The 230,686-nt window shown below is 54.6% G+C and carries 165 protein-coding genes, 10 tRNA genes, 1 other RNA gene, 41 pseudogenes, 2 riboswitches and 1 other annotated feature (2 of these 220 only partly in view); of the genes and pseudogenes, 115 read left to right on the top strand and 102 right to left on the bottom strand.

Going from position 1 to position 230,686, the window contains the following annotated elements:
* The 3 genes in view from O1V66_RS12825 to O1V66_RS12815 are tightly spaced (at most 32 nt apart) and all read left to right on the top strand, a layout consistent with a single transcriptional unit that may run on beyond the window.
* Nucleotides 1-10: the 3' portion of a metal ABC transporter ATP-binding protein gene (locus O1V66_RS12825; protein WP_045046079.1), read on the top strand. It extends 728 nt beyond the left edge of the window; the window shows 10 of its 738 coding nt (coding positions 729-738); the start codon falls outside the window, past its left edge; the stop codon is at nt 8-10.
* Nucleotides 7-864 carry a metal ABC transporter permease gene (locus O1V66_RS12820; RefSeq protein WP_045046080.1) on the top strand — a complete coding sequence of 286 codons (858 nt, stop codon included), beginning with the start codon at nt 7-9 and terminating at the stop codon, nt 862-864. Before O1V66_RS12825 ends, O1V66_RS12820 begins: the two co-directional genes overlap by 4 nt.
* A 32-nt stretch (nt 865-896) precedes the next feature.
* Entirely contained in the window at nt 897-1,775 is an 879-nt protein-coding gene (locus tag O1V66_RS12815) for a metal ABC transporter substrate-binding protein (protein ID WP_045046081.1), read from the top strand.
* Nucleotides 1,776-1,908: 133 nt separating this feature from the next.
* Here the strand turns inward: O1V66_RS12815 and ykgO are convergent, their stop codons facing one another.
* The 4 genes and pseudogenes from ykgO to O1V66_RS12795 all read right to left on the bottom strand — a co-directional run bounded on the left by ykgO (nt 1,909) and on the right by O1V66_RS12795 (nt 6,830).
* Nucleotides 1,909-2,052 carry a type B 50S ribosomal protein L36 gene (ykgO, locus tag O1V66_RS12810; protein WP_045046082.1) on the bottom strand — a complete coding sequence of 48 codons (144 nt, stop codon included), beginning with the start codon at nt 2,050-2,052 and terminating at the stop codon, nt 1,909-1,911.
* Nucleotides 2,053-2,070: 18 nt separating this feature from the next.
* The gene (locus tag O1V66_RS12805) at nt 2,071-2,325 is read right to left on the bottom strand and encodes a type B 50S ribosomal protein L31 (RefSeq protein WP_045046083.1); all 255 of its coding nucleotides are present in this window, start codon (nt 2,323-2,325) and stop codon (nt 2,071-2,073) included.
* A 168-nt stretch (nt 2,326-2,493) separates the two neighbouring features.
* Nucleotides 2,494-5,642: pseudogene (gene acrB / locus O1V66_RS12800) on the bottom strand (multidrug efflux RND transporter permease subunit AcrB).
* A gap of 16 nt (nt 5,643-5,658) precedes the next feature.
* Nucleotides 5,659-6,830, bottom strand: a pseudogene (locus O1V66_RS12795) (efflux RND transporter periplasmic adaptor subunit).
* 143 nt (nt 6,831-6,973) lie between these two features.
* On the opposite strand from O1V66_RS12795, the gene acrR reads away from it, so the two are divergent.
* Together acrR and mscK are read left to right on the top strand one after the other, a co-directional pair.
* The gene (gene acrR, locus O1V66_RS12790; RefSeq protein ID WP_045046086.1) at nt 6,974-7,612 is read left to right on the top strand and encodes a multidrug efflux transporter transcriptional repressor AcrR; all 639 of its coding nucleotides are present in this window, start codon (nt 6,974-6,976) and stop codon (nt 7,610-7,612) included.
* Between the two features lie 131 nt (nt 7,613-7,743).
* Nucleotides 7,744-11,128 (top strand): annotated as a pseudogene (gene mscK / locus O1V66_RS12785) (mechanosensitive channel MscK).
* A 10-nt stretch (nt 11,129-11,138) separates the two neighbouring features.
* Here the strand turns inward: mscK and rsmS are convergent.
* Nucleotides 11,139-11,312 (bottom strand): pleiotropic regulatory protein RsmS, encoded by a 174-nt coding sequence (gene rsmS / locus O1V66_RS12780; RefSeq protein WP_072045031.1) that lies wholly within the window; start codon nt 11,310-11,312, stop codon nt 11,139-11,141.
* Nucleotides 11,313-11,450: 138 nt separating this feature from the next.
* The gene (gene priC / locus O1V66_RS12775; protein WP_045046088.1) at nt 11,451-11,987 is read right to left on the bottom strand and encodes a primosomal replication protein PriC; all 537 of its coding nucleotides are present in this window, start codon (nt 11,985-11,987) and stop codon (nt 11,451-11,453) included.
* Nucleotides 11,988-12,183: 196 nt separating this feature from the next.
* Between priC and O1V66_RS12770 the strand changes: the two are divergent.
* The 7 genes and pseudogenes from O1V66_RS12770 (at nt 12,184) to htpG (ending at nt 18,739) form a co-directional block, all read left to right on the top strand.
* Nucleotides 12,184-12,553: pseudogene (locus tag O1V66_RS12770) on the top strand (DUF454 family protein).
* 222 nt (nt 12,554-12,775) lie between these two features.
* Nucleotides 12,776-13,327, top strand: a complete 552-nt coding sequence (apt, locus tag O1V66_RS12765; RefSeq protein WP_045046844.1) for an adenine phosphoribosyltransferase — start codon at nt 12,776-12,778, stop codon at nt 13,325-13,327.
* A 178-nt stretch (nt 13,328-13,505) separates the two neighbouring features.
* Nucleotides 13,506-14,969: a DNA polymerase III subunit gamma/tau gene (dnaX, locus tag O1V66_RS12760; protein WP_414058388.1), complete on the top strand. Its 1,464-nt coding sequence runs from the start codon at nt 13,506-13,508 to the stop codon at nt 14,967-14,969.
* Nucleotides 14,815-14,878: a sequence feature (DnaX frameshifting element), on the top strand. (Overlaps the previous gene by 64 nt.)
* Nucleotides 14,876-15,490 (top strand): annotated as a pseudogene (locus O1V66_RS21910) (DNA polymerase III subunit gamma/tau C-terminal domain-containing protein); the annotation flags it as partial. The gene dnaX and the pseudogene O1V66_RS21910, both read left to right, overlap by 94 nt.
* A gap of 55 nt (nt 15,491-15,545) precedes the next feature.
* Complete coding sequence (locus O1V66_RS12755; RefSeq protein WP_045046091.1) at nt 15,546-15,875, top strand: YbaB/EbfC family nucleoid-associated protein; 330 nt, start codon at nt 15,546-15,548, stop codon at nt 15,873-15,875.
* Complete coding sequence (gene recR, locus O1V66_RS12750; RefSeq protein ID WP_045046092.1) at nt 15,875-16,480, top strand: recombination mediator RecR; 606 nt, start codon at nt 15,875-15,877, stop codon at nt 16,478-16,480. Before O1V66_RS12755 ends, recR begins: the two co-directional genes overlap by 1 nt.
* Before the next feature lie 390 nt (nt 16,481-16,870).
* The gene (gene htpG, locus O1V66_RS12745; RefSeq protein ID WP_269127622.1) at nt 16,871-18,739 is read left to right on the top strand and encodes a molecular chaperone HtpG; all 1,869 of its coding nucleotides are present in this window, start codon (nt 16,871-16,873) and stop codon (nt 18,737-18,739) included.
* Nucleotides 18,740-18,819: 80 nt separating this feature from the next.
* On the opposite strand, the gene O1V66_RS12740 is transcribed toward htpG, so the two are convergent.
* Nucleotides 18,820-19,692 carry a LysR substrate-binding domain-containing protein gene (locus O1V66_RS12740; RefSeq protein ID WP_045046094.1) on the bottom strand — a complete coding sequence of 291 codons (873 nt, stop codon included), beginning with the start codon at nt 19,690-19,692 and terminating at the stop codon, nt 18,820-18,822.
* Between the two features lie 204 nt (nt 19,693-19,896).
* On the opposite strand from O1V66_RS12740, the gene O1V66_RS12735 reads away from it, so the two are divergent.
* The 7 genes and pseudogenes from O1V66_RS12735 (at nt 19,897) to O1V66_RS12705 (ending at nt 26,212) form a co-directional block, all read left to right on the top strand.
* Nucleotides 19,897-20,607: a hypothetical protein gene (locus tag O1V66_RS12735; protein ID WP_187329766.1), complete on the top strand. Its 711-nt coding sequence runs from the start codon at nt 19,897-19,899 to the stop codon at nt 20,605-20,607.
* A gap of 12 nt (nt 20,608-20,619) precedes the next feature.
* A complete protein-coding gene (locus O1V66_RS12730; RefSeq protein ID WP_045046095.1) occupies nt 20,620-21,018 on the top strand; it encodes an NUDIX hydrolase in 399 nt (132 codons plus the stop codon).
* Nucleotides 21,018-21,896 carry a DUF6024 family protein gene (locus O1V66_RS12725; RefSeq protein ID WP_045046096.1) on the top strand — a complete coding sequence of 293 codons (879 nt, stop codon included), beginning with the start codon at nt 21,018-21,020 and terminating at the stop codon, nt 21,894-21,896. The genes O1V66_RS12730 and O1V66_RS12725 overlap by 1 nt, the downstream gene beginning before the upstream one ends.
* A pseudogene (locus tag O1V66_RS12720) lies at nt 21,893-22,780 on the top strand (DMT family transporter). Before O1V66_RS12725 ends, O1V66_RS12720 begins: the two are co-directional and overlap by 4 nt.
* Before the next feature lie 114 nt (nt 22,781-22,894).
* Nucleotides 22,895-23,539, top strand: a complete 645-nt coding sequence (adk, locus tag O1V66_RS12715) for an adenylate kinase (protein ID WP_045046098.1) — start codon at nt 22,895-22,897, stop codon at nt 23,537-23,539.
* A 234-nt stretch (nt 23,540-23,773) separates the two neighbouring features.
* Nucleotides 23,774-24,742, top strand: a complete 969-nt coding sequence (gene hemH, locus O1V66_RS12710) for a ferrochelatase (RefSeq protein WP_045046099.1) — start codon at nt 23,774-23,776, stop codon at nt 24,740-24,742.
* A 135-nt stretch (nt 24,743-24,877) separates the two neighbouring features.
* Nucleotides 24,878-26,212, top strand: a pseudogene (locus O1V66_RS12705) (inosine/guanosine kinase).
* A gap of 102 nt (nt 26,213-26,314) precedes the next feature.
* Here the strand turns inward: O1V66_RS12705 and ybaL are convergent.
* The 5 genes and pseudogenes from ybaL to copA all read right to left on the bottom strand — a co-directional run bounded on the left by ybaL (nt 26,315) and on the right by copA (nt 33,673).
* Nucleotides 26,315-27,988: a YbaL family putative K(+) efflux transporter gene (gene ybaL / locus O1V66_RS12700; protein WP_045046101.1), complete on the bottom strand. Its 1,674-nt coding sequence runs from the start codon at nt 27,986-27,988 to the stop codon at nt 26,315-26,317.
* Between the two features lie 226 nt (nt 27,989-28,214).
* Nucleotides 28,215-29,432: an MFS transporter gene (locus O1V66_RS12695; protein ID WP_045046102.1), complete on the bottom strand. Its 1,218-nt coding sequence runs from the start codon at nt 29,430-29,432 to the stop codon at nt 28,215-28,217.
* 52 nt (nt 29,433-29,484) lie between these two features.
* Nucleotides 29,485-29,964: a Cys-tRNA(Pro)/Cys-tRNA(Cys) deacylase YbaK gene (gene ybaK, locus O1V66_RS12690; RefSeq protein WP_045046103.1), complete on the bottom strand. Its 480-nt coding sequence runs from the start codon at nt 29,962-29,964 to the stop codon at nt 29,485-29,487.
* A gap of 299 nt (nt 29,965-30,263) precedes the next feature.
* Nucleotides 30,264-31,073, bottom strand: a complete 810-nt coding sequence (locus O1V66_RS12685; protein WP_045046104.1) for a TraB/GumN family protein — start codon at nt 31,071-31,073, stop codon at nt 30,264-30,266.
* A 69-nt stretch (nt 31,074-31,142) separates the two neighbouring features.
* Nucleotides 31,143-33,673 (bottom strand): annotated as a pseudogene (copA, locus tag O1V66_RS12680) (copper-exporting P-type ATPase CopA).
* Between the two features lie 108 nt (nt 33,674-33,781).
* Between copA and cueR the strand changes: the two are divergent.
* The gene (cueR, locus tag O1V66_RS12675) at nt 33,782-34,192 is read left to right on the top strand and encodes a Cu(I)-responsive transcriptional regulator (RefSeq protein WP_045046106.1); all 411 of its coding nucleotides are present in this window, start codon (nt 33,782-33,784) and stop codon (nt 34,190-34,192) included.
* 20 nt (nt 34,193-34,212) lie between these two features.
* Here cueR and O1V66_RS12670 read toward each other — a convergent pair whose 3' ends face one another.
* The 7 genes and pseudogenes from O1V66_RS12670 to tesA all read right to left on the bottom strand — a co-directional run bounded on the left by O1V66_RS12670 (nt 34,213) and on the right by tesA (nt 41,421).
* Complete coding sequence (locus O1V66_RS12670; RefSeq protein ID WP_269127613.1) at nt 34,213-35,919, bottom strand: hypothetical protein; 1,707 nt, start codon at nt 35,917-35,919, stop codon at nt 34,213-34,215.
* On the bottom strand, nt 35,900-37,264 hold the full coding sequence (locus O1V66_RS12665; protein ID WP_269127611.1) for a hypothetical protein: 1,365 nt from the start codon (nt 37,262-37,264) through the stop codon (nt 35,900-35,902). The genes O1V66_RS12670 and O1V66_RS12665 overlap by 20 nt, the downstream gene beginning before the upstream one ends.
* Before the next feature lie 143 nt (nt 37,265-37,407).
* Entirely contained in the window at nt 37,408-37,857 is a 450-nt protein-coding gene (locus O1V66_RS12660) for an NfeD family protein (protein WP_045046108.1), read from the bottom strand.
* A gap of 2 nt (nt 37,858-37,859) precedes the next feature.
* A pseudogene (locus O1V66_RS12655) lies at nt 37,860-38,769 on the bottom strand (SPFH domain-containing protein).
* Between the two features lie 263 nt (nt 38,770-39,032).
* A pseudogene (locus O1V66_RS12650) lies at nt 39,033-39,891 on the bottom strand (co-chaperone YbbN).
* Between the two features lie 73 nt (nt 39,892-39,964).
* Nucleotides 39,965-40,741 carry an SDR family oxidoreductase gene (locus O1V66_RS12645; protein ID WP_045046111.1) on the bottom strand — a complete coding sequence of 259 codons (777 nt, stop codon included), beginning with the start codon at nt 40,739-40,741 and terminating at the stop codon, nt 39,965-39,967.
* A gap of 35 nt (nt 40,742-40,776) precedes the next feature.
* Nucleotides 40,777-41,421, bottom strand: coding sequence for a multifunctional acyl-CoA thioesterase I/protease I/lysophospholipase L1 (tesA, locus tag O1V66_RS12640; protein WP_187329776.1), 645 nt, complete (start codon nt 41,419-41,421; stop codon nt 40,777-40,779).
* Here tesA and ybbA point away from each other — a divergent pair.
* Nucleotides 41,392-42,078 carry a putative ABC transporter ATP-binding protein YbbA gene (gene ybbA, locus O1V66_RS12635; protein ID WP_045046113.1) on the top strand — a complete coding sequence of 229 codons (687 nt, stop codon included), beginning with the start codon at nt 41,392-41,394 and terminating at the stop codon, nt 42,076-42,078. The genes tesA and ybbA overlap by 30 nt on opposite strands.
* Nucleotides 42,075-44,508: pseudogene (gene ybbP / locus O1V66_RS12630) on the top strand (putative ABC transporter permease subunit YbbP). Before ybbA ends, ybbP begins: the two are co-directional and overlap by 4 nt.
* A gap of 44 nt (nt 44,509-44,552) precedes the next feature.
* On the opposite strand, the gene purK reads toward ybbP, so the two are convergent.
* Together purK and purE are read right to left on the bottom strand one after the other, a co-directional pair.
* Entirely contained in the window at nt 44,553-45,617 is a 1,065-nt protein-coding gene (gene purK, locus O1V66_RS12625; RefSeq protein WP_045046115.1) for a 5-(carboxyamino)imidazole ribonucleotide synthase, read from the bottom strand.
* Nucleotides 45,614-46,123: a 5-(carboxyamino)imidazole ribonucleotide mutase gene (gene purE, locus O1V66_RS12620; RefSeq protein WP_045046116.1), complete on the bottom strand. Its 510-nt coding sequence runs from the start codon at nt 46,121-46,123 to the stop codon at nt 45,614-45,616. The genes purK and purE overlap by 4 nt, the downstream gene beginning before the upstream one ends.
* A gap of 201 nt (nt 46,124-46,324) precedes the next feature.
* On the opposite strand from purE, the pseudogene O1V66_RS12615 reads away from it, so the two are divergent.
* Nucleotides 46,325-46,937, top strand: a pseudogene (locus O1V66_RS12615) (MiaE family protein).
* Nucleotides 46,938-46,966: 29 nt separating this feature from the next.
* Here the strand turns inward: O1V66_RS12615 and lpxH are convergent.
* Complete coding sequence (gene lpxH, locus O1V66_RS12610) at nt 46,967-47,689, bottom strand: UDP-2,3-diacylglucosamine diphosphatase (protein WP_045046118.1); 723 nt, start codon at nt 47,687-47,689, stop codon at nt 46,967-46,969.
* A gap of 12 nt (nt 47,690-47,701) precedes the next feature.
* Nucleotides 47,702-48,196, bottom strand: a complete 495-nt coding sequence (gene ppiB, locus O1V66_RS12605) for a peptidylprolyl isomerase B (RefSeq protein WP_045046119.1) — start codon at nt 48,194-48,196, stop codon at nt 47,702-47,704.
* Nucleotides 48,197-48,503: 307 nt separating this feature from the next.
* Here ppiB and cysS point away from each other — a divergent pair, with 307 nt between their 5' ends.
* On the top strand, nt 48,504-49,889 hold the full coding sequence (gene cysS, locus O1V66_RS12600; protein WP_045046120.1) for a cysteine--tRNA ligase: 1,386 nt from the start codon (nt 48,504-48,506) through the stop codon (nt 49,887-49,889).
* Nucleotides 49,890-50,091: 202 nt separating this feature from the next.
* On the opposite strand, the gene ybcJ is transcribed toward cysS, so the two are convergent.
* On the bottom strand, nt 50,092-50,310 hold the full coding sequence (gene ybcJ / locus O1V66_RS12595; RefSeq protein ID WP_045046121.1) for a ribosome-associated protein YbcJ: 219 nt from the start codon (nt 50,308-50,310) through the stop codon (nt 50,092-50,094).
* Nucleotides 50,311-50,321: 11 nt separating this feature from the next.
* Nucleotides 50,322-51,188, bottom strand: a complete 867-nt coding sequence (folD, locus tag O1V66_RS12590) for a bifunctional methylenetetrahydrofolate dehydrogenase/methenyltetrahydrofolate cyclohydrolase FolD (protein WP_045046122.1) — start codon at nt 51,186-51,188, stop codon at nt 50,322-50,324.
* A 414-nt stretch (nt 51,189-51,602) separates the two neighbouring features.
* Here folD and O1V66_RS12585 point away from each other — a divergent pair.
* Together O1V66_RS12585 and O1V66_RS12580 are read left to right on the top strand one after the other, a co-directional pair.
* Nucleotides 51,603-51,679 (top strand) — tRNA-Arg (locus O1V66_RS12585).
* 221 nt (nt 51,680-51,900) lie between these two features.
* Entirely contained in the window at nt 51,901-52,335 is a 435-nt protein-coding gene (locus O1V66_RS12580) for a 6,7-dimethyl-8-ribityllumazine synthase (RefSeq protein ID WP_045046123.1), read from the top strand.
* A gap of 23 nt (nt 52,336-52,358) precedes the next feature.
* On the opposite strand, the gene O1V66_RS12575 is transcribed toward O1V66_RS12580, so the two are convergent.
* Both O1V66_RS12575 and O1V66_RS12570 read right to left on the bottom strand, forming a co-directional pair.
* Nucleotides 52,359-52,751, bottom strand: coding sequence for a hypothetical protein (locus tag O1V66_RS12575; RefSeq protein WP_045046124.1), 393 nt, complete (start codon nt 52,749-52,751; stop codon nt 52,359-52,361).
* A gap of 1 nt (nt 52,752) precedes the next feature.
* Nucleotides 52,753-54,134, bottom strand: a pseudogene (locus tag O1V66_RS12570) (DHA2 family efflux MFS transporter permease subunit).
* Between the two features lie 105 nt (nt 54,135-54,239).
* Between O1V66_RS12570 and O1V66_RS12565 the strand changes: the two are divergent.
* The 11 genes and pseudogenes from O1V66_RS12565 to cspE all read left to right on the top strand — a co-directional run bounded on the left by O1V66_RS12565 (nt 54,240) and on the right by cspE (nt 70,137).
* Nucleotides 54,240-55,130, top strand: a complete 891-nt coding sequence (locus O1V66_RS12565; protein WP_045046126.1) for a LysR family transcriptional regulator — start codon at nt 54,240-54,242, stop codon at nt 55,128-55,130.
* A gap of 771 nt (nt 55,131-55,901) precedes the next feature.
* Nucleotides 55,902-58,097: a TonB-dependent receptor PqqU gene (gene pqqU / locus O1V66_RS12560; protein ID WP_152623556.1), complete on the top strand. Its 2,196-nt coding sequence runs from the start codon at nt 55,902-55,904 to the stop codon at nt 58,095-58,097.
* Nucleotides 58,098-58,317: 220 nt separating this feature from the next.
* Nucleotides 58,318-60,717: a glucose/quinate/shikimate family membrane-bound PQQ-dependent dehydrogenase gene (locus O1V66_RS12555; protein WP_045046127.1), complete on the top strand. Its 2,400-nt coding sequence runs from the start codon at nt 58,318-58,320 to the stop codon at nt 60,715-60,717.
* Between the two features lie 194 nt (nt 60,718-60,911).
* Nucleotides 60,912-63,428: a hypothetical protein gene (locus O1V66_RS12550; RefSeq protein ID WP_045046128.1), complete on the top strand. Its 2,517-nt coding sequence runs from the start codon at nt 60,912-60,914 to the stop codon at nt 63,426-63,428.
* Between the two features lie 128 nt (nt 63,429-63,556).
* Entirely contained in the window at nt 63,557-64,222 is a 666-nt protein-coding gene (locus O1V66_RS12545; RefSeq protein WP_045046129.1) for a DUF1345 domain-containing protein, read from the top strand.
* A gap of 110 nt (nt 64,223-64,332) precedes the next feature.
* Nucleotides 64,333-65,346 (top strand): Ppx/GppA phosphatase family protein, encoded by a 1,014-nt coding sequence (locus tag O1V66_RS12540; protein WP_045046130.1) that lies wholly within the window; start codon nt 64,333-64,335, stop codon nt 65,344-65,346.
* A gap of 18 nt (nt 65,347-65,364) precedes the next feature.
* Complete coding sequence (locus tag O1V66_RS12535) at nt 65,365-67,458, top strand: prolyl oligopeptidase family serine peptidase (RefSeq protein WP_269128357.1); 2,094 nt, start codon at nt 65,365-65,367, stop codon at nt 67,456-67,458.
* 220 nt (nt 67,459-67,678) lie between these two features.
* A pseudogene (locus O1V66_RS12530) lies at nt 67,679-68,805 on the top strand (ABC transporter substrate-binding protein).
* A gap of 131 nt (nt 68,806-68,936) precedes the next feature.
* The gene (locus tag O1V66_RS12525; protein WP_414058387.1) at nt 68,937-69,524 is read left to right on the top strand and encodes a DUF2076 domain-containing protein; all 588 of its coding nucleotides are present in this window, start codon (nt 68,937-68,939) and stop codon (nt 69,522-69,524) included.
* The gene (locus O1V66_RS21905; protein ID WP_414058386.1) at nt 69,457-69,735 is read left to right on the top strand and encodes a hypothetical protein; all 279 of its coding nucleotides are present in this window, start codon (nt 69,457-69,459) and stop codon (nt 69,733-69,735) included. The genes O1V66_RS12525 and O1V66_RS21905 overlap by 68 nt, the downstream gene beginning before the upstream one ends.
* A 192-nt stretch (nt 69,736-69,927) precedes the next feature.
* A complete protein-coding gene (gene cspE, locus O1V66_RS12520; protein ID WP_045046134.1) occupies nt 69,928-70,137 on the top strand; it encodes a transcription antiterminator/RNA stability regulator CspE in 210 nt (69 codons plus the stop codon).
* Between the two features lie 66 nt (nt 70,138-70,203).
* On the opposite strand, the gene O1V66_RS12515 is transcribed toward cspE, so the two are convergent.
* The 4 genes and pseudogenes from O1V66_RS12515 to O1V66_RS12500 form a co-directional block, all read right to left on the bottom strand.
* Nucleotides 70,204-71,403: a multidrug effflux MFS transporter gene (locus tag O1V66_RS12515; RefSeq protein WP_045046135.1), complete on the bottom strand. Its 1,200-nt coding sequence runs from the start codon at nt 71,401-71,403 to the stop codon at nt 70,204-70,206.
* Nucleotides 71,403-72,062, bottom strand: a complete 660-nt coding sequence (locus O1V66_RS12510) for a TetR/AcrR family transcriptional regulator (RefSeq protein WP_045046136.1) — start codon at nt 72,060-72,062, stop codon at nt 71,403-71,405. The genes O1V66_RS12515 and O1V66_RS12510 overlap by 1 nt, the downstream gene beginning before the upstream one ends.
* Before the next feature lie 459 nt (nt 72,063-72,521).
* On the bottom strand, nt 72,522-72,905 hold the full coding sequence (gene crcB / locus O1V66_RS12505) for a fluoride efflux transporter CrcB (RefSeq protein ID WP_045046137.1): 384 nt from the start codon (nt 72,903-72,905) through the stop codon (nt 72,522-72,524).
* Nucleotides 72,906-72,974: 69 nt separating this feature from the next.
* Nucleotides 72,975-73,037, bottom strand: a riboswitch (Fluoride riboswitch).
* A gap of 56 nt (nt 73,038-73,093) precedes the next feature.
* Nucleotides 73,094-74,438, bottom strand: a pseudogene (locus O1V66_RS12500) (aminotransferase-like domain-containing protein).
* Between the two features lie 187 nt (nt 74,439-74,625).
* Here O1V66_RS12500 and O1V66_RS12495 point away from each other — a divergent pair.
* The 6 genes and pseudogenes from O1V66_RS12495 (at nt 74,626) to tatA (ending at nt 79,923) form a co-directional block, all read left to right on the top strand.
* Nucleotides 74,626-75,582: a substrate-binding domain-containing protein gene (locus O1V66_RS12495; protein WP_045046139.1), complete on the top strand. Its 957-nt coding sequence runs from the start codon at nt 74,626-74,628 to the stop codon at nt 75,580-75,582.
* Nucleotides 75,583-75,657: 75 nt separating this feature from the next.
* Nucleotides 75,658-76,446 (top strand): deaminated glutathione amidase, encoded by a 789-nt coding sequence (locus tag O1V66_RS12490; protein WP_045046140.1) that lies wholly within the window; start codon nt 75,658-75,660, stop codon nt 76,444-76,446.
* A 312-nt stretch (nt 76,447-76,758) separates the two neighbouring features.
* Nucleotides 76,759-77,655 (top strand): ABC transporter substrate-binding protein, encoded by an 897-nt coding sequence (locus O1V66_RS12485; protein ID WP_045046141.1) that lies wholly within the window; start codon nt 76,759-76,761, stop codon nt 77,653-77,655.
* Nucleotides 77,652-78,630, top strand: a pseudogene (locus O1V66_RS12480) (amino acid ABC transporter permease). Before O1V66_RS12485 ends, O1V66_RS12480 begins: the two are co-directional and overlap by 4 nt.
* Nucleotides 78,627-79,412, top strand: a complete 786-nt coding sequence (locus tag O1V66_RS12475; RefSeq protein ID WP_045046143.1) for an amino acid ABC transporter ATP-binding protein — start codon at nt 78,627-78,629, stop codon at nt 79,410-79,412. The pseudogene O1V66_RS12480 and the gene O1V66_RS12475 overlap by 4 nt, the downstream one beginning before the upstream one ends.
* 319 nt (nt 79,413-79,731) lie before the next feature.
* Nucleotides 79,732-79,923 (top strand): Sec-independent protein translocase subunit TatA, encoded by a 192-nt coding sequence (gene tatA / locus O1V66_RS12470; protein ID WP_269128356.1) that lies wholly within the window; start codon nt 79,732-79,734, stop codon nt 79,921-79,923.
* A gap of 78 nt (nt 79,924-80,001) precedes the next feature.
* Here the strand turns inward: tatA and lipA are convergent, their stop codons facing one another.
* The 13 genes and pseudogenes from lipA to leuS form a co-directional block, all read right to left on the bottom strand.
* Complete coding sequence (gene lipA, locus O1V66_RS12465) at nt 80,002-80,967, bottom strand: lipoyl synthase (RefSeq protein WP_045046144.1); 966 nt, start codon at nt 80,965-80,967, stop codon at nt 80,002-80,004.
* 269 nt (nt 80,968-81,236) lie between these two features.
* On the bottom strand, nt 81,237-81,923 hold the full coding sequence (gene lipB, locus O1V66_RS12460; protein ID WP_045046145.1) for a lipoyl(octanoyl) transferase LipB: 687 nt from the start codon (nt 81,921-81,923) through the stop codon (nt 81,237-81,239).
* Nucleotides 81,924-82,000: 77 nt separating this feature from the next.
* Nucleotides 82,001-82,264 (bottom strand): DUF493 family protein YbeD, encoded by a 264-nt coding sequence (gene ybeD, locus O1V66_RS12455; RefSeq protein WP_009636895.1) that lies wholly within the window; start codon nt 82,262-82,264, stop codon nt 82,001-82,003.
* A 121-nt stretch (nt 82,265-82,385) separates the two neighbouring features.
* The gene (dacA, locus tag O1V66_RS12450; RefSeq protein ID WP_045046146.1) at nt 82,386-83,597 is read right to left on the bottom strand and encodes a D-alanyl-D-alanine carboxypeptidase DacA; all 1,212 of its coding nucleotides are present in this window, start codon (nt 83,595-83,597) and stop codon (nt 82,386-82,388) included.
* A gap of 208 nt (nt 83,598-83,805) precedes the next feature.
* Nucleotides 83,806-84,965: pseudogene (gene rlpA / locus O1V66_RS12445) on the bottom strand (endolytic peptidoglycan transglycosylase RlpA).
* Nucleotides 84,966-84,974: 9 nt separating this feature from the next.
* Nucleotides 84,975-86,087: a peptidoglycan glycosyltransferase MrdB gene (gene mrdB / locus O1V66_RS12440; protein ID WP_045046148.1), complete on the bottom strand. Its 1,113-nt coding sequence runs from the start codon at nt 86,085-86,087 to the stop codon at nt 84,975-84,977.
* A gap of 6 nt (nt 86,088-86,093) precedes the next feature.
* Nucleotides 86,094-87,997 (bottom strand): annotated as a pseudogene (gene mrdA, locus O1V66_RS12435) (peptidoglycan DD-transpeptidase MrdA).
* Between the two features lie 42 nt (nt 87,998-88,039).
* The gene (gene rlmH / locus O1V66_RS12430; RefSeq protein ID WP_045046150.1) at nt 88,040-88,510 is read right to left on the bottom strand and encodes a 23S rRNA (pseudouridine(1915)-N(3))-methyltransferase RlmH; all 471 of its coding nucleotides are present in this window, start codon (nt 88,508-88,510) and stop codon (nt 88,040-88,042) included.
* A gap of 3 nt (nt 88,511-88,513) precedes the next feature.
* Nucleotides 88,514-88,831: a ribosome silencing factor gene (rsfS, locus tag O1V66_RS12425; RefSeq protein WP_045046151.1), complete on the bottom strand. Its 318-nt coding sequence runs from the start codon at nt 88,829-88,831 to the stop codon at nt 88,514-88,516.
* A gap of 78 nt (nt 88,832-88,909) precedes the next feature.
* Nucleotides 88,910-89,593: a nicotinate-nucleotide adenylyltransferase gene (nadD, locus tag O1V66_RS12420; RefSeq protein WP_045046152.1), complete on the bottom strand. Its 684-nt coding sequence runs from the start codon at nt 89,591-89,593 to the stop codon at nt 88,910-88,912.
* Entirely contained in the window at nt 89,593-90,633 is a 1,041-nt protein-coding gene (gene holA / locus O1V66_RS12415; RefSeq protein ID WP_045046153.1) for a DNA polymerase III subunit delta, read from the bottom strand. The genes nadD and holA overlap by 1 nt, the downstream gene beginning before the upstream one ends.
* Nucleotides 90,630-91,217: an LPS assembly lipoprotein LptE gene (lptE, locus tag O1V66_RS12410; protein WP_152623573.1), complete on the bottom strand. Its 588-nt coding sequence runs from the start codon at nt 91,215-91,217 to the stop codon at nt 90,630-90,632. Before lptE ends, holA begins: the two co-directional genes overlap by 4 nt.
* A gap of 49 nt (nt 91,218-91,266) precedes the next feature.
* Nucleotides 91,267-93,850, bottom strand: a pseudogene (leuS, locus tag O1V66_RS12405) (leucine--tRNA ligase).
* Between the two features lie 350 nt (nt 93,851-94,200).
* On the opposite strand from leuS, the gene O1V66_RS12400 reads away from it, so the two are divergent.
* Nucleotides 94,201-94,749, top strand: coding sequence for a zinc ribbon-containing protein (locus O1V66_RS12400; protein WP_045046156.1), 549 nt, complete (start codon nt 94,201-94,203; stop codon nt 94,747-94,749).
* A gap of 118 nt (nt 94,750-94,867) precedes the next feature.
* On the opposite strand, the gene O1V66_RS12395 is transcribed toward O1V66_RS12400, so the two are convergent.
* The 9 genes and pseudogenes from O1V66_RS12395 to miaB form a co-directional block, all read right to left on the bottom strand.
* The gene (locus O1V66_RS12395; protein ID WP_045046157.1) at nt 94,868-95,593 is read right to left on the bottom strand and encodes an amino acid ABC transporter ATP-binding protein; all 726 of its coding nucleotides are present in this window, start codon (nt 95,591-95,593) and stop codon (nt 94,868-94,870) included.
* Entirely contained in the window at nt 95,590-96,267 is a 678-nt protein-coding gene (gene gltK / locus O1V66_RS12390; protein ID WP_045046158.1) for a glutamate/aspartate ABC transporter permease GltK, read from the bottom strand. The genes O1V66_RS12395 and gltK overlap by 4 nt, the downstream gene beginning before the upstream one ends.
* A 3-nt stretch (nt 96,268-96,270) precedes the next feature.
* Nucleotides 96,271-97,011: an amino acid ABC transporter permease gene (locus O1V66_RS12385; protein WP_045046159.1), complete on the bottom strand. Its 741-nt coding sequence runs from the start codon at nt 97,009-97,011 to the stop codon at nt 96,271-96,273.
* Nucleotides 97,012-97,341: 330 nt separating this feature from the next.
* Nucleotides 97,342-98,237: pseudogene (locus O1V66_RS12380) on the bottom strand (glutamate/aspartate ABC transporter substrate-binding protein).
* A gap of 503 nt (nt 98,238-98,740) precedes the next feature.
* Nucleotides 98,741-100,263 (bottom strand): annotated as a pseudogene (gene lnt / locus O1V66_RS12375) (apolipoprotein N-acyltransferase).
* A gap of 137 nt (nt 100,264-100,400) precedes the next feature.
* Nucleotides 100,401-101,279: a CNNM family magnesium/cobalt transport protein CorC gene (gene corC, locus O1V66_RS12370; RefSeq protein WP_045046162.1), complete on the bottom strand. Its 879-nt coding sequence runs from the start codon at nt 101,277-101,279 to the stop codon at nt 100,401-100,403.
* A 146-nt stretch (nt 101,280-101,425) separates the two neighbouring features.
* The gene (gene ybeY, locus O1V66_RS12365; RefSeq protein WP_045046163.1) at nt 101,426-101,896 is read right to left on the bottom strand and encodes an rRNA maturation RNase YbeY; all 471 of its coding nucleotides are present in this window, start codon (nt 101,894-101,896) and stop codon (nt 101,426-101,428) included.
* A complete protein-coding gene (locus O1V66_RS12360; RefSeq protein ID WP_152623558.1) occupies nt 101,893-102,981 on the bottom strand; it encodes a PhoH family protein in 1,089 nt (362 codons plus the stop codon). The genes ybeY and O1V66_RS12360 overlap by 4 nt, the downstream gene beginning before the upstream one ends.
* A 249-nt stretch (nt 102,982-103,230) precedes the next feature.
* Nucleotides 103,231-104,706 (bottom strand): tRNA (N6-isopentenyl adenosine(37)-C2)-methylthiotransferase MiaB, encoded by a 1,476-nt coding sequence (miaB, locus tag O1V66_RS12355; protein WP_269127579.1) that lies wholly within the window; start codon nt 104,704-104,706, stop codon nt 103,231-103,233.
* A gap of 173 nt (nt 104,707-104,879) precedes the next feature.
* Here miaB and ubiF point away from each other — a divergent pair, with 173 nt between their 5' ends.
* Nucleotides 104,880-106,079 (top strand): 3-demethoxyubiquinol 3-hydroxylase, encoded by a 1,200-nt coding sequence (gene ubiF, locus O1V66_RS12350; protein WP_045046166.1) that lies wholly within the window; start codon nt 104,880-104,882, stop codon nt 106,077-106,079.
* A 156-nt stretch (nt 106,080-106,235) separates the two neighbouring features.
* On the opposite strand, the gene O1V66_RS12345 is transcribed toward ubiF, so the two are convergent.
* The 11 genes and pseudogenes from O1V66_RS12345 to nagB form a co-directional block, all read right to left on the bottom strand.
* Nucleotides 106,236-106,310, bottom strand: a tRNA-Gln gene (locus O1V66_RS12345).
* 65 nt (nt 106,311-106,375) lie between these two features.
* Nucleotides 106,376-106,452, bottom strand: a tRNA-Met gene (locus tag O1V66_RS12340).
* A gap of 81 nt (nt 106,453-106,533) precedes the next feature.
* A tRNA-Gln gene (locus tag O1V66_RS12335) sits at nt 106,534-106,608 on the bottom strand.
* A 95-nt stretch (nt 106,609-106,703) separates the two neighbouring features.
* Nucleotides 106,704-106,778, bottom strand: a tRNA-Gln gene (locus O1V66_RS12330).
* A 21-nt stretch (nt 106,779-106,799) separates the two neighbouring features.
* Nucleotides 106,800-106,884 (bottom strand) — tRNA-Leu (locus O1V66_RS12325).
* Nucleotides 106,885-106,898: 14 nt separating this feature from the next.
* A tRNA-Met gene (locus tag O1V66_RS12320) sits at nt 106,899-106,975 on the bottom strand.
* Between the two features lie 221 nt (nt 106,976-107,196).
* A pseudogene (gene asnB / locus O1V66_RS12315) lies at nt 107,197-108,871 on the bottom strand (asparagine synthase B).
* A gap of 257 nt (nt 108,872-109,128) precedes the next feature.
* Nucleotides 109,129-109,880: pseudogene (locus tag O1V66_RS12310) on the bottom strand (HAD-IIA family hydrolase).
* Nucleotides 109,881-109,925: 45 nt separating this feature from the next.
* Nucleotides 109,926-111,155, bottom strand: a complete 1,230-nt coding sequence (gene nagC / locus O1V66_RS12305; RefSeq protein ID WP_045046169.1) for a DNA-binding transcriptional regulator NagC — start codon at nt 111,153-111,155, stop codon at nt 109,926-109,928.
* A gap of 17 nt (nt 111,156-111,172) precedes the next feature.
* Nucleotides 111,173-112,312, bottom strand: a complete 1,140-nt coding sequence (gene nagA, locus O1V66_RS12300; RefSeq protein WP_045046170.1) for an N-acetylglucosamine-6-phosphate deacetylase — start codon at nt 112,310-112,312, stop codon at nt 111,173-111,175.
* Between the two features lie 212 nt (nt 112,313-112,524).
* Nucleotides 112,525-113,324 (bottom strand): annotated as a pseudogene (gene nagB, locus O1V66_RS12295) (glucosamine-6-phosphate deaminase).
* Between the two features lie 381 nt (nt 113,325-113,705).
* On the opposite strand from nagB, the gene nagE reads away from it, so the two are divergent.
* Both nagE and glnS read left to right on the top strand, forming a co-directional pair.
* Nucleotides 113,706-115,748, top strand: a complete 2,043-nt coding sequence (gene nagE, locus O1V66_RS12290; protein ID WP_045046172.1) for an N-acetylglucosamine-specific PTS transporter subunit IIBC — start codon at nt 113,706-113,708, stop codon at nt 115,746-115,748.
* A gap of 159 nt (nt 115,749-115,907) precedes the next feature.
* A complete protein-coding gene (gene glnS / locus O1V66_RS12285) occupies nt 115,908-117,578 on the top strand; it encodes a glutamine--tRNA ligase (RefSeq protein ID WP_045046173.1) in 1,671 nt (556 codons plus the stop codon).
* Nucleotides 117,579-117,733: 155 nt separating this feature from the next.
* On the opposite strand, the gene fur is transcribed toward glnS, so the two are convergent.
* From fur to ybfF, 4 genes and pseudogenes are all read right to left on the bottom strand, one after another.
* Complete coding sequence (gene fur, locus O1V66_RS12280; RefSeq protein ID WP_045046174.1) at nt 117,734-118,180, bottom strand: ferric iron uptake transcriptional regulator; 447 nt, start codon at nt 118,178-118,180, stop codon at nt 117,734-117,736.
* Nucleotides 118,181-118,460: 280 nt separating this feature from the next.
* On the bottom strand, nt 118,461-118,988 hold the full coding sequence (gene fldA, locus O1V66_RS12275) for a flavodoxin FldA (protein WP_045046175.1): 528 nt from the start codon (nt 118,986-118,988) through the stop codon (nt 118,461-118,463).
* Between the two features lie 378 nt (nt 118,989-119,366).
* On the bottom strand, nt 119,367-119,663 hold the full coding sequence (ybfE, locus tag O1V66_RS12270; protein WP_045046176.1) for a LexA regulated protein: 297 nt from the start codon (nt 119,661-119,663) through the stop codon (nt 119,367-119,369).
* A gap of 281 nt (nt 119,664-119,944) precedes the next feature.
* A pseudogene (gene ybfF, locus O1V66_RS12265) lies at nt 119,945-120,713 on the bottom strand (esterase).
* 192 nt (nt 120,714-120,905) lie between these two features.
* Between ybfF and seqA the strand changes: the two are divergent.
* The 3 genes and pseudogenes from seqA (at nt 120,906) to O1V66_RS12250 (ending at nt 124,030) form a co-directional block, all read left to right on the top strand.
* Nucleotides 120,906-121,442, top strand: a complete 537-nt coding sequence (seqA, locus tag O1V66_RS12260) for a replication initiation negative regulator SeqA (RefSeq protein WP_045046178.1) — start codon at nt 120,906-120,908, stop codon at nt 121,440-121,442.
* 23 nt (nt 121,443-121,465) lie between these two features.
* Nucleotides 121,466-123,107: pseudogene (gene pgm, locus O1V66_RS12255) on the top strand (phosphoglucomutase (alpha-D-glucose-1,6-bisphosphate-dependent)).
* 188 nt (nt 123,108-123,295) lie between these two features.
* The gene (locus O1V66_RS12250; RefSeq protein ID WP_414058385.1) at nt 123,296-124,030 is read left to right on the top strand and encodes a PadR family transcriptional regulator; all 735 of its coding nucleotides are present in this window, start codon (nt 123,296-123,298) and stop codon (nt 124,028-124,030) included.
* A 5-nt stretch (nt 124,031-124,035) separates the two neighbouring features.
* Here the strand turns inward: O1V66_RS12250 and kdpE are convergent, their stop codons facing one another.
* From kdpE to kdpF, 6 genes and pseudogenes are all read right to left on the bottom strand, one after another.
* Complete coding sequence (kdpE, locus tag O1V66_RS12245) at nt 124,036-124,716, bottom strand: two-component system response regulator KdpE (protein WP_045046180.1); 681 nt, start codon at nt 124,714-124,716, stop codon at nt 124,036-124,038.
* Between the two features lie 9 nt (nt 124,717-124,725).
* On the bottom strand, nt 124,726-127,434 hold the full coding sequence (gene kdpD, locus O1V66_RS12240) for a two-component system sensor histidine kinase KdpD (protein WP_045046181.1): 2,709 nt from the start codon (nt 127,432-127,434) through the stop codon (nt 124,726-124,728).
* A 12-nt stretch (nt 127,435-127,446) separates the two neighbouring features.
* A complete protein-coding gene (kdpC, locus tag O1V66_RS12235) occupies nt 127,447-128,040 on the bottom strand; it encodes a potassium-transporting ATPase subunit KdpC (protein ID WP_045046182.1) in 594 nt (197 codons plus the stop codon).
* Nucleotides 128,041-128,061: 21 nt separating this feature from the next.
* A complete protein-coding gene (gene kdpB / locus O1V66_RS12230) occupies nt 128,062-130,128 on the bottom strand; it encodes a potassium-transporting ATPase subunit KdpB (protein ID WP_045046183.1) in 2,067 nt (688 codons plus the stop codon).
* A 34-nt stretch (nt 130,129-130,162) separates the two neighbouring features.
* Nucleotides 130,163-131,850, bottom strand: a pseudogene (gene kdpA / locus O1V66_RS12225) (potassium-transporting ATPase subunit KdpA).
* Nucleotides 131,851-131,931 carry a K(+)-transporting ATPase subunit F gene (gene kdpF / locus O1V66_RS12220; RefSeq protein WP_072045033.1) on the bottom strand — a complete coding sequence of 27 codons (81 nt, stop codon included), beginning with the start codon at nt 131,929-131,931 and terminating at the stop codon, nt 131,851-131,853. It abuts the pseudogene before it with no gap.
* Nucleotides 131,932-132,269: 338 nt separating this feature from the next.
* Here kdpF and O1V66_RS12215 point away from each other — a divergent pair, with 338 nt between their 5' ends.
* The 4 genes and pseudogenes from O1V66_RS12215 to O1V66_RS12200 all read left to right on the top strand — a co-directional run bounded on the left by O1V66_RS12215 (nt 132,270) and on the right by O1V66_RS12200 (nt 136,508).
* Complete coding sequence (locus tag O1V66_RS12215) at nt 132,270-133,223, top strand: YbgA family protein (RefSeq protein WP_045046185.1); 954 nt, start codon at nt 132,270-132,272, stop codon at nt 133,221-133,223.
* Between the two features lie 18 nt (nt 133,224-133,241).
* Entirely contained in the window at nt 133,242-134,681 is a 1,440-nt protein-coding gene (phrB, locus tag O1V66_RS12210; protein ID WP_045046186.1) for a deoxyribodipyrimidine photo-lyase, read from the top strand.
* A 73-nt stretch (nt 134,682-134,754) separates the two neighbouring features.
* The gene (locus tag O1V66_RS12205; protein WP_045046850.1) at nt 134,755-135,720 is read left to right on the top strand and encodes an MBL fold metallo-hydrolase; all 966 of its coding nucleotides are present in this window, start codon (nt 134,755-134,757) and stop codon (nt 135,718-135,720) included.
* 45 nt (nt 135,721-135,765) lie between these two features.
* Nucleotides 135,766-136,508: pseudogene (locus O1V66_RS12200) on the top strand (type 2 GTP cyclohydrolase I).
* A gap of 12 nt (nt 136,509-136,520) precedes the next feature.
* On the opposite strand, the gene O1V66_RS12195 reads toward O1V66_RS12200, so the two are convergent.
* Nucleotides 136,521-137,930, bottom strand: a complete 1,410-nt coding sequence (locus O1V66_RS12195) for an MFS transporter (RefSeq protein WP_414058384.1) — start codon at nt 137,928-137,930, stop codon at nt 136,521-136,523.
* 292 nt (nt 137,931-138,222) lie between these two features.
* Between O1V66_RS12195 and pxpB the strand changes: the two genes are divergently transcribed.
* The 5 genes from pxpB (at nt 138,223) to nei (ending at nt 142,050) form a co-directional block, all read left to right on the top strand.
* A complete protein-coding gene (gene pxpB / locus O1V66_RS12190; RefSeq protein WP_045046189.1) occupies nt 138,223-138,879 on the top strand; it encodes a 5-oxoprolinase subunit PxpB in 657 nt (218 codons plus the stop codon).
* On the top strand, nt 138,873-139,802 hold the full coding sequence (gene pxpC / locus O1V66_RS12185) for a 5-oxoprolinase subunit PxpC (RefSeq protein WP_045046190.1): 930 nt from the start codon (nt 138,873-138,875) through the stop codon (nt 139,800-139,802). The genes pxpB and pxpC overlap by 7 nt, the downstream gene beginning before the upstream one ends.
* Complete coding sequence (gene pxpA / locus O1V66_RS12180) at nt 139,792-140,529, top strand: 5-oxoprolinase subunit PxpA (protein WP_045046191.1); 738 nt, start codon at nt 139,792-139,794, stop codon at nt 140,527-140,529. Before pxpC ends, pxpA begins: the two co-directional genes overlap by 11 nt.
* A 76-nt stretch (nt 140,530-140,605) precedes the next feature.
* Entirely contained in the window at nt 140,606-141,256 is a 651-nt protein-coding gene (gene pcp, locus O1V66_RS12175; protein ID WP_269127564.1) for a pyroglutamyl-peptidase I, read from the top strand.
* Entirely contained in the window at nt 141,256-142,050 is a 795-nt protein-coding gene (gene nei, locus O1V66_RS12170) for an endonuclease VIII (RefSeq protein WP_045046193.1), read from the top strand. The genes pcp and nei overlap by 1 nt, the downstream gene beginning before the upstream one ends.
* Nucleotides 142,051-142,089: 39 nt before the next feature.
* On the opposite strand, the gene O1V66_RS12165 is transcribed toward nei, so the two are convergent.
* The 3 genes from O1V66_RS12165 to O1V66_RS12155 all read right to left on the bottom strand — a co-directional run bounded on the left by O1V66_RS12165 (nt 142,090) and on the right by O1V66_RS12155 (nt 145,610).
* Nucleotides 142,090-143,151, bottom strand: a complete 1,062-nt coding sequence (locus O1V66_RS12165) for a C48 family peptidase (RefSeq protein WP_269127561.1) — start codon at nt 143,149-143,151, stop codon at nt 142,090-142,092.
* 30 nt (nt 143,152-143,181) lie between these two features.
* Nucleotides 143,182-144,144: a hypothetical protein gene (locus tag O1V66_RS12160; RefSeq protein WP_269127559.1), complete on the bottom strand. Its 963-nt coding sequence runs from the start codon at nt 144,142-144,144 to the stop codon at nt 143,182-143,184.
* 179 nt (nt 144,145-144,323) lie between these two features.
* Nucleotides 144,324-145,610 (bottom strand): citrate synthase, encoded by a 1,287-nt coding sequence (locus tag O1V66_RS12155; protein WP_045046195.1) that lies wholly within the window; start codon nt 145,608-145,610, stop codon nt 144,324-144,326.
* A gap of 794 nt (nt 145,611-146,404) precedes the next feature.
* Here O1V66_RS12155 and sdhC point away from each other — a divergent pair.
* From sdhC to nadA, 24 genes and pseudogenes are all read left to right on the top strand, one after another.
* A complete protein-coding gene (sdhC, locus tag O1V66_RS12150; RefSeq protein ID WP_045046196.1) occupies nt 146,405-146,794 on the top strand; it encodes a succinate dehydrogenase cytochrome b556 subunit in 390 nt (129 codons plus the stop codon).
* A 7-nt stretch (nt 146,795-146,801) separates the two neighbouring features.
* Nucleotides 146,802-147,149, top strand: coding sequence for a succinate dehydrogenase membrane anchor subunit (sdhD, locus tag O1V66_RS12145; protein ID WP_045046197.1), 348 nt, complete (start codon nt 146,802-146,804; stop codon nt 147,147-147,149).
* 3 nt (nt 147,150-147,152) lie between these two features.
* A complete protein-coding gene (gene sdhA / locus O1V66_RS12140) occupies nt 147,153-148,919 on the top strand; it encodes a succinate dehydrogenase flavoprotein subunit (RefSeq protein WP_045046198.1) in 1,767 nt (588 codons plus the stop codon).
* 22 nt (nt 148,920-148,941) lie between these two features.
* Nucleotides 148,942-149,658, top strand: a complete 717-nt coding sequence (locus O1V66_RS12135; protein ID WP_045046199.1) for a succinate dehydrogenase iron-sulfur subunit — start codon at nt 148,942-148,944, stop codon at nt 149,656-149,658.
* A 372-nt stretch (nt 149,659-150,030) separates the two neighbouring features.
* Nucleotides 150,031-152,853 (top strand): 2-oxoglutarate dehydrogenase E1 component, encoded by a 2,823-nt coding sequence (sucA, locus tag O1V66_RS12130; protein WP_045046200.1) that lies wholly within the window; start codon nt 150,031-150,033, stop codon nt 152,851-152,853.
* Between the two features lie 58 nt (nt 152,854-152,911).
* Nucleotides 152,912-154,153 (top strand): annotated as a pseudogene (odhB, locus tag O1V66_RS12125) (2-oxoglutarate dehydrogenase complex dihydrolipoyllysine-residue succinyltransferase); the annotation flags it as partial.
* A 97-nt stretch (nt 154,154-154,250) separates the two neighbouring features.
* Nucleotides 154,251-155,417: an ADP-forming succinate--CoA ligase subunit beta gene (gene sucC, locus O1V66_RS12120; protein ID WP_045046202.1), complete on the top strand. Its 1,167-nt coding sequence runs from the start codon at nt 154,251-154,253 to the stop codon at nt 155,415-155,417.
* Nucleotides 155,417-156,289, top strand: coding sequence for a succinate--CoA ligase subunit alpha (gene sucD, locus O1V66_RS12115; RefSeq protein ID WP_045046203.1), 873 nt, complete (start codon nt 155,417-155,419; stop codon nt 156,287-156,289). Before sucC ends, sucD begins: the two co-directional genes overlap by 1 nt.
* A 254-nt stretch (nt 156,290-156,543) precedes the next feature.
* Nucleotides 156,544-162,018 (top strand): hypothetical protein, encoded by a 5,475-nt coding sequence (locus O1V66_RS12110; RefSeq protein WP_269127553.1) that lies wholly within the window; start codon nt 156,544-156,546, stop codon nt 162,016-162,018.
* Between the two features lie 584 nt (nt 162,019-162,602).
* Nucleotides 162,603-164,171, top strand: coding sequence for a cytochrome ubiquinol oxidase subunit I (cydA, locus tag O1V66_RS12105; protein WP_045046205.1), 1,569 nt, complete (start codon nt 162,603-162,605; stop codon nt 164,169-164,171).
* 15 nt (nt 164,172-164,186) lie between these two features.
* On the top strand, nt 164,187-165,326 hold the full coding sequence (gene cydB / locus O1V66_RS12100; RefSeq protein WP_045046206.1) for a cytochrome d ubiquinol oxidase subunit II: 1,140 nt from the start codon (nt 164,187-164,189) through the stop codon (nt 165,324-165,326).
* Nucleotides 165,327-165,352: 26 nt separating this feature from the next.
* On the top strand, nt 165,353-165,466 hold the full coding sequence (cydX, locus tag O1V66_RS12095) for a cytochrome bd-I oxidase subunit CydX (protein ID WP_072045034.1): 114 nt from the start codon (nt 165,353-165,355) through the stop codon (nt 165,464-165,466).
* 233 nt (nt 165,467-165,699) lie between these two features.
* Nucleotides 165,700-166,104: a tol-pal system-associated acyl-CoA thioesterase gene (gene ybgC / locus O1V66_RS12090; RefSeq protein ID WP_045046207.1), complete on the top strand. Its 405-nt coding sequence runs from the start codon at nt 165,700-165,702 to the stop codon at nt 166,102-166,104.
* The gene (tolQ, locus tag O1V66_RS12085) at nt 166,101-166,787 is read left to right on the top strand and encodes a Tol-Pal system protein TolQ (RefSeq protein WP_045046208.1); all 687 of its coding nucleotides are present in this window, start codon (nt 166,101-166,103) and stop codon (nt 166,785-166,787) included. Before ybgC ends, tolQ begins: the two co-directional genes overlap by 4 nt.
* An 11-nt stretch (nt 166,788-166,798) precedes the next feature.
* Nucleotides 166,799-167,227, top strand: a complete 429-nt coding sequence (tolR, locus tag O1V66_RS12080) for a colicin uptake protein TolR (protein ID WP_045046209.1) — start codon at nt 166,799-166,801, stop codon at nt 167,225-167,227.
* 101 nt (nt 167,228-167,328) lie between these two features.
* A pseudogene (gene tolA, locus O1V66_RS12075) lies at nt 167,329-168,712 on the top strand (cell envelope integrity protein TolA).
* 313 nt (nt 168,713-169,025) lie between these two features.
* Nucleotides 169,026-170,318 carry a Tol-Pal system beta propeller repeat protein TolB gene (gene tolB, locus O1V66_RS12065; RefSeq protein ID WP_045046211.1) on the top strand — a complete coding sequence of 431 codons (1,293 nt, stop codon included), beginning with the start codon at nt 169,026-169,028 and terminating at the stop codon, nt 170,316-170,318.
* A gap of 45 nt (nt 170,319-170,363) precedes the next feature.
* Nucleotides 170,364-170,879 carry a peptidoglycan-associated lipoprotein Pal gene (gene pal, locus O1V66_RS12060; RefSeq protein WP_045046212.1) on the top strand — a complete coding sequence of 172 codons (516 nt, stop codon included), beginning with the start codon at nt 170,364-170,366 and terminating at the stop codon, nt 170,877-170,879.
* A gap of 9 nt (nt 170,880-170,888) precedes the next feature.
* Nucleotides 170,889-171,677 (top strand): cell division protein CpoB, encoded by a 789-nt coding sequence (gene cpoB / locus O1V66_RS12055; RefSeq protein WP_045046213.1) that lies wholly within the window; start codon nt 170,889-170,891, stop codon nt 171,675-171,677.
* A 185-nt stretch (nt 171,678-171,862) separates the two neighbouring features.
* Nucleotides 171,863-171,938, top strand: a tRNA-Lys gene (locus tag O1V66_RS12050).
* 46 nt (nt 171,939-171,984) lie between these two features.
* Nucleotides 171,985-172,060 (top strand) — tRNA-Lys (locus O1V66_RS12045).
* 45 nt (nt 172,061-172,105) lie between these two features.
* Nucleotides 172,106-172,181: transfer RNA gene (locus tag O1V66_RS12040), tRNA-Lys, on the top strand.
* A gap of 77 nt (nt 172,182-172,258) precedes the next feature.
* A non-coding RNA gene (locus O1V66_RS12035) (RtT sRNA) lies at nt 172,259-172,384 on the top strand.
* Between the two features lie 360 nt (nt 172,385-172,744).
* Nucleotides 172,745-173,806, top strand: a complete 1,062-nt coding sequence (nadA, locus tag O1V66_RS12030) for a quinolinate synthase NadA (protein ID WP_045046214.1) — start codon at nt 172,745-172,747, stop codon at nt 173,804-173,806.
* 14 nt (nt 173,807-173,820) lie between these two features.
* Here the strand turns inward: nadA and zitB are convergent, their stop codons facing one another.
* The gene (zitB, locus tag O1V66_RS12025; protein WP_045046215.1) at nt 173,821-174,768 is read right to left on the bottom strand and encodes a CDF family zinc transporter ZitB; all 948 of its coding nucleotides are present in this window, start codon (nt 174,766-174,768) and stop codon (nt 173,821-173,823) included.
* Nucleotides 174,769-174,841: 73 nt separating this feature from the next.
* Entirely contained in the window at nt 174,842-175,180 is a 339-nt protein-coding gene (locus O1V66_RS12020) for a protein YbgS (protein WP_045046216.1), read from the bottom strand.
* A gap of 212 nt (nt 175,181-175,392) precedes the next feature.
* Between O1V66_RS12020 and aroG the strand changes: the two genes are divergently transcribed.
* Nucleotides 175,393-176,445: a 3-deoxy-7-phosphoheptulonate synthase AroG gene (gene aroG, locus O1V66_RS12015; protein WP_045046217.1), complete on the top strand. Its 1,053-nt coding sequence runs from the start codon at nt 175,393-175,395 to the stop codon at nt 176,443-176,445.
* 126 nt (nt 176,446-176,571) lie between these two features.
* Here aroG and gpmA read toward each other — a convergent pair whose 3' ends face one another.
* Nucleotides 176,572-177,324 (bottom strand): 2,3-diphosphoglycerate-dependent phosphoglycerate mutase, encoded by a 753-nt coding sequence (gene gpmA / locus O1V66_RS12010; protein ID WP_045046218.1) that lies wholly within the window; start codon nt 177,322-177,324, stop codon nt 176,572-176,574.
* Between the two features lie 140 nt (nt 177,325-177,464).
* A complete protein-coding gene (locus O1V66_RS12005) occupies nt 177,465-177,800 on the bottom strand; it encodes a PsiF family protein (RefSeq protein ID WP_045046219.1) in 336 nt (111 codons plus the stop codon).
* Nucleotides 177,801-178,196: 396 nt separating this feature from the next.
* On the opposite strand from O1V66_RS12005, the gene O1V66_RS12000 reads away from it, so the two are divergent.
* On the top strand, nt 178,197-180,563 hold the full coding sequence (locus O1V66_RS12000; protein ID WP_045046220.1) for a TonB-dependent receptor domain-containing protein: 2,367 nt from the start codon (nt 178,197-178,199) through the stop codon (nt 180,561-180,563).
* A gap of 68 nt (nt 180,564-180,631) precedes the next feature.
* Here O1V66_RS12000 and galM read toward each other — a convergent pair whose 3' ends face one another.
* The 6 genes and pseudogenes from galM to modE form a co-directional block, all read right to left on the bottom strand.
* Nucleotides 180,632-181,678: a galactose-1-epimerase gene (gene galM / locus O1V66_RS11995; RefSeq protein ID WP_045046221.1), complete on the bottom strand. Its 1,047-nt coding sequence runs from the start codon at nt 181,676-181,678 to the stop codon at nt 180,632-180,634.
* Nucleotides 181,672-182,824 (bottom strand): annotated as a pseudogene (gene galK, locus O1V66_RS11990) (galactokinase). Before galK ends, galM begins: the two are co-directional and overlap by 7 nt.
* Nucleotides 182,821-183,870 carry a galactose-1-phosphate uridylyltransferase gene (gene galT / locus O1V66_RS11985; protein WP_045046223.1) on the bottom strand — a complete coding sequence of 350 codons (1,050 nt, stop codon included), beginning with the start codon at nt 183,868-183,870 and terminating at the stop codon, nt 182,821-182,823. Before galT ends, galK begins: the two are co-directional and overlap by 4 nt.
* 9 nt (nt 183,871-183,879) lie before the next feature.
* Nucleotides 183,880-184,896, bottom strand: a complete 1,017-nt coding sequence (gene galE, locus O1V66_RS11980) for a UDP-glucose 4-epimerase GalE (RefSeq protein ID WP_045046224.1) — start codon at nt 184,894-184,896, stop codon at nt 183,880-183,882.
* Nucleotides 184,897-185,257: 361 nt separating this feature from the next.
* Nucleotides 185,258-186,727, bottom strand: a complete 1,470-nt coding sequence (gene modF, locus O1V66_RS11975) for a molybdate ABC transporter ATP-binding protein ModF (RefSeq protein WP_045046225.1) — start codon at nt 186,725-186,727, stop codon at nt 185,258-185,260.
* Nucleotides 186,728-186,898: 171 nt separating this feature from the next.
* Nucleotides 186,899-187,682 (bottom strand): annotated as a pseudogene (gene modE / locus O1V66_RS11970) (molybdenum-dependent transcriptional regulator).
* A gap of 223 nt (nt 187,683-187,905) precedes the next feature.
* On the opposite strand from modE, the gene O1V66_RS11965 reads away from it, so the two are divergent.
* The 4 genes from O1V66_RS11965 to modC all read left to right on the top strand — a co-directional run bounded on the left by O1V66_RS11965 (nt 187,906) and on the right by modC (nt 190,735).
* The gene (locus O1V66_RS11965; RefSeq protein WP_045046227.1) at nt 187,906-188,061 is read left to right on the top strand and encodes an AcrZ family multidrug efflux pump-associated protein; all 156 of its coding nucleotides are present in this window, start codon (nt 187,906-187,908) and stop codon (nt 188,059-188,061) included.
* Nucleotides 188,062-188,200: 139 nt separating this feature from the next.
* The gene (modA, locus tag O1V66_RS11960; RefSeq protein ID WP_045046228.1) at nt 188,201-188,971 is read left to right on the top strand and encodes a molybdate ABC transporter substrate-binding protein; all 771 of its coding nucleotides are present in this window, start codon (nt 188,201-188,203) and stop codon (nt 188,969-188,971) included.
* Entirely contained in the window at nt 188,971-189,672 is a 702-nt protein-coding gene (modB, locus tag O1V66_RS11955; protein WP_269127536.1) for a molybdate ABC transporter permease subunit, read from the top strand. Before modA ends, modB begins: the two co-directional genes overlap by 1 nt.
* Entirely contained in the window at nt 189,659-190,735 is a 1,077-nt protein-coding gene (modC, locus tag O1V66_RS11950; protein WP_045046230.1) for a molybdenum ABC transporter ATP-binding protein ModC, read from the top strand. The genes modB and modC overlap by 14 nt, the downstream gene beginning before the upstream one ends.
* 55 nt (nt 190,736-190,790) lie before the next feature.
* Here the strand turns inward: modC and O1V66_RS11945 are convergent, their stop codons facing one another.
* Nucleotides 190,791-191,609: a pyridoxal phosphatase gene (locus O1V66_RS11945; protein ID WP_045046231.1), complete on the bottom strand. Its 819-nt coding sequence runs from the start codon at nt 191,607-191,609 to the stop codon at nt 190,791-190,793.
* A gap of 182 nt (nt 191,610-191,791) precedes the next feature.
* Between O1V66_RS11945 and pgl the strand changes: the two genes are divergently transcribed.
* Entirely contained in the window at nt 191,792-192,793 is a 1,002-nt protein-coding gene (pgl, locus tag O1V66_RS11940; protein ID WP_045046232.1) for a 6-phosphogluconolactonase, read from the top strand.
* Nucleotides 192,794-192,879: 86 nt separating this feature from the next.
* On the opposite strand, the pseudogene O1V66_RS11935 reads toward pgl, so the two are convergent.
* The 7 genes and pseudogenes from O1V66_RS11935 to bioA form a co-directional block, all read right to left on the bottom strand.
* A pseudogene (locus O1V66_RS11935) lies at nt 192,880-194,183 on the bottom strand (putative acyl-CoA thioester hydrolase).
* Nucleotides 194,184-194,386: 203 nt separating this feature from the next.
* The gene (locus tag O1V66_RS11930) at nt 194,387-194,869 is read right to left on the bottom strand and encodes a kinase inhibitor (protein WP_045046234.1); all 483 of its coding nucleotides are present in this window, start codon (nt 194,867-194,869) and stop codon (nt 194,387-194,389) included.
* Between the two features lie 27 nt (nt 194,870-194,896).
* Nucleotides 194,897-195,577 carry a type 1 glutamine amidotransferase domain-containing protein gene (locus tag O1V66_RS11925; RefSeq protein ID WP_045046235.1) on the bottom strand — a complete coding sequence of 227 codons (681 nt, stop codon included), beginning with the start codon at nt 195,575-195,577 and terminating at the stop codon, nt 194,897-194,899.
* A 50-nt stretch (nt 195,578-195,627) separates the two neighbouring features.
* Complete coding sequence (locus O1V66_RS11920) at nt 195,628-196,671, bottom strand: NADP-dependent oxidoreductase (RefSeq protein WP_045046236.1); 1,044 nt, start codon at nt 196,669-196,671, stop codon at nt 195,628-195,630.
* Nucleotides 196,672-196,968: 297 nt separating this feature from the next.
* Nucleotides 196,969-197,757, bottom strand: coding sequence for an ABC transporter substrate-binding protein (locus tag O1V66_RS11915; protein ID WP_045046237.1), 789 nt, complete (start codon nt 197,755-197,757; stop codon nt 196,969-196,971).
* 25 nt (nt 197,758-197,782) lie between these two features.
* Nucleotides 197,783-198,938 (bottom strand): annotated as a pseudogene (locus O1V66_RS11910) (methionine aminotransferase).
* Between the two features lie 112 nt (nt 198,939-199,050).
* A complete protein-coding gene (bioA, locus tag O1V66_RS11905; RefSeq protein WP_045046239.1) occupies nt 199,051-200,337 on the bottom strand; it encodes an adenosylmethionine--8-amino-7-oxononanoate transaminase in 1,287 nt (428 codons plus the stop codon).
* A 122-nt stretch (nt 200,338-200,459) separates the two neighbouring features.
* Here bioA and bioB point away from each other — a divergent pair.
* The 4 genes and pseudogenes from bioB (at nt 200,460) to bioD (ending at nt 204,189) form a co-directional block, all read left to right on the top strand.
* Nucleotides 200,460-201,498: pseudogene (gene bioB, locus O1V66_RS11900) on the top strand (biotin synthase BioB).
* A gap of 60 nt (nt 201,499-201,558) precedes the next feature.
* Nucleotides 201,559-202,722, top strand: coding sequence for an 8-amino-7-oxononanoate synthase (bioF, locus tag O1V66_RS11895; RefSeq protein ID WP_045046241.1), 1,164 nt, complete (start codon nt 201,559-201,561; stop codon nt 202,720-202,722).
* Nucleotides 202,694-203,477, top strand: a pseudogene (gene bioC / locus O1V66_RS11890) (malonyl-ACP O-methyltransferase BioC). The gene bioF and the pseudogene bioC overlap by 29 nt, the downstream one beginning before the upstream one ends.
* A 1-nt stretch (nt 203,478) precedes the next feature.
* Complete coding sequence (gene bioD, locus O1V66_RS11885; protein ID WP_241481352.1) at nt 203,479-204,189, top strand: dethiobiotin synthase; 711 nt, start codon at nt 203,479-203,481, stop codon at nt 204,187-204,189.
* Here bioD and O1V66_RS11880 read toward each other — a convergent pair.
* Nucleotides 204,179-204,889: an ABC transporter ATP-binding protein gene (locus tag O1V66_RS11880; RefSeq protein WP_045046243.1), complete on the bottom strand. Its 711-nt coding sequence runs from the start codon at nt 204,887-204,889 to the stop codon at nt 204,179-204,181. The two genes, bioD and O1V66_RS11880, sit on opposite strands and share 11 nt — an antisense overlap.
* 1,107 nt (nt 204,890-205,996) lie before the next feature.
* Between O1V66_RS11880 and uvrB the strand changes: the two genes are divergently transcribed.
* Together uvrB and O1V66_RS21900 are read left to right on the top strand one after the other, a co-directional pair.
* Nucleotides 205,997-208,003: an excinuclease ABC subunit UvrB gene (uvrB, locus tag O1V66_RS11875; protein WP_045046244.1), complete on the top strand. Its 2,007-nt coding sequence runs from the start codon at nt 205,997-205,999 to the stop codon at nt 208,001-208,003.
* 117 nt (nt 208,004-208,120) lie between these two features.
* A complete protein-coding gene (locus O1V66_RS21900) occupies nt 208,121-208,516 on the top strand; it encodes a VF530 family protein (RefSeq protein WP_045046245.1) in 396 nt (131 codons plus the stop codon).
* 7 nt (nt 208,517-208,523) lie between these two features.
* Here the strand turns inward: O1V66_RS21900 and yvcK are convergent, their stop codons facing one another.
* On the bottom strand, nt 208,524-209,432 hold the full coding sequence (yvcK, locus tag O1V66_RS11865) for a uridine diphosphate-N-acetylglucosamine-binding protein YvcK (protein WP_045046246.1): 909 nt from the start codon (nt 209,430-209,432) through the stop codon (nt 208,524-208,526).
* 285 nt (nt 209,433-209,717) lie between these two features.
* A riboswitch (molybdenum cofactor riboswitch) is annotated at nt 209,718-209,888 on the top strand.
* On the opposite strand from yvcK, the gene moaA reads away from it, so the two are divergent.
* The 6 genes and pseudogenes from moaA (at nt 209,881) to O1V66_RS11835 (ending at nt 213,459) form a co-directional block, all read left to right on the top strand.
* Nucleotides 209,881-210,867 carry a GTP 3',8-cyclase MoaA gene (moaA, locus tag O1V66_RS11860; protein ID WP_072045035.1) on the top strand — a complete coding sequence of 329 codons (987 nt, stop codon included), beginning with the start codon at nt 209,881-209,883 and terminating at the stop codon, nt 210,865-210,867. Its footprint overlaps the riboswitch before it by 8 nt.
* Before the next feature lie 14 nt (nt 210,868-210,881).
* Nucleotides 210,882-211,395: pseudogene (gene moaB, locus O1V66_RS11855) on the top strand (molybdenum cofactor biosynthesis protein B).
* A 7-nt stretch (nt 211,396-211,402) separates the two neighbouring features.
* Nucleotides 211,403-211,881: pseudogene (moaC, locus tag O1V66_RS11850) on the top strand (cyclic pyranopterin monophosphate synthase MoaC).
* A complete protein-coding gene (gene moaD / locus O1V66_RS11845; protein ID WP_045046250.1) occupies nt 211,878-212,123 on the top strand; it encodes a molybdopterin synthase sulfur carrier subunit in 246 nt (81 codons plus the stop codon). Before moaC ends, moaD begins: the two are co-directional and overlap by 4 nt.
* Before the next feature lie 3 nt (nt 212,124-212,126).
* On the top strand, nt 212,127-212,591 hold the full coding sequence (gene moaE, locus O1V66_RS11840) for a molybdopterin synthase catalytic subunit MoaE (RefSeq protein WP_045046251.1): 465 nt from the start codon (nt 212,127-212,129) through the stop codon (nt 212,589-212,591).
* A 157-nt stretch (nt 212,592-212,748) separates the two neighbouring features.
* Entirely contained in the window at nt 212,749-213,459 is a 711-nt protein-coding gene (locus tag O1V66_RS11835; protein WP_045046252.1) for a Bax inhibitor-1/YccA family protein, read from the top strand.
* Nucleotides 213,460-213,520: 61 nt separating this feature from the next.
* Here O1V66_RS11835 and O1V66_RS11830 read toward each other — a convergent pair whose 3' ends face one another.
* The gene (locus tag O1V66_RS11830; RefSeq protein WP_045046253.1) at nt 213,521-214,723 is read right to left on the bottom strand and encodes a multidrug efflux MFS transporter; all 1,203 of its coding nucleotides are present in this window, start codon (nt 214,721-214,723) and stop codon (nt 213,521-213,523) included.
* Nucleotides 214,724-215,000: 277 nt separating this feature from the next.
* Between O1V66_RS11830 and rhlE the strand changes: the two are divergent.
* Nucleotides 215,001-216,394, top strand: a pseudogene (gene rhlE, locus O1V66_RS11825) (ATP-dependent RNA helicase RhlE).
* Between the two features lie 164 nt (nt 216,395-216,558).
* Entirely contained in the window at nt 216,559-217,491 is a 933-nt protein-coding gene (gene dusC / locus O1V66_RS11820; RefSeq protein WP_045046255.1) for a tRNA dihydrouridine(16) synthase DusC, read from the top strand.
* A 43-nt stretch (nt 217,492-217,534) separates the two neighbouring features.
* On the opposite strand, the pseudogene O1V66_RS11815 reads toward dusC, so the two are convergent.
* Nucleotides 217,535-219,821: pseudogene (locus O1V66_RS11815) on the bottom strand (TonB-dependent siderophore receptor).
* A 356-nt stretch (nt 219,822-220,177) separates the two neighbouring features.
* Between O1V66_RS11815 and O1V66_RS11810 the strand changes: the two are divergent.
* The 3 genes from O1V66_RS11810 to pbpG all read left to right on the top strand — a co-directional run bounded on the left by O1V66_RS11810 (nt 220,178) and on the right by pbpG (nt 223,191).
* Nucleotides 220,178-221,281 (top strand): tannase/feruloyl esterase family alpha/beta hydrolase, encoded by a 1,104-nt coding sequence (locus O1V66_RS11810; protein WP_269127525.1) that lies wholly within the window; start codon nt 220,178-220,180, stop codon nt 221,279-221,281.
* Nucleotides 221,224-221,913 (top strand): tannase/feruloyl esterase family alpha/beta hydrolase, encoded by a 690-nt coding sequence (locus tag O1V66_RS11805; RefSeq protein WP_269127524.1) that lies wholly within the window; start codon nt 221,224-221,226, stop codon nt 221,911-221,913. Before O1V66_RS11810 ends, O1V66_RS11805 begins: the two co-directional genes overlap by 58 nt.
* Before the next feature lie 231 nt (nt 221,914-222,144).
* Entirely contained in the window at nt 222,145-223,191 is a 1,047-nt protein-coding gene (pbpG, locus tag O1V66_RS11800; protein ID WP_269127523.1) for a D-alanyl-D-alanine endopeptidase, read from the top strand.
* 2 nt (nt 223,192-223,193) lie between these two features.
* Here the strand turns inward: pbpG and O1V66_RS22000 are convergent, their stop codons facing one another.
* Complete coding sequence (locus tag O1V66_RS22000) at nt 223,194-223,277, bottom strand: small membrane protein YohP (RefSeq protein WP_442976089.1); 84 nt, start codon at nt 223,275-223,277, stop codon at nt 223,194-223,196.
* Nucleotides 223,278-223,638: 361 nt separating this feature from the next.
* Between O1V66_RS22000 and O1V66_RS11795 the strand changes: the two genes are divergently transcribed.
* The 5 genes and pseudogenes from O1V66_RS11795 to phnE (O1V66_RS11775) all read left to right on the top strand — a co-directional run bounded on the left by O1V66_RS11795 (nt 223,639) and on the right by phnE (O1V66_RS11775) (nt 228,173).
* On the top strand, nt 223,639-224,229 hold the full coding sequence (locus O1V66_RS11795; RefSeq protein WP_045046258.1) for a Yip1 family protein: 591 nt from the start codon (nt 223,639-223,641) through the stop codon (nt 224,227-224,229).
* A 196-nt stretch (nt 224,230-224,425) separates the two neighbouring features.
* Nucleotides 224,426-225,261, top strand: a pseudogene (gene phnC / locus O1V66_RS11790) (phosphonate ABC transporter ATP-binding protein).
* 102 nt (nt 225,262-225,363) lie between these two features.
* Complete coding sequence (phnD, locus tag O1V66_RS11785; protein ID WP_045046260.1) at nt 225,364-226,296, top strand: phosphonate ABC transporter substrate-binding protein; 933 nt, start codon at nt 225,364-225,366, stop codon at nt 226,294-226,296.
* 90 nt (nt 226,297-226,386) lie between these two features.
* A complete protein-coding gene (gene phnE, locus O1V66_RS11780; protein WP_045046261.1) occupies nt 226,387-227,250 on the top strand; it encodes a phosphonate ABC transporter, permease protein PhnE in 864 nt (287 codons plus the stop codon).
* Entirely contained in the window at nt 227,250-228,173 is a 924-nt protein-coding gene (phnE, locus tag O1V66_RS11775) for a phosphonate ABC transporter, permease protein PhnE (protein WP_045046262.1), read from the top strand. The genes phnE (O1V66_RS11780) and phnE (O1V66_RS11775) overlap by 1 nt, the downstream gene beginning before the upstream one ends.
* Nucleotides 228,174-228,259: 86 nt before the next feature.
* Here phnE (O1V66_RS11775) and O1V66_RS11770 read toward each other — a convergent pair whose 3' ends face one another.
* A complete protein-coding gene (locus O1V66_RS11770; RefSeq protein ID WP_269127519.1) occupies nt 228,260-229,696 on the bottom strand; it encodes an NAD-dependent succinate-semialdehyde dehydrogenase in 1,437 nt (478 codons plus the stop codon).
* Between the two features lie 209 nt (nt 229,697-229,905).
* Between O1V66_RS11770 and O1V66_RS11765 the strand changes: the two genes are divergently transcribed.
* The 3 genes in view from O1V66_RS11765 to ddlA are tightly spaced (at most 52 nt apart) and all read left to right on the top strand, a layout consistent with a single transcriptional unit that may run on beyond the window.
* A complete protein-coding gene (locus O1V66_RS11765) occupies nt 229,906-230,247 on the top strand; it encodes a DHCW motif cupin fold protein (protein ID WP_045046853.1) in 342 nt (113 codons plus the stop codon).
* A 52-nt stretch (nt 230,248-230,299) separates the two neighbouring features.
* The gene (locus tag O1V66_RS11760; RefSeq protein WP_269127517.1) at nt 230,300-230,560 is read left to right on the top strand and encodes a hypothetical protein; all 261 of its coding nucleotides are present in this window, start codon (nt 230,300-230,302) and stop codon (nt 230,558-230,560) included.
* Nucleotides 230,443-230,686 carry the beginning of a D-alanine--D-alanine ligase gene (gene ddlA, locus O1V66_RS11755; RefSeq protein WP_269127514.1) on the top strand. The gene runs 707 nt beyond the window's last position, so the window shows 244 of its 951 coding nt (coding positions 1-244); the start codon lies at nt 230,443-230,445; its stop codon lies off the right edge, out of view. Before O1V66_RS11760 ends, ddlA begins: the two co-directional genes overlap by 118 nt.

Genomic DNA, 230,686 nt, shown 5'->3' with positions numbered 1-230,686 from the left:
CATTAAATGATGTGGTTTCACCTGCTAGTCGATCCTTTTGTGCAGTTTGGTTTTATGCGCCGCGCGCTGATAGCCTGCCTTGCGCTGTCTATCAGCGCCACGCCGCTTGGCGTATTTCTGCTATTGCGCCGCATGAGTCTGGTCGGCGATGCGCTGAGCCATGCCGTGCTGCCCGGCGCGGCTATCGGATACCTGATTTCGGGGATGTCGCTGGTGGCGATGGGCGTGGGCGGTTTTATCGCCGGTCTGGCGGTGGCGATGCTCTCAGGCGTCGTCAGTCGCCGCACCCAGCTTAAGGAAGACGCCAGTTTCGCAGGCTTCTATCTCGGATCGCTGGCGCTCGGCGTAACGCTTGTGTCGCTCAAGGGGTCCAGCGTCGATCTGCTGCACGTGCTGTTTGGCTCGATTCTGGCGATTGATTCGCATGCCCTGCTGATGGTCGGGTCGATAAGCAGCGTGTCATTGCTGGTGCTCGCCTGCATTTATCGGGCGCTGGTTATTGAATCTTTTGATGCGCTGTTCCTGCGCGTCAGCGCCGGTAAATGGCTGGCCGTTATCCAGGGCATTTTTTTGGCGCTGGTGGTGGTCAATCTCGTCGCCGGTTTCCAGATTCTCGGCACATTGATGTCTGTTGGCTTGATGATGCTGCCTGCCGCCAGTGCGCGTTTTTGGGGTAAGGATCTGCCGCATACGCTGCTGATTGCCATGCTTATCGGCATGCTCTCCAGTATCGTCGGGCTTGTCTGGTCCTATTACGCCTCGCTGCCCGCCGGTCCGGCCATCGTGCTCAGCGCCAACGTCATTTTCTTTATCTCGGTTCTGTTTGGAACGCGGGGCGGCATGTTGACCGCCTCGCGACGTTAAGTCGTAAAAAAGTAGTCTAATAAGGAGTGGAAATGAAACTTTTACCTGTTGCTCTGTCAGTAGCTGCCCTGCTGTCGAGCCCGCTGGCGATGGCCGGAACGGTGAATGCCGTGGCCAGTTTTTCTATCCTCGGCGATATCGTGCAGGAAGTCGGTGGCGATCATGTCAAGGTTACAAGCCTTGTCGGTCCCGATGGCGATCCGCACAGCTTTGAACCCGCGCCGAAAGACAGCAAGTCGCTGTCGACGTCCGACCTGGTGTTTGTGAGCGGTCTGGGCATGGAAGGCTGGATGGACCGTCTCATCGGCGCATCGGGCTACCACGGCAAAGTGATCGTCGCCTCGCAGGGCGTCGATTCTCGCCAGATGGAAGACGAAGGCAAAACCGTGACCGACCCGCACGCCTGGAACAGCATGGCGAACGGCGTGATTTATGCCACCAACGTCATGAACGCGTTGATTGCCGCCGACCCGGAAGATGCCGACTATTTCCGTCAGCACGGCGGCGCGTACATTGAACGTCTTAAAAAGCTCGATAGCTGGGCCAAGGACGAGTTCAAGGGGATTGCGCAAAACAGGCGCAAGGTGCTGACCAGTCATGATGCCTTTGGCTATTTCGGCAAAGAGTACAATGTCACCTTTATGGCACCGGTGGGCTTCTCGACCGAATCCGAAGCCAGCGCCAGCGGTGTAGCTTCGCTTATCAAGCAGATCAAGGACGAGAAGGTCAAAACCTACTTTATCGAGAACCAGACCGACCCGCGTCTCGTGAAGCAGATTGCTTCGGCAACCGGTGCGCAACCGGGCGGTGAGCTGTATCCAGAGGCGCTGTCAGGTCCGCAAGGTCCGGCAACGACCTACGAGAAAGCCTTTACCCACAATGTGAAAGCTATCGTCGCCAGCATGAAATAATCTTGACCCTCTCCGCTGCCTGATGCGGCGGAGAGGGCACGTGCAGTCCACTTCTTTTAGATGCAACAAAGCCCCGTTGGGCAAGCAACGGGGCTTTTTTTATGGCTATCATCATCCTGCCCGTGCGGCGGGATTAACGTTTCTTTTTCTTCCCACCCTGCACGGCCTTGAAGCGCGGGTTACTCTTGCAAATCACATACAGACGGCCCTTGCGCTTGACGATGCGGCAATCCGGATGACGATTTTTTGCTGATTTCAACGAACTTAATACCTGCATTTCCCTCTCCCAACGTGCTTATTTTTTACCGAGGAAGCTGCCGAAACGCTGGTTGAAGCGCGCGGTGCTGCCTTCTTTCGAGAACTCTTTCTGCTTGCCGGTGTAATACGGATGCGAAGCGGAAGAGATATCGAGCGTGACATACGGAAAGGTCTGGCCTTCCAGTTCAATGGTGCGATCGGTCTTGATGGTCGAGCCGACGCGGAAATATTCGTCAACGCTGGTGTCATGAAAAACCACTGTGCGATAGGCGGGATGAATGTTCTCTCTCATAATCGATCCTAAAATGTAATGTTATACTATAACAATTATTATGCGCGTGTTGGTTCTGCGCTTCAAGCCCGAATTAGAATTTTTTTAAACAGGTAGGGGAGAGGGGAGAAAGGCGGGGCATAAAAAAGGCCGCGTGTGCGGCCTTCGGGAGACGAGAATTATCGGGGATTAATGATGCGTGGACTCAACCGGCTGGCTGTGTTCCGTATCGTCTTTCTTCTTGCCGAAGCGGCGGCGAACCACCACGAAGAATACCGGAACAAAGAAGATAGCCAGCAGCGTAGCGGTGATCATCCCGCCCATAACGCCGGTCCCTACCGCGTTTTGCGCGCCGGAACCTGCGCCGGTACTGATAACCAGCGGCATAACGCCGAGGATAAAGGCCAGCGAGGTCATCAGGATAGGGCGCAGACGCATACGGACCGCCTCAAGCGTCGCCTCAATCAGCCCTTTGCCTTCCTTGTCCATCAGGTCTTTGGCGAATTCGACTATCAGGATGGCGTTCTTCGCCGACAGCCCGATAGTGGTCAACAGCCCGACCTGGAAGTACACGTCATTGCTAAGCCCGCGCGCGGCGGCGGCTATCAGCGCACCGATAACGCCGAGCGGCACCACCAGCATGACCGAGAACGGAATCGACCAGCTCTCGTAAAGCGCCGCCAGACAGAGGAACACCACGATAAGCGAAATGGCATACAGCGCCGGTGCCTGGTTGCCCGACAGCCTTTCCTGATACGACATGCCGGTCCAGTCGAAGCCGATACCGCTTGGCAGTTTCGAGGCCAGCGACTCCATCATTTCCATCGCCTCGCCGCTGCTCTTGCCTTCTACCGGCTGACCGAGGATTTCCATCGACGGCAGACCGTTATAGCGCTCGAGTCGTGGCGAACCGTATTCCCATTTTGCCGTCGAGAAGGCAGAGAACGGCACCATCTGGCCCGAACTGCCGCGAACGTACCAGTTCTCGATGTCTTTCGGCAACATACGGAACTTGGCATCGCCCTGCACGTACACTTTCTTCACGCGACCGCGGTCGATAAAGTCGTTGACGTAACTTCCCCCAAGCGATGCGCCAAGCGTGGTATTGATGTCGGAGATAGACACGCCCAACGCCGTGGCTTTTTCCTGATCGATTTCCAGCTTGTACTGCGGCGTATCTTCCAGACCGTTGGGACGCACGCCCGCCAGCAGATCAGAATGCTCGGCGACCATGCCCAGCAGCTGATTACGCGCCTGCGTCAGCTTGTCGTGTCCGAGGTTGGCCTGATCGATAAGTTCGAAGTCAAAGCCGGTTGCCGTACCCAGCTCGACTATCGCCGGCAGGTTGAAGGCAAAGACCATGGCGTCTTTTATCTTGCTGAACTCGCCCATTGCGCGGCCGGTAATGCCTGCGACCTTGTTCTCGGCACCGCTACGCTCCGACCAGTCTTTCAGACTGACGAAGGCGATACCGGTATTCTGGCCACGTCCGGCAAAACCAAAGCCGTTAACGGTGAACACGGAATTGACGTTGGCTTTCTCTTTGGTCAGATAATAGTTGCTGACTTCATCGAGCACCTTCTGCGTACGTTCCTGCGTGGCACCGGCTGGAAGCTGGGCCATGGTGAGGAAGACGCCCTGATCTTCTTCCGGCAGGAAGGAGGTCGGCAGGCGGATGAACAGCAGCGCCATACCAATCACAATCAGCAGATAAATCAGCAGGTAGCGTCCCGTACTGCGCAGGATGTTACCGATGCTGTCCGTGTAGTGATGCGTGCTCTGATCAAACTTCTTGTTAAACCAGCCAAAGAAGCCGGTGGTTTTACCGTGATCGCCTTTCTTAATGGGTTTGAGCATAGTGGCGCAGAGCGCAGGCGTCAGAATCAACGCCACCAGCACCGACAGCACCATCGCGGAAACAATGGTAATCGAGAACTGGCGGTAAATAACGCCGGTGGAGCCGCCAAAGAAGGCCATCGGAATAAATACCGCCGACAGCACCATCGCAATCCCGACCAGCGCGCCCTGAATCTGGCTCATTGATTTCCGGGTCGCCTCTTTCGGCGGCAGACCCTCTTCGGCCATCACGCGCTCGACGTTTTCGACCACCACGATGGCGTCATCCACCAGCAGGCCGATGGCGAGCACCATCCCGAACATCGTCAGGGTGTTTATCGAGTATCCAAACGCCGCGATAATGGCAAACGTACCCAGCAGGACGACCGGCACGGCGATGGTGGGGATAAGCGTCGCACGGAAGTTTTGCAGGAACAGGTACATTACGAGGAACACCAGCACGATAGCCTCGACCAGCGTTTTCACCACTTCCTGAATCGAGATTTTCACGAACGGCGTGGTGTCGTACGGATAGACCACTTTCATGCCGTTCGGGAAGAACGGTTGCAGCTTCGCCAGTTCGGCCTTGACGGCAGAGGAGGTGTTGAGGGCGTTGGCGTTGGTCGCAAGCTTGATTCCAAGACCCGCCGCCGGCTGGCCGTTATAACGGGCTATCACGTCATAGCTTTCGCCACCGAGCTTGATATCGGCCACGTCTTTCAGGCGAACCTGCGAACCATCGGTATTGACCTTCAGAATGATTTGCCCGAATTCGTCTGCCGATTTCAGACGCGTCTGCGCCACGATGGATGAGTTAAGCTGCTGACCCGGCACCGGCGGAGTACCGCCAAGCTGACCGGCGGCCACCTGATTGTTCTGTACGGTAATCGCGTTGATGACATCGACCGGCGTCAACTGGTAGTTGTTGAGGCGATTCGGGTCCATCCAGATACGCATCGCGTACTGCGCACCAAACAGCTGCACATCACCCACGCCGGAAGTACGGCTGATGGGATCCTGAATATTGGACGCCACGTAGTCGGCGATATCCTGCTGCGTCATGTCGCCATCGGAAACAAAGCCCGCCACCATCAGGAAGCTGCTGCTCGATTTCTGTACCTTGATCCCCTGTTGCTGCACTTCCTGCGGCAACAGCGGCATGGCCAGCTGGAGTTTGTTCTGTACCTGAACCTGCGCGATATCGGCGTCGGAACCGGAAGCAAAGGTCAGGGTAATCTGCACCGCACCGGACGAGTCGCTGGTGGAAGACATGTACATCAGGTTATCGATACCGTTCATGTTCTGTTCGATAACCTGGGTGACCGTATCCTGCACCGTCTGCGCATCGGCACCCGGATAGGTTGCCGTCAGCTCGATAGCCGGGGAGCCACGGTCGGATACTGTGCAATAGGAAGTTTGAGGATCGACAATCCTCCCGCCAGCATGATGATGATGGCGATAACCCATGCAAAGATCGGGCGATCAATAAAGAAATTAGCCATGAATTACCGGCTCCTTTTAAGACTTCGGTGCTTCTTCAGCAGGTGCTTTCTGGTCAGCTTCTTGCGCTGTAACCTGAATGCCCGGTTTCACTTTTTGCAGGCCGGTCACAATGACCTTATCGCCAGACTTGAGACCGTCGGTCACAACCCATTTATCGCCAATGGCCTGCGTAGTGGTTACGGTACGAAGTTCGACTTTATTGTCTGCGCCCACGACCATCGCGGTAGCATCGCCACGCGGGTTACGGGTAATCCCCTGTTGCGGCACCATCAGCGCATTGTTGTTGACGCCTTCATCCAGACGGGCGCGCACGAACATGCCGGGCAGCAGCAATCCGTCAGGGTTGGGGAACACGGCGCGCAGAGTGATGGAACCGGTGGTTTCATCTACGGTCACGTCGGAGAACCCAGCGTACCCGGCTGTTTGTACTGCTTGCCGTTGTCGAGAACCAGTGTGGCTTTGGCCTTGCCGTCCTGCTGTTTCAAGGTGCCGTCGGCAAGCTCCTGCTTGAGGCGCAGGAAATCGTTGCTCGACTGGGTTACGTCAACATAGATAGGGTCGAGTTGCTGTACGGTTGCCAGCGCATCGGTTTGACTGCTGGTTACCAGCGCCCCTTCGGTAACGGAAGATTTACCGATACGGCCGCTGATAGGCGCAATCACTTTGGTGTAGGCAAGATTGATACGCGCCGTTTCAACGGCCGCCCTGGCCGCGACCACGGAGGCATCGGCCTGTAACGCGGTTGAGGTTGCGGTGTCGTAATCCTGTTTACTGATGTAGTTGGTGCCGAGCAGAGGTTTATAACGATTGACGGTCACGCGAGCAATTTGCGCGCTGGCCTGGGCTTTGGCCAAATCGCCTTTGGCGCTGTCGTAGGTGGCCTGATAGGGCGCGGGATCAATCTGGTAGAGCGAGGTGCCCGCTTTGACTTCACTGCCTTCAACGAAATTACGTTTCAGGATGATGCCGCTGACCTGGGGACGAACCTCGGCGATGCGAAAGGCAGACGTGCGTCCCGGCAATTCGGTCGTCACGTTCAGGGGTTCAGCTTTTAATGTGACGACGCCCACTTCAGGGGCAGAAGGTGCGCCCTGTTCGGTTTTTTTATCGTTACATCCTGTAAGAGCTAATCCGCCGGTTAGCATCAGAACGACCGCCAGAGGCGTTAACCCTCTGTTTTTGTTCATAAATAAACCTCAAGTGTCCGATTTTCAAAATATATTCAATGGATGCTGATTGTTACATTCCACTGCTGCGTTTTTAGTATGTGCATGCTATGTTACATACATTCACGAATGTATGTAAATTAAACTCCCTTCAACGTTACCCTATGGCACGAAAAACCAAAGCGCAGGCCCTGCAAACCAGACAGGAAATTCTGGATGCGGCCATTGGCCAGTTTTCCGCCCGCGGCGTGTCTGCTACATCCCTCACAGATATCGCCCACGCCGCCGGGGTAACCCGAGGTGCAATCTATTGGCATTTCAAAAACAAAGTCGAACTTTTCAACGCCGTTTGGGAAAATTGTGAATCTCAGGTGCATCGGCTGGAAATTGAGTATCAGACAAAGTATCCGAATGATCCACTGCGCGTGCTCCGCGAGATATTGGTGTATTTGCTTCGTGCTACGGTAACCGATCCCTCGCGCCGTTCAATGATGGAAATCATATTTCACAAATGTGAATTTGTTGGGGAGATGAGTTCCGTTCATGACGCGCGCAAGGCGCTGTATATGGAGGGTTATGGCAAGATTGAAAGCATTCTGCATCGCTGTATCGAACAGGAGCAACTGCCCAAAAATCTGCATACCCGCCAGGCCGCGATTATCCTGCGTGCCTACATTACCGGTCTGATGGAGAACTGGCTTTTCATGCCGCAAAGTTTCGATCTCTCTCATCAGGCCAGTGAATTTATTGATACTTATATCGAGATGTTGCGATTATGTCCAAGCTTGTTTAAAAGTAATTAAGTGTTTCCAAAACAGCGCGACAAGCATAGATAAAGTTTTACAACTTTGAAAGAGATTGGGCAGGGCAGACAGATACGTTGCCGATGTTTGCCGTGGTAAACTATCGCACCTCCGATTGAAAGAAGTAAACCATGTTTAACCGATCCGTCGAGTTTCGTGGCGTTAATACCGATCTCCTGCGCATTTCTTCGCGGCGTCTGCTGCATTTTGTCATTATTTTATTGCTGTGCTGGGTTCTGGCGCCCGTTGCGCGGGCGGCGACGGCGGATATCCCGACCCATAACGAAGTGCAAAGTCAGCTGGACGCGTTAAGCCGGCAGAAAATCCTCTCGCCGACAGAAAAACTTACCCAGCAGGATCTCTTTCGCACCCTCGAACTCCTTGATGCGCTCGACCGGGTCAGGCAACAGCAAAACCAGCTGCGCCAACAGCTTGCCGATGCGCCGAATGCACTGCGTGCCGCTTCCCAGGGGCTCGACAAGCTACAGGATAAAATCGACAACGCCGTGCTGAAAACGCAACTCGGCGCGCTGTCGTTGCAACAGCTTGAAAGCCGGCTCAACGATACGCTGGACGACCTGCAGTCTTCGCAAAACGATCTCTCTACCTATAATACCCAGCTTATCACGCTGCAAACCCAGCCCGAGCGCGTGCAGAATGCGATGTACAGCTATTCGCAGAGCCTGCAGACCATCCGCAACACACTCAACGGCATGGCACCCAATCAGCAGGACTTGCGCACCACCCAGCAAACCATGCTGTTAACGGAGCAGGCGCTGCTCAACGCCGAAATCGACCTTCAGCAGAGCAGTCTGCAGGCCAATACCCCGTTGCAGGATCTGCTGCAAAAGCAGCGCGATTACACCAACGCGCACATCAATCAGCTCGAGCAGGTGACGCAGGTGTTGCAGGAAGTGGTCAACGACAAGCGGCTGATTCTCTCCGAACGCACGGCAAAAGAGGCGCAAACGCCGGGCGATACCACCGATTTGCAAAAAGATCCGCTGGTCAGTCAGGAACTGGATATCAACCGTGACCTCAGTCAGCGGCTAATCGCGTCGACGGAAAACGGCAACAGGCTGTTGCAGCAGAACATCACGGTCAAAAACTGGCTCGATAGGGCATCGCAGTCCGAACACGATCTGAAAGAGCAAATCACCGAGCTGAAAGGTAGCCTGCTTTTGTCGCGTATCCTTTATCAGCAGCAGCAGAACAATCAGCCCACGGCCAGCCTGATGACCGACATGAGTGCGCAGATAACCAATCTGCGTCTCGAGCAGTTCAACATCAACCAGCAGCGCGATGCCCTTTTTCAGGGCGATGACTATATTCAGGGGCTGACTAAAAACAGCAAAGAGACGATTAACGACGACATCAGCGACGCGCTGGATCAGATAATCGACGTGCGCCGCGAACTGCTGGATCAGCTCAATAAACAGCTGGGCAATCAGCTGGCGCTGGCGATAAACCTGCAAATCAACCAGCAGCAGCTCATCAGCATCAATAAATCGCTGACCAGCACGCTGACGCAGCAGATTTTCTGGGTCAGCAGCAACAAGCCGATGGACTGGGACTTTATTACCTCGCTGCCGCAGAATGTGCACGCGCAGATCAAATCGGTGAACGTGATGATGCCGCTGGTTTCGCTGAAGGCTGGGGCGCTGCGATCCCTGCCGGTTACGGTGCCCCTGTTGTTGGTGATCAGTGTGTTGCTACTACGCCGCCGGGCGATTCTGGCGCGTATCGAGACGCTCGGAAACGATGTCGGCCAGCTTAAGCGCGATACCCAGCTCCATACGCCGCAGGCGCTGATGATGGTCGCGCTGCTCACCTTGCCGGGCGTGCTGATGACGCTGGGTATCGGCTATTGGCTTTCAGTCTGCGATATCGACCTGAACGATTTTCTGTGGACGCTGGCGCAGCGCCTTGCCGTGTTCCAGTTTGTGATGGGATTTTGCTATCGCTCCCTTGCGCCACAGGGCGTGCACGAACGTCATTTCAACATTCCGGGCACCACGGCGGCGCACTATCGGCGATCGATCATTCGTCTTTCGTTGACCATGTTGCCGCTTATCTTCTGGACCGTGCGCGGTGAGAAAGCGCCTTTGGGGCTGGTTGATGACATTATCGGCCAACTCGTGGTGTTGATGACGCTCGCGGTGTTGACCGTGCTGGTGTTTCCGCTTTCCCGCGACAGCTGGCGGGCGAAGAATACGCACACTGTGCGGCTGGTGGCCGTCACGGCCATTGCCTTTGCGCCGCTGTTCTTTATCGGCCTGATGCTGACCGGCTATTTCTATACCACGCTGCGGCTTTCCAGCCGCTGGATAGACAGCCTGTATCTGCTGATTGCCTGGAACATCACCACCCATACCGCGCTGCGTGGATTGGGTGTCGCGGCGCGGCGACTGGCGTTTCGGCGTGCGCTGGCGCGTCGGCAGCTCAACAATGCCAAAGACGGCAACGAAAGTGCGGATCAGGCCGAGGAAGCGCCGCTGGGGCTGGATCAGATCAATCAGCAGACACTACGCCTGACCACGATGGCGCTGTTTATCGTTTTCGCCGTTATCTTCTATCTGATTTGGTCGGATTTGCTGACCGTCATCTCCTATCTCGACAGTATTTCGATGTGGCACTATTCCGCCAATATCGAGGGCAAGGTGGTCCAGCAGACGGTAACGCTGGGCAATTTCCTGCTGGCGTTTGCCACGGTGATTGTCGCCTATGTGCTGACCCGCAACCTGCCCGGTCTGCTTGAGGTGCTGGTTCTGTCACGTCTGCAACTGCGGCAGGGCGCGTCTTACGCCATTACCACCATCATGACCTATGCCATCACCGTGATTGGCGCGATTACGGCGCTCGGCTCGCTCGGCGTGTCGTGGGACAAGCTGCAATGGCTGGTGGCGGCGCTGTCCGTCGGGCTGGGCTTTGGTTTGCAGGAGATTTTCGCCAACTTTGTCTCGGGCCTGATAATCCTGGTTCGAGCGGCCGATTCGTATCGGCGATACCGTGACGATAGGCACCTATTCGGGGTCGGTCAGCAAGATTCGTATTCGCGCCACGACCATCACCGACTTTGACCGCAAGGAGGTGATCATTCCCAACAAGGCTTTTGTGACAGAGCGGCTGATTAACTGGTCGCTGTCCGACACTGTCACGCGCGTGGTTATCAAGGTCGGCGTGGCCTACGGGTCGGATCTGGATAAAGTGAAAGACATTCTGTTGCAGGCGGCGAAAGATAACGCGCGGGTGATGAGTGATCCGGGGCCGACCGTCTATTTTCTGAACTTCGGGGCCAGCACGCTTGAACATGAATTGCGACTGTACGTTCGGGAGTTGGGTGACAGAAATGCCACCGTCGACGAGCTGAACCGCCGCATCGATGCGCTATGCCGCGAGAATAATATCAATATTGCTTTCAATCAGTTGGAAGTCTATTTACATAATCGGGACGGCAACGAGGTTCAGGCGGTCAAACGGCCGATAACGCCGCCGGACGAGGGAGAGCTTGCCTAGTCGGACGACATTACAGGTAGCTTATGGACAAGCTGCCGGTCGGATGTTTGATTTTTTCCTGATAATCTTTTTTCACGATCTCAAGGGCCGCCAGCGCGACGTCGGGAGCGATTTCGTTGCACTCGAGCAGATAAATAAGATCGACGGCCAGTTGCAGTTCGGGAGGCGCATTTTCTACGGACATAAGCATTCCAGTTATTCGTGAGCCGGCTCAGTTCAACCCGGAGTCAACACAGGATTCCGGCAGGATAAGCGTGAATAGTGAGTATAGAGTTTTTGACTCAAAAACCGACGGTAATTTTCAAATTTTGTGATAAGAACGTCAAAAACCGCGCTCCTGACGTTCGATGCTGCGTTCAATTTTTATCAATGCCTGACGGCAACGCATCAAGCGACCCTCCAGCGCGGCCAGCTCTTTCTGAATCACCTGCTGTTCCTTGAAAGTTTCGACTCTGCCCAACCGGCTTTCGCGGTCTTCAATCATCGCAATCAACCGCCGTTCATACTGCTGATGCTCGACCAGCTTGCTGTAGTAGTCGCTGCTTTTTGCTTCCGTCTGTTTATCGGCCTGGCGCAGCGTTTGCGTCGCCAGCTCGCGCTGAAGGGCGGTGATTTGCGACACCAGCCGTTCGGCGACAAACGCGACCTGCGCGCTGCGGTTTTCGGCCACCACCTGACGTAGCTGGGCAAAATTGGTGCGCACCTCGGCCAGATATTCGCGCAGCCGCGTGCCCTTGCTGGCAAACAGCGTGACGTCGAAACGTGCCTGCTGCGCCGGAGCGTGGCCAATGGGTTCGATTTCCTGCGCCAGATTTTCTATCTGCCTTTCCAGCGACTGCAATAAGGTGTGCGTGCTCACCGATACTCTCCGACTATTTTCTACCGTCAGCCCTGCGGCCCGGAACATGCCGCCAAGCTTACCCTGAAAGGGCGCAGAAACAAGTGACGCAGGGAAGGAAATCATACGGCGATGCATCCGAATCACGTGTTTACAGGGTGTCATCACTGTCCGTACACTGCTTTTTTACCCGCGAACCGACAGGGCCTTTTCCGCCATGAAACGTTATTTTCTGATAGCCGCAGGTTGGTTGGCCGTGGTGCTGGCCACTCTGGGCGTGGTATTGCCGCTGTTGCCGACCACGCCTTTCCTGCTGCTCGCCGCCTGGTGTTTTGCCCGTCTCGTCACCGCGTTTTCATGCGTGGTTGCTCTATCGCTCGTGGTTTGGCCGCTATCTGCGGTTCTGGAATCAGCATCACGCGCTGCCGCCCAATACCAAATGGAAAGCGATGCTGATGACCGTCGTCACTTTTGCCGTTTCGCTCTATTTTGTGCCGCTGTGGTGGCTGCGTTTACTCTTAATTATTATGCTTTGCGGGCTGCTAATCCTGATGTGGCGTTTACCAGTGGTTGACCTGGAGCAGTAAAAAAGGCGATCATGTCCGGCTGTGGGTTGCTTTTTAAAGTGGCTTTGCATAGATTTGGGCGACTCGACCGCTGGTCGTCCCCTAACTTTTTTCTTGATTAGCCTGCCAGACTCGTTCGCCGTCGTTTTCCGCAAAGCCGATACTTCTCGGAGCGGGGCGCATGGTTTACGGCCTTCGGCGGCTATTCAGCTATGAATCGACTTTCTTATGAGCGCTACCGTTATGACCGCTACTGCACAGCAGCTTGAGTTTATCAAAAACAGTATCCAGACCATTCCTGACTATCCAAAACCGGGCATTCTGTTCCGTGATGTCACCAGTATGCTGGAAATTCCTCAGGCTTATCAGGCCAGTATCGACCTGCTGGCAGAGCGTTACCGCAATACCGGTGTAACCAAAGTGGTAGGCACCGAAGCCCGTGGCTTCCTGTTTGGCGCACCTGTCGCGCTGGCGCTGGGCGTAGGATTCGTTCCCGTGCGCAAGCCGGGCAAACTGCCACGCGCCACCATCGTTGAAGAATACGCGCTGGAATACGGCACCGACAAACTCGAAATTCACACCGACGCCATCAAGCCGGGCGACAAAGTGCTGGTTATCGATGACCTGCTGGCCACAGGCGGCACCATCGAAGCCACAGCCAAGCTGATTCGTCGTCTGGGCGGCGAAGTGGCCGATGCCGCCTTCATCATCAATCTGCCTGAGTTGGGCGGTGAAAAGCGCCTGAACGGCCTCGATATTACCTGTTACAGCCTCGTTTCTTTCGACGGCCACTAAAATTCTGCGCGCTTCAACCTGCAGGGGCGTTGGCGGCCCCTGCCTGCCCCGGTCATTGACCGTGTTATCGGAAAGCGGTTGGGGCAGGCGCGAAGTGCTTAGGACTTATCAGCCCTCGCTCGTGCTGGCGGGGCTGTGATACTATAACGCCACAGACTCCCCGACTTTTCCGGTATTAATGAGCTATCAGGTTCTTGCCCGTAAGTGGCGCCCCCAAACTTTCACTGACGTAGTTGGTCAGGAACATGTTCTGACGGCACTGGCCAATGGCCTGTCGATGGGGCGAATTCATCACGCCTATCTTTTCTCCGGCACGCGCGGCGTCGGGAAAACGTCGATCGCCCGTTTGCTGGCCAAAGGCCTGAACTGTGAAACCGGCATTACGTCGACCCCGTGCGGCGTGTGCGACAACTGCCGTGAAATCGAGCAGGGTCGCTTTGTCGATCTCATTGAAATCGATGCCGCCTCGCGCACCAAAGTCGAAGATACCCGCGAACTGCTCGACAACGTGCAGTACGCACCGGCCCGTGGCCGCTTCAAGGTTTACCTGATTGACGAAGTCCACATGCTCTCGCGTCACAGCTTCAATGCGCTGTTGAAAACGCTGGAAGAGCCGCCTTCGCACGTCAAGTTCCTGCTGGCGACTACCGATCCCCAAAAACTGCCGGTAACGATTCTTTCGCGCTGCCTGCAATTCCACCTGAAAGCGCTGGATGTCGAGCAGATCCGCAAACAGCTCGACAAAGTGCTGCATGCCGAGCACATCGACAGCGAAGCGCGTGCGCTGCAACTGCTGGCCCGTGCGGCCGACGGCAGTATGCGCGATGCGCTGAGCCTCACCGACCAGGCTATCGCCATGGGGCAGGGGCAGGTCACCACCGACACGGTGTCGCAGATGCTCGGTACGCTCGACGACGAACAGCCGCTCGCGATTCTCGAGGCGTTGGTCAGTGCCGATGGCGCAACCGTCATGGCGCAGGTTGAACAGGCCGCGTCGCGCGGTGTCGACTGGGAAACCCTGCTGGTGGAAACGCTGGCGCTGCTGCATCGTATTGCGATGGTGCAACTGCTGCCGACCGTATTGGACAACCATTACGCCGCCATCGAGCAACGTCTGCGCGAACTGGCGCGGGTGCTTCCGCCGACCGACGTGCAACTCTATTATCAAACCCTGCTGATTGGCCGCAAGGAATTGCCGTTTGCGCCGGACAAACGCATGGGCGTCGAGATGACGCTGCTGCGTGCGCTGGCGTTCAATCCCAAGGTGATTATTGCCGAACCGGTGGCGGCAAGCCCGCAGTCTGTGGCACCGCAGCCGATGAACACGCCGCACGCGATGCCGGCAGCAGTTTCTTCGCCGGCGTCGGCCACGCCGCCTGCACAGCCTCGTGCCGAAACCGAGCAGAATAATCCGGCCCCGGCCGCCGCTTCGGGCGTGGGCAGCACCACCGCCCAGCTGCTCAAGGCTCGAACGGAATTATTGCGAAAGCAGGGAACCTCGACCCCAAAAAAGCTGAGCCGGCCGCGCCAGGAAAAGCGCAGCCGGCAAATTCGGTGCTGGAGCGACTCGCTTCCGTCACCGAGCGTTCTCTGGAGCGCACGGGCGCAGCGGCGCAGAAGAAGGCACCTGCCGAGCCGTTAAAGCAGGAAGCATACCGCTGGAAAGCGGTTAACGAGCCAGAAGCCGCGCCCGAACCGGTCGCCACGCCAAAGGCTCTGCGCACCGCGCTCGAGCACGAAAAATCGCCGGAACTGGCGGCGCGTCTGGCCGAAGAAGCCGTCGAACGCGACGAATGGGCAGCTATTATCAACCAGCTGACTATTCCTAAACTGGTGCAGCAGCTGGCGTTAAACGCTTTCCTTGAGCGGCCCGATTCGGCTACGCTCTGTCTGCATTTGCGTTCTTCGCAGCGTCATCTAAACTCGCCAACTGCGCAGAAAACGCTGGCGGACGCGCTGGCCGCACTTTATCAGCAGGACATTACGCTGAACGTGGTCGAAGACGACAATCTGGCCATCCTGACGCCGCTCGAATGGCGACAGGCCATTTATGAAGAAAAACTGGCGCAGGCGCGTCAGTCGATTATCGCGGATACTAATATCCAGACACTGCGTCGATTCTTTGACGCCGATCTGGACGAAGAGAGTATTCGCCCCATTTAACCGCCGCAGTAGGAGCATGGTGCACATACGCGGCCCGACGCAAAGAGAGAAGATTATGTTTGGAAAAGGCGGCATTGGTAACCTGATGAAACAGGCCCAGCAAATGCAGGAAAAAATGCAGCAGGCGCAGGAAGAGATAGCGGCCATCGAAGTGACCGGCGAATCTGGCGCAGGTCTGGTTAAAATCACCATCAACGGTGCGCACAACGTTCGTCGCGTCGAGATCGATCAAAGCCTGTTCGAAGATGACAAAGATATGCTGGAAGACTTGATTGCTGCGGCATTCAACGATGCAGCGCGTCGTATCGACGAAACCCAGAAAGAAAAAATGGCAGCAGTTTCTGGCGGCATGCAGTTGCCACCGGGCTTTAAGATGCCATTCTGATGCAAACCAGCCCACTCCTTGAAACATTAATGGAGGCGCTGCGCTGCCTGCCGGGCGTTGGCCCGAAGTCGGCGCAGCGTATGGCCTTCCAGCTGCTGCAGCGTGATCGCAGCGGCGGAATGCGGCTGGCACAGGCGTTGACCCGCGCAATGTCCGAAATCGGGCATTGCGCGGACTGCCGCACCTTCACCGAGCAGGATATCTGCACCATTTGCGCCAACTCGCGTCGCAAAGAGAACGGTCAGATCTGCGTGGTCGAAAGCCCGGCAGACATCCACGCCATCGAGCAAACCGGCCAGTTCTCCGGACGCTACTTCGTGTTGATGGGGCATCTTTCGCCTCTCGACGGTATCGGCCCTGATGATATCGGTTTGGGCAGGCTTGAGCAGCGCCTTGAAAGCGAAAGCATTCAGGAAGTGATTCTGGCGACCAACCCGACGGTCGAAGGGGAAGCAACGGCAAACTATATCGCGGCGATGTGCGGTCAGTACGGCGTTGTTGCCAGCCGAATTGCACACGGGGTGCCCGTTGGCGGTGAGCTGGAGATGGTAGATGGTACCACTCTCGCGCATTCCCTTGCCGGACGTCATACCTTCAAGTATTGATCCGTCGTGGTCCTTGAAGCCGCAGCGGCGCTGCTTCGTTCGCCCACCCGGGTCACTTGCCTTTATAAGCCCCCGGGGACGAGCCAGCCTGCCGCCTCGCTGCGACTTCAATGACGTAAGGGCAGTTTTTCTATAGCTATTTGGCTACGTTGGCTGTTTTAAAAGCATTCAAACGTTGTCGCCTGTCCCCTTCTTTTTAAAATCCTTTTATATCTGCGGCACGGCATTACAGGCCGATCGCCTGCAAAACAAGCAAATAACGCGCGTTTGCGCATTTCCTTTTGCGATCCTCTTGAATATTGTCCTTTGGCCCCCATCTCTCAATCAGTCTGTTTTGAACACAGTTTCGTTTTAACCACTCAAACGGTTTGATTGAGGTATTTGATGAGTATGAAAGGACAAGAGACCCGCGGATTTCAGTCTGAAGTAAAACAGTTACTGCACCTGATGATCCACTCGCTTTATTCGAATAAAGAAATCTTCCTGCGCGAGCTAATCTCCAATGCATCGGACGCTGCCGACAAGCTGCGCTTCTGCGCGCTGTCAAAACCTGAGCTTTATGAAGGCGATGCGGACCTGCGCGTACGTCTGGCCTTCGACAAGGAAAAACGGACGCTGACGCTGAGCGACAACGGCATCGGTATGACCCGCGATGAAGTTATCGACAACCTCGGGACTATCGCGAAGTCTGGCACCAAGGCTTTCCTGCAAACTGTCGGTTCCGAGCAGGCGAAAGACAGCCAGCTCATCGGTCGGTTCGGCGTGGGCTTCTACTCGGCGTTTATCGTGGCCGACAAGGTTACCGTGCGCACCCGTGCAGCGGGCGTGAGTGCCGAAGAGGGCGTGTTCTGGGAATCGGCGGGTGAAGGCGAATATACGCTGGCCGATATCGAGAAAGCCGATCGCGGCACCGAAATCACGCTGCATCTGCGCGAAGATCAGGACGAGTTCCTGGATAACTGGCGCGTGCGTTCCATCATCAGCAAATATTCTGACCACATTGCGCTGCCCGTTGAAATCGAAACCCTTAACGAAGAAGACGATACCGTTACCTGGGAGCAGATCAACAAGGCGCAGGCGCTGTGGACACGCAGCCGTTCAGAAGTCACCGACGACGAATACAAAGAGTTCTACAAGCACATCTCTCATGATTTCAGCGATCCCTTGAGCTGGAGCCATAACCGCGTCGAAGGCAAGCAGGAGTACACCAGCCTGCTGTACATTCCTTCTCAGGCCCCGTGGGACATGTGGAATCGTGATCACAAACACGGCCTGAAACTCTATGTTCAGCGCGTGTTTATCATGGACGAAGCCGAGCAGTTCATGCCGAACTACCTGCGCTTTGTGCGGGGTCTGATAGATTCCAACGATCTGCCGCTGAACGTCTCGCGTGAAATTCTGCAAGACAGCCGTGTGACCCAGAACCTGCGTGCTGCGCTGAGCAAGCGTGCGTTGCAGATGCTTGAAAAACTGGCGAAAGACGATGCAGAGCAGTATCTGCAATTCTGGAAACAGTTTGGTCTGGTGCTGAAAGAAGGCCCGGCCGAAGACAGCAGCAACAAAGAAACCATCGCCAGGCTGCTGCGTTTTGCCAGCACGCGCAACGACTCGTCCGATCAGACCTTGTCTCTGGAAGAGTACGTCGCCAGCATGGTGGAAGGTCAGGACAAGATTTACTACATCACGGCCGACAGCTATGCCGCCGCGAAAAACAGCCCGCACCTTGAGCTGTTCCGCAAGAAAGGCATTGAAGTGCTGCTGCTCTCCGACCGCATCGACGAGTGGATGATGAGCTACCTGACCGAGTTTGACGGCAAGACCTTCCAGTCTGTCAGCAAGGCCGATGAATCGCTCGACAAACTGGCCGACGAAGAAAACGAACAGCAGAAAGATGCCGACAAGGCGCTGGAGCCTTTCGTTGAACGCGTTAAAACCCTGCTGGGCGAGCGTGTAAAAGAAGTGCGTCTGACGCACCGTCTAACCGACACGCCAGCCATCGTCACCACCGGTGCCGACGAGATGAGCACCCAGATGGCGAAACTGTTTGCCGCTGCGGGCCAGGACGCACCGGAGGTGAAATACATCTTCGAGCTGAATCCCGAGCACGCGCTGGTTAAACGCGCCGCAGACGAAATTCAGGAAGATCAGTTTGCCGAGTGGGTTGAGCTGTTGCTGGATCAGGCCTTGTTCGCCGAACGCGGCACGCTGGAAGATCCTAACCAGTTCATCCGCCGTATGAACACGCTGTTGCAGGCATAACCTTAAGTAAAGCTGCTTACTTAACGAAAACTTGTTACTTAAGTTAAACTTTTTATTTAAGTGAAACTGGAGGCTAGTCGCTAACCGCGGCTGGCCTCTTCTAATAACCAGTGTCTGAAAAGCATGATTTCCTTCTCCTGGCTACGCGATCGCTTCACCAGCATGTAGGTCGCTCTGTCGACTTCGGCGAAGCCCAGCGGGGCAATCAGGCTGCCTTCCTGAATCTCTTTTTTCACCAAAATCTGCGGCGTCATAATAATGCCCAATCCGTTTTTCGCGGCCTGAATTGCCAACGTCAGGTTGTCGAAATGCTTGCCCGAAATAAAGTCGCCACGTGTATTGGTTTTACGCGCCCACTCCTGCCAGGCATTCATTTTAGTATCGGCATGCAGCAGTGGAAGGGTGGTAAAATCGGTTTCATAAGTGAAGCGATGACGGAAATCGGGCGAGCACACCGGGCCGATATAATCGACGGTAATCAGCGTCGCTTCAATTTCGCCAAGCTGTGACGTGTCGTTGCTTTTAATCAGAATATCGGTTCTTTCATCCTGAACATTTTCAATGTTTACATGGGTCTGAAAGGTGAGGGCAATATTCTCGTGCCGCTGTGAAAACCGGTTGATGCGAGGTATTAACCACTGGGATAAAAAGCTCGGCGCACAGGAAATAATAAGGCTGTTCTCTTCGCGCGTCTTTATTTCCTTGCAGGTCGCTTCGATATTTCTAAATACCTGTTCACAGCACTTCTTTAATATTTCGCCATCCTGCGTTAAATAAACTCTTCCGCCTGTTCGCTTGAATAAAGGCGTGCCCAGCCATGACTCCAGATTCTTTATTTGATGACTGATAGCACTGTGCGTGACATTCAATGACTCTGCCGCCGCGCTGAAACTTTCAAAGATTGCCGCCTGCTTGAAGTAATGCAATGCGCGCAGTGAAGGGAGATCTGACATGGCGCCACCTTGTTAGAAAATTTCAAGTCGTCTGTCTGTTTATATCATTTTCTAACACATAAAAAACCCTTTAGTCTCGGCCTTGTCCCAAAACGAGTCGCCAGGATGGCGCATTTAATCGTCGGAATGTATGTGGCGGGACAACTTACACACAACAGCACTTTGCCTTGCTCCCGGTTATTCCAATGAAAAATAAGGATCAATATGAATAATGTATCCGTAAAAACCCAGCTTGTGATGTTTACCGGTGGTCGTGACAGTACGTTGGCAGCTTGTTATCTCATGTTACAGGGTATACCGGTTCACCTGTACTCCGCCAACAGTGGTTGTTCCCTACATCGTGGCATTCTCTCGCACCGCGTCGAAGAGCTTAGAAACCGTTTTGGTGATTTGGTTGTTGAACACACAGTCGAAGATATTAGCGGGACTTTCCGCAGCATCGCCATCGAAAATATTGAAGGCGATATTCTCAAGTATAGAAAAAACCTGGTATTGCTCGGTGAAAAACTGGCAATTCACGCCCATCTGATTGATTTTTGTCGCCGCCACGACATTGACGTTATTAATGACGGCATTACCCACTATCAGCAGGAATTCCCGGAACAGCGTCTGGTGGCAAAAGAGTATCTGGTCGATCTGATGAAAGAATTCGGGATTCAATACCAGTCGCCTATTTATGAATTCGCCCAGTCGCAGGACGATGTGAAATATCGCCTGCTGCAACTGGGTATTTCCACCAAGTCACTCGAAGGGGTCAGCATCTTCGGCGACAGCTTCACCACGCCGAGCGACGACACGATTCTGGCCTACCTGCGCGAGAAAACCCCGCTGGCGCTTAACATAGTCAAATTCCTGTCCGGTGAAAGCCTGACACTGACCAAAAAGATTGCCAGTTCTTCCGCTGAAGCTGCCTGACAGGAGCCTGTGATGAAAACGATCATCAAGTGTTCGGCCGTGATTATTCGCAATCGTTCATTGCTGCTGACCCGCAAGGAAGGTACCGATGTGTTCATCTCGCCGGGCGGCAAGCCGCTGCTGGGCGAAGACCATCTGACCTGCCTGCGTCGCGAGCTCAAGGAAGAGCTGAACGTGGAAGCCGCTGAAATCAGGCCGTTTGGCCTGTTTCACGGGATAGCCGAGTTTGAATCGGTCGCTATCGAAAACCACGTTTATCAGGTTGAAGTTGTGGGGCAACCGGTAGCCAGCTCGGAAATCGCCGAGATTGCCTGGGTCAACTACCGCAAACCGCCTTGCGAAGTCGGTGTCGGATCGGTATTTCGCGACAACGTGCTACCTCTGCTTTATCAGAAGGAGTTAATCGACTAATGGATCCTTCAGCATTGTCACCTCAACTACAGCAGTTACACGGCGGCGGTCACTTTTACAAAAAAGTGAACGGTCTGCGCGAGGCACTGCGCGAAAAGCTCACCGAGGTTTACCATCTCGAACAATATGACGTGTTTATGGTGCAGTCGGTCAGCGTCGGGTTGGCGATGCTGTCCCATCTTCTGCATAAACAGAACATTGCGTTGAGTCTGGCCAATCATCAGCATTATCAGCCCATCGACATGCTGTTTCCTCACGAGATTTGCGAAGGAAAAGAGAATAGCGGGGTGAAGATTGTGACCCACGTGAATCCTTATTCCGGTGAAATCAACAGTCTCGGCGAGTTGCAAAACCGAATTGTGGTCGACGCGTCACACAGTTTCGCCACCAATCTGCACGATGATCTTATCGAAAACGGGTCGATCTTTCTGGCCCCGCTTCACAAGCACGCGTCGGTCGCGGTGGGTCTGTCGCTGATTGCCGTGCGACCGGAGGACTACAGCATGCTGCTACGGAGCGAATTGCGGTTGTTCGAAGGTGCCACCGTCTCGGATGGACCGCTCGAAAAAGCGCTGGAAACCATGAATACGCCGGGATGGCAGCCGTATAACGTCGCCAGCGTCGAAAATATCGATATCTGGCTACCGGACGGTGAGCGTCTGAAATCAATCGGCGAACCGGGGCTGCCTTACAGCTGCTTCCATGTTCCCAATTTCAGCGAAGAACAGCGTCAAAAAGTGAAAGAGCTCAACGGCAGCTATTTCGAACACAGTAAAACGCTTCGACTGTCCCGCTGGACGCGCGGTCAGAAAGGGCGCCCGGTCAACTGTACCGGTAGCGTTTTCGAAGATATTTCAAAACTATGGAATATAAGATGAGTAGAACAAGCGCAGTAAACGGCAACCTGATCGGGATTCTTGGCGGCATTATCCTGAGTTCCGATTCGGTTTTCATCCGTCTGATGGCGGTCGATAATTCCTGGCTTATCGTGGTATTGCGCGGACTGCTGATGTGGGCAGTGGTGTTTGCCGTCTGGCTGCTGGTGCCGAAAAGCCGCTCCGTGCTGGGCGTGCCGTGGATAACGCGGCAGAAACGTGCTGCCTGTGCTGTTCTTCTGCGCCTCCTCGGCCTGCTTCGTCAACGCGCTTAATCGCGGCAATATCGCCACCGTGCTGGTGATTATCTCTTCGACCCCCTTTGTGTCGGCGATAATCTCGCGTCTGTTCTTCCACACCAAAATTGACCGTTCATTAATGATTGCGGCGATTGTGGGCATGTTTGGCGTTGTTATCGTGATGGCCGGCAGGCAAACCGGTGCCGATCCTAGCGCCAACTATTTTGCGCTGGGCACGGCGGTATGCATGGCGCTGGCCTTTATCTTCGCCTCACGGGTCGAGAGTGGCACGCTGGCGCTGCCGTCACTGGGCGGCATTCTGGCCTCGATCGTGGTCCCGATGTTTGCCGGGGAGGCCTGATGGCCGCAGCAGGCGCACTGAATCCGCAGCAGTGGCTATGGTTGGCGATTGAAGGCGCACTTGTCATCCCTCTCGCGATGGGGCTGATTTCTCTGTCGACACGTTTTGTGCCGCCGTCCAACGCGGGCCTGTTCCTGCTGCTGGAAACCGCGCTGGCACCGCTCTGGATCTACCTGTTTCTGCACGAAGCGCCCACTATTAATGCAATCGTCGGCGGATGCATCATTATTCTGGCAGTTGTCTCGCAAACCTTGCAGGCTAAAAAGCACGCCGCCCTTGCCCTGTAGTATCTTCTAATCATCAACTTGCCGCGCCCCTTTCTTGAGGAAGGGGGCGCACAATGGTATGGTTGACTGTTTTCGACTTTTAAATAAAAAATTACATGCAAGGGGATTTACGCAATGCGTATCATTCTGCTGGGCGCTCCGGGCGCAGGTAAGGGTACTCAGGCTCAATTCATCATGGAGAAATACGGGATTCCGCAAATTTCTACCGGTGATATGTTGCGCGCAGCTGTTAAGGCCGGAAGTGACCTCGGCAAGAAAGCCAAAGAGATTATGGACGCCGGTAAACTGGTTACCGACGAACTGGTTATTGCACTGGTAAAAGAACGTATTACCCAGGAAGATTGCCGTAACGGTTTCCTTCTGGATGGCTTCCCACGTACCATTCCTCAGGCCGATGCCATGAAGGAAGCAGGCATCAGCGTTGATTTCGTTCTGGAATTCGATGTGCCTGACGAACTGATCGTAGACCGCATCGTAGGTCGTCGCGTACACGCGCCTTCAGGCCGCGTCTACCACGTTAAATTCAACCCACCTCAGGTTGAAGGCAAAGACGACGTAACGGGTGAAGAACTGACTACCCGTAAAGACGATCAGGAAGAAACCGTGCGTAAACGTCTGGTCGAATACCATGAACTGACCGAGCCACTGGTTTCCTACTACGGGAAAGAAGCCGAAGCCGGTAACACCCAGTATGTCAAAATCGACGGCACCAAAAAAGTCGCCGAAGTACGCGAAGAGCTGGCGACTATCCTGGGTTAATCCCGTGCGCCACATCGACGTTTTCAGAGGCGGCTCCGGTCGCCTTTATTTTTCTGTTTCTCGCGACCCCGTTTCACTTCTCCTTTCGAAAATCCCCACTTAATCGCATTGATTGTTAATCCCATTTACTGTTATCGGTTCCGATTTGCCCGAGTTTGGTTACAATAAGGGCGCATTCAGACAGGTCATTTGCCCTGTGTTAAAAATTTAGCAATATTATTTAGGGAATTCAGCATGATGCAGACGAAATTCGGTGTATTGATGGTTAACCTGGGTACTCCGGAGGCGCCAACTACGCCGGCGGTAAAGCGTTTTCTGGCTGAGTTTTTAAGTGATATTCGCGTCGTGGATACCAATCGCCTGCTTTGGTGGCCGATTTTACAGGGCGTGATTTTACCGTTCCGTTCCCCGCGCGTGTCCAAGCTCTATAAATCGGTATGGATGGAGGAAGGTTCTCCATTAATGGTGTATAGCCTGCGCCAGCAAAAGGCGCTCGCGGCGCGTTTTCCGGATACCCCGGTCGAACTGGCAATGAGCTACGGCAAGCCGAGTCTGGAAGAGGCGATCGGTCGTCTGCTCGAGCGCGGCGTGACCAAGATGGTGGTGCTGCCGCTTTATCCGCAGTATTCCTGCTCAACCAGCGCATCCGTCTTTGACGGTGTAGCCCGCGTGCTGAAACAGCAGCGCCGTTTGCCGTCGATAAGCTTTATCCGCGATTACGCCGATCATCCTGCCTATATCGCGGCGTTGAAAGCCAGTATCTTCGAATCCTTTGAAAAACATGGTATTCCAGACCGTTTGGTGCTCTCCTTCCACGGCATTCCAAACCGTTTTGTCGATGAAGGCGATGATTATCAGCAGCGCTGTCAGGTGACCACACAAGCGCTAACCACCGCGCTGCAACTGCCTGCGGGCAAAATCATGCTGACCTTCCAGTCGCGCTTTGGTCGCGAGCCGTGGCTGACGCCGTTCACGGATGAAACCATGAAAGGCTTGCCTGCGCAGGGCATCAAGCATATCCAGATTGTGTGTCCCGGCTTCTCCGCCGACTGTCTGGAAACCATCGAAGAGATCAACGGTGAAAACCGTGAGCTGTTCCTGCACGCAGGCGGCGAGAAATTTGAATATATTGATGCACTTAACGATCGCCCCGATCACATCGACATGATGCAGCAACTGGTGGCTCAACACTTCCAGTCCTAATCCACGTCGGCGACTCATCATTTGGTTGGCGAATGCTGCCAGCCAAATGATTGAGGGCCAAAAGACAACTCCCCTGAATCACCCGTTCGCGTATGGTATTATCCCCCGATATATCCTCAGCTCGTGCCCAAATTCATGAAATTTCCCGGTAAACGTAAGTCCAAACACTATTTCCCTGTCAGCGCCCGCGATCCTTTGCTGCGTGATTCGATGCTTAACGAGTCATTGCAAAAAGTATGCAGCCGCAGTCGGATGCCAGCACTTCTTATATCGTCGGCATCGATCAGACGCTGGTCGATATCGAAGCCAAAGTGGATGACGACGTTATCGCGCGCTACGGTTTGGTCGCGGGGCAGTCGAACCTGATTGACGACGAACCGTGCCGACAGCCTCTATCTCGAGCTGACCAGCCAGGCGCTTATCACTCATCAGTTTGCAGGCGGCACTATCGGCAATACGCTGCACAACTACTCCGTGCTGGCCGACGACCGTTCAGTGCTGCTGGGCGTAATGTGCAGCAATATCAAAATCGGCAGCTATGCGTATCGCTATCTGTGCAACACCTCGAGCCGCACCGATCTCGACTATTTGCAGGGTGTGGATGGCGCAATGGGTCGCTGTTTTACCTTGATTAACGAGAGCGGCGAGCGCACTTTCGCCATCAGCCCGGGCCACATGAACCAGCTACGCCCCGAAAGTATTCCGGAAGATGTGATTGCAGGGGCTTCGGCGCTGGTCCTCACTTCCTATCTGCTGCGCGGCGAGGCGCAAGACCCGATGCCGGACGCGACGATGCAGGCTATCGCCTACGCCAAGAAATATCAGGTTCCGGTAGTGCTGACGTTGGGTACACAATACGTCATTGACGAAGATCCCAAGGCATGGCGCGATTTTATTCGTGAAAACGTCACCATTTTGGCGATGAACGAAGACGAAGGCTGCGCATTGACCGGTTTTAGTGACCCGTTGATGGCGACTGACGCTGCGCTCGAATGGGCGGATCTTGTACTTTGTACGGCCGGTCCAAGCGGGTTGTATATGGGAAGCTATACCGAAGAGGCGCACAAACGCGCGACCAATCATCCGCTGCTGCCGGGCGCGATTGCCGAATTCAACCAGTATGAGTTCAGTCGCGCGATGCGCCGCGAAAGCTGCACCCAGCCGTTGAAAATCTACTCGCACATTGCGCCATACATGGGCGGCCCCGAGAAGATAATGAACACCAATGGTGCGGGTGACGGCGCACTGTCGGCCTTGCTGCATGATATTGCCGCCAACGGTTTCCACCGCATGTCAGTGCCGAATTCAAGCAAGCATACCCGCGATTATCTGACGTACTCCTCGCTGGCCCAGGTGTGTAAATACGCCAACCGCGTGAGTTATCAGGTGCTTAATCAGCATTCGCCGCGACTGACGCGTGGACTGCCCGAACGGGAAGATAGTCTCGAAGAGAGTTACTGGGAGTACTGATCCTCAAAGCTTCAGGTCATGCCGCTTTGTTGGCGGCATTCGCGCACCCGAATCACTGTCAGTTCATCGGGATTTGCTTAGTTGCCGCCGCGCGCACGCGAATCACGGGCTAACAGGTATTTCCATGCCGAGGTTGATGGAGTCGAGCATATTGTTGGCTATCTCGCGCTCGCCCATCACCACTTTGTTGGCACCGCGCGCCATGATGTAGGTGACCTCATCGTCATAGTGGGCGCGGGCAATGATTTCGAGCGTGGGGCGTTTGGCGCGGGCGGTGGCGATTATCTCGCCCGACTCGTAGCCATTGGGAATGGTCAGCAGCAGCCAGCGGGCGCAATCCAGACCGGCGAGGGCGGTGATTTCGGCATTGGCGGCATTGCCAAGCACGGCAGAAATGCCTTGTTCGCGTAGCGCTTCCACGCGCGGGCGCGAATTCTCGATAACCACCAGCGGGATCCCCTGCTGAAGCAGTTTTCCGCCAAGCAGGCTGCCGACGCGGCCATAACCGACAATGATTGCGTGATCGCAAAACGACACGGGCATCTGGGCTTCGTCTTCAATAATCTCTTCCATACTTTGATCCTCGATTATCTCGGTTTTCGCGAGATACTTCTCAAGCAGGGAAAACAGCAGAGGATTCAGCATAATAGACAGAATAGATCCCGCCAGCACCAGATTGCGCGCGTGTTCGGACAACATGCCGAGCGAGATGCCGAGTCCGGCGAGAATAAAGGCAAATTCGCCGATTTGCGCCAGACTGACGGAAATGGTCAGGGCGGTGCGTGTGGAGTGGCGGAACATTTTGACCAGCACAAAGGCCGCCGCAGATTTGCCAAACAGGATGATAGCAAGCGTTGCCAGAACCGCCAGCGGCTCGTGGACGAGAATCAGGGGGTCGAACAGCATGCCGACCGAGACGAAAAACAGCACGGCAAAAGCGTCGCGCAGGGGCAGGGTATCATGCGCTGCCCGCTGGCTCAGTTCGGAGCCGTTGAGCACCATACCGGCAAAGAAAGCGCCCAGCGCAAAGGAGGCGTCGAAGAACTCGACTGCGCCGAAGGCGATGCCCAGCGCCAGCGCCAGAACTGCCAGTGTAAACAGTTCGCGGGAACCTGTGCTCGCCGAACGGGCAAGGATCCACGGCACCAAACGACGACCCACGACAATCATTAAAATAATAAAGGCCACGACTTTACCGAGCGTGATGCCGAGTTCGATAAACAGGTCACTCATGCTGATGTGCTGACTGCCCATCATTCCGCTTAGCGCGGGCAGCAAAACCAGCGTCAGGACCATCGCCAAATCTTCGACTATCAGCCAGCCAATGGCGATTTGCCCACGCTGGCTGTCGATAAGTTGCCGCTCTTCCAGCGCGCGCAGCAGCACAACGGTGCTGGCGGTGGATAAACACAGACCAAATACCAGCCCGCTAATCAAATCCCAGCCCATGAGTTTCGAGAGGCCGATGCCGAGAATGGTGGCTACCGCAATTTGCGCGATTGCGCCGGGAATGGCGATGGATTTAACAGCCAGCAAATCTTTGAGCGAAAAATGCAGCCCAACGCCGAACATCAATAAAATAATGCCGATTTCGGCCAGTTCGGGGGCAAGCGAAGTATCGGCGACAAAACCGGGCGTAAAGGGGCCAGCCAGCACACCGGCGGCAAGATAGCCGACAAGAGGAGAAATACGCAGGCGATTGGCCAGCATGCCGAAGAGGAAGGCGAGAACAAGACCGCCAACAATAGTGGTAATCAATGGGGTGGAATTATGCATCAAGACTCCCTCTCGTTATGCACGGCACGGCGTGAAACTGGTATTTTCAGTTTATGTTAAAAAATGTGTCTTGGGTGAGAAAATATTTCAGAAAACGAGATAAATGCGACTAATGCCGGGGAATAGCAGTGAAGAGTGTATTTGTGTTGCATTAAGATGAAAACGGCTGATAAAGCACGGTATCTGATGATACCAAAAGTGCAATATCAGCCGGTGAATGCCATCTTTACGTAGATTTACGTTCGAGATTGGGCAGGAAGGCAGTCAAAATCCCCAAAAGCGGCAGGAAAGCACAAATCTGGTAAACCAGCTCGATACTTGTTCTGTCGGCCACGTAGCCTAGAACGGCCGCGCCAAGACCGCCCATGCCAAATGCCAACCCAAAAAACAGGCCGGAAACCATGCCGACTTTTCCTGGAATAAGCTCCTGTGCGTAAACCAGAATCGCGGAAAAGGCCGAGGCCAGAATCACGCCGATGATACCGCTGAGCACGCTGGTCCAGAACAGATTGGCGTAGGGCAGAGCCAGGGTAAAAGGAGCAACGCCGAGTATTGATACCCAGATGACATATTTGCGGCCAATCTTGTCGCCAATCGGCCCGCCGGCAATGGTGCCGGCGGCAACGGCGAGCAGAAAACCAAACAGGTGAAACTGTGCTTGCTGAATAGACACGCCAAACTTGTGGATCAGGTAAAAGGTGTAATAGCTGCTGATGCTGGTCAGATAAAAATATTTCGAGAACACCAGCATCAAGAGAATGCCCAGCGACAGCACAACCTTGCCCCTCGGCAACGGGCTTACCGCGAGAGGGGCCGGGCCCCGCTTTTTCGCCAGCTGTTGCTGGTGGCTGTACCAGCGGCTCACCTGAAGCAGCAGCACAATGCCCAGCAGGGCAGCCAGCGAAAACCAGCCCACGTTGCCTTTGCCGTAGGGAGCAATGATCACTGCCGCGAGCAGCGGCCCGAGAGCGCTGCCAAAGTTGCCGCCCACCTGAAACAGCGACTGCGCCAGCCCATGACGCCCGCCGGAGGCCATGCGCGCCACCCGTGAAGACTCGGGATGAAATATCGAGGAGCCGGTACCTACCAGCGCGGCAGCAATCAGAATCACATCAAAACTCTGGGCTACCGCGAGCAGCAGCAGGCCGGCCAGCGTAAAGCCCATCCCGACAGGTAACGAGTAGGGTTTTGGGTGTTTGTCCGTGTAGTGACCAATCAGCGGCTGGAGCAGTGAAGCCGTGATTTGATACGTCAGGGTTATCATGCCTATCTGAGTAAAACTCAGGCTGAACTCTTTTTGCAGCAGCGGATAAACGGCCAGAATCAGCGATTGCAGCATATCGTTGAGTAGATGCGCTGCACTGATGGCGGACAAAATCTTGAAGGCAGTGCCACGTAGCGCGCCTTGTTGGGCGGGCATCGGCGTTTGAGTCTGTTCTGTCATACGCGTTACCGAATTATTATTTGTTGTAGGTGTACAAAGTCATCAACGGCTTTCAGTCACGTTTTGCGATATCGGCAAAGCGGCCATTGAGCAATCGGCAAAGATCGGCGGCGGCAAGTTCGAGGTCCAGTCCGCGCTTGCCGCCTGACACATAAATGGTCGGAAATTGCTCGGCGGGGCTGTCTATCACGGTAGGCAACAGCTTTTTCTGCCCCAATGGACTGATGCCGCCAACCAGATAGCCCGTGACGCGCTGGGCGAGTTGCGGGTCGGCCATATCGGCTTTTTTGGCACCGAGCGCCTTGGCGACTTTTTTCAGGTCAAGCTGAGTGGCTACGGGCGTGACGGCAACGGCCAGATTTTTGGCTTCGCCGTTGAGGGCAACCAGAAGCGTTTTATAAACCTGAGCGGCATCCAGACCCAGTTTTTTTACGGCTTCGTCGCCAAAATGGGTTTCATCGCTGCTGTGTTCATAAGGATGTAGGGTAAAACTGACGTTATTTTTTTCCAGAAGCTTTACGGCGGGCGTCATTTTTTATTCCATTTAACAGAGCCGCTTTCCTGCAACAGGCGGCGTAATGAGCAAAAAAATTTTATTAGGCACAATGTTTTGATACTAAAGAGTAAAGTACGAAAATCAATCATTCAGTGTGATTATTAATCAGAATGAGAGTTGCCAGACCTCTTTCGCGTTGCTAACCTACGCGCGCCGGCATGGATTCCTCAAGAGTTCCATGCTGCCGCGATAATTAATAAAAATGAAATTCCTCTTTGACTGGCCAATAGAAATATTGGCCATTTTTTTGTCTTGAATCTGATGAGTGATGAAATTTATTTTTTGTTATTCAACAGACTAGGTAAGTTCCCTTCACCATAAAGATGCAAGGCGCCCACTGCAACCACGTAGTTTCCGGCGGGCATATTCTCCAGCTGTTTCTTCCATCTCTGGTTACGCTGATGCATTAAAACGTCATAAAGTGCATTGCCAAAGGTGGCGGGCAGTTGATCGATGCCGACCGAAGGGCGACTGTCGAGCCACCAGCTGATCATCGTTTGCAGTAACCGGGCATTAGTGTGCCAGTGGGTCAGGGTGTCATCAAGCAGGCTGCGGCCATCTTCGGGTAATTGTTTAAGCAAATCGAGCTGCTGCTCTGCGCCCTCAAGTTCAATCACTTTTTTGTCCTGTGTTTTGGCCAGTGAGAGCAGCTGAAAATCGACACCGTATTCGCCGCGCAGCCCCAGCCGTTGAGCCTGCGTGGCTTGCAGCATCAGGGCAATCTGCCAGCAGGGGAGGCTCGACAGGGAGTAGAGCGACATTCCCAGCTCCTCGCAAAGTCGTTCAATCTGTTGATACTGACTGGCCTCTATGCGCTCGTTAAGCGGCGCTATTTCCGGTGCGTCGCCAAAGGGAGAATCGCTGCTGCTGATATCCGCCTCGACAATCAGCGCATCGGCCTGAGTGACTTTACGGGTCAGGATCCTGGGCAGCGGGGACATATTCTGCGTGCCCATGTGAATACTGCCCACGAGATGAAAATGACGCCCGCCCGGCAAAGACACATCCAGCGCGGGGTAGGGATAGTGTGTGGGAGAGAGCAGACCGGTCCAGCGACCCAGCCTTGTCAAAAAATCCCGTATCATAGATTGTCTCCCTGTTCAGTTGGCCTCCATGCTAGCGCCTGAAGGCCCTTATAAACAGAAGAAAAAATCCTAACCTCGCGGTTTGAAATGTAACAATCGGTTGGCGTTGGCTACGACCGTAATCGACGACAGCGCCATTGCCGCACCCGCAACAATCGGGCTAAGCAGGGTTCCCGTCAGCGGGTACAGCACGCCTGCCGCAACGGGGATGCCGATAACGTTGTAGATAAAGGCACCAAGCAGGTTTTGCTTCATGTTTTGCAATGTACCGCGAGCAAGCGAGAGCGCATCGGCGACACCGTGCAGGCTTGGGCGCATCAGTGTGATGGCGGCCGTTTCAATGGCGACATCGCTGCCGCTGCCCATGGCAATGCCGACATCGGCCTGCGCCAGCGCCGGAGCATCATTGATGCCGTCGCCTATCATCGCGACCCGTTCCCCGCGCGCCTGAAGCGTCTTGATAGCTTGCGCTTTACCGTCTGGCCGAACACCGGCAATAACGTTGTCGATTCCTGCCAGTTTGGCGATGGCATTGGCCGTAATTTCGTTGTCACCCGTCAGCATCACCAGTTTGTAGCCGTGTCGATGCAGGCGCTGGAGCGCCGGTAGGCTGTCATCGCGCAATGCATCGCGCAGTGAAAACAGCGCGACAATCTGGCCGTCGGCCGCGAGCAGGACCGGCGTAAAACCTTCGGCTGCCTGTGACGCCATGAATGGGTCTACGGCAGAACAGTCGATTTGATGCTGTTCGAGCAGCGCCCGATTGCCCAGCAGCAATGTGGTGTCAGCGCTAATGCCGCTTACCCCCAAACCGCCGAGCGTGCGAAACGCGCTCACGGGGGCGCGAGGCAGGTCAGCCGCTTTCTCGGAGATCGCCTGCGCCAATGGGTGATGTGACCCCTGTTCAAGTGAGGCCGCCCAGATGAGTGCCTGCTGTTCGGTGACATCGTGGAACAAATGAATGGCGGCGACCCGTGGTCTGCCCTCCGTCAGCGTGCCGGTCTTGTCGAACACCAATGTGGTCAGCGAACTGGCTTGTTGCAGCGCATCGGCGTCTTTAACCAGAACGCCCAGTTCTGCGGCGCGACCCACGCCCGCCGTGATAGACATGGGCGTTGCCAATCCAAGCGCACACGGGCAGGCAATGATAAGCACGGTAGTCACAATGACCAACGTATACATCAGCTGGGGTTGAGGGCCAACTAGATACCACACGGCTCCACTGATTAGCGCAATCAGGACCACTGCCGGAACAAAGACCGCCGAAATTCTGTCGGCGAGTTTACCGATTTCGGGTTTGCTGCTCTGCGCTTCGCGTACCAGGTTGATGATGCGTGAAAGCTGAGTCTGCCCGCCTACCGCACGCGCATAAAATTGAACGCTGCCATCGTTGACTTGCGTACCGGCACTGATTTTTCCCCCGTTGTGCGGTGCTGGGCAATCGGCTCGCCGGTCAGCATCGCTTCATCGAACCAGGCTTCGCCCTGATGGATTTCACCGTCGACCGGCACGCGGTCGCCGGTCGTCAGACGCAGCAGCATGCCTTGCTGCACATCGGCCAGAGGAACCGTGCGCTCACCTTCGGGCGTGATTATGCGCGCGGTCGGCGGCGTGAGGTCAAGCAGCCTTTCCAGCGCCTGAGACGAGCGCTGACGCCCGCGTTGTTCCAGCGCATGACCCAGATTGATAAGGCCGATAATCATGACACTGGCTTCGTAGTAGAGATGCCTTGCCTGCATCGGAAAGGCTTCGGGCCAGAGCGTGACGAGGAAAGAGTAAAGCCAGGCGGCACCTGTACCCAGAGCGACGAGGGTATCCATGTTGGCTCTGCCGTGCAGCAGACTTTTCCAGGCGCTGCGATAAAAATGCCCGCCCGCCACCACCATGACAAGCAGAGTGATGAGACCGACGACAAGCCAGCCGGTCTGATTTTCGCCGGTCACCCCCATTTCACCGCCGAACAGACCCCAGCCCATCAACGGTATACCTGCAGCCAACCCCAACGCCGCCTGCCAGCTAAAACGGATCATGCTGCTGCGGGCGGTTTGCTGCTGCCTTTCTCGACGCAGGGTTTCATCAATAATGATTTCGGCGCCGTAACCCGCTTTTTCGACCGCAGCGACCAGCGCCTGCGCATTTTTTGCGCCTCGAACCAGCGCACTGCGCTCTGCCAGATTGACGCGGGCCAGCGTTACGCCGTCGACGTCTTCCAACGCCTTTTGCACATTGTTGACGCAACTCGCGCAGCTCATACCGCTGAGCAATAGCTGAATGTTTTCTTCTTCGGCAGGTGAAGCTGAGGGATGACGAGAAGCCGGAACAGAAAAAGCGGCCGCTGACTGAAGTTCCGGCGAGGAGGTTTCAGACAGAGTCAGCGGCTCAGACTTTGGGACGTCGCCTTCTGCAAGCGTCGCGTGATAGCCTGCTTCGACCACGGCGGCAATCAGCGTTTCGCTGCTCGCTTCACCCTGAACCACGGCTTTTTCGAGGGTGACATCGACATCCCGAGCGCCGGGAACGGCTTCGAGTGCCTTGCGTGTGGATGCAACACAGTGGCCACAGGACAACCCCTGTAAATCCAGTACGATAGTGTTTGTCATCGACTTCTCCTTTAGACAAATTGTGCCTCGCTGCTCAAGGCTCGCTGTTCAATTCCTACTCGTGTTATAGAATAAACCTTCCAGCAAGGGGAGGGTCAAGGAGCCTGTATGAATATCAGCGATGTGGCAAAAATTACCGGTCTTACCAGCAAGGCAATACGCTTTTACGAAGAAAAAGGCCTGGTCACCGCGCCTTTGCGCAGCGAAAACGGGTATCGCAGTTACGCACCCAGGCAAATCGAAGAACTTACCTTGCTCCGTCAGGCTCGTCAGGTAGGTTTCACGCTGGATGAGTGTCAGGAGCTGGTTGCCCTGTTCAACGACCCGCAGCGCCACAGTGCCGACGTTAAGGCGCGAACGCTAGAGAAAGCGCAGGAAATTGGAAGACACATCGAGGAATTAAAAGAAATGCGCCAGAGATTACTGGCGCTGGCCGAATCCTGTCCGGGCGATGACGGTGCCTATTGCCCGATTATCGATAATCTCAGCGGGTGCTGTGCTTCCAGGGGTGGAAAATGAACGGGGGTTCATCAGTCTCGCTACGCCGTTAATCCCGACTCGGGACTGGCAGGCATCATTTGCACTTGAGCCGGTGAAGGGATGTATTCGGTAATCGACAGTACCGCGCCTTGCAAGGCACTGAAATATCCATAGGGATAGGACATATTACTGTTTAGCTCAATCAATGCTTTTAATGGCTTGATAACCTCCTCCGGCGCAATAATCATCGCGACGTCTGCCTGGGCAACACTGTCTTGCGTGCGGTTTACGGGCAAATAAGCGGTGGGTTTTTTAAGGGCAATGATAACAGGGGTGTGAATATCATCCCTCAGAGGCTGATTGCTGCCGACCAATCCCGCATGGTAGCGGTCCAGCAAGTGCTGCGAGTGGGCAATCATCTCGGTAATATCCACCTCGGGCGCAAGTAACTGATTGTCAATCTGCGGATGCCTTTCATCCTTTATTAACCTCAATGCCTCATGGCGGGCTGTTTCAAGTCTTGGGCTCCAATGGGCGCATTGGTTGGCCTGCTCGACAGCCCCCGAAATAGTGTAAGAGGACGCGCGCGCCTTTTGATCTTCAGTCGTCAGGGTATCGACATCCAAAAAACGGGTAAGAGTAAGGCGGGAGCCATTAATCGCGATGCCGCGAAGGTCGGTACCGATAAACATCAGGCTATGATTACGTGGCAGAGTATTTCCTGCCTCATGAGGGATAATAAGAGCGCTGAGAGGACGCGTTTTATTCTTGGCGACGAGGTTAAACCATTCGCTAAGTACCGGTTTACCCCACAAATTCGAATAGACATTAAAAAGAGAGTTGGGCAGCCAATCTCCAAGGATCTCTTTTTTACTCATGAGCGCCATCCTCGACTCGGCGCTTATTCTGAGTTTCCTTGCCCTGTTAACCAAATGACTCTGATATTTTCGCCGTCTGAAAGCGAGCTCTTCCATGAGTAGGGTGGTTTTTTGTGAAAGGCGGCGGGAAGCGTATTGATCAATGTGGGGCAGGTCTACTACCGAGCCGATATTTAATTTATTCACGCGCTGGGTCTTTATATTAAATGTGCGGGTTATGTGCCGGAGAATATCCTGCTTGAGTTTGCCGGGCAGTTGTTTGTTCGAGAGATATATTTTACCTGCCGTCTTGACCGTTGCACCGACAGCGAGCGCTACGCCTTCTCCGGCAAGCGCAAGCACGGCATCGGTTAGAGATTCACTGGCCTCGAGGGTACGATCGGCAATATGCGCTTTTACCAGTTTGGGAATAACAGAGGTAATTGAGGTCAGAGCCAGACTTGAGGAAATATGGGCTATTTTGAGAATGGAGATTTTAGTCGAGGCACCAAAGGTTAGGGGAATCGAGGCGATAGTCAGCATCGTTCCTATCATATCCAGAGTATTGAATATCGAGTCCCAATATATTTCCCTGTCAGAACGGGCAAGATAATCCATGTCGGATTGCAGATTGGCAATAAACTTATGGTAAAAAATTTCGCCCAGATTCTCGGGCATTACAAAAGTCAGTCTTGGCAAATTGATAACTTCGTCAAGATTGCCAACAACGTATTTTGCATTGGTGGCGAGTTGAGGCGAGAGGTAATTAAATGGCTGGTGGCTATCCTGATTATCAAAAGAGAGATGGCTCGACAAAAACGAGTCAAAATCATGACGAGTCAAGAATGAAACCAGATTATCATTGACCGTCAGGCGGTATGTGCGGGGATCAGACGTAGAGAAAATCATTCCCGAGATTTCCAGCTGCTGGTTCCTGGGTGGCTGAGGTGATTTTTTGTGAAAAGGGAACAAGGAAGAGATGACCTACTGCTTTGTTATCCCAGATAATAACGCCGGGCTTGCCGCCGTTTTCGAGAAATTGCTGAATAAAGGCACACTCTTCACTGCCCGGTTTTTCCTCGTTGTATCGAATGAATCGGTGCAATCGGGCTTTCCAGGAGATATCAAAATATCTCTTTAAATTATCCACAACGCCTGACGACGTGAGATGCTGATTTAATTCATCCAGATAGCGGGTTTGTACGTCAGATCTTTCAAATGTTTCTCTCATCGAGGCCGTTATTGCCTCAGGCCAGTCGAAAACGAGATTCACGTCTTTATAAGGTCCTCGCAGATAATCTTTAGTGATAATCTGGTTAAGCGAGAAATCGGGCACTCGCCTTTTTCTATCAAATGGCGGTAACTCTAATATCGAGGGAGGAAGGTAGGTCTTTATCAGCGTCGAACCGGTAATAACCCTGGCACTCTCGCCTGACGCCTGCAGAATATTTTGAATAAATTGTTCGAGCCACGAAGCAATATGCAATACTGGCGCATTAATGGCGTTCAATATAGTTTCGTATTCTGACATAGCAGTCGTTAATGCTTTTTCTGCAATGGTTGCCGTTTTATTGATATTTTCCGGGGCCTCGAAATAAGTGGTCAGCATCGATTCAACCGGATCAGGCGTCGTTATTTCAATCACTGAAGGGATAGCTGACGTCGACTCCGCAATAACATGTGCAGACGTCATCCCCTTTTTGACAGGTTTATGATCGCGATGAATAAAGTGTGGAAGTTCAAACAGTTTCTGCCTGTATTCTTGTTCATGGATGGACTCTGCATTTGCGCCACTCCACAATACCGACGACCCTCGACTGTGCGCTACCATGCCGCGTAACCTGTCACTTAATGAACTCATCGTTTGCTGAATATGTGCGGCAAGAGGTGAAGGTATCTCTTGTGAACGGGAGGGTAAAGGAAATGAAACAGTCGCTTTGGGCGGTGAAAAACGGCGAGGCCCAAAGGTGTTGGAATGGAGCGTGGTAGCCTTGTTTCTTGCCCATGTCCGGCCATCTGGCATTTTCATTTGGTTTTTAAGATGCGCCTGTGCACGAATATGCTTTTCGACAGTTATTTTCTCGGCGTCCAGGCCAAGCGCTCCTTGAATATATAATAACAATATCGCTTGCGACCAAGGATCAGAACGAAGTTTTAGAGGGGAAGGCGATATAACGGGATTGCGGTATTTTAATTCTCTTTTGCTATTAAATAACTCTGTAATTTTATTATTGTTAATGTACGAGGCGGGCATAATTTCCTTTGCTTTATGTAGTGATGTATTGTCCCTTATGGACAATAATCCCGACGTTTATAAACGAAGCAGGGTAATTAAGTCAACGCAAGCACAGCGTAATAATGGCATAAAACGCTGTAATGTATTTTATTTATATTTTGTTAAGCCGATTTTATTTTTAAGGTGTTTCCCTCAATGCCGATAACAATAACTTCATCGCCGATATCAAGATTATCGAGACAATAGACTCGCCATGTACTGTCGCCAATCCTTATGCGGCTGTAGCCATTTTCCGGTTGCTCCAGCAAATGCCCATGCAACCCTACCAGTTGTAAACCGCGCTGGTTAAGGCTCTCATTCGCGCTGTTCTCGGCTGGCTGGCGTTTTAACCAATTGGCCCAGAGCAGCGCCGCTACGACGGTCAACACCGCAAACGCTACTCCCTGCCACTCCCACGACAGCGGCACCAGCCAGATAAGCAGCCCAACCAGAGCCGCCGCGACACCGCTCCACAACAGATAGCCGCTGGCACCCAGCATTTCGGCCGCCAGCAGCAGGCCGCCCAGCGAGAGCCAGAAAAGATGAGGATTTGCCGCCAACTGTTGAAACATGATTATTTTCCGCCTCGGGTTTCATTCAGTAATTCGGCGATGCCGCCTATCGAACCCATCAGGCTTGTGGCATCAAGTGGCATCATGATCACTTTGCTATTATTGGCAGAACCGATTTTGGTCAAAGCTTCGGTATATTTCTGAGCCACAAAATAGTTGATGGCCTGTACATCACCGGCAGCGATGGCCGCCGAAACCATTTGCGTGGCTTTGGCTTCAGCCTCGGCGCTACGGTTCGCGGGCTTCGGCCTGTAAAAATGCGGACTGACGTTCGCCTTCGGCTTTCAGAATCTGCGACTGTTTTTCCCCTTCGGCGCGCAAAATGGCCGACTGGCGTACCCCTTCGGCCTCAAGAATGTCGGCGCGTTTGGTTCGCTCGGCCTTCATCTGCGCATTCATGGCAGACACCAGCTCGGCCGGCGGGCGAACGTCGCGGATTTCGATACGGGTTATCTTCACGCCCCACGGGTTGGTCGCTTCATCCACAATGTGCAGCAGGCGGGCATTGATGTTGTCGCGCTGCGACAGCATTTCGTCCAGTTCCATTGAACCCAGTACGGTACGGAAGTTGGTCATGGTCAGATTGACAATCGCCTGCTCGAGATTACTGACCTCATAGGCCGCACGGGCAGGGTCGGTAACCTGAATAAAGCATACGGCATCAATGGCGACGTTGGCGTTGTCGCGTGAAATGACTTCCTGGGAGGGGATATCGAGCACTTGTTCCATCATGTTGATCTTGCGACCGATTCTGTCCATAAAGGGCACAACCAGGTTCAGACCCGGCATCAGCGTTTTGGTATAGCGGCCAAAGCGCTCGACGGTCCACTGATAACCCTGAGGCACGATTTTAACGCCGGCAAAGACCACGATCAGTGCCAGCACCACCATAACGGGGATAAACGTCAGCATGATTAAAACTCCTGTAATGAGATGTCCCGAAAAATTCGGTAATACCGTTTCCCTGTGCAGCGGGCAAGCTGCCGCGGCGCATAAATCATCGCATAATTACAGTTGGAGGGGGATGACTAAAGCATAGTTTACTCGGCAATTGCCGTTTCGCGAGACGTCTCGCAGAAACAGCACGCCGTTCTCGAGAGAGTGAAAAACAGCGTGCGGTCAGTGTGGCGAAAGGGTAGAAGTGACTTCCCGAAAGCGTGGAAGCCTCATTGAAATCAGTAAAGCAAAGAGTAAAGCTGGCGACGGTATTTAGCGGCAAGAGCATCGCCCGTGCCCAATGCTGCCAGAATATCCATCAGCGTTTTACGTGCCACACCGTTACCGGCAGAGAGGTCTTTTTTCAGATGCGACAGCAACAGTTCCAGCGCTTCTTCATTGCGGCCCACCTGATGAAGCTGCAAGGCGAGTTGCACGGCAAGCTCGACGTTCTGCGGGTCCTGTTCAATCTGTTGCTGTAACAGCTGAATTTCAGGAGTGTCGGCAGCCTGCTTGAGCAGCTCGATTTGCGCAACGAGGCCGTGATAGCGCGTATCGCGGTCCTGTAGCGGAATGGTAGCCAGCACAGTTTCGGCATCTTCGCTACGGTTAAGCAGAATCTGCGCTTCGGCAAGGGAAAGCCCAATGTCGCTACGCTGATTGCTGAGCTGCCAGGCATCTTTCAGCAGCGGCAGGGCTTCGGTGACTTTGCCCTCCTGCATCAGTTCGGTAGCCTGGGCAACCCTGAGTTCTTCTTCTTTCGGCAGCACTTTGCTTAGCAGTTCGCGGATGACCTCTTCCGGCTGCGGTCCCTGGAAGCCGTCAACAGGCTGGCCTTCCTGGAACAGGTAAACGGCAGGGATGGAGCGCAGACCAAACTGACCGGCGATAGCCTGCTCGGCATCGCAATCAACCTTGGCCAGTACAAACTGACCGGCGTATTCGGCTGCCAGTTTTTCGAGAATAGGGCCGAGGATCAGGCAATGCTGGCTGCGGTTCGGACCAAAAATAGAACATCACCGGGACCGTCATGGACTGGTCGAGGGTTTGATGCAAATTGGATTCGTTAATGTCGATAGTTAAAGGTTGTGCAAGCATGAATTCATTTCTCTCTCGTCCGTTCCGTTTAGAAAGTAGATTGGGGCAACGCCATCATCTTTCAACCGGAAGATTAACTATTACCGCGCAGCACTCGGTCCATCAGACGGTCAGGCAGTAAACGACGCAAAACTGTCAATCCGTGGGCAATGAGCGTGACCGGATAACGGAGTTTTGGCCTTGGGCTTTCTAAAGCATGGCGCAGTTTGGGTAAAACGGCATCTGGTCCCAAAGTGAATTTTTCTGCACGTTCCGGATTAAGAATCGGCTTGTCGGATTGGGTATGATGAAGGTTGCGGGTAAAGTTGCTGTGCAGCGGGCCTGGCTCAATCAGGCTGACGTGAATACCGGTGCCGTTTAGCTCCATGCGTAACGTGTCTGACCAGGCTTCAAGCGCGAATTTGCTGGCCGCGTAGATCCCGCGGTTGGGCGTAGTCACTCGACCCAAAATGGAACTGGTTTGGATGATGCGACCCTCGGCATGGGCAAGCATGGCCGGAAGCAGCAGTTGCGTCAGTTGGTGAGTGCCAAACAGGTTGGTCGAAAACTGTTGCTCAAACTGTTCGCGGCTTACCGTATACAGCGGACCATAAATACCAAAACCTGCATTGTTAAACAGGGCGTACAGACGATTACCTGTTAATTCAATGACTTTTGACGCTGCACGCTGAACACTATGGCGATCGTCGAGGTCCAGCTCGAGAGTCTCGAATCCCTGCGCGCGCAGATTCTCAAGGTCGAGAGGTTTACGGCAGGCCGCCAGCACACGGTAACCGCGATTTCGCAGATAGTGTGCCGCAGCCAGGCCAATGCCACTGGAGCAACCGGTAATCAAAATGGCTTTTTGCATAACTTTACCTGTTAAAGGCCCCAAATGATTGAAGATTATGGTTTACTCAAGGATGGAGCCACGAGCGGAGCCAGCTTGCCGGACATCCAGTCAGCAATGAAGTTTTGCGCCGACTGATTCGGGTGAAGCCCGTCTTCCTGCATCCACTCCGGTTTTATGGCGACTTGCTCCATAAAGAAGGGCACGAGCGGGATGTCGGCCTGTTTGGCAAGTGTGGGGTAGATTGCGTAAAACGCATCGCCATAGCGCCGGCCGTAGTTGGGGGGCAGACGAATCTGCATCAGCAGCGGTTCGGCATCGGCCTGTTTAATCAGCGTGACTATCTTGCCGAGCGTCTGGCTGATGGTCGGCGGAGCAAAGCCGCGCAGCCCGTCATTGGCGCCCAGTTCAATCAATACCCAGCGCGGATGATGCTGTTTCAGCAGCGCAGGCAAACGCGCCAGACCCTGAGCCGAAGTATCACCACTGATGCTGGCGTTAACAATTGTTGGCAGGCCACCCTGTTTTTTCCACTGATTATTCAGCAGGCTAGGCCAGGAATTGTTCGCCGGTAAACGGTAAACAGCACTTAAACTATCGCCTACAATCAGCAGCGTATCAGCAGCAGCGGCGCGGAAACTTAACATTCCCATCAACAGAAGGAAGGGAAGATGCCAGCGGAAAACGTACTTGAAGTTCATCATCTTAGTAAACACGTCGGTCAAGGGGAACATGAACTATCCATCCTGTCCGGTGTTGAGCTGGTTGTCAAACCCGCTCAGACTATAGCGCTGATCGGCGAGTCGGGTTCGGGGAAATCCACCTTGCTGGGCATTTTGGCCGGTTTGGATGACGGCAGCAGCGGGGAGGTCACGCTGCTCGGAAAGCCGCTGTCTTCATTGAATGAAGAGGGGCGGGCGGCGCTGCGAGCCAAAAATGTCGGCTTTGTCTTTCAGTCTTTCATGCTGGTTCCGACTCTCAATGCGCTGGAAAACGTGCAGCTTCCTGCCTTGCTGCGCGGTGAAACCGATGCCAGCAGTCGCGAGCAGGCCGTGCAACTGCTAAACCAGCTTGGACTTGGGGAACGTTTGCATCATCTTCCGGCGCAGCTTTCCGGTGGCGAACAACAGCGCGTTGCTCTGGCTCGTGCCTTTATCGGCAAACCCAGGTTGCTGTTTGCCGATGAACCCACCGGGAATCTCGACCGCCAAACCGGTGAGCGTATTGCCGAACTGCTGTTCTCGTTTAACCGCGATAACAAAACGACACTGATTCTGGTGACCCACGACGAACAACTGGCCGCGCGTTGCCAGCGGCGTCTGCGGTTACGCGATGGAAAATTGTGGGAGGATGCATGATCTGGCGATGGTTCTGGCGTGAGTGGCGTTCGCCGTCACTGCTGATTGTCTGGCTTTCCCTGACGCTTGCCGTCGCCTGCGTGCTGGCGCTGGGCAGCATCAGCGATCGTATGGACAAAGGGCTGAGCGAGCAAAGTCGCGATTTTATTGCCGGTGACAGAGTGCTGCGTTCTGCCCATCCCATTACCGAGGCCTGGATTGAAGATGCCCGTCAGCAGGGGTTGAAAGTCAGCCGTCAGCTGTCGTTCATGACCATGACGTTTGCCGCCGACTCGCCCCAGCTTGCTTCCGTAAAAGCGACGGATTTGGCCTATCCGCTGTACGGGAATCTGGATACACAACCGCCCGGTGTCAAACCGCAGCCCGGTACCGTGCTGGTCGCTCCGCGCCTGCTGGCACTGCTCAACCTCAAGGTCGGCGATAATCTCGACGTCGGCGATACCACGCTGCGCATTGCGGCCGTCATTAATCAGGAACCTGATTCCGGTTTCAACCCTTTCCAGACCGCTCCGCGAATTATCATGAATTTGCAGGATGTGGAAAAGACAGGTGCGATTCAGCCGGGCAGTCGTCTGACCTACCGCTATATGTTCGCCGGTTCGGCCGAGAATATTGCGCGCTATGGCGAAGCGATAAAGGGGCTGTTGAAACCCGATCAGCGCTGGTACGGCATGGAAGAGTCAGACGGCGCACTCAGCCGGTTCGCTGCAACGTTCGCAGCAATTTCTGACGTTGTCGGCCCTATTGACCCTGATGCTGTCGATTGCTGCCGTTGCGGTGTCGATGAATCACTACTGCCGAAGCCGCTATGACCTCGTTGCGGTGCTGAAAACGCTCGGAGCAGGGCGCAAGGCGTTGCAAAAACTGATTATTGGTCAATGGGTTGCCGTTTTATTGCTGGCGGCAATCGTGGGTAGCGTAGTCGGACTCGGTTTCGAAGCTATCCTGATGAAAATGCTGGCGCCGGTGCTGCCGAATAAATTACCGCCGGCCGGATTATGGCCGTGGGTGTGGTCAATGGGCGCGCTGGTGGTGATTTCGCTGCTGGTCGGTTTGCGGCCTTACCGACAATTGGCTGCCACGCTGCCTTTAAGAGTGTTACGTCAGGATGTGGTCGCCAATGTCTGGCCGCTGCGCTATTTTTTGCCCATCATCACTCTGGTTGTGGTTGGTCTGCTGGTGGCGCTGGTCGGCAATAGTCCGCTGCTATGGGCGCTCCTTGCCGGTATTGTCGTGCTTTCGCTGCTGCTGGGCGGCATTGGCTGGTTGAGTCTGCTGTTGCTGCGCCGCCTCACCGTCAGTCATTTGGGGCTGCGGCTGGCGATTAATCGTCTCCTGCGCCAGCCCTGGGTCACGTTGAGTCAGCTGGCAGCCTTTTCGATGTCCTTTATGCTGCTGGCATTACTGCTGGTGCTGCGAGGTGATCTTCTCAACCAGTGGCAGCAACAGTTGCCTCCCGACAGCCCGAACTATTTCCTGCTGAACCTGACCAAAGAGCAAGTGCCTCAGGTCACGGACTTCCTGCGTCAGCGCAAGGTCGAGCCCGATACCTTCTATCCCATCGTTCGCGTCAGACTGACCAAAATCAATCAGCAGGAGGCGACCGACCTGATTCGTCCGGGCGACTCTGGGCGCGAGGCGTTGGAGCGCGAACTCAATCTGACGTGGATGCAGGGCCTTCCTGCGCACAACACGATTCTTGAAGGCAGCGGGGCTCCCAGGGCGGGCGAGGTGTCGATTGATTCAGGCATTGCCGACCGTTTGGGCATCGCGCTTGGCGATACCGTGACCTTTAGCGGTGATACCCAAGATTTCAGCGCCAAGGTGACCAGCCTGCGCAAGGTGGACTGGGACAGTTTGCGGCCCAATTTCTACTTTATCTTCCCGCCGGGCGCACTGGATGCCCAGCCGCAAAGTTGGCTGACCAGCTTCCACTATGAAGGCGACGGTAAACTGCTGGTTGAACTTAACCGCCAATTCCCGACCCTGAGCCTGCTGGATATTGGCTCAATCCTGCGCCAGATAGGCGATGTGTTGCAGCAGGTCAGTCGTGCGCTGGAAGTCATGGTGATTCTGGTTATCCTGTGTGGCGGATTGCTGCTTCTGGCGCAGATTCAGGTCGGCATGCGCCAGCGTCGTCAGGAGTTGGTGGTATACCGCACTCTGGGTGCCAGCAAGAAATTACTGCGTAGCACACTGTGGTGCGAGTTTGCGGTACTCGGGCTTGTCGCCGGGATTGCGGCAGCCGTGGGCGCGGAGGCTGCGCTTTGGCTGCTTCAACGCAAGGTGTTTGATTTCCCGTGGCAGCCAAACATGGTGCTGTGGTGGTCGGTGCCGGTAACCAGCGCAATATTGTTGTCACTGTGCGGCGGTTGGCTGGGGATTCGACTGCTTAAGGGCAAAGCCCTGTTCCGCAGTTATCAGAGCTGATTTTAAGACATGAAAAAGGGCACCTGAGTGCCCTTTTTTTCCGATTACAGCTTGTCGAGCGCCCACTCGATGCCGCTGGCGTATTCGGCAGGCAGCATCGGGATCAGCGCCTGCAAATTGTCTTTCAGCAGCAGCGGGTCGGCGTCATTGAGGTTAAGGTGTCCGACTTTACGGCCTGCACGGACTTCTTTTTCATACCAGTGCAGATTCACCAGCGGCTGGCTCAGCCAGTCGAGGTTGACGTCGGTACCAATCAGGTTGACCATCACCGACGGCGTACTGGCGACCGGCGTTGGCAGCGGCAAGCTTAGAATGGCCCGCAGGTGCAGCTCAAACTGGCTGATGGACGCCCCATTCTGTGTCCAGTGGCCGCTGTTGTGAACGCGTGGTGCCAGTTCGTTAATCAGCAGGCCTTCTTCGACGATAAAGCACTCCATCGCCATCACGCCGACATAGCCCAGTTCGTTCATGATGGCAGACAACATGGATTCTGCCTGTTGCTGCTGCGCGGCATTCGGCGTAGGCAATGCCACGCTGGTGCGCAGAATGCCGTCCTGATGCAGGTTATGCGTCAGCGGATAAAACACCGTCTTGCCATCGTGGCCACGTGCGCCGACCAGAGACACTTCACCGGAGAAGTTAATGCCCTGTTCAACGATACAGTCGCCGTAGCATTCTTGCGGCAGGGTAGTTTCTTCACCCTGACGGAAACGCCATTGGCCGCGGCCGTCGTAACCGCCTACGCGGCGTTTGACGATAGCCAGTTCACCCAGGGTGGAATAAATATTGCTCCACTCGGTGGCATCGGCCAGTAACTGCCAGGGCGCGGTCGCCAGACCCAGTTGGTCGAGCAGCTGTTTTTGGGTCAGACGGTCGGCCAGACGCGGGAAGATATCGCGATTCACAAAGCCGGTGTGGCTTGCCAGTTCGCGGGTCAGTGCGGTTTCAGGCCAACGCTCGATTTCGGCGGTGATAACGCTGTTTTGGAACGGCACGGCTTCAGGTTCGGCATCAATGCCGACCGGATACACGGCAATTCCCAGAGGTTCACCCGCCTGACGCAGCATGCGACCTAACTGGCCGTTTCCGAGTACGCAGACCGGCTTCATGCTTCCTCCCGCGGATCGGGGTTGTTCAGCACTTCATCGGTTTGCTCTTTACGCCAGGTCGCGAGCGCCTGGGCAATGCGCGTGTCGTGAAGCGCCAGAATCTGTGCCGCCAGCAGAGCCGCATTGGCAGCGCCCGCCTTGCCGATAGCCAGCGTGCCGACAGGAATGCCGCGTGGCATCTGGACGATGGAATACAGGCTATCTACGCCGCTCAGGGCTGCGCTCTGCACTGGCACGCCGAGAACGGGCACCAGCGTTTTTGCAGCGATCATGCCCGGCAGGTGTGCTGCACCGCCGGCACCGGCGATGATGACATCCAGACCTTTTTCAGACGCCTGCTCCGCAAAGCTGAACAGTTTGTCCGGCGTGCGGTGAGCGGAGACAATCTCGACATGAAAGGGAATATTCAGCGTTGTGAGGACGTCAGCAGCGAACTGCATGGTAGCCCAGTCACTTTTAGACCCCATGACGATAGCGATTTTTGCCGGGGTAACGTTGGATGTCATGCCTGTAAAGCTCCTGTGATTATGCAAGCGTTGTCAGGTGGCGATATAAACAAAATGATTACCTGACCGAGAGGGCGCAAATAATAGCACGGCAAAACCGCTAGGAAAACGGTTGCGTCGCCGTAATCAGGTGAGAATCCTGTAATGACTTTGTATAATCGGCGAATCCCCTTTCGTTGCACTTTATCTGGAATTTACGCCATGAATAAGGACCTGCTGGCCCCTATCAATGACTTTCTGCACTGCGAAACACCTGGTCGCTGGGTCGATGTCGCACTTGAAAATCAAGAAATTATGCTGATTGACCATGCCAACTGCGAAAAGAAGGCCGCCGCGTCGGCAATGAGTCTGATGACCCGTTATCTTGACCGCACAGAACTGCTTTTCTGCGCGGCCCGACTGGCGCGTGAAGAGTTGCATCATTTCGAGCAAGTGGTCGAGATCATGCAAAAACGCAATATCCGCTATGAAGTCCTGACGCCATCACGTTATGCCAACGGCATGCTCAAACATTCGCGGCATCAGGACGAGATGCATTTGCTGGTGGATCGCCTGATTATCGGCGCCTACATCGAAGCCCGTTCCTGCGAGCGTTTCGCCAAAATTGCCCCGTATCTCGACAGGACGCTATCGCGATTTTATACCTCGCTGCTTCGCTCCGAGGCGCGGCATTTTCAGGATTATCTGTCTTTGGCGCAGCAGTATGCCGGGACCGACATCAGCGAACCGGGTCGAAGAGTTGGGCAGGGTAGAGGCGGAACTGATACTGACGCCCGACGAGCAGTTCCGTTTTCACAGCGGGGTGCCGGTTTAATTTTACCTTGTTGCCAAAGGCGGTTGAAACTAAAAGGGGAAGGTCACAAGTTCGACGCCGTCGGCCGTGACTTTCACCATCGAGCCTTCTTCATGCCAGGCCCCAAGCACCGCGCGATGTCCGAGCTTGTCGCCAAGCGGAACGTCGTGAATGGCGGGACGATGTGTATGGCCGTGGATCATCCATTCGACGCCGTGCATCTGCATCTCCTGCGTCACGGCATGCTGATTGACGTCCATGATGCGCAGATCTTTATGGCTGTTCGAGGCCTTGCTGTCGGCGCGCATTTTCGCGGCAATCTTCAGACGCCATTTGAGCGGTAGGGCCAGAAAAATGCGTTGAATCAGTGGATTATGTACTTTTTTACGAAATTTCTGGTAGCTCATGTCATCAGTGCAAAGCGTATCGCCGTGCAGGATAAGCACTCTGCGTCCGTAAAGTTCGAGTACTTTTTTCTCGGGCAGCAATGTCATCAGGCTGTCACGGGCAAAACGTCTGCCGAGCAGGAAGTCGCGATTACCGTGAATGAAGAAACACGGCACGCCTTGCTGATGTAATGCATTGAGCGCACTTGAGATTTCGGTGTGAAGCGGTTGCGGGTCGTCATCGCCAATCCAGGCTTCAAACAGGTCGCCGAGTATATAGAGCGCATCGGCTTTAGGCGCATCTTCGCGTAAAAAACGCAGAAAACCGGCAGTGATTGCCGGTTCCTGGTCGCAAAGATGGATATCTGCGATAAAAAACGTTGTCATTCCTGCGTCGCGTTATTCGCTAACGGTAACGCTTGTCACGAGCACGTCTTCTTTTGGTACATCCTGGTGCATGCCGCTACGACCGGTTGCAACCGCTTTGATTTTGTCGACAACGTCCATGCCTTCGCTGACTTCTGCAAACACGCAGTAACCCCAACCCTGCGCGTTCTGGCCGCTGTGGTTCAGGAAGTCGTTATCCACCAGGTTGATGAAGAACTGCCCGGTTGCGGAGTGTGGATCGTTGGTACGCGCCATCGCCAGCGTACCACGGGTGTTTTTCAAACCGTTGTTCGCTTCGTTTTTGATAGGTGCGTCAGTGTTTTTCTGGTTCATACCCGGCTCGAAACCGCCGCCCTGAATCATGAAACCGTTAATGACACGGTGGAAAATAGTGTTGTCGTAGAAACCTTTACGGCAGTAGTTCAGGAAGTTTTCAACGGTGACTGGCGCTTTGTCAGCAAAGGTGTTGATAACGATGTCGCCGTGATTGGTGTGAAAAGTGACCATAATAATCATCCTGCTTTTGTTGGTGTTACTCATTAATGAGGCCGTACTATAGCCTTTTCTTATACCATAACTCAAAAGTAGCCGTCAGCCTCTGCTTTTGTCGCCGCTTTTTAAGACAGAATGAAAGCACATTGAACGCTTAGCTGTTATGTTATAACAAATATAACGGGCCAATCTCCCCTGCGAGGGCCTTATCCCGTTTCGGTAGCGGGTTTTTCGTTATATTATAAACCCAATGTTCTAAGCGGTATTATTTGCGCCTTTTTGCCGTTTAAGTAATTTCACACAACACAATTGGAATAGCTCGATGCTGAAGATTTTTAATACCCTGAGTCGCCAAAAAGAGGAATTTAAACCAATTCATGCCGGAAAAATCGGTATGTACGTGTGTGGGATTACTGTTTACGACCTGTGTCACATCGGACATGGTCGCACGTTCGTTTCCTTTGATGTCGTTGCCCGCTATCTGCGTTATTTGGGTTACTCACTGAAATATGTGCGTAACATCACCGATATCGATGACAAAATCATAAAACGTGCTGCCGAAAACGGCGAAAGCTTTGTTGAGCTGACCGATCGCATGATCGCCGAAATGCACGCCGATTTCGACGCGCTGGGTATTTTACCTCCTGACCTGGAGCCGCGTGCGACGCACCACATTCAGGAAATCATCGAGATAGTGCAGCAGTTGATCGACCGCGATCATGCCTACATCGCCATCAACGGTGACGTTATGTTCTCTGTTGAAAGCGATCCGGATTACGGTATTTTGTCGCGTCAGGATCTCGACCAGCTTCAGGCTGGCGCACGCGTTGAAGTGGCCGATGTAAAAAGAAATCCAATGGACTTCGTGCTGTGGAAAATGTCCAAAGAGGGCGAGCCAAGCTGGAACTCACCCTGGGGTAACGGCCGTCCGGGCTGGCATATCGAATGTTCCGCAATGAACTGCAAGCAGCTGGGTTCGCATTTCGATATTCACGGCGGCGGTTCAGATCTGATGTTCCCGCATCACGAAAACGAAATTGCCCAGTCGAGCTGCGCCCATGACGGTCCTTACGTCAATACCTGGATGCACTCCGGCATGGTGATGATCGACCGCGAGAAAATGTCCAAATCACTGGATAACTTCTTTACCGTGCGTGATGTGCTGAAATATTACGACGCCGAAAGCGTGCGTTACTTCCTGATGTCGGGCCATTATCGTAGCCAGCTGAACTACAGCGAAGAGAACCTGAAACTCGCCAGAACCTCGATGGAGCGCCTGTACACTGCACTCCGTGGTACTGATGCGACCGCTGCGCCCGCGGGCGGAGAAGCGTTTGAAGCGCGTTTCCGTGCGGCAATGGATGACGATTTCAACACCCCGGAAGCCTATTCCGTGCTGTTTGATATGGCGCGCGACATCAATCGCCTGAAAAGTGAAAATCTGGAGGCAGCCAACGGTCTGGCAGCGGAACTTCGTCGTCTGGCGGGTGTGTTGGGCCTGCTGACTCAGGAGCCGGAGCAGTTCCTGCAATCAGGCGCACAGTCAGATGATGGCGAAGTCGCGGAAATCGAAGCGCTCATCAAGCAGCGTAACGATGCGCGCGCAAGCAAAGACTGGGCAATGGCCGACAAAGCCCGTGACCGTCTCAACGAAATGGGCATTGTGCTGGAAGATGGGGCGGCTGGTACTACCTGGCGTCGCAAATAAACCGTATCTTTTGCGCTACAGCGGCGTTGACTTCCTTCGCTCACCCCAGTCGCTTGGTAGTCTAAGCTCCCGGGAATTTGCTTAGTCGTCGCCTAGCCTTAGCTTGAGGCTACAGGTTTATTTTTAATCTCTTCGAGCCATAAAAAAACGGCGGTTAATTGCTTAACCGCCGTTTTTTATTGAGCCTGTCAGGTGCGTCTGATTACTCGGAAGCTTTGACGACCATCTTGCTGCTGGCAAATTCGATTTGCTGGTCAGCGACAATCTTGCAGCGCTTGCGGGTTTCAACCTGACCGTTAACTTTGACCAGACCTTCGGCAATCACCGCTTTTGCTGCAGCGCCACTCTCGCACCAGCCCATAAATTTGAGCAGGTCGCAGAGTTCTACGTGCGGGTGAGATTCGAGATAAAAAGTTTCCATGCCATCCTGTCTTAGTGAGAATTCACGTCGTGATATTCCTCGCATGCCTGCAAGGTATTTTGAATAAGTGTAGCAACGGTCATCGGACCTACGCCACCTGGAACCGGGGTGATAAATGAAGCGCGCTCTGAAGCGGTTTCAAATTCAACATCGCCGACTACTTTACCACTTTCCAGACGGTTAATACCGACATCAATCACGATAGCGCCCGGTTTGATCCATTCTCCCGGAATAAAGCCGGGTTTACCCACGGCAACGACCACTAAATCGGCATTTTCGACGTGGTGACGCAGATTTTTGGTAAAACGGTGCGTGACGGTAGTCGTGCAACCCGCCAGCAACAACTCCATGCTCATCGGACGACCCACGATATTGGACGCACCAATAACGACGGCATTCAGTCCGAAGGTGTCGATATTGTAACGTTCGAGCAGAGTAATGATGCCGCGTGGCGTGCAGGGGCGCAGTTTCGGCGCGCGCTGACACAGACGGCCAACGTTGTACGGATGGAAGCCGTCCACGTCTTTGTCGGGATGGATATTTTCCAGCACTTTAACGTTGTCGATACCGGCCGGGAGCGGCAGCTGCACCAGAATGCCATCGATTGCGTCGTCGTTATTAAGTTGATCAATCAGCGCCAGCAGTTCGGCTTCCGTCGTGGTAGCAGGCAAATCGTATGAACGGGAAAGGAAACCGACCTCATCACAGGCTTTGCGTTTGCTGGCGACATAAATCTCCGAGGCCGGATTGTCACCGACCAGTACAACGGCCAGTCCGGGTGCGCGTTTACCCTGCGCAAGGCGTTGCTTAACTTTTTCAGCGACTTCGCTTCTGACCTGCTGCGCAATCGTTTTACCGTCAATAATCTTTGCTACCATCTGGGGAAAAATCCATCAATTAATAAGTACGGGGGATGCGCCTATTTTGTCAGAAGCCGCGCCTGCTGTCAGGCTCAGAATCATAATAAGCTGAATAGAAAATCGTCAGATAGCCGCTATTTTAATAACTAAACTCCAAAATACCTCGATAAACTAGTCAGTTGACAGGGGTTAACGGTAAAAAATTGCCGGTATGAGATTTTTGGTTATTCCGTTTCAACCAGCAAAAGTCATAAGGCTCACTTAGCTCGCTTTCATATTGAAATTTCTCTAAATACCTTGCCGTACATCGGTTTTTTCACAGAAAGATCGGCAAATCTGCTCAGGCATTAAGCAGTAAGCGCGAAAGCCATTGACTCGGGGTAGATGGCCCGTATAATCCGAATCCGCTGTACTGCCAATTCGCAGTTCAATGCGCCCTTAGCTCAGTTGGATAGAGCAACGGCCTTCTAAGCCGTAGGTCACAGGTTCGAGCCCTGTAGGGCGTACCATTTAGATTCAATAATTTACCTCTTCGCCTCACCTTCCTGACCTCTCTTTCTGCATCTCACTTGTGCCCTTGATGCTTTAACACCCGATTTCGTCTCCGAATATTCCATGCTCAAACCGACAAACTTCTGCTGCAACCGCACCCAGTGATGTGGTGATCTGTAAGCAGTTCGGTTATCTTTGTTAACAGTAATAAATTTTTGAACCTTTTAACGGAGTTTTTATGAGCACCCCTCTGAACATTGCCTTTATCAAGGCCAACTGGCATTCCGATATCGTGAATCAGACCCTGGTAGGCTTCAAGCAGCACATGGCAGACACCAATCAGGAATACACGCTGGAAGTTTTCGACGTGCCGGGCGCGTTCGAAATGCCCTTGCTGGCTCAGCGCCTGGCAAAACGTGGCGATGTCGATGCCGTAGTCTGTGCCGCATTGGTGGTTGATGGCGGTATCTATCGTCACGACTTCGTCGCGCAGGCCGTGGTAAGCGGATTAATGCAGGTTCAGTTGACCACTGAAGTGCCGGTATTCTCCGTTTCTCTAACGCCGCACAACTTCCAGCCGGAAAAAGAGTTCAACGATTTCTACCTGCAGCACTTTATCAAGAAGGGCGCAGAAGCGGCTAAAGCCGTGTGCATGGTTCACGCCCTCAAGTAATCGTGATGTTGATGAGACCGGCGCTAGAGTTGAGTGCTGGTCTCGTGCAAATGCCGCCACAAAATTTCGCCATTCCCCGTTCGCTCAAGAAGCACCGTTGAAAAACGCAGTGTGACATTGCCGTCCAATTTTTGTCTCTCCTTATAAAGTACGATGGCGCCGTTTGGCCACTCCTGTATCAGTTGCATGTCGAATACCTCAATCTGCAACCCACGCTTTGCGCCGCCATTGGCCCGAAAAAATCGGCATAACCCGGCATGATCCAGTGCATGACCAGCGACACCTATCATGCTGTAGTGTGGATGAAAGCGCGCAATGAGCTGATCGCAGACTTCGGGAGGGGCCGAGTCGTCCCCCAGCCAGCGTTCAATTAGTTGGTGAGCGATATCGATTTCATTAAAATAGGCGTGGGTCATTTCAGGTCCTCTGTTGATGTATTTTTGCCACAATGGCGCGATTGGGAAGACGCAGGCAAAGCGCAACGGGCACACCTGCGCTGAAGGCCGCGACGAGAAAACTGGCATGAAATGCCTGAATCGGCACGTTGGCGGTGAAGGTGATGAACATGCTGAAGATCACGCTCATCATTGTGACGCCCAGACAAAAACTCAGCTGGCGGTTGATGTTCCACAGCGCGCTGGCATCGGCAAGCTGGGTTGGCGTAAAGTCGAGAAATGCCGCACTTTGCGCGGTGCTGCTACATAAACTGCTGCCAAAACCCATAATCGCAAAGCCTGCTATCAGCAACGCCCCCTCATCGCCACTCGACACCAGCGCCAGACTGGCCATTCCGATGCCATTTATCAGGCAACCTGCGATAAACAGCGGGCGCGGACCCAGCCGATTAAACATTTTTCCCGAGAAGCTGATGGCAATAAATGCGCCCATCGCCCACGGCAGCATCAACTCGCCTACCTGCGTGGCCGTCATGCCGAGCTGATTTTGTAAAAAGAGCATCGCCAACAGACTGACGCCGGTGAAAACACCGGGCACCCACTGATAAATCAGCATGGCGGTTCGAAACAGCGGTTGAGAGAGTAAATTCAGGTTAAGCAGCGGGTGGGGAGTGCGCAGAGAAAATCTGACGTAACAGACAATAAGCCCAAGCCCGAAAAACAGGAGCAGGGCGCCCGAAAGCCGTTGGTCATTATTTGCCAATCGGGTTAGCCCAAGCAGCAGCGCAAGCAATCCCGCGCTGGAGAGCAGCAATCCAGGGTAATCGAAAGTCTTGCGAATCGCCGGTGATGTTTCGCCGCGCAGCCAGACTGCCGCCAGTATCAAGGTGACGACTGCCAAAGGTAGCGAGGCGAAAAACACCCAGCGCCAGCCAAGGCTATCCGCAATGATGCCGCCTAGCGTCGGAGACAACGCCGGGGCCAGCAGTCCCACGAGCATGACAATGGCCGACAGCCGCGCGCGCTGATGCGGCGGATATAAAGAATAGGCCAGCGTCTGGCCCACAGGAATCAACAATCCGCCGCCCAATCCCTGCAATACGCGCCAGACAATCAACGCAGGCAGGCTATTCGCCAAACCGGCACCCGCCGTCGCAGAAATAAACAGCAGTAACGAGAGCAGAAAAAGTCTTTTGGCTCCAAGTCGTTGCGCCAGCACGCTGCTCGCCGGAATCACAAGCGTCAGCCCGATAATGTAACCATTGCTTATCCACGCCAGCTGGTCGACGGGGGCATCGAAGCGCCGCGCAATCGCCGGATAGGCTACGTTACAGATAAACATCGTGATCAAATCGATAAAAAACCCAGCAGATAAACAGTGGCAACGCGAACTCGATAACTCATGGCTTTCTCCCTGAATGGCCGTCGAGTTTACTGAACCTGAAGAGGAGGATAAACGTGCGGCCTGCGGTTACACTGTCAAATAGATTTTGACAATGGAGAGCGGCGATGCTGAATTTTCAGCGACTGGAGATCTTTGTAAATGTGGCCGCGGCGGGCAGTTTCACGGCGGCCGCGGCGACGATGGGTCTGACCAAGGCAGTGGTCAGTTTCAATATTAAACAGCTTGAGGCCGAACTGGGCGTCGCGCTGTTGCATCGCACCACTCGCCGCGTCTCGCTGACCGGAGCGGGCGAGGGGTTTTATCAACGTTGCCTGCTGTTATTGCAGGATGCCGAGCGCATGCTGGACGAGGTCAGAGGCGATCATCAGGGCGTCAATGGCGTGCTGCGACTGACCACAACGCCCGAATATGGCGCGCGCGTCGTCGTGCCTGCGTTGGCGAGCTTTGCCGCTCTGCATCCGCAATTGCGTATTCAGCACGTTTCGTCGTCGCATCATAATGATTTAATCGCCGATCGCGTTGACGTGGCTATCCGTCTTGGCCAATTGGCGGACTCCAGCCATCACGCCACGTTAATCGAAAGCTTCTCCATCTTACCGGTCGCCTCGCCGGGGTATCTTGCGCGACATTGGCCAGACGGGATCCAGACTCTTGAACATCTGGCGCAGGCCAAATGGCTGGCGCATAGCCGGCTGTCAACGCCGCTGAGTTGGGTGGTCAATACGCCGCAGCAGCAGAGTTGTCTGTTTAATGTCGAGTCTTCGGCATCGATCATGGCCGACAATGCGGCAGCGCTGCTCTCTTTCGCATTATGCGGCGCAGGCGTGGCTTTGCTGCCGGAATGGTTGGTGAAGGAGGAAATCACGCGGCACAATCTGGTGGTGCTGCTGGCAGATCATCAGTTTCCCAGGCAGGGCGTTTACGCGCTTTATCCGAATACGCGCTATGTGCCCGAGAAGGTCAGGTTGTTTATTGACCATCTTAAAAAGAGGTAATGTCGTATCCAGAAGTGTGATCTACGTCACAATTAATCGGTTTGGCTTATCTAAATTAAATAATGAATAGTTATTTCCTATCAACCTGATTTTATATCTTCCGGCGAATTGAAAATTGACAAAAATATTCGCCAAAAATCGCGAGACAATATTCTTTCAAAATCCCCTCGCCGAAGGATAAAAATGGCGGCATTGTCGGCTTTTGTAAAGACCCACTAAGTGAAATTACGTCTAATAATCCGGCATCGCAGAGAGTGAGCGGTTACATCATTAGGCGGTTTTTCACGGGTAATAACCCGTGCGTGAGTAATGACAAAACCTCGGTTAAAAATCATAAAATGCCGCAAAACTATTAATGAACCCTATGGTTCATTATTTTTCAAGGGCGGCGGCAACCGGTTGCCTTATTTTAACGTTATGTTTTTAATAGGTTTATGAAATTCATTTCAGGTGAATAATAAATGTGGGTTTCGTTTCAGTGCTATTTAGTTTGGATATTATCTTTCACGCATGATAAGTGTAATCGGTTACACTCTTTCGGATATACATATTTTCTACTTCTGGATAACCTTTAAAATCAGCACCGTTAACCCTGCGTGCTATATTTTTTAAAATCCAGCGATTCTGTAAAGTTGCGTATATACTCTGCGACAGATTAAATTTATATTATGCCGCTGCGAAACACGGTACCTGGGGATTATGTTTTCTCTCTCGTCAAGGCGATTGCAGAGAAGCATAAGCAGGCTTAACTTTACAAATCGAAAATCTTCCGTGAATAACAAAACTTCAATTTCAACATTGGTGCTGCTGTCGCTGTTTCAGCCGGTTTCAGCCAGTTTTGCGCAAACCTCTGCGCCTGCCGATCCCGCGTCGGCAACGGATAAAAAGACCAGGACCGATGCCTCCCAGGACAATACCCTGCTGATTATCAAACAGCAGGACAACGGTCTTTCCGAACTGGATACCCCCGCCGCCGTCAGCGTTGTCAACGGTGACGACATGCGCGACAGCAAGCCGCAGGTGAACCTTTCGGAAAGTCTGACCGCCGTTCCGGGCCTGCAGGTGCAGAATCGTCAGAACTATTCCCAGGATCTCCAACTCTCCGTGCGCGGTTTCGGCAGCAGTTCGACCTACGGCGTGAGCGGTGTGCGAATTTATGTCGATGGCATTCCGGCCACCATGCCAGACGGGCAGGGCCAGACCTCGAACATCGATCTCAGCTCTGTAGATAAAGTTGAAGTCTTGCGTGGACCGTTCTCGGCGCTTTACGGCAATGCGTCTGGCGGCGTCGTCAATGTTGAAACGCAGAGCGGTTCCCAGCCCGCCACCTTGACGGCCGGCACCTATTTCGGCAGTTACGGCTCGTTTCGCAACAGTGTAAAAGCCACGGGCGCGACCGGTGACGGCACGCATGCGGGCGACGTGAATTATGAAATCTCCGGCTCCCGCTTCACCACCCAGGGTTTCCGCGACCACAGTTCGGCGCGTAAAAATCTGGGCAACGGCAAGCTGGGCGTACGCCTTGACGATCGCAGCACCCTGACGCTGATGTTCAACAGCGTGTCGGTCGATGCAGGGGATCCGGGCGGATTGACCGAGTCCGAATGGAAGGCCAACCCGACGCAGTCTCCGCGTGCCGATCAGTACAACACCAATAAATCCATCGATCAGACTCAGGTCGGACTGCGCTATCAGCGCGAGATGACGGATAACGATCAGCTCTCCATCATGACCTACAAGGGTGAGCGCCACACGACTCAGTATCAGTCCATCCCGATGGCGCCGCAGCTTAATCCGGCCCATTCCGGCGGCGTGATTGTGCTCGAACGCCGTTATCAGGGCATCGATACCCGCTGGACTCACCACGATCAGGTCGGCAGCGTGCCGTTCACCGTGATTGGCGGTCTGGACTATGAAACCATGACCGAACGTCGTCAGGGCTTCGAAAATTACAATGTCATGGCGGATTACACCGAATACGGCGTGAAAGGCGAACAGCGTCGCAATGAAAAGAACAAGATGTGGAATCTTGACCCGTATCTGCAAACCAGCTGGAAACTGACGCCGCGCTGGACGCTGGATGCAGGCGTGCGCTACAGCACCGTCAGCTTTGATTCGACAGATTATTACATCGCGCCCGGCAATGGCGATGACAGCGGCAGCACCCGTTATCACAAGGCGCTGCCGATGGGCTCGCTGAGCTATGCGCTGACTCCGGCATGGAACCTCTATGTGTCTGCCGGACGCGGGTTCGAGACGCCGACCATCAATCAGCTGTCTTACCGTCCTGACGGTTCGTCGGGTCTGAACATCAATCTCAAGCCTTCGACCAGCAATACCGTCGAATTCGGCAGCAAGACCCGTATCGGTTACGGCTTGCTGACGGCGGCCGTTTTCCAGACCGATACCGACAACGATCTGGCGGTAGCGACCAGCAGCGGCGGACGCACCAGCTATGTCAACGCCGGGAAAACCCGTCGTCGCGGTCTTGAGCTGTCGCTGGATCAGCAGTTCGCCTCCGACTGGCGTCTGCGCATGGCCTGGACGCTGCTCGATGCAACCTACCGCAACGACGTGTGCGGCACCAGCAGCTGCAGTGCAGCCGACATAACACCGGCGGGCAACAAGCTGCCGGGCATCGCCCGCAATTCGGCCTATGCGTCGCTGGGGTGGGCGCCGCCCGAAGGCTTCCATGCAGGCACCGATATCCGCTACATGAGCGATATTCAGGCCAATGATGACAACACGGCGCAGGCCCCGGCCTACACGATTGTCAGCGCCAATGCCGGTTATCGTCTGAACTGGCGCAGCAACTGGTCACTCGACCTGTTTACCCGCGTCGATAACCTGTTTGATCGCCACTATGTCGGCTCCGTTATCGTAAATGAAAGCAACGGTCGCTACTTCGAACCGGCACCGGGAAGAAATTGGGGCGGCGGCGCTACGCTTACCTATACTTTCGAATAATTGCCGAAAAAAGACACAGGCTTCCGCCAGGGAACAGGAAGAGGCCTTCAAGAACCGAGAGTACGTCGACCCGCGATACCGGTGGTTACCATTCAGGTAATGCCGTTACCGAGGGGGTTGGCTTGCCCGAGGAAGGACATTCCGAGTTACGCCGAATGTTTTTAAGATCTCCTTTAGAAGGCGAGATCGAAGACAATGAAAATCTTGTAAGGTTAATAATATGACAACTAAAGCTTCGTTATCGCGCATCGTCGTAATAATTACCGCTTTGTTCGCCGCGTTGAGCGGAATATATTTATTGGTCGGCGGAATATGGCTGGCGGCAATAGGGGGCTCCCTCTATTACATCATCGCCGGTGTTGTTCTGCTGGTGACCGCATTTTTACTTTATCGTCGTCGCGCATCGGCTTTGCTGTTGTACGCCGTCTACCTGCTGGCAACCACTATCTGGGGCCTCTGGGAAGTAGGATCCGACTTCTGGGCGCTGACACCGCGTCTTGATGTGACCTTCTTCCTGGGTCTGTGGATTGTCCTGCCTATCGTTTACAACCACATGAGCGTCAAGAACGCCTTCGCACGCGGTGCGCTGGCTGTGTCTCTGCTGTTCACCGTGGCGGTGCTGGCCTACTCGGTATTCAACGATCCCCAGGAAATCAACGGGACTATCCCTGCTGCGGATAACGCGCCGGTACAGTCTACGCCGGGCGTTGCCGACGGCGACTGGCCTGCATATGGCCGTACTCAGGGCGGTACCCGTTACTCGCCTCTGAAGCAGATCAATGACAAAAACGTCGGCGAGCTGAAAGAAGCCTGGTCCTTCCAGACTGGCGACGTGAAAACGGCCAACGATCCGGGTGAAATCACCGATGAAGTGACGCCGATTAAAATCCGCGACACGCTTTATCTGTGTACTCCACACCAGAAACTGTTCGCGCTGGATGCCGCAACCGGTAAGCAGAAGTGGGTCTTCGATCCGCAGCTGAAACAGAACCCGACCTTCCAGCACGTGACCTGCCGTGGCGTTTCCTACTATGAAACACCAGCTGCTGCCGAAAACACCGCTGCCAACGGCGCGGCACCGGCTATCTGTTCACGTCGCGTTATTCTGCCGGTGAACGACGGTCGCATGTTTGCGCTGGATGCCGAAACAGGCGCACGTTGCCCTGAATTTGGCAACAACGGCGAGCTGAACCTGCAAAGCAACATGCCTTACCCGGTTGCCGGTCACTATGAGCCAACCTCGCCACCGATTATCACCAAGAGTGTGATCATCATGGCAGGCGCGATTACCGATAACTACTCAACCACCGAGCCTTCCGGCGTTATCCGTGGTTTCGACGTCAACACTGGTAAACTGCTGTGGGCATTCGATTCCGGCGCGAAAGATCCGAACAAGATCCCGGGTCCGGGCGAAAACTATACGCCTAACTCGCCAAACTCATGGGCACCTGCGGCCTACGATGCGAATCTGGACATCGTTTATCTGCCAATGGGCGTGCAGACGCCGGATATCTGGGGCGGCAACCGCACACCAGAATCAGAGCGTTATGCAAGCAGCCTGCTGGCGCTGAATGCAAGCACCGGTAAGCTGGTGTGGAACTATCAGACCGTACACCATGACCTGTGGGACATGGACGTACCGGCTCAGCCTACGCTTGCGGACATCAATGACAAGAACGGCAACAAGGTTCCTGTTATCTATGTTCCGACCAAAACCGGTAACATCTTTGTTCTGGATCGTCGTGACGGCAAACTGGTTGTTCCGGCTCCTGAAAAACCTGTACCACAGGGCGCGGCCAAAGGCGACCACACGTCTCCGACTCAGCCATTCTCTGAACTGACTTTCCGTCCTTCAGCCAAGCTGACCGGTGCGGATATGTGGGGCGCCACCATCTACGACCAGCTGATGTGTCGTGTGATGTTCCACCGTCTGCGTTATGAAGGCACGTTCACCCCGCCTTCAGAGCAGGGTACTCTGGTGTTCCCGGGTAACCTGGGGATGTTCGAGTGGGGCGGTATTTCGGTAGATACCGATCGTCAGGTGGCTATCGCCAACCCGATCGCGCTGCCATTTACCTCTAAACTGGTTCCACGTGGTCCGGGCAACCCAATGCAGCCACCGGCCGGTGATGCAGGCGGCAGCGGTACCGAATCCGGTATCCAGCCTCAGTATGGCGTGCCATACGGCGTTGAACTGAACGCGTTCCTGTCTCCACTGGGCTTCCCGTGCAAGCAACCTTCATGGGGTTACATCTCGGGTGTTGATCTGAAAACCAATGATATCGTATGGAAAAAACGTATCGGTACCGTTCGTGACAGCTCACCTGTGCCATTACCGTTCAAAATGGGTATGCCGATGCTGGGCGCACCGACCTCAACCGCAGGTAACGTCTTCTTTATCGCGGCCACGGCGGACAACTACATCCGTGCATTCAACATGAGCAACGGTGATCAACTGTGGCAGGCACGTCTGCCAGCGGGCGGTCAGGCAACGCCAATGACCTATGAAGTGAACGGCAAGCAGTACGTGGTTATTGCTGCGGGCGGTCATGGTTCATTCGGCACCAAGCTTGGCGACCACATCATCGCCTACGCGCTGCCGGACGATGCAAAAAAATAAACCACTGAAAGACGGCGCAGGCTGTCGACAGTGAACGAAAGGGCTACTGAGCAATCAGTGGCCCTTTTTTATAACTTTGATGAATTTAAATTGGTTGAAAAGTAAGAGTTTTATATTAATCACCTCGGTACTGTGGCTGCTCTTTAGCAACATCTGACGATGTCGATAATCCGCGCATCGAATAAGAGTGATGAATGAATAATCAATCCATTTCCACCAATAACCTCGCGGCTTTCGCCGTGCCCGCCTCTGTCAACGGCGAAAGCTATCTGAATCGGCGATTAACGGGAGCATTGTCTACCGTTGCCAACAATCTGGCGGTGCTTAACTCATCCAGTCAGGCCCTCATCGCCAGAACCGACGTCGAACGCGCAATCTCTTTACCGCAGGCTGAAAGCTGGGAGCAGCAAATCAGCGCCGTCAAAACGCAGATTCCGCGAATCCCGTTGGAGTCGGGCACGGCCTATGCCCGCAGAATTCATGCGGCGGCGGGGCATTGGCTTTGCAGGGAACAAATTGCCGAGGCCGCGGGTATTACCACTCGTTCGCTGGCACATATTGTCGAATTCAGAGGGGAAACGCCGGGCACGACGCTGATGCGTCAGGTGCCGGCCGAGCAGGGCGAAACGGCGCTGATGTATGGCCGCCGATTAAAAACACTTTTCCCCGATTTTCCGAATGATGACCATGTCTGCGTGTCACAGGCAGCCCGAGCGACACTGCTCAGCTATCCCGAATTTCAGCGGGAAACCGAAAATGTCATTCAATTGCGTCAAGATCCGCGGGCGAAACGGCGTCAGACGGAGTCGGTCAAAGAGTGGGGCAAAAGGTTGAGAAGGGATTACGACCTAAGTTTTAGCGAGTGTTCCCGACTGTGCAACGCCCGAGTCGGTATTTTTCGCAGCACGGAATATACGCGGCCTGTGCGCCATCCCGACGTGCCAGCCGAGCCTGATGCTGGTCCGGGCCGCACATCTTCCCCTGTCCCGCCATCCCGTGAAGACAAGTCGGCCGAAGATCTGACGTCGCTTTCCAGTTCCGTCAGTTCGCTTTCGCTGGATGATGCGGCACTGCGCACTCAGCCACGGGAGAAAATCTGGTCGGCTCAACCGGAAAAACTGCCTGCATTGCTGAGTGAATTACAGCGCGTAAGACGAGTCAGCCCCCACGACCTGATTGACTGGATCAACAGGGAACAGGCGATGGCGTTTGCCGTCATTGCCGTGCTGGGCGGTCAGGCTGAAAGAATGGGAACCCTGATGATGCACGAAACGGCCGAGGCGCTGCTCCAGGCGCTGGCGCAGGACAGCAGCCTGACGCATGACGTTTATGGGGCATTATTTCCGTCAGACCGTGAGGTAGGATTACGCTTCGTCAATACGCTTCCGCTGTTGATGCATCGGCCTGCGGGCGTGAAAATCACGCGGCTACTCAATATCCTAAGTCGGGATCTGGCCTTGAGGGGCAAAATTAAAGCGGCGCTCGGCAAGAAATACGTCGCCGACAGTCCGCGCAGTGAAGAATATGCGGTGAATAATGATTTTTATGCGCGGGTCAAAATCGCGTCGCAGCGTATTACGACCGTGACCTCGCATCAGGCGCGGAAAATTTTAAAAAACCTCCAGATCAACAACGAGTTAATCGGTGCGAAAAAGTTTTTTGCCGCCTCGTTGATCAATCTGGACGACGGAGGATTAAGCAAGCCGCCGTCGTTACTGGGCAAGATGCTGTCGAAAAAACGTCAGGCTCCTTCGCTGCCGCCTGAAGAGAGAAAACGTCTGGCAACGCTGTGCCCAACTCGCGCGGTGTCGCAGGAAAGCCCGACGGCGCTAACTCGAACCTTGCTGCAAAAAATCCAGCAGCAGGATAAGGAAAGCTTTTCCAGATGGCAGGCAAACACGGAAAGCTTTCGCGCTCGAGGCCGCCAGCTTCTCGAAAAAGAGGCCGTAAAATCGGCACAGCAACGCCAGCAGGCGATGGCCATGTCGACGGCGGTGGCGGCCACGTTGGCGGCGCAGAATGCGCATCGTGCGATGGCGCGCAGTGTTGAAAAGGGGCGTGAGCGGGACGCCGAAAAAGAGCAGCAATGGCAGCTTTCCCGCGCCGGACGCGACGATTTCAACGAAAGAATGCGCCACGCCTCGCCGAACATTATGGCGGTCGCTGCAGGGGCCATGATTGATGCCGCTGTGCAGGATATGCAGGACATGACTCAGGCCTCAACCTCTCTGCCGCAGAGGATCGTCGCCACTCGACAGCAACCTTTTGATGCCCCACAACATGAGACGATGGCTGCCGCCCCGGTCGGCGAAAATAGCCATGAATCCTCCGCGCCGTCATTTACGGTATTTAATCAGGTCATTGATAAGCTGAATGTCTATTTCGACCGCCTCGAACAGACTGCCGACGTGGCGCTGCCGAGTGAACCGGTGAACGATGAAGATGTGGAAAGGCTGCTGGCGCAAATGGCCGAGGAGGTCAGTCTGGATTTAGCTTTCTCATTGCCCGATGTTCCCCTGTTCGAGCCGGGAGAACACGAGAGGGAAGACATTGCGGATTACACGCAATGGCTGGAAAACCAGTGGGATCAGCAGGATGAAATCATGAGTATTCTGCAATATGGTGAAGAGGAAATGGCCGGTATCGCGCAGAGTGGACCGCCGGTCGCGCAGCGTTCCAGGCCTGAAAAAAGTGCGCTTTTGGCCGACTAAAGAATATTGACCCGGAGGTCTTAAAACAGGCCGTGCGCAGTTCACGTTTTATGACAACTTTTTCTTTATTCAACAAGGCGTTTGCCGTCTACAGTTAATGACTCTGGTCTAGCAAAAGTGGGCGACTAATGAACCTGTTACACCCGTTTAAACATTATTATCAGACACGCCCCCGACTGCTGGCGGCATTTTTGCTGGGGGTGGTCAGTTTCTTTCTGCTGCCCGCGAATCAATCCCTGCTGCAAAGACTGTTGATAAGCTGGAACGTGCTGGCGTGGATCTATCTGCTGTTTTTATGGTGGATGATGGTGCGCACACCGGCCAAAGACATTGCCCGAATCGCGCGGGCGCAGGATGAAAGCGCCGCGACGGTGCTGGCGCTGGTTTGCATCACCTGTCTGGTCAGCATGATGACCATTCTGTTCGAATTGGGTACGGTCAAGCATCTGAACGGTTCTGCCAAGGCGGTGCATATCGCCATTACCGCCTCGACGCTGGTGGTATCCTGGTTTCTGCTGCCTACCGCCTTCACCCTGCATTATGCCCACACGCACTATCTCAACGCCGACGGCGAGAAAAAGGTGCTGCTGTTTCCGGATAAAATTCCGCTGCCGGAATACTGGGACTTTGCCTATTTCTCTTTCACGATTGCCGTGGCGGCACAAACCGCCGATGTCGGCACGGGCAATACCGCCGTGCGACGTTTGACGCTGCTCCAGGCCGTCCTGTCATTTGTGTTCAATCTGGCGGTTTTGGGGTTATCCATTAACGTCGGGGCCGGTATGCTGAGTTAATTCATCACCTCTTCAAGGGCTTATGCATTTTTCATCTTGTAGTGAAACGCATTTGCCAGTATTTCTAACGCTTCGGGGTAATGCATTCTTTCTTTCGGGGCAGGGTATAAATGAATAAAACGCTGAAATTTGCCGTTGCGATGCTGTGTTTATTGTCTGCGTCGCAGGTATGGGCCAAAAATTGTCAGGAAGTGCGTGCCGGTATCGACATGGGGTCGGGGACTACCAAGTTACTCGTCAGCGAGGTGGATGTTTGCCATAAAACGTTGGGCAAAGTGCTGTTCTCGCAGGAAAAACCCATAGGTTTCAACGAAGATTTAGCCGAATCTGCCGATAATCGGCTGAGTCCGGCCATTCAAAGGCAGGGCATCGACACGCTCAAGGCGCTGGTTGCCGAGGCGCGCCGCTATCATCCGACCCGCATCACCGGGGTGGCGACCGCCGTATTTAGAACGGCGGCCAACGGTCAGGACGTGATTCGCCAATTCAACCGGCAGGCCGGAATCTCGCTGCGTATTATTTCGCAGGCGCAGGAAGCGGAACTGGGTTTTATTTCGGCCCGCGCGGCGTTGAAGGATCCGGCAATAAAAGATACGGATTTGCTGGTGTGGGATATTGGCGGCGGATCGATGCAGATGACCACCTATAGTCTCGAGAAGGGCGTAAAGACCGCTGAAATTTATCAAGGTAAGCTCGCGTCCGTCAGCCTGAAAGATTTAGTGATCGAAGTGCTGATGAATAACGATCTCAAGCAGGTCAATTCGCCCAATCCCATCGGCACGAGGGCAGACGAAATTCTCCGGTTGGTAAGATTCTACGCCCGGACTCATGTTAATCCGGCCATCTTGCAGGCGGCAAAAAATAAGCGGGTAATCGGCATTGGCGGCGTGCATGGCTATTCCATTAAAGATCAGCTGCAACCCCGGAATAACCGGTACAGCGTTGCCGATTTACAGCGCGTAGCCGCAACGAAAGTGAATCTGGGCGACGCGCAGCTCAAGGGCGATTACCGCGCCACCGACGTCACGAATCTACTTTTGGTCGAAGGTTTTATGCAGGCATTGGGTATTCCCGAGGTTACCCTCGTAAAAGCAAACCTGATTCAGGGAATTCTGTTGCAATAACCGACCGTTTCTTGCGGCATTTCGGATGCCGCCCAAACACGCAGGAGCACGTTTATGTCTAGTGAAAGCACCCCTCAGGCCACAGAAGATAACTTTATCTGGCTGGAAGAGATAAAGGGCGAAGTTGCCGTCGATTGGGCCAATCAGCAAAGCCTGCAAACGCGCCGTGAATTTGCCGATAGCGAACGTTTCGAGGCGATACGTGACGACGTGCTCGAGTGTCTGAATTCCCCAACGCAGATTCCGATGGTGGTGAAGTGCCGCGAATATTTCTACAACTTCTGGCAGGATGAGAAAAACCCGCGTGGGCTGCTGCGCCGCACGCGTTTTGAATCTTATCGTAGCGACTCGCCCGAATGGGAAACCGTACTCGACATCGATGCGCTCGGCGAAAAAGAGGGCGTGGACTGGGTTTATCACGGCATTCAGTCCCTGGCTCCGGATTATGCGCGCGGCCTGCTGCATCTCTCGCCAGACGGCGGCGATGCTTCGGCCATTCGCGAATTCGATCTCACTACGCTCCGTTTTATCGAAGACGGTTTTAACCTGCCGTCGGCGAAAAGCCGCATGACCTGGATAGACCGCGATCGCGTGCTGGTCGCCCCCGATCTGGGGCCGGAGTCGATGACGACCTCGGGGTATCCGCGAATTGCCAAAATCTGGCAGCGCGGCACGCCGCTCGAAAGCGCCGAAACGCAGTTTACCGCCGAAAAAACCGACATGTCGGTGATTATGGTGCATGACGATTCGCCGGGCTTTGAACGCAGCTTTGTGGGCCGCACGATTGATTTCTATCGCCGCGAAGTTTATCTCCTGGATGCGCAGCAGGGACGGATACCGGTCGAAATCCCGCAGGATGCCCGTTTCGGGACCTGGAAACAGTGGCTGCTGATTTTCCTCTCGAGCGAGTGGAACGTGGCGGGCGAAAGTTATCCTTCGGGTACGCTGCTGGCGGCTGATTTCAACGCGTTTATGGCCGGTGAACGCCAGTTTACGACGCTGTTCGAGCCGCAGGCGACGACCACGCTTTCGAACTACTCGATGACCCGCGACTACCTGATCCTCAGCATTATGGATGACGTGGTCAACCGTCTGGAAGTGTTGAAACCGCAGGCCGGAAACTGGCGCCGTCGCGGGCTGGGCGACGCGCCCGAGCTAAGTAAAATCAGCGCGTCGGGCATCGACGAAGAGACCAACGAATTCTTTATGACCGTGACCGGTTTCCTGCAACCGACCTCGCTGTATTACGGCGTGCTGGACGATGACGTCACGCACTCGGAAATCATCAAGCAGGCACCCAGCCATTTCGATGCCTCGCACTATCAGGTTGCCCAGCATTTTGTCACCTCGGATGACGGAACGCGTGTGCCTTATTTTGTGATTTCGGGTAAGGATATCGAGCTGGACGGCAGCAATCCGACCCTGCTTTACGGCTACGGCGGGTTCCAGATTTCGCTGGATCCCTATTATCTCGGCGTGGCCGGGCCGTCGTGGCTGGAGCGCGGCGGCGTGATGGTGATTGCCAACATTCGCGGGGGCGGGGAATACGGTCCGCGCTGGCATCAGGCGGCATTGAAAGAGCACCGCCTGCGCGCCTATGAAGATTTCTCGTCGGTCGCCAAGGATCTGATTGCCCGCAATATTACTTCACCGGCGCATCTTGCGGCGCAGGGCGGCAGCAACGGCGGTCTGCTGGTCGGCAATATGCTGACCCTCTATCCCGAACTGTTTGGGGCCATAGTGTGCGAAGTGCCGCTGCTGGACATGCAGCGCTACACGCAAATCTCGGCCGGTGCGTCGTGGATTGCCGAATACGGGGACCCGCAGAAGCCGCAAGAGTGGGAATATATTCAAAAATTCTCGCCTTATCATAATCTTGATGCATTGAAAATCTATCCGCCGGTGCTGTTCACCACCGCGACCAGCGACGACAGGGTCGGGCCGGGACACGCGCGTAAAATGGCGGCAAAAATGCAGCAGTTGGGCATCGAAAACGTCTATTTCTACGAGAACACCGAAGGGGGCCACAGTGCGGCGGCGGACAAGGCGCAGGGTGCCTTCAAACGCGCGCTGGTTTCAGAATTCCTGTGGAATTACCTTGTCGAAAAATAGGCAATACTCCGCCTTGAGTCAGGTCGCATGGCTTGGCTCAAGGCCTTTACAGGCGCCCGGCCCTACGGTTTCATGACAATAAATTCATATTTAGACATACTTAAATAACCCGACTTGCGGTAAAACCGTTGCCCGCCTTTTGCTTACCTGTTTATTATTTGGCTCTCATTGATAATGGTTATCAGAATCATTTCCATTTTTACATCAGGGTCTGGATAAAATTTTGAACAATAAACTGCGCGTGCTGGCCGTTGCTGGCCTGATGGCGAGCTCATTTACTGCTTTCGCCACCACCTATCCGCTGTCCGTGACCGATATTTCCGGTCAGAAAATCACGCTCGACCATGAACCCGAGCGCGTTATCGTTCAGGATGGCCGCGATATTCTTGCGCTTGCAATGCTGGACAAAAGCGATCCTTTCAAGCGCGTCGTTGCCTGGAATAACCTGCTGAAAACCACCGATTCCGGCACCTGGGATATGCTGAAGGGCAAATGGCCTGCCTCGGCCAGCATCCTCGATATGGGCTTTAGCGACAAGGGACAGGTAGATTTGGAAACAGTGATTTCCAAAAACCAGACCTGATGATTGCCCAGCTGCGTGCCAAACCCTCTCTCCAGCAGAGCGGCGTCATCGACAAACTCAACGCACTACATATTCCCATCCTGTTTATCGATTACAATCTTGATCCTGCCAAAGACACGGCAGCGAGCATTGATTTACTCGGCAAGGTCCTGAATCAGGAGAAAAATGCGCAGGCTTTCAGCAGCTTCTATACCGCGCATTATGAGCAAATTCAGGACGCAGTTTCCGCTATCAAAAATCGTCCCAACGTCTTTATTGAACCGCTGGCAGGCCGTTCCGACTCTTGCTGCTTCACGCACGGCGATATGGGCTGGGGCAAACTGGTGCAGGCGGTCGGCGCTAAAAATATCGGTTCCGAACTGCTGCCGGGCGCTTCGGGCGAGGTTTCGCTTGAAAAAGTGATCAGCATGAAGCCTGACGTCTACATCTTTACCGGTTCGATTCATACCGGGAAAGGTCAGACGGCGATGATGCCGTTCGGCTATGGTGCGTCGCAGGCCGCCGTAGACAAGCAGGCGGAAATCCTCAGCACGCGTACCGGCGTTGCACAGGTTCCGGCGGTAAAAGAAGGGCGCGTTTACGGCGTTTATCACCAGTTCTATAACCACCCCTACAACATTGTCGGCATGGAATATCTGGCGAAATTTATTTATCCGCAGCAGTTTGCCTCGCTGGATCCTGCGCAAACCTATCACCAGATAATCAAGCAATTCACAGACTTGCCGGATACCTCCTTCGTGTTTGGCTGGCAGCCGAAGAAGTAAGCGTACAGTTCTTTACGCCGATCACATTTGTTGACACTCAGTTAATTCATAGATGAAACTATTTGTATTAGTGTGAGTGTCAACATGGTCATGCTTTCGCATGCCAGAACAAACAGTGAGAAGGTGATTTCATGCATTCCGAAGAACAGCGTTTGATTGAAGGGCTTTTCAGCCGTCTGCAACAGGCCGAATCCAATACTGCACCGCGCGACGCCGAAGCCGAGCGCCTCATCCAGTCATACGTGAGCAAGCAGCCTTCCGCGCCTTACTATATGTCGCAGGCGATGATTATTCAGGAAGCGGCACTCAAGCGTCTGAATGTGCAGGTTCAGGAACTGCAACAGCAGAACCGCCCAGTTGCAGAGCCAGGCGCAAAACAGCAAACCGCAGAGCACGGGCTTTTTGGCCGGTCTTTTCGGCGGTGGCAGCAGCAGTCAGCCACAGAATACCCCGTCTTCTTCCGGCAGCGGCCCTATTCCGGGTACCCAGAACAACGGCTGGAACAACAATGCGCCCCAGCAGCCCAACTATCAGCAGCAGCCCAACTATCAGCAGCAGCCCAACTACCAGCAGGCGCCGGCCTCTGCGCCGATTGGCTCCGGTTTTATCGGCGGTGCGCTGAAAACGGCCGCGGGCGTGGCGGGCGGTGTGATGCTGGCCGATATGCTGACCGGCATGTTCCACCACAGCCAGCCACAGGAAATCGTCAACATCGTTGAAGACAACAATGTGACCGAGAACTTTAATCCGTCGACCGATCCGTTACTGAGCGGCGACAACGCCTGGGATAATCCGGTGTACAACAATGCCAGCGACAGCAATGCAGGCAACGACAACAGTCAGGACAACACCTATTCCGGCTTCCTGAACGATCCGGATGACAGCTTCTTTGGCGGCGACAATAACGACGACGACGATTCCTTCTTCTAAGGATCAGGTTCCCCGTTTTAAGAAGTTTCGGCTGCTGAAAAAGGCACATTAAACGCTATTTATGTTTTAAGACGGGCGCAGAGTGAGAGCTTTATCGCTTTCTGTAACCTGATATCTGGACAAATACTGAATCTATTGCTGTACTGTCAGTGACACACATTTTGTGTCTTACAATCATGTTAAGGTAAGTAGATGTCTAAGATTAAAGGTAGCGTTAAGTGGTTCAATGAATCGAAAGGTTTTGGTTTCATTACCCCTGAAGATGGCAGCAAAGATGTTTTCGTTCACTTCTCTGCGATCGCGAGCCAAGGTTTTAAAACCCTCGCTGAAGGTCAGCGTGTAGAGTTCGAAATCACCAGTGGTGCCAAAGGCCCGTCGGCTGCTAACGTTGTCGCTATCTAACTTTAGCCGATTTATGAAAAACCCGCCGATGCGGGTTTTTTTGCCTGAATGTCGTGCGTGTAAGGCTTAGCGCTTGCTGGCGAAGGTGGGGCGGGCGAGGAAGACAAACATCATGATGGCAATGAAGAAGCAGCCACAGATGGTCAAGCCCATCGACAGCGCAGAGGTGCCGCCGATACCGGTCAATGGCACGGCCGTCGCGCCCAGCGCAAACATGAACACGCCAAGCAGGGCCGATGCGCTACCCGCGTTACGTCCCTGACTCTGCATCGCAAGCGATCCGGCGTTCGGCCCGATAATCCCGATATTGATAATCGAGAAGAACAGCGGCACCAGCAACGCCACTAGCGGCGCGTGCATGGCGCCCGCAATCACCAGAATCACCGACGCAACGGCGGCAATGCTCAGGCCGATTTTCACCATCATCAATTCTCCCCACAAGACGGCGAGGCGCGTCGACACCTGCGCGGCGAACACCAGACCCATGCCATTGATGGCGAAGCACAGGCTGAAGGTCACCGGACTCAGGTTATAAATCTGCTGCAAGACAAACGGCGAGGCACCGATATAGGCGAACATGCCGGCCATGATAAAGCCCTGCGTCAGACAAAGGCCCATGAACTGGCGCTCGCGCAGCAGCATCCCCAGGGATTTGAGCATCGCGACGGCACCGCCCGTTGAACGTCGCTCGGCGGGAAGCGTTTCGTGCAGCTTGGCCGAAGCAAAGATAAACAGCATGACGGAAATGGTCGCCAACGCGCCAAAGATGCCCCGCCAGCTCAGGAAGGTCAGCAGACCTCCGCCAAGTACAGGGGCGACTATCGGCGCCAGCCCGTTGACCAGCATAAGCAGCGCAAAGAACTTGGTCAGGTCATGGCCGCTGTAAAGGTCACGCGCGACGGCACGAGACAGAACGGCACCGCCCGCACCGGCGATACCCTGCAACAGACGCGCGACGATAAGCTGATCGATGGAGGTTGCCAGCGCACACCAGACAGAGGCGGCCAGCAGGAGAATCAGGGAAAGCAGCAGAGGACGCATTCTGCCGAAGCGGTCACTGAGCGGGCCGAACAGCAGCTGACCTGCGCCCAGCCCGAGCAGCCCTGCGGTCAGACTCAGCTGGCTGGTGGCGGTATTGGTATCTAGTTCATGTGCCAGAGTCGGCAGGGCTGGAAGATAAAGATCCGTACAGAGAGGTCCAAGTGCTGCCAGTGAACCTAAAACCAGGGCATAGCCCAGGCGCTTCTTTACTAAATGGTCGCTCATTAATTTTCCGCTGTGTTGGGAGGAAGGTAATCGTTGAAAACGCGGTTAAACACTTCGTTATAAACCGCTTTAAGTATTTCCGGATCGGCGTGGTTATGCGTCAGACGGCGAAAAGCCGTGCCTTCACACAGTACAGCCATAAGTTCCAGACGCGCCGTCAGCTCGGATTCGGGCATGTCGGGATAATAGGGGATCATCATCGCCTTGGCTTCGTTGAACAGTTTTGATTCGGCATCACGCAGAATTTTCTCGACTACCGGATTTCGCGTCGCCTCGGCGGTCACTTCCAGCATTAGGGCATGGTCGATTTCATTCTGTTCGGGGCTGAGTTCGGGACAGTCAAACTGGCTGTGATCGACGTTTTGCGCACCGATAACGCGAAACGCCAGATTACTGGCCATCTGTTTGAGGTTGTGCGCGCCGCCGGTCATGATCTGAATCTTCTTGAACACGATACGTCGCACGATCTCTTCAATGATGGCGTCTTTGTTTACGAAATAACGGTAGATTTGGCCCACGCTAAGCTGCGACATCTTGGCAATTTCTGCCATGCCTGCGCCGTGGAATCCGTGCTTGCGAAAACAAAGTCGTGAAGCGGCGACGATCTGGTCCCGGCGGGCACAAACGCGTTGGTCTTTTGTTTGGTTAGCGGGATGCATAGAGGCACCTGACAAGTTGTGTAATCTTCTTGTCTCAAATTAACCGCGTAGTAGAAAGAGGAATGGCTTGAGATAAGAAATGTGAACGCTCATTCTCAATTATAGGGAATAGTGACGGTAAGGTAAATATTTGTATTATAAATGGTGCAAAAAGAGCGGCCGTCGATTGACAGCCACTTTCTTTTGCTCGCCGCGCAGGGAAGTTATCACGCCGGGGAGGAGACTACCTTGCTGTTTTATGAAAAATACTGGTGAAAAAACTCACGACAATAGCCAGGCATAAAACAGAAGTCGCGATTTCGCTGGTGGTAGTAGGTAATGAAAACATGTCTCGCCTCAAAGATTATTCAATGTGCCCAATGACACTGAGACAAGTATTCTTGCGAAAGGTTAAGAGAACATTAAATCACCAGCAAATAATCGCGACGACGGCGTAAAAAGACTTAATTGTTCATCGCGCTAGTGGCCGCTGTACCAGCTGACCAGCATGAAACCCAGCAGGGTCAGGGTGATCGAGCCAAGCAGATTCAGCGCAATATTCAGCAAGGCCGCGCCGAAACGCCCCTCTTGCAGCATATACACCACTTCGAGCGAAAAGGTCGAGAAAGTGGTCATGCCGCCACAAAAACCGGTGGTTAACAGCATCTTCCATACCGGGTCCCACTGCGTCATGCGGTTAAACATCGCAATCACCACGCCGATAATAAACGCCCCGGCCAGATTGACGGCCAGGGTGCCGAGCGGCACCAGCGAGGTGGTCGGATTGAGTTTGAGGCTGATATACCAACGTGCAACACTGCCCACACCGCCGCCAATCAATACGGCTAAAAAAGTAGCAAACATAAGTGCCTTTCATAAAATGAGGTGAATGTTCAGAAAGGTTCCGGCGTCATGCTACGAACCTCTCGATGAGATTGCGTAGACATCATTAGCCGGTAAAGGCGGTTATGGAGGAATGTCATCTCCTGCTGCTTGTCAATTCGTGGGTCATATTACCGAAATAATTTTCCGCTGGGTAGAGGCATTGACGTTCATCCCATTGCCAGAACAATGGCATCGGCAATGGTATCTACCTGCTCAAGGCGCATCAGGCTGGTACTGGCGCGGATAAACTGTCCAGGACCAATGCGGCTGCGCTCGCCCGGCAAGACGGCGATACCGCGCGCGGCAAGAGTCACCAGCGCAAACTGCTCGGAAGGCACGGGGATCAATACGGAAAGCCCGTCGCGGGGCGGCAGGGCAATGCCGCGAACCGGCCAGCGCATCGACCAGCGCCTGACGTCGTGCGGCGTAGACTTTGCGCGCCTCGTGAATGCCTTCCTGGGTGACCGGATCCTTGATGAGCCACGCCAGCGCGTGTTGCAGGATTCGGCTGGACCACCCTGCGCCAAAGTTGCGAAACGACTTGATCTGCTTGATTAAATCGTGAGAGCCGGAGATAACCGCCATGCGCAGATCGGGGCCGTAAGCCTTGGAATAGGAGCGCACGTGCACCGTTCTTTTGGGTAAGAATTGCCCGAGACTGAGCGGCGCGGTGCTCGCCAGCTCGCCAATTCCGTCGTCTTCGATGATCAACGCCTGGCTGGTATGCAGTATCTCGGCCATTTCCGCCATTCTTTGCACACTGACGATATGGCCACAGTGCGAATGGGTGCGCGGCTGATAGATAAACGCGGCCGGGTTTTTATTGAGCGCCGCCTGCAGCGACTCGGGGGTCGGCCCGAATTCATCGCATTTCACGGCAATAACCTGCGCGCCAATGTTATCGAGCATGTCCAGCAGGCGCGTGGCGGTCGGATCCTCAATCGCCACCACTGACCCCTGCATAATCAGGGTTTGCAACGACAGATTCATGGCATCGAAACCGCCATCGGCCGCCATGAATGCGTCGGCTTCATAGGGCCAGCTCGGTTTTACGGCATCGAGCAATACCTGCGATATCGCTTCGCGCTGATAGCTGTTGAGATTATCCGCTTCAACGCTGCTGAGCAGCGCCTGATTAAGACGGGGCAACAGTTCGGGATCGGGCGAAGCCAGCGTCATATCGGCGATGATATGGTCGCCAAAATTGCCTATCTTCTCGAAACGTGCAGGGCGAGGCGACAGGGTATCGCCGCAGACCCACACGCCGTTGCGGCCGCGTCCGGCGATGACTTTCTGGCGGCGCAACTGGCCCCAGGCGGCAGAAACGGTGGCCGGACTGACGCCGAGGGACTGCGCCAGGTCGCGCACGGAAGGGAGAGGGGTGCCAATCTCGATAACGCCCGAGCGAATCAGCGCAGCCGTTTCAATGGCAATGCCGCGCATGGAGCGGTCCTGCAAATGCTGCGCAAACCATTCTGCATCGAGCGTTTTTTCCTTAAGACTTTCACCCATCAAATCACCTTTTGTTCAGTAACAAAGATTCTATTGTACATATTAATTTATGCTATTAGTATCAAACTTAGTCAACGGAGGCGATAAAATAATCACATTACACCCATGTGCTCAGACTCCGCTCAGACAGGCATATTGATATTCTCTCATTTAAATTCAGCAAATTTGCAGACATAAGGGGAAAAACGTGGCGATTACTATCAGGCTGGCCGTGCGTGACTGGGATTATTTTACGCCGCTGGCGTTGGGCGATATCAAACCTGAAGGTTTCAATCTCGAGATTGACCGCGTGGGCACACTGGTCGGCGATTTAGGCACCAGCGACAAGTACGACGCCGCCGAAATCTCGTTCAGCCGCTACGCACAGGGCCGCGCCAAGGGTGAAGATGACGTCTTTGCGGTGCCGCACTTTCTGATGCGCGGTTTTCGTCAACGCTGCATCATTACCCGCGAAGACAGCCCGTTGACCAAAATTTCCGAACTGGCGGGCAAGCGCATCGGCGTTACCGGCTGGCAGGATTCCGGCAATACCTGGACCCGCACAGTGCTGAGCGTCGACGGCGTGGGTATCGACGATGCTTACTGGTACGCCGGTCGCCTGACCGAGGCGCATCCGATTGTCGACCGCCTTAACGGGTTTGGCCGCGAAGGGCGCATCGAAGCCTGTCCGGGCGAACGCCCAATGATGGAACTGCTGAAAGAGGGCTGGCTGGACGCGATTTTCACTCCGTTCATGCCGGAAGGTTTCTTCAAGCCGGGCTCCGGTTTCCGCCAGTTGCAGCCTGATTTCCGTCAGTCCGAACTGGAGTATTTCAACCGCGTTGGCTACGTGCCGGGCATGCATATTCTGGCCATCAAGGCCGACGTGGCCGCCGAGCATCCGTGGCTGGCCGCCGCGCTCAGCGAGATTATCGACAAGTCCTATCAGGTATGGATGGACAAGCGCGTCAAGTACGCCGACACCACGCCGTGGCTGCTGGACGATATTCGCCGTACCGTGGTGGATCTGCCGGTTGACTGGAATGACAACGGGTTCGAAAAGAACGAGAAGATGATTGCCGACTTCGCCAATGAGCTGTACGCGCAGAAAATCACGAGCGAGCGCCTGACGCCCGCCGATCTTTTCCCGGCCTACGCCAAATAACATCGGATGACGCGCGGGGCCGATTCGTCCTCGCGGCATCTCCCTTACAGGCCGTACAAGGCTTCTGGAGTGAACATGAAAGTTGCAATGGGTCAGTTTGCCGTATCCCGTCAGTGGGAAGAGAATGTCGAAACCTGTCTTTCGCTGATGAGCAAATCGCTCGAAGCCGGTGCCGATCTGCTGGTGTTGCCGGAAGGCATTCTGGCGCGTGATATCACCGATCCGGATCTGGTTCTGAAAGCGGCGCAACCGCTTGATGGTCCGTTTGTCAGCAAACTGATAGCTGCCAGCAAGGGCAATCAACTGACCACCATGATGAGCATCCACACGCCAGCGCCCGACGGTCGTGCATGGAACGTGTTGATTTCTATCCGTAATGGCGAAATTATTTCGGAATATCGCAAGCTTCACCTGTACGATGCCTTTGCCAACAAAGAGTCCAAAAACGTGACGCCGGGCACCGAAGTGCCTCCACTCGTTGAGGTCGCCGGTTATAAGGTCGGGTTGATGACCTGCTATGACGTGCGTTTCCCCGAGCTGGCGCGTCGTCTGGTTCTCGATGGGGCCGAAGTGCTGGTGCTGCCGGCCGCCTGGGTGAAAGGTCCACTGAAAGAGATGCACTGGGAAGTGCTGGTCACCGCGCGTGCGCTGGAAAACACCAGCTATATCGTGGCGGTTGGCGAATGTGGCGAGCGCAATATTGGCAACAGCATGGTCGTCGATCCGCTGGGTGTGGCTATTGCCCGCGCCGCAGAAGCGCCGGCGCTGGTGTTTGCCGACATCGATAGAGAACGTCTGGCCTACGCCCGCAAGGCGCTGCCCGTTCTGGAAAATCGCTGCTTCGGCGTGCCGCAGTTGCGTTAATAGCGTCAACCGGCACTCGGAGGTCGCCTGATTTTCCGTCAACCTAACGTGAAATCAGGCGGCACGAGCGTCGGCGCAGTAAAAGCGCGAACCCGCACCAGGGAGCGCTGCGAAGCAACCGCTATTTCAGCGCCGGAAATAGTGGCTTAAAAATCAAAGGCGTTCGGGACATCTGCACCACGGAAGGTGCCAATAAAAAGACATTCACAACATTCACAACACCGATATCCCTGTTCTCATGGTGCAAACGGCGACAGATAGCGTCTGCACGATGAAAGATAGCGGGTAGCGTCCAATTACACAGGAATTATGATGATGCTTAAACAATTTCGTCGTGCTGCTCTCTTGTCCACTGCATTACTTTCCCTCAATGCCTTTGCGGCCGAAAGTGTTTCTATTCCGGTTCTGAAAGCCGATCCGGCACTGCATGCCAAATTACCCGCCGATATCCAGAAGTCCGGTGTCATTACCTCTGTCAACAACGGCTCTTTTCCTCCGTATGAAATCGTGACCGGCACCCACGGCATTGATGGTGCGAGCGCCGATTTAACCAAGGCGCTGGGTCAACTGCTGGATGTCAAGGTAGAACACGCCTCCGTCAGCGGCTTGTCCGGCATTCTCACCGGCATCTCTTCGGGCCGCTATCAGATGGGCTTCGGGCCTATCGGCGACTACCCTGAACGTCAGGCGAAAAATGACTTCATCGATTACGTCAAAGAGTACGTCGCCTTTGCCGTACCGAACGGTAATCCTAAAAATATTCAGTCACTGACGGACACCTGCGGGCTGCGTATCGCCGTAATGGCCGCCGGCTCCGCCGAAAAAGTTATCAAGCAGCAGTCCGAAGAGTGTGTGAAGGCCGGAAAACCGGCGATCACCGTGCAATCCTTTACCGATCAGCCGACCTCGATTCTGGCCGTGCGCTCCAAACGTTCCGACGCGTTCTTCTCTTCCCAGGCGCCGCTGTCTTACTTTATCGAACAGTCCAACGGTCAGCTGACGCTGGCGGGCGCAGGTAAATCCAACGGTTTCAATGACATCTTCCAGGGAGCCGTCGTGCCGAAAGATTCGCAAATCGGCAAGGTACTGCTGGAGGCGCTGCAGGAGTTGTTTGATAACGGCACCTACGCGCTCATCATGAAAAAATGGAACCTCGAAGGCAACATGCTGCCGGCACCGGGCGTCAATCTGGGAAAACCAACTAAATGACCGATAATACGTATAGTTCAAAACCAGTCAGCAGGGACGACTATACGCAGGACCCACGTCGCAACGTCGAGTTTGCACATGCGCCGCGTAACTATGGCCGCTGGGTTGCCTGGATAGTCGCTCTGGTCATTGCCATTGATGTCATCATCAGCGTGGCCCGCAACCCGAACTTCGAGTGGCACGTCGTGAGCCAGTGGTTTACCGAAACCTCGGTGATTCACGGGCTGGGTGTCACGCTCGGGCTTACCGTCGTGTCAATGGTCCTCGGCACGTTACTGGGTCTGCTGCTGGCGGTGGGGCGTTTGTCGCAAAGTATGCTGCTGCGCCGTCTGTCGGGCATGTATGTCTGGTTTTTCCGGGGCACACCGCTGCTGGTTCAGCTGTTGTTCTGGTACAACATGTCGACGCTGGTTCCCGACGGTCGCGCTGGGTCTGCCTTTCGTCGGCCCGACGTTTGCAACCTGGAATACCAATGACCTTATTACGCCGTTGACGGCGGCGATTGCCGGTCTTGCGTTAAACGAAGCCGCTTATATGGCCGAGATTATCCGCGCTGGTCTGCTGTCGGTGGATAACGGTCAGGCCGAAACCGCGCAGGCGTTTGGCATGAGCCGAGGTCGAGCGCTGCGTCGCATCATTATTCCCCAGGCGATGCGTTCGATTATTCCACCAACGGGTAACCAGTTGATCAGCATGATTAAAGCAACATCGCTGGTCAGCGTGATTGCAATGGGTGACCTGCTGTATTCGGTGCAGACCATCTATAACCGCACCTTTGAAGTGGTGCCGATGCTGATGGTCGCGGTTATCTGGTATCTGCTTATCACTTCCGTACTGAATGTGGGGCAGTCCTTTATCGAGCGCTTCTACTCGAAAGGTACACGCCGCACCGTGGCGGCAAAACGTCGCCAGCCGAGCGCCGAAGCCAAGGCCGTTATGGCACAACCCAATCTTGCCCGGAAGGAGGACTTATGATTCAGAGCGCATCCCCTGTGCAGGATTTGCTGGTCACCGCGCGCGATGTCCATAAAAGTTACGGCGACAACGAAGTTTTGAAAGGCATCAATCTGGATGTGAAGCCAAGCGAAGTGGTGGTGATCCTCGGCCCTTCGGGCTCTGGAAAATCGACTTTTCTGCGCTGTATCAATCATCTGGAAGATATCGATCGCGGCACAATCATGGTCGGCGGCGAGCAGATTGGCTATGAACTGCACGGCAATCAGCTGCGTAAACTCTCGGAGCGCGGCATTGCCCGCCAGCGTCGTGACATTGGCATGGTGTTTCAGCAGTTCAACCTCTATCCGCATATGACCGTGTTGCAAAACATCGTCGAAGCGCCGATTGGGGTGCACAAGCAGAGCCGTCACGAGGCGGAAAGCTATGCGCGTCAACTGCTGGAAAAGGTCGGGTTGAGCGACAAGGCCGATGCCTATCCGCGTCATCTTTCCGGCGGTCAGCAGCAGCGTGTGGCGATCGCGCGCGCGCTGGCCATCAAACCCAAGCTGATGCTGTTTGACGAGCCGACCTCCGCGCTTGATCCCGAGCTTGTGGGTGAAGTGCTCGCGACCATGCGCAGTCTGGCCGATCAGGGGCTGACGATGATCGTGGTGACCCACGAAATCGGCTTTGCCCGTGAAGCGGCCGATCGGGTGGTGTTTATGGACGGCGGTCATGTGATTGAAGAGGGGCCGCCGGAGGAAGTGCTGGTTAATCCCCGGCATCCGCGTTTCCAGGCGTTTCTGAGTCGTTTTATCTAGAAGGCAAAATGCAGCAGGGCGAGGGGATATTTTATCTGACTCGCCCTTTTTTGTTGTCGATCTGTTGATTTCTCGTTAAAGAGAGCACGCAAGGTTTGTTTCAAGGGCGATCACGAGCGTATAATCTCCGCACTTTTTGTACGCCTCGCTTCTTTGTAAGAAATCTTGAATATGCAAAGAAAAGCTTTAATGCTGGGTGTTGCAGGCCCATAATGACGGCAATGGTTACATTCCGTACAGGGACGAAATTCAGGTCGCCATGCGCGACGCCGTTATCCCCAAGCTGTTTCATGCAGCAATCAGTGTAAAGAAGGTATTTATGGAAGGTTTGAGTATTACTAAACTGTTAGTTGTCGGCGTGCTGATTGTGCTGCTTTTCGGTACCAGCAAACTGCGTTCACTGGGTGGCGATCTCGGTGCTGCGCTGAAAGGCTTCAAAAAGGCCATGAATGACGATCCGGCCCCCGTTGCCAAAGCGGATGCACAGACTGAACAGCGTGTAGAACCATAAAGACTGAGTCGTCTTTATTGAATCCAACGCAAAAAAAAGCTGCTTTTTAAGCAGCTTTTTTTATGTCTGAAAGCCGGGTTATTTGACTTCGATACCCTTGGCCTGCAAATCGGCATGATAGGACGAGCGAACGAAAGGACCGCAGGCCGCGTGGGTAAAGCCCATCGCCAGCGCTTCTTCTTTCATGTATTCGAACTCTTCCGGAGACACGTAGCGCTGCACCGGCAGGTGGTGACGGCTTGGCTGCAAATATTGGCCCAGTGTCAGCATGGTCACGCCGTGGCGACGCAGATCGCGCATTACCTCGAGGATCTCTTCGTTGGTTTCGCCCAGACCGACCATCAAACCGGATTTGGTCGGCACTTCAGGATGCGCTTCCTTGAAACGCTCAAGCAGCTTGAGTGACCATTCATAGTTTGCGCCCGGACGCACCTGACGATACACGCGCGGCACGTTTTCAAGGTTGTGGTTGAACACGTCGGGTGGCGTAACATTCAGAATGTCGAGCGCGCGGTCCATACGACCCCGGAAATCGGGCACCAGTGTCTCGATTTTGATGGTCGGGTTTTTCTCGCGAATCGCGCTGATACAGTCGGCAAAGTGCTGGGCACCGCCGTCGCGCAGGTCATCACGGTCAACGGACGTAATAACGACATATCGCAAACCCATGTCGGCGATGGTTTGCGCCAGCTTCTGCGGCTCATTGATGTCTGGCGCAACCGGACGCCCGTGGGCCACGTCGCAGAATGGGCAACGACGGGTACAGATAGCGCCCAAAATCATGAAGGTCGCCGTTCCGTGGTTAAAGCATTCGGAAAGGTTGGGGCAGGCCGCTTCTTCGCAAACGGAGTGCAACCCATTCTTGCGCAGCGCAGCTTTGATGCCTTGAATACGAGAAGAGTCGGCAGGAAGCTTGATTTTCATCCAGGCCGGCTTGCGGAGCATTTCCTGTCGGTCTGATACCACGGTTTTCACCGGAATTAACGCCATCTTATCAGCATCACGGTACTTGACGCCGCGTTCCATCTGAATCGGTTTACTCATAATCTTGCAGGTTCCAGTATCGTCTCTCGCGGGCGAGATTTTTTATGACATTCAATGAACTAGCTGCTTCATTAAAAAAATATTAGAAATTATGCTCAAATTATATCATCGAAGCGGGACAGCATTCAGCCCCTGAACGGCGATATAGGACGAAAAGTTGTTATTTTTTTGTTTATAAGATATTAATTTTAAAATTTAACCTATGAATCATGAGGTTATTATTAGCTCTGCTCATGGGCCGTTGTAAAGCTGAACCAATCCGTTTCTGGTTACTCGGCCACGGCGGCGGTCGGGAGCCCGAACGAATAATCTACCTGATGATATCCCAGTTGTTTATTAAAGGCTTTGACCAGCACCGGCAAAACCTGCTCGACGGTGACGCCGGGCTTTTCGGCACTGGCCTGCGTCATCTGCAAACCGGCGTAACCGCAGGGATTGATGCGCTGGAACGGCTCGAGATCCATATCGATATTCAATGCCAAACCGTGTAGCGAACAGCCTTTGCGAATGCGTAGTCCCAGCGAGCAGATTTTCTTGCCGTCAACATACACGCCCGGTGCATCGGCTTTGGGATAGGCGTCGATGCCGAAGGCGGCCAGTGTTTCTACCACGGTCTGTTCAATGGCGGTGACAAGCTGACGTACGCCGATTTTTCTGCGTTTGATGTCGATCATCACATACATCACCTGCTGGCCCGGCCCGTGATAGGTCACCTGTCCGCCGCGATCGCTCTGAATCACCGGAATATCGCCCGGAAACAGCACGTGTTCGGCTTTACCGGCCTGACCCTGGGTAAACACTTTTGGATGTTCGACCAGCCAGATTTCGTCTTGCGTATCGGCAGTACGGGTGTCGGTAAACAGATGCATGGCATGCGAGACGGGTTCGTAGGGTTGCAGGCCAAGGTGGCGCAGTGTGATGCGGTCTTGCAGTTTTTCTCGTTGCACGGCGGTCATCGTCATTGGCAAAAGAGGGGGATACAAAGAAAATCAGCGTAGCTCATAAGGGCTACGCTGACCTGTTTTCTCTGTCTTTAGAGAACCATACGCACGATTTCAATATTACCCAGCTCATCGTACAGGGTTTCGACCTGATCGATATGCGTTGCCGTGATGGTAATTGAAACGGAATGGTAGTTACCTTTGCTGCTTGGTTTCACCTGCGGGTTGTAATCGCCAGGCGCGTGACGTTGCACGACTTCCACAACCTGGTCAACCAACTCGGGCTGCGCCAGACCCATTACCTTGTAGGTGAATGAGCAGGGGAATTCGAGTAGTTCGTTAAGTTTGGTTTTCATGTGCACTCCCGCGTAGATACTGCTAATAGATGTATAAATTATAACTCCCGCCGGAGCGGGAGCTAATTATATATTTTATGTGGGGTTAACGCGCACATTTTCAACCCCTGCATACGGTCTTTTAGCCAAACCAATGATGGAACATCAGTTTAATATAATCGACGATGCGGCTGACGAATCCACCTTCTTTAACTTCGTTCAATACTACGAGCGGTCGCTGGTCGATGGTTTTGCCGTCAAGCTGGAAGTTGATGCTGCCAACGACCTGATTTTTCTGCAATGGGGCATGCAGTTCCGTGTTATTGAGCACATAGCTGGCTTTCAAGTCTTTCATACGGCCACGTGGGATGGTCAGATAGGCGTCTTTATCAACACCCAGCTCAACGCGATCGCTGTCGCCAAACCAGACCGGTTCAGAGGCGAATTCTTTGCCCGCTTTCAGCGGTGCCACAGTTTCAAAGAAGCGGAAGCCCCAGGTCAGCAGCTTTTTACTTTCAACTTCACGCCCTTTATAGGTGTGGCCGCCCAGTACCGCCGAAATCAGACGCATCTGGCCTTCGGTGGCAGAAGCCACCAGATTGTAACCGGCAGATTCGGTATGACCCGTCTTGATGCCGTCAACCTGCAGGCTGGAATCCCACAGCAAACCGTTACGGTTGGTCTGGCGGATATTGTTGAAGGTGAACTCTTTCTCTTTATAGGTCGCGTACTCTTCCGGCACATCGCGGATCAGTGCCTGACCTATCAGCGCCATATCGCGCGCCGAACTGAACTGACCTTCGGCGTCGAGTCCGTGAACGGTACCGAAATGGGTGTTTTTCAGACCCAGCGCGCTCACGTAGTTGTTCATCAGGCCGACGAAGGCATCCTGGCTACCGGCAACGTAATCGGCCATGGCAACACAGGCATCGTTACCGGATTGCAAAATGATGCCGCGATTAAGCTCGGAAACCGGCACGCGATCGCCAGGCTTCAGGAACATCAGGGATGACCCCTTGAACACCGGATTGCCGGTCGCCCAGGCATCTTTACCGACGGTCACGACATCCGAAGGCGTTATCTTGCCGGACTTGATTGCCTGACCGATGACGTAACTGGTCATCATTTTGGTCAGACTGGCAGGATCACGACGCGCGTCGGCGTTCATTTCTGCAAGCACTTTGCCGGAATTGTAGTCAATCAGAACATAGGCTTCGGCATCGATCTGCGGAACGCCAGGAATCATGGTCTTGAGATTGATATCGTCTGCGAAGGCAGCGGACGCGGAACCCAACGTAATGACAGTGCCAAGAGCAATGCCTTTGGCTAAACGAGTAGAAGAGGCGAGTTTCATGATTGAGACAACAACATCCGTAAAGGTGAATTAAAAACGTGCCACATTATAGCAGAACAGACACATTCAGACATCTGCCAATACTCGAGGTTGCGGGTATTTACCGAATTTTACAGGCTGTTACCCCGCTTTGCCCTTGATTTTGCGCGGCGTTGACGGTTTTAAGTGCCCGATGCACTGACGTGCGCCAGTGCTCGGGCAACCGGAATTACATCGCTGCGGCTGAAACCACAAACGACTGTTGCTGGGCTTCGCTTGCCAGACGCTGTTGCAGCTGGGTCGCCTGCTGGCGGCTGCTGAACGGCCCCAGCTGCACGCGATAGGTGCTGCCGTTGGCCTGTACTTTACCCGGAACGGAAAAACGCTTGCTCAGGCTTTTCTGCCAGAGATCGGCATTTTGCGGATTACTCAGCGCGCCCACCTGTACCATGTAACCGCCACCAGATACCGGGGCGGACTGGCGCGGAGCCGGTGCTGCGCGTGGGGCAGCCGCAACGGAAGCGGCCGCAACCGGTGCGGCTGCAACGGCCGCAGTGCTGTAGGAAGACGAGCTCTCCTCGGCCGCCGGTTCGCTGCTTTCCAGCACGCCGGAAGGCAAAGGTTTCGGTGCCTGCAGGAAACCTCCGCCGGTTGAAGCCGCCGCACCGGAGGTCGCGCCGTCGCCGTTGTCGTCATCGGTTTGCGTATTCAGCGAACTGTTGTCGATAGGACGTACTGCCGCACCGATAGCCGGGGGGCGGACTGAATCGGAGTGCCCATATCGCTCGCACCCAGACTCGGGCGGGAAGGCAGGGCGTAGGTCTGCTTGGCGACGGTCGTGCCGACGGTGCCCGGACCGGACAGAGTGCCGTCTTGCGCCACATTGATGATATCGAGCTTAACGCGTGTACTGTTGGTCAGATTCAGGCGATCGAAGGCCGCTTTCGACAGATCGATTATCTTGTCGGAAGTGAACGGGCCGCGGTCATTGATTCGTACCACCAGCATACGGCCGTTGGCGAGGTTGGTAACACGCACATAGCTCGGAATCGGCAAGGTTGGATGCGCGGCGGTCATGGCCGAGGCATCGAACTCTTCGCCGCTTGCGGTGACGTTGCTGCCGGTTTCCGTGCCGTACCAGGTCGCGGTGCCCGTCTGGGTAAAGCGCGAGGCGTCTCGGATAATCTTGTAGCTGTTACCGTTGGCGCTGTAGTCGTTATTGGCATTGGCATTCAGCGGTTCATAGACCGGATCGGCACCGCCAATCTCGACCACGGGACCGTTGTAGGCCGGTTCCGGCGCAGCCTGCTGCGGTTGATTGTCTGGCGTCGTACTACAGGCACTCAATAACAGCCCGGCGATAATCGCCCCTAACCACTCCTTGCGCATCACTCACCCCTATAAATTTTTCGATAACATTTTTCGATGAGTATGTATCGACATGACGATACCAAACCCAGCCATCAGCACGATTAGCGCCGAACCACCATAACTGACCAGAGGCAACGGCACCCCGACCACAGGGACTATACCACTCACCATGCCAATGTTAACAAAGACATAAACAAAGAATATCAACATCAACCCTCCCGACATCACGCGGCCGAAGGTGGTTTGCGCTTTGGCGGCAATCACCAGCCCGCGGGTAATCAGGCATAAGTAAAGACCGAGCAGCACCAGGACGCCACCCAGACCCAGTTCTTCGGCCAGCACCGCGAAGATAAAGTCGGTGTGACGTTCGGGCAGAAACTCGAGCTGCGACTGTGTGCCGTGCAGCCAGCCTTTCCCCGAGAATCCGCCGGAGCCGATGGCAATCTTCGACTGAATGATGTGATAACCCGCGCCGAGCGGATCGCTCTCGGGATTAAGCAGCATCATCACGCGGTCGCGCTGATAATCATGCATCAGGAAGAACCACAGAATAGGAATAAACGCCGCGACCAGAACGGCGGCGCATGCGATCAGTTTCCAGCTCATACCGGAGAGGAACAGCACGAAAATCCCGGATGCGGCGATGAGAATCGACGTTCCGAGGTCGGGCTGCGCAGCCACAAGCAGGGTAGGGACGAAGATAAGCACCAGCGCGATGGCGGTATTTTTCAGCGAGGGCGGGCAGATATCGCGGTTGATAAAGCGCGCGACCATCAACGGAACGGCGATTTTTGCCAGCTCCGAGGGCTGGAAACGCACCACGCCGAGGTCGAGCCAGCGCTGTGCGCCTTTACTGACCTGTCCGAAGGCATCCACCAGCACCAGCAGAAACACGCAGAAAATATACAGATAGGGCGCCCAGCTTTCATAGACGCGCGGCGGTATTTGCGCCATGACCAGCATAATCACCAGTCCGCCCGCAATCTGGCCGAGTTTGCGCTCCATCATGCCGATGTCCTGCCCGCTGGCGCTCCAGATAACGAAGGCGCTGTAAACCAGCAGCGCCATGACGATGAGCAGGAGCGTGATGTCGATGTGCATCTTGTGCCACAGCGACCCTTGTTTTTGGCTTTCAGTCATTCTTGGTTAATCACCTTCGATGCCGGGCGGAGCAGGAGCTTCGGCCGGTAATGTCGTCGTATTGTCGCCCAGTAAGATATGGTCGAGAATCTGTCTTGTAATCGTGCCTACCGCAGGACCGATACCGCCGTTCTCGAGCACCACGTTGACCGCAACGGTCGGGTGATCGAACGGCGCAAAGGCGTTCATCAGCTTGTGGTCACGCAAATGTTCGGCAATCTTGTGGGCGTTGTAGGTTTCATTGGCTTTCAGACCATAAACCTGCGCCGTACCGGATTTTGCCGCCGCCTTGTAGGGCGCATCCATAAAGTATTTGCGCGCCGTTCCGTTTGACCGGTTCGCCACGCCAAACATGCCGTCTTTGGCCAGTTCCCAGTAACCCGAATGAATATCGCCAATCTGGGTCACTTCCTGCTGGCGGTAAGGAATCTTGGTCGCGCCGTCCTGCGTGCTGAGCAGAAGGTGCGGCGTTTTGACATTGCCGTCGTTAATCAGCGTCGTCAGCGCCTTCATGTTCTGAATCGGCGTGGCAGTCCAGTAACCCTGGCCGATGCCGACCGGAATGGTGTCACCCTGATACCACGGCTTTTTAAAGCGTTTCATCTTCCAGTCGCGGGTAGGCATATTGCCGTTGCGCTCCTCGGAGAGATCGATGCCGGTATACTGGCCGAATCCGAACTTGGTCATCCATTCGGCCATGCGGTCGATACCCATGTCGTAAGCCACCTGATAGAAGAAGGTATCGGCGGACTCTTCCAGCGCCTTGGTGACGTTGAGTCGCCCGTGGCCCCAGTGTTTCCAGTCGCGATAACGCTTCTCCGACCCCGGTAGCTGCCACCAGCCCGGGTCGAACAGCGACGTATTTCTATTGATAACGCCCGCCGTCAGGGACGACACGGCCACGTAAGGCTTGACCGTCGAGGCCGGTGGATACACCCCTGGGTCGCGCGGTTGATGAGCGGCCGGTCAGGGTCATTCAGCAACGTGTTGTACTCTTTGCTGGAGATCCCGTCGACGAACAGGTTAGGGTCGTAGCTCGGATTCGACACCAGCGCGCGAATGCTGCCGTCGCGGGGATCGGTCACTACCACGGCCGCACGGCTGCCCTTCAGCAACTCTTCGATATAAGTCTGCAACGGCAGGTCCAGGGTCAGCGTAATGTCTTTACCCGCCTGCGGAGGTTCTTCGTGCAACTGGCGAATCACGCGGCCGCGGTTGTTGACTTCCACCTCGGCGTAGCCGGTTTTACCGTGCAGCGTGCTCTCGTAATAGCGCTCGATGCCCAGCTTGCCGATGTCGTGCGTGGCGGCGTAGTTGGCAAGAATACCGTCTTTGTCCAGCCTTTCAACGTCGCGATCGTTAATTTTTGAAACATAGCCGATCACGTGGGTCAGGGCAGAACCATAGGGATAATAGCGGCGCTGATAGCCTTTGACTTCAACGCCCGGGAAATTGAATTGATTGACCGCAAAGCGCGCCACCTGTACCTCGTTGAGCCCAATTTTAATGGGGATCGAGGTAAAGCGTCGCGCGCGCTTGCGTTCTTTGGCGAAATTGTCGAGATCTTCCGGCGTGAGTTGGGCAATAGGCGTCAGCGCAGCCAGCGTAGCCTGCACGTCGTCGACCTTTTCCGGCATCATCTCCAGTTGGTAGATGGTGCGGTTAAGCGCCAGCGGCGTGCCGTTCCGGTCATAGATTATCCCACGGCTGGGCGCAATGGGGACCAGCTTGATGCGGTTGTCGTTGGATCGGGTCTGATAATCCTGAAAACGCACCACCTGGATGGTGTAGAGATTGTAAACCAGTATGCTGCTAAGCAGCAGAATGCCAAAAAACGCCACCAGTGCACGGCGCACAAACAGGGCTGATTCAGCCGTATAGTCGCGAAAAGGGTTACGATCTATTTTCATCCCACTACTTAGTTCACTGTGCTGCTGATATTGACCGACCGCCTACTCGCGGTGATACGGATGATTAGTGGTGATACTCCATGCACGATACAGGCTTTCGGCCACCAGCACCCGGACCAGCGGGTGGGGCAGCGTCAGCGGAGAGAGCGACCAGCTCTGAACCGCAGCCTCTTTACATGCTGGTGCCAGCCCTTCAGGACCGCCAATCAGCAAGCTGACATCTCTGCCGTCCTGCTTCCAGCGTTCAAGCTGTTGGGCCAACTGTGGCGTTTCCCAGGGCGTGCCCGGAATATCCAGCGTAACAATGCGATTGCCTTTTCCAACCACCGACAGCATCTGCTCGCCTTCTTTTTCAAGAATGCGCTTGATATCCGCGTTTTTCCCGCGTTTTCCCGCGGGCACTTCAATCAGTTCGAACGGCATGTCTTTCGGGAAACGGCGAAGATAATCCATAAAGCCGGTCTGCACCCAGTCGGGCATTTTTGTGCCCACGGCAACAAGTTGCAGCTTCACAGATTAACCCCAAAGCTTCTCGAGTTCGTAGAGCAGACGGCTCTCTTCCTGCATGACGTGAACGATCACTTCACCCAGGTCGACAACGACCCAGTCAGCTTCGTTGATGCCCTTGATGCCGTGCGCGTCGAGGCCTGCCGCTTTGGCTTCTTCCACCAGGTGACCCGCAATGGACACCACGTGGCGGCTTGACGTACCGGTACAGATTACCATGCAGTCAGTGATACTGGATTTACCCGCAACATCGATAGCAATGATGTCCTGGGCCTTGAGGTCATCGACTTTGTCGATAACGAATTCTTGGAGCGCTTTACCTTGCAAAGATTCCCCCTGGGGATTGTATTGTCTGAACCGAAAATTAAGCGGCGGAGTATAACACGCGTTGTCTGCGCGCGTGATCTATTCGCGAGATAAAGGATTCGCGACGTAGAGCCCCTGAGAGTCGATATAGCGCTCAACGGCGGAGGGAAGTAAGTCAGAGCAATCGCGGCCCTCGTGACGACGCGTGCGGATCTCGGTGGCGGAGATGTCCAGCAGCGGCGTATTGGCCTGATAAATAAAGCCGTGAGGGTGTTCCCTGAGCTGACGGGCATCTTCCCGCTTGTGCGCCTCATACCAACGCTGCAATTCGGGGGTCGTCAACTCGCGGGCATAGCCCGGTCGCCCCAGAACCACCAGATGACACACGTCGAGCAATGCCTCCCAGCGGTGCCATTTGTAAAGCGTCAGTAATGAATCCTGACCAATGATAAACGCCAATGGCTGCCTATTGCCACGTTCTTTACGTAACGTTTCAAGAGTCTCGATGGTATAGGAGGGCGTATCCCGTTGCAGCTCGCGGGAATCCACTGAAAACAACGGGTTACCTTCGATTGCCAGCTGCGCCATTTTCAGCCGCTGGGCCGCTGTCGCCTCGGGTTGGGGGCGGTGCGGCGGCACGTTGTTTGGCAGCAGAATGACTTTCTCGAGGTCTATCTCATGCGCAAGCTGTTCGACGGGGCGCAGATGACCAAAATGGACAGGATCAAAGGTGCCGCCAAACAGCGCCATCAACGTGTTTTCATCTTTTGTGGACGAGGTCATTACAGCGTTCCTGCATCGATAAAGCTCGGCGGCAGCGGCTTTCCACACAGCAGCATGGAGAGGCTTTCCAGTTCCGGCCAGACCGATTGACCATAGTCCTGTTTCAGGCGAATTTCCATCTGCGTCAGCATCTGGACCGCTTGATTAAGCTGTTGCAGAGACAGACGCTGCAACGCCTGAGTTACCAGCGCACGGCGGTTCTGCCATACCTTGTACTGGTCGAACAGGTTGCGCAGCGGCTGGGTGTCCATCTTGCGGCGCAGATTGAGCAGCATCAGCAGTTCGCGCTGCAAGGTCCGCAGTAAAATCACCGGTTCGCTGTCTTCCTGCTGCAACTGGCGCAGGATGTGCCACGCACGTTTGCCTTTGCCGGCCAGCAACGCGTCGAGCCAGTGATACGGCGTAAAGTGCGCGGCATCGTTTACGGCTTCTTCCACGCGGGGCAGGGTGAGTTTGCCGTCGGGATAAAGCAGCGCAAGCCGTTCGAGCGATTGCCCCAGCGCCAGCAGATTGCCTTCATAGCAATAGCAGAGCAACTGATTGGCGGGGTCATCGAGCTCCAGCGAAAGGCTTTTTGCGCGCTTGGCGACCCAGCGCGGCAGCTGCGCCTGTTCCGGCGTCTGGCAGGAGACAAACACGGTGCGATCGCTGATGGCCTTGAACCAGGCGCCATTTTCCTGCGCCTTGGTCAGTTTGCCGGCACGCAGGATCAGTAAAATATCGTCATGCAGCAGGCTGACCAGCGTTTTAAGCTGTTCGGCCATCGGCGCAGAGGGGCCGTTTTCTGGAAAATGCAGGGTCAGCGTCTGGCGTGTGGCAAACAGGCTGAGCGCCTGACAGCTGCTGAATATGGCGTCCCATTCGGTATGGGCATCAAGAATAAAGCTGAAGTGTTCGTTGAAATCGTGGGCATTCGCGGCCTGACGCACGGCGTCCTGGCTCTCCTGCAACAGCAGGGGATCGTTGCCACATAGCAGATAACAGGCGCGCAGCCCCTCTCGGAGCTGCGCGGCAAGTTGTTCAGGATAAAGACGGATCATTTATCAGTAAGGCTGGCCGCAGGAGCGGTTCCGGAGCTGATAATTTCAGGCGTGCCGGTCACTTGCTCTTTCTTCGTCAGCTCCGAGGCGTGAACCGCCAGAAGTTTACGAATCAATTGCTGAGCGGCCTGTTCGCGCATCTCTTTCTGGATTATCTCCTGCTCGGCGTCTTTGGCCAACGCCGCGAGCGGGTTATCGAAGAAGGAGCGGAACACGGTAACGGATATCGGATAAATATCTTTACCCGGCATCATCACCTGCGCCTGAACGGTCATCGCCAACTGATACTCGGCGGTTTTACCATCCTGGAAGATGGAGGCCGTCGCTTCACCCTGCGTCGAGTTGACTATGCGCAGCTCAGGCAGGCTTTTCTTGTTGGTTGCGGTAGCTGGTACTACCTTCACGTCACTCAGTTTCAACTGGTTACGGATCTCGCGCGTGAGCGGACCGTAAGGGTCATAACTGTTGAGCGTAATGGTCTTCAGCTCTTCCGGCACGTTGGTCGTGCCGCGAAGGTGGAAACCACAGCCCGACGTAATAAGCACCAGAGCGCCTAACAACAGCATCAAAATACGCTGTGGCACCGAGTTTTTTCGTTCCAAAAGTTTTTCTCGCAAAAAAAGCCTCCTTGATTTAACCCACAACCAGGTTAAGCAGCTTGCCTGGCACGTAGATTACCTTGCGAACCGGTGACCCCATCCAGATATTTTGCGACCAGATATTCCTGTGCCGCCAATTCGCGAACCTGTTCTTCCGTTGCGTCAGCCGCGACGGTGATTTTGGCACGGACCTTGCCATTCACCTGCACCACGACCAGCTTGGAGTCTTCAACCATCGCTTTTTCGTCGGCAACCGGCCAAGGTGCGGTATCCACATCGCCTTCGCCGCCCAGCTGCTGCCACAGAGTGAAGCAGACGTGCGGAGTGAATGGATAAAGCATGCGTACCACGGCCAGCAGGGCTTCCTGGATAAGCGCGCGATCCTGGGTGGTTTCCTGTGGAGCACGGCCCAGTTTGTTCATCAGTTCCATAATCGCGGCAATGGCCGTGTTGAAGGTCTGACGACGACCCACATCATCGGTCACTTTGGCGATGGTCTTGTGCAGATCACGGCGCAGGTCTTTCTGCTCGGCGGTCAGCGCAGCCACGTCCAGCGCAGAGGTCGCGCCTTTGGCGGTGTGCTCGAAGGCCAGTTTCCAGACACGCTTCAGGAAGCGGTTCGCCCCTTCAACGCCCGATTCCTGCCATTCCAGCGTCATTTCGGCCGGTGAAGCAAACATCATGAACAGACGCACGGTGTCGGCACCGTATTTCTGAACCATGACCTGCGGGTCGATACCGTTGTTCTTGGACTTGGACATCTTGCTCATGCCCGCGTACACCAGCTCGCGCCCTTCAGGGTCGGTCGCTTTCACGATACGGCCTTTTTCGTCGCGCTCCAGGGTAGCATCGATAGGCGAAACCCAGACACGTGCGCCACCTTCGTTGAGGTAGTAGAAGGCATCGGCCAGCACCATGCCCTGACACAGCAGGCGTTTGGCCGGCTCGTCGGAGGTCACCAGACCCGCATCGCGCATCAGCTTGTGGAAGAAGCGGAAGTACATCAGGTGCATGATGGCGTGTTCGATACCACCGACATACTGGTCAACCGGCAGCCAGTAGTTGGCCGCAGCCGGATCCAGCATGCCTTTGTCGTAGTCCGGGCAGGTGTAGCGCGCGTAGTACCACGATGATTCCATGAAGGTGTCGAAGGTGTCGGTTTCACGCAGACCCGGCACGCCGTTAACGGTGGTTTTGGCCCACTCGGGATCGGCCTTGATAGGGCTTGTGATGCCGTCCATGACCACGTCTTCCGGCAGAATCACCGGCAGTTGATCTTCAGGCGTCGGGATGACGGTACCGTCTTCCAGCGTAATCATCGGAATTGGCGCACCCCAGTAACGCTGGCGTGATACACCCCAGTCGCGCAGACGGTAGTTCACCTTGCGCTCGCCTACGCCCATGCTGACCAGCTTGTCGGCGATGGCGTTGAAGCCCTGCTCGTGATCCAGACCGTCGAACTCGCCGGAATTGCACAGCACGCCTTTTTCGGTCATGACTTCCGCCTTGACGTCAGGCACGCTGCCGGCGGCATTCAGGATAACGGCTTCGATAGGCAGGTCGTATTTGGTGGCGAATTCCCAGTCGCGCGCGTCGTGCCCCGGAACGGCCATCACGGCGCCCGTGCCGTATTCCATCAAGACGAAGTTGGCGACCCAAATCGGGATCTGCTTGCCGGTCAGTGGATGCACGGCGAACAGGCCGGTCGGCATGCCTTTTTTCTCCATGGTCGCCATTTCTGCTTCGGCGACCTTGGTGTTGCGGCATTCGTCGATGAAATCGGCCAGCGCAGGCTGTGAAGCGGCTGCCTGCAGTGACAGAGGGTGGCCCGCCGCCACCGCCGCGTAGGTTGCACCCATAAAGGTGTCAGGACGCGTGGTGTAAACGGTCAGCTTCTCTTCGCTCTTTTCGACATCGAAGGTTATCTCGACGCCTTCGGAACGGCCAATCCAGTTACGCTGCATGGTCTTGACCTGCTCAGGCCAGCTTTCCAGCGTATCCAGGTCATTCAGCAGTTGATCGGCATAGGCGGTGATTTTGATGAACCACTGCGGGATCTCTTTGCGCTCAACCTTGGTATCGCAGCGCCAGCAGCAGCCGTCGATAACCTGTTCGTTAGCCAGAACGGTCAGGTCGTGCGGACACCAGTTGACCGCAGAGGTCTTCTTGTAGACCAGACCCTTTTCGTACAGCTTGGTGAAGAACCACTGCTCCCAGCGGTAATATTCCGGCTGACAGGTCGCCAGTTCGCGGCTCCAGTCATAGCCAAAGCCCAGCAGTTTAAGCTGGTTCTTCATGTATTCGATGTTTTCGTAGGTCCACGGCGCCGGTGCGGTGTTGTTTTTAACGGCGGCTCCTTCGGCAGGCAGACCAAAGGCGTCCCAGCCAATCGGCTGAAGCACGTTTTTACCGAGCATGCGCTGGTAGCGGGAAATCACGTCACCGATGGTGTAGTTACGCACGTGGCCCATATGCAGGCGGCCCGACGGATAAGGCAACATGGAGAGGCAGTAGTACTTCTCTTTTCCAGGTTGTTCGGTGACTTTAAAGGTTTCCTTCTCTTGCCAGTGAAGTTGAACCTGTGACTCTATTTCTTCTGGACGGTATTGCTCTTGCATGGCGGCCGACGATCCCTAATACCTTCAGTGCCTGAAACCGCGGCTTCAGAGACTTCGGGTTGATGTTAGTTAAAAACAGCTACATCCGTAGCCCTATTTCGTTAATCAAATATGTTAATAACAAAAGTTTCAAACAGATCCGCATAGCATAGCTGATAAGCGCCCAGCGCAACAACACCAAGCTTGGCACCGGCGGCTTTTTCTACTGATCTGCCGAGGTTTATTTTTAGGACAAAGCGGAAACTGCGCGCTGCGGCCAGCTCATTCAGAGAATCGTGACTAAAATAACAGGAGTAGATGACACATAAACGCGCTGTTTGATGCGTTAAGCCGCACATTAAGGAGAAGCTATGAGTGATGTAGAACAGGACTATCGCCAGTTGATGGTGTCATTGACGGAGCGTCTGCGCGGCGGTGAACGCGATATCGACCTGCTGGTCAGTGATGCGCGGGTGACATTGCAAAACGAAGGCAAGCTCTCGCCGGTGGAGGTTGACCGCCTGACCTGGTCTGCGCGTCGCGATTTACAGGAATTCGCCCGCATCTATGGCGAGTACGCGCCCGCGCGCCGAACCTTTTCGCAACCTGCGGCTGCACAGCCTGCCGTGCAGCCGGTTACCGAAGAAAACGACGAAGAGGACAGCGTCTTTATGCGCGTCATCAAGGAAAGCCTGTGGCGCGAACTGGCGGATATCACCGATAAAACGCAGCTGGAGTGGAAAGAGGTGTTCAAGGATGTCAATCACCACGGCATTTACCACAGCGGGGAGGTGGTCGGGTTGGGGGATTTAGTCTGCGAAAAGTGCCACTTCCATCTGGCCGTTTACACACCCGAGGTGCTGACCAAATGCCCTGAATGCGGGCATGACGAATTCTCCCGCAGGCCTTTCAAGCCTTGATGCACCAGCGTTGACGAGGCGACGGCTGCGCGATTCGCTCTCGTACTTTTCCTGTTGCGGGGCCGCCGAAAAAGCGGCCCCGTGTCGTTGGATAGCCGGGAGTGTTTTGAGTCAGACGTTAATGGAGGATTTTCGCCAGGAAGTCGCGGGCGCGATCCGACTCGGGATTATTGAAGAAATCGTCTTTATTGCGGTCTTCGACAATTTTCCCCTCATCCATAAAGATAACGCGGTTCGCCACTTTGCGCGCAAAGCCCATCTCGTGCGTGACCACCATCATGGTCATGCCCTCGTTAGCCAGTTCCACCATGACGTCCAGCACTTCGTTTATCATCTCTGGGTCCAGCGCCGAGGTTGGTTCGTCAAACAGCATGGCGATAGGATCCATACACAGCGCGCGGGCAATCGCTACACGCTGCTGCTGTCCGCCCGAAAGCTGCCCCGGGAATTTGTGGGCATGCGCCGACAGCCCGACACGTTCCAGCAGTTTCAGCCCTTTCTCTTTTGCCGCCGCCTTGTCGCGCTTCAATACCTTGACCTGCGCCAGCGTCAGGTTCTCGACAATCGACAGGTGCGGAAACAGTTCAAAATGCTGGAAGACCATGCCGACTTTGGCCCGCAACTGCGCCAGATTGGTCTTTTTATCGTTGACCGGCGTGCCGTTTACCAGAATTTCGCCTTTCTGAATCGGCTCCAATCCGTTGACCGTTTTAATCAACGTCGACTTTCCGGAACCCGAAGGTCCACACACCACGACAACTTCACCTTTCTTGACCTCGGTGCTGCATTCCGTCAATACCTGGAAGTGACCATACCATTTTGAGACATTTTTCAGTGAAATCATGAATGAGACCTTTTCTTCAAATAGCTCACCAGCAGCGAGGCAGAGAGACTGATAACAAAATAAACGACACCGGCAAACAGGATCATCTCGACCTGGGTTCCGTCACGCTCGCCAATGTTGGTCGCGGTACGGAAGAAGTCCGCCAGACTCAGCACATAAACCAGCGAGGTATCCTGGAACAGGACGATGGCCTGTGTCAGCAGCAGCGGCACCATGGCGCGGAAGGCCTGCGGCAGGATGATAAGCTGCATCGACTGCCAGTGCGTCATGCCGAGCGCCAGCGCGGCGGAAGCCTGTCCACGTGCAATACTCTGAATACCGGCACGAATGATTTCTGAATAATAGGCGGCTTCGAACAGGGCAAAGGCCACCATGGCCGAAATCAGGCGAATATCGGTTTTCGGTGACAGACCCAGCACTTTTTGCAGGAAAGTCGGCACCACCAGATAGAACCACAGCAAGACCATGACGAGCGGTACGGCGCGAAACAGGTTGACGTAGGCGCGGGCAAACCAGCTAACAGGCTTGAACGACGACAGGCGCATGACCGCCAGCAGCGTGCCCCACAGAATACCGAAGACAATCGCAATTCCGGTTATTTGCAGGGTAATCACCATGCCGTTGAGCAGATAGGGCAGGCTGGGAGCGATTGAGCTCCAGTCAAATTCGTACATAGATTATTTACTCCCCATATTGCCCGGCAGGCGGATCTTGCGTTCGACCTGCTGCATGATCAGCATAATGACCGCGTTGATGAGGACATAGGCCAGCGTAATGGCGGCAAAAGACTCGTAGGCATGCGCCGAGTAATCCAGCAACTTGCCGGCCTGCGCGGCCATATCCACCAGACCGATGGTCGACGCGATGGCCGAGTTCTTGACCAGGTTAAGCATTTCCGACGTCAGCGGCGGCACAATCACGCGATAGGCGTTTGGCAGCAGCACGTAGCGATAGGTCTGGGGCAGCGTCAGTCCCATCGCCAAACCTGCCGCCTGCTGGCCGCGTGGCAGCGACTGGATCGCGGCGCGAACCTGCTCGCACACACGGGCGGCGGTAAACAGGCCAAGACAGACCATGGATGAAACAAAGAACTGCACGTTGGGATCCAGTTCCTGCTTGAACCACATGCCGATATTTTCGGGCAGCAGTTCAGGCACCACCAGATACCAGATAAAGAATTGCACGATCAGCGGAACGTTACGGAACAACTCCACGTAACAGGTGCCGAGCGCGGAAAGGAAACGATTGGGAACGGTGCGCAAAATACCGAAAATCGAGCCGATGAAAAACGCGATAACCCAGGCACAAAGCGACAGCGCGACGGTAACCTGGAAACCCGACCAGATCCAGCCCAGGTAAGTCGTGTTACCAAAGGGAGCCTGCTCGAGAAAAATGCCCCAATTCCAGCCTGAAGACATAGAAAAACCTCTTGGATGACTTTATGAGTGATGACGAACACGGCGGAGCCTGTGGCGCTATAAAGAATGGCGGGGTGGGGAACGACCACCCCGCATTCAATCTGCTTTCGCAGTTCCTGCAGCCCTGTCAGGACTTCATCACAAAATACCCTGCACATTTGACGCCGTAGCGGCGTTGGCGGCGTTTGCTCACCCGAATCACTGACCGGTGTCAGCTCATCGGAATTCGCTCGCTTGCCGCCTTGCTACACCGCCAACTGCCTGGGTATTCACCGTTGCATTTGACGCCGTAGCGGCTTGAGCGCTGTGCTTCAGGATATTGTTGTTACCTTACAGCGCCTTATCGTTAGGCGCTTTGAACAGTGCTTTCATGTCGTCGGACAGTTCAAAGTTCATGTTCAGATTTTTTGGCGGGATAGGCTTTTTGAACCAGGTTTCAAACCACTTGGTGGCCTGACCCGAAGTCTCGGCCTGCGCGACGGTGTCATCGACCAGTTTCTTGAAGTCGGCGTCGTCTTTACGCAGCATGCAGCCATAAGCTTCCTTGGACTGCGGAGTACCCAGAATCACCCAGTCGTCAGGCTTTTTGGCTTTGGCGCGTTCACCGGCCAGCAGGGCATCATCCATCATAAAGGCCGCAGCACGACCGGTTTCCAGCGTACGGAAGGAGTCGCCGTGATCTTTGGTGCTGATGATTTTCATCTCCAGCTTCTTCTCGTCGTTCAGCTTGTGCAGCAGGACTTCGGACGTGGTGCCCGAGGTCACCACCACGGTCTTGCCTTTGAGATCGGCAAAATCTTTAATCGGCGAGCCTTTCTTGACCAGCAAACGGGTGCCAATCACGAAGATTGTGTCGGAGAAGGCCGCCTGCTGCTGACGTTCGACGTTATTGGTGGTGGAGCCGCACTCAAAATCATAGGTGCCGTTTTGCAGCAGCGGAATACGGTTCTGAGAGGTGATTGGCAGCATTTTTACCTGCAAATCAGGGGCGTTCAGCTTTTTCTTGATGGCATCGACAATGGCGTTGGAGAAGTCCTGTGAGTAACCCACGGGCTTCTGTTCATTGTTGTAATAAGAGAATGGTACGGAGGATTCACGGTGGCCGACCACGATCACGCCATTGTCTTTGATTTTTTCAGCGTACCCGTCAGTTCTTCGGCATGAGCAAGGCTACTTGCGGCAACACTTGCCAACAGTACCGACAACACCAGTTTGCGCAATTGCATGGTCCAACTCCTTTGCTTGTGAGGATCCTTCGTAAAGGATCAAAGATGAATCCGGCGGTTAATAATCTTGTATCAGCTCGCGGCACTGCGTATGAACACACTTCAATGAACATTGTATGTTGCGACCTTCGTTGGAGAAGATAGCGTAATGTGAACAATGTGAAATCATTATGTTTCTTTTTTGAGACTGAGCGCGCACCAAATTAAAGCAAATGGCGTGGCTTGCACCTAAAGGGTGACCACTTAGTACTCAAAATGTGTCAAAACGATGCAACTATCGAAAATACATTTATAAACAAGATATCTTTCAACAAGATGTAGCAAGATGCATGCCATCTGAACCGATAAGCGCTATTTATGTTCGGCGCGTGAGGGTAAGGCAGAGGAATCAAAGCGGGAAACGAGCGGGCATGTGGCGCACGGGCAGCGTCGAAAAGGCGGGGGAATAGGCGGGTTGCACTGAAAGCAGGCAGTGACACAGGGTGCTACTGCCTGCCGGAGAATTACCGTTTGCGGCGACTCAATATCATCGCAGCGGCGGCACAGAGCACGGTGAGGATCCACACCGGCCATGCGCCCATTCTTGCATAAGGCGTGATGCCCTGAGTCGGCGTAACCTTCACCGCCAGCACCTGACGGGTGAACTGCGGGATCTCGGCAATCACATTGCCCTCGGCATCGACCGCCGCTGTGACGCCGTTATTGGTACTGCGCAGAAGCGGACGACCCAGTTCGACGGCGCGCATACGGGCCATCTGGAAATGCTGCCACGGACCAATCGAATGTCCGAACCAGGCATCGTTGGATACGGTCAGCAGCAGATTGGTATCAGGATGGAAATTCTCGCGGACCTGTTCGCCTTCGACAATTTCGTAGCAGATGGCGGTAGTCAGATTAAGTCCGGCCACATGCAGCGGTGCCTGAATATAGTCACCGCGGCTAAACGACGACATCGGCAGGTCAAAGAACGGCGCAAGCGGACGCAGCAGGGTTTCCATCGGCACAAACTCACCGAAAGGGACCAGGTGATACTTGTTGTACCGGTTCGGATCAGGATAGCGATACGGCTCCGGCTCACCCAGCGCAATGACGCTGTTATAGGTTTTGGTGCCGTTCTCCGTGCGCTTGTAGTCAACAATGCCGGTGATGAGGTTACTGTGATGCGAGCGCGTCAGGTCGTCCATCATGGTCAGAACTGTTGCTGCTCGACTTCGATATCGGGAATGGCAGACTCCGGCCAGATAATCAGTTTGGCCTTGCCGAGATAGGGGCGTGTTTCGTCCAGATAGGTTTGCAGGGTGGAAATCAGCGCCTTGGGATCCCACTTCATTGACTGCGGAATATTGCCCTGCACCATCGCCACATCGATCGCCTTGTCGGGCTGCGGGGTAAACCAGTGCACCTGACGCAGCGGCCACGGCAACAGCAGCATGGCCAGCGCAATCACGACCGGCACGGCTTTGTGTTTTATCAGGCCGTACACCAGCAGGCCGCTTAGCGACATCATGACAAACGTAATGCTCTCGACGCCGCCAATCGGCGCAAGGCCTTTCAGCGGGCCGTTGATCTGGCTGTAGCCGAATTGCAGCCATGGGAAACCGGTCAGTACCCAGCCGCGCAGAAATTCTGTTATCTGCCACAGAGCCGGGGCCGCCAACGCAAGTCGCCACCAGCTGGTCTTTGGCCAGAGTCTGGCCAGCAGACCGCCAAACAGCATGGTGTATAGCGAAAGATAAACGGCGAGCAGGGCGACCAGGAAGATATTGACGAAGCCCGGCATGCCGCCGAAAGTAGCGATACTGACGTAAACCCAGTTTACGCCGCTGCCGAACAGCCCTAATCCCCACAAGAAACCAAGCAGGGCAGACTGGGCGGGACGACGTTCAAGGGTCAGCGCCAGCAGGCCGGCCAACGACACGATGGCCGCCGGCCAGAAATCATAAGGTGAGAAGGACAGGGTACCGCAGGCACCAAAAAGCACGGCCAGCAGGCTTCTCACCCGCTGGCTTGCAAACAGTTTCGTCATTTTTCACACCGTAGCGTCGTTAACTGCGCTCTTTTACCCCGTTGACTGCTTGATATCAGTGGCCGGGAATGCGTTCCATTGCTGTCTTGCTGTACTGCCCAATCTACGGCGTAGAAAAATGTTGATGCCATGAAAAATTAATCTTCCAGTTTCGGTTGCGGCGCGTCGTCCGGGATTTTTACGTGAACCTGAATGATACGGCGACTATCGGCCATGGCAACTTTGAATGAGTAACCGTCGATTTCGATAGTTTCACCGCGGGCAGGGAGATGCCCAAAGGACTGCATGACCAGACCGCCGATGGTGTCGACCTCTTCATCGCTGAAGCTGGTTTCAAACACTTCGTTGAAGTCTTCGATAGGGGCCAGCGCACGAACGGTATAGGTATGGCGGCTTAGCTGGCGGATGTCGAGATCTTCTTCGTCATCGTACTCGTCTTCAATTTCGCCAACGATAAGCTCGAGAATATCTTCGATGGTGACCAGACCGGAAACACCGCCGAATTCGTCAACCACAATCGCCATGTGGTAACGCTGCGAGCGAAATTCTTTCAGCATGCGGTCAACGCGCTTGCTTTCGGGAACAACCACAACGGGTCTCAGCACTTTGTCGATGCTGAAGGGCTCTGACTCCGAACGCATGAAAGGCAGCAGATCTTTTGCCATCAGAATGCCTTCGATATGGTCCTTATCCTCGCTGATTATCGGAAAGCGCGAGTGGGCCGACTCGATAATGACGTCGAGGCACTCTTCGATAGGCTGATTGCGCTTGAGGGTAATCATTTGTGAACGAGGGATCATGATATCGCGCACGCGCTGCTCGGCGATATCCATCACGCCTTCCAGCATGTCACGGGTATCGGGATCGATCAGATCGTTTTGTTCGGAATCACGAATGAGCTCCAGCAGATCGCCACGGTTTTTAGGTTCACCGTGAAAAAGCTGGCTGAGCATAAGGGAGAAGAAGCCCTTCTTGGGACTGGGGCTGTCGCTGTTTTGTGGATGGTCATCGCTCATGGCGTTGGGTTGTAGATTCTCATATTAGGGAAAAACATCATAACGTTACGGCGTGGCGGTAACGTTATGACAGGGAACGGCTTCACACTGTCTGGATAAAACAGGGTGTACATTAAATAGTGTTTACTACCTTTCGTCGAGCCATGCTACTCGTCCTGCAGCAAATACGGGTCTGGATGGCCGAGAGATTGCATGATTTCAATCTCGATGGCTTCCATTTCTTCGGCTTCTTCCTCGACGATATGATCATACCCTAGCAGATGCAGACTGCCGTGAACAACCATATGTGCCCAATGCGCATTTAGCGCCTTGTTTTGCTCCAGCGCTTCCTTTTCGACAACCTGGCGGCAAATCACCAAATCGCCAAGCAGCGGCAGCTCCATACCCGGCGGTGCTTCGAACGGGAATGATAGCACATTGGTGGATTTGTCCTTGCCACGGTAAGTCAGGTTCAACTCCTGGCTTTCCGCTTCGTCGACGATGCGGATGGTGACTTCCGACTCTTCCTGAAACTGGGGAAGAACGGCTTCCAGCCACTGCTGGAAGTCGCTTTCTGCCGGCAAGCCTTCGCTGCTTTCGCTGGCAATCTGTAAATCTAGAATAACCTGATGACTCATGTATTGCTCTGTTCAGGGGTGGGTTGGACAGCATACTGCTGTGAATCTTGCTTACGCTGTCTGGCGGTTTCGTCGCGGCGCTTCTGGTCTTCTTCTTCCCAGGCTTCATAGGCGACGACAATGCGGGCAACCACGGGGTGGCGCACGACGTCTTCGCTGTGGAAGAAGTTGAAACTCAGCTCTTCAACGCCCGACAGCACTTCAATTGCGTGACGCAGTCCGGACTTCTGGTGACGCGGCAAGTCGATTTGCGTCACGTCGCCGGTAATCACGGCCTTGGAGTTGAAGCCGATACGCGTCAGGAACATTTTCATCTGCTCGATGGAGGTATTCTGGCTCTCGTCGAGAATGATAAAGGCGTCGTTGAGTGTGCGGCCGCGCATGTAGGCCAGCGGAGCGACTTCAATCACGTTGCGCTCAATCAGTTTCTCGACTTTTTCGAAGCCGAGCATTTCAAACAGCGCGTCATACAGCGGACGTAAATACGGGTCTACCTTCTGACTTAGATCGCCCGGCAGGAAGCCAAGCTTCTCGCCTGCCTCGACTGCAGGGCGCGTCAGCAGAATACGACGCACTTCCTGACGCTCGAGGGCGTCAACGGCCGCTGCCACGGCCAGATAGGTCTTGCCGGTACCGGCAGGGCCGATGCCGAACGTGATATCGTGGTCGAGCACGTTGGCGATGTACTGCGCCTGATTGGGCGTGCGGGGTTTGATCATCCCGCGCTTGGTCTTGATGATGACCGCTTTGCCGTAATCGGGCACGCTTTCGGCCGATTGCTCGAGCACCCGGCTCTCTTTGACCGCCAGATGGATTTTTTCAGGGTCGATTTCCTGCGTTTCGCCACGCAGCGGGGCGGTATCGACATACAGGTCGCGCAGGATGTTTGCGGCAGCCTCGACATTCAGGGCCTTGCCCACCAGTTTAAAGGCGTTATCACGACGATTGATCTCGATGCCCAACCGGCGCTCCAGTTGTTTGATGTTGTCATCAAACGGCCCGCAAAGACTCAGCAAACGCTGATTGTCTTCGGGCTCCAGCAAAATCTCTTGTGTTACAACGTTCAAACTATTCCTCTGGGCCACTCTGGACCTGTTGAAGTGTGTTTCGATGACGTCCTGATATAGAGGTAATCATACATGCCCTTGGCAGAATATTCCTTGCAGGTATGTGCCCCTGTAATAAATATGCGGCCTGTCTCGTAAATTTAAACCCTACTTGCCCTCTTTCACCGGAGAAGGGGAGGATTACGTGACCGCCTTGCCCTGGCGCAGGTCATTTTTTAAATCAAAAAGGCGCCGCAGCGCCTTTGAGAGAGGGGACGAAAGCGGTCGTTATGGCTGATAAAGCCCAACGCCGAGATCGTTTTCCTTGCGGGTGCGGGCAATGATTTGCTGCGGAGATTCCTGCAGGCGGAGATCCATCTGGGCTTCGGTGCGCACCACAATGCCGCGCAGCGAGTTGGTCAGGACATCGACAATCTCGACATCAACGAACTTGCCAATCATGTCGGGGGTGCCTTCAAAGTTCACCACGCGGTTGTTTTCGGTGCGGCCGGTCAACTCCATGATGTCCTTGCGCGAGGTGCCTTCAACCAGAATGCGCTGTACGGTGCCAATCATGCCGCGGCTGATGCGCATTGCCTGCTGTGTAATGCGGTCCTGCAAGCGGTACAGGCGCTGTTTTTTCTCGTCTTCGCCGACGTCGTCGACCATGTCTGCCGCCGGTGTGCCCGGACGCGCCGAATAAATAAAGCTGAAGCTGACATCCATGTTGACGTCGGCAATCAGTTTCATCGTCTGCTCGAAATCTTCTTCGGTTTCACCGGGGAAGCCAACGATAAAGTCGGAGCTAAAGGTAATGCCCGGACGCGCTTTGGCGATTTTACGCAGGGTCGATTTGTATTCCAGCGCCGTATGCGCCCGTTTCATCATGGTCAGTACGCGGTCGGATCCGCTCTGAATCGGCAAATGCAGGAAGCTCACCAGCTCCGGCGTATCTTTATAGACCTCGATGATGTCATCGGTGAATTCGATAGGGTGGCTGGTGGTGAAGCGAATACGGTCGATGCCGTCAATGCTGGCGACCAGACGCAGCAGCTCGGCAAAGGTGCAGATTTCGCCGTCGAAACCGGGCCCGCGGTAGGCATTTACGTTTTGACCCAGCAGATTCACCTCGCGAACGCCCTGTGCGGCAAGCTGCGCCACTTCAAACAGGACGTCATCGCTCGGGCGGCTCACCTCTTCGCCGCGCGTGTAGGGCACCACACAGAAGCTGCAATACTTGTTGCAGCCTTCCATGATGGACACAAAAGCGGTCGGGCCGTCGGCGCGCGGTTCAGGCAGGCGGTCGAATTTTTCGATTTCGGGGAAACTGACGTCAACGATAGGGCTCTTGCTGCCGCGCACGTGATTGATCATTTCCGGCAGGCGGTGCAGTGTCTGGGGACCAAACACGATATCGACATAGTGCGCGCGCTGGCGGATAAGCTTGCCTTCCTGCGACGCCACACAACCGCCGACGCCGATGATGATATCGGGGTTAGCGCGTTTGAGTAACTTCCAGCGACCAAGCTGGTGGAACACTTTCTCTTGCGCCTTTTCCCGAATGGAACAGGTATTGAGCAGCAGCACGTCGGCCTCTTCGGCATTTTCCGTCAGTTCGAAACCGTGTGTGCTGTTAAGCAAATCGGCCATTTTCGATGAATCGTACTCATTCATCTGACAGCCCCAGGTTTTAATATGCAGTTTTTTTTCATCGACATGCCATGACTCAAATAGCGTTAAACAAAATGCCCCTATAGTTAACATCAGGCGTTAACCTCGGGACAGAGCCCGCGAGGAGACGTATTGTAATCCCACATTAACTGAGTGGCTAGTGCGCAAGCGCCTGTTGCGCCTGATACCGATACAAAAATCCGGTACACTTCGCAAAATAGACTGAGTGTGTGCACCTCATTGAATAACGAACAACAACGAAAGTGATGGATACCGTCGTGGAAAATAGACAAAGCAGACCTTTTGAAGTGGTCGTAGTCGGCGGAGGCATGGTCGGTGCCGCGACTGCGCTCGGATTTGCCCGCCAGGGATTTGACGTGGCAGTGGTCGAAAACTCGGCCCCTGCGCCGTATTCCGCCGACGAGGCTATCGACCTGCGGATTTCCGCCATCGGCTGTGCCACAGTTCGCCTGCTCGAAAAACTCGACGTCTGGAAAAATGTCGCGCAGATGCGGCATACGCCTTATCGTCGCCTGGAAACCTGGGAACAGCCCGGTTCGGAAGTGCTGTTCGATGCGCAGTCGCTGGGGTTGCCGGAGCTGGGTTTCATGCTGGAAAACCGCGTATTGCAGCTGGCGCTGTGGCAGGAGATGCAGGGGGTCGACAACCTGACGCTGTTTTGCCCGGACAAACTGTCGCAGCTCAAAAAGCACGGCGATGACGGCTGGTCGCTGGAGCTTGCAGGCGGCGAACGCCTCGAGGCAAAACTGGTGGTGGCCGCCGACGGCGCAAATTCGCAGGTTCGCCAGCAGGCGGGAATTGGCATCGACGGCTGGCAGTATCGTCAACACTGCATGCTGGTCAATGTCGAGACAGAATTCAGAGACAGCGATGTGACCTGGCAGCAGTTTTTCCCGTCGGGTCCTCGCGCGTTTCTTCCGCTTTGGGACAATCATGCTTCGCTTGTGTGGTATGACAGCCCGCAGCGCATTCGCCAGTTGCAGACGCTGAACATGACGCAGTTGACGCAGGAGATCACGCAGGCGTTTCCTGCGCGGCTCGGCAAGGTTACGGCGCTGTCTTCGGGGTCCTTCCCGCTGGTACGCCGCCATGCGCAGCGCTATGTCTCGCCGGGACTGGTGCTGGTCGGGGATGCGGCTCATACCATTAATCCGCTGGCGGGACAGGGCGTGAATCTGGGGTATCGCGATGTCGAGGCGCTGCTTGACGTGGTAGCGCAGGCGCGCGAGAAAGGCGAAGACTGGAGCAGCGAACAGGTGCTGTTGCGTTATCAGCGCCGTCGTCGGGTGGACAATCTGATGATGCAAAGTGGCATGGACCTGTTCTACACCGCTTTCAGCAATAGCCTGCCGCCTGTCAGAATCATTCGCAATCTGGCGCTGATGGCCGCTCAACGTGCAGGCAAGCTGAAATCGAAAGCGCTGGAGTATGCATTGGGTCTGTAGTCTGACAATCTGGATAATCCGCAATGCACAGCGAGAGGCAGTAGGGCGCAGGCTTTACTGCCTTTTTTCAGGTTGTTTTCCGGGATGTGTCGGGAGGGAATCATTTCGCCGGAGGCAGAAAAGCAAAAAGCCCGCCGAAGCGAGCTTTTCTAAATGTGGCTGGGGTGCCAGGATTCGAACCTGGGTATGCTGGTATCAGAAACCAGAGCCTTACCGCTTGGCGACACCCCAAAAGTGTTTACTACGGGTAAATCTTAACGCACTGACATCTTAATTCAATAACCATGCAATTAAAATGGTGGCTACGACGGGATTCGAACCTGTGACCCCATCATTATGAGTGATGTGCTCTAACCAACTGAGCTACGTAGCCAATACTTAACTATATACATCGTTATTGCAAGCTGTTTTCGTTCTCATTATACAAAGAATTCAAACGCTTAATCATGTGAAGTGGCTGGGGTACCTGGATTCGAACCAGGGAATGCCGGTATCAAAAACCGGTGCCTTACCGCTTGGCGATACCCCACCTGCGTACTCAGCTGACCTAAAGGTCGGAGTAGACTCTTCTTACATGACTGACATTTTCACTGACACATCCTTCGACGCCATCAATGAAAAAAATGGCTGGGGTACCTGGATTCGAACCAGGGAATGCCGGTATCAAAAACCGGTGCCTTACCGCTTGGCGATACCCCATCCGTGCAAGCTGCGATGAAATGGTGCGGGAGGCGAGACTTGAACTCGCACACCTTGCGGCGCTAGAACCTAAATCTAGTGCGTCTACCAATTTCGCCACTCCCGCAAACAGAAAAAGAATGGTGGCTACGACGGGATTCGAACCTGTGACCCCATCATTATGAGTGATGTGCTCTAACCAACTGAGCTACGTAGCCGTCTTCTTTCTGCTCAACCTTCATCGGCGTTGCGGGGCGCATTATGCGTATATGACCGTTTTGCGTCAACAAGTTTTTTGCCAAAAAATTGCAGAAGGCGTGCGTTTGTCTGGGTTATAACCACTATGGCGATAAATTCTACAAAAGATAATATTTTCAAGTGATTTATGCATAAAAAAACGGGCCGAAAGCGGCCCGTGATTTGTGTAACGCGTCATTTATCAGGCAACTGGCGTATAGGCTGAAGCGTGGACGCCCACCGCACGACCGGACGGATCGTTCATGTTTTTGAAGGACTCGTCCCACTCGACGGCTTTCGCCGAGGAACAGGCGACAGTCGGGCCGCCAGGCACACATTCGGCCGCGCTCGGCACCGGGAACAGCTCTTCGAAAATCGTGCGGTACAAATACCCTTCCTTGGACGTCGGGGTGTTGTACGGGAAACGGAAATGCGCGGTTTCGAGCTGTTGGTCGGTCACCTGCTCCGCTGCCACTTCTTTCAGTGTGTCAATCCAGCTGTAGCCCACGCCGTCGGAGAACTGCTCTTTCTGACGCCACGCCACGCTGTGCGGCAGATAGGACTCGAAGCACTCGCGCAGAATGTGTTTTTCCATTTTGCCGTTACCGCACATTTTGTCTTTCGGGTTGATGCGCATTGCCACGTCGAGGAATTTTTTGTCCAGAACCGGAACACGCGCTTCAACGCCCCACGCCGACATCGCCTTGTTGGCGCGCGCGCAGTCATACATATGCAGTGCCAGCAGTTTACGCACGGTTTCTTCGTGGAATTCCTGCTCGTTAGGCGCTTTATGGAAGTACAGGTAACCGCCGAACACTTCATCGGCACCTTCGCCCGACAGCACCATCTTGATGCCCATCGCCTTGATCTTGCGAGACATCAGGTACATCGGCGTTGACGCGCGAATGGTGGTCACGTCGTAGGTTTCGATGTGATAGATAACGTCACGGATGGCGTCGAGGCCTTCCTGCACGGTGAAATGGATTTCATGGTGCACGGTGCCAAGATGGTCGGCAACCTGCTGCGCCGCCTTCAAGTCGGGAGACCCTTCCAGACCGACCGCAAAGGAGTGCAGCTGCGGCCACCAGGCTTCGCTCTGATCTTTGTCTTCAATACGACGACCGGCAAACTTCTTGGTAATTGCGGAGATAATGGAAGAATCCAGACCGCCGGACAGCAGCACGCCATAAGGCACGTCAGACATCAGGTGCGTTTTCACCGACTCTTCCAGCGCGTCTTTCAGCTCGGCCTTGTCAGTAACGTTGTCTTTGACGTTGTTGAAATCGAACCAGTCGCGCTGATAATACTCGACAATCTGACCGTCTTTGCTCCACAGATAGCTGCCCGCCGGGAACTCTTTGATGGAACGGCAGACCGGCACCAGAGATTTCATTTCGGACGCCACATACAGGTTGCCGTTTTCGTCATGGCCCATGTACAGCGGGATAATGCCCATATGGTCGCGGCCAATCAGGTAGGCGTCTTTTTCGGTGTCATAAAGGATAAAGGCAAACATGCCGTACAGTTCGTCGAGGAACGCCGGGCCTTTTTCCTGGTACAGCGCGAGGATCACTTCACAGTCGGATTCAGTCTGGAAAGTGTAGCGATCGCCCAGGGAAGCGCGCAGGGCCTGATGGTTGTAGATTTCGCCGTTAACCGCCAGAAACGTGAGTATGTGCTTCGTTGTACAGAGGCTGTGCGCCGTTGTTGACGTCGACAATCGACAGACGCTCATGACAAAGAATGGCTTTGTCGCTGGCAAAGACGCCAGACCAGTCCGGACCACGGTGACGCATCAAGCGTGACAGTTCCAGCGCCTTCTTGCGCAGCTCGACGGAGTCGGTCTTGATATCGAGCACACCAAATATAGAACACATATAACTCTCCCTAACGGCTTTTCTCAGGCGGTAATGTTGTTATTCATAACCAGGTTTGGTTGAGCAGCGCGGTCGAATTCCTGCTTTCAGGCCAACGGCGCCGCGTCTCTGATATTGAAAATGCGTAAAAGCGCGAACCTTTGCAAGCAATTTAGTGATTATCTGAAAAATAGTTGGTTGACCCTCTCCATTTCTTAGCGGATTGTCAGTTTTATAGGGTTAAAATTGAGGAATCCTCAAAAAAATGACCTTTGGCCCTAAATCACATCGATATCGGCGACGGAAGGATAAATCCACGTCGGGCGGAACGGCATATTTTCAACATCGTTCAACGTCGAGACGCCCGTCAGCACCAGAATGGTTTCGAGTCCGGCCTGAAAACCCGCCAGAATATCGGTGCGCAGATTGTCGCCCACAATCACGGTATCTTCCGAGTGCGCCTGCATCTTGTTTAACGCGGAGCGGATAATCCACGGGCTTGGCTTGCCGACCACAAAGGGTTTACGCCCGGTAATCTTCTCGATGGGCGCACAAAGCGCACCGCAGGCCGGCACAAAGCCGTGGCCGTGATAGTCGGGATTGGTGGCAATAAAACGGGCGCCATGTGCCACGAAGTAGGCAGCCTTATGCATCATGTCCCAGTTATAGGAGCGCGTCTCGCCGACGATGACAAAATCGGGATTGATATCAGTGATAGTAAAACCGGCGTTATACAGCTCGTGAATCAATGCACCTTCGCCGATCACATAGGCTTTTTTCCCTTCCTGACGTTTCAGAAAATCCGCCGTCGCCATTGCCGAGGTAAAGAAGGCGCTTTCGGGCACGTCCAGACCCGCCGAGGCGAAGCGGTTACTGAGATCCTGCGCAGTCTGGGAGGGGTAGTTGGTGAGAATGACCAGCGGCATTTTCTGTTCCTGCACGCGGGCCAGAAACAGGTCTGCGCCGGAACGGGCATGTTGTCATGCAGCAATACGCCGTCGATATCGCAAATTACATTTTTAATGGTCATAGGTTTCCGATCCATCCTTGAAGAGGCTAGGGCTGCAAAACAAAATTATTGCGCCGAGTTTTCCAGCAGACGTTGCAGCAGCACGCCGTTCAGCATGGCGCGTTTTACCAGCGCGAACGCGCCGATTGCCGAACGATGATTCAGCTCGGAGGTCACAATGGGCAGATTACGGCGAAAATCTTTCAGCACCTGCGCATTGATGCAGCTTTGCAGGGCAGGGAGCAGCACTTTGTCGGCTTCGGTGATTTCACCGGCAATCACGACTTTTTGCGGATTAAACAGGTTGATGGCAATGGCGATGCTTTTGCCAAGATGACGCCCTACGTAGTCAATCACTTCACAGGCAAGGCGATCGCCCTTGTTGGCGGCCTTGCAGATAGCGCCGATGGAGCAGTCATCGACCGTCAGCCTGCTCGGATAGCCCTGTGTCAGCAGGTTGCGCACCCGATTCTCGATTGCGGCGTTGGCAGCGATGGTTTCGAGACAGCCAAAGTTGCCGCAATGACAGCGCTCGCCCAGGGGATCCACCTGAATATGGCCGATTTCACCGACATTGCCGTTGCTGCCCAGAAAAATCTGCCCGTTCACCAGAATGCCTGCGCCCGTACCGCGGTGCAAACGAACCAAAATGGAGTCCTGACAGTCGCGAGTTGCACCGAAATAGTGCTCGGCAAGCGCCAGACTGCGGATATCGTGGCCGACAAAACAGGTGACGTTGAATTTTGTTTCAAGCACGTCGACCAGTCGCCAGTTGTGCACGCTGATGTGCGGCATGTAGCGCACGACGCCTTTCACCGGATCGACCAGACCGGGCAGGATCACCGAAATAGCGATAAGCTCGCGGATCTTGCGTTGATTAAGCTCGATAAACTGGGTGATGGCGAGTCCGAGGGCGTTTTCCAGCGTCTCCTGCGTGCGTTCGGGCAGAGGATAATGTTGCTCGCACAGCGCTTTGGCGCTGAGATCATACAGCGTGAGGGTGGCATCGTTGCGGCCAAGACGAACGGCAACGGTCTGAAAGGCGCGGGTTTCGGTCACAATGGAAATAGCGCGACGGCCGCCGGTCGAAGCCTGCTGATCAACTTCTTTAATCAGGCCGCGTTCCAGCAGCTGTCGCGAGATTTTGGTGACACTGGCGGGGGCAAGTTGACTGAGTTCGGCAATCTGGATCCGCGAGATGGGACCCTGCTGGTCAATCAGGCGATAAACGGCTGCGCCATTCAACTGCTTAACAAGATCAACGTTACCGATTTGTGCCTGCCCGCCTGTGTTCATCACTCTCTCTCTGCTGTTTATACCTCGTCGCCGTTGACGAGCGTTTTTGTTATTTTGAAGTCATGGGTAAACGCGGTCAGGTTAGCCACTTTTCCGACTTCGATGCTGCCGAGCGTCTTGTCGACACCGATGGCGCGAGCCGGATAGAGCGCCGCCATGCGTAACGCCTCGTCGAGAGGGATACCTGCGTGTTCGACGCTGTTCTGCACGGCTTCAATCATCGTCAGCGCAGACCCGCTGAGCGTGCCGTTTTCGTCAACACAAAGACCATCACGATAGTATATTGTTTTACCGGCAAAAATGAACTGATCAATGTCGGCACCGGCCGGGGCCGTTGCGTCAGTCACCAGCACCAGTTTATCGCCCTTGAGTTTCTTGGCGTTGCGAATGCTTGGCCATGCGACGTGCAGTCCATCGGCGATGATCCCCGCGTAGACTTCCGGCGTATCGAATATCGCGCCCATCAGGCCAGGCTGACGCCCTGAAATTGGCGGCATGGCATTGTAGAGATGGGTCGCAAACGTAATCCCTGCGGCGAAACCTTCGCGCGCCTGCTCATAGCTCGAGTTGGAGTGACCAGCGGAAACGACGATGCCCGCTTCGCTCAACTGGCGAATAAATGCCTCCTCGACCTGCTCTGGTGCCAGCGTCACTTTGGTAATGACATCGGCATTGGCACACAGATAATCGATCATCGCGGCATCGGGCTTGCGGATAAACGCCGGATTATGCGTGCCTTTTTTCTCGAGGCTCAGATAGGGACCTTCAAGATGCAGGCCCAGCGCCTGATGGCGATACTTTTTCAGGTAGTCGCGCATCACGGCAATGCCGTGCTTCATGAATTCGTCGCTGCTGGTAATCAGCGTCGGCAAATAGCTGGTACAGCCCGATTTCTCGTTGGCCGCCTGCATGATTTCCAGCGTCTCGACGGAAATGGCCTCGAGCGAATCGTTGAACTGCACGCCGCCACAGCCGTTGAGCTGGAGATCGATAAAGCCGGGGGCCAGAATCGCGCCGTCCAGACTGCGTGTCTCAATGCCTGCCGGCAGTTCTGCAAGCGGACACACGCGCTCGATAAGACCTTCGGCGATGACGACAGCGTAACCGTCCAAAATATCGTGACCCGTATAGATACGGCCCTTCACATAAGCAAACATCTCCCCCCTTTTTCCCTTTATCCGTGATGCGGTAACGGCGCTGGCTTGTCGCGCAACCTCGCAGTGACTGAGTGTCAATCCCTGCGAAGGTGCGTCGTTGCCGCAGGGTTACCGCGCCAGTGACACAGGAAAACTTTAATCGACTGAATTCAACAATTTACCCGATCACAGAGGCGTTAACACCGATGACACGGGGAAATCTTTAATTAATTTCAAAGACCTTGCATATTTTCCGCTTCGAGTTCGCGGAAGTATTTAACCGTTTTGACTTTTAATTCCATCGTGGAGGGCTCGTCACAAACCACCACCGCTTTTGCATGCAGTTGCAGGCAGCTGATGGTCCACATGTGATTGATATTGCCTTCCACGGCGGCTTCCAGCGCCTGCGCCTTCGCGTGGCCCGTGACCAGAATCATCACTTCTTCGGCATCAAGCAGGGTGCCTACGCCCACGGTCAGGGCAAATTTCGGCACCTGTGACACATCGTTGTCAAAGAACCGCGAGTTGGCGATGCGGGTGTCATGCGTCAACGTCTTGATGCGCGTGCGCGAGGCAAGCGAAGAGGCCGGTTCGTTGAAGGCAATGTGCCCGTCGTTGCCCACGCCACCCATAAACAGGTTAATTTTGCCGTAAGACTTAATTTTCGCTTCGTATTGACGACATTCTTCATCGACGTCTGCGGCATTGCCGTTCAGAAGGTTGATATTTTCTTTTTGATATCAACATGATCGAAAAAGTTACGGTACATGAAGGTGTGGTAGCTCTCGGGATGTTCCTGCGGCAAGCCCACATATTCGTCCATGTTGAAGGTTACCACGTTTTCGAAGCTGACTTGGCCTGCTTTATGCATAGCTACCAGATGTTTATAGGCTTCCAGCGGTGTACCGCCGGTAGGCAGACCCAGAACGAAAGGGCGCTCGGCTGTAGGATTGAAAGCGTTGATGCGTTGAACAATATGACGCGCCGCCCATTTACCGACTTCAACGGAAGTATTCAGGGGGATAAGTCTCATTACACACCTCTTGATTTTTAGTAAACGAATATACTGTATTTATTCTGCGCCAACGGCGTCAGACAAGGAATTTTGCTCGCGGCGATGGACGCTTTGACTTTACAGCCGGACCATTAACGTCGATGATCGGCAGCAGACCGCCTAGATTTTTTTAATGATAAAATAAGTTTTGGGTGATGACTAGCATTATGGCTTGTTAAGGCGCTTTTTTGGTGATAATAATCACAAATCAAGGGGTTTTAATTTGCGATACGAATTAATTTTTTTACACTGCGCAGTATGATTAAACGAAGCAGAGTTCGTACAGTTTCTACAACAGGCAGCAACACATTCTAATTAAACTGTTTTGGTGATTCGTCTTAGGGCGAATAGGGGGAAAAGTTGAGTATACTTAGCTACTTGCAGAAGATTGGCCGCGCCTTAATGGTGCCGGTTGCCACACTACCCGCAGCGGCAATATTGATGGGCGTGGGGTATTGGATAGATCCGGTGGGCTGGGGCGGCGATAACGCGCTGGCGGCCCTGTTTATCAAGTCAGGGTCGGCCATTATTGAAAATATGGCGGTACTGTTCGCGATTGGTGTCGCGTACGGCATGTCCAAAGACAAAGATGGCGCAGCCGCGCTGACCGGTTTCGTGGGCTTCCTGGTGCTGACCACGCTCTGTTCGCCGGCCGCCGTTTCAATGATCCAGAAAATCCCGCTGGCCGATGTGCCTGCGGCCTTTGGCAAAATCAATAACCAGTTTGTCGGTATTCTTGTCGGTATCATTTCTGCAGAGCTGTATAACCGCTTTAGCCACGTCGAACTGCCGAAGGCGCTCTCCTTCTTCAGCGGCCGTCGACTGGTGCCTATTCTGACCTCTTTCGTGATGATAGCCGTGGCCTTCGTCATGATGTATATCTGGCCGCTTATCTTCAACGGTCTGGTCAACTTTGGTGAACATATTCAACAGCTTGGCTCGGTCGGCGCGGGCATTTATGCCTTCTTCAACCGTCTGCTTATCCCGGTCGGCCTGCACCACGCGCTCAACTCCGTGTTCTGGTTTGACGTGGCGGGCATCAACGATATTCCAAACTTCCTGGGCGGTCAGGAATCCATCGCGTCGGGCAAGGGCATCGTCGGTATCACCGGCCGTTATCAGGCAGGCTTCTTCCCGATCATGATGTTTGGTCTTCCGGGAGCGGCGCTTGCCATCTATCACTGCGCGCGTCCGGAAAACCGCGCCAAGGTAGGCGGCATCATGCTGGCGGCGGCCTTTGCCTCCTTCTTTACCGGCATCACAGAACCGCTGGAATTCTCCTTTATGTTCGTCGCGCCGGTGCTGTATGTCATTCACGCGCTGCTGACCGGTGTGTCGGTCTTTATTGCGGCAAGCATGCACTGGATTGCCGGTTTCGGCTTCAGCGCAGGGCTGGTGGATATGGTGCTGTCCTCGCGTAACCCGCTCGCGACGCATTGGTACATGCTTATCCCGCAGGGTATCGTGTTCTTTGCTCTCTACTATGTGGTGTTCCGTTTCACCATCAAGAAATTCAATCTGCTGACGCCGGGTCGCGAGCTTGCGGTTGCCGGTGACGAATCGGACGGTTACGACGTCAACATCGAGCGCACGGGCGGCAGCAAGGCCGATGAAACCGCCGCGCTGGCTCGCCAGTATATCGGCGCGATTGGCGGTTCGGACAACCTGACAGGCATCGATGCCTGCATCACCCGTCTACGCCTCAACGTTAAAGACGCATCGCTTGTCAATGATTCGCTGGCCAAACGTCTGGGCGCTTCCGGCGTTATCCGCCTCAACAAGCAAAGTGTGCAGGTCATTGTCGGCACCCGTGCCGAAATCATTGCCGGTGCGATGCGCAATGTGCTGACCGGCGGCGCTGTTGCCGCGAGCTCCATGCCTGCCACCTCCGCACCTGCTGCCGACGTCAAGGTACAGGCCGTGCCCAATACGCCGAAGGCGGTTCTGGAAACTCTGATTTCACCTGTTACCGGCGACATTGTGGCGCTGGATCAAGTGCCTGACGAAGCCTTTGCCAGCGGTGCGGTCGGCGAAGGGCTGGCTATCCGTCCGACGGGCAAGACCGTGGTTTCGCCTGCAAACGGCGTGATTGTGAAAATCTTCAACACCAACCATGCGTTCTGCCTCGAAACCGACGCCGGTGCCGAAGTCGTCGTGCACATCGGTCTGGATACGGTGGCATTAAACGGTCAGGGCTTTACCCGTCTGGTCGAAGAGGGCACCACGGTGCGAGCAGGCGAACCCGTGCTCGAGCTGGATCTGGATTATCTCAACGCCAATGCGCGTTCGATGATAAGCCCGGTGGTGATAAGCAATATGGAAGACTTCTCGGGGCTTGCGCTGCTGGCCGGCGAGAAGGTGGTGGCGGGTGAAACGGCGTTGCTGGAAATCAAGGCCAAATAAACCGCGAAGCTTAAGAAAGTCTGACGGGAAGGGTGCAAACTCTTCCCGTTTTTCATTATAAAATTCAATTTTGGCACTTAAGGGTTGTTTCGGAGCGAAGCTTGTATGAACATATGCGGTTAGTCTTTCGAGCTTTCGTTCGCGTAGAGGAATTGAACAATGAGTGAGGCTGAAGCCCGCCCAACAAATTTTATCCGTCAGATTATCGATGAAGATCTGTCATCGGGAAAACACGCGTCTGTCGTGACCCGCTTTCCGCCTGAGCCAAATGGTTATCTGCACATTGGCCACGCAAAATCGATCTGCCTGAACTTTGGCATCGCACAAGACTACCAGGGTCAATGCAACCTGCGCTTTGACGACACTAACCCGGTAAAAGAAGACATCGAGTTCGTCGAGTCCATCAAGAAAGACGTGCAGTGGCTTGGCTTCGAGTGGAGCGGCGAGGTGCATTACTCCTCCGACTACTTCGACCAGCTGCACCACTACGCGGTAGAACTTATTCAGAAAGGCCTGGCCTACGTCGACGAACTGTCGCCGGATCAGATCCGCGAATACCGCGGCAACCTGACCGCGCCGGGTAAAAACAGCCCGTACCGCGACCGCACGGTCGAAGAGAACCTCGCGCTGTTCGAGAAAATGCGCAACGGTGAATTCGCCGAGGGCACGGCGTGCCTGCGCGCGAAAATCGACATGGCGTCGCCATTCTTCGTCATGCGCGATCCTGTGCTGTATCGCATCAAGTTTGCCGATCACCACCAGACCGGCACCAAGTGGTGCATCTACCCGATGTACGATTTCACCCACTGCATTTCCGATGCGCTGGAAGGAATTACCCACTCGCTGTGTACGCTGGAGTTCCAGGACAACCGTCGTCTGTATGACTGGGTGCTGGATAACATCACTATTCCATGTCATCCACGTCAGTACGAGTTCTCTCGTCTGAATCTCGAGTATGCCATCATGTCCAAGCGCAAGCTGAACCTGCTGGTGACCGAGAAGATTGTGGAAGGGTGGGACGACCCGCGCATGCCAACGGTTTCAGGCCTGCGCCGCCGGGGTTACACGGCAGCCTCCATTCGCGAATTCTGCCGTCGTATCGGCGTGACCAAGCAGGACAACAATGTCGAGATGGCCGCGCTGGAATCCTGCATCCGTGACGATCTCAACGAGAACGCGCCGCGTGCAATGGCGGTTATCAATCCGGTTAAAGTGATCATCGAAAACTTTAGCGGCGATGCCGTGCAGTACGTTTCCATGCCTAACCATCCGAGCAAGCCGGAGATGGGATCGCGTGACGTGCCGTTCACCGCTGAAATCTTTATCGATCAGGCCGATTTCCGCGAAGAAGCCAACAAGCAGTACAAACGTCTGGTGCTGGGCAAGGAAGTTCGCCTGCGCAACGCGTATGTCATCAAGGCCGAGCGTATCGAGAAAGATGCCGAAGGCAATGTGACGACCATCTTCTGCAGCTACGATGTCGAGACGCTTTCCAGGGATCCAGCCGATGGCCGCAAGGTAAAAGGCGTGATCCACTGGGTTTCCGCAACTGAAGGCAAGCCTGCCGAGTTCCGCCTGTATGATCGTCTTTTCAGCGTGGCAAACCCGGCACAGGCAGATGATTTCCTGACCACCATCAACCCTGAATCGCTGGTGATTGCCAACGGCTATGTCGAGCCAAGTCTGGCGGATGCAGAGGCGGGTGTCAGCAAGCAGTTCGAGCGCGAAGGCTATTTCTGCGCCGACAGCACGTATTCCCGTGCCGATCATCTGGTGTTTAACCGCACCGTAGGTCTGCGCGACAACTGGGAAAGCAAGCCGGTCGTGTAAAACGTCCACGTCTGGCGTCAAGAATGCAGCCCGAGGGCTGCATTTTTTTGGCTATTCCGGGCGGGGCGCAGGATGCAAGGCAAAAAAACCGCTTTTCAGCGGTCATTTTTTTACAGGCAGGTTCTTTTCCTTCAAAACCCGTCTGGTGCAGGGTATTAGCCTTTACCGTGCAGCGTTTCATCTTCCAGGCAGTTGCCGTCTTCGCAATGACCATAGAGATACAGGCTGTGGTTGGTTAATTTAATACCGTGACGTTTTGCAATTTCACGCTGGCGCGCTTCGATGTACTCGTCGCGGAATTCGATAACGCGGCCGCAATCGAGGCAAATCAGGTGATCATGGTGATGCTGCTGGGTCAGTTCAAACACTGACTTGCCGCCTTCAAAGTTGTGGCGGGTAACAATGCCGGCGTCGTCAAACTGGTTAAGAACACGGTAAACCGTGGCCAGACCAATTTCTTCGCCCATATCGATAAGTTCTTTGTACAAATCTTCCGCACTGACGTGATGACCTGCCGGGGCTTGCAACACTTCCAGGATTTTCAGGCGTGGAAGCGTGACTTTTAAGCCGGCTTTCTTCAGTGCGGTGTTGTTGTCAGTCATGCGGATTTAGTCCTGTCACTATGCTAATCACGTTAATGAAAACGGTGGGCTGTTTACAACCATCATTCTAATCCAAAGGTTTTAAGCAGACCCGAAGGTTTGTAGCAAGACCAGAGGTTTTAAACCCAATTTGGGTAGAATGATAAAAACAGATACTCTAAGTGTACCTTGATCGGGCTGAAATTTACAATTTTGAAGCCGTTAAATTGTTAATTTCAGTGATAGTTTGGCCCTTTCACGAATAACCTCAACGTTTCAGGGCCTTAGCCTTTGTGTGGGATTAACCGATAATCTCTGCAAGGCTTAATTCTTCGGAAATCTGCTTCACCCAGGCATCGACGCGTTCGTTGGTCAGCTCGGGTTGACGGTCTTCATCGATAGCCAGACCGATGAAATGCGTGTCATCCGCCATGCCTTTGGACGCTTCATAACCGTAACCTTCGGTAGACCAGTGGCCTACGATTACTGCGCCGCGAGGTTCGATGATGTCACGCACGGTACCCATCGCATCACAGAAATATTCCGCGTAGTCTTCCTGGTCGCCACAGCCGAACACCGCAACCAGTTTGCCTTCGAAATCTATCTCTTCCAAAGTCGGGAAAAAGTCGTCCCAGTCACACTGTGCTTCACCGTAGTACCAGGTTGGGATGCCGAGCAGCAGGATATCGTATTTTTCCAAATCTTCCTTGCTGCTTTTGGCGATGTCCTGAATGTCGGCCACCTCTTTACCCAACTGCTTCTGGATCATTTTTGCGATGTTTTCGGTGTTTCCGGTGTCGGAACCAAAGAAGATACCTACAACTGCCATAAGCTTATCTAACCTCTTGTTCTTTAATGGACTCAATGAGTCTGTTTGTTCGTCCGCGGCGTGCGAGTCAATTTAGGCAGGATGATAGCAAACTCGGCGAGCCGAGAACATATTCTCGACGTATCCTGACTAGGCGGTCAGCGCTTCTGCAGCATAGTTCACTCTCGGCAAACGTGCCTGCGCGCGCTGATTGATGACGCCCGGAATTAATGACGCACAGTTTATCGGGCAAATCGGCCGAGCGTTATCGCCTTTGTGTGTTCTGTAAGGGGTTTTGTTAAATAGAATGGCACTTGGCAAGGCAGAGGACAGACAAACGTCGAGCGAAGGCTAAGAGAGACAGCAACGGCGGGTAACCGGGAAAGTTACCCGCCCGAATCAGTCGTGCGAAGACGAGCTTTGCTGATTGTTCAGATGAGACAGCAGCATCTGTTCAATCAGCTCGCTACGGCTGATATTTTGCTGTTCCGCCAGCTTGTTGAGCGCATCGACGGCTTCGGCATTGATTTTCAACTCGACGCGACGTAAACCGTTGTTTTTGTCACGGCGAAGCTGATTACGCTTGTTAATCCGAAGCTGTTCATCGCGAGATAGCGGATTTGTTTTTGGACGTCCCGGACGGCGATCGTCTGCGAACAGATCGAGCGTCGTGCGATCCAGTTGTTCTTTTGCCATAGGTAGCGGTACAACTAGGGAAGTTACATCGAAAAGCGGCGCAAGGCCCTTTCAGATGAGATGGTTACACATTTCGGGTTAACAAACCCTAACCCAATTTACCTCAGACGCCCGAGAAAAAACGCCTCGGCGCAGGGGCAAAATTACAGCGCGCAATCATACCCTAGCGTATATCCCTCCACAACGCCTAACTACCTTGAATATTAGCTAAGTTATTAGGATTCGCCCTTTTTTGCACAGTCGCGGGGGCATTATCGGTAAATCAGGTCGCAAGAGGGCGCTCAGGCGTCTATGAAGCGGTGAATGGCGCGCAGAACCGCCTCGGGCTTTTCGGCATGCACCCAGTGTCCGCTGCCTGCCACTACATAGGCGCGTGCCAGCGGGAACTGCCGCGCAATGGCCTCGCGATGGCTGTCGTTCACGTAATCGGACAATCCGCCGCGAATAAACAGCGCCGGATGCGGCCACGGCGAGACGTCCTGCCAGCCAATGATATGCGCATATTGTTCATGCAGTGCAGCCACGTTGAACCGCCATTCGCCCTGCTGGAAGGATTTCAAAAGAAACTGGATAACGCCGTCTTCCCCGATGAACTGCTGCATGCACCGGGTTGCCCCTGCGCGGTCCGTGATACCGGCTTCGGTAACGGCATTCAGCGCGGCGAAAATGTCATCATGGCGGCGCACGCCATAACTCACCGGCGCCATGTCTATCGCCACCAGTCTGGCGACACGGTTCCGGCGCGACGGCGGTCAGCGCCATTGCCGCCTTGGCTCCCATCGAGTGCCCGATGACCAGCGCCTTGTCGATACCGGCGTCGTCGAGCGTTTCGCGCAGGTCTTCGGCCATCGCCTGATAGGTCATGACCGGCGAGCGCGGAGAAAGCCCGTGATTTCGCAAATCCACCTGAAGCACACTATGCTGTTGTTTCAGGTCACGCGCCAAAATGCCGAGATTATCCAGCGTGCCGAATAGCCCGTGAACCAGCAGCACCGGCAAAGTCTGATTTTCAGGCGTTTCGGCCTGTTGCAGTCGATAATGTAATTTCATGGCAGAGTCCGTACAGACATTTATTACAGGTAAGGATCTCATTAGGTTATCATGAGTTACGGAAGATTTTCCGAGTGGGATATAGGGTTTATTCTGCTTTTTGAATATTGAGGTGATTAGCCTTTTTGTTTGCGCAGTTTAATTTGTATAATCCTTTGAATAAATTAAGTAGAAAAACAGTACTGGATAAAGATGAAAACGATTGAGGTTGATGAAGAGCTTTACCGCTATATCGCGAGCCACACGCAGCATATCGGTGAAAGTGCATCAGACATTTTACGGCGGATGCTGAAATTTACTGCCGGCCAGGAAGTGCAGGCGCCAGCCAAAGCCAGCGCGGCACCCGCAGAAAAGCCCGTTGTCGCCACCAATACGCCGCGTGACCGCGTGCGCGCCATGCGCGAGCTGATGCTGTCTGACGAATATGCCGAGCAGACCAAGGCGGTGAACCGCTTTATGCTGATCCTCACGACTTTATACACGCTCGATCCCAAACAATTCGCCGTGGCGACCGAATCTCTTACCGGCCGCACCCGCACCTATTTTGCCGGTGACCAGCAAACGCTGCTGCAAAACGGTATTCATACCAAGCCAAAGCACGTACCAGGAACACCTTATTGGGTCATCACCAATACCAACACAGGCCGTAAACGCAGCATGATAGAGCACATCATGCAATTGATGCAGTTCCCTGTCGAACTGATCGATAAAGTTTGCGGAACCCTTTAATACAGCATTAGGGAGAAATGCCAGTGGCTAACAACCCCCGTGCAGGGCAACCTGCTCAGCAAAGCGATTTGATTAACGTTGCACAACTTACGTCGCAGTATTATGTGCTGCAGCCAGATTCGTCCAACAGCGCTCACGCGGTAAAATTCGGGACGTCTGGACATCGCGGCAGCGCCGGACGCCACAGCTTCAACGAATCTCACATTTTAGCGATTGCCCAGGCCATCGCCGAAGTGCGCAAAGAGCAGGGGACTACCGGTCCATGCTACGTAGGTAAAGACACCCACGCGCTGTCTGAACCGGCATTTATCTCTGTGCTGGAAGTGCTGACTGCCAATGGCGTTGACGTCATCGTGCAGGAAGACAACGGTTTCACGCCAACGCCTGCGGTTTCCCACGCGATCCTGACCCACAACAAGCAGGGCGGCGCGCTGGCAGACGGTATCGTCATCACCCCTTCGCACAATCCCCGGAAGATGGCGGCATCAAGTACAACCCGACCAACGGCGGCCCGGCAGACACTGACCTGACTTCCGTTATCGAAAAGCGCGCCAACGCGCTGATTGCGGGCGGCCTGAAAGACATCAAACGTCTGTCTCTCGACAAAGCCTGGCAGAGCGGTCATCTGAACGAAAAAGATCTGGTGCAGGGCTACGTTGAAGCACTGGGCGAAATCATCGACATGCCGGCCATTCAGAAAGCGGGCCTGAAACTCGGTGTCGATCCGCTGGGCGGTTCCGGAATTGCCTACTGGCAGCGCATCGCCGAGCACTACAAGCTTGACCTGACCCTGGTCAACGATGAGGTCGACCAGACTTTCCGCTTCATGCATCTCGACCACGACGGCGTGATCCGCATGGATTGCTCGTCCGAGTTCGCAATGGGCGGCCTGCTGGCGCTGAAAGACAAGTTCGATCTGGCCTTCGCCAACGACCCTGACTACGACCGCCACGGCATCGTTACGCCGAAAGGCCTGATGAACCCGAACCACTATCTGGCGGTGGCTATCAACTACCTGTTCCAGAATCGTCCTCAGTGGGGCGCGGATGTCGCCGTCGGTAAAACGCTGGTGTCCAGCGCAATGATCGACCGCGTAGTGGAAGATTTGGGCCGCAAGCTGGTGGAAGTGCCGGTGGGTTTCAAATGGTTCGTTGACGGCCTGTTCGACGGCAGCTTCGGTTTCGGCGGTGAAGAGAGCGCGGGGCTTCCTTCCTGCGTTTCGACGGCACCCCGTGGTCAACCGACAAAGACGGGATCATTCTGTGTCTGCTGGCGGCCGAAATCACTGCCGTTACCGGCAAGAATCCGCAGCAGCATTACGATGAGCTGGCCGCACGCTTCGGCGCGCCGAGCTACAACCGTATTCAGGCACCGGCTACCCACGCGCAGAAAGCGGCGCTGTCCAAACTCTCTCCGGAGCAGGTCAAGGCAGATACGCTGGCGGGCGACCCGATTACCGATCGCCTGACCTCGGCACCGGGCAATGGCGCCTCTATTGGCGGTCTGAAAGTCATGACCAAAAACGGCTGGTTCGCCGCGCGTCCATCCGGTACCGAAGAAGCCTACAAAATCTATTGTGAAAGCTTCCTGGGTGCCGAACACCGCGAAAAAATCGAAAAAGAAGCCGTGGATATCGTCAGCAAGGTGCTCGCCGACGCCAAATAATTCCGGGCTATTTTTCCTGATGACATTAAAGCGCTGTTTATACAGCGCTTTTTTTATGCCCACGTTTTGTCATTCTCAAGGTGAAAAAAGATATATCTAAATGCACATAAAGACTTGCCAAAGATCCCGAGCTGATCTAATTTAGATATATCGAAAATGTTTCGATATATCTAAATAGAGGTATTTATATGTTTGGTCATTCATTGTTGGGTAAGAATATGGACGGTCGCCATCGCGGTCATGGGGAAAGATCACGCCGACATGGCGCAGAAGCAGGGAGCGAGCGCGCCGAGTCTCAGGGTCGACGTCGCGGCGGCCGTCATGCGCCGATGGGCGAAGGTCACGCGGAGCGCGGAGAAGGTCGTGGTGAAAAGCGTCCACGTCGCGGCGGCGGTCGCGGAGAGAAGATGAAACGCCTGTTCGAGCATGGCGATCTGCGTCTGGTGCTGCTGGCGCTGGTGGCGAAAAAACCGAGCCACGGCTACGAGCTTATCAAGGCCATCGAAGAGGCGTCATCGGGTCTTTATGTGCCGAGTCCGGGCGTTATCTATCCTACGCTGACGTTGCTTGAAGAGCAGGATCTCCTGGAGCCGCTGGAAACCGGCAACGGGCGTAAAAGCTATCAGCTGACCGCCGCAGGACAGGAGGAGCTTACGAAACATCAGGAAGTGCTCAACGCCATTTTTGCCCGTCTGGCAAAGCGCGAGAAACGCCATGAGCGCGAAGGCAATCTGGCAGAAGGCATCGCCGAAAGCATGCACAGCCTGCGCCACGTACTGCGCAAGAATCTGATGCGCGACGATCTCAGTCCTGAACAGGTAACGCGCGTCAACGCCACTCTGCGTAAAGCGGTCGAGATCATCGAGGCCGAATTTGCCGCCATTGATGCGGAAATGGCGACAAAACCGGAAGAAGAAGCCTAAGACACTCAGGGCAAGAAACGGTAGCCGATGCCCGTTTCCGTCAGCAGATGACGCGGCCTTGTGGCATCCTGCTCGAGTTTTTGCCGCAAATGGCCCATGTAAATGCGAAGATAATGGCTGTGCTCCACGTAATTCGGGCCCCACACGTGGCTGAGCAACTGCCGTTGAGTGATGACTTTACCGCTGTTGGCCAGCAACTCGGCCAGCAGGCGAAATTCGATAGGCGTGAGATGCACGTCTTCTCCGGCACGCTGCACGCGCCGATTAATCAGGTCGACCGTGACATCGGCGAAACTGACCCGCGGACTTTCCTGTTGCCCGCCCGCATGACGGCGCAACGAAACGCGCACCCGCGCCAGCAGTTCGCCCACGCCGAACGGCTTGGTCAGAAAGTCATCCGCACCGGCATCCAGCGCGGCAATCTTGTCGGCTTCGTCGGTGCGGGCCGACAGCACGATAATCGGGATACTGCTCCAGTGGCGCAGATCGCGAATGTAGTCCAATCCATCGCCATCCGGCAGGCCGAGATCGAGAATAACCAGATCCGGCTTGCGGGTTCCGGCCTCGATAAGTCCGCGCTGCAAGGTCTCGCTTTCGAATACCTTGAAGCCTTCGCTTTCCAGCGCAGTGCGCACAAAGCGGCGGATCTCTTTTTCGTCTTCAACGATCAGGATATGGGTAATCACTGTGCTCCATTATTTTGATAGATAAGCGTTTTCAGATTCCACGTCCGGCAGTTTTTCAAGCGGGAGGGTGAAGCAGAACTTTGCGCCGCCCGCAGTACGATTCTCTGCCCAGATGCGCCCGCCGTGCACTTCTATAATGGCATGACAAATGGCCAGCCCCAAGCCCACGCCGGGAATGGCCGACTCTTTGTTACCCCGCGCGAATTTCTCGAATATCTGCCTTTCTCCGCCCGCAGCAATGCCCGGTCCGTTATCGGCGACCTCAATGTCCAGCCAGTCGCCGTTGGCGCGCGCCCGAATCAGAATATCGGCCCGCGCACCGGCATATTTGTCGGCATTTTCCAGCAGGTTGATAAACACCCGTTCGATAAGGCTTGCGTCGCAGTTGACCAGCAGCATGGTTTCCGGCAGATCGATGACAATAGAATGGCCGATGAGCACAGGTTCCAGCATGCGCAGCGCGCTGCCGATAATCTCTTCCAGCGCCTGCCACTCCTTGCGCAGATTGAATCCGCCGGACTGAATGCGCGCCATGTCCAGCAGATTATTGACCAGTCGCGTGGTGCTCAACACCTGCTGGCGGATCTGATTGGCCTGCGGAGCAAAGGGCGAGCCTTCGCTTGCGAGATCCAGCGTCAGGATTTCGGCCTGCCCGAACAGAACGGTCAGCGGCGTGCGCAGGTCATGCGAGAGGGCGGCAAGCAGCGAATTGCGCAGTTGCTCGCGTTCGGTTTCCAGTCGCGCACTCTCCGCCTGTGCCGCAAGCGCCAGCCTTTCAAGCGCGTTGGCAATCAAAACGGTAAACGTTTGCAGCAGCCGCTGCTGTTCCGGCACCAGAAGTTGACGGATATTCGCCGGTTCGACCGCCAGCAGGCCAAGCGATTTGCCCGAAGCGACCAGCGGCAGGAGCTGATAGGGCACGCCGGGCAGCGTATCTGTTCCGGCACCGGCGGGCGACTGTTTGTCGAAACTCCAGCGGGCTATCGCTTGATCCACGGCAATCGCCTGTCCCGTCGGCACATCGCTTTGCTGTAAATCCGGCGTTTCCGCATTGTCGGGCGGCAGCAATACCGCCGTCTTGGCTTTGAGGGTCGCCGAAATGAAATGGCGACTGGTTTGCGCGACGGCCTCGGGCGTCACCGCCTGACTGAGACTTTTGGACATCTCATAGAGTTGCTGCGCGCGTTTCTCGCGGTGGCGGGCAATGCGCGCCTGATAACGCACGCCTGCGGTCAGATTACCGATGAGCACGCCGACTGTCAGCATCACGGCAAAGGTCAGCAGATATTGGGCGTCCGTTACCGCAAAGGAGCCGCGCGGCTGCACCAGAAACAGGTCAAAGCTGGCGACATTGATTACCGCCGCCAGCACCGAAGGCAGGCGGCCATAAAACAGCGCGGTGACAACCACGCCGAGCAGATACACCATGATAAGATTGGCGGGGTCGAAGAAGGGCACCAGAAACTGCGAAACAAACGTGATGAGTGCGCACAGCACGACGGCCAGCGCGCAACCTTGCAACTGACGGCTGAAACGCTCGCCGAACAGCCGATTATCCGGCTCTTTTCGCCCGTTGTTCACCGGCGTCTCATCCAGGCTGACTATCAGCAAATCGAGTTCCGGCCCGCGTTTTGCCAACCGATCGGCGAGCGTGTCGCCCCAGTGAAAGCGGTGCAGACTGCGGCGGCCCAACACAATCTTGCCCAGATAATGCTCACGGGCGTAGCGCAGAATAGCCTGATCTTCGTGCGGATCGGAAAGCGTTGCCGTTTCCGCCCCCAACTCCTGCGCCAGTTTCAGCGCCTGCAAAATGCCCCGTCGGCGATTTTCCGGCAGGCGATGCAGGCGCGGCGTCTCGACATACACCGCATGCCAGACGCAGCCCAGTCGCGCGGCCAGACGCGCCGCGACTCTCACCAGTTTTTCATTGCCGCTGCCGTGACCCATGCACAGCAGCAGCGCATCGCGCGTGTGCCAGCTTCGCTCCTTGCCCTGCGTGTCACGAAACGCGCGCATCTGGTCATCAACCCGATCGGCGGTACGGCGCAGCGACAGTTCGCGCAGGGCAATGAGATTTCCTTTGCGGAAGAAATTTTCGATGGCGCGTTCGGCCTGGCCGGGGATGTACACCTTGCCTTCCTTGAGCCGCTGGCGCAGGTCGTCGGGCGGCAAATCGACCAGCACCACGTCACTGGCCTGGTCGAAAATATGGTCGGGCACGGTTTCACGTATCGTTATGCCAGTCACGCCGCTCACCACATCGTTGAGACTTTCAAGGTGCTGGACATTGACGGTAGTAAACACGTCGATACCGGCGTCGAGCAGCTCGTCGATGTCCTGCCAGCGCTTGGGATGGCGGGAACCGGCGACGTTGCTGTGCGCCAGTTCATCCATCAGAATCAGCGCGGGACGGCGCAGCAGCGCGGCGTCGAGATCGAATTCGCCGAGCTGGCGACCCCGATGGGAAAGACGCTTGGGCGGCAGCCGTTCCAGACCGGGCAGCAACGTTTCGGTTTCGCGGCGACCGTGGGTTTCGACCACGCCGACGGCCACGTCCAGCCCCGTGGCACGCAGCCTTTGCGCCTCCTGCAACATGGCATAGGTTTTTCCGACACCGGCGCAGGCACCAAAGAAAATCTTCAGCCGACCGCGGGGTTTTTCGTTGGCCAGCGCCAACAGACTGTCGGGGTCGGGCCGCTGGATCTCGTTTTCTGCCATGCGAATGCCTTGTTAGTTGTGCGTTGCGCGGTCGAGTGCCAGATTGAGCGTCAGCACGTTGACCACAGGCTGGCCGGTAAAGCCCGCCAGCGGTGCGGAGGTATTGTCGCGAATCAACTGTTCGACGCGTTCCGCCGACAGCTTGCGCGCACTCGCGATGCGCGGCAGTTGCCACCGCGCCGCCGCCACGGAAATCTGTGGATCCAGTCCGCTCCCCGAGGCGGTCAGCAGATCGACCGGGATCGGCAGTGCGCTCTGTGGATTGGCCGCCCGCAGCGCCGCCACGCGCTGGGCAATGAGTTTATCCAGCGCCGGATTGCTGACCGCCAGATTGCTTCCGGCGGACGCCATCGCATTATAGGCGCTATCGGCGGTCGCGGAAGGACGTCCCCAGAAATAATCCGGGCGCGAAAAACCCTGACCGATCAGTGCGGAGCCGACCGGTTTACCGTCGAGTTCGATCAGTGACCCCTGCGCCTGCGTGCGGAAAAGCAGCGTCGACAGGCCCGTGGTCAGCAGCGGATACGCCAGCCCCGTTATCAGGGTGAATACCAGCAGCAGCGTAAGGGAAGGGCGCAGATAGGGATGACGAGAAAGCATGTTCATGGCGTGTTCCTTGAAAAATATTTAAGCCAAATGCAGCAGAGTCAGTAACAGGTCGATAAGCTTGATGCCAACAAAGGGCACCAGCAGACCACCCAGCCCGTAAATCCACAGGTTGCGACGCAGTAGCGCTGCCGCGCTCATCGGCTTGTAGCTTACGCCGCGCAGCGCCAGCGGAATGAGAAAGACAATGACCAGCGCATTGAAGATTACCGCCGACAGAATCGCCGAGGCGGGCGAATGCAGGTGCATGACATTCAAGGCATTCAACTGCGGATAGGTTGCGGCAAAGGCGGCCGGAATAATGGCAAAATATTTGGCGACGTCGTTGGCGATGCTGAAAGTGGTCAGTGAACCGCGCGTCATCAGCATCTGTTTACCGATGTGCACCACTTCAATCAGCTTGGTCGGATTGGAGTCCAGATCCACCATGTTGCCCGCTTCCTTGGCGGCCTGCGTGCCCGAGTTCATCGCTACCGCGACGTCGGCCTGCGCCAGAGCCGGTGCGTCGTTGGTGCCGTCGCCGGTCATCGCCACCAGCCGACCTTCGGCCTGATACTGGCGGATAAGGGCCAGCTTGGCTTCGGGCGTCGCTTCCGAGAGAAAATCATCCACGCCCGCTTCGGCGGCAATGGCGGCGGCAGTCAGGCGGTTATCGCCGGTGATCATCACCGTTTTGATACCCATCTTGCGCAGCTCGGCGAACCGCTCTTTTATGCCGCCTTTCACGATGTCCTTGAGCTCCACAACGCCCAGCACGCGTGCGCCTTCGACCACCACCAGCGGCGTGCCGCCCTTGCGGGCGACCGAGTCCACCAACCCTTCGACGGCGGGCGGGAAGTGACCCCGATGCGCTTCGACGTGGCGACGAATGGCGTCTACCGCGCCCTTGCGGATCATTCTGTCGCCGACGTTGACTCCGCTCATTCGCGTTTGCGCCGAGAAAGGCACAAAGGTCGCGTTCATCGAGGCGATGTCGCGTTCGCGCAGGTTAAAGCGCTGTTTCGCAAGCACCACAATGCTGCGGCCTTCGGGCGTTTCATCGGCGAGAGAGGAGAGCTGCGCCGCATCGGCCAGCGCCTGCTCGCCTACCTCTGGCGCAGGCAGGAACCGGGCCGCCTGACGGTTGCCGAGTGTGATGGTGCCGGTCTTGTCGAGCAGTAAAACATCGACGTCACCGGCCGCCTCTACAGCGCGACCGCTGGTGGCAATCACATTGGCTTCAAGCATGCGGCTCATCCCCGCCACGCCGATGGCCGACAGCAGGCCGCCAATGGTTGTCGGGATAAGGCAGACCAGCAGCGCGACGAGCACGGTCACCGAGACGGGCACGCCGCCCTGGCTCGCCTGAACGCTGAACAGCGAAAACGGATAGAGCGTCGCCGTCGCGAGCACAAACACCAGCGTCAGCGCGATAAGCAGAATCGTCAGCGCCACTTCGTTCGGCGTCTTGCGGCGTTTGGCGCCCTCGACCATTGCTATCATTCTGTCGAGGAAGGTTTCGCCCGGATTCACGGTACAGGCGACAATCAGCCAGTCGGAAAGCACACGGGTGCCGCCCGTTACCGACGAGAAATCCCCGCCCGATTCCCGGATAACGGGTGCAGACTCGCCGGTAATCGCGCTTTCGTCGACGGATGCGCCGCCTTCCAGCACTTCGCCGTCGCAGGGCACGGTATCACCGGCTTCAATCAGGACCACATCCCCCTTGCGCAGACTGTCGGCCGAAACTTTCTCGCTTTTTGCGCCATAGCGGGCTTCGGGCAGCTTTTTGGCCCAGCTGGTTTTCTGCACGCCTTTCAGACTCTCGGCCTGCGCCTTGCTGCGACCTTCCGCCAGCGCTTCGGCCATATTGGCGAACAGCACGGTAAACCACAGCCACAGCGCGATGCTGCCGGTGAATCCGGCACTGCCGGGCGTATAACCGCTCAGGACCGCAAGCCAGATAAGGCTTGTGAGAATACTGCCCAGATAGACCACGAACATCACCGGATTGCGCCACTGTGCGCGAGGATCCAGCTTCGTGAACGCCGCGACAAGGGCGGTACGCATTAATCGGGGTTCGAATAGGGCACGTTGTTTGCGACTCATCGTTATCTCTCTTGATGCTTTGCATTGGACCGGCTTAACGCGCCAGCCACACCTGTAAATGTTCTGCCACCGGACCCAGCGCCAGCGCCGGAATAAAGGTCAGTGCGCCGACCAGCAGGATGGTGCCGACCAGCAGGCCGATAAACAGCGGGCCTGAGGTCGGCAGCGTGCCGTTACCCGCAGGCTGGCGTTTTTTGACCACAAGCGATCCTGCAATGGCCAGAACCGGCAGGATCACCCCGAAACGGCCCAGCAACATCGCCGCAGCCAGCGTCAGATTGTAGAAAGGCGTGTTGACGCCGAGACCGGCAAAGGCACTGCCGTTGTTGTTGGCCGCCGACGAATAGGCATAAAGCACCTCGCTGAAACCATGCGCGCCCGGATTCAGAATTCCGGCTTGTCCTGCGGGCGTCATCAGCGCCAGCGCCGTGCCGAGCAAGACCAGCGCAGGGGTCACCAGAATCGCCAGCGCCGTCATTTTCATGTCGAAGACGTCGATTTTCTTGCCGAGATATTCCGGTGTGCGGCCAATCATCAAGCCCGCGATAAATACGGTCAGCAACACAAACAGCAGAATGCCGTACAGGCCGGAGCCGACCCCCGAACACCACTTCGCCTATCTGCATCAGCCACAGCGGGATCATGCCGCCGAGCGCCGTGAAGGAGTCGAGCATGGCGTTCACGGCTCCGCAGGACGCCGCGGTGGTCACCACGCTAAACAGGCTGGAGGCCAGAATGCCGAAGCGCGCCTCCTTGCCCTCCATATTGAAGTTGCTGGTCGCTCCCAGCGCCGTGAAATGCGGATTGCCCTGCAACTCGGCGGCCATCACGATGACTACGCAGACCACAAAAATCAGCGACATGGTCCACAGCAGCGCATGCCCCTGCCGGTTGTCGCCAACCACACGACCAAAGGCGAAACACAGCGCGCAGGGGATAAGGAATATCGCCAGCATCTGCACCATATTGGTCATCGCGGTCGGATTTTCGAACGGATGCGCCGAGTTGGCCCCAAAAAAGCCGCCGCCGTTGGTGCCGAGCATCTTGATGGCTTCCTGTGAAGCCACCGGCCCCATCGGCGAGAACCTGCGGCAACCCTTCGAGCGTGGTCACATGCTGATAGGCGTCGAGATTCTGCAATACGCCCTGACTGACAAAGTACAGCGCCAGCAGCAGCGAAATCGGCAGCAGCAAATAGAGCGTAATACGCAGCAAGTCCTGCCAGGCATTGCCGAGCGTCGTCGCGGCGGGACGAGCAAAGGCGCGGATCAGCGCAAAGGCCACAGCGATACCGGTGGAAGCCGAGAGAAAGTTTTGCACCGTCAGGCCCAGCATCTGACTGAAATAGCTCAGCGTGCTTTCACCGCTGTATGCCTGCCAGTTGGTGTTGGAAACAAAACTGATGGCCGTGTTGAAGGCCAGATCCCAGGACAAACCGGGCAGGCCCTGCGGATTCCAGGGGAGATAACCTTGCGCCAGCAGAATCACGGTGAGCAGGACAATCCCCAGCAGGTTGAAGCTGAACAGGGCTATCGCGTACTGCTTCCAGTTCATTTCGCTGTGATTTGCCCCCGCAATGCCCAGCATACGGCGCTCGAACGCCGCGACGCGCGGCCCTGTTTCTCCTTCAATCAACTGCGCAGTAAATTTGCCGAGCGGATGGGCGAGCAGCAGCAACACCAGCATAAAGCTGGCAATCAGTAAAAAGGCGGAAGCAGCCATTTAAAACTCCTCCGCGTTGAGCAGGGCATAAATCAGATAGCCGAGCAAAAGAACCACTAAAAGCGCGCCGCAGATGATCACAAAACACCTCGTTTGTCTGTTTCCCCGTGGGGAGCTGTAGAAATCAATCTTGTATAACGGGCGAGTCTAGAGAACGGCTTCTAAAGAACCTGAAAAAATGCGCGGCTCGGGTGTAAAAAAAGTATAAAAATTGCGGTTAAAGTCTGTTTTCTGACCAAAAATCGTCGATTTCAGCTGCTACCCTTAAGGTTTACAGGATGAACATTTCACGCAAACTTGTACAAAAATGATTTTGTGTATAACTTTAGAGGGGCGAAAAACGCTTTTTATCAAACCTTATAAATGTTTATCGCCGGTTAATTATCTTATTTCACGCAAGAAACCGTCAGGAGTCGCCTATGAGTGAACACATTCCGATTGGGATCAGCGCCTGCCTGCTGGGAGAGAAAGTGCGTTTCGATGGAGGACATAAACGTCTGGCGTTCGCCGTCGAGCAGCTTGCCCCGTATGTCCGTTTTGAAGCTATCTGTCCGGAAATGGCCATCGGCCTGCCAACCCCACGTCCCGCGCTGCGTCTGGTGAACAGCGACGAGGGCATTCGCATGCGCTTTAGCAACGATGAAGCGGTCGATTATACCGACAAGATGCAACAGTATTCAGAGCAGCGAATCGCCTCGCTCGACCACCTTTGCGGCTACATACTCTGCGCGAAATCGCCGAGCTGCGGCATGGAACGTGTGCGCATTTACCGTGAAAACAGTAAAGACAACAGTAAAACCGGGGTCGGCATCTACACCGCCGAACTGCAAAAACAGCTGCCGTGGCTGCCTATCGAAGAAGACGGGCGTCTGAATGATCCTCTGCTGCGTGAAAACTTCGTCGAGCGCGTCTTTGCGCTGTATGAGCTGAAAATGCTGCACAAGTCAGGACTGACGCGCGGCAAGCTGATGGCGTTTCACAGCCGTTACAAGCTGTCGCTGCTGGCGCATTCACAGCCTGAATACCGCGAGTTGGGACGTTTTGTGGCCTCGATGGACAAATGGGAATCACTGGAAGAATATTTTGTCGAGTATCGCAACCGCTTGATGAGCCTTATGAAAAATCGCGCGACTCGCCGCAATCACACGAACGTGCTGATGCACGTGCAGGGCTATTTCCGTAAACAGCTCAACAGCGGTCAGCGTCAGGAGTTGACCCAACTGATTGACCACTATCGGCAGGGGCTGCAACCGCTTTTGGCCCCTATCACCCTGCTAAAACATTACATGCATGAATATCCCGATGCGTATCTGGAGCAACAGCGCTATTTCGAGCCGTATCCCGAAGCGCTGCGTTTACGTTACGGGCATTAAAAACAAGGAAAGCTGGACATGACCACCCATCTGGTCTGGTTTCGCAACGATTTGCGTGTGACGGACAATCGCGCGCTCTCCGCCGCCTGCGAAGACCCCGACGCCCACGTGATTGCCGTGTTTATCGCCACGCCGAAGCAGTGGCGCAAACATGACATGGCGCCGCGTCAGGCGGCCTTTATCTATCAGCATCTGCTGGCACTGAAAAAATCGCTGCATGAGCGCGGAATACCGCTGCATTACCAGCAGTGCGACCTGTTTGCCGACAGCGTAACCTGGCTCGAACAGTTTGCACGTGACCAGAAGGTTGATGCGCTGTTTTACAACAATCAGGTCGAGATAAACGAGGTCGAACGCGATGCCGCCGTCGATAAAGCCCTGTCGCCCGACCTGCAAATCCGTCGTTTCGACGACAGCCTATTGTTACCGCCCGGTTCGGTGACCACCGGTGACGGCAGCATGTACAAGGTGTATACGCCGTTTCGTCGCGCCTTTATCGAGCGGCTAAGCGAGTCCGACTGCCGATCGCTCGCCGCGCCCAAAGCGCGTGAACACCCTCATCAGGGCAAGCCCAACGCCATCAAGCCGTTTGATTATCCTCAAGAAGAGATAGGCGACGATTTTCCGGTAGGTGAAGACGCGGCACGGGACAGGCTGCGGCGCTTTTGTCGCGAAAACGTGCAGGATTACAACGACAAGCGCGATTTCCCGGCGATTGACGGCACCAGTACGCTCTCGCCGTATCTCGCGATTGGCGTGCTGTCGCCACGTCAGTGTTTCAACCGGCTGCGCACCGAAAATCCCGACGTGCTCGAAAAGCGCGACGGCAGCGCCTTCGGCTGGCTTAACGAGCTGATTTGGCGCGAGTTTTATCGTCATCTGCTGGTGGCCTGGCCGTCATTGTGCAAGCATCAGCCGTTTGTGGACTGGACGCGCGGCGTTGCCTGGCGCGAGGCTGCCGACGACCTGAAAGCGTGGCAGGAAGGTAAAACCGGTTATCCTATCGTCGACGCGGCCATGCGGCAGATGAAGGCTACGGGCTGGATGCACAATCGCCTGCGGATGATCACCTCCAGTTTTCTGGTAAAAGATCTGCTGATCGACTGGCATCTCGGCGAGCGCTACTTCATGACCCAACTGCTGGATGGCGATTTGGCGGCCAATAACGGCGGCTGGCAGTGGAGCGCCTCGACCGGCAACGACTCTGCGCCGTATTTCCGTATTTTCAACCCAACCACGCAGGGCGAGCGCTTCGACAAACAGGGGCAGTTTATCAAGAAGTGGATCCCGGAACTGGCCGATGTCCCGGAGAAAGACATTCATCAGCCACATCGTTGGGCAGAGAAACAGCAGCGCGTGTTAGACTATCCTCATCCGATTATCGACCACGCCAGAGCGCGCAAGGACACGCTGGCAGCGTTCGAAGCCGCCAAAAGTCGCGCTCATGCCGAGAATTAGGTGCCTGTCCTGATTCGTTCTCGGCACAACACGGAGCGATGTAATGACAACAAGATATTGGCGCGCGGCACTCATGGTGACGGCCGGTCTGGGCCTCGCCTTTAGCGCCAGCGCAGGATTCAAGGTTGTAGCGCTTGGCGTCAACGGCGGCGTGGAGGAGGGCAATCTGACCTCCTACCTGATTCGCAGCGACAGCCAGAGCCGCTATTTTGCCCTCGATGCCGGTTCGGTTTTACCGGGCATCCGCAAGGCACTCGAAAAAGGCAGTTTCCCCGAAGTCACCCCGGAAAACGCTGCGCCCCTGACACCCCAGGGCGCGGTGTTTCGCAATCTGATTGCCGGCTACTTTATCAGTCACGGTCATCTCGACCATCTTGCCGGATTCATCATCGCTTCGCCGCAGGACAGCAAAAAGCCGGTCTACGGCTCTACCGAAACCATCGATACGCTGCGGCAATACTATTTCAACTGGAAGGTGTGGCCCAACTTCAGCGATTCCGGCAGCGGTCAGCGGCTGGGCACCTATCGGCTCAATGCGCCACGACCTGGTCAGCGCGTTTCGCTGGGTTTGAGCGGGCTTGATGGCGTTATCTATCCGCTCAGTCACGGCGGCGCGAGTTCGTCGATGCTGCTGCTCAGTCGCGGCAACGAGTCCTTTGCCTATTTCGGCGATACGGGCGCAGACTCGCTCGAAAAATCGCGCAACCTCGACGCGGTGTGGCGTGTGTTGGGCGACGAGATCAAACAGAAAAGGCTCAAGGGGCTGATTATCGAAACCTCGTTTTCGAACACTACGCCTCGGGACCAGCTGTTTGGGCATCTCACGCCCGCCTTGCTGCTCGGGGAGCTGAAAAACCTCGAACGCCATGCGGGCGGCGCAGGATCTTTAGAAGGCCTGAAAATCGTCATCAGTCATATCAAGCCAAGCCTTATGGCCGGTGTCGATCCGCGCGCCGAAATAATCCGCCAGCTTGAACAGGGCAATGACCTCGGCGTAAACTTTGTCTTTATGCAGCAGGGCGATAGCCTCGATTTTTAATCAGACTGCTCTACTTTCGGCACGGCCGAACACGCGGAATATCGAATGAATAACATTGAACTGGAAAAGCTTATCGACCAGAAACTGGCGGTCGACACCTTTAAAGATTATGCGCCCAACGGCCTGCAGGTCGAAGGCGGCAGCGACGTCAAACGTATTGTAACGGGCGTGACCGCCAGCCAGAAGTTGCTGGATGCCGCAGTGGAACATCAGGCCGACACGATTATCGTGCATCATGGTTACTTCTGGAAAAACGAACCGGCTGCGGTACGTGGAATGAAACGCAACCGTCTGAAAACGCTGTTGTTGAACGACATCAATCTCTATGGTTATCATCTGCCGCTCGACGCTCATCCCGAGCTTGGCAACAATGCGCAGCTGGCAAAACTGCTGGGCATCGACGTGCTCGGCGAAGTGATGCCGTTGGTGCCTTACGGCGAACTGCCGCAAGCCATGCCTGCCGAGGCGTTTCATCGGCGCATCGAGCAGCAGCTTGGCAAAAAGTGCTGCACAGCGCGGAAGGCGGCCCGAAAATGATTCGCCGCGTCGCGTGGTGTACGGGCGGCGGTCAGGGCTTTATTCAGCAGGCGGCAGAGTTTGGCGTCGATGCCTTCATCACGGGCGAAGTGTCCGAGCAGACGATTCATATTGCCCGCGAAATGGGGCTGCACTTCTTTGCGGCAGGCCACCACGCCAGCGAACGTTATGGCGTGAAGGCGCTGGGCGAATGGCTTGCCGCCGCGCATGGCCTTGACGTGACCTTTATCGATATCGACAATCCGGCGTAACGTCCCTCCGTTTTATCGACTCTGCTGTGCCGCGTTCAAGGGCACAGCCTCTTTCTCGTTCTCTTCCTCGCCCGCGGGCAATTCGCTGTCTTCAAGCATGATAAAGGCGCGTTGCAGACCGGTATCTGCGTCCGGATCCGCCCCTTGCGAACGCCTGTCCAGCTCGACTTCGGGCTCGGGTTCGGCCTCGGGCTGCTCGGCCGTTTCCGGCGCAGGCATCTGGTCCTGAATCATCTGCTCGTCAAGATTGGGGTTCAGCGCAGGCGACAGCGGCGAACTGCTTAGACTGTCGGGCATGGCGATGTGGGGCACTGGGGCATCTTCCGCCATTTGCGTCTTCGCATCGACAGCCGAACTGCGGCTCAGGCCGACAATCGCCACGCCGCACAGGGCAAAGAAGGCATAGAGGATGTTGCCGCCGAGCGGTTCAATCAGCGCACCCACCGCCAGCGGGCCGATACAGGCTCCGACCCCGAATGCCATCAGCAGGCAGGCCGAGAGCGACACGCGGCGTTCGGGCTCAATCATGTCATTCGCCAGCGCCACAACCAGCGGATACAGGGTGAACTGCATCAGGCTGACGGTAAAACCCACGGCAAGCAGCACCGGGAAGGAAATGTGGGTAAAAATTGCCAGCGGCAACGCCGCCACCGCCAGCAACAGCGCATTGATACGCATCAGCAGGTTGCGGTTATAGCGGTCCGACAGCCAGCTCAGGGGAAATTGAGCGACCAGTCCGGCGAAAATCGCCAGCGCCATAAACAGGCCGGTTTGCTGGGTGGAAAGCCCCTGCTGATTGGAGTAGAGCGGCGCCATGCCGTAAAACGAGCCGACAATCATGCCAATCACCAGCGTAATCGCCAAAACTTTCGGGATAGCGCCGATAAAGAATTTCAACTCCATCGGCGCAGGCGACATATGGCCGACCTTGGTGCGCGTGGTGAGGGCTATCGGCACCAGACAGAGCGCGAAACACAGCGCAATCACCAGCAGCGTACTCATGCCGAGATCGGTTTGCAGCATCAGCACAACCTGTCCCAGCGCCATGCCGAGATAGGAGGCGGCCATATAGAAACCGAATACCACGCCGCGCTGGCTGGAATCGGACTGATCGTTAAGCCAGCTCTCGAGCACCATGTATTGACACATCATGCACAGGCCGATGATGAGCCGCAGCCCGACCCACACCGGAATAATCTCCGTGAGTCCATGACCAATGACGGCGGCGGTGATAATCCCCGAACAGGAGACATAGGCGCGAATGTGGCCGACGCGGGCAATCAGAAAATGGCCGACCTTACCGCCTATCACAAGCCCGATATAGTTGGCGGCGATAATCGCCCCGATCATCGCGCCGCTGACGTGTATCGCGCCAAGGCGCAGGGAGACGTAGGTGGTAAGAAGTCCTGAGCCAAGCAGCATCAGCAACGTCGTGGTGTAGAGCGGAAAAAAACGCCAAAGGTCTTTTTCACTGTTTCTCCCTTTTCATTGTGGCAATCCCCTGTTTTTAAACGCCTTCCTGGCAGTCAGGGTTTTGCGAAAACATCAGACGCGCAGGCAGTCATTGACAGTAAGCGTAGCAGCTTAGGTCTTGGCTATCGATCTGTTAACTTTCGGGCAGGGCATTTAGGGTCTGTCACTGCGGTTTAAATAACGTTATCTTTACCTTCATCTTTATTGTATTTCTTCTGTTTTATGGCTTAGGAGTCATCAGGTGCAACGAGCACGATGTTACTTGTTAGGTGAACGCGCCGTCGTTCTCGAACTTGAGCCGCCGGTGTTACTGGCGAGCCAGCAACGAATCTGGGGTCTTGCCCAACGTCTGGTGGATTTTCCCGACGTGAAGGAAGTGATCCCGGGAATGAATAATTTGACCGTGCTGCTTGACGACCCGCAACGTACCGCCCCGGACGCGGTTGAACGTCTCGAAAAATGGTGGCAGGAGAGCGATGCGCTGGTGCCGGAATCGCGGCTTGTCGAAATTCCCGTGGTCTATGGCGGCAAGGGCGGACCCGACCTTGACGGTGTCGCCCGCCATACCGGTATGAGCGCCCGTCAGGTGGTCGAATGCCACAGCGGCGCGGAATACATCGTCTATTTCCTGGGGTTCCAGCCCGGATTCCCTTACCTCGGCGGCATGCCCGAAATTCTGGCGACACCGCGTCATTCCGAACCGCGTCTTTCGGTACCGGCAGGCACCGTGGGCATAGGTGGCAGCCAGACCGGAATTTATCCGTTGATAACGCCGGGCGGCTGGCAGCTTATCGGCCATACGCCGCAGGCGATGTTTGATCCGGACAGTCGATTGCCGACATTGTTGCGCCCCGGCGACAGGGTACGTTTCGTGCCGCAGAAGGAGGGCGTATGTTAAAAATATTAAAAGCCGGGATGCAGACCACGGTGCAGGATTTGGGGCGCGACGGCTATCGCCAGCTCGGAGTCAGCCAGTCGGGCGCCTTCGACGCACCCGCACTGCGCATTGCCAATCTGCTGGTGGGCAATGACGAAAACGCCGCCGGAATTGAAATCACGCTCGGGCAATTTAGCGTCGAGTTCACCAAAAAGGGCTGGATTGCCATGACGGGCGCGGGTTGCCACGCCATGCTCGACGGCGAAGCGGTGTGGACCGGCTGGTGTTATCCCGTCAAGCCTGGTCAAACGCTGACCCTGAAAACTCCGATGCGCGGCATGCGCAGCTATCTTGCGGTAGCCGGTGGCATTGACGTACCTGAGGTGCTCAATTCGCGCAGTACGGATATCAAGGCCGGTTTTGGCGGATTCGAAGGCCGTCCTTTAAAAGAAGGCGATGTGCTCAAGGCAGGCAAGGCGCTGAATGCGCCGACCAAAGCCACGGGCGTGAAGCAGTTGCTGTTTGGTAACCGGATTCGCGCGATCCCGGGGCCGGAATATCACGAATTCAGTGAAGATGCCCGCGAAGCCTTCTGGCGCACTGCCTGGCAGCTAAGCCCGCAAAGTAACCGCATGGGGTATCGCCTGCATGGTCATGAGCTTAAGCGCGATACTCAGCGCGAGATGCTGTCGCACGGACTGGTACCGGGCGTCGTGCAGGTGCCGCACGGCGGCCAGCCGATTGTGCTGATGGCCGATGCGCAGACCACCGGCGGGTATCCGCGTATTGCGACGGTGATCGAGGCCGATCTCTACAATCTGGCACAGATCCGCCTCGGCATGCCGGTACATTTTGTGAAATGTACGGTTGAAGAGGCGCTGCGTGCTCGTTACGAACAAAATCGTTTTATCGAACAAATTAAGTGGGGACTGCATGACCGTTGATTTGAATGCCGATTTAGGCGAAGGCTGCGCCAACGACGAGGCGCTGTTGCAACTGGTTAGCTCCGCCAACATTGCCTGCGGATTTCATGCGGGTGATGCCGACACCATGCGCCAATCGGTGCGTTGGGCCATTCAGTACGGCGTTGCGATAGGCGCGCACCCGAGTTTTCCGGATCGCGAAAACTTTGGCCGCACGGCAATGCAGCTGCCACCCGACACGGTGTACGCGCAGGTGGTGTATCAGCTTGGCGCACTGGCGGCGATAACGCGTGCCGAAGGCGGCAAGATGGTGCACGTCAAACCGCACGGCATGCTTTACAACCAGGCGGCGACCGATCCGGCCCTGTCCGATGCCATCGCCCGTGCGGTGCGCGATGTTGACGCTTCTCTCAAGCTGGTTGGGCTGGCGGGCAGCGAGCTTATTCGCGCCGGGGAACGTCTTGGTTTGCAAACACGTCAGGAAGTCTTCGCCGATCGCCGCTATCAGAGCAACGGCAATCTGGTGCCGCGCAGCCAGCCAGATGCCATGATTGAAACCGATGCGCTGGCGCTTGAGCAGACGTTGAGCATGATTGTCGACAAGCAGGTGCTAAGCCGCGACGGCGTCTTTGTGCCCGTTCAAGCCGACACGGTCTGCCTGCACGGCGATGGCGAACATGCCCTGGCTTTTGCTCGTAGCCTGCGTGCGGCGTTTGCCGAAAAAAATATTCAGGTAAGCGCAAATTAATCCACCGCCTGCCTTTTGCCCCACACACCGGGAATAAACAGCGGGGCGGATAAGCTATTCGCCCCAAGGAGAGACAATGCGCAAGGTTTTAGTCACGGGTTTTGAGCCGTTCGGCGGCGAACGCGTTAATCCCTCCTGGGAAGTTGTCAGAAAACTCGCCGATTTGCAGCTTTCAGGCGTCAAATTGGTGGTGCGTCAGTTACCCTGCGTCTTTGGAAAAGCCATTGAGGCGCTGAATCAGGCCATCGACGAGGTCGATCCGTTAATGGTTATCTGCGTAGGGCAGGCGGGTGGACGTGTCGATTTCAGCATCGAGCGCGTCGCGATAAACGTCGACGATGCGCGCATTGCCGACAACGACGGTCAACAACCTGTCGATGCGCCTATTGTCGCAGGCGGACCGGCCGCCTATTTTTCAACATTGCCCATCAAAGCGCTGGTGAATGGGCTGCGCGATGCAGGTATTCCGGCCGCCGTGTCGCAAACGGCGGAACACTACGTGTGCAACCACGTGATGTATGGTTTGCTTCATCGTATGCAACGGCCCGACAACCGAATAGAAAAGGGCGGATTCATTCATATTCCTTATCTCCCCGAGCAGGCGGCATTGCATCCGGGCAGCGCCAGTATGTCGGTGGAAACCTTGCTGGAAGCCCTTGAGTTGACTATCGTTATTGCGCTGCATACTGAAAAAGACCTCGTTATCGCCGAAGGAGCCACGCATTAATGCCTGAAGGACCCGAAATTCGCAGGGCCGCGGACCAGCTTGAACGTGCCGTACTGGGCAAACCGCTCACCGACGTGTGGTTTGCCTTTCCGACCCTGCAACCTTATCAAACGCAATTAACCGGTGAGAAGGTGAAAGCCATCGAGACACGCGGCAAAGCGTTGTTGACGCATTTCACCAATCATCTCACCCTCTATACACACAACCAGCTTTACGGCGTTTGGCGGGTGTTCAATTCGGGTGATGAGATAAACCACGGCAAGCGCTCGCTGCGCGTCAAATTAGCCACGGCAGATAGCGCAATCTTGCTGTATAGCGCTTCAGAGATTGAAATTTGGCCTACTGATGACGTCTATCAGCATCCGTTTTTACAGCGTATCGGGCCCGATGTACTCGATGAAAAGCTTACCGTAGAGCAGGTACGTGAACGTCTGGTCTCAACGCGATTTTATCGCCGACAGCTTGGCGGCATGCTGCTGGACCAGGCTTTTCTGGCGGGCTTGGGTAACTATTTGCGCGCCGAAATTCTTTGGCTGGCCAAATTGCTGCCGTCGCACAAACCCGCTGACCTGGACGACGCGCAGCTGGATTTGCTCGCCGCCGCCTGTCTTTCCATTGCTCGCCATTCCTATGCCATGCGCGGCACTATGGACGAAAATGTGCACCACGGTGCCATGTTCCGCTTCAAAGTGTTTGCCCGTGCAGGAAAACGCTGTGAACGCTGTGGCGAAAAAATTGTAAAAACCAGTGTTTCATCGCGCCCCTTTTTCTATTGCGCTGGATGTCAGCATTAAGTCGAGGCTAAACCCGATGCGTGGGCAAGTCGCGTAACGTTACGCGACGGTGCCCAAATGCCGGGTGATGTTTTCTCCGAGCATGGCGAACAATTCCGCTCTGCCTCTGCGATTGAAAGACTCCTGATACTCCGCCGGCTCGCGTTTAAATTCGTTGCTCCAGTCCAGCAAGACTTTTGCCGGCGTGCGGCCGGTGTTGTCTGCCAGTTTCTGCATCGCTTTTGCGGTAAAGAGGCCGCAGGCATTAGGCGCATTCTGTTGCAGATCTTGACTGATAAACAAGGTTTCACCCGTTACGCCGCTGGCTTGGGCCAGTTTCTTGAAACAGTCTTTTTCATAGAGTTTGTTTGTGCCGCCTTGACTGTCAAAAACCAGTGCCGATTTATTATTGTTCCCATCGTAATAGGTTCCGAATAGATACCAGTGATTATTTAGCAGGATAGGCGCGAAATTGGCGTTACGCCCGCCAGATGGGTTCGACGTAAAGTTTTTGGTTGCCTGCTTTATTTTTTCGGCAACTATCACGTTATTCACACTATTAATTTCCAGTTCTCTGGCGTCGTGGAAAATAATGCTCTTGTCTTCTTTTTTAATATTCAGCACCTGGGTGAAGGCATCGAGTTCTGGCGACTGAATAAGCCGATTGGTAGCGAACAGTGATTTATCGAGAGACGTTTTTTTATCGTTGAGTACGGTTTTAAACGCGATGGCTTCATCTATTTTTTCGACCAGTTCCACAACGGAACCTTGATCGTCAGCGGTTTGAAAACCGGCAATGATCATGAGGTTGGTCGGCATTATCCATTCTGTTTTGTCAGGGTTGGTTTCACTCATTTCCCCGTGTTTGACATAATTGTTGCGTGTCCCAATGATTTCAAATAACTCGAGGCTTTTCTGTTCGAGAATACTCTGGATTTCGAGTGCATCTTCATGCCCTGTTTTATGGGTGTACACATCTAAAATAAAGTTTTCGGCGAGTTTGGCGTCGTTGACACTGACCCCTTTGCCGCCACAGGCCATCGTAAAGATTGAGTCGATTGCGGCGTCCCATATTTCCGAACCTACCTCTTTGGTGTTTGCCAACCATTTCAGAGCGACCAACTCTTTGGGCAGAAACGAAGGATTCCCGTGTCAGGACATCATAAAGCTCAAGCGAGTTGGGGCGATGTGGCGCCAGTTCTTCGCTGGAAGCGTAAAGCGAATTGCCCTCTGACTCCGCAATTTCATCATAGATATTTTCATTCGGAAAATCGTCGGTGCAAGACATGGCATCGGTATTTTCAACGGTCTGCGTAATGGCGTTTTCCTGATTTTGGTTTGCAGACGCGCGCTCGGCATAGACCGGCATCGGGGGAGGAGGAGTGTCGTAGTCTGGGTAGTCGGGCGCAGGTTCCGGGGTGGCTCATCGCCATGCAGGCCAAAAGTAAAGGTGGCACTGTCTTCAGCTGAAATCGGGGTGCGAGAAGACGAAAGCGACGTTAAAGAAACCGCGTCGGGGTCGGGAGAGATAGTCGTTGGCGTAGGGAGAGAGGGATCAGGGGAGTTATCGGTAAGAAAACCCGAATCGGTATGTGAGGGCAGCGGCACCAAACTGGCGGAGGAAGGACGCCGCGAAAGGGTGGGGAGAACCGTTGTCTCTTCAAGCGGCACCGCCGCTGGCGTTTCGCCTTCAGGCAGTTTGGCAGCAGGCCTGAGGATATTCGTCTTTATGTAGCCAGGATGTCGCTTCGGCGTAGTTGCAACCACCTTGGGTTGAAAAATCTGTTTGATGGAGCTTATTTGCTTGAAAAACGGCAGATTTTGCACCTGTTTGCTGGTGGCAAGTTCTTTGGCTTTCTTTAATATCGCTTTCTTCAGTGGAAAGTGGGTTGTGGTTTTATTTTTATTAACAACAGGAGCCGTCTCGCCATTATTCAACACCGGTCTTTCCAATGTGGGAGGCGTCGCTGCTGGACTATTGGAATTCATGGATTGATTGGACGAGGTGACATTATTAATTCTTTCAAACTTACTAAGCAGCTCGCTATTTAACTGGCGATAGGCTTCTTGCTGAGCAGGCGTTGCTTTAGCGTGTGTATTTGATTCTATTTTCATAGCTATAGCCCTAGTTTTTGTAAACAGCCAATTATGGCGATTAACAGGGGATAGCGGGTAGCAAGGATCGCTTATTTATACTCCACAACTGTGACCTGAGCTTTGAAAAATGCCCGTAAAAAAGCCCCTCGGCGTGAATGTTATTCCACACGCGAGGGGCCGGTTATCGATTGGCTTAATTACTTGTTGCCAACTTCGGATTTGAAATCACGTTTCGCATAGCCGGTATAAAGCTGGCGTGGACGGGCAATCTTGATGCCGTCATCGTGCATTTCGTTCCAGTGGGCAATCCAGCCGACGGTGCGCGCCATCGCAAAGATAACGGTAAACATCGATGAAGGAATACCCATGGCTTTCAAGATGATACCTGAATAGAAGTCCACGTTTGGATAGAGCTTGCGTTCGATGAAGTACGGGTCGTTGAGCGCGATATGCTCAAGCTGCATCGCCACTTCCAGCAGGTCATCCTTCATGTTCAGTTCTTCAAGCACGGCGTGACAGGTTTCACGCATCACGGTCGCACGCGGGTCGTAATTCTTGTAAACGCGGTGGCCGAAGCCCATCAGGCGGAAGGAGTCATTCTTGTCTTTCGCGCGGCGCACGAATTCAGGAATGTGGTCGACAGTGCTTATCTCTTCGAGCATTTTCAGACAGGCTTCGTTTGCGCCGCCGTGGGCAGGTCCCCAGAGCGAGGCGATACCGGCCGCGATACAGGCAAACGGGTTGGCGCCCGACGAACCGGCCGTACGCACGGTGGACGTCGAGGCATTCTGCTCGTGATCGGCGTGCAGAATCAGAATGCGGTCCATCGCTTTCTCGAGCACAGGGTTAACCTTGTACTCTTCGCAAGGGGTCGCAAACATCATGTGCAGGAAGTTACCCGCATAGGAGAGGTCGTTGCGTGGGTAAACGAACGGCTGTCCGATGGAATATTTGTAACACATTGCTGCAACGGTCGGCATTTTCGACAGCAGACGGAAGGCGGCAATTTCACGGTGACGCACATTTTCGACGTCGATGGAGTCGTGATAGAACGCGGCCAGCGCGCCGGTTACACCGCACAGCACCGCCATTGGGTGCGAGTCGCGGCGAAAACCGTGGAACAGCCGGGTGATCTGCTCGTGGATCATGCTGTGGCGGGTTACGGTAGTCTTGAATTCTTCATATTGCTCCTGCGTTGGCGGCTCGCCGTTCAGCAGCAGGTAGCAGACTTCAAGGTAGTTGGATTCCGTTGCCAGCTGGTCAATCGGGAAACCGCGGTGCAGCAGAACGCCTTCATCGCCATCGATAAAGGTAATTTTGGATTCGCAGGATGCGGTAGAGGTGAAGCCTGGGTCAAAAGTAAAATAACCTTTTGCTCCGAGCGGGCGTATATCAATCTCGTCCTGACCCAGTGTGCCGGAAAGCACATCAAGTTCGATCGGGTCATGACCCTGTAGGGTAAGTGTCGCTTTCTTATCAGCCATTTACAGTCTCCTTAGCGCCTTATTTTAATAATCTCTAACAACTCTGTCCTTGGTCTGGTTGCAGAACCCGGTACTGCCTGCGGGTGATATCTCCGCCGCTATAATATGAGTCTTTACCGCGCTCGCGAGGTAGCGTAGGGCAAAGCCGTCTTGCTGTTACAGTGCACAGCTTTTGGCGGACAGGCGGTATTTCATTGTTGTTATTGATCAGATATCTTGCTCAATACCTACGACAAGTATGAGGGCATACACGTGCTACACTTTTGCACAAGTCTGAGCCGCAGGGAAGTGTATGTGTTGATCTGAGGTAAAGTCATAGGCACGAATCATGACTCATTTGTAATAGAAATGTTAGTATAGTGTCAAACAAGATAATTTATTTTGTGTATAATATGGAAAATGCGACACGAATCACTGTTTCGCAGAAAAGTGACCAAACATTTTGTAGGGGAATTGTAATAGGAATGTGATCATCCTATACTTCCGCAAGGTCTCCGGAGTACCCTGTAGTAGGAGCACCCAGCGTTAAATAGAACGCGCCGTTTAAGCACAATGGATGTCGATGTTTGAGCGCGTGACGTGAAGGACCCTTGGTTCTTAACGCTGTCTGATTTCTGCCCAGGCCGGAGGATGGAAAATAATAAGCGCCATTCAAGACGTACTGCGCTCGGTCTGATGTGTTAAAACAAGCACAAAATGCCCCTTTACTGTGTCTTTTGTAAACTGGCTTTACCGCTTATTTTGCTTTGTTAGTCCCCTCCGCAGGATGTTTATGAACAGGCTCTAAGGGCTGTGTGGGCAAAACCGTGAAAAAACAAAGACCTGTCAACTTGGATCTGCAAACGATCCAGTTTCCCGTAACTGCGATAGCGTCCATCTTACACCGCGTCTCAGGCGTAATAACCTTCGTTGCCGTCGGTATCCTCCTCTGGTTGCTTGGTACGTCTCTTTCCTCTCCGGAAGGATTCGCGCATGCGGCCGCCATTATGGACAGCTTTTTCGTCAAGTTCATATTCTGGGGGATCCTGACTGCGCTGGCCTATCACGTCTGCGGCGGCATCCGTCACCTGCTGATGGATTTCGGCGTAATCGAAGAGAGTTTGGCTGTCGGTAAACTGTCGGCATACATTGCCATCGGCATTACCGTAGTGTTGTCTGTGCTGGCTGGCGTCTTTGTAGGGTAAAAATAGAATGGTCAACAATGTTTCTGCATTAGGTCGTAATGGCGTTCACGACTGGCTGCTGGTTCGTGCGTCAGCTATCGTTATCACCCTGTACATCCTCTATATTCTGGGCTTCGTGGTTATGGCTCAGGACATTAACTTTGAAGTCTGGCACGGCTTTTTTGCCTCTTCCATCACTAAAGTATTCACCTTGCTGACATTGCTGTCGATTCTGGTTCACGCCTGGATCGGAATGTGGCAGGTGTTAACGGACTACGTCAAACATCTGGCGTTGCGTCTGGTGCTGCAACTTGCCATCGTCGTTGCACTGGTCGTTTATCTACTTTATGGAACAATAGTTGTGTGGGGAGCGTAGTAAATGAATCTGCCAGTCAGAGAGTTTGATGCCGTCGTAATCGGTGCAGGTGGCGCCGGTATGCGAGCCGCATTGCAAATTTCACAAATGGGCCTGTCGTGCGCCCTGATTTCCAAAGTCTTCCCAACCCGTTCCCATACGGTGTCTGCGCAGGGCGGTATCACCGTTGCTCTGGGCAATACCCATGACGATGACTGGGAATGGCACATGTACGACACCGTAAAAGGTTCCGATTACATCGGCGACCAGGACGCCATCGAATACATGTGCAACACCGGCCCCGAGGCGATTCTCGAGCTTGAGCACATGGGGCTGCCTTTCTCCCGTTTAGATAACGGCAAAATTTATCAGCGTCCGTTTGGCGGCCAGTCGAAAAACTTCGGCGGCGAACAGGCGGCACGTACTGCGGCTGCGGCCGACCGTACCGGTCACGCATTGCTGCACACCCTTTATCAGCAAAACCTGAAAAACGGCACCACGATTTTCTCCGAATGGTATTCACTGGATCTGGTGAAAAACCAGGACGGCGCCATCGTCGGCTGTACCGCCATCTGCATTGAAACCGGTGAAGTGGTCTACTTCAAGGCGAAAGCCACTGTACTCGCCACCGGTGGGGCAGGCCGTATCTACCAGTCCACGACCAATGCCCACATCAATACCGGCGACGGCGTCGGCATGGCGCTGCGCGCTGGCGTGCCGGTCCAGGACATGGAAATGTGGCAGTTTCACCCGACCGGCATTGCCGGAGCGGGCGTTCTGGTAACGGAAGGCTGCCGTGGTGAAGGCGGATACCTGCTTAACAAGGACGGCGAGCGCTTTATGGAGCGTTATGCGCCGAATGCCAAAGACCTGGCGGGTCGAGACGTGGTGGCGCGTTCCATCATGATCGAAATCCGTGAAGGCCGCGGCTGTGACGGTCCGCTGGGGCCTCACGTCAAACTGAAACTGGATCACCTCGGTAAAGACGTTCTGGAATCCCGTCTGCCGGGCATTCTTGAACTGTCGCGCACCTTTGCTCACGCCGACCCTGTAAAAGAACCGATTCCAGTGATTCCGACCTGTCACTACATGATGGGCGGGATCCCGACCAAAGTTACCGGTCAGGCAATCCGCGTGAATGCGCAGGGTGAAGACGAAGTGATTCCGGGCCTGTTTGCGGTCGGCGAAATCGCCTGCGTATCGGTTCACGGTGCCAACCGACTGGGTGGCAACTCGCTGCTTGACCTGGTGGTATTTGGTCGTGCGGCAGGCATGCACTTGCAGGAATCTCTGCTGGAGCAGGGTATAAGCCGTGATGCAACGCAGGCCGACATCGATGCAGCGCTGGTGCGCCTAAACCGCTGGAACAACAATCCTACCGGTGAAGATCCGGTGCAAATCCGTAAAGACCTGCAAAAATGCATGCAAAACAACTTCTCGGTATTCCGTGAAGGCGATGCCATGGCTCAAGGTCTGGAAGATTTAAAACTGATTCGCGAACGTCTGAAAAATGCCCGTCTGGACGACACCTCCGCCGAGTTCAACACCCAGCGTATCGAGTGTCTTGAACTGGACAACCTGATGGAAGTGGCATTCTCGACGGCCGTCTCGGCCAACTATCGCACGGAAAGCCGTGGCGCGCACAGCCGCTTCGACTTCCCTGATCGCGATGACGAACAATGGTTATGTCACACGCTGTACCAGCCGGAAACCGAAAGCATGACTCGCCGTGAAGTGAACATGCAACCTAAGCTACGCGCGGCATTCCCGCCGAAAGCACGTACTTACTAGGCCGGTAAGCAGGAGCATATAAATGAAACTCGAATTTTCGATTTATCGCTATAACCCGGACGTCGACGATGTTCCGTACATGAAAGACTATGTGCTGGAATCCGAAGAAGGCCGCGACATGATGCTGCTGGACGCGCTTATCCAGCTCAAGGAACAAGATCCGACCCTGGCATTTCGCCGCTCCTGTCGTGAGGGCGTTTGCGGCTCTGACGGCCTGAACATGAACGGTAAAAACGGTCTGGCCTGCATTACGCCCGTGTCGGCGCTGCGTAACGGCAAGAAGAAGATTGTTATCCGTCCTCTGCCTGGTCTGCCGGTGGTGCGTGATCTGGTGGTCGATATGGGCCAGTTCTACAAGCAGTACGAGAAGATAAAACCGTACCTGCTTAATGACGGCAAGAATCCTCCGGCGCGTGAGCACCTGCAAATGCCGGAAGAGCGCGAAAAACTGGATGGCCTGTACGAGTGTATTCTCTGTGCCTGCTGCTCCACGTCGTGTCCGTCATTCTGGTGGAATCCCGACAAATTCGTCGGACCTGCCGGGCTGCTCGCGGCTTACCGCTTCCTGATAGACAGCCGTGACACGGAAACGCAATCTCGTCTTGATAATCTCGACGATGCATTCAGTGTATTCCGGTGCCACAGCATCATGAACTGTGTCAGCGTATGCCCTAAAGGGTTGAACCCGACCAAGGCCATCGGACACATTAAATCGATGCTGCTACAGCGCGGTGCCTAGGCAGAAAAGCTAAAAAAAGCGGGAACTCAGGTTCCCGCTACTATTAAGTAAATCGGTAGTAACATTTTTGCAACAAAATAGTCCGCAGGTTGTTGAATAACCTGATGAAATTACAGGGTAAAGCGTGTAATTTTGTGGAGTTAACCGCAGCGCAGACGGGTTGTACAGGGAAACGCCAAAAGCCGGGGCAGGCACGTAATTGCCCAGGCTTTTGGAGGTTCCTTGAAGGGACGACAGGACGTTACCCTGTCAATCAGGTGAACTGTTGTATGGAAAACCGTCTTACTCGGATGTTTGACATAACATCAAGGTTCCACGGTGATTTTATTAACCACGGCGAAAACTAAAGCTTTTAAAGCTTAAGGGATCACGATGCAGAACGGCGCAATGAAGGCCTGGCTGGATTCCTCCTATCTGGCGGGCGCGAACCAGTCGTACATAGAGCAGCTCTATGAAGACTACCTAACCGATCCTGGTTCCGTTGACGATAGCTGGCGTTCAATTTTCAATCAGCTACCGACAGTCGGTGTACCTTCGAACGAAGGGAAATCGGAACAAATCCATTCACAAATCCGTGACTACTTCCGCCGTCTGGCGAAAGACGCGTCGCGTTATAATTCCGCGATAAGCGATCCCCAAACCGATGCGAAACAGGTCAAGGTGTTGCAGCTTATCAATGCCTTCCGTTTCCGTGGTCACCAGAATGCCAACCTCGATCCACTGGGATTGTGGAAAGGGGAGACCGTGGCCGATCTGGATCCGGCCTATCACAACCTGTCGGAAGCCGATTTTCAGGAAACCTTCAATGTAGGTTCGTTTGCCATCGGCAAGGAAACCATGCAGCTGGGCGAGCTTTATGCCGCGCTGAAGCAGACCTACTGCGGCTCGATCGGTGCTGAATACATGCACATCACCAACACCGACGAGAAGCGCTGGATCCAGCAGCGTATCGAATCCGTGGTGGGTCGTCCGAAATTCACCGAGCAGGAGAAAAAGACCTTCCTGAACGAGTTGACGGCGGCAGAAGGGCTTGAACGCTACCTCGGTGCCAAATTCCCGGGTGCAAAACGCTTCTCCCTCGAAGGCGGCGATGCCCTCGTGCCGATGCTCAAAGACCTTATCCGCCACGCCGGTAAAAACGGCACGCGTGAAGTGGTTCTGGGCATGGCGCACCGCGGCCGTCTGAACGTGCTCATCAACGTGCTGGGTAAAAAACCCCAAGACCTGTTTGACGAATTCTCAGGTAAACACAAAGAACATCTGGGTACCGGTGATGTGAAATATCACATGGGTTACTCATCGGACGTCGAAACCGAAGGGGGCATGGTCCACCTGGCGCTGGCGTTCAACCCGTCACACCTGGAAATCGTCAGCCCGGTAGTCATCGGCTCGGTACGCGCCCGTCGTGACCGCCTCGACGAAGCCCGCAGCAACATGGTTCTGCCTATCACCATTCATGGTGATGCGGCGATCACCGGTCAGGGCGTGGTTCAGGAAACCCTGAACATGTCGCTGGCTCGCGGTTATGAAGTTGGCGGTACGGTGCGTATCGTCATCAACAACCAGGTGGGCTTCACCACCTCCAACCCGAAAGATGCGCGTTCGACCGAATACTGTACCGACATCGCCAAGATGGTGCAGGCGCCGATTTTCCACGTCAATGCCGATGACCCCGAAGCCGTGGCTTTCGTCACCCGACTGGCGCTGGATTTCCGCAACACCTTCAAACGCGACGTCATGATCGATCTGGTCTGCTATCGCCGTCATGGGCACAACGAGGCCGATGAGCCAAGTGCAACCCAGCCGCTGATGTACCAGAAAATCAAGAAACACCCTACGCCGCGCAAACTCTATGCCGACATCCTGACCGAACAGGGCGTTGCCAGCCTGGAAGATGCCACCGAAATGGTGAATCTGTACCGCGATGCGCTGGACGCAGGCGAGTGCGTGGTGGAAGAGTGGCGTCCGAACGACATGCATACCTTCACGTGGTCACCTTATCTGAACCACGAGTGGGACGAAGCCTATCCGGCAACCGTCGAGCCGAAACGCCTGCAAGAGCTGGCGCGTCGTGTCAGCAGTGTGCCAGATGCCATCGAAATGCAGTCTCGCGTCGCCAAAATCTATGCCGACCGCGCCGACATGGCCGAAGGCAAGAAGATGTTTGACTGGGGCGGCGCGGAAAACCTCGCTTACGCCACGCTGGTTGACGAAGGCATTCCAATCCGTCTGTCCGGTGAAGATACCGGTCGCGGCACCTTCTTCCACCGCCACGCGGTTATCCACAACCAGAAAAACGGTTCCGTCTATGTGCCGCTTTCCAACATCCACAACAGTCAGGGCGTGTTCAACGTCTGGGACTCCGTGCTGTCGGAAGAAGCCGTACTGGCCTTTGAATACGGTTATGCCACGGCCGAACCGCGCACGCTGACCATCTGGGAAGCGCAGTTTGGTGACTTCGCCAACGGTGCGCAGGTGGTTATCGACCAGTTCATCAGCTCCGGTGAGCAGAAATGGGGCCGCATGTGTGGTCTGGTCATGCTGCTGCCGCACGGCTACGAAGGGCAAGGTCCCGAGCACTCCTCCGCGCGTCTCGAACGTTATCTGCAACTCTGCGCCGAGCAGAACATGCAGGTCTGCGTGCCTTCAACGCCTGCACAGGTTTACCACATGATCCGTCGTCAGGCGCTGCGCGGTATGCGCCGTCCGTTGATTGTCATGTCGCCGAAATCGCTGCTGCGCCATCCGCTGGCGGTCTCCTCGCTCGACGAACTGGCCAACGGCAGCTTCCTGCCGGCGATTGGCGAAGTCGACGAGCTGGATCCAAAAGGGGTCAAACGCGTCGTGATGTGTTCCGGCAAGGTCTACTATGACTTGCTTGAACAGCGCCGTAAAAACGAGCAGACCGATGTCGCCATCATCCGTATCGAGCAGCTTTATCCGTTCCCGCACAAGGCGGTTCAGGGCGTGATCGAGCAGTATGCACACGTACAGGATTTTGTCTGGTGTCAGGAAGAGCCGCTTAACCAGGGCGCATGGTATTGCAGTCAGCATAATTTCCGTGAAGTCGTGCCTTACGGCGCCTCTTTGCGCTACGCGGGACGTCCGGCTTCAGCCTCGCCTGCCGTGGGCTATATGTCAGTTCACCAGAAGCAGCAGCAAGAATTGGTCAACGACGCGCTGAATGTTCAATAACTGTCTAATTTTGCAATAATTTTCCCGAGAATAAAGGGATAAATTTAAGGAATGATTAATGAGTAGCGTAGATATTCTGGTCCCTGACCTACCTGAATCCGTTGCAGATGCGACGGTAGCTACCTGGCACAAAAAACCGGGTGACAGCGTTGAGCGTGATGAAGTGCTGGTTGAAATCGAAACCGACAAAGTCGTGCTGGAAGTGCCGGCAAGTGAAGCCGGTATTCTGGACAGCATTCTGGAAGAAGAGGGCGCGACCGTGCTCTCCAAACAGATTCTGGCTCGCCTGCGTCCGGGCAACAGCTCCGGCAAACCTAGTCAGGAAAAGACCTCCGCCAAAGAAGCTACGCCTGCGGATCGTCACACTGCCGCACTGGATGACGAGAGCAACGACGCGCTCAGCCCGGCCATTCGCCGCCTGATAGCCGAGCACTCTCTGGATGCCAGCGCCATCAAAGGCAGCGGTGTGGGCGGTCGTCTGACCCGCGAAGATATCGAGCAGCACATTGCCAAGGGCGGCAATAGCGAGAAACCGGCAGCAGCGCCAGCCACTGCGCCGACTCAGGCTCAGCCAGCCACGGCACAGGCACCTTCGCTGGCCTCCCGCAGCGAAAAACGCGTGCCGATGAGCCGTCTGCGTAAACGTGTTGCCGAGCGTCTGCTGGAAGCGAAAAACAGCACCGCCATGTTGACCACGTTCAACGAAATCAACATGAAGCCGATTATGGATCTGCGCAAGCAGTACGGCGAATCCTTCGAGAAGCGCCACGGCGTGCGTCTGGGCTTTATGTCTTTCTATCTGAAAGCCGTGGTTGAAGCCCTTAAACGCTTCCCTGAAGTCAACGCCTCCATCGATGGCGATGACGTGGTTTACCACAACTATTTCGATGTGAGCATTGCCGTATCTACACCTCGTGGACTGGTTACGCCAGTTCTGCAAGATGTCGATACGCTGGGCATGGCAGACATTGAGAAGAAAATCAAAGAGCTGGCAATCAAAGGCCGTGACGGCAAACTGACCGTTCAGGAAATGACCGGCGGCAACTTTACCGTGACCAACGGTGGGGTGTTCGGCTCTCTCATGTCTACGCCAATCATTAATCCACCGCAGAGTGCGATTCTTGGCATGCACGCCATTAAAGACCGCCCGATGGCCGTCAATGGTCAGGTTGTCATTCAGCCAATGATGTATCTGGCGCTGTCTTACGATCACCGTCTGATTGATGGCCGTGAGTCAGTGGGCTTCCTGGTAACCATTAAAGAACTGTTGGAAGATCCAACGCGTCTGCTGCTGGACGTCTGGTTCTCGACGGTTGCAAACGGTAAGGCGTGTTTACAACAAGTGCAGGGCAGGAATGTCTGCTCTGCAAACTTCTGAAATCAATGGATAGAACATCATGAATCTACACGAGTACCAGGCGAAACAGCTGTTTCTGCGCTATGGCCTTCCTGCACCTTCAGGTTTTGCTTGTTCCACCCCGCGTGAAGCGGAAGAGGCTGCATCGAAAATCGGTGCCGGTCCGTGGGTAGTAAAATGCCAGGTTCACGCAGGCGGTCGCGGTAAAGCGGGCGGCGTGAAAGTGGTCAACAGTAAAGAAGACATCCGTGCCTTTGCTGAACACTGGCTGGGTAAACGTCTGGTGACCTATCAGACTGACGCACAGGGCCAGCCGGTTAACCAGATTCTGGTTGAAGCCGCGACTGACATTGATAAAGAACTCTACCTCGGTGCCGTGGTAGACCGCAGCTCGCGTCGCGTGGTCTTTATGGCTTCTACCGAAGGCGGCGTGGAAATCGAGAAAGTGGCAGAAGAGACGCCACATTTAATCCACAAGGTTGCGCTCGATCCACTGACCGGGCCACAGCCTTATCAGGGCCGCGAGCTGGCATTCAAACTGGGTCTGAGCGGCAAGCAGGTTGCCCAGTTCACCAAGATCTTCATGGGGCTTGCCAACATCTTCCTTGAACGCGACCTTGCGCTTATCGAAATCAACCCGCTGGTTGTGACCAAGGAAGGCGATCTTATCTGCCTCGATGGCAAACTGGGTGCCGATGGCAATGCCCTGTTCCGTCAACCTGAACTGCGCGAAATGCGCGACCACAGCCAGGAAGATGCCCGTGAATCTCAGGCTGCGCAGTGGGAACTGAACTACGTTGCTCTCGACGGCAACATCGGCTGCATGGTGAACGGCGCGGGTCTGGCGATGGGTACCATGGACATCGTTAAACTGCACGGCGGCGAACCGGCCAACTTCCTCGACGTCGGCGGCGGTGCTACCAAAGAGCGCGTGACCGAAGCCTTTAAAATCATCCTGTCCGACGACAAGGTGAAAGCCGTATTCGTCAACATCTTCGGCGGAATTGTACGCTGTGACCTGATTGCCGACGGCATCATCGGCGCAGTGGCTGAAGTGGGCGTCAGCGTACCAGTTGTGGTACGTCTTGAAGGGAACAACGCAGAACTGGGTGCCAAAAAACTGGCAGACAGCGGCTTGAACATCATTGCAGCAACCAGCCTGACCAACGGTGCCGAGCAAGTTGTTGCTGCAGTGGAGGGTAAATAATGTCGATTTTAATCAATAAGAACACCAAAGTTATCTGCCAGGGTTTTACCGGTAGCCAGGGGACTTTCCACTCCGAGCAGGCGATTGCCTACGGCACCCAAATGGTTGGCGGCGTAACGCCAGGCAAAGGCGGCACTCAGCATCTTGGTTTGCCGGTGTTCAACACCGTGCGCGAAGCCGTAGAAACCACGGGCGCGACCGCGTCTGTTATCTACGTTCCAGCACCATTCTGCAAAGACTCCATTCTTGAAGCGATCGACGCAGGCATCAAGCTGATTATCTGTATCACAGAAGGTATTCCTACTCTGGATATGCTGGTCGTGAAAATGAAACTGGATCAAAGCGATGCGCGCATGATCGGTCCAAACTGTCCGGGCGTTATCACGCCGGGCGAGTGCAAGATCGGTATCATGCCAGGCCATATTCACAAGCCGGGCAAAGTGGGCATCGTTTCCCGTTCAGGCACCCTGACCTATGAAGCCGTCAAGCAGACCACCGATTACGGCTTTGGTCAGTCAAGCTGTGTTGGTATCGGCGGCGACCCGATTCCTGGCTCTAACTTCATCGATATCCTGAAACTTTTCCAGGAAGATCCACAGACCGAAGTGATCGTGATGATTGGCGAAATCGGCGGTAACGCGGAAGAAGAAGCAGCCGCTTATATCAAAGAGCACGTGACCAAGCCGGTTGTAGGCTACATTGCCGGCGTCACCGCGCCGAAAGGCAAACGTATGGGCCACGCAGGCGCCATCATTGCCGGGGGTAAAGGAACCGCAGACGATAAATTCGCGGCACTGGAAGCGGCCGGCGTGAAAACCGTGCGCAGCCTGGCTGAAATCGGCAACGCGGTGAAATCCGTTCTGCCACAGTAAGTTTAGCGCCTTCGGGCATTCAAACCTGCTATGCCGCCTTTTTGGCGGCATTTTTTTGCCATTTTGCGAGCGCGCGCGGGAAAATTCTTCTCACTGGCTTCTGCTGGATGAAAATGGGCGATAACAGATAATGTCTCGAAAACTTAGCGGATAATCTAACGCCTTCTCTCCTCTATTTCCGGCAATCCTGACCTGATAACGCCCTGTTTACGGGATGATGCCTGAAACGCTTTGCCACAGTTGAGGCGCGCAAAATGAGCAAAATAACGTCATCCGATTCCATCGCAATAGGTATTCAGGCCCGTCAGTTAAACTTCAAGAGTGCGCGTCAACGCCAACAGCATTGGCTCAATGAAAAGATTGCGAAGGTCAAAAATAACCCGTCCATGCAGGGAGGAAAGCGCGCGCCGCAACGCGTGACGCTTCGACCCACCCAAGCCGTTTCCTGTATGGCGGCCATCATGCTGATTGCGCAGGTCGCCAGTGGGGTAACCCGGCGCAGTCATACTCTTTCTTCGCAACCGGGCAGAAAAAATCGCCCTATTATGCTTCCCGCAGGCAATAACCCCTCCGCGCCGAGAACCGCCGCGCAGCGCTCTGACCTCACTAATGTGGCGCGATGCAAAACACCGGGTCATCGGAGCAACAATATTACGAGTAAAGCTGTCGCAACGCCCCGTGTATCAAGAAAAATGCCGAATTATGCCCGGGGCATTATTCGCTCCAAAAGAAACTACTACATGGCGGGGAAGAATAAGGGCTTTGGTTTTAACCGCCAGCGCACGGATAAAAATATTCCCCGTTCCGATGCCATTCCTCCGATAACCTATGATCAAGACAGTCTTTACACCTTGCCGCTCGCCGCTTCGCGCCACATCAATGTCACCACGCCCTGCCAGCTATCTTCTTCCAAGACGACAGGTACAGGCCCTGTGACCGGAAATAACCCGTTGGAAGATGACACGCAAGAGAATGGAACCGCGATGGATATCTGGGATATCACCACCCTTGATCTCGGCGAACAGATAATGGAATATTATTTGCTCGCCAACAAGACGGAAAATATTCGCTTGTTGGGGCTGAACGCGCTGTGGGTTGGACATCAAAAAATTGATAGCCAAAGCGTGCTTGATGCCTATTTGAAAATGTTCAAGATAGAGACTGTCGATAACAGGCTGACCTTCGAACTTGACCCTTACGAAGTCGAGATTTTGCTGAAGACGTTACTCAACGAGCCTCTTTTTGAATATTCCAGACACCAATTGCTGTCCCGTATAAGAGCGTTATTCAATATCCAGCAATGGCTGGGGGCCTTATTCGTTACAGCATTAAATGCGCTGGACCAGGAGTTGATACATCGCGCGATTATAGCTTTCAATTTAAGCCTGACACGTGAAACCAAAATCAGTCACCTCAAGATATTACAACGGCGTGAACTCCAGAAATTTGACGACCTTCACGCCGGTGTTATTCCCAACGACACGGCATTCCGGCAACTCACTTCGATACAGCTTTTCGCCCTCAAACATCTATTTAACAGCACCTTGCAAGCAAGTTTTCCAATGGTCGATTTTGCCGCTCATAACGGGGTGCAAGGTATACGAAATAACCAGGTCGATATCTTTGAAAATTTTCGTATTTTTTCTCCCGAAGGCTTTCTGCTTAATTATGGCGCGGCCTGTGCCACAACCTTTGGCCTGAAAAGTTCTATTTATCAGCAACCCCAACTGCTGCAATATATTGCCATCCGTACCCTGCTGGATGTTACGCCAGAACATTGGCCCGCGCTGACGACGCCCTTGTTTCTAAAGTATTTTGAAAACTACCCTGATGAGATTGAAGATACCATCACGTCCAGTTTCAAACCGACCGTACTGGGTTATATTCTGCTGATGTCCGATTTAGTGAGTTCCTATACTAAATCCTATGAGCTGGTGAATGCTTTTTCGGAGTTTAGCGATGACGTCAATTTACTCACTCGTGAAAACTACAGTGCGGAAAAACTCGACGAGATTACGCAGAAGCTGAACGATCGTGTCATTGAATACTGTCTCTACAATTTATTATCCCTGTCGCGAGTCGAAAGAAAAAATATAGAAATTGCCATTAACGAAGTCGATAGCACCGTTAAAATAAGCAAGCTCAAACTCAACCGGGGCGTCGGGGAGGGGAATAAGCCTATTATCGTAGGTTCGCTGTTAACCATACAGAATGCCGACGATATTATTACGCAGGCGTATCTGCTAAGTCCGTCTATTATCAGCACCTATCTGATTAGCCCCGGCATTATTCGTATTCCGCACGCTGTCTATACCGCCCATTCTCCGCAGCAAATGGTCATGCAGCAGCAAAATTATTTCATGAATATTTTTACTTCGATGAATGATGCCAGCAAGGAAAGAGCACATTCAAATTTCACCCTGACCGAAAGCCAGACTTTACATACCGAGCAGAGCGCCGAGGATATCTGGATAAGCCACGTGGCCAATTTTACCGTCGGTGATCTCAAAGGCATCAAGGCGGCAGGCGGGAAACTCAGTGAGGCCTTCACGGCGCCAGACCAAAACCTGACTCCGCATCATTTCTCCCAGCTAAAAGAAGTCATTATCAGTCTGGCCTCGTTTATTCCTTTTTCCAGCTGTATTTGGGCGGCTATCGACGTTACCGAACCGACGAAATTGGCTGCGCATGCCAATCTCACCTCGAACGCAGGCAAAGAAACTTCCGTTGATCTCGGCCTCAACAGTCTTGGCTGTGCCGCTGACTTTGTTAATTTGGGCAGCACAACCGCGTTCAAGGACATGGTAAAAGCCATTGGGAATATTCGTAACGGATTTATCAGGAAGCTATTCGCGTCAGCAGGAGGGAAACACGGCGCAGAAGCAGCGTCTGGCAAAGCGGCAAAAACAGACAAGGTGATTCCTCTCGATGAACTTAAGCATCATTCTGTCTTTAGCCGCTATATCGATAAAGCGGCCAAACGTAAGCCGCAGTTTCTTGAGGTTATTGCCTTGAATAACCTGCCCGAAAATCACCGCTATTTCGGGACGCTTTATAATTCCCCCGACGCAAGTCTGACGATAGTGTTTAGCGTTGATGGACGGCAAAAAATGTATGCCTATGATAAGCAGAGTCAACGTTTTATGCGCAAATCGGCCCGCTATGAACATGAGCATCGGGGTGAGTCGATAATAAACGCCAACATTGCCCTGAAATTTGAACGTTTCACCACCGAACCCACTTATTTCAGCCAGTATTATCAATCGGTATTGGAAGAGGTGCAGCTTCAACGTCTCGAAGGCTATGGCTTTACACTCTCAGAATTTGAAACCTTGTATCCCGGCTATGCGCCTTTAAAAGACCGGCCAAATGTATACGGTAAAAATGAAGCCGACCCACTTTTTCTGGAGCATGGCGAGGTGTATTTACGGATGCTTAAGGCGGCAGATCACGGCGTATTAAAAGTCGTGGCTGAAAATGCGCCCGTAGACTTGCATCTGGATACCGTGTTCGACAGTCAGGGGCAGCTTCATATTGTCGACAACTATCTCAGTAAACTGACAAGTAGCGAACTCGCCGTCGAGCATGCGGTGCGCCAGTACCGTAATCATCCTCCGCTGTTTCCTGGCGATATTATTCTGGCGCGTATTTCGCCTCCTGCCGGAAATAATCTGCGTGTCAACGGTGTTGCGCTGGCCAATTACCATCACGCCAATCAGGTCGTGATCGCGTTAAAAGACAGCGCGGGGCTGCATTATCGGCTGGGTCCCGATGAACGTGGCGATTTTGTTCCCCTGCCTGACGAGGGAAACGAAGGCGGGAATTTTCCCTGCCGCACACTGCGTGCGATAGATTCCGGCGTTGCAGGGTGTTCGCACGGGCACTCTCCGGCCGCCTCTTTATCGACAGAGAAAGCGCAACGTCTTGAAGACCTCACCACATTGCACAAAGCCAAACTGGACTATATGAACAGAGTTCCGGCGTCCTGGGATGTCATGACTGCATTGCAGCGACTCGACCGTCTGGAGCAGGATCCCGTCAAGCTGGGCATGGTGAACCATTACTGCGAAGAAAGAGGCATCATTGACGCGGTAAAATATGATTTCGAATACGTCAAGGATCGCCTGAACCTGTTGTCTACGCTGGATGTCGGGCGTTTTCACGACAATTTCGGAGGGCTTACGTCACAGGCGCTGACCGATATTGCCACCTTGTGGCGAGAAGCCTCCTACCGGTTTCGCAATGAGGGCAAGTCGGCAGAATCCAGTCTGGCTAACGAGATGGCAGAAATTGCCGATGCGCTGTCACAGGCGAAAACAAAGGCATCCGCCGAGCAATACCACGACTATTTCAGTCTGAAATCCGACTACTGGAAAAAATATAAACGGGCGGAGAAAAATATTGCCGACGCGCTCTGGAAAGGGCAGGTTGCGAAAGGGCGTAAATCGACCTCGCTGCTAAAATCCACACCGTTTCTCACTTTTAAAAACCATGAAGAAAAGCTGTTTTACAGCCCCGAAGAGCAGTGGTTCGGTAAAAGCTATGGGTTGGCTTCAACTCGGCACTTCAAGAACAAATATCCGGTACAAAGTGCTTTTGTCAGCGACGCGGTAAAGCAGGTCAACCTGATTGCGCAGAAGTTCAGCGCGCGCGCCTCCTCCTTCTGGAATGATTTTTTTCAGTTTTCACATATTGATCCCACCAGGCTTTCCCAGTCCACGAAAGATTATATTTTGAAAAAATTCAACAAAGTCTCCAAGGCGGCTTTGCGATTAAATGATAAAAATATTGTGCCCTTTGAAGAGGTAAGCCGTAAGGCCATTCCTCTTTCTCTCGGCAACGCCTTTCAAAAAGAGGCCCTGATTTTCGACAGTAACCTGTTTGGTTTCGCCGCCGATGGCGATGCTAAAATTTATTTTGGCGTCAATGCCTTCAATACAGGCGAGAACCTGTTCAACACTGCAATCCACGAAACGGCGCATGGTCATGGCGGGAAAAAACTCGGCTCCGTCGAAATCTATTTTCGCGACGGTGAGCATTTTCTCTCTTCTTCGCGGCCCGACAGCCCGGTTAAACGCGGCGAGATCCTTGCGGGTTCCGAACGCGCCTTTAACTACTTTATTACTCGCGACAGCCGCTGCTTTCGCGCATTCGTTCATAAACTCAAAGGTTCGCTGGAAGAAGAGATGTCCGATATCACTCAACTCATTAGCCAGCTTGAGGTACGGACGACGTCTATCAACATTTTCTCCAAAAACAGCCGCACACTGACCACACTTGAAGAAGAGACGCTCGGCACCCTGACTCGCCGGGGCAAGGTTATTCGCGAGTTGCTCAACAGAATCGAACTGGCGCCGACCGTTTTTCACTATGTCGACAACGTGAGCAAGAAGCTCGGCCAAACACTGACGCGTTTTCTCTTTGCGCTGGGCAATGAAGAGCACCGAGTCAATGTGCTGGTGATGAATCCCGATTTTTTCAGCGCCTTTATGCAGTTTGTGGCCTTTGCTCCCCTGCGTGTGGCCAGGCAGGCGAAAAACGCGACGACGGTGGCCGCAGGGCATCTACAAGGTCTTAATGAAAATGAATCAACCCGCTTGGCCAGTGAAATCGTGAGCCATTTAGGCGGTTTTTTACTGAATGAATCACACGATATCTGTCGCCCTAAAAATAACGCCAGCCAGTTTATGATTCGTCTGTTTCCGGCAGGATGGAAAATTTATAATTAATAAGCTATTTCATGATCCACATCAAAGCGTTATTTATAAAGTTAATGTCAGGCCAAGCAATTAATAAATGGAATTAGCGTTTTAGAATTAATTATTACACCTGGTTAACACGCTGGACGCAATGTAAATACAACAAGGCTTTTATTTAACAGCCACCGTGTTAATTCATTAAATATTTTCTTAAGAGTATAGAAATAACACGAGCAAGGGTTTACATTGTGCAAGATCAAACGAGGCGCGTTGCAGGAAAACCTTAAAAGTGATCTGCATTCCAGATTCATGGCGTGTCTGCAGGGGGCTGTATATTAAAGGAGGAGAGTGGCGTAATATTATCAGGCTCCAGCGGGGTGCAGGGTTTAACTTACTTCTTTCGATAAGCGTTAATTTCATGTCGCCGATTTCCCGTGGGCGTTTCTTATGGAATTATTAATTTATTAATCTTATAACTTTTAATTAAATCAATAACCAGAAAATAAATCCGTTGTGATAACAGCACGTTAAATAATAGTAGTTAAGAGGCGTATTCATTTTACTGCGCCGTGAGTTGCTATTTGGAGTCTTCCTCCGAGAAGCTAGGGGTTAATATGTTTGATATCGTTGAGCTGTCGCGTTTACAGTTTGCCTTAACGGCCATGTACCATTTCCTTTTTGTTCCATTAACGCTCGGCATGGCGTTTTTGCTGGCCATCATGGAAACGGTGTATGTCCTCTCCGGCAAACAAATCTATAAAGATATGACCAAATTCTGGGGCAAGTTGTTTGCCGTAAACTTTGCGCTGGGTGTGGCGACCGGTCTTACCATGGAATTCCAGTTCGGCACAAACTGGTCCTATTTCTCGCATTACGTCGGCGACATTTTTGGTGCGCCGCTCGCCATTGAAGGGCTCATGGCCTTTTTCCTCGAGTCCACGCTGGTGGGGCTGTTCTTCTTTGGCTGGGATCGCCTCTCCAAAGTGCAGCATATGACCGTGACCTGGCTGGTTGCGCTCGGCTCCAATCTTTCGGCGCTGTGGATTCTGGTCGCCAACGGCTGGATGCAGAATCCGGTCGCCTCCGAATTCAATTATGAAACCATGCGCATGGAGATGGTCAGTTTCTCCGAGCTGGTGCTTAATCCCGTCGCGCAGGTGAAGTTCGTGCACACCGTCGCCGCTGGCTACGTCACGGGCGCGATGTTTATTCTCGCCATCAGCTCCTACTATTTGCTGAAAGGTCGAGATACCGCCTTTGCCAGGCGCTCCTTTGCCATCGCCGCCAGTTTTGGTCTGGCCGCCACGCTGTCGGTCATTGTTCTTGGCGATGAATCCGGCTACGAAATGGGCGACGTACAAAAAACCAAACTGGCCGCCATTGAAGCCGAATGGGAAACCCAGCCTGCTCCCGCCAACTTTACGCTGATAGGTCTGCCCAATCAGGAAAAAATGCAAAATAGCTATTCCATTCAGATTCCCTATCTGCTGGGGTTGATTGCTACCCGTTCCACCGACGGTCAGGTCACCGGCCTTAAAGAACTGATGGCACAGCACGAAGTCCGCATCAGAAACGGCATCAAGGCCTACACCCTGCTTGAAGCATTGCGTGCCGGAGATTCCACACCCGAAGTACGCAGCGCATTCGAAAAAGCCAAGGTAGATTTAGGGTACGGCATGCTGCTGGCGCGCTATACGCCAAAAGTCAGCGATGCCACCGAGGCGCAGATTCAACAGGCAACGAAAGACTCCATTCCCCGTGTTCTGCCGCTGTACTTTGCCTTCCGCATTATGGTTGCAGGCGGGTTCCTCATCCTGCTTATCATCGGTCTGTCTTTCTTCACCGTATTGCGCGGCGAGATTGGCAAGCGGCGCTGGCTGCATCGCCTTGCGCTGTATGGTCTGCCGCTGCCGTGGATTGCCATCGAGGCAGGCTGGTTTGTTGCCGAATATGGCCGTCAGCCCTGGGCGATTGGCGAAATCCTGCCGACCGCCGTTGCCAGCTCCACACTGACCGCTGCCGACGTGCTGACCTCCATGCTGCTGATTTTGGGCCTGTATACGCTGTTCCTGATTGCAGAAATGTATCTGATGATCAAGTTCGCGCGGCTTGGGCCGAGCAGTCTCAAAACGGGTCGCTATCATTTCGAGCGTGCGGTTACGCCCGTCCAGCAAGCACAGTAAAAAGGAAAACCCATAATGTTTGATTACGAAGTGTTGAGGTTTATCTGGTGGGTACTGATAGGTGTGCTGTTTATCGGCTTTGCGGTTACCGACGGTTTCGACATGGGCGTCGGCGTCCTGCTGCGAATTATCGGTAAGACCGACACCGATCGCCGAGTAATGATTAACGCCATTGCTCCGCATTGGGACGGCAATCAGGTCTGGCTTATCACGGCGGGCGGCGCGCTCTTTGCAGCCTGGCCCATGGTCTATGCCGCAGCATTTTCGGGCTTTTATGCGGCAATGATTCTGGTGCTGTGCGCCCTGTTTTTCCGCCCACTCGGTTTTGACTATCGCGGCAAGGTGGATGACGCACGCTGGCGAAACCTGTGGGACTGGGGCATTTTCATCGGCAGTTTCGTGCCGGCGCTGGTGTTTGGCGTTGCCTTCGGTAATTTGCTGCTGGGTGTGCCGTTCCACGTTGACGACTATTTACGTCTTTATTACACCGGAAATCTGCTGCAACTGCTTAACCCGTTCGGCCTGCTGGCCGGAATAGTCAGTCTCACGATGCTGCTGACACAGGGCGCAACCTATCTGCAAATGCGCACTACCGGTGAACTGCGTCTGCGCAGCCGCAAGGCCGCCGAGATTTCCGCGTTGGTAATGATGGCTTGTTTCCTGATTGGCGGTATCTGGCTGGTAAAAGGCATTGATGGCTACGTGATTACCTCTGCCATCAACACCGCCGCCGAGTCGAATCCGCTGCGTAAAACGGTGGTGCAGCAGGCAGGCGCGTGGCTGCTCAACTTTAATCGGCTGCCCGTACTTTGGGGGATCCCGCTTCTGGGTCTGATTTTACCTTTATTTACCGTTCTGCTTTCGCGGCTGAATAAAGGTGCGTGGGCTTTCCTGACATCGTCGCTCACCATTGCCTGCGTCATATTGACGGCCGGTGTGACGATGTTCCCGTTTGTCATGCCTTCAAGCACTATGCCTGCGGCCAGCCTGACGATGTGGGATGCCACCTCAAGTCTGCTTACATTAAAAGTCATGACGATCGTTGCCTGCATCTTCGTGCCCATCGTGCTTCTTTATACCAGCTGGGCCTACTACAAAATGTTTGGTCGCCTGGATAAAAACTTTATCGAAAACAACACACATTCGCTGTATTAAATTCTACGAGAGGGGAGTGTAACGCTATGTGGTATTTTGCCTGGATCCTCGGAACCCTGCTGGCCTGCTCGTTCGGTATTATTACCGCGCTGGCCTTTGAGCACTGCGAAGAAAACAAAACTGCCAAAAGCCGTCAATAGATTGCACTGCGGCGTGGAATTTCGACGCCGTGGTCAACCTGACTTGCCCGAATGGCATAAAGAAGAAGCGGGCGGATAGCTCGCTTTTTTTACATGATTTACAAAGCACTGACACTGTCATTTCATTGTGCCGAATCGGCTCATAATTATTTTCATTCCAGAGTTGCAACCCATTCCAAACGCCAAATCAGTTGCGTATAGTAGGGCCGTCAAATTGCAATACGGGATGTAGAGTGAGTAATTCGTTGTTCCGATGGCCTGTCCGTGTTTATTACGAAGACACCGATGCAGGCGGCGTGGTCTACCACGCCCGTTACGTCGCCTTTTTTGAAAGGGCTCGCACAGAAATGTTGCGTCAACGCAACTTTCATCAGCACCAGTTGCTGGAAGAACATGTCGCTTTTGCTGTTCGCCGAATGACGGTTGATTATCTGGCACCGGCACGTCTTGATGACCTGTTGGACGTCCAGAGCGAAATAACCGCAATCCGGGGAGCTTCACTCACCTTTGCACAACGAATTCTAGATTCGCATGGCAATCTTCTGTGTAGTGCAGAGGTTTTGATTGCCTGCATCGATCAACATCAAATGAAGCCACGAGCGCTTCCTAAGTCTATTGTCGCGGAGTTTAAGCAGTGACTGACATGAACATTTTTGATTTATTTTTAAAGGCCAGCATCCTGGTTAAGCTGATCATGCTTATCCTGATCTGTTTTTCCATTGCTTCCTGGGCAATCATCATCCAGCGCACCAAAGTGCTGAATGCTGCGACCCGCGAGGCCGAAGCGTTTGAAGATAAATTCTGGTCCGGTATCGAACTTTCACGTCTGTATCAGGAAAGCCAGGGCCGCCGCGACAGCCTGAGCGGTGCCGAGCAGATCTTCCATTCCGGTTTCAAGGAGTTTGCCCGTTTGCATCGCGCCAACAGTCATGCCCCTGAATCCGTGATTGAAGGTTCGTCCCGCGCAATGCGTATCTCGTTCAACCGCGAGCTTGAAACGCTGGAAATGCACATTCCTTTCCTGGGCACCGTGGGTTCCATCAGCCCGTATATCGGCCTGTTTGGTACGGTCTGGGGGATCATGCATGCCTTTATCGGTTTGGGTTCAGTTAAACAGGCAACCCTGCAAATGGTCGCGCCCGGCATCGCCGAAGCATTGATAGCCACGGCAATCGGCCTGTTTGCCGCAATTCCGGCGGTTATGGCCTACAACCGTCTGAACCAGCGCGTCAACAAGCTCGAACAAAATTACGATAACTTCATGGAAGAGTTCACGGCTATCCTGCACCGTCAGGCTTTCTCTCGCGAAAGCAGTCATTAAGGGAGGACAGCATGGCTCGAGTACGAGGTCGTCGTCGTCGCGAACTAAAGTCTGAGATCAATATCGTTCCACTGCTCGACGTGTTGCTGGTGCTGCTGCTTATCTTTATGGCAACGGCGCCTATCATCACGCAGAGCGTGGAAGTTGACCTGCCTGACGCGACAGACTCTAAAACCGTCTCCACCGATGACAACCCGCCGGTTATCGTCGAAGTCTCCGGCGTAGGTCAATACACCCTCGTCGTAGACCATGAAAGAATGGAACAATTGCCGGAGCAGCAGGTCATTGCAGAAGCGACCAGGCGCATTCAGGCCAATCCGAAGACCGTTTTCCTGATTGGCGGCGCGAAAGAGGTGCCTTACGATGAAATCATCAAGGCGCTGAATCTGCTGCACCAGGCTGGCGTGAAATCGGTAGGCTTGATGACGCAGCCAATCTGATAGCAGGCCAAGTGTGACATTTAATTTAAACCTGGTCGGTGTACGTCATAAAAGCACGTGTACCGACCGGGCTTTAGCAATCCTGTGTTGGGAAATCTATTTTGGTAAAGGCAACTGCAACTGAACAAAACGATAAGCTCAAACGCGCCGTTATTGTTTCGGTCGTTCTGCATATCATCTTGATTGCCCTGTTGGTCTGGAGTTCTCTCGAAGAGGAAACCAGCATGAGCGGCGGCGGTGGCGGCAGTGATATTTCGGCCGTAATGGTAGATTCCGGTGCCGTGGTCGATCAATACAACCGTGAACAGCAGCAACAGGCCGATGCAAATCGCGCTCAGCAATCACGTCAGAAAAAATCCGAACAGCAGGCGGAAGAGTTACAACAGAAGCAGGCTGAACAGCAACAGAAGCTGAAAGAGCTGGAAAAAGAGAGGCTCGAAGCGCAGCAGGCCGCGCAACAGCAGAAGGCAGAACAACAGAAGCAGGCCGCAGAAGCTGCGAAAGAAGCGGCCCAGCAGCAGAAACAGGCTGCCGCCGAGGCGGCAAAACAGGCTGCGCAGCAACAGAAGGAAGCCGCTGCCGAAGCCGCAAAAGAAGCGGCTGAAAATGCCAAGCAGGCCGCCGCAGATGCCAAGGCCGCTGCCGTGAAGGAACAGCAAAAGCAGGCGGCTGACGCCGCAGCCAAAGCCAAGGCCGAAGCCGACAAAGTCGTCAAGGCGCAGGCCGATGCGCAGAAGAAAGCCGAAGCCGAAGCTAAAAAGCAGGCTGAAGCCGACGCTGCCGCCGCGGCAACGGCTGCCAAGAAACAGGCACAGGCCGAGGCGAAAAAGCCGCTGCCGATGCCGAGAAGAAAGCGGCTGCCGAAGAGGCGAAACAGGCTGCGGCCGACGCCAAGGCCGCTGCGGCCAAAGAAGCCGCCGAAGCCAAGGCCACTGCAGCGAAAGAGGCTGCCGCCGCCAAAGCGGCTGCGGCGAAAGAAGCCGCTGCCAAAGAGGCCGCCGAAGCGAAAGCCGCGGCTGCCAAGGAAGCTGCGGCCGAGAAAGCGGCTGCGGCCAAAGCGGCCGCCGATGCCAAGAAGAAAGCGGCTGCGGCCGCTGCGAAAGATTCTGCCGATGTCGATGATCTGTTTGGGGGCTCGCCTCGTCCAAAAACGCGCCGAAAGGCGGTTCCGGCGCGCCGGCAGGGCAGGGCAAGAACAAATCTGCGGGAGCCTCAGGTGCAGATATTGCCGATTACGGCAGTAAAATTCAGGCAGCCATCAAGAGTCGTTTCTATGATTATCAATCATACATCGGCAAAACCTGTACGTTACGGGTGAAGATGGCGCCAAACGGCACTCTGCTGGACATCCAGTCCGAAGGTGGCGATCCTGCACTCTGTCAGGCTGCCATTGCGGCAGCGCGTCAGGCCAAGTTCCCGGCGCCTCCGTCACAGGCTGTGTATGAAATATTTAAAAACGTACCGTTAGACTTTAAGCCACGGTAAAAGCTTTCTAACGTGATGATATTTAAAGGCTCAGCCGATAATGTCTCACTTTAGGATATTTACGATGGCTTATCCTGTGTTTATGTAGTTTTGTGTGCATTGGTTTGTTAAAATTCTGCTAGTTTATCGCGGAATGAATAGGCCGGTCAGGCGTCGCGACTCGCAGGCCTCAGGGCAGTAAAAAGAAGCTGGAAACCGTGCATCCCCAACATGGAATCGGGGAGTCTCATGCGCGGTTCTTCGGCTGCTTGTAACGAGGCCCTGCGAGGCGCAAGATTTCTTTCGGGCTCTGAGTCCAGATAAGGGAGATACAATGAAACAGGCAATTCGAGTAGCGTTCGGCCTATTGGTTATGTGGGCGTCGGTATTGCATGCGGAAGTTCGCATCGAGATTACCCAGGGTGTTGATTCCGCCCGTCCGATTGCAGTAGTACCTTTCAAGTGGGCCGGTCCGGGAACTCCTCCTCAGGATTTGGGCAGCATTGTGGGCGCTGACTTGCGTAACAGCGGCAAATTCAATCCTATCGATAACGCGCGTATGCCGCAGCAACCGGGTACAGCGGCCGAAGTGACCCCTGCCGCCTGGAGCGCGCTGGGCATCAACGACGTCGTTGTCGGTCAGATTCAGCCCGGCGGTGACGGCAGCTACCTGGTTTCATACCAGCTGGTTGACACTTCTGGCGCGAGCGGCACGGTGCTGGCTCAGAATCAGTATAAAATCACCAAAGAGTGGCTGCGCTATGCGGCGCACACCGCGAGTGACGAAGTCTTCCAGAAGCTGACCGGTGTGAAGGGCGCATTCCGCACCCGTATCGCCTACGTCGTGCAGACCAATGGCGGGAAATTCCCGTATGAACTGCGCGTAGCGGACTACGACGGCTACAATCAGTTTGTTGTGCATCGTTCTCCAGAGCCTCTGATGTCTCCGGCCTGGTCGCCAGACGGCAGCAAACTGGCCTACGTGACCTTTGAGAGCGGTCGTTCTGCCTTGGTTGTACAAACACTGTCCAACGGTGCCGTAAGACAAATCGCCGATTTCCCGCGTCACAACGGTGCGCCGGCGTTCTCTCCTGACGGTACCAAACTGGCGATGGCCCTGTCCAAATCCGGCAGCCTGAACCTGTATGTAATGAATTTATCGTCTGGCCAAATCAGCCAGGTGACTGATGGACGCAGCAACAGCACTGAACCGGCATGGTATCCCGACAGCCAGAATCTGGCGTTCACCTCGGATCAGGGCGGTCGTCCTCAGCTGTATAAAGTAAATATTAATGGCGGTGCGCCACAACGTCTGACGTGGGAAGGTTCTCAGAACCAGGACTCGGACGTAAGCACTGACGGGAAATTCCTCGCTATGGTGAGTTCCAACGGTGGAAGTCAGCACATCGCCAAACAAGATCTGGAAACCGGAGCCGTTCAAGTATTAACGGACACGTTCCTGGATGAAACGCCTAGTATCGCGCCGAACGGCACCATGATTATTTACAGCTCCTCACAGGGACTGGGCAAGGTGTTACAGTTGGTCTCGACTGATGGGCGTTTCAAAGCGCGTCTTCCGGCAACCGATGGACAGGTCTCATTTCCTGCCTGGTCGCCGTACCTGTGATGCATGTTTAGATATGTATGGCAAATTATAAAAAGGATCAACGAGATGCAACTTAACAAAGTGCTGAAAGGGCTGCTGCTGGCCGTGCCTGTAATGGCAATCGCTGCTTGTAGTTCACACAAGAGCGCAGACAACGGTCAGGCTGGTTACGGCGCTGGCACTGGTATGACTTCTGGTTCTGAAAACGGCAATATGTCTTCAGAAGAGCAGGCGCGTGCGCAGATGCAAGAGCTGCAGAAGAACAACATCGTTTATTTCGGTCTGGATAAATATGATGTGTCTTCCGACTATGCTCAGATGCTGGATGCACACGCTGCATTCCTGCGTAGCAACCCGTCTTACAAAGTGACTGTTGAAGGTAACGCCGACGAACGTGGCACACCTGAATACAACATCGCACTGGGCGAGCGTCGTGCAACTGCAGTTAAAATGTACCTGCAGGGCAAAGGCGTTTCTGCTGACCAGATCTCTATCGTTTCTTACGGTAAAGAGAAGCCAGCTGTACTGGGTCACGACGAATCGGCTTACGCCAAAAACCGTCGTGCCGTACTGGTATACTAAGAGAATCGCATGAGCAGTAACTTCAGAACTCACCTGTTGGGTCTGTCGTTACTGGTTGGCGTAGCGGCCCCCTGGGCCGCTACTGCCTCGGCACCAATCAGTAATGTCGGCTCAGGCTCGATAGACGATCGAGTCACCACTCTTGAACGTATTTCCAACGGTCAAGGCCAGCTTTTAAATCAACTTCAGCAACAAGTCTCTGACAACCAAGGCGATATCGCCAATCTTCGCGGTCAGATTCAAGATAACCAATATCAGCTGAAACAGATAACCGATCGCCAGAACCAGATCCTGCAGCAGATTGCTTCCCTGCAAAGCTCTGGCGGCACGCCTGCGCCTTCTGCGGGGGCATCGGCCGGTGCAGCGGCGTCCGACGAGGGTGCGGCAGCGCAACCGTCTGAAGGCGGCTCCCAGGCCATGACCGGTAACCCTGATACTGACTACAACGCGGCGGTTTCGCTGGCGCTGGAGAAAAAACAGTACGATCAGGCAATTTCCGCGTTCCAGGCTTTTATCAAGCAGTATCCAACATCCACTTACCTGCCTAATGCCAATTACTGGTTAGGCCAGTTGTATTACAACAAGGGTAAGAAGGATGACGCGGCCTATTATTATGCGGTCGTGGTTAAAAATTATCCGAAGTCACCAAAAAGCCCTGATGCAATGTATAAGGTCGGGATCATCATGCAGGAAAAAGGCCAGAGCGATAAAGCAAAAGCCGTGTTCCAGCAGGTGGTTAAACAATACCCGAACAGCGAATCCGGCAAATTGGCACAAAAACGTTTATCTGCAAAATAAGCGTCATTCAGGCCCGAAAAATAACCATATCGCGTGTTTTTCGGGCTCGAATGTATGAAGAACGAGCAGTCAGTCAGTTATCTCGAAATTAGGGTTGCGCTGCTCAGATAAATCAGTAATATATGCCGCCGTTGCCCAGACAAAGTGTTAAAGCTTAAATCGGTCAACAAATTAAGCAGATTAGTGGGTCGTTAGCTCAGTTGGTAGAGCAGTTGACTTTTAATCAATTGGTCGCAGGTTCGAATCCCGCACGACCCACCACTGTTTAATAAGTATTTCGAAGTCCATGTAGCAAGCAGTAAACAGAGGGTCGTTAGCTCAGTTGGTAGAGCAGTTGACTTTTAATCAATTGGTCGCAGGTTCGAATCCCGCACGACCCACCACTGTTTAATGTTGAAGAAAGTTTAAGAAGTACGTCAGTTAGAAGAGGGTCGTTAGCTCAGTTGGTAGAGCAGTTGACTTTTAATCAATTGGTCGCAGGTTCGAATCCCGCACGACCCACCACTTCTAAGAAAAAAGCGCCTAAAGGGCGTTTTTTGCGTTTTGGAGCCACGATAAAATTCGACGACGCAAAACGGCCAGACTCCGAGAGGGAGTGTGGGTGAGAAGCTGCGTTCAGGTTCGAGCCGAGCGAAGCGAGACGACAACGCGACAGCGTTGCCCGCAGGGTGAGGCCAGCGGCCGAATCAATCCCGCACAACCCACCACTTCCAAGAAAAAAGCGCCTAAAGGGCGTTTTTTGCGTTTTGGAGCCACGATAAAATTCGACGACGCAAAACGGCCAGACTCCGCGAGGGAGTGTGGGTGAGAAGCTGCTTAACCTTCCCGTATAAATAAATCCCTTTCTCTTGTCTTGCCTCTAGAACTGAATACTTCCCCAATCCTCAATCCCCTCTCATGAAATGTTAAATTTTAAGCCACTTAAACAACATGCGCACATCGCATAAAATTCAGGCGACTTTTTCTCGGTATCAGGGTATTTTGTTTAGCATATAAAACAAATGCGCTCTAAAGAGTGCGATTCGCTGACTTGCCTGTCTTTTTACTGTTTAACGAGATGATGAGTGATGAGTGAGACCCTTGATCTGAACGCCACGGTTTATCCTTTTCCGCCTAAACCCGCTCCTCTGAATGACGAGCAGAAAACCTTTTATAAAGAGAAGATTAAAAGGCTGCTCAAAGCGCGCGATGCGGTGATGGTGGCTCATTACTATACCGACCCCGAGATTCAGGCTCTGGCCGAGGAGACAGGCGGGTGTGTGGCCGACTCGCTGGAGATGGCACGGTTTGGCAGTCAACATCCTGCGTCGACCCTGCTGGTCGCCGGGGTGCGCTTCATGGGTGAAACCTCAAAAATCCTCAGTCCGGAAAAGACGGTGCTCATGCCCACGCTGCACGCAGAGTGCTCGCTGGATCTCGGTTGTCCCGAGCAGGCCTTTTCTGACTTCTGTGACCGTCATCCGGACCGTACCGTGGTGGTTTACGCCAACACGTCGGCAGCGGTGAAAGCTCGCGCCGACTGGGTGGTTACCTCGAGCATTGCCGTCGAACTTATCGAACACCTTGATAGCCTTGGCGAAAAAATCATCTGGGCTCCCGATAGGCATCTCGGAAACTACGTTCGCAAGCAGACCGGTGCAGACGTACTGTGCTGGCAGGGCGCCTGTATCGTTCATGACGAGTTTAAAACCCAGGCGCTGACCCGCATGAAAGCCTTGCATCCCGATGCGGCCGTGCTGGTGCATCCAGAGTCGCCTCAGGCGATCGTCGATATGGCCGACGCGGTCGGTTCAACCAGTCAGCTGATTCAGGCGGCCAAAACGTTGCCGCATCCCAAACTTATCGTGGCGACCGATCGCGGTATTTTCTACAAGATGCAGCAAGCCTGCCCAGAGAAGGAGCTGTTCGCGGCACCGACGGCGGGAGAGGGCGCGAGTTGCCGCACCTGTGCGCATTGTCCGTGGATGGCGATGAACGGGCTGAAGGCGATTGCCGAAGGGCTGGAGCGGGGCGGGAAGGAACATGCCATTGAAGTGGATGAAGCGCTGCGGGTGAAGTCGTTAATTCCGCTAAACCGCATGCTGGACTTTGCGGCGCAGTTAAAGCACCGCGCTCAGGGCAAGGCCTGAACGCGGCAGCGAGGCTAGTGGGAGTGATCGTGGCCGTGATGATGATGTCCGGCCGAACTTGCCGCCACCTCGCTTATCGTACAGTCTGGCGTTTCGCACACGCCATACTCCATCTGGATAGTCGCGTGGCCAATCTTGTACTTGTGTGAAAGATGATGCTGGATCCGCTCGAGCAGAGCGTCGTGATCGTGCGGCGGCACCACTTGCGCGTGCAGCGTCATCACACGCTGTTCGCCAATCTGCCAGACATGGACGTGGTGAACGTTACGCACTTCCGGGATAGCCATCGAGAGGTCACGGCGCAGTTTGTCGATATCAATCTCCTGCGGCGTGCCTTCAAGCAGTTCATGAAAACTCTCTCGCAGCAACGCCCAGGCATTGCGCAGAACCAGACACGAAACAAGTACCGACAGAATCGGGTCGATAGGCGTCCAGCCGGTGTACATGATGATAAGCGCTGCCGCTACGGCCCCGACGGAACCCAGCAGGTCGCCCATGACATGCAGTGCCGCGGCCCTGACATTGATGTTCTCTTTTTCTTCACCCTGATGCAGCAGCCAGAACGCCAGCAGATTGGCAAACAGTCCCGCAATGGCGATAACCAGCATCGTGCCGCCCAGCACCGGCTCCGGCGTCATAAAGCGGCGAATGGCTTCCCAGAGAATGAGGATAACGATGAGCAGCAGCGCAGCGGCATTGACGAACGCCGCCATGGTCGTGAGGCGCAAAAACCCGAAAGTATGGCGCGAGCTTGGCTTGCGGCGTGCAAAACGAACGGCCAGCAGAGCCATCAGCAGCGCGGCGGCATCGGTCAGCATATGACCGGCGTCGGCCAGAAGGGCGAGCGAACCCGAGATAATCCCGCCGATAACTTCCGCTGCCATAAACACCACGGTAACCAGAAAAGCCAGCATCAGACGGCGGCTATTGCGGTCCTCGGGTAAGAGAGAACGTCCTGACATATTTTTCCCTATTTGCAATGTAAACGGGAAGCCGAAGCTTCCCGTCATGGTAACAATTTTTAACGCCGATAACTCAGTTGCCGGTCGCCGCAGACTGTTTGGTCCCCGGAGTTTGTTTCGGGCAACGGCCATCTTTACACATTGTAATTTTATGATCGGTATTTTTGCTGGTTTTCTTGTGCGTCATCGGTTTTTTAGGCTGGGGTTGTTGCGCCGTATTGGTATCCGAGGTATTGATTTTGCTGTTGCTCACCCCATTGGGTGCCAGGCGGTCTACGGAACCCGGGCCGCCAGACTGGTTGGCGTTGCCGTTGTTGGAGCCTGATCCACCGGTGGATCCGTCTGCTGCCAGAACAGCGCCGCTGCTAAATGCAAGACCTGCGGTCAAAAGTATCATTGCTAGCTTTTTCATTGCCATTTCTCCAAACAGGGATAAGAAGATGAAATCATCAACTATTGAAAATGTTTATCAATATAAAAGCTTAGTCGAGGAATAGGCCTCTGCAATGAGATAAATGCCGATTAATGGGGGAAAGTCGATTTACAGGCGTAACCATAGCCGCTAGATTGAACGCGTTCGGAAATTTGATCCGCTTATTTTATGAAATGCCCATTGGAACAGTTATGAATTATCAAAACGACGATTTACGCATTACAGAGATTAAGGAACTTTTGCCGCCAGTAGCCCTGCTGGAAAAATTCCCCGCAACCGACAAGGCTGCAAAGACGGTTTCCGAGACGCGCAATGCTATCCATAAGATTTTAAAGGGTAATGACGATCGTTTGTTGGTGGTAATCGGTCCCTGTTCCATTCATGACCCCAAGGCGGCCAAAGAGTATGCTGCGCGTTTGCTGACTCTTCGCGAGGCACTGCGCGGCGAGCTGGAAGTCGTGATGCGCGTTTACTTTGAAAAACCGCGTACGACCGTGGGTTGGAAAGGGCTTATCAACGATCCGCAAATGAACAACAGTTTCCAAATCAACGACGGTCTGCGCATCGCGCGTAAATTGTTGCTGGATATTAACGACACCGGTCTCCCGGCGGCGGGCGAGTTCCTGGACATGATCACGCCGCAATATCTGGCGGATTTAATGAGCTGGGGCGCAATTGGCGCACGCACCACCGAATCCCAGGTTCACCGTGAGCTGGCCTCGGGGCTTTCCTGCCCGGTCGGGTTTAAAAACGGCACTGACGGCACCATCAAAGTGGCGATTGACGCCATCAACGCCGCAGGCGCGCCGCACAGTTTCCTGTCTGTGACCAAATGGGGTCACTCTGCCATCGTTGGCACCAGCGGCAACAGCGACTGTCACATCATTCTGCGCGGCGGCAAAAAGCCCAACTACAGCGCCGAGGATGTGAAAATCGTGAAAGAGGGCCTGCTGCAAGCCGGTCTGCCTGCCGAAATCATGATTGACTTCAGCCATGCCAACAGCAGCAAGCAGTTCAAGAAGCAGATGGCAGTCTGTGAAGACGTTTGCGGCCAGATTTCACGTGGCGAAGACGCGATTATGGGCGTGATGGTCGAGAGCAATCTGGTGGAAGGCAATCAGAATCTGGAATCCGGCGACCCTCTCGTGTACGGCAAAAGCGTTACCGATGCCTGCATCGGCTGGGAAGACACCGAAATCCTGCTGCGCAATCTTGCCGATGCGGTCAAGGCTCGTCGCGGTTAAACCGTTTGCGAAATCAAGTACCTGACGAGCACGATGTTGCACGCATTAAAAAAGAACGCCGAGGCGTTCTTTTTTGTCTTTAAAAAACGCTGACGTCACGCGCCGCGTCTTTACATCACGTTCGAATTACTTGGCTTTACCCTGGTTGGCAACCGCCGCAGCTTTTGCCGCGATCTCTTCGGCGTTACCCAGATAGTAGTGCTTCAGAGGTTTGAAGTTTTCATCAAACTCGTACACCAGTGGCACACCGGTCGGGATGTTCAGCTCAAGGATTTCATCTTCGCTCAGATTGTCGAAGTATTTCACCATCGCGCGCAGGGAGTTACCGTGTGCGGCAATAATGACGCGCTCACCGCTTTCAACGCGAGGTTTGATAACGTCGGTCCAGAAAGGAATCACGCGATCGATGGTCAGGGCCAGACTTTCGGTGGTTGGCAGCTCTTCAGGCAGCAGTTTGGCATAACGCGGGTCATTGCCCGGGAAACGCTCATCGCTCTTGTCGAGTTCTGGAGGAGTGACGCGGAAACCACGACGCCATTGTTTAACCTGCTCATCGCCATATTTGGCGGCCGTTTCGGCTTTATCGAGACCCTGCAACGCACCGTAGTGACGTTCGTTCAGTTTCCAGGATTTTTCAACGGGCAGCCAAGGCTGATCCAGTTCATCCAGAACGCTCCAGAGCGTATGGATGGCACGTTTCAGTACAGAGGTGTAGGCGAAATCGAACTGGAAGCCTTCATCTTTCAGCAGCTGACCTGCCTGCTTTGCTTCGGTACGACCTTTTTCCGAAAGATCAACATCATACCAACCGGTAAAACGGTTCTCTTGGTTCCATTGACTTTCGCCGTGTCTTACAAGAACCAGCTTGAATACAGCCATAGCTAAACTCCTCAATTTACTGAAATTCCAATGACAACTGGCCCCATTATAGGGCGTCACCCCCGCGACAGCAAACAATAAACGAAACGCGCACCCGAGTTTTCGGAATGCGCGTTAATGGGAATTTGCTTTATTGCCGTTTACGCAGCTTTTTTCAAACACTCACTCATAAAGGTCTTGCGGGCGTCACCTTTCAGCTCTTTTTTGGCAGCATCCGCGTTACAGGTCTTCATTTTATTCTGCTGGGTAGACAGGGCCTTGTCGTTGGTCTGGGTCTCTGCTTTCAGGCAGTGGCTCATAAACGTTTTACGCTCGTCGCCCTTGAGACTCTGGGTCGTCGCCTGCTGATTACAGTCGGTCATTTTCTGGCGTTGGGCCGTTTGCGCCGCAGAAGGCGTTTTGGTTGCATCCGCTGCCAGTGCGTTGCCGCCAAGACACAATGTTGCCAGCAGAGATAACAGGATAGGTAAACGCATAACTCATTCCTTTTGAAACGTCCTGCCTACCAGGACACCCTGTAAGCGTAGATGTCGCCGTCGCGTTTGGTATGGAAAACAGACGATGAAGCTCACAAATTTTCTTTTTTCCGGCCTTTAACGCCGCTTTCACGCCCTGTTGTCGAAATCCTTCGCGTCCTCCCGAAAAACTTACACAAAAATTACCTAAAAGCAGGGAACTCGGGAGGGTAAAAGCGTTGACAGGAATCTTTATGATAATTATTATCATTTTCATTACAAAGAGTGACCCAATAAAACCCTGATAAATAACAGGGTCTTGCCGTGCGTATAATTTGTCATTGCATGGCCTGAATCACCGCTGAAAAACAATTGCTGAGCAAAATAATAATCCTAAAAACTGTTAAGGCCATTTTAATGTCTCCACACAAGGGAACGCGTCACCTCCGCACGCTGCTGACTCTCAGTCTGGTCGCCAGCTCAGTCATGAACGCCATCGCCGCAGAATCCACAACTCCTGCGCCTGTCGCCACCGCTTCTGACAGCAACACTGCGGATGCCGGCGATGTCATGACGGTTATCTCGCCGAAAATAGAGCGAAAAGCCGGTGCCGAAACCAAAATCACCGCGCAGGAGATGCAACGCGACGGCGGTAACGATTTCGGAACCATCCTGCGTTATCAGCCGCTTATCAGCGCAACCGGATCGGCGGGCGGGTCCTCTGTCGGCAAAAGCGGGTATGACCGCAGCGGCTACACCGGTTACAACGTCCGTGGTCTGGAATCCAACCGCGTCGCGATCGACGTTGACGGCATCGCCCAGCCCAATGCAACCGGCAGGCCTTATGTCGGCCGCGCAGGGCAGGATACCTTTGGCATGGGCCGCGACTACATCGATCCTTACATGTACGGTACCGTGGGTATTCAGTCGGGCGCGACCAATGTTTCCTACGCCAACACCTCGATTGGCGGGGCCGTCTCGTTCCAGCCAAAATCGGCCGACGACTATCTCTCTGCCAGCAAGCACAGCTATTTTGGCTACCAGAGTGATTACGACTCTTCCAATAGAAGCTGGCACAACGGCATTACCGTTGCCGGTGGCGATCGCGATCTGAGCGGCGTCGTGGTTATCAGCCGTCGTGACGGCCAGGAAACCCGCAACAACAGCGGCACCCGCGATGCGTATCCGGCCAACTGGCACTCGGACGCCATCATGGCCTCGGGCACCTGGGCGGCAACCGATACCCATACCCTGACCGGCACGGTAGACCTGTACTCCAAGACCAATCACACCAATTTTGACTCCTGGAACAGCGCAGGGTCGGCGGTCAACGGCACCAACTATCAGACCAGCGAGACGCGCCGTCTGAGTGCAAGCCTGCTGGATCACTGGACGCCTTACTCGTCGCTGGTCGATACCATCGACACCAAACTGTTCTATCAGAAGACGCAGGCGCACGATAACACCTATGGCCCTAATACTCTGGGCACAGCACAGGTGCGAACCTTCTCGGATTTGAATGCGCACACCTTCGGCTTCGACAACAAGATGGCGAAATCCTGGGGCATTCACGAGTTCCGCTGGGGGTTGAACGGCAACATTTCCGAAGCGGATCGTCCGTTCAACCAGACGCCGGTGCAGAGCACCTATGCCTACACCATGCCGCCGCAGGCTAACAGCCGCACCTACGTCTTTGGCGCGTTTGCTCAAGACACCATGACCTGGGACGTCGAGGGACATAACTTCTCCATCGTGCCGGGGCTGCGTCTGGCCTACCAGAAAACCGAACCGAAAGATCTGGCGACGCTTGCCAACAGTTCCCTGTCGGAATCGGCGCTGTCGACCCTTTACGGCTCGACCAGCGATACCCAGCTTCTGCCGTCTCTGGCTTTCCTGTATGACATTACGCCGAAGGTCACGACTTACCTGCAATACAAGCGCGGTGCGCAGTTCCCGGATGCCAGCCAGCTTTACGGCTCGTGGAATCTTAGCTCCAGCTATGCCGGTTCGCAGCAGTATGCGCTTATCGGAAATTCCGACCTTAAAACCGAGACCAGCAATAACTACGAGTGGGGCATCAAAGGGGAAGCCACGCCGGGGATTACCTTTGACCTGAACGCGTTCTATAGCCAATACAAGAACTTTATTGCCTATACGCGTTACACCCGTTCGGGCAGTCCGTCGGTCTTTACCAATATACCAGGCAATATCTATACCGCCTATGAAGCCGAAAACCGTGATGAAGCCTATATCTACGGCACCTCATTAACCACGCGTTTCAACTTCGGCACGTGGTATCAGCAGGTTAACGGTCTGAGTGCGCGCCTGTCGTTCGGCTATGCGAAGGGCGCGTCCAAGTCCAGCTATGCCGGTGACAAATACGTCGACCTCGACAGCGTACCGCCAATGAAACTGGTGACCGGTCTGGCGTATGACGATCCGTCCCAGCGTTACGGCGTTGCCGTTACCGCAACCTTTAACAAAGGCAAGCAGGCCACGGCGACCAACCGCGAAACCTACACCAACACAGGCACGGCGATCACCGACTCATCCACCGAATACGCGCGTATTCCGGGCTACGGGATTGTTGATTTGACCGGTTATGTGCAGGTTGCGAAAAACGTCAAACTCAGCGGCGGTATCTACAACGTCACCGATAGAAAATATTGGGACTACCTGAGCACCCGCGACACCGAAACCTCGACGGCGCAGGATAAAGCAGACCTGGCTCTGGCGACCATGCCGGGCAGAACCTTCCAGTTAGGGGTCAACGTCGATTTCTAATCGTTTTCGGCAGAGGTAAAAGAGAAGGGCCATCGATGCGATGGCCCTTTTTTATGCGGGGTAACTTTTTACAGCGCGAAGAACTGATACACCGTCGAGGCGCGATAGGTTTGCCCCGGTTTCAGCCAGCAGCTTGGCTGCGGCCACGTCGAGTGATTCGGGCTGTCCGGCAGGAATTCACTCTCCAGCGCCACACCGCTGTAGTTGGCATAATGCCCGCCACTGCGATTCGGCGTGCCATTGAGGAAATTACCGCTGTAGAGCTGCAATGCCGGTGCTGAAGTAAATACCGACATCTTCACTTTTTCATCCGCAGACCAAAGATGCGCGGCGGCATTTTCACTGGCGTTGCAGGTCGCGTAAAGCAGATAGGCGTGGTCGTAACCTTTCACCCGCTGCTGATCGCGATCGCTCAGAAAATCCTGCGCCAGCGTTTTTGGCTTGCGAAAATCCATGCCGGTTTGCTGCACGGATGTTAGATCGGCGCACGGGATCCCGTCGCTGTCGACCGGCAGGAAACGCTCCGCAAACAGCTGTAACTTGTGTTTGCGCACATCATGACCTTCACCATCCAGATTGAAATAGGCATGGTTGGTCAGATTCACCGGACACAGCTTGTTCACCTGCGCCTTGTAGCTGATTTCCAGACGATTGTCGTTGGTCAGTACATAATGCACTTCCGCCGTCAGTTCACCTGGAAAACCTTGATCGCCATCCGGCGACACCAGCTGAAACGTGACTTTCTGGTCGCTGTGGTTAAGGATTTTCCAGCGCCGCGCGTTAAATCCTTCCGGACCGCCGTGCAGCTGGTGAACGCCCTGATTGGCGACCAGCAGATGCGGCTTGCAGTCTATCTGAAATTGGGCACGGGCAATGCGGTTGGCATAGCGTCCGACCGTTGCGCCCAGATAGGCGGTCTGCTCGGGATACGCTTCGGGCGATTGGCAGCCCAGCAGCAGCTCGCGTTTTTCCCCGTCTGCCAGCGGCAGAACAAAGGAGAGCCAGGTGGCACCCCAGTCCATAAAGGTAGCTGTGGCACCCGCAGGGTTTTTTAGCGTAACCAGTTGAAAAGGCGCACCATCAGGCGCGCGATGGGTGTCCGTGGCGATTAGCATACGCTTGCTCCTTCCGACGCCTGACAGACGTAGAACCGTCTCTTTGATGCCGGTTTTTGCGTGATATTCGTGTGCAACGGTTTTACGAACTTCATCGACCAGATCGCTTGGGATCAGCGCAACGATACAGCCGCCGAAGCCGCCGCCGGTCATGCGCACACCACCACGATCGCCGATAACCGATTTCACAATCTCGACCAGCGTATCGATAGGCGGCACGGTGATTTCAAAATCGTCACGCATCGAAGCATGGGACTCGGCCATCAGTTCGCCCATCTTTTTCAGGTCGCCCTGGCTCAGGGCAATCGCGGCGGCTTCGGTACGATCGTTTTCGGTAATGACGTGACGTGCACGGCGTGCAGTCATCGGGTCCAGCTCGGAAGACTTCGCCGCAAATTCGGCCATGTTCACATCGCGCAGCGCCTTGACGTTGAAGAAGCGCGCGGCCTCTTCGCACTGCTTGCGACGGGTGTTGTATTCGCTGTCGACCAGACCGCGCTTCACGTTGGAGTTGATGATAACCACCGACGCGTCTTTCGGCATGGAGACGGCGCGGGTTTCAAGCGAGCGGCAATCAATCAGCAGCGCATGATTTTCCTTGCCGAGGGCGGAGATAAGCTGGTCCATGATGCCGCAGTTACAGCCGACGAACTGGTTCTCGGCTTCCTGACCGTTAAGCGCAAGCTGCACGCCGTCAATCGGCAGGTCGTAGAGGCTTTTCAGCGCCTGACCGACGGCCACTTCGAGCGAGGCGGAAGAGCTGAGGCCCGCGCCCTGAGGGACGTTGCCGCTGATGACCAGATCCGCGCCCGAAAAATCGCTGTTGCGCAGCAGCAGGTGCTTGATAACGCCGCGCACGTAGTTGGCCCACGGCAGGGCGGTGGTGCTGACAATCGGCTCATCGAGCGAGAAGGTATCCTGCTGATTGTCGTAGTCGGCGGCAATCACCCGGATTGTGCGGTCGTTGCGCTGACCGCAGGCGATCACGGTTTCATAATCGATGGCGCAAGGCAGCACAAAGCCGTCGTTATAATCGGTGTGCTCGCCAATCAGATTGACGCGGCCCGGTGCCTTGATGGTCATGGTGGCCGGATAGCCAAACGCCTGTTCGAAGATTTCCAGAGTCTTGTTTTTCAATTCCATCATTTTACTTCGGCCTCGCGATAATGAACGTCACTGACCGCACGCAGGCGCTCGGCGGCCTGCTCGGCAGTCAAATCTCGTTGGGTTTCAGCCAGCATTTCATAGCCGACCATGAATTTTCGTACCGTCGCCGATCGCAGCAATGGCGGATAAAAATGCGCATGCAGCTGCCAGTGCGAGTAATCCCCCTCGCTGTAGGGCGCGCCGTGCCAACCCATTGAATACGGGAAAGAACACTGGAACAGGTTGTCGTAACGGCTGGTGAGTTTTTTCAGCGCCAGTGCCAGATCACGACGCTGCTCGTCACTCAGTTCGGTAAGACGAAGCACTTTGGCTTTCGGCAGCAGCAGGGTTTCGAACGGCCACGCCGCCCAGTAAGGCACGACTGCCAGCCAGTGCTCGGTTTCAACGACCGTGCGGCTGCCGTCGGCCTGCTCGCGCTGTACATAATCGACCAGCATGGAAGAGCCGTGCTGCGCCAGATATTGACGTTGCAGATGGTCTTCACGATCGGCTTCGTTCGGCAGGAAACTGTTGGCCCAGATTTGGCCATGAGGATGCGGGTTGGAGCATCCCATCGCCGCGCCCTTGTTCTCGAAGACCTGAACCCACGGATAGTCTTTGCCCAGGTCGGCGCTCTGCTCCTGCCAGGTTTTCACGACTTTTTCCAGCGCATCAACGGAAAGCTGTGGCAGCGTTTTGCTGTGATCCGGCGAGAAGCAGATCACGCGACTGGTGCCGCGCGCGCTCTGACAGCGCATCAGGGGATCGTTGCTTTCCGGCGCAAAAGGCGTGTCCGGCATCAACGCGGCAAAGTCGTTGGTAAAGACGTGCGTACCCTGATAGTCAGGGTTGACGTCGCCCGTGACGCGGGTATTGCCCGGACACAGGAAACAGTCGGGATCGTGCGCGGGCAACGTCTCGTTTGACGGCGTTTCCTGCTGTCCCTGCCACGGGCGCCTGGCGCGGTGTGGACTTACCAGCACCCACTGATCGCTCAGCGGGTTATAGCGACGATGGGGATGTTCAATGGGATCAAAACTAGACATTCTATTTCCTTAATCCGGATAGCCCTGTGGATTTTTCGATTGCCACAGCCAGGTATCCGCAGCCATGTCTTCCAGATTTCGGCTCACACGCCAGTTCAGCTCATTGGCCGCCTTGGTCGGGTCAGCCCAGTAGGCAGGAAGATCGCCTTCGCGACGCGGCGCAAAGTGGTAGTTCACCGGCTTGCCGCAGGCGGCGCTGAAGGCGTTGATAACGTCGAGTACGCTCTTGCCGACACCGGCACCGAGGTTGTAGATATGAACGCCCGGTTTATCGTGCAGGGTTTTCATGGCGGCAAGGTGGCCATCGGCCAGGTCAACGACGTGAATGTAGTCGCGCAGACAGGTACCGTCCGGCGTGTCGTAATCGTCACCAAAAACTGACAGAGAGTCGCGACGACCTACGGCAACCTGCGCGATAAACGGCATCAGGTTGTTCGGAATACCCTGAGGATCTTCACCCATCAGGCCCGACGGATGAGCGCCGACCGGGTTGAAGTAGCGCAGCAGGGAAATACTCCAGTCTGGTTCGGCGCGTTGCAGGTCTTGCAGAATCTGCTCGACCATCAGCTTGCTGCGACCATAGGGGCTGGAAGGGGTTCCGGTCGGGAAGTCTTCGACGTAAGGCGTTTTTGGCTGGTCGCCATACACGGTCGCGGAAGAGCTGAAAATCAGGTTGGTGACACCGGCGGCGCGCATGGCTTCGACCAGAACCAGAGATCCGTAGACATTGTTGTCATAGTATTCCATCGGCTTGCTGACCGACTCGCCCACGGCTTTCAAACCGGCAAAGTGGATGACCGAGTGAATGGCATAGTCGCTGAAGATTTTGTCGAGCAGCGCGCGGTCGCGGATATCGCCTTCAACCAGCACCGGCGTTTTGCCTGTCAGCGTAGTAATGCGCTCAAGAACGCTCGCTTTACTGTTGCAAAGGTTATCCAGAATGATGGGCTGATAGCCTGCTTCAATCAGTTGAACGCAGGTATGGCTACCAATGTAACCGCTACCACCTGTGACGAGAACATACATATCGACTCCTTGAAGATTAACTTAGGACAACAATATCACGCTGTGCGGCGCAAAAAGGTGATCCATCCTAAAAAATGGTATCGTTTACACTTGTAGTTTATCACTCGTGCCAGTGCCATGCTATGGGAGAAAACGGAAGATTTAAAACGCGTACAAGCGAGAGTAGAGTAGGAGTGTAATCGCTTACAGCACGATTTTTGGTGTTAAATTGCGTTGATGCAAACACTAAGTCGATGGATGCGGCGGGTTTCAGCCAACGCGTTGGGGGTTGATGGGCTACGGCAGACGCCGCCTTAGGTGCAACGTCTGCCAATGAACCGCGCGTTGCCTTGCGATTCTCGGGCTAAAACCGCAGGCGCGGCTAAAGCGCCTCTGTGCGGTAAGTATAAATCTCTCCCTCGGGGATAAAACTCAGGCGGTGCGTAATGCACTGCGGCGCGTCTTCGGCATGGTGGGAAACAAACAGCAACTGCGTGTTGCCCTCGCCAATCAGCACGTCGATAAAACGACGTACCAGCTGCCGGTTAAGGGGATCCAGCCCTTGAAGCGGTTCATCGAGAATAAGCAGTGCGGGGTGTTTGACCAGCGCGCGGGCAATGAGCGCCAAACGTTGCTGGCCCCACGACAAACTGTGGAAAGGCGTATCCGCCAGCGACCCGCCAAGCCCGAGCCGCTCCAGCCATTGCGTGGTCAACTGCTGCTGCCTGTCCGATACCGCCTGATAAATGCCAATCGAATCAAAGAAGCCCGACAGAATGACATTGCGCACGGAAGCACTGACCCGATAATCGAGATGCAGGCTGCTGCTGACATAACCGATATGCCGCTTGATGTCCCAGATGGTTTCCCCGCTGCCGCGACGACGGCCAAACAGCGTGAGATCGTTGCTGTATCCCTGCGCGTGGTCGCCTGTTATCAGGCTCAGCAGGGTCGATTTCCCTGCACCGTTCTGCCCGACAATCTGCCAATGCTGACCTGCTTCGACCCGCCAGCTCAGGCCGTGCAGAATAGGTTTGTCATTATATTGCACCACGCCGTTGTTCAAGACGATCAGCGGTTGATCCTGGGGTGGCGAAACCTTGCTGGTCGGATCTTCACTTTCAGGAAGCTGCATTCCGGCCAGATTTTCACTGTGCGCCAACTGCGCAATCAGCGCGTCGGACAAAATCTGCTGTCGCGCGCCCACCGAAGCCAGCGTGCAGTCCGCCAGCACACCGACATGTTGCACAAATTCCGGAATATCGTCGAAACGATTTAACACCAGCACCATCGTTTGCCCGTGCGCGAACAGTTCGGACAGCATCTGGGTCAGCTGTTGACGCGCATTCACGTCCAGTCCGTCGAAAGGTTCGTCCAACACCAGAAGGTCGGGCTGTTGCATCAATACCTGGCAGAGCAGCGTCTTGCGCGTCTCGCCGGTTGAGAGATATTTAAAGCGGCGGTTCAGTAAATGCGCGATGCCGAACTGGGCGGCCAATTTTTCGCAGCGTGCCGCATCCCTGACCTGTTCCTGAATGATTTCTGCGGTGGTGCGGCCCGTGTCGTCTTCGTCTGCGCCAAGCAGATCCGTATTATTGCGCTGCCATTCTTCGGCCACCAGTTTTTGCAACTGTTCGAAAGAGAGACGAACCACGTTGCCAAACTCGTTGCAACGACTGCCTCCAAGCAGCGTCAAAGAACCGGCAATCGCGCGTGCCAATGCGGATTTACCGCTGCCATTGGCACCGACAAACGCCCAGGATTCGCCCTGATTCAGGGTTACTTCGGCGAGGTTAAGGGTGCGAGTATCGCCAAGGCGAAAAATCGCCTGTGAAATGTGTAGAGATGACATGATGCTCCTGCCTGCTTATGACTTGGGGACGATTCGCCAATACCGGCCCTGAGATTCTTGTGAAAAGGAATCATTATGGATTTCAGGAATAAGCGCATCCCCGTCCCAAGTCAATTGACAATTCTGCAAACTGTCAGCGCTATTTTTGCAAGATATTGAAATAAAAGTATATTAACAGAGGGTGGCGACGATGACCTGGTCAGCATCGAACTGGGCAAACAGCGCAGTGCCGAGTTTGAGGTCGAGTTTGGCAAGTGTTGCATTCGCGACCGTAGCACAGAGCGTTTCGCCCGCGTCGAGGGTAATCAGCACTTCGCTGTTGTCGTGACCGCGCTGAATGCTCTGCACCGTGCCGGCCAGCGCGTTGTCGGCGTTATCTGCCTGATGACTCAGGGTTATCCACGGTGCCTTGATAAGCACCAGAATTTCCTTACCCGGACTCAGCGACAGACGATCGGCACTCTGGTTCGGTCAGGGCGGCGCGAATTCGCGTTTTTCCGTCGGCAAGCAGGACGTCGATATGCTGCTGTACGGCTTCATGATCGCGTTCGATAACCGTGCCGAACAACTGATTGCGGGCGCTGGTTTGCAGTGAAAAGCGGGAAATGGCCGCCAGCAGACTGTCCAGCGGCAGGGCATCGTCTTTTAGCACATCAAAAGCTTTCTGCTGAATCTGCGCCAGCAGCTCATAAAGTTGAATCAGACGCTCGCCATAGCGCGTCAGCTCCGCACCGCCGCCGCCTTTGCCGCCGGTATTGCGCTCGACCAGCGTCTGGTCGGCGAGTTGATTCATCTCGTTGATGGCATCCCAGGCGCTCTTGTAACTTATGCCGGCGAGCTTGGCCCCCTGACTGATAGACCCGGTGATCTTCACCTGTTTCAGCAGTTCGATACGCCGTGGATCGGCAAAGATTCGCTGCTGGAGTTTCAGGGTTAACAGAATTTCAGCTTGCATAAATAGGGTCCAACCTTGGCGTAAAAAATGTCGCGGGTGCGATCGAGAAGGGCGTAATGCGCTATTGTCGCCGATTGAGACGATGACTTAAACTGCTCTGCGGCGGTATTCCGTCGGCGAGTGGGTGAAAAGCTAAAGTAATTGCGCAAATTCGCTGTTAAGATTAGTAACATATTTTTACTTTCGCCTTCCGGGCGTTGCAAGCCAGCACAAAGAGGTCTTTATGTTAGAACTTTTAGAAAGTTTGCTGTTCGCCATCCTCATGGTCCCGATCTTTATCGCCCTTATTCTGGGGCTGATTTATGGCATGGGCGAGCTGTTCAATGTGATTTCGAAAATCGGACATCCAAAAGAGTCCCGCAGCGAACCCAAGACCTGAAGCCTGCACTCCGATTAAAACACCTGGCCCCGTGCCGGGTTTTTTATCCCTATTTCGCCCAAAGCCGTTGTCTCGGCATTTTTCCACGCTATATTATCGTTTACATAACGATACAGGTTTCTCACTTCAAGGAAAATCAATGCGCATCTCTCTGGGTAAAGGATTGGCCGTTGCCGTGCTGGCGACCGGAATGTTCACGCAGGCGCAGGCGGCCGACAAAATTACCGTTTTCGCGGCGGCCTCATTGACCAATGCCCTGCAAAAAATTGCCGATCAATATCAGCAGGGCAAAGAAGTGCAGATTGTCTCGTCGTTTGCCTCATCCTCTACGCTTGCCAAGCAGATTGAGCAGGGCGCGCCCGCCGATCTGTTTATTTCCGCCGATCAGCAGTGGATGGATTATACCGTCGGCAAGCAACTGATGGTCGACAACACCCGTTATACGCTGCTCGGCAATGAACTGGTGCTGGTGGCGGGCAAAGACAGCAAGCAGACCAAAATCGAGATCAATAAACAGACGCCGTGGCAATCGCTGCTCAACGGCGGACTGCTGGCGGTTGGCGATCCGGCGCACGTGCCCGCGGGGATTTATGCCAGAGAGGCGCTGCAAAATCTGGGCGCGTGGACGGCACTCGAGCCAAAACTCGCACCGTCGAGCGATGTGCGCAGCGCGCTGGCGCTGGTGGAGCGGGGCGAATCGCCGCTCGGGATTGTTTATGGCTCCGACGCGGTGGCGAGTAAGAATGTCAAGGTCGTGGGCGTCTTCCCGGAATCCAGTCACAAGCCGGTGGAGTATCCGATGGCGGTGGTGAAAGGTCATGAAAGTCCGGCGCTGAGCGCCTTTGTAGCCTATCTGAAGACCCCGGCGGCCGGTGCCATCTTCAGGCAATATGGCTTTACGCCGCGTTGATGCTGCTGAGCGACGCTGAATGGCAGGCCGTTATTCTGAGCCTGAAAATCGCCGGTCTGGCGGTGATAGTCAGCCTGCCGCTGGGCATTCTCACCGCGTGGGTGCTGGTGCGCTGCCGATTTCCGGGCAAGTCACTGTTTGACAGCATCATCCATTTGCCTCTGGTGTTGCCGCCGGTGGTGATTGGTTATCTGCTGCTGGTGGCGATGGGGCGCAAGGGATTTATCGGCGAGCGATTGTATGACTGGTTTGGTTTCAGCGTCAGCTTTAACTGGAAAGGCGCGGTGCTGGCCGCGGCAGTAATGGCGTTTCCGCTGATGGTGCGGGCAATCCGCCAATCTATCGAAGCTATCGATACCCGTCTCGAACAGGCGGCGAAAACGCTGGGGGCCTCGCCGTGGAAAGTGTTTTTCACGCTGACACTGCCGCTCTCGTTGCCCGGAATTATCGTGGGTTCCGTGCTGGCCTTTGCCCGTTCGCTGGGCGAGTTCGGCGCCACTATCACTTTTGTCTCCAATATTCCCGGTGAAACGCGCACCATTCCGCTGGCAATGTACACGCTTATTCAAACGCCCGGCGCGGAAGGTGCAGCGGCCAGACTCTGCGTATTGGCTATCCTATTGTCACTGGCGGCCCTGCTGTTTTCCGATCTGCTGGCAAAACGTAGCCGCAGGCGTTTGGGGGCTGATGCTGACGCTTGATTTCAGCCAGCGGGTAGGCGATTTGACCCTCGAGGTGCAGGCGGTGCTGCCGGAAAAAGGCATTACCGCCATTTTTGGCCTGTCGGGAGCTGGCAAGACCTCGCTCATCAATGCCATTGCGGGTCTGACACGCCCCGATAGCGGATCGATTATTCTCAACGATCGGGTGCTTTCACGGCAAACGGGAGCAGGGCAGCCCGCCGTTTTCATGCCGCCCGAAAAACGGCGGATTGGCTATGTGTTTCAGGATGCGCGGCTGTTTCCGCACTATCGGGTTCGCGGCAACCTGCAATACGGCATGGTGCCCGCCCTGCGCCCACGTTTCGACAGTATCGTCGAGTTGCTCGGTATCGAGGCGCTGCTCCATCGTTATCCGTTAACCCTCTCCGGCGGTGAAAAACAGCGGGTCGCCATTGGTCGTGCGCTGCTTAGCGGGCCGGAACTGCTGTTGATGGACGAACCGCTGGCGGCGCTGGATCAGCCTCGCAAACGCGAGTTGCTGCCTTATCTCGAACGGCTCGCTCGTGAAATAAACATTCCCATTCTTTACGTGACACACAGCATGGATGAAATTCTGCAACTCGCCGATAAGGTGCTGATTCTGGACAAGGGCAAGGTGCTGGCGCTGGGCGATGTCGAGGAAGTGTGGGCAAGCAGCGTGATGCGCCCGTGGCTGCCGCGCGAGGAGCAGAGCAGCGTGCTCAATGTCGAGGTTATCGAGCATCATCCGCATTACAGCATGACGGCGTTGGCGCTGGGCGACGAACGGCTATGGATCCCGAAAGTTGCGGCAACGCCCGGTACCACGATGCGTATTCGGGTGCAGGCTGCCGACGTCTCGCTGGTGCTGCAACCGCAGGCAAATACCAGCAGTATTCGCAATATTCTACCGGCGCAGGTGGTCGAGTTGCTGGAAAGCGAGACAGCCATCGACGTCAAGCTTCGGGTCGGAGGGCATGTTCTGTGGGCCAAAATCACCCCGTGGGCGCGCGACGAACTCGCCATCGCGCCGGGACAATCGCTTTATGCGCAGATTAAAAGTGTGTCGCTAAGCCGCAGCTAGCTCCGGCATGAGTGAGAAAAAACAAAGCCCGCGCAGGTGGGCGGGCTTTTACTCGTTACAGCACTTTGCTGCGAATAACCTCGGCGATGCCGGGTTGTTCGTGATCGGCGATGACCAGTCCGGCGCGGGACTTGATTTCATCATCGGCATTGCCCATCGCAACGCCGAGCCCCACGTTTTCAAGCATGCTCAAGTCGTTGTAATTGTCACCGAATGCAACGACATCGGCCATGCTCAGGCCCTGGGATTCCACCCACTCCTGTAGACGACGCCCTTTACTGTTGCCGCCTTTGGCGATATCGACCTGATCGTGCCATGACCATTCGCAGGCGAGTCCCAGCTCTTTTTCGGCCTGTTGTGCAAAGGCTTCCAGCGCGTCGAGGTCGTGGTGCGAGGTCGCGAACTTCCAGACGGAATGCGCGTCGTCGACCGCCTCACGCAGGCTGTTAACCTGAATAATGGTCGGCTGCTGGCCTTCGGGCAGCGTTTTTCCCCAGGCTATCGACCGTTCTACGTGACCGCTTGGCTGCTGATAAAGCATGGCATCGTCAACGTACAGCAACCCGTGAATCCCGTAATACTCCAGCAGGTCGACCACTTTTTTGGCCTTTATCTTGTCCATCGGGTCGGAGGTGATGACCTTGCGTGCCTGATAGTCGTAAAGGTAGGTGCCGTTACAGCAGATAGCGGGCGTATCTAGCGCAAGCGCCTGATAAAAAGGGTGGATCGCTACATGGTGACGTCCGGTCGCAATAATGACCTTAATCCCTGCGGCGCGTGCATCAGCCAGTGCAGAAAGTGATTCGGGAAGAATTCGTTTTTGACGGTCAAGCAGCGTGCCGTCGAGATCGAGCGCGATTACGCGATAAGTCATGAGCGGTTCCAGCAGTCAGTCGGTGGATAAAAACAAGGCTATCGATGTTACACCTTAACGCACAAGGATAAAACCTCGCATCAGGGGCTAATGGCTTGGCAGGGGGTATGCTGCTAAGCTGATGAACAGCTAATTTAAACAAAACCGAACGAAACCGATTTCAGCGTTAATAAGGAGATATGATGAAACAAGTCGTTTATGTTGCCAGCCCGGACAGCCAGCAGATCCACGCCTATACCCTGCATGACAACGGCGAGCTGGCGCTGCTGCAAGTCGTCGAGGTGCCGGGTCAGGTACAGCCGATGGTCGCGTCGCCGGATGCCCGCCATCTCTATGTCGGCGTGCGTCCCGAGTTTGCAGTACTGACTTATCACATTGCCGACGACGGCAAGCTGGAACAGGCAGGCATGGCGCCGCTGCCGGGCAGTCCCACGCATCTGGGTATCGATTTGCAGGGCCGTTTCGTGTTCAGCGCCTCGTACAGCTACAACAACGTCAGCATTCATCCTATCGGCAAAGACGGCGTGGCGCTGGCTCCGCAGCAGGTTCTGGAAAACCTTCAGGCACCGCATTCGGCCAACATTGATCCCACCAATCAGCTGCTGCTTATCCCCGCACTGAAAGAAGACCACATTCGCCTGTACGATTTCAGCGAGCAGGGTGAAGCGACGCCTCACCAACCTGTGCAGTTGAGCACCGTCGAGGGCGCGGGTCCGCGTCATATGGCTTTCCACCCGAATCAGCACTTTGCCTACTGTGCCAACGAACTGAACGGCACCGTCGACGTCTACCAGAAAGAGGTCACCAGCGGCGAATACAAAAACGTGCAGTCGCTGGATATCATTCCTGCCGACTTTACCGGCGATCGCTGGACCGCAGACCTGCACATTACGCCGGACGGCAACTATCTGTATGCGTCCGAGCGCACCTCAAGTCTGCTTGCGATAATGAAAGTGTCCGCAGACGGCGGTGAACTGACGCTGGTGGGGCATCACGCCACCCAGAAACAGCCACGCGGTTTCAATATCGACAACAGCGGTAAATTTGTGATCACTGCCGGTCAGAAGGCCGATGATATCGAAGTGGCACAAATTGACCCGGCCAGCGGCAAACTGAGCACGCTGAAGCATTATCCGGTGGGCAAGGGCGCAATGTGGGTCACGATTATCGAACTGCATCACTAATCGTCCCTGTTTCGCGATAAAAAAAACGCCAGACCGTGACAGTCTGGCGTTTTTTATTGGCTTGAAAAGCGAACCTGCGAAATGAGTTACTTAAGGCCGGCGGCGGTGTTGTTGTACTGCCACAGGCGATTGAAACCGGTGTCGTTAAGGTCGCGATTTGGCGCGATGTTGCCGTTGAACGGACGCTGCGAATAGGCGGCATTGCCCCACGGCTGTTGCAGGTTGTAGCTGGCGTCAATCTGGCTGTCGCGGATAACCAGCTGACCATTCGGCGTCTGACCCGGCGCGTAACCCCCTCGGCAGTACCCAGATCGGCGGAACGACCCAGCAAGGCTTTCTGTGATGCGCCTTCGCCGGAGAAGCCCTTGTCGCCGGTCAGACTGCTGTCAATCACCAGATAGCCATAAGGCGCATTGGCAGGAGTAATCGGTGCAAATACGCTGGCCTGCTTCACGCCACGGCTTGATACGGTATGGAATTCGACGTGATCGAAGACCGCATTCGCCATGCCGGTCACGTAGTCGACATCACCTTCAATCAGGCTGTTATGCACGTAAACGCGGCTGTAACGGTTGGTCACCGGCTTGTTGCTGACGTCGCTTGTGTTGACCAGCAAGGTATTTTCACGACCCAAAACGTGAACGTTTTCAAGTAGCGTCTGGTCGCCATCAACGCGCAGCGCCACGGCAGGGTGTTCGCCCGCATCGGTGGTATCCAGCAAGCTGTTGGCGACGGTCAGGTTCTGCAACTGCAAGCCACGGCTCTGCGCCCACAGCGTTGCGCTGCAATCTGCGCCGAGGGTGGCTGCCTGCTGATTGCCGCACAGCGAGAACATGTACCAGGCGCGGTCGCCCGGCAGGAACTCGCCGTTGGCATTCACGGCCTTGCGATAGTCGGCTGGCGCAATGCCCGCCTCCAGACCCTGTTGCAGCACAACCTGATCCGGGCTGGTGCCCGCACCGAACAGGCTGATTGGCGGTGCGCCTGCCGGAATGTAAATCGTGCCGGTATAGGTGCCGGGCAGGATTTTGATGTATTCGCGTTCGCCGTGATTGTGATCCTTCATTGCCGCGTTAATCGCCTGCTGTACCGTGGTGAATTGCGCGCCGTCGGTGCCTTTCTGCGGCCCGACCACATAGGCGCTGCTGACGTTGTCGGTATTGGCGACGACCGGCGTCCAACCTTGCTGCTGAGTCTGGACAGAAGGTCCGCCAAAGGCCAGATAGGCGTTCTTGGTGAAGTTCGAGGCTTCATCGGCGCTCAGTACCGGCAACGCTGCTGTGCCCGGTGCAACCTGCGTTGAGAGATTCTCTTCGCTATGGCTACAGGCGGCAAGAACCAGCGAGGCGGATAATACGGCGCAGGCGCGCGACAGAGGGGTTATTTTCACGGTGTCAGACTCCTTGAGGCACAAAAAAAGCGGCCAGCACGGCTGACCACTTGGCAATGTAAATTCGGCTGTGTTTTACCGGGTTTTATAAGTGACAAATTATCCCGGTTAAAACCATGCAGGTTTTGTAACACAGCTCGATTTTATGTTTAAGAATTACTTTATCTGTGGGCAAAAGTTTTTTCGACCTTTACCCCAATTCATTAGCTATAAATTACCGTCAGGGAGGCTTTGGCCAACGTGTGGAAGTGCAGGTTAAAGCCAAGGTAAGCACCGCTGGACTCTTCCGAAACCTCGAGCGTGTCGACGTCCAGCGCATAGACGGTGAACTGGTAGCGGTGATGCTCGCCCTGCGGAGGTGCCGCACCGCCATAACCCGCCTTGCCAAAATCGGTACGCGTTTGTACCGCACCGGCAGGCAGACCGCCCTTGTCGGAACCTGCGCCGGTAGGCAGTTCACTGATATTGGCCGGCAGATTGGCTACGCCCCAGTGCCACCAGCCGGAACCCGTTGGCGCATCGGGATCGTAACAGGTAATGGCGAAGCTTTTGGTGCCTGCGGGCGCATTTTCCCAGCCGAGGTGCGGAGAAAGGTTGTCCCCTTCGTATCCCATGCCGTTAAACACCTGAGCGTTCGGCATTTTTTCGCCATCTTTCAGGTCGTTGCTTTTAATGATAAAGGCCATGATTTCCTCTGATTTTTGTTTTGATTATCACTTCGAGCCTAGCATTTTCAATAATGCCTGGGCAACGGCGGCGGAAGAGGCCGGGTTCTGACCGGTGATCAACTTGCCGTCAACCACGACATAAGGTCGCCAGTCTGCCGCCTTGCTGTAATCGCCGCCGTTTTTCTTTAATTCGTCTTCGACGAGGAAAGGGACGATGTCGGTTAACTGCACGGCTTCTTCTTCGCTGTTGCTAAAGCCTGTGACACGTTTGTCTTTAACGAGTGGTTCATCGTCAATTTCGACGTGACGCAACACACCGGGGGCATGGCAGACTGCGGCAACCGGTTTGTCGGCACGCCAGAAATCTTCAATCAGCACGATAGAATCGGCGTCTTCCGACAAGTCCCAAAGCGGACCGTGTCCACCCGGATAAAAGACCGCGTCAAAATCGTCGACATCGATTTCAGACAGTTTGTGCGTCTCGGCCAGCCGTTGTTGAGCCTGGGTATCCTGACGGAAACGCGCGGTAGTTTCAGTTTGCGCGTCGGGTTCATCACTTTTAGGATCAAGCGGCGGCTGCCCGCCCAGCGGCGAAGCCAGCACGACATCGGCACCGGCATCGACAAACTCGTAATAGGGCGCGGTAAACTCCTCCAGCCAGAAGCCCGTTTTCTTGCCGGTATCGCCCAGTTTATCGTGGGAAGTCAGTACAATTAACAGTTTCATCGCATCACCTCTAAAGACATTCAAGGATTTCCGGAAAAGGGCGCAGCGTATTATTGCGCCTCGTCACCGACCTGAATCACCAGCTTGCCGAAGTTTTTCCCTTCCAGCAGGCCAATCAGCTGGTCGGGTGCCTGTTCCAGACCTTCGACAATATGTTCACGGAATTTAATCTTGTCGGCAGAGAACCATTCGCTCATCTGACCGGCGAATTCCGGATAACGGTGGCCATAATCATCAAAGATAATAAACCCTTGAATACGTAAGCGTTTTTTCAAGATGGTATTGGTCAGCAACATCAGGCGGTCTTCACCTTTAGGCAGACCTTGCGCGTTGTACTGCGAAACCACGCCGCACAGCGGCACGCGAGCCTTGGTGTTGAGCAGCGGCAATACCGCGTCGAAGACTTTGCCGCCCACGTTTTCGAAATAGACATCAATGCCGCGAGGACAGGCTTCTTTCAGGCGCTGTTCGAGCTTTTCACCGCGGTGGTCGATACATTCATCGAATCCGAAGTGTTCGACCGCGTAGCGGCATTTGTCTTCGCCACCGGCAATGCCGACAACTTTGCAGCCTTTCAGTTTGGCAATCTGGCCGACCAGCGAACCGACAGGACCGGTTGCCGCCGCGACAACGACCGTTTCACCCGGTTTAGGGTCACCGATATCCAGCAGACCCATATAGGCGGTGAAGCCCGGCATACCAAGCACGCCAAGCGCCAGCGAAGGGTGTTTCAGTGCTGCGCCTTCGAGTTTACGCGCGAGTTTACCGTCGATTGCGGCATAATCCTGCCAGCCGTTGGTCGCCACGACCCAGTCACCGGTTTTGAAATCAGGATGTTTTGATTCCACAACCCGTGACACGGCGCCGCCGGTCATGACTTCATCGATGGCAACGGGCGCGGCATAGGAAGGTGCATCACTCATTCTGCCGCGCATATACGGGTCAAGTGACAGATACACGGTGCGCAACAGCAATTGGCCGTCGTTGATGGTTGGCAGTTCAGCTTCTTCCAAACGGAAGTTTTCGGCAACCGGCGCGCCCTTGGGACGAGAAGCAAGGACAAAGCGGCGATTGACAGTTGAATTTTGAGACATACTGACTCCTTAGCATTAAAAAAATCTTCCACCGGCAACAAGTATAGGACGTCAGGTGGGCAAGTAAGGGAACGGTAACAGGGATGCAACGCTAAGGTACAGAATTTGAAAGGATTGTTTTGTTAACAGATACAACCTGTTCAGCTCGTAACCTGCGGCAGGGAAGGTTGCCGCAGGAATAATGACGTCAGGGTAAAATCGATACCGCCGAGATGTTGACGCGACATTTGCTTGCGGTGAAATAGCCGACGTATTGCCTCTCTTTCACCGCGATGGCGGGTCTACCGAAGTTTTTAACTATTTCACGCTAACGTCGAGATCGCCGAAGTATTTTTTCGACAGTTGTCCCACCACGCCGTCTTTTTTGATGATGTCGATTGCTTTGTCCAGACGCGCCTTGTTAGCGGTGTCGCCTTTGCGCAGCCCGAACGCAACGCCGCTGCCGAGAATCTTGTCATCGCGTACCGCATTGCCGACGAAGCTGAAACCTTTGCCGTCGGGTTTGGTCAGGAATCCGGTCTGGCCTGCCGGTGCCAGCACCAGCGTGCCATCGAGACGACCTGAGGTTAAATCAAGATAAACCTGACTCTGATCCTGATAGGAGACAACATCTACTCCCTGTGGCGCCCAATGTGCCTGCGCAAAGCTTTCCTGAATCGAGCCTTGCAATACCCCAATGTGCTTGCCTTTCAATGCACTCACTTCGGGCAACAGACCCGAATTGCTCTTTGCAATCAGCTTGCTGGGAACACGATAAATCACCTGCGTAAAATCGATTGCCTGCCGACGTTTTTCCGTCACGTTCATCGCCGAATTGATAGCATCGAATTTTTGCGCCTGAAGCGCCGGAATAAGCCCGTCAAACGAGGTTTCGCTCCATTCACACGTTACCTTTGCCGCAGCGCACACCGCCTTGCCGAGATCGATATCAAAGCCCTCCAGTTCACCGCTGGCCGATTTCGACTCAAACGGCGGATATTGCGCTTCAAGACCAAATTTGAGAGTGGAATCGGCTGCCAGAGCAGAAAAATGGGAGAAAGAGGCAACCGCACAACCTAACAACAGCAAGCTTTTCAATTTATGCATCTTCAAGACTCCAGAGGGCAGGGGATCAAACACCGCAGAGTCGACGCGTTCCTTCGATCAGGGTGGCGTCGTCTTTGGCAAAACTAAGGCGAATCAAGCCTGTAGGCTGGTTATTGCTGTAAAAGGCCGACAGGGGGATGCTGGATACCTGATGGTCGCGAATCAGGCTCAAGACAAAGTCGTCGTCGCTGAGCGGGCTGAAATGGCTGAATCGGGCGAGCATAAAGAAGCTGCCACGGCTTGGCAGAAGCTCGAAGCGCGAATGCTGTAGAGAATTGGCCATTAAATCGCGTTTCTGCTGGTAGAAATCAGCCAGTCCGAGATAGCTTTGCGGATTGCCCAGCGCCTCGACAAAAGCGTGCTGCATCGGGGTGTCGGCGGTGAATACCATAAACTGGTGGATCTTGCGTATTTCATCCATCAGCGCAGCGGGGGCGAGTGTGTAACCTACGCGCCAGCCAGTCACGTGATAGGTTTTACCAAAGGAGGAAACAATCACGCTGCGCTCGGCAAGTGCAGGATGACGGGCCATGCTTTCGTGACGCTTCGCCGTCGAAGACAACATGCTCATAGACTTCATCGGACAAGATAACGATATCGGTATCGCGCGTTAACGCCGTAAGTCTGTCGATGTCGTGCTGGGTAAAGATTGCGCCGGTAGGATTGTGCGGACTATTGATGATTATCATCCGCGTGCGGCTGTTGATTACGCTTGAAACGTGATCCCAGTCGATGCTGAAATCTTCCATCGACAGCGTTACGGGAACCGGAATGGCTCCCTGAAGGCGAACGATAGGAGAATAGCTGTCGAAAGCCGGTTCGAAATAGATGACTTCATCGCCAGGATGCACCAGTGCGCTTATGGCGGAATAGAGGCCCTCACTGGCGCTGGCGGTGATGGTGACTTCGCTGCTGGCGTCGTAGCGACTGCCGTAAAGCGCCTCGACCTTGTCGGCCAGTGCCTCGCGCAGCGCCGCAACGCCCGCCATCGGCGCGTACTGGTTTTGACCGGCGCGCATGGAGGTGGCGACAGCGTCAATCAGTGATGGCTGGCATGAGAAGTTGGGCGCGCCCTGTGAAAGATTCAGCGCATTGTGCTCGGCGCTCAGTTGGCCAATAACGGTAAAAATCGTGGTGCCGACGTCGGGTAATTTCGACTGCGGTGACAGGGCGCTCTTCATGCAGACTCCTCTTGGGCATGGCGAAAGGGGCGTAGCGGTGTTCACTGATTAAGCAACAGTTTTGCTACGCCGACAATAAAAATTTGCCTGTTTCCCAAGACATCTCGAAGAATCAACTTTCTCGGTAGAGCACCTCTAGCGCGGTGGCGATTGCCTGTGTAAGTTGGCTGAGCCGAACCGAGCTAATGATATACGGCGGCATCAGGTAGATGAGTTTGCCGAATGGGCGAATCCACACACCCTGCGTCACAAAATGCTGCTGCAAGCGCGCCATGTCGACAGGTTGCCGCATCTCGACCACGCCAATTGCGCCGAGAACCCGCACATCCGCGACGGCGGAATGCTGCTTCAATGGCGTCAGTTCGGCTTTGAGCTGCGCTTCGATGGTGGCTACCTGCAACGGCCAATGATTTTCGGCAAGCAGTGAGAGGCTGGCGCTGGCAACGGCACAAGCCAGCGGATTGCCCATAAAAGTCGGGCCATGCATAAAGCAGCCTGCGTCGCCGTTACTGATAGTTTCGGCTACCTTGCGGGTAGTCAGCGTCGCCGAAAGCGTCATGTAACCCCCGGTCAGCGCTTTGCCAACGCAGAGAATATCGGGGGCGATTCCAGCGTGATCGCAGGCAAACATCTTGCCCGTGCGGCCAAAACCGGTGGCGATTTCATCGGCAACAAGCAGGATGCCCGCCTCGTCGCACAGTGCGCGAACCTGTTTGAGATACTGCGGATGATACATGCGCATTCCGCCTGCGCCTTGCACCACGGGTTCAAGGATCACGGCGGCAATCTGATGCTGATGTTCGCGCAGCAGGGCAGCAAACGGCGCAATGTCTTGCGGGTTCCACGGCGCATCGAAGCGGCTTTGCGGCGCAGGGGCAAAAAGATGATCCGGTAAATAGCCCTGATACAGACTGTGCATCGAGTTTTGCGGGTCGCATACCGCCATCGCGCCAAAAGTATCGCCGTGGTAGCCATTGCGCAGGGTCAGCACCTTTTGCCGTTTTTCGCCGCGCGCCTGCCAGTATTGCATAGCCATCTTTATCGCCACTTCAACGGCGACGGACCCGGAGTCGGCCAGAAAGACGCACTCGAGACCGGCGGGTGTCATGTCGACCAGCTGACGGCTCAGCGCAATGGCTGAAGGATGCGTAATGCCGCCAAACATGACGTGAGACATTTTTCCGATCTGCTCGATGGCCGCCTGATTCAGACGCGGGTGATTATAGCCGTGAATGGCTGCCCACCATGACGACATGCCGTCTACCAGTTGCCGCCCATCGGCCAGATGAAGCATAACGCCTTCGGCAGATTCAACGGGATAAGTGGGCAGCGGTTGAGTCATGGAAGTGTACGGATGCCAGATATGGCGCTTATCGAATTCGAGATCGGCCGGAGTCATGAGAAGTCCTTGCGAGCGGATTATTAAAATAGATGTAAACCAAAAATAAAATATTACGTTGACCGTAAACTAAAATAAATCAAAAATGGTTGACGGTATATCATTACTTTTGGAGATGTCTTATGACAGCCCGCACCCGTTGGACTTATGAGCAAACTAAAGCGTTATTCGAAAAACCGTTTCTTGAACTGATGTTCGAGGCACAGCAAATTCATCGTCAGCATTTCGATCCGCGGCAGGTGCAGGTCAGTACCTTGCTGTCGATTAAAACGGGTGCCTGCCCGGAAGACTGCAAATATTGTCCGCAAAGCTCGCGCTACAAGACTGGGCTGGAATCCGAACGATTAATGCAGGTCGAGCAGGTGCTGGAATCGGCACGTCAGGCCAAGGCCGCAGGCTCGACGCGCTTTTGCATGGGCGCTGCATGGAAAAATCCGCATGACCGCGACATGCCGTATCTCGAGCAGATGGTGCAGGGTGTGAAAGAACTGGGCATGGAAACCTGCATGACGCTGGGCACCTTGAATACCACGCAGGCGCAGCGGTTGGCGACGGCAGGGCTGGATTTCTACAACCACAATCTCGACACGTCTCCCGAGTTTTACGGCAGCGTGATCACGACCCGAAGCTATCAGGAACGTCTTGATACGCTTCAGGAAGTGCGCGGCGCGGGCATCAAGGTTTGTTCCGGCGGTATTGTCGGGTTGGGGGAATCGGTAAAAGACCGCGCAGGTCTGCTGATGCAGCTTGCTAATCTGCCTGTGCCGCCCGAAAGCGTGCCGATCAACATGCTGGTCAAGGTCAAAGGGACGCCGATGGCCGATAACGATGATGTCGATCCGTTCGATTTTATCCGCACCATTGCCGTGGCTCGCATCATGATGCCGCGCTCGTATGTACGTCTTTCGGCGGGTCGCGAACAGATGAGCGAGCAAACGCAGGCCATGTGTTTTATGGCGGGAGCCAATTCGATTTTCTACGGCTGCAAGTTGCTGACCACGCCGAATCCGGCAGAAGACAAAGACTTGATTCTCTTTGGCAAGCTTGGACTGAATCCGCAGAACTTCGCTACTGAAATGGGGGATGAAGAGCAGCAGCAGGCGCTGAATTCACAGCTGATACATGCCGATACCGAGCAGTTTCTACAATGCGGCGGTGTAATAACGGCAGCGGGATGTTTGCACTATCGCTTCGGTTAAAAGCATATCGGGTTGGCAAAAAATGAGCTGGCACAGCCGCATGGGTCAGGCCGTTGAGGAACGCCACGCTGCCCGCGCATTCAGGGTCCGATTGCCAAATGCGGGCGGCAACGGCCGCTGGCTGCAACAGGGTGGCCGTCGCTATCTGAATTTTTCGGGCAACGACTACCTCGGACTCTCGCAGCATCCGGCGCTTGTCGCAGCATGGCAGCAAGGGGCAACCCGTTATGGTGTCGGGAGCGGCGGTTCAGGTCATGTCACCGGCTTTTCGACGCTGCATCAGCAATTCGAACAGCAACTTGCGCAGTGGCAGGGGTATCCGCGAGCATTGCTGTTTATCTCCGGTTTCGCTGCCAATCAGGCGGTGCTTGCAGCCATGATGCAGGCCGAGGATCGCGTTCTGGCCGACAAACTGAGCCATGCTTCACTGCTGGAAGCGGCAATGCACTCGCCAGCCCAGCTGCGGCGATTTGCCCACAATCAGCCGCAGGCGCTGTCCCGGTTGCTTGAAAAGCCTGCGGTCGGGGAAACACTGGTGGTGACGGAAGGGGTGTTCAGCATGGACGGCGATGCAGCACCGCTTCGCGAACTGCAAACGCTGGCCCGCGAATACGGCAGCTGGTTGATGGTCGATGATGCGCACGGTGTGGGTGTGGTGGGCGAGCAGGGGCGCGGCAGCTGCTGGCAGCAGGGCATCAAACCCGAACTGCTGGTCCTGACTTTCGGCAAGGCGTTTGGTTGCAGCGGCGCTGCCGTATTGTGTGATGACGCCACCGCCGACTACCTGCTGCAATTCGCGCGTCACCTGATTTACAGCACCGCGATGCCCGCAGCACAAGTTTGCGCACTTCAGGCCGCACTGACATGTATTCAGCAAGGTGATGACCTGCGTGATAAACTGGCGGCCAACGTTGCCCGTTTCAGAACGGGTGCCGGGCAGCTCGGATTGGGGCTTACCGCCTCGTCCGGCGCCATTCAGCCGGTCATCGTCGGCGAGAATCAGGCGGCGCTGGATCTGGCGCAGCGCCTGCGAGACCAGCAACTGTGGGTAAGTGCGATACGCCCGCCGACCGTTGCGCCGGGCAGTGCGCGTCTGCGTCTGACCCTGACGGCTGCCCATGAGCCCGAAGATATTGATATTTTGCTGGAGTCCCTGAATGGGTGCAGTTACCGAATTAGTAAATAAAAAAGCGGTCGCCGATGCCTTTAGTCGCGCGGCCCAGAGTTATGAAGGCGCAGCCGACCTGCAACGCCAGACCGGCGAGACGCTGATGGCCCTCGCGGCTGCGCAGGGTGTCAATCCGGGCCGGAAGGTGCTGGATGCCGGGTGCGGCACGGGTTATTTCAGTCGTCGCTGGCGTGAGGCCGGTAAATCCGTTACCGCGCTGGATCTCTCGGAAGGCATGCTGGCGCATGCCCGGTTCGCTGAACTCTGCGGATATCTATCTGCCTGGTGACATCGAACGCCTTCCGCTGGCCGACCACTCTGTAGACGTCAGTTTCAGCAATCTGGCTGTGCAATGGTGCAACGCCTTGCCGCGAGCTTTGCAGGAGTTAGTCCGCGTAACGCGCCCAGGCGGCATTGTGCTGTTTTCGACGCTTGCCGAAAACTCGCTGCTTGAATTATCGCAGGCCTGGATGAAGGTTGACGGTCGTCCGCACGTCAACAAATTCCTGACACCCGATAAAATTGCCGAAGCCTGTGCGCCTTACACGCATCACGTCGAATTCAGTCAGCACACAACGCTGTTTCCCGATGTCATGAGCCTGATGCGTTCATTGAAGGGTATTGGCGCGACGCACATAAAAGGCGGGCGTCTGGGCGGATTGGGCGGACGTGAAAGACTGGCAAAGGTCGACCAGCATTATGCGCGTCAGGATGGCCAGCTACCTTTGACTTATCGGCTGGTATACGGCCTTATTTATTGCGAAGAAGAGTAACGTGAGCACTTTAATCAACAACCGCCGCTGGTTTATTACCGGCACGGATACCGAAGTCGGGAAAACGGTCGCGACCTGCGCCTTTTTGCAGGCAGCGAAATCCGCAGGCCTTCGCGTTGCGGGCTATAAGCCGGTGGCATCCGGCAGCGACATGACGGCCGACGGGCCGCGAAATAGCGATGCGCTGGCTTTACAGGCCAACAGTTCGGGCGAACTGCGCTATGAACAGGTGAATCCCTGTACTTTTATCGAGCCGACATCGCCGCACATTGTCAGCGAGCTGGAAGGGCGTCCTATTGAATTTTCCGTCTTGTCGCAAGGTTTGCGCGAGCTGGAGCCTTTGGCAGACTGGGTCGTTGTCGAAGGCGCGGGCGGCTGGTTTACCCCGCTTAACGCAACACAGACTTTTGCCGATTGGGTGATTGCCGAGCGTTTGCCGGTAATTTTGGTCGTGGGTATGCGTTTAGGCTGCATCAACCATGCGGTATTGACGGCCCAGGCCATTTTGCAGAGCGGTTTGACGCTGGCAGGCTGGATAGCCAATGACGTCGAGGAGACGGGGAAGCATCATCAGGCTTATCTCGCTACGCTGAAACGTATGCTGCCTGCGCCGCTATTGGGCGAGATCCCGTTCCTTCAAGACGTTCAATTCTCCCGGCATGGCCATTATTTGTCGCTGGATCCTTTGCTGAACTCTGCCATTAAACCGTGAGATAGGTTTTTACCAGATTGTCATCAAGCTGCGCCAGTGTACCCTGCGCGACGTTACGGCCGCCGTCCAGCAGGCAGAAACGGTCGGCAACGCTGCGAATAAACGGCAGTTTATGCCCTACCAGCAACAGCGTCAGGCCCAGATCGCGGTTAAGGCGGTGAATAATATTGCCCATATTGGCTTCCATCGCTTCGCTTGTGTGCTCGGTCGGTTCGTCCAGGATCAACAGTTCGGGTTCCTGCACCAGCGCGCGGCTGATGGCCAGTTGCTGTTGCTGGCTTTCATCCAGCTCCCCGGCCTTGCGAGAGCCCAGCTCTTTCAACGACGGAAAAAGATCGTAAACCTGTAAAGGCACGCGGCGGGTTTTGTTGCGTCCGGCCATCATGGCAATTTGCAGGTTTTCATCGACGCTCATCTGCGAAAAGATCTGTCTTCCCTGCGGCACGTAGCCAATGCCCATCTGCGAGCGCGTTTCCACGGGCATCACCAGCAGGTTTTGCGGCGCCTGATTGGCAGACTGCCAGATCATGGTGCCGCTTTTCACGGGCAAATGGCCCATGATGCAGTTGATCAAGGTGGTTTTACCCACGCCGTTTCGGCCAATCAGACAGTTGCATTGCCCTCGATACAGCTCGAGATTAATGTCCCACAGAGTATGATTTTGTCCATAGTACTGGTTAACTGCTTTTACGCTTAGCATCAGTTGTTCCTCACTTATTACGCGCTCCGCTGAACACAACATTCGACGACTCCTGTCCTGTTTCTGACATTTTTACGATGCCGACAGCCTGTTAACACAGAATAAAGTTCGGTTTTTAGCACCAAACCTATCAGCATTAACGGGCGAAAAACGGCTATCCCGTAGTGCTAAACGGCTTAAACTGACGTTTATTTGCCTTAAAAGCCTTCACAGTTACCAAAAAGTGGAAATATTGTTGGTTTGACGTCACTCAGCACAAAATTTGTAAAGGTGGCGTTGTGAACTGATAGTGCAACTCTCGGGCCAACTCTTGACCGATAACTCTGAAAGGGGATTTATCGCGGTAAAATAGGGTTATGGCGGGTATGAAATGCCTTGACGCATTATCACGAGTAATGTTTTTGCGCCAGCCATTGTTAACAAGGTGCACTTTGCCAGTGCCACCCCTCAAGGTTTTGGTGCAAGCTAAAAACCGCAAAGAGGCGAAAAGAACGATAAAGACGAGGATCCAGATTTTGCAAATGAAAACAGGGCCTTTATCTAGGTCAAATCTGAATATATATAGTCATAAAAGTGTAAAAAAATAACTAAAAAAACGACAGATTTGGCAGGATTTTCAGATTGTCTAATTTTGTCAATGCAGGCCCCAAGCGGCGCGCTGAGACTTATCCACCATTCCTGTGGATAACCTTGTGTATGAGACAGAGAAAAGTTGCTGTAGGCTAGTCTGGGCGCGGGTTGAGCTTAGTTTGGCCGGATTGTCGGCTTTTTAAGGAAATTCCTATTTTTCAATGTGTTAATTAAAATCAATAGCATGAATGTTTACGCGAGTTCGCTGTGTAAATTTTCGTCAATAGGTATTGAAAAAGTTTGCACAAGTCGTCATCTGGGGATAAGGGATCCTTTATAGGGAATTTCAAAAGGCTGCATGCCCCACGATGCACCTGATTTCGCCGCGGATGCCCTCTTAAGACAAACTCCCTTTTAACCTGTGTATTTATCCAGTATAATATATGATCTACACTTTGTAGTGATCCTTTTGACAAGAAGGGGAGGTGTTACAGACTTCCTCTCCGTCTCGCACGTTCTCATCTCAGGTAGCCCGCAATGAGCAAAGTATTCAAACTACATTCTGAATTCAAACCGTCGGGCGATCAGCCCGAGGCAATCCGTCGTCTGGAAGAAGGGCTGGAAAACGGCCTGGCGCATCAGACTTTGCTGGGTGTAACCGGTTCGGGCAAGACTTTCACCGTCGCCAACGTTATTGCCGATCTCAATCGGCCAACGATGGTGCTGGCACCCAACAAGACGTTGGCAGCGCAGTTGTATGGCGAAATGAAAGAGTTCTTCCCTGAAAACGCGGTGGAATATTTTGTCTCTTATTACGATTACTATCAGCCCGAAGCCTACGTGCCAAGCTCCGACACCTTTATCGAGAAAGATGCTTCGGTAAACGAACATATCGAGCAGATGCGTCTTTCCGCGACCAAGGCCCTGCTTGAACGTCGCGACGTCATCGTGGTGGCCTCGGTGTCGGCCATCTATGGTCTGGGCGACCCGGATCTCTATCTCAAGATGATGCTGCACCTGACCAAGGGCATGATCATCGATCAACGCTCGATCCTGCGGCGTCTGGCCGAGCTGCAATATGCACGTAACGATCAGGCATTCCAGCGCAGTACATTCCGCGTGCGTGGCGAAGTCATCGACGTTTTCCCGGCGGAGTCGGACGATCTCGCCCTGCGTATCGAGCTGTTTGACGAAGAGGTCGAGCGTCTGTCGCTGTTCGACCCGTTAACCGGGCAAATCTCGCAGGAAGTGCCGCGTTTTACCATTTATCCCAAAACCCACTATGTTACGCCGCGCGAGCGCATTGTGCAGGCGATGGAAGAGATCAAAGACGAACTGGCGGATCGCCGTAAAAATCTGTTGTCGAACAACAAGCTGCTGGAAGAGCAACGCATCAGCCAGCGCACGCAGTTTGATCTCGAAATGATGAACGAGCTGGGTTACTGCTCGGGCATCGAGAACTACTCGCGCTACCTGTCCGGTCGCGGCGAGGGCGCACCACCGCCAACCCTGTTTGACTACCTGCCGCCTGACGGGCTGCTGATTGTCGACGAGTCCCACGTTACCATTCCGCAAATTGGCGGCATGTACAAAGGCGACCGTTCGCGTAAAGAGACCCTGGTTGAATACGGTTTCCGTCTGCCGTCGGCGCTGGATAACCGTCCGCTGCGTTTTGAAGAGTTTGAAGCGCTGGCGCCGCAGAGCATTTATGTTTCTGCTACGCCCGGCAACTATGAAACGGAGAAATCCGGCGGGGATGTCGTCGAGCAGGTTGTCAGGCCGACCGGACTGCTTGACCCCTTGATTGAAGTGCGTCCCGTCGGGACTCAGGTTGACGATCTGTTGTCTGAAATCCGCAAGCGCGTTGCCATTAACGAACGTGTGCTGGTCACCACCCTGACCAAACGAATGGCCGAAGACTTGACCGAATATCTCGAAGAGCACGGCGAAAAAGTCCGTTATCTGCACTCCGATATCGACACCGTTGAACGTGTTGAAATCATTCGCGATTTACGTCTCGGCGAATTTGACGTGTTGGTCGGGATAAACCTGTTGCGAGAAGGGTTGGATATGCCGGAAGTCTCGCTGGTGGCGATTCTCGACGCCGATAAAGAGGGTTTCCTGCGTTCCGAACGTTCTCTGATTCAGACCATTGGTCGTGCGGCGCGTAACCTCAACGGCAAGGCGATTCTGTATGGCGACAAGATTACCAAATCGATGGCCCGCGCCATCGAAGAGACGGAACGTCGTCGCGCCAAGCAGGAAGCCTACAACCTCGAGAAAGGCATTACCCCACAGGGCTTGAACAAGAAAATCGGCGATATTCTTCAACTGGGTCAGCCGAAGTTCAAGAAAAACAAAGAGCTGCGCGATGCTCAGGCGGCGTCTACCGTCAAGGCGCTTACCCCGAAAGCGCTGGAACAGCGGATCCGCGAGCTGGAAGCACTCATGTACCAGCATGCCCAGAATCTGGAGTTCGAAGCGGCCGCGAACACGCGAGACGAGCTTCATGCGCTTCGCGAGCAGTTCATCGCAGTGTCTTGATCCCAGGCTGTCCAGGCGGTGGCCTTACTGGCCACCCTCTAAATATCAGGCAAGGGTACAGGGCATCCATGACTGTGCTAGAATCTGCGCCCTTGAAAAATTGAGCGATGACAGCGAATGACCGATATCAAACCGAAAGATCCTTTACACGGCGTTACGCTTGAAAAACTGCTGACCGAATTGGTGGAGAATTTTGGTTGGCTGGCGCTGGCGGGGCAGGTGAATATCAACTGTTTTAAGAGCGATCCGAGCATCAAATCCAGCCTCAAGTTTCTTCGCCGCACGCCCTGGGCACGCAAAGAGGTCGAGACGCTGTATCTTGATTATCTGGAAGGATTGCTAAAACCTGACCTGGTCTCTCAAGACGGGGGCAGTAAAAAGGCGCGTGGTGACGGCCCGAAACGTTCGACGTCGGCAGCACCGGCCAAACGTGTCAGCAGCGCGAAACCGGCCGCTGACAGCCCGTGGAACAATCACCCACTGGTGAAGAAAAACCATCCCGACAAGGCCTGAACCGGCCTTATCCCATACGCTGCAACGCTTCTTCCAGCGCTTGGCGCAGCAACTCGCGATCGTGGCGATAAGGCACGTCGAGGGCTTCAAGCGGGCGCTGAATAATCAGGCGGCTACTGGCTTCTCCGAGTGGAATGCCCGGCCCGACGATGGCGGCGTCAATCGCCGCACGGCCAATCTGTTTTTCAATCATGTTCAGCTTGTCCTGCAAATTCAGCGAGGCCGCGGCAACGCTGAGTTCTTTGCCGAGATTGCTGATATACACGATATGCGCCCGACTGCGGCGCAGTTCGGTGGCAAGCTCTTCAAGCAGCAGAAGCGGCATCAGGCTGGTAAAGAAGCTGCCCGGCCCGATGACAATCAAATCGGCTTCGGCGATGGCGTCGAGTGCCTCGCGGGTGGCGCTGACCTTCGGCTCAAGCAGCAACCGGCGCGGGACCTGAGTAAGCTGGTCAACGTTGACCTCGCCATGAATGGCGTTGCCGTTGGCATCGATGGCTGCGAGATCGACAGGGTCTTCCGACATCGGGATAAGCTCGGCATCGACCTTGAGCAGTCTGCGCACCAGATTCATTGCCTCAAGCGGACGCACGCTCAGACTGTCTAACGCGCGCAAAATCAGGTTGCCCAGATTGTGTCCGTCAAGTTCGCCGCTGCCGCTAAAGCGATATTCGAACATCGCGGAGGCGACGCTGGGTTCCGTAATCAACTGATTAAGGCAGTTGCGCATGTCACCCCAGGCGATACCGCCGACCGAACGACGGATTCTGCCCGTCGAGCCGCCGTTGTCTGTGGTGGTGACGATGCCGGTCAGCCGTGATCCCAACGACGACAGCGACGACATCACGCGTCCCAATCCGTGACCGCCACCCAACGCGACTACGCGGTCTAAATCCGCCAATGCCCGATTTCTCATACTTCCTCTTTGCGCTCCCGACGTGCTAAACCCTGCGGCGGCGTTGGCATTGGGAGACTGTGCTGAAAATAATTTTCTGAAACAATTTTACCTAATTTTCCGCAAAGTTGTTATCAATCATGCAAGTTAGCCTGAATGAGACAAGTCGATTGATTTCACAGCGCTTTTTGATTTTATTGGCAATAAAAAACGCTGTATAACCAATTACATAGCGAAGAACCTTGTTGGCTATCAGGTTTTTACGGCGCTACAATACTTTTCAACCGCGTTCCTGTGGGCTTTATCGCAGGGATTGAACTCCTAGCCCTGGTACCTAAGTTGCCGCCTCTGCGAATCTCGTCGCCGACCGGACAATACGGTGCCTTGGCCGTGAAGCCGTTTTCGGTCTTCGCCAGGGTGCAGGGTAGAAATGCCCGCATCTTCCCGTATTTGGAAAGGTGTTAACAAGGTGCAACAACTCACTGACGCATTTGCGCGCAAGTTCTATTACCTGCGCCTATCGATTACTGACGTGTGCAATTTTCGTTGCACATATTGCCTGCCTGATGGCTACAAGCCTCAGGGTCACAACAACAAAAGCTTTCTTTCGCTTGATGAAATCCGTCGAGTCAGCCGCGCTTTTGCCCATCTCGGCACTGAAAAGGTGCGCCTGACCGGCGGAGAGCCTTCGCTGCGTCGCGATTTCAATGACATCATTGCCGCCGTGCGGGAAAACGAACAGATTCGCCATCTGGCGGTGACTACCAACGGTTATCGCATGGCGCGTGATGTTAAAAACTGGCGCGATGCCGGCCTTACCGCTATCAACGTCAGCGTCGACAGCCTTGACGCCCGCCAGTTTCACGCCATTACCGGACAGGATAAATTCCGTGAAGTCATGAACGGCATCGATGCCGCATTCGAGGCCGGGTTTGCCAAGGTGAAAGTGAACGCCGTGCTGATGCGCGACGTTAACCACGCAAGCTTGTCGACCTTCCTGAACTGGATCAAAGACCGGCCTATTCAGCTGCGGTTTATCGAGCTGATGGAAACCGGCGATGGCGGCGAGTTGTTCCGCAAGCATCACGTTTCGGGGCAGGTTATTCGCGACCAGCTGATCCAGCAGGGCTGGGTTTTACAGGGCCGCAGCCGCAGCGACGGTCCGGCGCAGGTGTTTACCCATCCTGACTACATTGGCGAAATCGGCCTTATCATGCCCTACGAGAAAGATTTCTGTGCAACCTGTAATCGTCTGCGCGTTTCGGCGCTTGGTAATCTGCACCTGTGCCTCTTTGGCGAGCAGGGTATTCCGCTGCGCGATCTGCTGGGTGACGATCTCCAGCAGGATGCGCTGATGGACCGTATTCAGGGCGGATTGGGGCGCAAGAAGCAGACCCATTTCCTGCATCAGGGCAATACCGGTATTACGCAGAACCTCTCCTTTATCGGCGGCTAACGCACGGAAAAACTATGAGCAAAGCCAGCAGTGAATTTCAGGCAATCTCCCTCGCCCTTTTGACCGTTTCCGACCGCCGCAGCAAAGAAGACGACACCTCGGGTGAATATCTGCGCGATGCAGCGGTAGAGGCGGGGCATTACGTTTCTGGCCCGCGAAGTCTGCAAGGACAACCTGTACCAGATTCGCGCCGTCGTGTCGCAGTGGATTGCCGACGAACGTATTGGCGCCATTATCGTCAACGGCGGCACCGGTTTTACGGCGGGGGACAATACGCCCGAAGCGCTGAAACCCTTGTTTGATCGCGAAATCGAAGGCTTTGGCGAGCTGTTTCGCATGGTGTCGTTTGAAGATATCGGCACGGCCACTATTCAGTCACGCGCGATAGGCGGCATGGCAAACCAGACGGTCATCTTTGCCGTGCCCGGTTCGACCAATGCCTGCAAACTGGCGTGGGAACAGATAATCTCTTCCCAGCTTGATGCCCGTAATCGTCCGTGTAACTTTATTCCTCACGTAAGAAAATAAAATAACCATGTCTACTCTGACGCATATCAATGCCGCGGGCGAAGCCCATATGGTCGATGTCTCCGGTAAAGCCGAAACGGTGCGTGAAGCCCGCGCCGAAGCCTTTGTCAGCATGGCGGCCAGCACGCTTGCGATGATAGTCGACGGCTCGCACCACAAGGGCGACGTGTTCGCCACCGCGCGCATTGCCGGTATTCAGGCCGCGAAAAAGACTTGGGATCTTATCCCGCTATGTCATCCGCTGTTGCTGACCAAGGTGGAAGTCAGACTCGAGGCCCAGCCGGAGTTCGACCGCGTGCGTATCGAAAGCCTGTGCCGCCTGAGCGGCAAGACGGGCGTCGAGATGGAAGCGCTGACCGCCGCGTCGGTAGCCGCGCTGACCATCTATGACATGTGCAAGGCCGTGCAGAAAGATATGGTGCTGGGGCCGATTCGCCTGCTCGAAAAAGCGGCGGCAAGTCTGGTGACTTCAAGGCGGGCGAATGATCAAGGTGCTGTTTTTTGCTCAGGTTCGTGAGTTGGTCGGCACTGACACTCTCGCGTTGCCCGCCGATTTTTCCACCGTTGAAACTCTGCGCCAGTCGCTGGCGCTGCGCGGTGACCGCTGGGCTTTGGCGCTCGAAGCAGGCAACCTGCTGGTGGCGGTCAATCAGACACTCGTCGAGACGACACATCCCGTTCAGGACGGCGACGAAGTGGCCTTTTTCCCACCGGTCACCGGAGGATAATCCATGCAGGCAACGCGAATTGTGGTCGATGCGGCACCTTTTAGCGTCGGCGACGAGTATCAATGGCTGGCGCAGTCTGAGGCAGACGGCGCGGTCGTCACCTTCACCGGCAAAGTACGCAATCATAATCTGGGCGACAATGTCAGCGCGCTGACGCTCGAACATTATCCCGGCATGACTGAAAAAGCCCTGGCCGACATCGTGGACGACGCGCGTCAACGATGGCCCTTGCAGCGGGTATCGGTGTATCACCGCATCGGCGCGCTCTATCCGGGCGATGAAATCGTGTTCGTCGGCGTTACCAGCGCGCACAGGGGCATGGCGTTCGACGCCACGGAATTTATCATGGACTACCTGAAAACCCGTGCGCCGTTCTGGAAACGCGAGGCCACGGAGCACGGCGATCGCTGGGTTGAGTCGCGAGATACCGACCACACCGCCGCCTCCCGCTGGTCCTCGTCGTCCTGAACGCTATGGCGGCGTTGGCTTCTCTCGTTCGCCCGAATCACTTATTTGTCGTCCTTAATGCTGTGGCGCGCAGTCGTGAATTTTTGTGGTAGGCTTAGATTACCGGTAGGCTGCAATTCAGCCTTGTATTTTTTCCTCCCTGCAAGAGGTAAGCATCATGGATCGATATCCACGTCCCAATGGTTCGATAGTTGAACGCGCAAACAGCGGTATTCAGGCCTATATGGCGCAGGTTTACGGCTGGATGACCTGTGGTTTGCTGCTCACGGCGTTTGTCGCCTGGTATGCATCGCGTTCACCTGCCATCCTCGGTTTTATCTTCTCGAGCCAGATAACCTTTTTCGGTTTGATAATTCTCCAGCTCGCACTGGTCTTTGTCATTTCAGGCATGGTTAACCGCCTGAGCGGAGCGGTCGCGACAGGGCTTTTCATGCTCTATTCGGCGCTGACCGGGCTCACCCTTTCGAGCATCTTCATTGTGTATACCGGCGCTTCCATCGCCAGCACCTTCGTGGTCGCAGGCGGTATGTTCGGCGCGATGAGTGTTTACGGCTATGTCACCAAACGCGATTTAAGTGGCATCGGCAGTCTGCTGTTTATGGCGCTTATCGGGATTGTGCTGGCGTCGCTGGTTAATTTCTGGCTGAAAAGCCCGGCGCTGATGCAGGCAATTTCCTACATCGGTGTGGTGGTGTTTGTGGGCCTGACAGCGTATGACACGCAAAAGCTGAAGAATATGGGCGAGCAGTTGTCTGTTAATGATAAAGAGAACTTCCGCAAATATTCTATCGTTGGCGCGTTGACGCTGTATCTCGACTTTATCAACCTGTTCCTGATGTTGCTGCGTATCTTCGGCAACAGAAGATAACGACGCGTTCAATAAAAAAGGGAGCGGCGAAAGCCTGCTCCCTTTTTTATGTCCACACAGCCTATTTTATTCGCACGCGAGTCGGTATTTTTCGAAAGCTCCACCAGATTTGCGCGGCATTGAGCAGCACAATCAGTGCAGTCACCAGAAACACCCAGCGAAAACCCAGCGCTGCCGACACACCGGATCCAATCAGCGGGCCAATAACGTTGCCGAGATACATAAACGTCTGGTTATAACCGAAGATGCGGCCGGTGACCTGATCGCTGCTGTATTTTACCAGCAGCGCCTGCACGGCGGGCATTAGCGCGCCATCGCCGAAGCCCAGCAGAAAACGCAAAACTCCGAGCTGTACGGGCGTGGTGATCGTCGCCATCAGGCAGAATAAAACGAAACAGAATACCAGCGCGGCGATAAGTACCCGATGAGCGCCGATATGGTCGCCCAGCTTGCCGAGTCTGGGAGCGGCAAGCAGCGCCGAAATGCCGGGCACCGCCGCGATGACGCCGCTCACAAAGGCGATATTGTGGGTGTTATCGGAAAGGTTGCGAATAAACAGGGTCAGAATCGGGCTTATCGAGCCGTTGGCCAACTGGATTATCATGGTGGTGACAAACAGGCTGACCATCAACATTGGATAGGGAAGGGTGGTAAAGACCGCTTTGCCGCTGAGTCGATTGGCCTTGGTGACGGGCACCACGCGCTCTTTGATAAGAAACAGGGTGATAAGAAAACTGATAAACAGCAGGCCGGCGGTGACGAAAAACACCATCCGCAGTCCGAGATGGTCAGCCATGAAACCACCCAGCAAGGGACCGATAATCACGCCGGACACCTGACCGGTCGACAAGGTTCCCAGCGCCCATCCGCTCTTGTCTCGCGGCACCTGCGAGGCAACCAGCGCCATCGCATTCGGAATATAGCCGGAGGTCAGGCCCATCAGGGTACGAAAGATAAACAGCTGCCAGACATTTTGTGCAAATCCCTGCAACACCATGACGATAGCCATGCCGAGTGCCGCGCGCAGCAGCATCAGTTTGCGCCCCTTGCGGTCGGCCAGGCTTCCCCAGAGTGGCGCAACGCAGGCCGAGACCAGAAACGTGCCGCTAAATACCAGCCCTGACCAGATGCTTAGCGCCTCATGGTCATGCACGCCGAGTTGTTCGACATACAGCGGCAGGAAGGGAAGAATTTCGCTCATCGCCAGACCGGTAAAGAAACAGCCAAGCCAGACGGAAATTAAATTGAGTTTCCAGGTTTCCATTATTTTTCGGCGTTGCCTTTAAGATGAAATAGTTAACCTTCGCAAGCATAGCAAGCTAACGCCGGGAGAGGATCACAAAAAGTGGGAACGGCTTCTTTTACAGCTTGAATCATATAAATGCGCGCTGGGTCTCGTTATCTGTTAGAATCCTTCCAACTGGCGCACTGCAGTTTGTGCCGAATCCTCGTGGTAATGCCTCATTTGCCTCGTCTGATCATCCCCTCTTGAAACTGCACCGAACCTGTTCGGGTTAGAGTGGATTGGAGTTTTTCCCTATATGTCATTTGATTCTCTCGGCCTGAGTGCCGACATTCTGCGTGCTGTTGAAGAGCAGGGCTATAATTCACCTACGCCTATCCAGCAGCAGGCTATTCCTGTTGTGCTGCAAGGCCGTGACTTGATGGCCAGCGCGCAAACCGGTACCGGTAAGACCGCTGGTTTTACCCTGCCTGTTTTGCAACTGCTTAGCCAGTCAGCTACGCCGATTAAAGGTCGTCGCCCGGTCCGTGCGCTGATCCTGACCCCCACCCGCGAGCTGGCGGCTCAGATCGGTGAAAACGTGACTGCCTACAGCAAACACCTGAGCCTGCGCTCGCTGGTGGTGTTCGGCGGCGTGAGCATCAATCCTCAGATGATGAAACTGCGCGGCGGCGTCGATATTCTGGTGGCAACACCGGGTCGCCTGCTGGATCTGGAACACCAGAGAGCGGTTGATTTGTCGCAGGTAGAAATTCTGGTTCTGGACGAAGCCGACCGCATGCTGGACATGGGCTTCATTCATGACATCCGCCGCGTGCTGTCGAAGCTGCCTGCCAAGCGTCAGAACCTGCTGTTCTCCGCGACCTTCTCCGACGAGATTAAAGGTTTGGCGAACAAGCTGTTGACCAACCCGACTTCCGTTGAAGTGGCGCGTCGCAACACCGCCTCCACGCAAATCGAGCAGAGCGTTCACTTTGTCGACAAACGTCGTAAAGAGAGCTGCTGTCGCAGATGATTGGCACCGGTAACTGGCAGCAGGTGCTGGTATTTACCCGCACCAAGCATGGCGCCAACCACCTCGCCGAACTGCTGAACAAAGACGGCATCACTGCGGCCGCCATTCACGGCAACAAGAGCCAGGGCGCTCGTACCCGTGCACTGGCCGATTTCAAGGACGGCGGCATTCGCGTGCTGGTTGCAACCGACATCGCGGCGCGTGGTCTGGACATCGACCAGCTGCCACATGTGGTCAACTACGAGCTGCCGAACGTTCCGGAAGACTACGTGCACCGCATCGGTCGTACCGGTCGTGCCGAGTCTACCGGTGAAGCTATCTCGCTGGTCTGCGTCGACGAACATAAACTGCTGCGCGATATCGAGCGTCTGCTGAAGCGTGAAATCCCACGCATCGCGCTGCCGGGCTATGAACCGGACCCGTCCATCAAGGCCGAGCCTATCGTCAACGGACGTCAGGGCAGCGGCGGTCGCGGTGCACCACGTCAAGGAGGCGGCGGTCAACGTTCCGGCGCGCCTCGTCAGGGTGGCAACGGTCAGCGCAGCGGCAACGGCAGCAACGGTTCCGGCGAAAGCCGTCCGGCGCGTCCAAGCCGTGGCAGCGCCGCGCATGCGGGTCAGCGTCGTTCAGGCGCAGGCGCGTCTGCCGGTCGCAGCCGCAAGCCTTCGGGCGAGTAATCACCCAGGCGTGCCGTCAAGCCCTCTTCGGAGGGCTTTTTTGCCTGCAATTCGATACGGCGTGGCGCAAACCACCGCGCGGTCGGCGTCGACCACAAGCAACCATTGCCAAGACTCGGGGTCTGCCCGTATCATTGCGCGTCTTTTTCAAGGGTAGAACGGCTATGCGAGTATTACTGGCTCCGATGGAGGGCGTACTGGATCCTCTGGTGCGCGAGCTTCTCAGCGAAGTGAATGATTACGACCTGTGTATCACGGAGTTTCTGCGTGTGGTCGATCAACTGCTGCCGGTTAAATCCTTCCACCGTCTCTGCCCTGAACTGCTTAACGAAAGCCGCACGCCCTCGGGCACTCTGGTTCGCATACAGTTGCTGGGGCAATATCCGCAGTGGCTGGGTGAAAACGCGGCCCGGGCGGTGGAACTCGGCTCTTGCGGCGTTGATCTGAACTGTGGCTGTCCGTCGAAAACGGTCAACGGCAGCGGCGGGGGCGCGACACTGCTCAAAGACCCCGAACTTATCTATCATGGGGCAAAAGCAATGCGTGAGGCCGTGCCTGCGCATCTGCCGGTCACGGTAAAGGTGCGACTGGGGTGGGATTCGCTGGCACACAGTCTGGAAATCGCCGATGCCGTTCAGCAGGCGGGCGCGACGGAACTCACGGTGCACGGCCGCACCAAGGAAGATGGCTATAAAGCCGAGCGCATCAACTGGCAGGCCATTGGCGAGATTCGTCGGCGGTTGAGCATTCCGGTTATCGCCAACGGAGAAATCTGGGATTATGCCAGCGCGCAGCGCTGTATGCAGGTGACGGGATGCGACGCGGTAATGATTGGCCGTGGCGCGCTGAATGTGCCCAACCTGAGCCGCGTGGTGAAATATAATGAAGCAAAGATGCCGTGGCCGGACGTGATAACTCTCCTGCAGAAATACACCTATCTGGAAAAGCAGGGCGATACCGGGTTGTATCACGTGGCGCGTATCAAGCAGTGGCTGGGGTATTTGCGAAAAGAGTATGACGAAGCGACCGAGGTGTTTACACAGGTGCGTACCCTCAATACCTCAAAAGACATCGCGCTGGCCATTCAAGCGCTATAAAAAAAGCCACCTGCAAGAGGTGGCTTTTTTAATGCAGCAACGATTAGAAATGCGTGTTCAGAGACAGATAGAACGTGCGGCCCGATTCGTTGTAAGTGTTGGCTCCTGCACCGTAAAGATAGGCACCGGTCGTCGCGTTGCCGGTGGTCTGCGCATTGCCTTCACGGTAATGGCGCTTGTCCAGCAGGTTGTCGATGCCAACAGTCACGTCGACATATTTGTTGACGTTGTAGGTTGAGCTTAAGCCAAACAGCGCGTAGGGGCTGACCACCCAGGTTTCGGAGCCGGTAGCATCGGCGCCTTTATAGTTGTACTTCTTCGGTTTCTGCTTGCCGTACCAGGTCATGGTGCCGCTTACAGACCAGTCTTCACGCACCTGCCAGTCCAGCGACGAGTTGATGGTGAATTTCGGGATAACGGACAGATAGTCGTTGGTGGTCTTGTTCACATTCTCGATGTTGTAAGTGAAATTGTTGTGCATGAACACAGATTCACTGATCGGGAAGTTGAGCGTGCCTTCAAGGCCCTGAACCACGGCTTTCGGAACGTTTTCCCACTTGTAGATGTCGGAGGTGCCGTTGTTGTAGACCGGCGCGTAACCCGCTTCAATCTTGTTGTGGTAGTCGTTGCGATAGTAGGTCAGACCGGCCTGAACATCGTTGTGATGATATTCGATGCCAATCTCTTTGTTGACGCTGGTTTCCGCCTTGAGGTCGGAATTACCTTGCAGATAGCACGCACCGGCGCTGGCGTAGCAGCCCTGACCGTTGCTGTACAGCAGATAGTTGGGGTTGGTCTGGTACAGGTTTCGGCGCTTTGTAGGCGCGGGCGATACCCATTTTCAACGTAAAGTCGCTGCCCAGCTCCTGCGAAAGGTTCAGGGAGGGGCTGAAGTTTTTACCGGAAATGGTCTGGTAGTCGAAACGCAGCCCCGGTGTCACGGTGGTGCTATCCGTAACGTCGATATTGTCTTCGGTGAACAGCGAGTAGATATCGGCGGAAGCGTAAGGGCTGCGGCCCGTGCTGGTGATCCCTTCAACGGCACCGCCCTGGGCGGTCTGCGTGTCGGAGATAGGATCTTTCATGGTCTGGTGATTCCACTCGGCCCCGAAGGTCGCCGTCTGCTGGAAGTAGAAATCCAGTGGAATGTTGACTTCAGTGTGTGCATTGACATCACTGAGATCAATCGTGGAATAACCCAGATTGGTCGGGCTGAAAATCCCTTCGGTGCCGCCTGCCAACCCTTCGTTCAGACGCTTGTTGCGGGTGCGCTCGTACTGAATGTAGTTGGTGGTGGAGACGCCGTTGTCCCACGCGCCGGTATGTTTCAGGCTCAGCGTTTGACGGTACAGCACGTTGGTTTCTTTGCCGTAGTTTGCCGTCACCAGCGCATTGCTGTTGGTGTTCTGGGTATCGCCCGCATACAGGTTGCCCTGACGGCTAAAGCCTGCGGTCAGTTCGAGTGACTGCATCGGCATGAATTCCCAGCGCAACACGCCGGTAATATCTTTGTTTTTAACCCCTTCGCGCCCTGCAGGTACAGTGCCTGCATAGGCACCGGTGCGCTCGGCTTCATGACCCTGATTGATAAACTCGGCATCGGCCTGGGTTTTGCTCCAGCCACCGTAAAGTTTGAAAGTCAGGTTGTCAGTAATGCCGCCTGAAAGGCTGGCGTTGTAACGATGGGTCGCGCCTTCGCTTTTATGCTCCGGCACATCGTAGTAGGTGTTGAATGCGCCGTGCAGGTCCTGCGTGGTCGGTTTGGTGATGATGTTGATAACACCACCTGCGGCACCGCTGCCGTAGCGTGCCGCAGCAGGTCCACGGATAACCTGGATGCTTTGCACCATCTCCGGCGGAACCCAGTTGGTATCGCCGCGGCTGTCACGCTCGCCGCGCCAGCCGTAGCGCACGGCATTCTTGCTGCTGACCGGCATGCCGTCGACCAGCACCATGGTGTTTTCCGGTCCCATACCGCGAATGTCTATCTGACGGTTGTTGCCGCGCTGACCGCTGGTGGAGTTACCGGTCAGGTTAACGCCCGGCATGGTACGAATAATTTCGGAAAGGTCACGCGCGGGTGGGTGTTTCTTGATTTGCGATTCGTCGATGACGGACACGCCCGGTGCCTGTAGCGTCTGCTGCTGGGCAGTAACGGTCAGCGTATCGCCGCTCTCTTTTTCTGGCTGTTTTTTAGTCTTGGCGGCGGTTTTTGTATCGGAATCTTTAACAGGAGTGGCGGTGTCGGCCTGAGAAAACGCGGGAAGCAGCAGGCTGAACGAGGTCACGGAAAACAGCGTGACCTTGGTATAGAACAGAATATTTTTCATAGTGTTGCTGGACCATTCCGTAGCTGATAAGAAGTGTGGCTGTGTAACCTAAAAACTTTTTATAAAAGGTGAATTAATGCGCGTGAGAATGCTATCAATAACGATTCTCGTTATCAATGCAAATGTCTGTAGAGTTTTGCGCTTTTACCTCCCCGAATAGGTAAGGTTTAAGTAAGGAAGTATGTCTGGATGTGTTGTGAGGATTTTTATTGCGAGCCGTGACGGAAATAAATAAGAAGAAACGGTTACAGGCGACGCAAAATGCGACAGTGAGATGAAATATGCATTAATGGTATTACCGCTTCGGTGATTTTTATTGTAATAAGATTAAATGCAGCCTAACTCAGAGACGATCGGTGACTATCGCCCATAACGCTTTCCCCAGGGATTTCACGCTCCATAAATATGGCCTGTTCCTTATTCTGCTTGTTGCGGCGGTATGCCTGTGTCTGCCGACCGGTAGCACGCAGGCCGCCGTAGCGCCTCCGCTTGGTGTGGTGCTGCCCGTGACCGATTGTTCGGATCTGGCAGATGTCGACCTTTCGGCCATTGGCGGCGCGGGCAGCAAAGTAGCCTCGGTGAGAGAAGTCGCCAAGGGCGACATCTTTTGCGAAGTCAAAGGCATGCTTAAACCCAGCATCAATTTTACCGTTCTGCTGCCGCTTAACAGCTGGACGCAGCGCTTTCTACAGGTTGGCTGTGGCGGCCTGTGTGGACAAATCCAGCTGCAACTCGACGGCGCGGCGGGTTGTGCGCCCCTGGAAACCAGCGGTTTCGTCATTGCCGCAACCGACATGGGACATAAAACCGGCGAGGCCGATTTCGGCAATAATCCCCAAAAACGGCGCGACTTTGCCTATCGCGGCGTTCACTTGACCGCTGTCGCCACCAAATTGCTGATCAACACCTTCTATGGCCGCAGCGCCAGATTTTCCTATTTCAGCGGATGTTCGGACGGCGGGCGCGAGGGATTGGCCGAGGCGCAGCGCTATCCCACCGAGTTCAACGGCATTATTGCGGGTGCGCCCGCCATGAATTTTCAGGTACAGAAGGCGATTTATCACGGCTGGCAGGCTCAGTCCAACACCGACGCCAACGGCAATGCCATTATCACTTCGCGCCAGTTGCCGCTGATTCATCAGGCGGTGCTGGCGCAGTGCGATGCGAGAGACGGACAGGTCGATGGCTTGCTGGCTGACCCTCAAAACTGCCATTTTGATCCGTCGGTGCTGAGCTGCAACAAGATAACGGAAGACAGCGAAGCGGGGCAAAACTGTTTAACGGATGCCCAAATCGGTGCGCTGCGCAAAATTTACGATGGGCCGAGAGACGTTAAAACCGGTCAGCGGCTCGCCGTGGGGGGCCGATGCCCGGTTCTGAATTGGCATGGTCCGGAATATTCGTGCCGAAAAAGGCCGGAGATCTCAATTACAGTCAGGGCGTGGCGCTCTCCACGTTGAAATATCTCAACTACGAAAAGAATCCGCCGTCGACGTATACTCTGAAAGAGATGACATTTACCCAGCAAACCCTCACCGATCTCGAGAAACTGCATCCTCTCTATGATGCCACCAACTCTGATCTGCGGGCGTTCTACGCCGCCGGTGGCAAGCTGATTCTGTGGCACGGCTGGGCAGATCCAAGTATTTCGCCCCTCAACACCCTGGCTTATCATCAGGCCATGGCGCAAAGCATGGGGCTTGAAACCCGGCAAAAGTTCGAGCGTCTTTACATGATGCCTGCGGTTTATCACTGTTCATTGGGCGAGGGGCCCAGTCTGGTGGATTTTCTGACGCCGATGCTAAATTGGGTCGAGCAGGGCGTGGCACCGGATAGCCTCATCAGTTATCAGGCGGTGACAGTGCAAAAGAAATTAACCAGCAAACCGCTACAGGGAGATATGAGGCTGGTGACGATTCCGCAGGGTGCCGCGTCGCGTCCGCTTTTCCCCTATCCTGATTACGCGGTATACAGCGGAAAGGGCGACGTCAACGCTGCCGCCAGTTATCTGCGAAAACGACAGGCGGTGATACCGGCAAGTTATCCGTGGCTCGGTGAAAAACTGTTTAACGCTTACCCCTTCATCAATTAACTCGATGACAAACGGCCTGCATGAACAGGCCGTTTCGGTTCGCCGTTTCCTTAATCTTCTTCTGTGTTGAAAGTGTTCACTTACCGGCAATCCCCCAGCACATCTGCCGTCGTGACAGACTTTGTCACAAATGCCCAAAGTAAATCTGGGTGCGCAGAACACGCACCTCCCTTATAATTCGCCGGCAGTCTCCGTCGCTCCATTAACAACAACCTTTTTAGATACAGAGCAATGCATGTGAAAATCCGTCTTTTGGTACTGAGCTTTTTAGCCCTGAATGCAAGCATGATGATGCCCGTAGATGCCCTGGCAAATAGCAGGACTCCACCGGCTGTTGCTCCTCTCGTTCAAATCGCTTCCGGCAGCGCCATGGTGGTTGACCTAAACAGCCACGAAGTGATTTATTCGCGCGATCCCGATCAGGTCAGGCCGATTGCCTCCCTGACAAAACTCATGACCGCGATGGTCACGCTCGACGCCAAACAACCGCTCGATGAAGTGATCTCGGTAGATATCCATAACACCAAAGAGATGCGCGGCGTGTTTTCCCGCGTCAAGGTCAACAGCGAAATCACACGTCGCCAGATGATTCAGCTGGCGCTGATGTCTTCCGAAAACCGCGCGGCGGCCAGTCTGGCGGCGCACTATCCGGGCGGCTATGATGCGTTTATTCGCGCCATGAATGCCAAGGCCCGAGCACTTGGCATGACTCACACGCGTTATGTCGAGCCGACCGGCCTGTCATTGAATAACGTTTCGACGGCCCGCGATTTGACCCGTTTACTGATGGCCACGCGCATGTATCCCTTGATGGGCGAACTCAGCACCACGCAGGAAAAAACCGCCGTTTTCAGTCATCCTGCCTATGCGTTGCCGTTTAGAAACACCAACCATCTGATCATGAATAACAAGTGGAGTATTCAGCTTACCAAAACGGGTTATACGGATGAGGCGGGGCATTGTCTGGCGATGCGCACCATCATCAACGGTAAACCTGTGACGCTGGTGGTTCTGGATGCTTTCGGCAAGTTTACCGCCTTTGCCGACGCCTCGCGTTTGCGTACCTGGATGGAAACAGGCAAGAGTGTGCCGGTGCCGCAAATCGCCAAGGTCTATCGCAAGGAGAAAGATCAGCAGCGCACCGAAACCTACGGTGGAACAAGCCGCAGATTAAAGGCCATCCAATACAGGCTGCCATTAAAAAGCCCGCCCGGCACATCTCGATGCCGGGCGGGCTTTGTTGCGAATAAGTTTGCTCCCGACACCGCGGGACGATAGCGTTAGAAAATCAGTTTAAACACGCCGGTCAGGGTCAGCAGGCCCACGATAAAGATGATGGCAATAATCCATAGAAAAATTTTCATGTTCTCTCCTTAAAAGATGCGATTTAGAACAGCCATCGCTAACTCAATGATGTTCTTCCTTTAAGTATAGTCACTGTCTCCGAAAACGCTTTTCTTCAACAGTTTTTCTTATTGATTCATGCTCGTTAATCACGTTCACATCTTCCGTTTCCCGGTTTCAGGCGGATAACTTTCACGATTTATGACGTGTTTCACAAAGTGGCGGGAGCGTCTTGCCGGTGAAACGGGCACCTCTGCCAGCACGCGCTATACTTGGTCATAAGGTCGCCATCTTTTCGCTCTGCCACCATCCATTTTTGCAGAGTTAAAGGAATAAATTCTGGCCGCTGGGGGCGACCGTCAGCGCGCAAGGGGGTGTATCATGGTAAATCATGTCTGGGGACTTCTGTCACATCCAGGTCCCGAATTAAAACGTATTCAACGTGAACATGAATCGGTTTCTCACGTCTATTCACATCATGTCTTGCTGATGGCACTCATTCCGGTCGTGTGTTCCTTTATAGGAACCACACAGGTCGGCTGGAATTTTGGCGATGGTCAACAACTCCAAATCTCTTTGCTGACAGCGGCTTCCATCGCAGCAGCCTTTTACGTATTAATCCTTTGTGCCGTCGCGGTAATGGGGCGAATCATCTATTGGATGGCGCGTCGGTATGAAAGTCGGCCCAGTCTGAACAGCTGTATCGTGTTCGCCGGTTATGTTGCAACGCCGATGTTCCTGAGCGGGATTGTCGCGCTGTATCCACTGGTTTGGCTGTGCCTGTTTGTCGGCCTGATAGGCCTGTGTTACAGCGGTTATCTGCTGTATTTGGGCATCCCCAACTTCCTCGAGATTGACCACAGAGAGGGCTTTCTGTTTTCCAGTTCGACGTTAGCTATGGGCGTACTGGTTCTGGAGTTCCTGCTGGCGGTCACCGTTATCATGTGGGGATATGGTTCACGTTTATTCTAAAGGAGGAAAAGGTATCAACGCATTGACAAAGCAGCATTAAATCCCCGTTGGACACGAGTCTGGCGGGGATTTTTTCTTTTGTGTTTCAATAAGACGTCCTTTTTCCCGTCATTATTCAGCCATCAAAGCATCATTTATCTGTCACAGTTTTCGCGCTTAATGGACCCCAGAATCTGTAAGCAACGGAGACAGCATCATGGCGCAAGCTCGGCTCAGGCTGGCACAGGCTGAATATCCTCACGCCCGGCCACAGCATCAAAATAAAGTACTGGACGTAAAAGGGCTGGTGAAATCCTATAAATCCGGCTTGCGCGTACTGAATAATCTCAGTTTCGAACTGCATGCCGGTGAGTTTGTCGCCGTGATAGGCCGTTCCGGCGCAGGGAAATCTACCTTGCTGCATGTCCTCAATGGCACCCTTTCTCTGAGTGAGGGCAGTGTGGTCTGTCATTACGATAACGGCGAGAAACAGGAGTTGGCCGGGTTGACCGGCAAGGCGCTACGCCGTTGGCGTGCAGGCTGCGGCATGATTTTTCAGGATTTTTGTCTGGTTCCCCGGCTGGATGTGCTGACGAATGTCCTGCTTGGCCGTTTAAGCCAGACATCTACCTTGCGGTCATTCTTTAATCAATTCAATGATGAAGACCGCGCCCGCGCCATTTCTCTGCTCGACTGGCTGCACATGCTGCCGCATGCGCTGCAACGCGCCGAAAATCTTTCGGGGGGCAGATGCAGCGTGTGGCGATTTGCCGTGCGTTGATGCAGAACCCGAAAATTTTGCTCGCCGATGAACCCGTTGCCTCGCTGGACCCCAAAAATACGCTGCGCATTATGACCGCCCTCAAAAAGGTCAGCGAAGATAATATCGCGGTGATGGTGAACCTGCATTCAGTGGAACTGGTAAAAGATTTCTGCACCCGTGTTATCGGTATCGCGCACGGCGAAATTATTTACGATGGTCATCCGGATTTGCTGACCGACACGATATTGCATCAGTTGTACGGTGAAGAGAATGAAGCCGTTCATGCCTGATGGCGAAAAAATTATTCAGGACGCCAGGGAAGGTGTGGCGATGTTATCCATAAATAAAATCTCTTTATTTCCTTTAATCAATCCACTCAAGGTTGCGCTTACATGAAGAAGCTATTACGTCTGGCGGTATTTGTTGCGGGTTCACTGACAGCGGTTAATATCCTGGCCGCCGAGGCACCTAAAGAATTAAATTTAGGAATCCTTGGCGGTCAGAATGCGACCCAGCAAATCGGCGATAATATGTGTGTAAAAACGTTCTTTGACAAAGAACTCAACGTCGACACCAAATTACGTAATTCTTCGGATTATTCAGGCGTTATTCAGGGACTGCTTGGCGGAAAGGTCGATGTGGTATTAAGCATGTCGCCGTCCTCTTTCGCCTCGGTATATCTTAATAACCCGAAAGCGGTAGATATCGCCGGAATTGTCGTGGATGACACCGATCAGTCACGCGGTTATCACTCCGTGGTGGTTGTCAAAGCCGACAGCCCTTATAAAAAGCTGGAAGACCTGAAAGGCACGGCGTTTGGTTTTGCGGATCCGGATTCGACCTCGGGTTATCTCATTCCCAACGCCGCGTTCAAGAAGATGTTTGGCGGCTCGACCGATGATAAATATAACGGTTTCTTCTCCAGCACCACGTTTTCAGGCGGTCATGAGCAGGACATTCTCGGCGTAATCAATGGTCAATTTGCCGGTGCCGTCGCCTGGGCGTCGATGATTGGTGACCGCGAGACCGGTTATACCTCGGGCGCGTTTACCCGCATGATGCGCATGGGGCATCCTGATTTAATGAAACAGCTGCGCATTATCTGGGAGTCGCCGTTGATTCCAAACGGTCCCATTCTGGTCAGTAATTCGATGCCGGCCGATTTCAAAGCCAAAGTCGTGGCCGCAATTCATAAGCTGGATAAAGACGATCACGCGTGTTTTGTCAAAGCCGTAGGCGGCAAACAGCATATTGGTACGGCGACCCTGGCCGACTACCAGCAGATAATCGATATGAAAAAAGAGCTGACTCAGGGCGGGCGTTAATTTCCGCCGCGCATCAGGGCCGGAAAGGGAACAGACATTCTCTTTCCGGCCCATACTGTCAGTCCCGCTACCGACCGTGGAAGCCTTATTTTGAATACAGAATTTCATCATTATTATCAGCAGGTACGCAGTCGGCAAAAGCGCGAGGCGCTGATATGGTCTGGCTTGATGATAGTCCTCTATTTATGGGCGGGAAGTATTTCCGAACTTAATATCAAAACCGTGATAATCAATGCGCCGCATTTCTTTGACTATATTGGTCAAACGGTGCCAACATTGCATTTTTCCGACTTGTTTGCCGACAGCCATACCAAAGGTTCCTTTGCCTATTGGGGTTATCGATTAAATATCCAGCTGCCCCTGATTTGGGAAACCATTCAACTCGCTTTTTCTTCGACCATTCTGTCGACACTGCTTTCCGTGGTGCTCGCCTTTATCGCTGCCAATAATACGGATTCACCGAAATGGCTGAAATTCGGCGTGCGCACCTGTGTGGCTTTTCTGCGCACCATGCCGGAACTGGCTTGGGCGGTAATGTGCGTAATGGCCTTTGGCGTGGGCGCCATCCCCGGTTTTATTGCCTTGACGCTGCATACCGTCGGCAGTCTGACCAAACTGTTTTACGAGTCGATTGAAACGGCTTCCGACAAGCCGGTGCGCGGCCTCAAGGCCTGCGGTGCGGGTCGTCTTCAGAGAATGCGCTATGCACTTTGGCCTCAGGTTCAGCCTATTTTTCTCTCCTACAGCTTTATGCGTCTCGAGATAAACTTCCGCCAGTCAACGATTCTCGGGCTGGTGGGCGCAGGTGGAATAGGGCAGGAGCTGATGACCTCGATCAAACTCGATCGTTATGATCAGGTCAGTATGACCTTGCTGCTGATTATTCTGGTCGTCTCCCTCATGGATTTTGCCTCCGGCAAACTTCGTAAACGTGTTGTAGAAGGAACCTTCTGATGCTGACAGAGCCGTTGTCCCCCGCTGGCGTCGCGACTATCAGACAGCAACATCCTCATCTCTTCGCCGCCCGCCGCCGCGCTCTGCGACTGCTCGGGCTGTCTGCCTTGCTGGTTCTGGTCTATTACCTGCTGTTTTTCCGTTTTTACGGCATTCCTTTCGGCCAGTTTACGCACGGCTGCGCCGAGATCGGTCAATATTTCCTGCGCATGTTTGTCTGGCAGAATTTCTCCGAATGGCCGTTTGCCTACTACTTTATGCAGATTGCCATTACGCTGGCGATTGTATTTGCGGGCACGGTGACGGCAGCTTTTCTGGCGCTGCCGCTGTCATTCCTTGCCGCGCGTAATGTCATGTCGACGCCCACTCTGCGCCCGATTTCGCTCGTCGTTCGCCGGATAATGGATATATTGCGTGGGTTGGATATGGCCATCTGGGGCCTGATTTTCGTGCGTGCTGTCGGAATGGGGCCGCTGGCGGGCGTGCTGGCGATTATCATGCAGGACCTGGGCCTGCTCGGAAAACTGTTCGCCGAGGGGCATGAAGCGGTCGAGCGTTCTCCCAGCCGTGGTCTGCGGGCGTTGGGCGCGAATCCGCTGCAAACTCATCGTTTCGGTATCTTTACCCAATCGTTTCCGACTTTTCTGGCGCTGTCACTTTACCAGATAGAATCGAACACGCGTTCGGCGGCGGTGCTGGGATTTGTCGGGGCGGGTGGCGTCGGGCTGGTGTATGCGGAGAATATGCGTCTATGGAATTGGGACGTGGTGATGTTTATCACCCTGATTCTGGTCGCCATTGTCATGACGATGGATAAAATCTCTTCGCAGCTGCGGGCAAAATACATCGTGGGCAAGGAGATTGAACTGTATGAGTCTCAGGAAGCGAAACGGCCCAAAATGGCGCTGTTCCGCCCTGAGTGAAGGCTTTTGACCCCCTTTTCCCCGTCAGTCTCGGCGGGGAAAGAGGGCAGGTGGAGAGGCGCTAAAAGGATTTCTCCACCGGGCAATCAGGACTTGGCAGTCAGAACGACCAGTTTCTGATTAACGAACTCTTTGATACCCAAATCGGAAAGCTCACGACCAAAGCCCGAACGTTTCACCCCGCCGAACGGCAATTCCGGCGCGGTATCGGTTAACGAGTTGACGTACACCATCCCCGTTTCAATCTTGGTTGCCAGTTTACGCGCACGCGTCATGTCGCGGGTAAACAGCGCACCGCCGAGGCCATAATGAGAATCGTTGGCCAGTTTCACCAGCTCCTCGTCATTTTTAACCACGTAGAACCGGGCGACCGGACCGAAGAACTCTTCGAAGTAGGCCGGATTGTCGCGGTTGATGCCGGTCAAGATAGTGGCCGGGTAGAAATTACCCGCGTTGTCTTTCACCGGTTCGCCGCCGAGATGCACTTTAGCGCCGTGCTTGACCGCGTCCTGCACCTGTTTAGTCAGGGTTTTCAGGGCGTCGGCGGAAGAGAGCGGGCCGAGTGTGGTGTTGCTGTCCAGCGGATCGCCAATTTTCAGGGCGCTCAGATGTTCGGTGAATTTTTTCAGGAATTCGTCCGCCACTTTTTCGTGAACGATAAAGCGTTTGGCTGCCGTACAGACCTGACCGGCGTTGGAAACGCGAGCCTGCGCACCGACTTTGGCGGCGTGGTCGATATCGGCATCTTCCAGCACGGCAAAGATATCGTTACCGCCGAGTTCCAGAGTGGATTTTTTCAGCTTGCCAGCGGCGCGGGAGGCCACCACGGCACCGGCTTTTTCGGAGCCGGTCAGTGCAACACCCTGAACGCGATCGTCGTCGATGATGTTGGAGACCTGATCCTGCGAAATAAATAGGTTGGTGTAGGCCCCTTTGGGCGCGCCCGCTTCGGTAATCAGTTTCTCGAACGTTTCCGCCGCGTGCGGCACAATGCTGGCATGTTTGACCAATACGCTGTTACCGGCGGCCAGATTCGGTGCCAGTACGCGAATCAGCTGGTAGAACGGGAAGTTCCACGGCTCAACCGCCATGATGACGCCAATCGGGCTATGTTCTACCCAGGCCTCACCCAGCTCGGACTTGTAAGGCACAGGTTTGAGAAACGCTTCGGCGTTTTCTGCGTAATATTTGGCAATGTCCGCTGTCAGCTGAACCTCGGCACGGCTTTGACCAATGAGTTTCCCCATTTCGGTACTGATACCTTCCGCCAGTTCATCGACGCGTGAAGAGATGATCTCCGACAGCTTGTGCAGAACCTGCAATCGCGGTTGGATATCGCCCTGCGCCCAGTCGGATTTGTAGAGCTGATGAGCCGTTTCCAGAGCCTGTTCTACCTGCTGATCGTTATGTGTTTGATATTCTTTGATTAGCTTGTTGTTGAACGGATTAATGGTTTGATAAGGCATGAATTGCTCCTTGTTTTGCCACCCACCGCACCTTTTTAGTGTTGGCGCGCCGGGCATGAATTGAGGTGCGTTAATCAGCTTTTGCTGCGGCTGAAAGAGTAAGCATAGTCGACTGCGTCACATTTTTTGAGCTTTGGCTGCGGTTTACCAAACTTTTCGTTGGACACATTTGTACATAGCTGCTTAAACGTTAAGGAGAAAACTGCCGATTGATTGCCGGACCAATCGCTTCTATTCTGAATCCCCCTAACCTGTTCGAGACAGCAATGAAACTCTCCGCCATTCCTTTTTGTACTACCGACTGGAACACCGTCGAACCGACCCGTCATCCAGGCGATTCCGGCTTTGCACTCTGGCGCACCCAACACTTCGGCGATGCGGCAAACCCTGTCCGCGTGAGAATCGTCGAGTATTCGGCTGGATATCTGGCCGACCACTGGTGTGAAAAGGGCCATGTCCTGTTTTGTCTCGAAGGTGAACTGCATACCCGGCTTGCCGACGGCCGTAGCTTTATATTGAAACCCGGTATGAGTTATCAGGTGGCCGACAACGCCGAAGCGCACCAGTCCGCCACGCCGATTGGGGCAAAACTCTTTATCGTCGATTAATCAATTCGGTAGGGTCGTCGGGTGGCCACAGGGCAGCATGAAGGAGCATCAAGTGAATAAATTACGCGTAGGTATTATCTTTGGCGGCAAGTCCTCGGAGCATGAGGTGTCGCTGCAATCCGCCCGCAATATTGTCGACGCAATGGACACGTCGCGATTCGACGTCACCCTGCTCGGCATCGACAAGCAGGGCGAATGGCATATCAACGACGCCAGCAACTATCTTGTCAATGCCGAAAATCCGGCGTTGATCGCGCTAAACCGCTCCAGTCAGCAGGTCGCGCTGATTCCCGGTCTGGAAAAAATCAGCTGATCGACACGCAGAATGCGCACGCGATGTCCCAACTCGACGTGATTTTCCCGATTGTGCACGGCACGCTGGGTGAAGACGGTTCCTTGCAGGGCCTGCTTAGGATGGCGAATATTCCCTACGTCGGTT

This window comes from Rouxiella chamberiensis, from assembly GCF_026967475.1.
Classification (GTDB): Bacteria; Pseudomonadota; Gammaproteobacteria; order Enterobacterales; family Enterobacteriaceae; genus Rouxiella; species Rouxiella chamberiensis.
This window is presented reverse-complemented; position numbering and strand designations above follow the sequence as displayed.

Excerpts from the sequence above, each read along its gene's own strand:
- O1V66_RS12820 (WP_045046080.1), top strand. The coding sequence starts at position 7 with ATGATGTGGTTTCACCTGCTAGTCGATCCTTTTGTGCAGTTTGGTTTT.
- cpoB (WP_045046213.1), top strand. The coding sequence starts at position 170,889 with ATGAGCAGTAACTTCAGAACTCACCTGTTGGGTCTGTCGTTACTGGTT.
- dacA (WP_045046146.1), bottom strand. The coding sequence starts at position 83,597 with ATGAAACTCGCCTCTTCTACTCGTTTAGCCAAAGGCATTGCTCTTGGC.
- O1V66_RS12555 (WP_045046127.1), top strand. The coding sequence starts at position 58,318 with ATGACAACTAAAGCTTCGTTATCGCGCATCGTCGTAATAATTACCGCT.
- O1V66_RS12645 (WP_045046111.1), bottom strand. The coding sequence starts at position 40,741 with ATGCAAAAAGCCATTTTGATTACCGGTTGCTCCAGTGGCATTGGCCTG.
- gpmA (WP_045046218.1), bottom strand. The coding sequence starts at position 177,324 with ATGGCTGTATTCAAGCTGGTTCTTGTAAGACACGGCGAAAGTCAATGG.
- acrR (WP_045046086.1), top strand. The coding sequence starts at position 6,974 with ATGGCACGAAAAACCAAAGCGCAGGCCCTGCAAACCAGACAGGAAATT.
- O1V66_RS11795 (WP_045046258.1), top strand. The coding sequence starts at position 223,639 with ATGGTAAATCATGTCTGGGGACTTCTGTCACATCCAGGTCCCGAATTA.
- cydX (WP_072045034.1), top strand. The coding sequence starts at position 165,353 with ATGTGGTATTTTGCCTGGATCCTCGGAACCCTGCTGGCCTGCTCGTTC.
- fur (WP_045046174.1), bottom strand. The coding sequence starts at position 118,180 with ATGACTGACAACAACACCGCACTGAAGAAAGCCGGCTTAAAAGTCACG.
- O1V66_RS12160 (WP_269127559.1), bottom strand. The coding sequence starts at position 144,144 with ATGAAAATAGAATCAAATACACACGCTAAAGCAACGCCTGCTCAGCAA.
- O1V66_RS12740 (WP_045046094.1), bottom strand. The coding sequence starts at position 19,692 with ATGTCAGATCTCCCTTCACTGCGCGCATTGCATTACTTCAAGCAGGCG.
- O1V66_RS12510 (WP_045046136.1), bottom strand. The coding sequence starts at position 72,062 with ATGCATCCCGCTAACCAAACAAAAGACCAACGCGTTTGTGCCCGCCGG.
- tatA (WP_269128356.1), top strand. The coding sequence starts at position 79,732 with ATGGAAGGTTTGAGTATTACTAAACTGTTAGTTGTCGGCGTGCTGATT.
- dusC (WP_045046255.1), top strand. The coding sequence starts at position 216,559 with ATGCGAGTATTACTGGCTCCGATGGAGGGCGTACTGGATCCTCTGGTG.
- O1V66_RS12515 (WP_045046135.1), bottom strand. The coding sequence starts at position 71,403 with ATGAGCGACCATTTAGTAAAGAAGCGCCTGGGCTATGCCCTGGTTTTA.
- O1V66_RS11925 (WP_045046235.1), bottom strand. The coding sequence starts at position 195,577 with ATGAAACTGTTAATTGTACTGACTTCCCACGATAAACTGGGCGATACC.
- nagC (WP_045046169.1), bottom strand. The coding sequence starts at position 111,155 with ATGAACACAGGCGGGCAGGCACAAATCGGTAACGTTGATCTTGTTAAG.
- lpxH (WP_045046118.1), bottom strand. The coding sequence starts at position 47,689 with ATGACAACGTTTTTTATCGCAGATATCCATCTTTGCGACCAGGAACCG.
- phrB (WP_045046186.1), top strand. The coding sequence starts at position 133,242 with ATGACCACCCATCTGGTCTGGTTTCGCAACGATTTGCGTGTGACGGAC.
- O1V66_RS11880 (WP_045046243.1), bottom strand. The coding sequence starts at position 204,889 with ATGCTAAGCGTAAAAGCAGTTAACCAGTACTATGGACAAAATCATACT.
- pal (WP_045046212.1), top strand. The coding sequence starts at position 170,364 with ATGCAACTTAACAAAGTGCTGAAAGGGCTGCTGCTGGCCGTGCCTGTA.
- O1V66_RS12000 (WP_045046220.1), top strand. The coding sequence starts at position 178,197 with ATGTCTCCACACAAGGGAACGCGTCACCTCCGCACGCTGCTGACTCTC.
- purK (WP_045046115.1), bottom strand. The coding sequence starts at position 45,617 with ATGAAGCCGGTCTGCGTACTCGGAAACGGCCAGTTAGGTCGCATGCTG.
- ybeD (WP_009636895.1), bottom strand. The coding sequence starts at position 82,264 with ATGAAAACCAAACTTAACGAACTACTCGAATTCCCCTGCTCATTCACC.
- purE (WP_045046116.1), bottom strand. The coding sequence starts at position 46,123 with ATGACATCCAACGTTACCCCGGCAAAAATCGCTATCGTCATGGGGTCT.
- ybfE (WP_045046176.1), bottom strand. The coding sequence starts at position 119,663 with ATGGCAAAAGAACAACTGGATCGCACGACGCTCGATCTGTTCGCAGAC.
- lipA (WP_045046144.1), bottom strand. The coding sequence starts at position 80,967 with ATGAGTAAACCGATTCAGATGGAACGCGGCGTCAAGTACCGTGATGCT.
- O1V66_RS11835 (WP_045046252.1), top strand. The coding sequence starts at position 212,749 with ATGGATCGATATCCACGTCCCAATGGTTCGATAGTTGAACGCGCAAAC.
- uvrB (WP_045046244.1), top strand. The coding sequence starts at position 205,997 with ATGAGCAAAGTATTCAAACTACATTCTGAATTCAAACCGTCGGGCGAT.
- pgl (WP_045046232.1), top strand. The coding sequence starts at position 191,792 with ATGAAACAAGTCGTTTATGTTGCCAGCCCGGACAGCCAGCAGATCCAC.
- O1V66_RS12550 (WP_045046128.1), top strand. The coding sequence starts at position 60,912 with ATGAATAATCAATCCATTTCCACCAATAACCTCGCGGCTTTCGCCGTG.
- tesA (WP_187329776.1), bottom strand. The coding sequence starts at position 41,421 with ATGAACTTCAAGTACGTTTTCCGCTGGCATCTTCCCTTCCTTCTGTTG.
- ppiB (WP_045046119.1), bottom strand. The coding sequence starts at position 48,196 with ATGGTCACTTTTCACACCAATCACGGCGACATCGTTATCAACACCTTT.
- ybaK (WP_045046103.1), bottom strand. The coding sequence starts at position 29,964 with ATGACGCCCGCCGTAAAGCTTCTGGAAAAAAATAACGTCAGTTTTACC.
- aroG (WP_045046217.1), top strand. The coding sequence starts at position 175,393 with ATGAATTATCAAAACGACGATTTACGCATTACAGAGATTAAGGAACTT.
- galE (WP_045046224.1), bottom strand. The coding sequence starts at position 184,896 with ATGTATGTTCTCGTCACAGGTGGTAGCGGTTACATTGGTAGCCATACC.
- ybeY (WP_045046163.1), bottom strand. The coding sequence starts at position 101,896 with ATGAGTCATCAGGTTATTCTAGATTTACAGATTGCCAGCGAAAGCAGC.
- zitB (WP_045046215.1), bottom strand. The coding sequence starts at position 174,768 with ATGTCAGGACGTTCTCTCTTACCCGAGGACCGCAATAGCCGCCGTCTG.
- mrdB (WP_045046148.1), bottom strand. The coding sequence starts at position 86,087 with ATGACTGAAAGCCAAAAACAAGGGTCGCTGTGGCACAAGATGCACATC.
- O1V66_RS12485 (WP_045046141.1), top strand. The coding sequence starts at position 76,759 with ATGATGCTTAAACAATTTCGTCGTGCTGCTCTCTTGTCCACTGCATTA.
- nadD (WP_045046152.1), bottom strand. The coding sequence starts at position 89,593 with ATGACCTCGTCCACAAAAGATGAAAACACGTTGATGGCGCTGTTTGGC.
- corC (WP_045046162.1), bottom strand. The coding sequence starts at position 101,279 with ATGAGCGATGACCATCCACAAAACAGCGACAGCCCCAGTCCCAAGAAG.
- modC (WP_045046230.1), top strand. The coding sequence starts at position 189,659 with ATGCTGACGCTTGATTTCAGCCAGCGGGTAGGCGATTTGACCCTCGAG.
- sdhD (WP_045046197.1), top strand. The coding sequence starts at position 146,802 with ATGGTCAACAATGTTTCTGCATTAGGTCGTAATGGCGTTCACGACTGG.
- folD (WP_045046122.1), bottom strand. The coding sequence starts at position 51,188 with ATGGTAGCAAAGATTATTGACGGTAAAACGATTGCGCAGCAGGTCAGA.
- rsmS (WP_072045031.1), bottom strand. The coding sequence starts at position 11,312 with ATGTCCGTAGAAAATGCGCCTCCCGAACTGCAACTGGCCGTCGATCTT.
- O1V66_RS12735 (WP_187329766.1), top strand. The coding sequence starts at position 19,897 with ATGAATAATGTATCCGTAAAAACCCAGCTTGTGATGTTTACCGGTGGT.
- O1V66_RS12670 (WP_269127613.1), bottom strand. The coding sequence starts at position 35,919 with ATGATTTTCTCTACGTCTGATCCCCGCACATACCGCCTGACGGTCAAT.
- moaD (WP_045046250.1), top strand. The coding sequence starts at position 211,878 with ATGATCAAGGTGCTGTTTTTTGCTCAGGTTCGTGAGTTGGTCGGCACT.
- O1V66_RS12725 (WP_045046096.1), top strand. The coding sequence starts at position 21,018 with ATGGATCCTTCAGCATTGTCACCTCAACTACAGCAGTTACACGGCGGC.
- O1V66_RS12695 (WP_045046102.1), bottom strand. The coding sequence starts at position 29,432 with ATGACAGAACAGACTCAAACGCCGATGCCCGCCCAACAAGGCGCGCTA.
- O1V66_RS11965 (WP_045046227.1), top strand. The coding sequence starts at position 187,906 with ATGTTAGAACTTTTAGAAAGTTTGCTGTTCGCCATCCTCATGGTCCCG.
- sucD (WP_045046203.1), top strand. The coding sequence starts at position 155,417 with ATGTCGATTTTAATCAATAAGAACACCAAAGTTATCTGCCAGGGTTTT.
- nagA (WP_045046170.1), bottom strand. The coding sequence starts at position 112,312 with ATGTTTGCTTATGTGAAGGGCCGTATCTATACGGGTCACGATATTTTG.
- cspE (WP_045046134.1), top strand. The coding sequence starts at position 69,928 with ATGTCTAAGATTAAAGGTAGCGTTAAGTGGTTCAATGAATCGAAAGGT.
- O1V66_RS12005 (WP_045046219.1), bottom strand. The coding sequence starts at position 177,800 with ATGCGTTTACCTATCCTGTTATCTCTGCTGGCAACATTGTGTCTTGGC.
- O1V66_RS12565 (WP_045046126.1), top strand. The coding sequence starts at position 54,240 with ATGCTGAATTTTCAGCGACTGGAGATCTTTGTAAATGTGGCCGCGGCG.
- tolR (WP_045046209.1), top strand. The coding sequence starts at position 166,799 with ATGGCTCGAGTACGAGGTCGTCGTCGTCGCGAACTAAAGTCTGAGATC.
- O1V66_RS12545 (WP_045046129.1), top strand. The coding sequence starts at position 63,557 with ATGAACCTGTTACACCCGTTTAAACATTATTATCAGACACGCCCCCGA.
- O1V66_RS12805 (WP_045046083.1), bottom strand. The coding sequence starts at position 2,325 with ATGAGAGAGAACATTCATCCCGCCTATCGCACAGTGGTTTTTCATGAC.
- nadA (WP_045046214.1), top strand. The coding sequence starts at position 172,745 with ATGAGTGAGACCCTTGATCTGAACGCCACGGTTTATCCTTTTCCGCCT.
- pxpC (WP_045046190.1), top strand. The coding sequence starts at position 138,873 with ATGTTAAAAATATTAAAAGCCGGGATGCAGACCACGGTGCAGGATTTG.
- O1V66_RS12110 (WP_269127553.1), top strand. The coding sequence starts at position 156,544 with ATGAGCAAAATAACGTCATCCGATTCCATCGCAATAGGTATTCAGGCC.
- moaE (WP_045046251.1), top strand. The coding sequence starts at position 212,127 with ATGCAGGCAACGCGAATTGTGGTCGATGCGGCACCTTTTAGCGTCGGC.
- O1V66_RS12815 (WP_045046081.1), top strand. The coding sequence starts at position 897 with ATGAAACTTTTACCTGTTGCTCTGTCAGTAGCTGCCCTGCTGTCGAGC.
- ybaL (WP_045046101.1), bottom strand. The coding sequence starts at position 27,988 with ATGCATAATTCCACCCCATTGATTACCACTATTGTTGGCGGTCTTGTT.
- yvcK (WP_045046246.1), bottom strand. The coding sequence starts at position 209,432 with ATGAGAAATCGGGCATTGGCGGATTTAGACCGCGTAGTCGCGTTGGGT.
- O1V66_RS12730 (WP_045046095.1), top strand. The coding sequence starts at position 20,620 with ATGAAAACGATCATCAAGTGTTCGGCCGTGATTATTCGCAATCGTTCA.
- O1V66_RS11770 (WP_269127519.1), bottom strand. The coding sequence starts at position 229,696 with ATGCCCGGCGCGCCAACACTAAAAAGGTGCGGTGGGTGGCAAAACAAG.
- O1V66_RS12475 (WP_045046143.1), top strand. The coding sequence starts at position 78,627 with ATGATTCAGAGCGCATCCCCTGTGCAGGATTTGCTGGTCACCGCGCGC.
- fldA (WP_045046175.1), bottom strand. The coding sequence starts at position 118,988 with ATGGCAGTTGTAGGTATCTTCTTTGGTTCCGACACCGGAAACACCGAA.
- cydA (WP_045046205.1), top strand. The coding sequence starts at position 162,603 with ATGTTTGATATCGTTGAGCTGTCGCGTTTACAGTTTGCCTTAACGGCC.
- O1V66_RS11830 (WP_045046253.1), bottom strand. The coding sequence starts at position 214,723 with ATGGAAACCTGGAAACTCAATTTAATTTCCGTCTGGCTTGGCTGTTTC.
- O1V66_RS12195 (WP_414058384.1), bottom strand. The coding sequence starts at position 137,930 with ATGCTGCTTGGCTCAGGACTTCTTACCACCTACGTCTCCCTGCGCCTT.
- phnE (WP_045046262.1), top strand. The coding sequence starts at position 227,250 with ATGCTGACAGAGCCGTTGTCCCCCGCTGGCGTCGCGACTATCAGACAG.
- O1V66_RS12155 (WP_045046195.1), bottom strand. The coding sequence starts at position 145,610 with ATGGCTGATAAGAAAGCGACACTTACCCTACAGGGTCATGACCCGATC.
- O1V66_RS12665 (WP_269127611.1), bottom strand. The coding sequence starts at position 37,264 with ATGCCCGCCTCGTACATTAACAATAATAAAATTACAGAGTTATTTAAT.
- galT (WP_045046223.1), bottom strand. The coding sequence starts at position 183,870 with ATGTCTAGTTTTGATCCCATTGAACATCCCCATCGTCGCTATAACCCG.
- kdpB (WP_045046183.1), bottom strand. The coding sequence starts at position 130,128 with ATGAGTCGCAAACAACGTGCCCTATTCGAACCCCGATTAATGCGTACC.
- htpG (WP_269127622.1), top strand. The coding sequence starts at position 16,871 with ATGAAAGGACAAGAGACCCGCGGATTTCAGTCTGAAGTAAAACAGTTA.
- cysS (WP_045046120.1), top strand. The coding sequence starts at position 48,504 with ATGCTGAAGATTTTTAATACCCTGAGTCGCCAAAAAGAGGAATTTAAA.
- hemH (WP_045046099.1), top strand. The coding sequence starts at position 23,774 with ATGATGCAGACGAAATTCGGTGTATTGATGGTTAACCTGGGTACTCCG.
- bioF (WP_045046241.1), top strand. The coding sequence starts at position 201,559 with ATGAGCTGGCACAGCCGCATGGGTCAGGCCGTTGAGGAACGCCACGCT.
- O1V66_RS12250 (WP_414058385.1), top strand. The coding sequence starts at position 123,296 with ATGTTTGGTCATTCATTGTTGGGTAAGAATATGGACGGTCGCCATCGC.
- O1V66_RS12205 (WP_045046850.1), top strand. The coding sequence starts at position 134,755 with ATGGTGACGGCCGGTCTGGGCCTCGCCTTTAGCGCCAGCGCAGGATTC.
- cydB (WP_045046206.1), top strand. The coding sequence starts at position 164,187 with ATGTTTGATTACGAAGTGTTGAGGTTTATCTGGTGGGTACTGATAGGT.
- O1V66_RS12385 (WP_045046159.1), bottom strand. The coding sequence starts at position 97,011 with ATGTCTTCAGGCTGGAATTGGGGCATTTTTCTCGAGCAGGCTCCCTTT.
- tolB (WP_045046211.1), top strand. The coding sequence starts at position 169,026 with ATGAAACAGGCAATTCGAGTAGCGTTCGGCCTATTGGTTATGTGGGCG.
- apt (WP_045046844.1), top strand. The coding sequence starts at position 12,776 with ATGACCGCTACTGCACAGCAGCTTGAGTTTATCAAAAACAGTATCCAG.
- O1V66_RS11930 (WP_045046234.1), bottom strand. The coding sequence starts at position 194,869 with ATGGCCTTTATCATTAAAAGCAACGACCTGAAAGATGGCGAAAAAATG.
- cueR (WP_045046106.1), top strand. The coding sequence starts at position 33,782 with ATGAATATCAGCGATGTGGCAAAAATTACCGGTCTTACCAGCAAGGCA.
- miaB (WP_269127579.1), bottom strand. The coding sequence starts at position 104,706 with ATGTTAACTATAGGGGCATTTTGTTTAACGCTATTTGAGTCATGGCAT.
- dnaX (WP_414058388.1), top strand. The coding sequence starts at position 13,506 with ATGAGCTATCAGGTTCTTGCCCGTAAGTGGCGCCCCCAAACTTTCACT.
- modB (WP_269127536.1), top strand. The coding sequence starts at position 188,971 with ATGCTGCTGAGCGACGCTGAATGGCAGGCCGTTATTCTGAGCCTGAAA.
- pcp (WP_269127564.1), top strand. The coding sequence starts at position 140,606 with ATGCGCAAGGTTTTAGTCACGGGTTTTGAGCCGTTCGGCGGCGAACGC.
- kdpC (WP_045046182.1), bottom strand. The coding sequence starts at position 128,040 with ATGAACATGCTTTCTCGTCATCCCTATCTGCGCCCTTCCCTTACGCTG.
- ubiF (WP_045046166.1), top strand. The coding sequence starts at position 104,880 with ATGGATACCGTCGTGGAAAATAGACAAAGCAGACCTTTTGAAGTGGTC.
- O1V66_RS12020 (WP_045046216.1), bottom strand. The coding sequence starts at position 175,180 with ATGAAAAAGCTAGCAATGATACTTTTGACCGCAGGTCTTGCATTTAGC.
- O1V66_RS12135 (WP_045046199.1), top strand. The coding sequence starts at position 148,942 with ATGAAACTCGAATTTTCGATTTATCGCTATAACCCGGACGTCGACGAT.
- O1V66_RS12395 (WP_045046157.1), bottom strand. The coding sequence starts at position 95,593 with ATGATTTCACTGAAAAATGTCTCAAAATGGTATGGTCACTTCCAGGTA.
- ybbA (WP_045046113.1), top strand. The coding sequence starts at position 41,392 with ATGCCAGCGGAAAACGTACTTGAAGTTCATCATCTTAGTAAACACGTC.
- O1V66_RS12580 (WP_045046123.1), top strand. The coding sequence starts at position 51,901 with ATGAGCACCCCTCTGAACATTGCCTTTATCAAGGCCAACTGGCATTCC.
- O1V66_RS11765 (WP_045046853.1), top strand. The coding sequence starts at position 229,906 with ATGAAACTCTCCGCCATTCCTTTTTGTACTACCGACTGGAACACCGTC.
- O1V66_RS12540 (WP_045046130.1), top strand. The coding sequence starts at position 64,333 with ATGAATAAAACGCTGAAATTTGCCGTTGCGATGCTGTGTTTATTGTCT.
- O1V66_RS12525 (WP_414058387.1), top strand. The coding sequence starts at position 68,937 with ATGCATTCCGAAGAACAGCGTTTGATTGAAGGGCTTTTCAGCCGTCTG.
- phnD (WP_045046260.1), top strand. The coding sequence starts at position 225,364 with ATGAAGAAGCTATTACGTCTGGCGGTATTTGTTGCGGGTTCACTGACA.
- ykgO (WP_045046082.1), bottom strand. The coding sequence starts at position 2,052 with ATGCAGGTATTAAGTTCGTTGAAATCAGCAAAAAATCGTCATCCGGAT.
- recR (WP_045046092.1), top strand. The coding sequence starts at position 15,875 with ATGCAAACCAGCCCACTCCTTGAAACATTAATGGAGGCGCTGCGCTGC.
- galM (WP_045046221.1), bottom strand. The coding sequence starts at position 181,678 with ATGCTAATCGCCACGGACACCCATCGCGCGCCTGATGGTGCGCCTTTT.
- lipB (WP_045046145.1), bottom strand. The coding sequence starts at position 81,923 with ATGACCGCCGTGCAACGAGAAAAACTGCAAGACCGCATCACACTGCGC.
- O1V66_RS12685 (WP_045046104.1), bottom strand. The coding sequence starts at position 31,073 with ATGATACGGGATTTTTTGACAAGGCTGGGTCGCTGGACCGGTCTGCTC.
- sdhA (WP_045046198.1), top strand. The coding sequence starts at position 147,153 with ATGAATCTGCCAGTCAGAGAGTTTGATGCCGTCGTAATCGGTGCAGGT.
- O1V66_RS12660 (WP_045046108.1), bottom strand. The coding sequence starts at position 37,857 with ATGTTTCAACAGTTGGCGGCAAATCCTCATCTTTTCTGGCTCTCGCTG.
- nei (WP_045046193.1), top strand. The coding sequence starts at position 141,256 with ATGCCTGAAGGACCCGAAATTCGCAGGGCCGCGGACCAGCTTGAACGT.
- crcB (WP_045046137.1), bottom strand. The coding sequence starts at position 72,905 with ATGTTTGCTACTTTTTTAGCCGTATTGATTGGCGGCGGTGTGGGCAGT.
- O1V66_RS21905 (WP_414058386.1), top strand. The coding sequence starts at position 69,457 with ATGCTGGCCGATATGCTGACCGGCATGTTCCACCACAGCCAGCCACAG.
- O1V66_RS12215 (WP_045046185.1), top strand. The coding sequence starts at position 132,270 with ATGAGTGAACACATTCCGATTGGGATCAGCGCCTGCCTGCTGGGAGAG.
- pxpA (WP_045046191.1), top strand. The coding sequence starts at position 139,792 with ATGACCGTTGATTTGAATGCCGATTTAGGCGAAGGCTGCGCCAACGAC.
- modA (WP_045046228.1), top strand. The coding sequence starts at position 188,201 with ATGCGCATCTCTCTGGGTAAAGGATTGGCCGTTGCCGTGCTGGCGACC.
- pbpG (WP_269127523.1), top strand. The coding sequence starts at position 222,145 with ATGCATGTGAAAATCCGTCTTTTGGTACTGAGCTTTTTAGCCCTGAAT.
- bioA (WP_045046239.1), bottom strand. The coding sequence starts at position 200,337 with ATGACTCCGGCCGATCTCGAATTCGATAAGCGCCATATCTGGCATCCG.
- sucA (WP_045046200.1), top strand. The coding sequence starts at position 150,031 with ATGCAGAACGGCGCAATGAAGGCCTGGCTGGATTCCTCCTATCTGGCG.
- O1V66_RS21900 (WP_045046245.1), top strand. The coding sequence starts at position 208,121 with ATGACCGATATCAAACCGAAAGATCCTTTACACGGCGTTACGCTTGAA.
- O1V66_RS11920 (WP_045046236.1), bottom strand. The coding sequence starts at position 196,671 with ATGTCTCAAAATTCAACTGTCAATCGCCGCTTTGTCCTTGCTTCTCGT.
- gltK (WP_045046158.1), bottom strand. The coding sequence starts at position 96,267 with ATGTACGAATTTGACTGGAGCTCAATCGCTCCCAGCCTGCCCTATCTG.
- holA (WP_045046153.1), bottom strand. The coding sequence starts at position 90,633 with ATGATCCGTCTTTATCCTGAACAACTTGCCGCGCAGCTCCGAGAGGGG.
- O1V66_RS12400 (WP_045046156.1), top strand. The coding sequence starts at position 94,201 with ATGAGTGATGTAGAACAGGACTATCGCCAGTTGATGGTGTCATTGACG.
- sucC (WP_045046202.1), top strand. The coding sequence starts at position 154,251 with ATGAATCTACACGAGTACCAGGCGAAACAGCTGTTTCTGCGCTATGGC.
- O1V66_RS12490 (WP_045046140.1), top strand. The coding sequence starts at position 75,658 with ATGAAAGTTGCAATGGGTCAGTTTGCCGTATCCCGTCAGTGGGAAGAG.
- seqA (WP_045046178.1), top strand. The coding sequence starts at position 120,906 with ATGAAAACGATTGAGGTTGATGAAGAGCTTTACCGCTATATCGCGAGC.
- O1V66_RS12575 (WP_045046124.1), bottom strand. The coding sequence starts at position 52,751 with ATGACCCACGCCTATTTTAATGAAATCGATATCGCTCACCAACTAATT.
- O1V66_RS12755 (WP_045046091.1), top strand. The coding sequence starts at position 15,546 with ATGTTTGGAAAAGGCGGCATTGGTAACCTGATGAAACAGGCCCAGCAA.
- glnS (WP_045046173.1), top strand. The coding sequence starts at position 115,908 with ATGAGTGAGGCTGAAGCCCGCCCAACAAATTTTATCCGTCAGATTATC.
- ybcJ (WP_045046121.1), bottom strand. The coding sequence starts at position 50,310 with ATGGAAACTTTTTATCTCGAATCTCACCCGCACGTAGAACTCTGCGAC.
- O1V66_RS11915 (WP_045046237.1), bottom strand. The coding sequence starts at position 197,757 with ATGCATAAATTGAAAAGCTTGCTGTTGTTAGGTTGTGCGGTTGCCTCT.
- O1V66_RS11945 (WP_045046231.1), bottom strand. The coding sequence starts at position 191,609 with ATGACTTATCGCGTAATCGCGCTCGATCTCGACGGCACGCTGCTTGAC.
- O1V66_RS22000 (WP_442976089.1), bottom strand. The coding sequence starts at position 223,277 with ATGAAAATTTTTCTATGGATTATTGCCATCATCTTTATCGTGGGCCTG.
- kdpD (WP_045046181.1), bottom strand. The coding sequence starts at position 127,434 with ATGGCAGAAAACGAGATCCAGCGGCCCGACCCCGACAGTCTGTTGGCG.
- modF (WP_045046225.1), bottom strand. The coding sequence starts at position 186,727 with ATGTCATCTCTACACATTTCACAGGCGATTTTTCGCCTTGGCGATACT.
- adk (WP_045046098.1), top strand. The coding sequence starts at position 22,895 with ATGCGTATCATTCTGCTGGGCGCTCCGGGCGCAGGTAAGGGTACTCAG.